General features: G+C 62.5%; 185 protein-coding genes, 4 tRNA genes and 14 pseudogenes (2 of these 203 cut by a window edge). 101 read left to right on the top strand and 102 right to left on the bottom strand.

All coding sequences use genetic code 11. From position 1 onward, the window contains the following. The 6 genes from PSH87_RS17950 to PSH87_RS17925 all read left to right on the top strand — a co-directional run. Window positions 1–521 carry the 3' portion of a LamB/YcsF family protein gene (locus PSH87_RS17950; protein WP_305430497.1) on the top strand. It extends 253 nt beyond the left edge of the window, so only the last 521 of its 774 coding nucleotides appear in the window; the start codon falls outside the window, past its left edge; the stop codon is at window positions 519–521. Window positions 522–614: 93 nt separating this feature from the next. Continuing rightward, the gene (locus tag PSH87_RS17945; protein ID WP_305430496.1) at window positions 615–1,367 is read left to right on the top strand and encodes an SDR family oxidoreductase; all 753 of its coding nucleotides are present in this window, start codon (window positions 615–617) and stop codon (window positions 1,365–1,367) included. A gap of 110 nt (window positions 1,368–1,477) precedes the next feature. Then, complete coding sequence (locus PSH87_RS17940) at window positions 1,478–2,179, top strand: amino acid ABC transporter permease (protein WP_305430495.1); 702 nt, start codon at window positions 1,478–1,480, stop codon at window positions 2,177–2,179. Window positions 2,180–2,185: 6 nt separating this feature from the next. Then, complete coding sequence (locus PSH87_RS17935) at window positions 2,186–2,929, top strand: amino acid ABC transporter permease (protein WP_017737199.1); 744 nt, start codon at window positions 2,186–2,188, stop codon at window positions 2,927–2,929. Between the two features lie 23 nt (window positions 2,930–2,952). After that, complete coding sequence (locus PSH87_RS17930; protein WP_305434334.1) at window positions 2,953–3,681, top strand: amino acid ABC transporter ATP-binding protein; 729 nt, start codon at window positions 2,953–2,955, stop codon at window positions 3,679–3,681. 58 nt (window positions 3,682–3,739) lie between these two features. Then, window positions 3,740–4,573, top strand: a complete 834-nt coding sequence (locus tag PSH87_RS17925; protein ID WP_305430494.1) for an ABC transporter substrate-binding protein — start codon at window positions 3,740–3,742, stop codon at window positions 4,571–4,573. Between the two features lie 175 nt (window positions 4,574–4,748). Here the strand turns inward: PSH87_RS17925 and PSH87_RS17920 are convergent, their stop codons facing one another. Continuing rightward, entirely contained in the window at window positions 4,749–5,462 is a 714-nt protein-coding gene (locus PSH87_RS17920) for a hypothetical protein (RefSeq protein WP_017737202.1), read from the bottom strand. A 144-nt stretch (window positions 5,463–5,606) separates the two neighbouring features. On the opposite strand from PSH87_RS17920, the gene PSH87_RS17915 reads away from it, so the two are divergent. The 6 genes from PSH87_RS17915 (at window position 5,607) to PSH87_RS17890 (ending at window position 11,132) form a co-directional block, all read left to right on the top strand. Next, window positions 5,607–6,284, top strand: a complete 678-nt coding sequence (locus tag PSH87_RS17915; RefSeq protein WP_305430491.1) for an ATP-binding cassette domain-containing protein — start codon at window positions 5,607–5,609, stop codon at window positions 6,282–6,284. After that, window positions 6,281–7,072 (top strand): iron export ABC transporter permease subunit FetB, encoded by a 792-nt coding sequence (gene fetB / locus PSH87_RS17910; protein ID WP_207042662.1) that lies wholly within the window; start codon window positions 6,281–6,283, stop codon window positions 7,070–7,072. Before PSH87_RS17915 ends, fetB begins: the two co-directional genes overlap by 4 nt. 602 nt (window positions 7,073–7,674) lie before the next feature. Beyond that, a complete protein-coding gene (locus PSH87_RS17905; RefSeq protein WP_305430490.1) occupies window positions 7,675–8,310 on the top strand; it encodes a glutathione S-transferase family protein in 636 nt (211 codons plus the stop codon). A gap of 2 nt (window positions 8,311–8,312) precedes the next feature. Beyond that, the gene (locus PSH87_RS17900; RefSeq protein ID WP_305430489.1) at window positions 8,313–9,221 is read left to right on the top strand and encodes a LysR family transcriptional regulator; all 909 of its coding nucleotides are present in this window, start codon (window positions 8,313–8,315) and stop codon (window positions 9,219–9,221) included. Then, window positions 9,221–10,120 (top strand): LysR family transcriptional regulator, encoded by a 900-nt coding sequence (locus PSH87_RS17895; RefSeq protein WP_305430487.1) that lies wholly within the window; start codon window positions 9,221–9,223, stop codon window positions 10,118–10,120. Before PSH87_RS17900 ends, PSH87_RS17895 begins: the two co-directional genes overlap by 1 nt. 79 nt (window positions 10,121–10,199) lie before the next feature. Continuing rightward, the gene (locus tag PSH87_RS17890) at window positions 10,200–11,132 is read left to right on the top strand and encodes a pyridoxamine 5'-phosphate oxidase family protein (protein ID WP_305430486.1); all 933 of its coding nucleotides are present in this window, start codon (window positions 10,200–10,202) and stop codon (window positions 11,130–11,132) included. 172 nt (window positions 11,133–11,304) lie between these two features. On the opposite strand, the gene PSH87_RS17885 is transcribed toward PSH87_RS17890, so the two are convergent. Together PSH87_RS17885 and PSH87_RS17880 are read right to left on the bottom strand one after the other, a co-directional pair. Beyond that, complete coding sequence (locus tag PSH87_RS17885) at window positions 11,305–12,792, bottom strand: aldehyde dehydrogenase family protein (protein ID WP_017734546.1); 1,488 nt, start codon at window positions 12,790–12,792, stop codon at window positions 11,305–11,307. Between the two features lie 106 nt (window positions 12,793–12,898). Continuing rightward, window positions 12,899–14,223, bottom strand: a pseudogene (locus PSH87_RS17880) (hypothetical protein). A gap of 217 nt (window positions 14,224–14,440) precedes the next feature. Here PSH87_RS17880 and PSH87_RS17875 point away from each other — a divergent pair. The 3 genes and pseudogenes from PSH87_RS17875 to feaR all read left to right on the top strand — a co-directional run. Continuing rightward, window positions 14,441–15,876 (top strand): annotated as a pseudogene (locus tag PSH87_RS17875) (APC family permease); the annotation flags it as partial. Window positions 15,877–15,905: 29 nt separating this feature from the next. After that, window positions 15,906–16,472 (top strand): DUF3156 family protein, encoded by a 567-nt coding sequence (locus PSH87_RS17870; protein WP_026136495.1) that lies wholly within the window; start codon window positions 15,906–15,908, stop codon window positions 16,470–16,472. Window positions 16,473–16,585: 113 nt separating this feature from the next. Then, window positions 16,586–17,528: pseudogene (gene feaR / locus PSH87_RS17865) on the top strand (transcriptional regulator FeaR). Window positions 17,529–17,574: 46 nt separating this feature from the next. Here the strand turns inward: feaR and PSH87_RS17860 are convergent. The 5 genes and pseudogenes from PSH87_RS17860 to PSH87_RS17840 all read right to left on the bottom strand — a co-directional run bounded on the left by PSH87_RS17860 (window position 17,575) and on the right by PSH87_RS17840 (window position 21,646). Further along, entirely contained in the window at window positions 17,575–18,330 is a 756-nt protein-coding gene (locus PSH87_RS17860; RefSeq protein ID WP_017734541.1) for an SDR family oxidoreductase, read from the bottom strand. Next, a pseudogene (locus PSH87_RS17855) lies at window positions 18,320–19,124 on the bottom strand (SDR family NAD(P)-dependent oxidoreductase). Before PSH87_RS17855 ends, PSH87_RS17860 begins: the two are co-directional and overlap by 11 nt. Further along, window positions 19,117–19,938 (bottom strand): molybdenum cofactor biosynthesis F family protein, encoded by an 822-nt coding sequence (locus PSH87_RS17850; RefSeq protein ID WP_017734539.1) that lies wholly within the window; start codon window positions 19,936–19,938, stop codon window positions 19,117–19,119. Before PSH87_RS17850 ends, PSH87_RS17855 begins: the two are co-directional and overlap by 8 nt. Window positions 19,939–19,951: 13 nt before the next feature. Continuing rightward, window positions 19,952–20,317 (bottom strand): cupin domain-containing protein, encoded by a 366-nt coding sequence (locus PSH87_RS17845; RefSeq protein WP_305430484.1) that lies wholly within the window; start codon window positions 20,315–20,317, stop codon window positions 19,952–19,954. Window positions 20,318–20,347: 30 nt separating this feature from the next. Further along, window positions 20,348–21,646 (bottom strand): FAD-binding oxidoreductase, encoded by a 1,299-nt coding sequence (locus PSH87_RS17840; protein ID WP_017734537.1) that lies wholly within the window; start codon window positions 21,644–21,646, stop codon window positions 20,348–20,350. 206 nt (window positions 21,647–21,852) lie between these two features. Between PSH87_RS17840 and hpaR the strand changes: the two genes are divergently transcribed. Then, on the top strand, window positions 21,853–22,281 hold the full coding sequence (gene hpaR / locus PSH87_RS17835) for a homoprotocatechuate degradation operon regulator HpaR (protein ID WP_017734536.1): 429 nt from the start codon (window positions 21,853–21,855) through the stop codon (window positions 22,279–22,281). A 28-nt stretch (window positions 22,282–22,309) separates the two neighbouring features. Here hpaR and hpaI read toward each other — a convergent pair whose 3' ends face one another. From hpaI to PSH87_RS17795, 8 genes are read right to left on the bottom strand one after another with little or no spacing between them, the layout of a single operon-like run. After that, the gene (hpaI, locus tag PSH87_RS17830; protein ID WP_017734535.1) at window positions 22,310–23,110 is read right to left on the bottom strand and encodes a 4-hydroxy-2-oxoheptanedioate aldolase; all 801 of its coding nucleotides are present in this window, start codon (window positions 23,108–23,110) and stop codon (window positions 22,310–22,312) included. A 16-nt stretch (window positions 23,111–23,126) separates the two neighbouring features. Beyond that, the gene (hpaH, locus tag PSH87_RS17825; RefSeq protein ID WP_017734534.1) at window positions 23,127–23,930 is read right to left on the bottom strand and encodes a 2-oxo-hept-4-ene-1,7-dioate hydratase; all 804 of its coding nucleotides are present in this window, start codon (window positions 23,928–23,930) and stop codon (window positions 23,127–23,129) included. A gap of 11 nt (window positions 23,931–23,941) precedes the next feature. Then, window positions 23,942–25,246, bottom strand: coding sequence for an MFS transporter (locus tag PSH87_RS17820; RefSeq protein WP_305430483.1), 1,305 nt, complete (start codon window positions 25,244–25,246; stop codon window positions 23,942–23,944). A 46-nt stretch (window positions 25,247–25,292) separates the two neighbouring features. Continuing rightward, window positions 25,293–25,685: a 5-carboxymethyl-2-hydroxymuconate Delta-isomerase gene (locus PSH87_RS17815; protein WP_017734532.1), complete on the bottom strand. Its 393-nt coding sequence runs from the start codon at window positions 25,683–25,685 to the stop codon at window positions 25,293–25,295. Between the two features lie 15 nt (window positions 25,686–25,700). After that, on the bottom strand, window positions 25,701–26,558 hold the full coding sequence (gene hpaD / locus PSH87_RS17810) for a 3,4-dihydroxyphenylacetate 2,3-dioxygenase (RefSeq protein ID WP_305430482.1): 858 nt from the start codon (window positions 26,556–26,558) through the stop codon (window positions 25,701–25,703). Window positions 26,559–26,607: 49 nt separating this feature from the next. After that, window positions 26,608–28,068: a 5-carboxymethyl-2-hydroxymuconate semialdehyde dehydrogenase gene (hpaE, locus tag PSH87_RS17805; RefSeq protein ID WP_017734530.1), complete on the bottom strand. Its 1,461-nt coding sequence runs from the start codon at window positions 28,066–28,068 to the stop codon at window positions 26,608–26,610. A 5-nt stretch (window positions 28,069–28,073) separates the two neighbouring features. After that, window positions 28,074–28,844, bottom strand: a complete 771-nt coding sequence (locus PSH87_RS17800; RefSeq protein ID WP_305430481.1) for a fumarylacetoacetate hydrolase family protein — start codon at window positions 28,842–28,844, stop codon at window positions 28,074–28,076. After that, complete coding sequence (locus PSH87_RS17795) at window positions 28,841–29,506, bottom strand: fumarylacetoacetate hydrolase family protein (RefSeq protein WP_017734528.1); 666 nt, start codon at window positions 29,504–29,506, stop codon at window positions 28,841–28,843. The genes PSH87_RS17800 and PSH87_RS17795 overlap by 4 nt, the downstream gene beginning before the upstream one ends. 128 nt (window positions 29,507–29,634) lie before the next feature. Between PSH87_RS17795 and hpaA the strand changes: the two genes are divergently transcribed. Beyond that, window positions 29,635–30,495, top strand: a complete 861-nt coding sequence (gene hpaA / locus PSH87_RS17790; protein WP_017734527.1) for a 4-hydroxyphenylacetate catabolism regulatory protein HpaA — start codon at window positions 29,635–29,637, stop codon at window positions 30,493–30,495. Here the strand turns inward: hpaA and PSH87_RS17785 are convergent. Next, window positions 30,422–31,864: an efflux transporter outer membrane subunit gene (locus PSH87_RS17785; protein WP_305430479.1), complete on the bottom strand. Its 1,443-nt coding sequence runs from the start codon at window positions 31,862–31,864 to the stop codon at window positions 30,422–30,424. The two genes, hpaA and PSH87_RS17785, sit on opposite strands and share 74 nt — an antisense overlap. Beyond that, entirely contained in the window at window positions 31,864–32,640 is a 777-nt protein-coding gene (locus PSH87_RS17780; protein ID WP_305430478.1) for a helix-turn-helix transcriptional regulator, read from the bottom strand. Before PSH87_RS17780 ends, PSH87_RS17785 begins: the two co-directional genes overlap by 1 nt. Window positions 32,641–33,084: 444 nt before the next feature. On the opposite strand from PSH87_RS17780, the gene PSH87_RS17775 reads away from it, so the two are divergent. The 4 genes and pseudogenes from PSH87_RS17775 to PSH87_RS17760 all read left to right on the top strand — a co-directional run bounded on the left by PSH87_RS17775 (window position 33,085) and on the right by PSH87_RS17760 (window position 42,633). Then, on the top strand, window positions 33,085–39,354 hold the full coding sequence (locus PSH87_RS17775; RefSeq protein WP_305430476.1) for a non-ribosomal peptide synthetase: 6,270 nt from the start codon (window positions 33,085–33,087) through the stop codon (window positions 39,352–39,354). Window positions 39,355–39,953: 599 nt separating this feature from the next. After that, window positions 39,954–40,880, top strand: coding sequence for an ATP-binding cassette domain-containing protein (locus PSH87_RS17770; RefSeq protein WP_305430474.1), 927 nt, complete (start codon window positions 39,954–39,956; stop codon window positions 40,878–40,880). 298 nt (window positions 40,881–41,178) lie between these two features. Beyond that, a pseudogene (locus PSH87_RS17765) lies at window positions 41,179–41,920 on the top strand (ABC transporter permease). Then, window positions 41,920–42,633: an AAA family ATPase gene (locus PSH87_RS17760; protein ID WP_017735495.1), complete on the top strand. Its 714-nt coding sequence runs from the start codon at window positions 41,920–41,922 to the stop codon at window positions 42,631–42,633. Before PSH87_RS17765 ends, PSH87_RS17760 begins: the two are co-directional and overlap by 1 nt. A gap of 11 nt (window positions 42,634–42,644) precedes the next feature. On the opposite strand, the gene PSH87_RS17755 is transcribed toward PSH87_RS17760, so the two are convergent. From PSH87_RS17755 to PSH87_RS17745, 3 genes are all read right to left on the bottom strand, one after another. Beyond that, a complete protein-coding gene (locus tag PSH87_RS17755; RefSeq protein WP_305430472.1) occupies window positions 42,645–44,165 on the bottom strand; it encodes a glycosyltransferase family 39 protein in 1,521 nt (506 codons plus the stop codon). Next, window positions 44,162–45,817 (bottom strand): lipid IV(A) 4-amino-4-deoxy-L-arabinosyltransferase, encoded by a 1,656-nt coding sequence (gene arnT, locus PSH87_RS17750; RefSeq protein WP_305430471.1) that lies wholly within the window; start codon window positions 45,815–45,817, stop codon window positions 44,162–44,164. Before arnT ends, PSH87_RS17755 begins: the two co-directional genes overlap by 4 nt. Before the next feature lie 170 nt (window positions 45,818–45,987). Continuing rightward, the gene (locus tag PSH87_RS17745; RefSeq protein ID WP_305430470.1) at window positions 45,988–46,662 is read right to left on the bottom strand and encodes a histidine phosphatase family protein; all 675 of its coding nucleotides are present in this window, start codon (window positions 46,660–46,662) and stop codon (window positions 45,988–45,990) included. Window positions 46,663–46,936: 274 nt separating this feature from the next. Here PSH87_RS17745 and PSH87_RS17740 point away from each other — a divergent pair, with 274 nt between their 5' ends. From PSH87_RS17740 to PSH87_RS17720, 5 genes and pseudogenes are all read left to right on the top strand, one after another. After that, complete coding sequence (locus PSH87_RS17740; RefSeq protein ID WP_305430468.1) at window positions 46,937–47,605, top strand: ABC transporter ATP-binding protein; 669 nt, start codon at window positions 46,937–46,939, stop codon at window positions 47,603–47,605. A gap of 1 nt (window position 47,606) precedes the next feature. Next, window positions 47,607–50,069, top strand: coding sequence for an ABC transporter permease (locus tag PSH87_RS17735; RefSeq protein ID WP_305430467.1), 2,463 nt, complete (start codon window positions 47,607–47,609; stop codon window positions 50,067–50,069). After that, window positions 50,059–51,123: a lipocalin-like domain-containing protein gene (locus PSH87_RS17730; RefSeq protein ID WP_305430465.1), complete on the top strand. Its 1,065-nt coding sequence runs from the start codon at window positions 50,059–50,061 to the stop codon at window positions 51,121–51,123. The genes PSH87_RS17735 and PSH87_RS17730 overlap by 11 nt, the downstream gene beginning before the upstream one ends. 224 nt (window positions 51,124–51,347) lie before the next feature. After that, window positions 51,348–51,777, top strand: a pseudogene (locus PSH87_RS17725) (hypothetical protein); the annotation flags it as partial. 2 nt (window positions 51,778–51,779) lie between these two features. Continuing rightward, complete coding sequence (locus tag PSH87_RS17720) at window positions 51,780–52,142, top strand: hypothetical protein (RefSeq protein WP_026136626.1); 363 nt, start codon at window positions 51,780–51,782, stop codon at window positions 52,140–52,142. Window position 52,143: 1 nt separating this feature from the next. Here the strand turns inward: PSH87_RS17720 and PSH87_RS17715 are convergent, their stop codons facing one another. The 6 genes from PSH87_RS17715 to PSH87_RS17690 form a co-directional block, all read right to left on the bottom strand. After that, window positions 52,144–53,244, bottom strand: coding sequence for an SMP-30/gluconolactonase/LRE family protein (locus PSH87_RS17715; protein ID WP_305430462.1), 1,101 nt, complete (start codon window positions 53,242–53,244; stop codon window positions 52,144–52,146). Window positions 53,245–53,316: 72 nt separating this feature from the next. After that, entirely contained in the window at window positions 53,317–54,180 is an 864-nt protein-coding gene (locus PSH87_RS17710) for a LysR family transcriptional regulator (protein WP_017735485.1), read from the bottom strand. Window positions 54,181–54,313: 133 nt separating this feature from the next. Continuing rightward, window positions 54,314–55,063, bottom strand: a complete 750-nt coding sequence (locus PSH87_RS17705; RefSeq protein ID WP_305430461.1) for an alpha/beta fold hydrolase — start codon at window positions 55,061–55,063, stop codon at window positions 54,314–54,316. Window positions 55,064–55,170: 107 nt separating this feature from the next. Beyond that, complete coding sequence (locus tag PSH87_RS17700) at window positions 55,171–56,571, bottom strand: efflux transporter outer membrane subunit (protein WP_305430460.1); 1,401 nt, start codon at window positions 56,569–56,571, stop codon at window positions 55,171–55,173. Next, entirely contained in the window at window positions 56,564–58,537 is a 1,974-nt protein-coding gene (locus PSH87_RS17695; protein WP_017735482.1) for a MacB family efflux pump subunit, read from the bottom strand. The genes PSH87_RS17700 and PSH87_RS17695 overlap by 8 nt, the downstream gene beginning before the upstream one ends. A gap of 1 nt (window position 58,538) precedes the next feature. Then, window positions 58,539–59,708, bottom strand: coding sequence for an efflux RND transporter periplasmic adaptor subunit (locus PSH87_RS17690; protein ID WP_017735481.1), 1,170 nt, complete (start codon window positions 59,706–59,708; stop codon window positions 58,539–58,541). Between the two features lie 259 nt (window positions 59,709–59,967). Here PSH87_RS17690 and PSH87_RS17685 point away from each other — a divergent pair, with 259 nt between their 5' ends. The 4 genes from PSH87_RS17685 (at window position 59,968) to PSH87_RS17670 (ending at window position 64,073) form a co-directional block, all read left to right on the top strand. Then, window positions 59,968–60,450: a sigma-70 family RNA polymerase sigma factor gene (locus PSH87_RS17685; protein WP_305430459.1), complete on the top strand. Its 483-nt coding sequence runs from the start codon at window positions 59,968–59,970 to the stop codon at window positions 60,448–60,450. A gap of 120 nt (window positions 60,451–60,570) precedes the next feature. Further along, the gene (locus PSH87_RS17680) at window positions 60,571–61,908 is read left to right on the top strand and encodes a lysine N(6)-hydroxylase/L-ornithine N(5)-oxygenase family protein (protein WP_017735479.1); all 1,338 of its coding nucleotides are present in this window, start codon (window positions 60,571–60,573) and stop codon (window positions 61,906–61,908) included. 66 nt (window positions 61,909–61,974) lie between these two features. Next, window positions 61,975–63,195 carry a putative DNA modification/repair radical SAM protein gene (locus tag PSH87_RS17675; protein WP_305430458.1) on the top strand — a complete coding sequence of 407 codons (1,221 nt, stop codon included), beginning with the start codon at window positions 61,975–61,977 and terminating at the stop codon, window positions 63,193–63,195. After that, entirely contained in the window at window positions 63,192–64,073 is an 882-nt protein-coding gene (locus tag PSH87_RS17670; protein ID WP_017735477.1) for a TIGR03915 family putative DNA repair protein, read from the top strand. Before PSH87_RS17675 ends, PSH87_RS17670 begins: the two co-directional genes overlap by 4 nt. Window positions 64,074–64,140: 67 nt before the next feature. Here the strand turns inward: PSH87_RS17670 and PSH87_RS17665 are convergent, their stop codons facing one another. From PSH87_RS17665 to ctlX, 7 genes are all read right to left on the bottom strand, one after another. Further along, complete coding sequence (locus tag PSH87_RS17665; protein WP_016974875.1) at window positions 64,141–64,638, bottom strand: Lrp/AsnC family transcriptional regulator; 498 nt, start codon at window positions 64,636–64,638, stop codon at window positions 64,141–64,143. A 5-nt stretch (window positions 64,639–64,643) separates the two neighbouring features. Beyond that, on the bottom strand, window positions 64,644–65,474 hold the full coding sequence (locus PSH87_RS17660; protein WP_305430455.1) for an ABC transporter ATP-binding protein: 831 nt from the start codon (window positions 65,472–65,474) through the stop codon (window positions 64,644–64,646). Window positions 65,475–65,477: 3 nt separating this feature from the next. Further along, window positions 65,478–66,191: an ABC transporter permease gene (locus PSH87_RS17655; protein WP_017735475.1), complete on the bottom strand. Its 714-nt coding sequence runs from the start codon at window positions 66,189–66,191 to the stop codon at window positions 65,478–65,480. Further along, window positions 66,188–66,889: an ABC transporter permease gene (locus PSH87_RS17650; RefSeq protein ID WP_305430454.1), complete on the bottom strand. Its 702-nt coding sequence runs from the start codon at window positions 66,887–66,889 to the stop codon at window positions 66,188–66,190. The genes PSH87_RS17655 and PSH87_RS17650 overlap by 4 nt, the downstream gene beginning before the upstream one ends. A gap of 135 nt (window positions 66,890–67,024) precedes the next feature. After that, window positions 67,025–67,804 (bottom strand): ABC transporter substrate-binding protein, encoded by a 780-nt coding sequence (locus PSH87_RS17645; protein WP_026136619.1) that lies wholly within the window; start codon window positions 67,802–67,804, stop codon window positions 67,025–67,027. A 245-nt stretch (window positions 67,805–68,049) separates the two neighbouring features. Further along, a complete protein-coding gene (locus PSH87_RS17640; RefSeq protein WP_017735426.1) occupies window positions 68,050–69,093 on the bottom strand; it encodes an ornithine cyclodeaminase in 1,044 nt (347 codons plus the stop codon). Between the two features lie 11 nt (window positions 69,094–69,104). Beyond that, the gene (gene ctlX, locus PSH87_RS17635) at window positions 69,105–70,031 is read right to left on the bottom strand and encodes a citrulline utilization hydrolase CtlX (protein WP_305430452.1); all 927 of its coding nucleotides are present in this window, start codon (window positions 70,029–70,031) and stop codon (window positions 69,105–69,107) included. A 289-nt stretch (window positions 70,032–70,320) separates the two neighbouring features. On the opposite strand from ctlX, the gene PSH87_RS17630 reads away from it, so the two are divergent. Continuing rightward, complete coding sequence (locus PSH87_RS17630; RefSeq protein ID WP_305430451.1) at window positions 70,321–71,214, top strand: GNAT family acetyltransferase; 894 nt, start codon at window positions 70,321–70,323, stop codon at window positions 71,212–71,214. 136 nt (window positions 71,215–71,350) lie between these two features. Here PSH87_RS17630 and PSH87_RS17625 read toward each other — a convergent pair whose 3' ends face one another. From PSH87_RS17625 to PSH87_RS17605, 5 genes and pseudogenes are all read right to left on the bottom strand, one after another. After that, a complete protein-coding gene (locus PSH87_RS17625; protein ID WP_305430450.1) occupies window positions 71,351–72,370 on the bottom strand; it encodes a branched-chain amino acid aminotransferase in 1,020 nt (339 codons plus the stop codon). 203 nt (window positions 72,371–72,573) lie between these two features. Further along, window positions 72,574–73,953 (bottom strand): dihydrolipoyl dehydrogenase, encoded by a 1,380-nt coding sequence (lpdA, locus tag PSH87_RS17620; RefSeq protein WP_305430448.1) that lies wholly within the window; start codon window positions 73,951–73,953, stop codon window positions 72,574–72,576. Between the two features lie 3 nt (window positions 73,954–73,956). Then, a complete protein-coding gene (locus PSH87_RS17615) occupies window positions 73,957–75,213 on the bottom strand; it encodes a dihydrolipoamide acetyltransferase family protein (protein WP_305430447.1) in 1,257 nt (418 codons plus the stop codon). After that, a pseudogene (locus PSH87_RS17610) lies at window positions 75,214–76,274 on the bottom strand (alpha-ketoacid dehydrogenase subunit beta). It abuts the gene before it with no gap. A gap of 1 nt (window position 76,275) precedes the next feature. Beyond that, complete coding sequence (locus PSH87_RS17605; protein WP_305430446.1) at window positions 76,276–77,511, bottom strand: 3-methyl-2-oxobutanoate dehydrogenase (2-methylpropanoyl-transferring) subunit alpha; 1,236 nt, start codon at window positions 77,509–77,511, stop codon at window positions 76,276–76,278. Between the two features lie 195 nt (window positions 77,512–77,706). On the opposite strand from PSH87_RS17605, the gene bkdR reads away from it, so the two are divergent. Beyond that, on the top strand, window positions 77,707–78,195 hold the full coding sequence (gene bkdR, locus PSH87_RS17600) for a Bkd operon transcriptional regulator BkdR (RefSeq protein ID WP_017735434.1): 489 nt from the start codon (window positions 77,707–77,709) through the stop codon (window positions 78,193–78,195). A gap of 135 nt (window positions 78,196–78,330) precedes the next feature. Here the strand turns inward: bkdR and PSH87_RS17595 are convergent, their stop codons facing one another. Next, window positions 78,331–79,194 carry an MBL fold metallo-hydrolase gene (locus PSH87_RS17595; protein WP_305430445.1) on the bottom strand — a complete coding sequence of 288 codons (864 nt, stop codon included), beginning with the start codon at window positions 79,192–79,194 and terminating at the stop codon, window positions 78,331–78,333. A gap of 131 nt (window positions 79,195–79,325) precedes the next feature. Here PSH87_RS17595 and PSH87_RS17590 point away from each other — a divergent pair, with 131 nt between their 5' ends. The 4 genes from PSH87_RS17590 to PSH87_RS17575 all read left to right on the top strand — a co-directional run bounded on the left by PSH87_RS17590 (window position 79,326) and on the right by PSH87_RS17575 (window position 84,694). Next, window positions 79,326–80,138 carry a sulfite exporter TauE/SafE family protein gene (locus tag PSH87_RS17590; protein WP_026136620.1) on the top strand — a complete coding sequence of 271 codons (813 nt, stop codon included), beginning with the start codon at window positions 79,326–79,328 and terminating at the stop codon, window positions 80,136–80,138. 145 nt (window positions 80,139–80,283) lie between these two features. After that, window positions 80,284–81,459, top strand: a complete 1,176-nt coding sequence (locus PSH87_RS17585) for a porin (RefSeq protein WP_305430443.1) — start codon at window positions 80,284–80,286, stop codon at window positions 81,457–81,459. A 207-nt stretch (window positions 81,460–81,666) separates the two neighbouring features. After that, window positions 81,667–82,812 (top strand): nitric oxide-sensing protein NosP, encoded by a 1,146-nt coding sequence (nosP, locus tag PSH87_RS17580; protein WP_017735438.1) that lies wholly within the window; start codon window positions 81,667–81,669, stop codon window positions 82,810–82,812. Then, window positions 82,754–84,694, top strand: a complete 1,941-nt coding sequence (locus PSH87_RS17575) for a NahK/ErcS family hybrid sensor histidine kinase/response regulator (protein WP_370695278.1) — start codon at window positions 82,754–82,756, stop codon at window positions 84,692–84,694. Before nosP ends, PSH87_RS17575 begins: the two co-directional genes overlap by 59 nt. A gap of 151 nt (window positions 84,695–84,845) precedes the next feature. On the opposite strand, the gene PSH87_RS17570 is transcribed toward PSH87_RS17575, so the two are convergent. From PSH87_RS17570 to PSH87_RS17545, 6 genes are all read right to left on the bottom strand, one after another. Further along, entirely contained in the window at window positions 84,846–85,511 is a 666-nt protein-coding gene (locus PSH87_RS17570; protein ID WP_207042744.1) for a response regulator transcription factor, read from the bottom strand. 27 nt (window positions 85,512–85,538) lie between these two features. Further along, window positions 85,539–86,078, bottom strand: coding sequence for a PQQ-dependent catabolism-associated CXXCW motif protein (locus PSH87_RS17565; protein ID WP_017735441.1), 540 nt, complete (start codon window positions 86,076–86,078; stop codon window positions 85,539–85,541). 97 nt (window positions 86,079–86,175) lie between these two features. After that, the gene (locus tag PSH87_RS17560) at window positions 86,176–86,967 is read right to left on the bottom strand and encodes an ABC transporter permease (protein ID WP_305430442.1); all 792 of its coding nucleotides are present in this window, start codon (window positions 86,965–86,967) and stop codon (window positions 86,176–86,178) included. Then, a complete protein-coding gene (locus PSH87_RS17555; RefSeq protein ID WP_305430441.1) occupies window positions 86,964–87,695 on the bottom strand; it encodes an ABC transporter ATP-binding protein in 732 nt (243 codons plus the stop codon). Before PSH87_RS17555 ends, PSH87_RS17560 begins: the two co-directional genes overlap by 4 nt. Beyond that, window positions 87,692–88,651 carry a YVTN family beta-propeller repeat protein gene (locus tag PSH87_RS17550; protein WP_305430439.1) on the bottom strand — a complete coding sequence of 320 codons (960 nt, stop codon included), beginning with the start codon at window positions 88,649–88,651 and terminating at the stop codon, window positions 87,692–87,694. The genes PSH87_RS17555 and PSH87_RS17550 overlap by 4 nt, the downstream gene beginning before the upstream one ends. Window positions 88,652–88,691: 40 nt before the next feature. Next, window positions 88,692–89,858: an ABC transporter substrate-binding protein gene (locus tag PSH87_RS17545; protein ID WP_305430438.1), complete on the bottom strand. Its 1,167-nt coding sequence runs from the start codon at window positions 89,856–89,858 to the stop codon at window positions 88,692–88,694. Between the two features lie 152 nt (window positions 89,859–90,010). On the opposite strand from PSH87_RS17545, the gene PSH87_RS17540 reads away from it, so the two are divergent. Beyond that, window positions 90,011–91,273 (top strand): histidine kinase, encoded by a 1,263-nt coding sequence (locus PSH87_RS17540; protein ID WP_305430437.1) that lies wholly within the window; start codon window positions 90,011–90,013, stop codon window positions 91,271–91,273. Further along, window positions 91,270–91,896, top strand: coding sequence for a response regulator transcription factor (locus tag PSH87_RS17535; protein ID WP_207042754.1), 627 nt, complete (start codon window positions 91,270–91,272; stop codon window positions 91,894–91,896). The genes PSH87_RS17540 and PSH87_RS17535 overlap by 4 nt, the downstream gene beginning before the upstream one ends. Window positions 91,897–92,040: 144 nt before the next feature. On the opposite strand, the gene PSH87_RS17530 is transcribed toward PSH87_RS17535, so the two are convergent. Beyond that, complete coding sequence (locus tag PSH87_RS17530; protein WP_305430434.1) at window positions 92,041–92,688, bottom strand: pentapeptide repeat-containing protein; 648 nt, start codon at window positions 92,686–92,688, stop codon at window positions 92,041–92,043. Between the two features lie 158 nt (window positions 92,689–92,846). Next, window positions 92,847–94,737 (bottom strand): annotated as a pseudogene (gene exaA / locus PSH87_RS17525) (quinoprotein ethanol dehydrogenase). 256 nt (window positions 94,738–94,993) lie between these two features. Here exaA and pedF point away from each other — a divergent pair. The 12 genes and pseudogenes from pedF to PSH87_RS17465 all read left to right on the top strand — a co-directional run bounded on the left by pedF (window position 94,994) and on the right by PSH87_RS17465 (window position 109,911). Then, on the top strand, window positions 94,994–95,455 hold the full coding sequence (gene pedF, locus PSH87_RS17520) for a cytochrome c-550 PedF (RefSeq protein WP_017735450.1): 462 nt from the start codon (window positions 94,994–94,996) through the stop codon (window positions 95,453–95,455). A gap of 3 nt (window positions 95,456–95,458) precedes the next feature. After that, window positions 95,459–96,334 carry an ABC transporter substrate-binding protein gene (locus PSH87_RS17515; protein ID WP_305430432.1) on the top strand — a complete coding sequence of 292 codons (876 nt, stop codon included), beginning with the start codon at window positions 95,459–95,461 and terminating at the stop codon, window positions 96,332–96,334. After that, window positions 96,331–97,080 carry a quinoprotein dehydrogenase-associated SoxYZ-like carrier gene (locus tag PSH87_RS17510; RefSeq protein WP_305430430.1) on the top strand — a complete coding sequence of 250 codons (750 nt, stop codon included), beginning with the start codon at window positions 96,331–96,333 and terminating at the stop codon, window positions 97,078–97,080. The genes PSH87_RS17515 and PSH87_RS17510 overlap by 4 nt, the downstream gene beginning before the upstream one ends. A 16-nt stretch (window positions 97,081–97,096) precedes the next feature. Next, on the top strand, window positions 97,097–98,026 hold the full coding sequence (locus PSH87_RS17505; protein WP_305430429.1) for a quinoprotein relay system zinc metallohydrolase 1: 930 nt from the start codon (window positions 97,097–97,099) through the stop codon (window positions 98,024–98,026). Window positions 98,027–98,133: 107 nt separating this feature from the next. Further along, on the top strand, window positions 98,134–99,909 hold the full coding sequence (locus tag PSH87_RS17500) for a PQQ-dependent methanol/ethanol family dehydrogenase (protein WP_305430427.1): 1,776 nt from the start codon (window positions 98,134–98,136) through the stop codon (window positions 99,907–99,909). A 121-nt stretch (window positions 99,910–100,030) separates the two neighbouring features. Beyond that, window positions 100,031–101,551, top strand: coding sequence for an aldehyde dehydrogenase family protein (locus PSH87_RS17495; protein WP_017735455.1), 1,521 nt, complete (start codon window positions 100,031–100,033; stop codon window positions 101,549–101,551). Window positions 101,552–101,792: 241 nt separating this feature from the next. Continuing rightward, window positions 101,793–101,864, top strand: coding sequence for a pyrroloquinoline quinone precursor peptide PqqA (gene pqqA, locus PSH87_RS17490; RefSeq protein ID WP_020289857.1), 72 nt, complete (start codon window positions 101,793–101,795; stop codon window positions 101,862–101,864). 128 nt (window positions 101,865–101,992) lie between these two features. Next, window positions 101,993–103,156, top strand: coding sequence for an alcohol dehydrogenase-like regulatory protein ErcA (gene ercA, locus PSH87_RS17485; protein WP_017735456.1), 1,164 nt, complete (start codon window positions 101,993–101,995; stop codon window positions 103,154–103,156). Then, window positions 103,140–104,510 carry a hybrid sensor histidine kinase/response regulator gene (locus PSH87_RS17480; protein WP_017735457.1) on the top strand — a complete coding sequence of 457 codons (1,371 nt, stop codon included), beginning with the start codon at window positions 103,140–103,142 and terminating at the stop codon, window positions 104,508–104,510. The genes ercA and PSH87_RS17480 overlap by 17 nt, the downstream gene beginning before the upstream one ends. Window positions 104,511–104,739: 229 nt before the next feature. Further along, entirely contained in the window at window positions 104,740–106,218 is a 1,479-nt protein-coding gene (locus PSH87_RS17475) for a DASS family sodium-coupled anion symporter (RefSeq protein WP_017735458.1), read from the top strand. A 918-nt stretch (window positions 106,219–107,136) separates the two neighbouring features. Then, a complete protein-coding gene (locus PSH87_RS17470) occupies window positions 107,137–108,780 on the top strand; it encodes an MFS transporter (RefSeq protein WP_305430425.1) in 1,644 nt (547 codons plus the stop codon). Next, window positions 108,777–109,911, top strand: a pseudogene (locus tag PSH87_RS17465) (HlyD family secretion protein). Before PSH87_RS17470 ends, PSH87_RS17465 begins: the two are co-directional and overlap by 4 nt. A gap of 73 nt (window positions 109,912–109,984) precedes the next feature. Here PSH87_RS17465 and PSH87_RS17460 read toward each other — a convergent pair. The 6 genes and pseudogenes from PSH87_RS17460 to copC all read right to left on the bottom strand — a co-directional run bounded on the left by PSH87_RS17460 (window position 109,985) and on the right by copC (window position 115,599). Further along, on the bottom strand, window positions 109,985–110,878 hold the full coding sequence (locus PSH87_RS17460; protein ID WP_305430424.1) for an aldose 1-epimerase: 894 nt from the start codon (window positions 110,876–110,878) through the stop codon (window positions 109,985–109,987). Window positions 110,879–110,891: 13 nt separating this feature from the next. Next, on the bottom strand, window positions 110,892–111,767 hold the full coding sequence (locus PSH87_RS17455; RefSeq protein WP_305430423.1) for an SMP-30/gluconolactonase/LRE family protein: 876 nt from the start codon (window positions 111,765–111,767) through the stop codon (window positions 110,892–110,894). 3 nt (window positions 111,768–111,770) lie between these two features. After that, on the bottom strand, window positions 111,771–112,589 hold the full coding sequence (locus PSH87_RS17450; RefSeq protein ID WP_305430422.1) for an NAD(P)-dependent oxidoreductase: 819 nt from the start codon (window positions 112,587–112,589) through the stop codon (window positions 111,771–111,773). 236 nt (window positions 112,590–112,825) lie between these two features. Further along, window positions 112,826–114,089: pseudogene (locus PSH87_RS17445) on the bottom strand (OprD family porin). A gap of 283 nt (window positions 114,090–114,372) precedes the next feature. Further along, window positions 114,373–115,230, bottom strand: coding sequence for a copper homeostasis membrane protein CopD (gene copD / locus PSH87_RS17440; protein WP_305430421.1), 858 nt, complete (start codon window positions 115,228–115,230; stop codon window positions 114,373–114,375). A 3-nt stretch (window positions 115,231–115,233) separates the two neighbouring features. After that, a complete protein-coding gene (gene copC / locus PSH87_RS17435) occupies window positions 115,234–115,599 on the bottom strand; it encodes a copper homeostasis periplasmic binding protein CopC (RefSeq protein ID WP_017737433.1) in 366 nt (121 codons plus the stop codon). 116 nt (window positions 115,600–115,715) lie between these two features. On the opposite strand from copC, the gene PSH87_RS17430 reads away from it, so the two are divergent. Further along, window positions 115,716–116,336 (top strand): TetR/AcrR family transcriptional regulator, encoded by a 621-nt coding sequence (locus PSH87_RS17430; protein WP_017737434.1) that lies wholly within the window; start codon window positions 115,716–115,718, stop codon window positions 116,334–116,336. Window positions 116,337–116,457: 121 nt separating this feature from the next. Here PSH87_RS17430 and preA read toward each other — a convergent pair whose 3' ends face one another. From preA to hydA, 3 genes are all read right to left on the bottom strand, one after another. Next, complete coding sequence (gene preA, locus PSH87_RS17425; protein WP_305430420.1) at window positions 116,458–117,732, bottom strand: NAD-dependent dihydropyrimidine dehydrogenase subunit PreA; 1,275 nt, start codon at window positions 117,730–117,732, stop codon at window positions 116,458–116,460. Beyond that, window positions 117,732–119,099: an NAD(P)-dependent oxidoreductase gene (locus PSH87_RS17420; protein WP_305430419.1), complete on the bottom strand. Its 1,368-nt coding sequence runs from the start codon at window positions 119,097–119,099 to the stop codon at window positions 117,732–117,734. The genes preA and PSH87_RS17420 overlap by 1 nt, the downstream gene beginning before the upstream one ends. A 172-nt stretch (window positions 119,100–119,271) precedes the next feature. Further along, window positions 119,272–120,711, bottom strand: coding sequence for a dihydropyrimidinase (hydA, locus tag PSH87_RS17415; RefSeq protein WP_305430418.1), 1,440 nt, complete (start codon window positions 120,709–120,711; stop codon window positions 119,272–119,274). Window positions 120,712–121,303: 592 nt separating this feature from the next. Here hydA and PSH87_RS17410 point away from each other — a divergent pair. The 7 genes from PSH87_RS17410 to PSH87_RS17380 all read left to right on the top strand — a co-directional run bounded on the left by PSH87_RS17410 (window position 121,304) and on the right by PSH87_RS17380 (window position 127,665). Then, a complete protein-coding gene (locus tag PSH87_RS17410; RefSeq protein ID WP_305430416.1) occupies window positions 121,304–122,791 on the top strand; it encodes an NCS1 family nucleobase:cation symporter-1 in 1,488 nt (495 codons plus the stop codon). A 177-nt stretch (window positions 122,792–122,968) separates the two neighbouring features. Beyond that, complete coding sequence (locus PSH87_RS17405; protein ID WP_305430414.1) at window positions 122,969–124,252, top strand: Zn-dependent hydrolase; 1,284 nt, start codon at window positions 122,969–122,971, stop codon at window positions 124,250–124,252. A gap of 306 nt (window positions 124,253–124,558) precedes the next feature. Beyond that, the gene (locus tag PSH87_RS17400) at window positions 124,559–125,194 is read left to right on the top strand and encodes a LysE family translocator (protein WP_305430413.1); all 636 of its coding nucleotides are present in this window, start codon (window positions 124,559–124,561) and stop codon (window positions 125,192–125,194) included. 13 nt (window positions 125,195–125,207) lie between these two features. Next, window positions 125,208–125,981, top strand: a complete 774-nt coding sequence (locus PSH87_RS17395) for a 2OG-Fe dioxygenase family protein (protein WP_305430411.1) — start codon at window positions 125,208–125,210, stop codon at window positions 125,979–125,981. Beyond that, window positions 125,968–126,915, top strand: a complete 948-nt coding sequence (locus PSH87_RS17390; RefSeq protein ID WP_305430410.1) for a diiron oxygenase — start codon at window positions 125,968–125,970, stop codon at window positions 126,913–126,915. Before PSH87_RS17395 ends, PSH87_RS17390 begins: the two co-directional genes overlap by 14 nt. Then, a complete protein-coding gene (locus PSH87_RS17385) occupies window positions 126,902–127,180 on the top strand; it encodes a 2Fe-2S iron-sulfur cluster binding domain-containing protein (RefSeq protein ID WP_305430408.1) in 279 nt (92 codons plus the stop codon). Before PSH87_RS17390 ends, PSH87_RS17385 begins: the two co-directional genes overlap by 14 nt. Beyond that, window positions 127,177–127,665, top strand: coding sequence for a GNAT family N-acetyltransferase (locus tag PSH87_RS17380; RefSeq protein WP_305430406.1), 489 nt, complete (start codon window positions 127,177–127,179; stop codon window positions 127,663–127,665). The genes PSH87_RS17385 and PSH87_RS17380 overlap by 4 nt, the downstream gene beginning before the upstream one ends. Window positions 127,666–127,718: 53 nt before the next feature. Here PSH87_RS17380 and PSH87_RS17375 read toward each other — a convergent pair whose 3' ends face one another. The 4 genes and pseudogenes from PSH87_RS17375 to PSH87_RS17360 all read right to left on the bottom strand — a co-directional run bounded on the left by PSH87_RS17375 (window position 127,719) and on the right by PSH87_RS17360 (window position 135,020). Further along, complete coding sequence (locus PSH87_RS17375; RefSeq protein ID WP_370695277.1) at window positions 127,719–129,146, bottom strand: PLP-dependent aminotransferase family protein; 1,428 nt, start codon at window positions 129,144–129,146, stop codon at window positions 127,719–127,721. 92 nt (window positions 129,147–129,238) lie between these two features. Then, window positions 129,239–130,656, bottom strand: a pseudogene (locus PSH87_RS17370) (efflux transporter outer membrane subunit). Further along, window positions 130,640–131,809, bottom strand: a complete 1,170-nt coding sequence (locus tag PSH87_RS17365) for an efflux RND transporter periplasmic adaptor subunit (RefSeq protein ID WP_305430403.1) — start codon at window positions 131,807–131,809, stop codon at window positions 130,640–130,642. The pseudogene PSH87_RS17370 and the gene PSH87_RS17365 overlap by 17 nt, the downstream one beginning before the upstream one ends. Beyond that, window positions 131,799–135,020, bottom strand: coding sequence for an efflux RND transporter permease subunit (locus PSH87_RS17360; RefSeq protein ID WP_305430402.1), 3,222 nt, complete (start codon window positions 135,018–135,020; stop codon window positions 131,799–131,801). Before PSH87_RS17360 ends, PSH87_RS17365 begins: the two co-directional genes overlap by 11 nt. Window positions 135,021–135,217: 197 nt before the next feature. On the opposite strand from PSH87_RS17360, the gene PSH87_RS17355 reads away from it, so the two are divergent. Next, the gene (locus PSH87_RS17355) at window positions 135,218–135,628 is read left to right on the top strand and encodes a hypothetical protein (protein ID WP_017736933.1); all 411 of its coding nucleotides are present in this window, start codon (window positions 135,218–135,220) and stop codon (window positions 135,626–135,628) included. Here the strand turns inward: PSH87_RS17355 and PSH87_RS17350 are convergent. Further along, entirely contained in the window at window positions 135,625–135,780 is a 156-nt protein-coding gene (locus tag PSH87_RS17350) for a hypothetical protein (RefSeq protein ID WP_305430401.1), read from the bottom strand. The two genes, PSH87_RS17355 and PSH87_RS17350, sit on opposite strands and share 4 nt — an antisense overlap. 210 nt (window positions 135,781–135,990) lie before the next feature. Here PSH87_RS17350 and PSH87_RS17345 point away from each other — a divergent pair, with 210 nt between their 5' ends. Continuing rightward, entirely contained in the window at window positions 135,991–136,653 is a 663-nt protein-coding gene (locus PSH87_RS17345; RefSeq protein WP_305430399.1) for a peptidase C39 family protein, read from the top strand. Window positions 136,654–136,739: 86 nt separating this feature from the next. On the opposite strand, the gene pbpG is transcribed toward PSH87_RS17345, so the two are convergent. Then, on the bottom strand, window positions 136,740–137,663 hold the full coding sequence (pbpG, locus tag PSH87_RS17340; protein WP_017736930.1) for a D-alanyl-D-alanine endopeptidase: 924 nt from the start codon (window positions 137,661–137,663) through the stop codon (window positions 136,740–136,742). A gap of 319 nt (window positions 137,664–137,982) precedes the next feature. Between pbpG and PSH87_RS17335 the strand changes: the two genes are divergently transcribed. Continuing rightward, entirely contained in the window at window positions 137,983–138,678 is a 696-nt protein-coding gene (locus PSH87_RS17335; protein WP_305430397.1) for an alpha/beta hydrolase, read from the top strand. Between the two features lie 82 nt (window positions 138,679–138,760). On the opposite strand, the gene folD is transcribed toward PSH87_RS17335, so the two are convergent. Further along, window positions 138,761–139,615 (bottom strand): bifunctional methylenetetrahydrofolate dehydrogenase/methenyltetrahydrofolate cyclohydrolase FolD, encoded by an 855-nt coding sequence (folD, locus tag PSH87_RS17330; protein ID WP_017736928.1) that lies wholly within the window; start codon window positions 139,613–139,615, stop codon window positions 138,761–138,763. 279 nt (window positions 139,616–139,894) lie between these two features. Here folD and PSH87_RS17325 point away from each other — a divergent pair. From PSH87_RS17325 to PSH87_RS17280, 10 genes are all read left to right on the top strand, one after another. Next, window positions 139,895–139,971 (top strand) — tRNA-Arg (locus tag PSH87_RS17325). A gap of 32 nt (window positions 139,972–140,003) precedes the next feature. Further along, window positions 140,004–140,079 (top strand) — tRNA-His (locus PSH87_RS17320). Window positions 140,080–140,136: 57 nt separating this feature from the next. Further along, window positions 140,137–140,221 (top strand) — tRNA-Leu (locus PSH87_RS17315). Between the two features lie 79 nt (window positions 140,222–140,300). After that, window positions 140,301–140,376 (top strand) — tRNA-His (locus tag PSH87_RS17310). Between the two features lie 400 nt (window positions 140,377–140,776). Then, entirely contained in the window at window positions 140,777–142,087 is a 1,311-nt protein-coding gene (gene tig, locus PSH87_RS17305) for a trigger factor (RefSeq protein ID WP_257782771.1), read from the top strand. 91 nt (window positions 142,088–142,178) lie between these two features. Then, window positions 142,179–142,814, top strand: a complete 636-nt coding sequence (gene clpP / locus PSH87_RS17300; protein WP_017736926.1) for an ATP-dependent Clp endopeptidase proteolytic subunit ClpP — start codon at window positions 142,179–142,181, stop codon at window positions 142,812–142,814. 112 nt (window positions 142,815–142,926) lie between these two features. After that, complete coding sequence (gene clpX, locus PSH87_RS17295; protein WP_017136464.1) at window positions 142,927–144,210, top strand: ATP-dependent Clp protease ATP-binding subunit ClpX; 1,284 nt, start codon at window positions 142,927–142,929, stop codon at window positions 144,208–144,210. A gap of 176 nt (window positions 144,211–144,386) precedes the next feature. Continuing rightward, window positions 144,387–146,783 carry an endopeptidase La gene (gene lon, locus PSH87_RS17290; RefSeq protein ID WP_017736925.1) on the top strand — a complete coding sequence of 799 codons (2,397 nt, stop codon included), beginning with the start codon at window positions 144,387–144,389 and terminating at the stop codon, window positions 146,781–146,783. 150 nt (window positions 146,784–146,933) lie between these two features. After that, a complete protein-coding gene (locus tag PSH87_RS17285) occupies window positions 146,934–147,206 on the top strand; it encodes an HU family DNA-binding protein (RefSeq protein WP_003174819.1) in 273 nt (90 codons plus the stop codon). 230 nt (window positions 147,207–147,436) lie between these two features. Then, on the top strand, window positions 147,437–149,311 hold the full coding sequence (locus PSH87_RS17280; RefSeq protein ID WP_305430396.1) for a SurA N-terminal domain-containing protein: 1,875 nt from the start codon (window positions 147,437–147,439) through the stop codon (window positions 149,309–149,311). Window positions 149,312–149,359: 48 nt separating this feature from the next. Here PSH87_RS17280 and PSH87_RS17275 read toward each other — a convergent pair whose 3' ends face one another. After that, window positions 149,360–150,517 carry an MFS transporter gene (locus tag PSH87_RS17275; protein WP_305430395.1) on the bottom strand — a complete coding sequence of 386 codons (1,158 nt, stop codon included), beginning with the start codon at window positions 150,515–150,517 and terminating at the stop codon, window positions 149,360–149,362. A gap of 115 nt (window positions 150,518–150,632) precedes the next feature. On the opposite strand from PSH87_RS17275, the gene PSH87_RS17270 reads away from it, so the two are divergent. Continuing rightward, on the top strand, window positions 150,633–151,532 hold the full coding sequence (locus PSH87_RS17270; RefSeq protein WP_017736922.1) for a LysR family transcriptional regulator: 900 nt from the start codon (window positions 150,633–150,635) through the stop codon (window positions 151,530–151,532). An 89-nt stretch (window positions 151,533–151,621) separates the two neighbouring features. Beyond that, the gene (locus PSH87_RS17265) at window positions 151,622–152,389 is read left to right on the top strand and encodes a DUF2242 domain-containing protein (RefSeq protein WP_017736921.1); all 768 of its coding nucleotides are present in this window, start codon (window positions 151,622–151,624) and stop codon (window positions 152,387–152,389) included. Window positions 152,390–152,802: 413 nt separating this feature from the next. Here PSH87_RS17265 and PSH87_RS17260 read toward each other — a convergent pair whose 3' ends face one another. Beyond that, window positions 152,803–153,837, bottom strand: a complete 1,035-nt coding sequence (locus PSH87_RS17260) for an AraC family transcriptional regulator (RefSeq protein WP_305430394.1) — start codon at window positions 153,835–153,837, stop codon at window positions 152,803–152,805. Further along, entirely contained in the window at window positions 153,834–154,964 is a 1,131-nt protein-coding gene (locus PSH87_RS17255) for a carbon-nitrogen hydrolase family protein (protein ID WP_305430393.1), read from the bottom strand. Before PSH87_RS17255 ends, PSH87_RS17260 begins: the two co-directional genes overlap by 4 nt. 212 nt (window positions 154,965–155,176) lie before the next feature. Between PSH87_RS17255 and PSH87_RS17250 the strand changes: the two genes are divergently transcribed. Together PSH87_RS17250 and PSH87_RS17245 are read left to right on the top strand one after the other, a co-directional pair. Then, window positions 155,177–157,216, top strand: coding sequence for an NADPH-dependent 2,4-dienoyl-CoA reductase (locus PSH87_RS17250; protein ID WP_305430392.1), 2,040 nt, complete (start codon window positions 155,177–155,179; stop codon window positions 157,214–157,216). Between the two features lie 43 nt (window positions 157,217–157,259). Beyond that, complete coding sequence (locus tag PSH87_RS17245; RefSeq protein ID WP_305430391.1) at window positions 157,260–158,144, top strand: 1-aminocyclopropane-1-carboxylate deaminase/D-cysteine desulfhydrase; 885 nt, start codon at window positions 157,260–157,262, stop codon at window positions 158,142–158,144. On the opposite strand, the gene PSH87_RS17240 is transcribed toward PSH87_RS17245, so the two are convergent. The 3 genes from PSH87_RS17240 to PSH87_RS17230 form a co-directional block, all read right to left on the bottom strand. Further along, window positions 158,134–158,691 (bottom strand): cytochrome b, encoded by a 558-nt coding sequence (locus PSH87_RS17240; protein ID WP_017736915.1) that lies wholly within the window; start codon window positions 158,689–158,691, stop codon window positions 158,134–158,136. The genes PSH87_RS17245 and PSH87_RS17240 overlap by 11 nt on opposite strands. Window positions 158,692–158,825: 134 nt before the next feature. Continuing rightward, window positions 158,826–159,653: a phosphonoacetaldehyde hydrolase gene (phnX, locus tag PSH87_RS17235; protein ID WP_305430390.1), complete on the bottom strand. Its 828-nt coding sequence runs from the start codon at window positions 159,651–159,653 to the stop codon at window positions 158,826–158,828. Then, window positions 159,650–160,771, bottom strand: a complete 1,122-nt coding sequence (locus PSH87_RS17230; RefSeq protein ID WP_305430389.1) for a 2-aminoethylphosphonate--pyruvate transaminase — start codon at window positions 160,769–160,771, stop codon at window positions 159,650–159,652. Before PSH87_RS17230 ends, phnX begins: the two co-directional genes overlap by 4 nt. A gap of 111 nt (window positions 160,772–160,882) precedes the next feature. On the opposite strand from PSH87_RS17230, the gene PSH87_RS17225 reads away from it, so the two are divergent. Beyond that, window positions 160,883–161,740 (top strand): LysR substrate-binding domain-containing protein, encoded by an 858-nt coding sequence (locus PSH87_RS17225; RefSeq protein WP_305430387.1) that lies wholly within the window; start codon window positions 160,883–160,885, stop codon window positions 161,738–161,740. Window positions 161,741–161,839: 99 nt separating this feature from the next. Continuing rightward, window positions 161,840–162,547, top strand: coding sequence for a YebC/PmpR family DNA-binding transcriptional regulator (locus PSH87_RS17220; protein ID WP_017736911.1), 708 nt, complete (start codon window positions 161,840–161,842; stop codon window positions 162,545–162,547). 133 nt (window positions 162,548–162,680) lie between these two features. Here PSH87_RS17220 and PSH87_RS17215 read toward each other — a convergent pair whose 3' ends face one another. Together PSH87_RS17215 and zapE are read right to left on the bottom strand one after the other, a co-directional pair. Further along, window positions 162,681–163,973 carry a protein kinase gene (locus tag PSH87_RS17215; RefSeq protein WP_305430385.1) on the bottom strand — a complete coding sequence of 431 codons (1,293 nt, stop codon included), beginning with the start codon at window positions 163,971–163,973 and terminating at the stop codon, window positions 162,681–162,683. Window positions 163,974–164,012: 39 nt separating this feature from the next. Next, window positions 164,013–165,095 carry a cell division protein ZapE gene (zapE, locus tag PSH87_RS17210; protein WP_305430383.1) on the bottom strand — a complete coding sequence of 361 codons (1,083 nt, stop codon included), beginning with the start codon at window positions 165,093–165,095 and terminating at the stop codon, window positions 164,013–164,015. A gap of 224 nt (window positions 165,096–165,319) precedes the next feature. On the opposite strand from zapE, the gene PSH87_RS17205 reads away from it, so the two are divergent. From PSH87_RS17205 to PSH87_RS17175, 7 genes are read left to right on the top strand one after another with little or no spacing between them, the layout of a single operon-like run. Next, window positions 165,320–165,811: a spore coat U domain-containing protein gene (locus PSH87_RS17205; RefSeq protein WP_305434333.1), complete on the top strand. Its 492-nt coding sequence runs from the start codon at window positions 165,320–165,322 to the stop codon at window positions 165,809–165,811. Beyond that, a complete protein-coding gene (locus tag PSH87_RS17200) occupies window positions 165,805–166,347 on the top strand; it encodes a spore coat protein U domain-containing protein (RefSeq protein ID WP_017737697.1) in 543 nt (180 codons plus the stop codon). Before PSH87_RS17205 ends, PSH87_RS17200 begins: the two co-directional genes overlap by 7 nt. A gap of 18 nt (window positions 166,348–166,365) precedes the next feature. Further along, window positions 166,366–166,899 carry a spore coat protein U domain-containing protein gene (locus PSH87_RS17195; protein WP_257781618.1) on the top strand — a complete coding sequence of 178 codons (534 nt, stop codon included), beginning with the start codon at window positions 166,366–166,368 and terminating at the stop codon, window positions 166,897–166,899. 47 nt (window positions 166,900–166,946) lie between these two features. Further along, window positions 166,947–167,399: a spore coat U domain-containing protein gene (locus PSH87_RS17190; protein ID WP_085986530.1), complete on the top strand. Its 453-nt coding sequence runs from the start codon at window positions 166,947–166,949 to the stop codon at window positions 167,397–167,399. Window positions 167,400–167,425: 26 nt separating this feature from the next. Next, a complete protein-coding gene (locus PSH87_RS17185) occupies window positions 167,426–168,208 on the top strand; it encodes a molecular chaperone (protein ID WP_017737700.1) in 783 nt (260 codons plus the stop codon). A gap of 42 nt (window positions 168,209–168,250) precedes the next feature. Continuing rightward, window positions 168,251–170,644 (top strand): fimbria/pilus outer membrane usher protein, encoded by a 2,394-nt coding sequence (locus PSH87_RS17180; RefSeq protein ID WP_305430382.1) that lies wholly within the window; start codon window positions 168,251–168,253, stop codon window positions 170,642–170,644. A gap of 16 nt (window positions 170,645–170,660) precedes the next feature. Next, window positions 170,661–171,647 (top strand): spore coat protein U domain-containing protein, encoded by a 987-nt coding sequence (locus tag PSH87_RS17175; RefSeq protein ID WP_370695276.1) that lies wholly within the window; start codon window positions 170,661–170,663, stop codon window positions 171,645–171,647. Here the strand turns inward: PSH87_RS17175 and PSH87_RS17170 are convergent. Next, a complete protein-coding gene (locus PSH87_RS17170; RefSeq protein WP_305430381.1) occupies window positions 171,644–172,381 on the bottom strand; it encodes an anti-sigma factor in 738 nt (245 codons plus the stop codon). The genes PSH87_RS17175 and PSH87_RS17170 overlap by 4 nt on opposite strands. Then, entirely contained in the window at window positions 172,378–172,884 is a 507-nt protein-coding gene (locus PSH87_RS17165) for a sigma-70 family RNA polymerase sigma factor (protein ID WP_305430380.1), read from the bottom strand. Before PSH87_RS17165 ends, PSH87_RS17170 begins: the two co-directional genes overlap by 4 nt. 200 nt (window positions 172,885–173,084) lie before the next feature. Here PSH87_RS17165 and PSH87_RS17160 point away from each other — a divergent pair, with 200 nt between their 5' ends. The 5 genes from PSH87_RS17160 (at window position 173,085) to PSH87_RS17140 (ending at window position 178,469) form a co-directional block, all read left to right on the top strand. Then, window positions 173,085–174,671, top strand: coding sequence for an amino acid adenylation domain-containing protein (locus PSH87_RS17160; protein ID WP_305430379.1), 1,587 nt, complete (start codon window positions 173,085–173,087; stop codon window positions 174,669–174,671). Continuing rightward, on the top strand, window positions 174,664–175,950 hold the full coding sequence (locus PSH87_RS17155; protein WP_305430378.1) for a hypothetical protein: 1,287 nt from the start codon (window positions 174,664–174,666) through the stop codon (window positions 175,948–175,950). The genes PSH87_RS17160 and PSH87_RS17155 overlap by 8 nt, the downstream gene beginning before the upstream one ends. A 39-nt stretch (window positions 175,951–175,989) precedes the next feature. Next, window positions 175,990–176,754, top strand: a complete 765-nt coding sequence (locus PSH87_RS17150; protein WP_305430376.1) for an enoyl-CoA hydratase-related protein — start codon at window positions 175,990–175,992, stop codon at window positions 176,752–176,754. A 105-nt stretch (window positions 176,755–176,859) separates the two neighbouring features. Then, on the top strand, window positions 176,860–177,933 hold the full coding sequence (locus tag PSH87_RS17145; RefSeq protein ID WP_305430375.1) for a catalase family peroxidase: 1,074 nt from the start codon (window positions 176,860–176,862) through the stop codon (window positions 177,931–177,933). After that, window positions 177,930–178,469 (top strand): cytochrome b, encoded by a 540-nt coding sequence (locus PSH87_RS17140; RefSeq protein WP_305430373.1) that lies wholly within the window; start codon window positions 177,930–177,932, stop codon window positions 178,467–178,469. Before PSH87_RS17145 ends, PSH87_RS17140 begins: the two co-directional genes overlap by 4 nt. Window positions 178,470–178,508: 39 nt before the next feature. On the opposite strand, the gene PSH87_RS17135 is transcribed toward PSH87_RS17140, so the two are convergent. Both PSH87_RS17135 and PSH87_RS17130 read right to left on the bottom strand, forming a co-directional pair. Next, complete coding sequence (locus tag PSH87_RS17135; protein WP_017737707.1) at window positions 178,509–179,660, bottom strand: M14-type cytosolic carboxypeptidase; 1,152 nt, start codon at window positions 179,658–179,660, stop codon at window positions 178,509–178,511. A 465-nt stretch (window positions 179,661–180,125) separates the two neighbouring features. Then, complete coding sequence (locus PSH87_RS17130) at window positions 180,126–180,476, bottom strand: DUF3077 domain-containing protein (protein ID WP_305430370.1); 351 nt, start codon at window positions 180,474–180,476, stop codon at window positions 180,126–180,128. 131 nt (window positions 180,477–180,607) lie between these two features. Between PSH87_RS17130 and PSH87_RS17125 the strand changes: the two genes are divergently transcribed. Continuing rightward, entirely contained in the window at window positions 180,608–181,243 is a 636-nt protein-coding gene (locus tag PSH87_RS17125; protein ID WP_305430368.1) for a LexA family transcriptional regulator, read from the top strand. On the opposite strand, the gene PSH87_RS17120 is transcribed toward PSH87_RS17125, so the two are convergent. The 4 genes from PSH87_RS17120 to PSH87_RS17105 are packed head-to-tail and all read right to left on the bottom strand — an operon-like array spanning window position 181,240 to window position 186,766. Continuing rightward, entirely contained in the window at window positions 181,240–183,165 is a 1,926-nt protein-coding gene (locus PSH87_RS17120) for an acetyl/propionyl/methylcrotonyl-CoA carboxylase subunit alpha (protein WP_305430366.1), read from the bottom strand. The two genes, PSH87_RS17125 and PSH87_RS17120, sit on opposite strands and share 4 nt — an antisense overlap. Continuing rightward, on the bottom strand, window positions 183,162–183,968 hold the full coding sequence (locus PSH87_RS17115; protein ID WP_305430364.1) for a gamma-carboxygeranoyl-CoA hydratase: 807 nt from the start codon (window positions 183,966–183,968) through the stop codon (window positions 183,162–183,164). Before PSH87_RS17115 ends, PSH87_RS17120 begins: the two co-directional genes overlap by 4 nt. A 15-nt stretch (window positions 183,969–183,983) precedes the next feature. After that, complete coding sequence (locus PSH87_RS17110) at window positions 183,984–185,591, bottom strand: carboxyl transferase domain-containing protein (RefSeq protein ID WP_305430362.1); 1,608 nt, start codon at window positions 185,589–185,591, stop codon at window positions 183,984–183,986. An 11-nt stretch (window positions 185,592–185,602) separates the two neighbouring features. Beyond that, complete coding sequence (locus PSH87_RS17105; protein WP_017737713.1) at window positions 185,603–186,766, bottom strand: isovaleryl-CoA dehydrogenase; 1,164 nt, start codon at window positions 186,764–186,766, stop codon at window positions 185,603–185,605. Between the two features lie 150 nt (window positions 186,767–186,916). On the opposite strand from PSH87_RS17105, the gene PSH87_RS17100 reads away from it, so the two are divergent. After that, window positions 186,917–188,554 (top strand): AMP-binding protein, encoded by a 1,638-nt coding sequence (locus PSH87_RS17100; protein ID WP_305430359.1) that lies wholly within the window; start codon window positions 186,917–186,919, stop codon window positions 188,552–188,554. A 666-nt stretch (window positions 188,555–189,220) separates the two neighbouring features. Here the strand turns inward: PSH87_RS17100 and PSH87_RS17095 are convergent. The 3 genes from PSH87_RS17095 to PSH87_RS17085 all read right to left on the bottom strand — a co-directional run bounded on the left by PSH87_RS17095 (window position 189,221) and on the right by PSH87_RS17085 (window position 191,570). Then, window positions 189,221–190,120, bottom strand: coding sequence for a hydroxymethylglutaryl-CoA lyase (locus PSH87_RS17095; protein WP_305430356.1), 900 nt, complete (start codon window positions 190,118–190,120; stop codon window positions 189,221–189,223). A gap of 16 nt (window positions 190,121–190,136) precedes the next feature. Beyond that, window positions 190,137–190,529 carry a MerR family DNA-binding transcriptional regulator gene (locus tag PSH87_RS17090; protein ID WP_017737716.1) on the bottom strand — a complete coding sequence of 131 codons (393 nt, stop codon included), beginning with the start codon at window positions 190,527–190,529 and terminating at the stop codon, window positions 190,137–190,139. Between the two features lie 105 nt (window positions 190,530–190,634). Further along, window positions 190,635–191,570, bottom strand: a complete 936-nt coding sequence (locus PSH87_RS17085) for a LysR family transcriptional regulator (RefSeq protein ID WP_017737717.1) — start codon at window positions 191,568–191,570, stop codon at window positions 190,635–190,637. A 152-nt stretch (window positions 191,571–191,722) separates the two neighbouring features. Here PSH87_RS17085 and PSH87_RS17080 point away from each other — a divergent pair, with 152 nt between their 5' ends. Then, window positions 191,723–192,952 (top strand): acyl-CoA dehydrogenase, encoded by a 1,230-nt coding sequence (locus PSH87_RS17080; RefSeq protein ID WP_017737718.1) that lies wholly within the window; start codon window positions 191,723–191,725, stop codon window positions 192,950–192,952. Between the two features lie 120 nt (window positions 192,953–193,072). Here the strand turns inward: PSH87_RS17080 and PSH87_RS17075 are convergent. Further along, window positions 193,073–194,405, bottom strand: a pseudogene (locus PSH87_RS17075) (substrate-binding domain-containing protein). A 199-nt stretch (window positions 194,406–194,604) separates the two neighbouring features. Next, window positions 194,605–195,417 carry an exodeoxyribonuclease III gene (gene xthA / locus PSH87_RS17070; protein ID WP_017737720.1) on the bottom strand — a complete coding sequence of 271 codons (813 nt, stop codon included), beginning with the start codon at window positions 195,415–195,417 and terminating at the stop codon, window positions 194,605–194,607. 170 nt (window positions 195,418–195,587) lie between these two features. On the opposite strand from xthA, the gene PSH87_RS17065 reads away from it, so the two are divergent. From PSH87_RS17065 to PSH87_RS17055, 3 genes and pseudogenes are all read left to right on the top strand, one after another. Continuing rightward, a complete protein-coding gene (locus tag PSH87_RS17065; protein ID WP_305430351.1) occupies window positions 195,588–196,238 on the top strand; it encodes an N-acetyltransferase in 651 nt (216 codons plus the stop codon). A gap of 64 nt (window positions 196,239–196,302) precedes the next feature. Next, window positions 196,303–198,030, top strand: a complete 1,728-nt coding sequence (locus PSH87_RS17060; protein WP_305430349.1) for an autotransporter assembly complex family protein — start codon at window positions 196,303–196,305, stop codon at window positions 198,028–198,030. After that, a pseudogene (locus PSH87_RS17055) lies at window positions 198,027–201,700 on the top strand (translocation/assembly module TamB domain-containing protein). Before PSH87_RS17060 ends, PSH87_RS17055 begins: the two are co-directional and overlap by 4 nt. Window positions 201,701–201,824: 124 nt before the next feature. Here the strand turns inward: PSH87_RS17055 and PSH87_RS17050 are convergent. The 7 genes and pseudogenes from PSH87_RS17050 to PSH87_RS17020 all read right to left on the bottom strand — a co-directional run bounded on the left by PSH87_RS17050 (window position 201,825) and on the right by PSH87_RS17020 (window position 213,766). Next, a pseudogene (locus PSH87_RS17050) lies at window positions 201,825–204,311 on the bottom strand (fimbria/pilus outer membrane usher protein). An 85-nt stretch (window positions 204,312–204,396) separates the two neighbouring features. Further along, window positions 204,397–205,140: a molecular chaperone gene (locus PSH87_RS17045; RefSeq protein WP_305430347.1), complete on the bottom strand. Its 744-nt coding sequence runs from the start codon at window positions 205,138–205,140 to the stop codon at window positions 204,397–204,399. Window positions 205,141–205,211: 71 nt separating this feature from the next. Then, complete coding sequence (locus PSH87_RS17040) at window positions 205,212–205,799, bottom strand: fimbrial protein (RefSeq protein ID WP_305430345.1); 588 nt, start codon at window positions 205,797–205,799, stop codon at window positions 205,212–205,214. A 98-nt stretch (window positions 205,800–205,897) separates the two neighbouring features. Then, window positions 205,898–206,545, bottom strand: a complete 648-nt coding sequence (locus PSH87_RS17035) for a response regulator (protein ID WP_305430343.1) — start codon at window positions 206,543–206,545, stop codon at window positions 205,898–205,900. A 21-nt stretch (window positions 206,546–206,566) separates the two neighbouring features. Continuing rightward, window positions 206,567–209,722 (bottom strand): hybrid sensor histidine kinase/response regulator, encoded by a 3,156-nt coding sequence (locus PSH87_RS17030; RefSeq protein ID WP_305430341.1) that lies wholly within the window; start codon window positions 209,720–209,722, stop codon window positions 206,567–206,569. Between the two features lie 68 nt (window positions 209,723–209,790). After that, window positions 209,791–210,978, bottom strand: coding sequence for an EAL domain-containing protein (locus PSH87_RS17025; protein WP_017734197.1), 1,188 nt, complete (start codon window positions 210,976–210,978; stop codon window positions 209,791–209,793). Continuing rightward, window positions 210,965–213,766 carry an ATP-binding protein gene (locus PSH87_RS17020; protein WP_305430339.1) on the bottom strand — a complete coding sequence of 934 codons (2,802 nt, stop codon included), beginning with the start codon at window positions 213,764–213,766 and terminating at the stop codon, window positions 210,965–210,967. Before PSH87_RS17020 ends, PSH87_RS17025 begins: the two co-directional genes overlap by 14 nt. Before the next feature lie 163 nt (window positions 213,767–213,929). Here PSH87_RS17020 and PSH87_RS17015 point away from each other — a divergent pair, with 163 nt between their 5' ends. From PSH87_RS17015 to PSH87_RS17000, 4 genes are read left to right on the top strand one after another with little or no spacing between them, the layout of a single operon-like run. Further along, a complete protein-coding gene (locus PSH87_RS17015) occupies window positions 213,930–214,403 on the top strand; it encodes a MarR family winged helix-turn-helix transcriptional regulator (protein WP_017734195.1) in 474 nt (157 codons plus the stop codon). Then, complete coding sequence (locus tag PSH87_RS17010; RefSeq protein WP_305430338.1) at window positions 214,400–215,851, top strand: efflux transporter outer membrane subunit; 1,452 nt, start codon at window positions 214,400–214,402, stop codon at window positions 215,849–215,851. The genes PSH87_RS17015 and PSH87_RS17010 overlap by 4 nt, the downstream gene beginning before the upstream one ends. A gap of 15 nt (window positions 215,852–215,866) precedes the next feature. Further along, the gene (locus PSH87_RS17005) at window positions 215,867–217,060 is read left to right on the top strand and encodes an efflux RND transporter periplasmic adaptor subunit (RefSeq protein WP_305430337.1); all 1,194 of its coding nucleotides are present in this window, start codon (window positions 215,867–215,869) and stop codon (window positions 217,058–217,060) included. Further along, window positions 217,060–218,589 (top strand): DHA2 family efflux MFS transporter permease subunit, encoded by a 1,530-nt coding sequence (locus tag PSH87_RS17000; RefSeq protein WP_017734192.1) that lies wholly within the window; start codon window positions 217,060–217,062, stop codon window positions 218,587–218,589. Before PSH87_RS17005 ends, PSH87_RS17000 begins: the two co-directional genes overlap by 1 nt. 138 nt (window positions 218,590–218,727) lie before the next feature. On the opposite strand, the gene lpxH is transcribed toward PSH87_RS17000, so the two are convergent. Further along, window positions 218,728–219,477 (bottom strand): UDP-2,3-diacylglucosamine diphosphatase, encoded by a 750-nt coding sequence (lpxH, locus tag PSH87_RS16995; protein ID WP_017734191.1) that lies wholly within the window; start codon window positions 219,475–219,477, stop codon window positions 218,728–218,730. A 2-nt stretch (window positions 219,478–219,479) separates the two neighbouring features. Continuing rightward, the gene (locus PSH87_RS16990) at window positions 219,480–219,980 is read right to left on the bottom strand and encodes a peptidylprolyl isomerase (protein ID WP_017734190.1); all 501 of its coding nucleotides are present in this window, start codon (window positions 219,978–219,980) and stop codon (window positions 219,480–219,482) included. 247 nt (window positions 219,981–220,227) lie between these two features. On the opposite strand from PSH87_RS16990, the gene PSH87_RS16985 reads away from it, so the two are divergent. Both PSH87_RS16985 and cysS read left to right on the top strand, forming a co-directional pair. Then, entirely contained in the window at window positions 220,228–221,928 is a 1,701-nt protein-coding gene (locus PSH87_RS16985; protein WP_305430335.1) for a glutamine--tRNA ligase/YqeY domain fusion protein, read from the top strand. 15 nt (window positions 221,929–221,943) lie between these two features. Beyond that, window positions 221,944–223,332, top strand: coding sequence for a cysteine--tRNA ligase (gene cysS, locus PSH87_RS16980; RefSeq protein WP_017734188.1), 1,389 nt, complete (start codon window positions 221,944–221,946; stop codon window positions 223,330–223,332). Window positions 223,333–223,540: 208 nt separating this feature from the next. Here cysS and PSH87_RS16975 read toward each other — a convergent pair whose 3' ends face one another. From PSH87_RS16975 to PSH87_RS16940, 8 genes are all read right to left on the bottom strand, one after another. Next, on the bottom strand, window positions 223,541–223,882 hold the full coding sequence (locus tag PSH87_RS16975) for a hypothetical protein (RefSeq protein WP_305430332.1): 342 nt from the start codon (window positions 223,880–223,882) through the stop codon (window positions 223,541–223,543). A 342-nt stretch (window positions 223,883–224,224) separates the two neighbouring features. After that, window positions 224,225–224,785, bottom strand: coding sequence for a dihydrofolate reductase family protein (locus PSH87_RS16970; RefSeq protein ID WP_305430331.1), 561 nt, complete (start codon window positions 224,783–224,785; stop codon window positions 224,225–224,227). Window positions 224,786–225,049: 264 nt separating this feature from the next. Next, window positions 225,050–225,388, bottom strand: a complete 339-nt coding sequence (locus tag PSH87_RS16965; RefSeq protein ID WP_026136444.1) for a Na+/H+ antiporter subunit G — start codon at window positions 225,386–225,388, stop codon at window positions 225,050–225,052. Then, entirely contained in the window at window positions 225,385–225,663 is a 279-nt protein-coding gene (locus PSH87_RS16960) for a K+/H+ antiporter subunit F (RefSeq protein ID WP_105522735.1), read from the bottom strand. The genes PSH87_RS16965 and PSH87_RS16960 overlap by 4 nt, the downstream gene beginning before the upstream one ends. Continuing rightward, window positions 225,660–226,148, bottom strand: coding sequence for a Na+/H+ antiporter subunit E (locus PSH87_RS16955; protein ID WP_305430329.1), 489 nt, complete (start codon window positions 226,146–226,148; stop codon window positions 225,660–225,662). Before PSH87_RS16955 ends, PSH87_RS16960 begins: the two co-directional genes overlap by 4 nt. After that, window positions 226,145–227,827: a monovalent cation/H+ antiporter subunit D gene (locus tag PSH87_RS16950; protein ID WP_257782542.1), complete on the bottom strand. Its 1,683-nt coding sequence runs from the start codon at window positions 227,825–227,827 to the stop codon at window positions 226,145–226,147. Before PSH87_RS16950 ends, PSH87_RS16955 begins: the two co-directional genes overlap by 4 nt. After that, on the bottom strand, window positions 227,824–228,168 hold the full coding sequence (locus PSH87_RS16945) for a Na+/H+ antiporter subunit C (RefSeq protein ID WP_003192163.1): 345 nt from the start codon (window positions 228,166–228,168) through the stop codon (window positions 227,824–227,826). The genes PSH87_RS16950 and PSH87_RS16945 overlap by 4 nt, the downstream gene beginning before the upstream one ends. Then, on the bottom strand, window positions 228,168–230,686 hold the 3' portion of the coding sequence (locus PSH87_RS16940) for a monovalent cation/H+ antiporter subunit A (protein ID WP_124528987.1). 403 nt of this gene lie beyond the right edge of the window; only the last 2,519 of its 2,922 coding nucleotides appear in the window; its start codon lies beyond the right edge, outside the window; its stop codon occupies window positions 228,168–228,170. The genes PSH87_RS16945 and PSH87_RS16940 overlap by 1 nt, the downstream gene beginning before the upstream one ends.

Raw genomic sequence — 230,686 nt, 5'->3', positions numbered from 1 at the left:
CGTATGTGATCTACCAGCTCGGCGCCCTGGCGGGGATGGCCGCCGTGAATGGCCATCGCATGACCCATATGAGCTTCCACGGCGCCCTCGGCAATATGGCCGCTGCTGATGCCGCACTGGCCGAGCCGCTGGTGCGGGCGGTGGCGGCGTTTGATCCGACGTTGATCATCAGCTCGTCCAGCAGTCGCGCCATCGAAGGCGCCGCCGAGAAATGCGGCCTGCGCGTCGCCACCACCTTTCTGGCTGATCGTGCCTATGACGACGACTGCCTGTTGGTACCGCGCAAGGTTGAAGGCTCGGTGATCAAGGAACCGTCAGCGGTATTGCAGCGCGTGCGCCAATTGCTGGAGGAGGGCACCGTCACTGCCCTCAGCGGCAAGGTGCTGCGGGTGCCGGCCCATTCGATCCTGCTGCACGGCGACACCCCCGGCGCGGTCGAGTTGGCGCGCACCATTCGTGAGGAAATCGAGCAACTGGGCGGGCACATTACGCCGATTTCCCAGCTGCTGGCCGCGTCATAAGCAGGCCTTATCGCCACACAACCATTGCGTCTTGGTCCAGCGCCTGAAGGCTGGATAGAGTCGAACCATAACCCGCAGCACAAGGATTACCCCATGCCATTTTCCGACTACAAAACCGCGCTGGTCACCGGGGCGTCCTCGGGCATCGGCGCCGCCGTTGTCGAGCGCCTGTGCCAGGAAGGCGTGCAGGTGCATGCCCTGGCCCGCAGCGCCGACAAGTTGCAGGCACTGGCGGCCAAGACCGGCTGCATTGCCCACGCCATCGACGTGACCGACATCGCCGGGTTGACCCGGCTGTTCGCCGAAAACACCTTCGACATCCTGGTCAACAACGCCGGTGTCGACAAACCGGGCTCCCTGCTCAAGGCCGACGCCGACGGCATCGACCTGCTGATCGACGTCAACCTGCGCGCCGTGCTGCACCTGGCACGCCTGGCCTTGCCGGGCATGGTCGAGCGCGATTGCGGGCACATCATCAACATCAGCTCGATTGCCGCGGCCTACAACTTTGGCGGCAACTCCACGTATCACGCGACGAAGGCGGCGGTGAGCATGCTCTCGCGTCAGCTGCGCATCGATGCGTTCGGCAAGCGCGTGCGTGTCACCGAGATCTGCCCGGGACGTGTGGCCACGGACATCTTTGCCCACGTGCACGGCGATTCCGAGGAGACCTACAAACGCTTCGTCGAGGGCTTTGAACTGCCCCAGGCCGAAGACATCGCCAATGCCATCGCCTTTGCGATTGCCGCGCCGATAGCCGTCAACGTCGGGCATATGGAAATCACCCCGACCTTGCAGGTGCCGGGCGGGCTCTCCACCGCGCGTCCGCAGGACTACCAGGGCTGAACACCAGCCCCCAAAAACAGAACGGATCAATCCGTCAGCGCTGCATCCCGCCACGGCCCCGCCGGGTGATTTTGATTTCTGCCCTAGCCCAATGCCGATAGGGATTGACCATGAAGCAAGACTTCGATTTGGCCGCGATTCTGCAAGGCGAGTACGCCGAGCTGATCGTCAAGGGCATCGAAATGACCTTGCAGCTGGCGTTGTTCGCCTGGCTGCTGGCGATGATTCTGGCGCTGACGCTGGTCACGGTGCGCCTGACCGGCAACAAGCTGGCCGACCGCCTGGTGGCGGGGTACGTGTCCTACCACCGCAACGTGCCGACCCTGGTGCAACTGATGCTGTGGTACTTCGGCGTGCCGACCCTGCTCAGCGAAAACGCGCAGCTGTGGCTGGCCAGCCACAACACCGAATACCTGTTTTCGGTGATCGCCCTGGGCTTGTGCCAGGCCGCGTATTTCTGTGAAGACATGCGCAGCGGCCTGCGCGCGATTCCCGCCGGGCAGACCGAAGCGTCGCGGGCCCTGGGCCTGGGTTATGTGCGTTCGATGCGCTACGTGATCCTGCCCCAAGGCGTGCGCAACTGCCTGCCGTCGCTGATCAACCACACCGTGCTGCTGTTCAAGAACACCAGTTTGGCCATGGCGATCGGCGTGATGGAACTGACCTACGCCAGCCGCGAAGTGGAGAACTACACGTTCCGCACCTTCGAGTCGTACCTGGTCGCCACGGTGTTCTACCTGGTGTTTTCACTGCTGCTGATGGGCGTCGGGGCATTGCTCGCCCGGCACTTCAGCAAAGCCCTGGCGAGGTAGATGGCGATGTTCGATATCGTTGAAATCCTGCAGAACAACTGGACGCTGTTTCTCATCGGCCAATACCCCCACGGTCCCTTGGGCGGCCTGGCCAGCACCTTGATCCTCGCCGCGTTGGCGCTGCTGCTGGCGTTCCCGTTCGGCCTGTTGCTGGCGCTGGCGCGGGTGTCGCCGTGGAAGGGTTTGTATTGGGTGGCCACGGTGTGGGTCTACGTGTTGCGCGGTATTCCGCTGCTGATGGTGATCTTCTGGACCTACTTCCTGGTGCCGTTGCTGATCGGCCATAACATCACCGGCTTCATGACCATGCTCTGCACCCTGGTGATCTACCAGAGCGCCTACCTGTGCGAAATCATTCGCGGTGGTATCCAGGCGTTGCCGAGCGGGCAATACGAAGCGTCCCGCGCCTTGGGCCTGGGCTACGTGCGCACCACGCTGTGGGTGATCCTGCCCCAGGCGCTGTACAACGCGCTGCCCAGCCTGATCAGCCAGTTCATCTCGATCATCAAGGAAACCTCCCTGGGCTACGTGATCAACGTGCAGGAAGTGACCTTTGCCGCCAACCAGGTCAACAACCAGTTGCTGACCAAGCCGTTCCAGGTGTTTTTCATCCTGGCGATCATCTACTACCTGCTGTGTTTCGGCCTGACCCGCCTGGCGGGCTGGGTAGAACAACGCATTGCGCGCAAGCGCCTCGGTGACGGCGGGCAGACCGTGCCCGGCAAGCCGTTGCTGGCCACCGATAATTGAAGAGGGCTGCGCTCATGCATCCAATGATCATGTTTTCGAAAATCAATAAATGGTACGGCGAGTACCAGGCGCTCACCGACATCACCGCCGAAGTGAACCCCGGTGAAGTGGTGGTGCTGTGCGGGCCGTCGGGCTCGGGCAAGTCCACGCTGATCCGCACGGTCAATCGCCTGGAAGACATCCAGGACGGCCAGATCCTGTTCGATGGCCAGGACGTGCACGGCACCGACGCGCAGATCAATCGCCTGCGCAGCCGCGTGGGGTTTGTGTTCCAGAGCTTCAACCTGTTCCCGCACCTGTCGGTGCTGGAAAACATCACCCTGGCGCCAAACAAGCTGCGCAACCTCAAGGGCGCGGCGGCCAAGCAAAAGGCCATGGAACTGCTCGACCGCGTGGGCCTGGCGCACAAGGCCGGGGCCTACCCGGCGCAGTTGTCCGGCGGCCAGCAACAACGGGTGGCGATTGCCCGCGCCCTGGCGATGGAACCGCCGGTGATGCTGTTCGACGAGCCCACCAGCGCCCTCGACCCGGAAATGGTCGGTGAAGTGCTGAGCGTGATGAAGGGCTTGGCCAAGGACGGCATGACCATGATGTGCGTGACCCACGAGATGAACTTCGCCCGCGAAGTGGCGGACACCATCTGGTTTATGGACGCGGGGCAGATTCTGGAAAAGAGCAGCCCCGACGCCTTCTTCACCCAGCCTTCGCACCCGCGAGCGCAACGCTTCATCGCCGACCTGCGGGCCCACTGAGCTGCGGCGGCTTGATTCCTTCTGCCATTTTGCTTGTCCAACTTTCTGGAGATTTCCCATGGGTATGAAGCATCTGTTTACTGCGTTGGCATTGGGTCCATTGGCTGTGGCCTGCGCCCAGGCTGACCAATTGAGCGACATCCTCGCCAAGCAGTCCCTGAGCTGCGGCGTGTACGCCGACGTGCCGCCATTCTCCGCGCCGGACCCCAAGACCCGCGAGCTGGTGGGCATGGACGTGGACCTGTGCAAGGCCCTGGCCAAGACCATGGGCGTGGCCCTGGAACTCAAGCCGCTGTCGGTTGAAGCGCGCATTCCCGAAGTGAAGATGGGCCGCGTCGATGTGATCTTCGCCAACCTGGCGTACACCAAGACCCGCGCCGAACAGATCCAGTTCAGCGACCCGTACTACATCGCCAAGGAAACCCTGGTGGTGCGCGCGGCCAACGCCGACCAGCCGAAAAGCTTCTTCAAGGACAAGCGCATCAGCTCGACCAAGGGCTCCACCTCGGAGCAATCGATCCGCATCGCCGGCGCCACCCCGGTGACCTTCCAGGACACCGGCTCGGCCTACATGGCCCTGCAACAGAACAAGGTAGTGGGCCTGGTGACCAACACCATGACCGCGCTGAAACTGGTCAACCAGGCCAAGGCCGGTGGCGTGGAACTGGCGATTGCCAAGGAACCGATGGCGTTGGAGCCGATTGGCGCGGGCATGCGCCGCGATGAGCCGGCGTTCCTGGCCAAGGTCAATGAGGCGTTGATGGCGATGGAAAAGGCCGGCGAGATCGATGCGATCTGGGATCGCTGGATCGGCCCGAATACCGAGTACAAGATGGTGCGTGAGGACAAGGTGCAGAGCTTGAGTGCGCTGAAGTTCGACCCGCTGCCATAAGGAGCTGATGCACACAGTTCTTAATGGGGGAGCTGGCTTGCCTGCGATAGCGGTGTATCAGTCACTGATGCGCAAACTGACCCACCGCTATCGCAGGCAAGCCAGCTCCCACATTGGATATTTGCTACCCGATAGATAGCGCCTGGCTTGCGAGCCAGTTCAGTGGCTTCACGGGTTAACCTGGTCTTTTCAGCGTCAATTGAGGACCGTTGGTTGATTTAATGCTGTCTTTGGATACTTGGCGTTTCTCGTACATGATTTCGGCACCTTCCTTGTGCTTTTCCACCAGATAAAGCATGTCGTCGCTTTCGCCGACGATGCAGCCAGTTATACGGTCCAGATTCTTTAGCTGGACCGTTTCGGGTTTGCAATCACGAATTTCTTCATACGCCCTTAGCTTGCCGCGCTCGATCGACTGAGAGAACGTTAACTTCCAAAGGACCCACGTGCCAATTGCAAAAAAGGTGAGCAGAAACGTACCGAGGATCAGCGGTTTGGCTCTTGTGTAGCTTTTGCCCATGTGCTGTAGAAAGCGGTAGCGGGCCGTTGTGGGGGCGAGTGTGGTGGTTGGAAAGACCCGGTCGGGATTTTCCGTGAAATACATCAAGCAGACGAACGAAGCAACGGCTGAACAAGCAATGAGCGATGCGGAGATCTTGACCAGCATGTCCATTCCGCCGAATACCACAAACTGATAGGTATCGAAGCCCAGTCGATTGATCGGCGCCCCAAGGGCGCCGTAATAGGTCTCAAGGTATGCGTAGCCGTTTGAGTAAAACAGTGCGAACAACAGCACCATGATTGACAAGCTTTCGAATTTTACAACTTTCCATAGCCAGGCGGCGCTAGTCTTTGCGACGGGGGCATTGGCGTTTTCCTGATCGTCCATGGGTTGTCCTTCTATGGGAGCGGGGAGTCTAGCGAGCGCAATTGAGGATGCCCAGATCGTTCACCAAATTCCCCGAACGCTGGACCCCGGGGACCTTCCTGCTTCACCATTGCGCTCAACCCGATCCAAGGAACCTTCGCGTCCATGAGCGCACTGATCGAAACCCGCGCCCTCACGCGCATGGACGAGCGCCGCCAAGTGCCCTTGCTCCAGCCCACCGATTTCACCTTGAACGCCGGCGACCGCGTGTCCATCACCGGTTCTTCCGGGGCTGGCAAAAGTGTCTTTTTGCGCGCCCTGGCCCTGCTGGACGCGCCCACCTCCGGGCAAATCCTGTGGAACGGCCAACCGATCAGCAACGCCGAGATTCCCCATTACCGTTGCCATATCAGCTACCTGTCCCAGCGCCCGGCGTTGCTCGAAGGCACGGTGGAAGACAACCTGCGTTTTCCGTTCAGCCTCAAGACCTCGCATAAACGCAGCTTCGACCTTGCAGCCGTCACCACATTGCTGGGCCACGCAGGCAAGGCGCCGGACTTCCTGGCAAAAAAAGCTGCGGATTTGTCTGGCGGTGAGTCCCAGGTGGTCTCGCTGATCCGCACCCTGCAACTGAACCCCGAAGTCTTGTTGCTGGACGAACCCACCGCCGCCCTCGACCCCACGTCATCCCGCGAAGTGGAAGCGCTGATCGACGCCTGGTTCGCCGGCGATCAATCCCGTGCCTGCATCTGGGTGTCCCACGACCTCGACCAGGCCCGACGCATGAGCAACCTCCACCTGCACATGAGTGCCGGCGTGCTGAGTGGAGTTACCCAACCATGAACTACCAGAACCTCACGGCTCTCGACCTGGGCATCGCCGCCTCGCTGATCCTGGTCAACGGCGCGTTGTCGCTGCTCCTGCGCCTGGGCCTGGGCCGTCAATTGCTGTGGGCGGCGGTGCGCACCGTGGTGCAACTGTTGGCCATCGGCTACCTGCTGGGTTGGGTGTTCGAGTTTGCCTACTGGTACGTGGTGCTGCCGTTGATGTGCGCCATGACCCTGATCGCCGGCATCTCCGCCGCCGGGCGCGGGAGGCGCACGTACAAGGGGCAGCGGGTCGACAGCATCCTGTCGGTATGGGGCAGCTCGTGGCTGGTGACGGCGGTGGGGCTGTTTGCGGTGATCCGCATCCACCCGTGGTACGAGCCACAGTATGCGATTCCGATCCTCGGGATGATCCTCGGCAACACCCTGACCGGCGTGTCCCTGGGCATAGAGCGCATGACCCAGGAACTGACCTCTGGGCGCAACACCATCGAAATGATCCTCGCCCTTGGCGGCTCACGCTGGGAAGCGGCGCAGGACGCCATTCGCCAGGCGGTGCGCGCAGGGATGATCCCGACGCTGAACCAGATGACCGTGGTCGGCATCGTCAGCCTGCCCGGCATGATGACCGGGCAGGTACTGGCGGGGGAAAGCCCGGTGGATGCGGTGCGGTATCAGATCGTGATCATGTTCTTGATTGCCGCGGCGTCGGCATTGGGTACGGTGGGGGCGGTGTTGTTGACGTATCGGCGGTTGTTTTCGGTGGGGCACAGGTTTTTGCGCGAGCGCCTCGAAGAGCGCTGACATCCTTGTGGGAGCTGGCTTGTGTGGGAGCGGGCTTGCTCGCGAAGGCTACCTTTCATGCGACCAAGTCTTATCGGGTGTACGCCGGATAAATGTGGGAGCTGGCTTGCCTGCGATAGCTATGTGTTAGGCGCTGGGGCTTTTTGGGCGGAGTACATATCCGTTATTTGGGTAACGGCTGATGTTGGTTCCGCGCTTACGGCGGGTCACTTTTGGAAAAGAGCCCCAAAAGTAACCAAAAGGGCTCTTGCCCCAACACTCGGCACCTCGCCTAGGCTCGGTGTGCCCGTAATCCGACATGGATTTGGGGGGCCGCCGCCACGCGCCATCCATGGCGCGGGGCGGCTAAACCGGCATCCCTGCCGGTTTACCCCCCAAATCCATGCCGAATTCCGGCCAGCGTGTTTAACGGGGCGCCTAAGATCAAAAGCTGAAAAGCCAGAGCCAGAGCCAGAGCCAGGACCAAAGCTTCAGGTTTTGTCAGGTCCGTTATCGTGATTGTTTCAACTGATGAAATGCTGGATTGTGAATCCTGGTGATTCCAACGATCACTGCAGCGGTGGACCATGGCCGGCGTCGATAACCTTGTTTTGGAGCCTGTCATGTCCCAGCCCGCGATCAAACTCTACGGTTTCCCGCTGTCCGGCCACTCCCATCGGGTGGAGCTGATGCTGTCCCTGCTGGGCTTGCCCACGGAATTTATCCTGGTGGACCTCAAGCAAGGCGCACACAAGGCGGCGGATTTTCTCGCCACGATCAACAGCTTTGGCCAAGTCCCTGCGATTGATGACAACGGCACCGTGTTGGCCGATTCCAATGCGATCCTGGTCTACCTCGCCAGCAAATACGGCAAGGGCCAATGGCTGCCCAGCGACCCGGTAGGTCAGGCCCGTGTGCAGCGCTGGCTGTCGGCGGCGGCGGGTCAGTTGCATGTGGGGCCGGCGTCTGCGCGGCTGGCAGTGGTGTTTGGTGCCGAGGTCGATACCGTCAACGCCATCAGCCGCGCCCATGGCTTGCTGCAGTTGGTGGAACAGCAACTGAGCCACAGCCGCTTCCTCGCCAGTGAGCAGCCGAGCATCGCCGATATCGCTTTCTACACCTACGTCGCCCATGCGCCGGAAGGCAATGTGTCGCTGGCCGACTACCCTCTAGTGCGCGCCTGGCTGGCCAGCATCGAGGCGTTGCCGGGGTTTGTCGGCATGCCGCGCACGGCGGCGGGTTTGCAACAGAAGGAGTGACGATGGACCGATTCCACGAAATGCAGGTGTTCCTCGCGGTGGCCGAAGAGGCCGGTTTTGCCGCTGCCGCGCGCCGCTTGAACACCTCGCCGCCCAGTGTGACGCGGGCCATCGCCGCCATGGAGCAACGCATCGGCACCCAACTGTTGGCACGCACCACCCGCAGTCTGCACCTGACCGAAGCCGGCCAGGGTTATCTGGAAGACTGTCGGCGCATCCTTGCTGAACTCGATGAAGCCGAAGAGGCGGCAGCGGGCAGCTATTCGATCCCCTGCGGGCACTTGACGGTGACCGCGCCGGTGCTGTTTGGCGAGCTGTATGTGGCGCCGGCGCTGGGGGCGTTCCTCGACTGTTTTCCGTTGGTAACGATCAATGCCTTGCTGGTGGATCGCGTGGTCAACCTGCATGACGAAGGCGTCGATGTGGCCGTGCGTATCGGCCACCTGCATGAGCCGGGGCAGCAGGCAATCAAGGTCGGTGAAGTGCGGCGGGTGGTGTGTGCGTCCCCGGGTTATCTCGACCAGCACGGGCGTCCCGAGCACCCGTCGCAGTTGCGTGAGGCGAAGATCGCCACCACCTCCGCCAGCCAACGTGTGAATGAATGGACCTTTGTTGAACACGGCCAAGCGCTGACCGTGCCCATCGAACCACGCCTGGTGGTCACGGCCAATAACGCCGCGATCAACCTCGCGCGCCAGGGTTGGGGCGTGACGCGGGTGCTGTCGTATCAAGTCGCGGCAGCGGTGGCGGCGGGAGAGTTGGAGATTATCCTTGAACGCTTTGAACCGTCGCCGCTGCCGATCCAGGTGGTGTTCCAGAAGAGCACGCGCGTGCCGGCGAAGGTCCACAGTTTTGTCGATTTTCTCAGCGCGCGCCTGGGCCAGGATGCCGCGCTGAACCGGCGCGACTGATGGAACGGTTTCGCGATATGCAACTGTTTGCCGCGTTGGCCGGGCAGCCGAGCCTGGCTGCGGCGGCGCGTGCGGCCCAGGTTTCTGGCCCGACCCTGATACGCGCGGTGGCCCGCCTGGAAGCGCGCCTGCGGGTGCCCTTGCTCACGCGCAGCACGCGGGGCGTTAGCCTCACCGACGTGGGCCACGCCTACCTGGACGACTGCCTGCACTTGCTGGCGGCGGTGGACGCCGCCGAAGCCTCGGCCAAAGGCATGCACGTGCAGGCCCAGGGCAATCTGCGGGTGTTCTTGCCGTTGCTGTTCAGCTGCTATGTGATGGCGCCGGTGTTGGCCAGCTACCTGGACCGCTATCCCGAGGTGCGCCTTGTCGCCCACTACCACGACTATTACCCGAACCTGCACGAAGAAGGGCTGGACGCGGCGATCCTGGTTGGCGAATTGCCCAACTCGTCACTGATTGCGCGGCCGGTGGGGCAGGTCCGCCAGATCCTGTGCGCAAGCCCTGGTTATCTCGAGGCCCACGGCGAACCCCGGACGCCAGAGGACCTCAAGCGCCATCGCCTGATCGCTCAAGCCGAAGAGGTGGATTGGGATTTTCCGGGCTATCAACTGCCGGGCTATCAACTCAAGGCCCGTGCCCGCTTGGGTTGCGCCACGGTGCAGGGTGCGATCAATGCGGCGGTGCACGGGGCAGGGCTGGTGCGCTGCCTGAGCTACCCGGCGCACGAGCACCTGCTCAGCGGGCAATTGCGCCGGGTGCTGCAGGCCTATGAGCCGCCACCGCTGCCGATTCACGTGGTGTACCGCGCAGGCCGCAACGCGCCGATGCGCGTGCGCAGCTTTGTCGATCACTGTGTGGCGGCACTGCGCGCACATCCGGTATTTCAGTTGGCGTAATAGTGGATTGCCGCGGGTGGTGATTCTCTCTTTGCCGGGCAGGGCGCAGCATCGGGGCCTACAACCTGAGGTGGTCACCATGAACCTGATCGAACAATCTCCCTGGCACGCCGGCGAACGGCACCTGCAAGCCGCCGCGGGCGTGGCTGAGCGCATGGCAGTGGTGGGGCCCAAGGTCATTCGTGATCACCTGCCGGAACAGCACCGCGATTTCTATCCCCTGTTGCCGTACCTGTTGCTCGGTGTGGTGGACGAAAGCGGCACGCCGTGGGCGACGCTGGTGGAAGGCGCGCCGGGGTTTGCCCATTCACCCGACCCGCTGACATTGCAGATCGACAGCCTGCCGTCATCCAGCGACCCCGCCCGCGCTGGCGTGCGCGAGGGGGCTGCGGTGGGGGTGCTGGGCATCGACCTCAACACCCGCCGGCGCAACCGCATGAATGGCCGCATCGCAGCCCTTGATCATGAGGGTTTTTCGGTGCAGGTGGTGCACAGCTTTGGCAACTGCCCCAAGTACATCCAGCTGCGTCCGGTGGACGGGATTGCCCGTAAACCCGGCACGCGTGTGGAACGCAGCGACAGCCTGGATGAAGCGGCGCAAGCACTGATCCGCAACGCCGACACGTTCTTCGTCGCCAGCTATGTGGACACCGACGGCGCGCGCTCGGTGGATGTCTCCCACCGTGGCGGTAACCGTGGTTTCGTGCGGGTCGAGGGCAATGTGCTGACCATCCCCGACTTTGCCGGCAACCTGTTCTTCAACACCCTGGGCAACTTGCAGATCAATCCGGTGGCAGGGTTGTTGTTTATCGATTTTGCCGCAGGGGATGTGGTGCAGATTGCCGGGCGCACCTCGCTGATCCTTGACGGGCCCCAGGTGGCTGAGTTTGAGGGCGCGCAGCGCTTGTGGACGCTCACCGTGGAGCAGGTGGTGAGACGCCCGGCGGCGTTGGCGTTGCGCTGGCAGTTTGCGCAGTTTTCGCCGTTTAGCCTGGCGACCGGGCGTTGGTAGCGGCTCGGCGGTGCAAGTGGCGCTGGAAATGTTGTCAGGTGTCAAACCGCCGGAGTGAGGGCACACCGGCGCATGAGCGCTTGACCGGCTTTTGCGCGTTGCGTACGGACCGGACGCAGGACCCGACAAGCCAGCTCCCACCGTTGAAGCCGTGGCGCTTTTGGCGCCGCGCTCAATAGCGAATCATCACCGACTTCAGCTCGGTGTAATCCTCAATGAACGCACTGCCAAACTCCCGGCCCACCCCGGAGGAGCGGTTGCCGCCAAAGGGCACCGCCGGGTCGAGCAGGGTGTGCATATTCACCCACAATGTTCCGGCGTTGATCGCCGGGACCATGCGCAGTGCCTTGCCCAGGTCATGGGTCCACAGGCTGGCGCTGAGGCCGTAGGGGCCCTGGTTCATCAACGCGAGCAGTTCGTCTTCGCTGTCGTAGGGCAGGAAGGTGGCGATGGGGCCGAAGGTTTCTTCAGTGAGCAGGGTGTCGTGGGCGTGGTTGGCCAGGATCACTGTGGGTTCGACGTAGCAGCCGGGGCGGTCGAGCAGGGTGCCGCCGTGGATGATCGTGTTGTTTTCGGCACGGGCCTGGGCGATGTAGCCGAGCAGTTTGAGCTGATGTTGGTGATGGGTGACCGGACCGAATTCGGTGCGTTCGTCCAGGGGGGAACCGATGGTCAGGCGGCTGAGGCGCTGCTTGAGTTTTTCCAGCACGGTGTCGATCTGCGAGCGGTGCACGTAGAAGCGTTCGGCCGCTGCGCAGATTTGCCCGGAGTGCAGAAAACCGGCCTCGATGATGCCTTCCACGGTCTTGTCCGCGTCCATGTCGCGCAGGAAACCCGCTGCGTTCTTGCCGCCCAGTTCCAGGGTCGCGCGGGTCAGGCCGGCGCCCATGGCGCTGCGGCCCACGGCAATCCCGGTGGGCACCGAGCCGGTGAACGACACCTTGTGCGTGCCGGGGTGTTCCACCAGGCCTTTGCCGACTTGGCCGCCGCCGGTGAGTACATTGAGCACGCCCTTGGGCAATCCGGCCTCGATGGCCAGTTCGGCGATGCGCAGGATGGTCAGCGGGGTGAACTCGCTGGGCTTGATGATGATGCTGCAACCGGTGACCAGCGCCGAGGCGAGTTTCCAGATGGCGATCATGGTCGAGAAGTTCCACGGCACGATGCCCACCACCACGCCCACCGGTTCGCGCAGGGTGAAGGCGGTGTAGCGTTCACCGTTGAAGGAGGGCAGCGACGGGGTAAGGGTCTGGCCGCTGATCTTGGTGGCCCAACCGGCGTAATAGCGCAAGAAGTGTGCAGCCTGGTCCACTTCGAACGCCCGGGAGATCTGGATGATCTTGCCCGACTGGCAGGTTTCGATCTGCGCCAGTTCCTCGCGGTTGCGCTCCAGCAAGTCGGCAAGCTTGAGCAGCACATGGCCGCGGGTCGCCGGTGCCGCCTGCGCCCACAACGCAAAGCCCTGGTTGGCCGAGGCCACCGCTGCGTCGATGTCTGTGCTGTCTGCATCGGCGACATGGGCGATGACCTTGCCGGTGGCCGGATTGGTCACGGCGAGGGTCTGGCTGGCGTGGCTGCGTACGTTGGCGCCATCGATGAAGAGCCCATGGTCACGACGTAGAAAAGCGTCGACTTGAGGCAGTAGCGCAATATCGCTCATGGCAGGTTCCTGGCAGTTCACTGAAGAAAAGCCGAGGGTAACCAACGGCCCCCCATGTGGCTTGACTGTGCCTGCCAGGTTTTATGCCTGTGCCTGCCCAAGCGTTTCAGAAGGGCACGGCGACCACCAGTTGGCTATAGACGTTGGTGCCGTTGCCGCCGACCTGGTTGCCGCCGGTTTCGGCATCCTTGTCGGGTTTGTACAGGCCGATCAGCGGGGTGATGATCAGGTGCTCGTTCACCGCCCATTCGGCGTACAGGTCCAGTTCACGCCCATCCAGGTTCAACTGGCCGCGAGTGCTGACGGTGTTGTAGTCGAAAAACAGCGCGCCGAGGGTGACGTTCTCCAGCGGCTTGACCTTCAGCGCTACGTGTTGCACCGCGGTGTTGGTGTTGTAGGGGCCGGAATAGTTGCCCGCCACTTCGCCCTGGACCCAGGTGCCGTAGCCGCGATTGAAACCGGCAAACATGGCGTCCCAGTGTTTTGAATAGCGGGGCGTAGCGATAGGTCAGGTCGGGTGTCCAGGGCAGGTCGGCGAAGGTGTAGCCGGCTTCGGCGTAGCCGGCGTTTTCCTGGCCGTCGCGGCGGTCCTGGCGCGCCAGTTCGAAGGCGAAGTGCGCATTGTCGATGCCGGCATTGCCGGCGCCGCGAACGCTATAGAGGTTCATGCCCTTGCGTTGGCGTTGCACGTCGCTGGCGTAGCGCTCGTCCACGTCGATGCCGTGCAGATAGGTGAGCCCCAGGGTGCCCGGTACGGCGCTGTATTCCAGGGTGCCGCCGGCCATTTCGCTCATGGCCTGGGCGGGGTTGTCGGATTTGAACCAGAGCAGGCTGCCATGCACGCCGTCCTTGCCGCCGAGGCGGACCACCGCCGTCTTGTCGAAGGCGTGGCGCGCGGCGATGTAGTAGGCGCCGCCGCGATTGAACGCGCCGTCGCCCACGCCTTTGCCGAGGTTGGGGCCGTCGTCGTTGAGTATGAAACCGTCGCCGAGGGTGAGGACCTGGCGGCCGAACGACAGGTCCACTCCGTCCTTGCCCAGCGCCGGGAACAAGCTCGCCGGAGCGCCAGCCGGCGAAGGCTTCGTCAAACTTGGTGGTGCGCTCCTGGCCGGTGGTGACGCCGGACGCATCGCCATCGCCCCAGGTGCCGGAACTCACCAGGTTGGCGGTGCCGTACACGCCGCCCAGGGTGCCCAGGTTCTGTTCGACGCTGAGGCCGTACTTGATAAAGCCCTCGCGCCAGGTGGAGCCGCCGCTGCGGCCGTCGTAGTTTTTCGGACTGTTGAACAGGCCGTACACGGCGAGGAAGTTGCCGGTGACCTTGGTGTCGTCATCGGCATACAGCTCGACCGCCTGGGCCTGGCCCGCCAGCAGCGTGATAGCCAGGCCGACCGCCTGGCCGAGGCGGCGTTTTTTCAGTGTGTGCTCCATTGTTATTGTCCCCAGCTTGGTTGAGAGTGAGGGCGCATTAGGGCGAGCGCTGGGGGCCCAAGTCTTTCTCCTGCGTGCCAGGGATTTGACCCTGGCCGCCAGGCACCAGGCCGTGGCAGGGAGCAACAAAACCGGCGGCAGACAGGGGCAAGACGGCCAATACGGGTGGGGCGCAGAGTGCCGACACATTCCAAAAAACGCTTTCGAGGACCCCACCATGTCGAGCAATGACCGACTCACCGCGCACCTCAACCGAGGCACGGTAGGTTTCCCCACCGCACTGGCCAGTACCATCGGCCTGATCATGGCCAGCCCGGTGATTCTCACCGCCACCATGGGCTTCGGTATCGGCGGCAGTGCCTTTGCCCTGGCGATGCTGATCGCCGTGGGTGATGATGCTGGCCCAGGCGACGACGTTTGCCGAGGCCGCTGCGATCCTGCCCACCACCGGCTCGGTGTACGACTACATCAACTGCGGCATGGGGCGTTTTTTCGCGATCACCGGCACGTTGTCGGCCTACCTGATCGTGCACGTGTTTGCCGGCACCGCCGAGACCATCCTGGCCGGGGTCATGGCACTTGTGAACTTCGAACACCTCAACACGCTTGGCGGAGTCGGCCGGTGGCTCGTGGCTGCTGGGGGTGGGCTTCGTGATCGTGTTCGGCGTACTGAATGCCTTTGGCGTGAGCGCGTTTGGGCGCGCGGAAATCATCCTCACGTTTGGCATGTGGACCACGCTGATGGTGTTTGGCGTGCTGGGCCTGATCGCCGCGCCAGCGGTGCAATTGGATGGCTGGTTCGGCGAGTCGCTGGTGGGCACCGACCTGATCACCGTGCTGTCGCTGGTGGGCATGGCGATGTTCATGTTTGTCGGCTGCGAGTTCGTCACGCCGCTGGCGCCGGACTTGCGCCAATCGGCCAGGGTGATGCCGCGCGCGATGATGCTGGGCCTGGTGGGGGTGGCGACGTGCATGTTCATCTACGGCGCGGCGATGAAGCGCCAGGTGGAAAACGTGGTACTGGATGCCGCCTCGGGCGTGCACCTGCTGGATACACCGATGGCCATCCCCAGGTTCGCCGAACAGGTGATGGGACAGGTCGGGCCGATGTGGTTGGGCATAGGCTTTCTGTTTGCCGGCGCGGCAACCATCAACACCTTGATGGCCGGGGTGCCACGGATTCTCTATGGCATGGCGGTGGATGGAGCGTTGCCCAAGGTCTTCACCTACCTGCACCCGCGTTTCAAGACGCCGCTGCTGTGCATCCTGGTGGCGATGCTGATTCCATGCCTGCACGCGCTGTACCTGGGCGGCAATACCGACAACATCATGCACCTGGTGCTCGCGGCGGTGTGTGCGTGGAGCTTTGCCTACCTGCTGGTGACGGTGTCGGTGGTGATCCTGCGCATTCGTCGGCCGGACCTGCCCCGCGCGTATCGCTCGCCGTGGTTTCCGCTGCCGCAGGTCGTGTCGAGCCTTGGCATCCTGCTGGGCATGTGGTTCATCACGCCACCGGGCATGAACCCCTCGGACATCTACGTGCCGTTTGGCGTGATGCTGGGCGGGACAGCGGCGTATGCGTTGTTCTGGACCCTGGTGGTACAGAAGGTCAATCCTTTCAAACCGGCCTCCGTGGAGGAGGTTGCTGGCAAAGGAGTTCAGTCATCAACCGGAGCATGCTGATGGCGGTTATCGCGACTTTGCGCCAAAAACTGTTTGAGCTGTTGCGTGCAGACCGTGCCCCGGCGGGCTATCGGCCGGGGGTGACCCTGGCGCATGTACGACGCAATCTCGGGCCGGCGAACGCTGAACTGGCGGAGCTGGACGTCGAGATGGTGGAGCGCACCGAATCGCAGTTGTTGATGCACCTGGTGATGACCGAATTCGTGCTGCGCGTGCCTGCCGCGACAGGGGGCACGGCGAGCTTCGAAGTGCACCATGGCGGCGCGATTCGGCGCCACGGCATTCGCCTGCGGCGGCGCTCCGGCAACCCGGCACTGGGGCGTGAGTTGCAGGCGCGAGTGCAGGCGGACACAGGGTTGTTCCAGGCGCTGATGCCCCTGGATTTCAAGCGCCTGCGCATCGAACTGCACAACCTGCAATGGTGTGTGCGCCTGGAGCATATGGGCGGCAGCGAAGTGGTCAATCGCATGCCGGCGTTCCGGCGTTACATCGCCCTGAGCCCGGTGCAGCGTGATCACTTGCTCGCCAGCCTGGCGGGCCTGCAACGGCTGTTGGCAACCCTCTGATTGGCATCAATAGTGCAACCGCAATGGCAAGACAGGTAGTTGTTGCGTGGCAATAGATAACATGTTAACTATTGCCGCAGAACAACAAAAACAAGCCATTGCGGAGGCACCCCATGAGCGTCCCACAGCATGCACACGACGGGCTGGATACCTGGAATCGGGAACTGCGCGACGCGTGCGGTTATTTCGATACCGAACTGGCCTTCAACCGTTCACTGTTCATCGGCGAGATCAGCAACTTGCCGCGCGGGCTGGCCATTTTGCGCACCAATGCCGGGCTGATCAAACGTCCGGCGCACCATGCCGACCATGACAATGACCAGGACTGTTTCCTGGTCAGCCAGCGCAGCGGTTATTCGCAGATCGTACAGAACGGCCAGACCCTGCAACTGGCCCCCGGCGAGATGCTGCTGATGGACTCGGTGGGCTCCATCGAAATCATCCCCCTTCGGCCTTATTGAACATGCGTCGCTGTCCCTGTCGCGCACGGACGTGTGCAAGCACCTGGGCGGCGATGGCCGTGCGTTTGGCAAGATCTCCTCGAACAAGGCCTGCGGACGCATGCTGCATGTGCTGATGGACCAGTTGTGCAAGGACAGCACCGAAGACGGTGGCGGCGAGGTGGAAGCGTTGCAGGCGGCGTTCGTCTCGCTGCTGGGCTCGGCCCTGGAGCAGGGCGACGAGTGCCGTGAAGGGGCGGCAGCGCTGCACGGCAACAACCTGCGCAGCTATGTGCAGAAGGTGATCGATGAGTCACTGAGCCAGCCCGGCCTGAGCCCGATCGGCCTGGCCAGCCGCCTGAACATTTCAGTGCGGCACCTGTACCGTCTGTTCGAGGAACAAGATGACAGCGTCTGCCGATACATCCAGCGGGCGCGGCTCAAACGCAGCGCGGATGACCTGACCAACCCGTTCCTGCGCAGCGAGTCAATCACCTCGATTGCCTATAAATGGGGGTTTACCGACTCGGCGCATTTCAGCCGTTCGTTCAAGAAGCAGTTTGAAGTGTCGCCGAAGGATTTTCGCTCGAGCCGGATGCAGGCAGTGGGCGCCTGAATGAACCCATGTGGGCGCGAATGTGCGCCCACCTTTGAATCACACTTCAGACTTCCGGCAGGGTGGACCCACCATCGACCACCAGGGTTTGCCCTGTGATGTAACCGGCCAACTCAGACGCCAGAAACACCATCGCTCCGGCAATATCCGCCGCCACCCCCAACCGCCCCAATGGCACGCTGCTGGCAATGCTGGCATTGAGCGTCGCATCCCCCAGGTTGCCCATCGCCGGAGTGGCGATCATGCCGGGCTCGACGCCGTTTACCCGCACATTCAGCGGCGCCAGTTCCAGCGCTGCGTTGCGGATGAACCCGTTGACCCCGGCTTTGGACGCCGCGTAATGGCTCAAGCCAGGATAGCCAACCCGGTTGCCAGTGACCGAAGACGTCACCAGCACACAACCCCGGCCTTGGTGGCGAAACATCGGCAACGCCGCCTGGGTCAGCCAGAACAGCGCTGACAGGTTGACCGCCAGCGTGCGTTGCAGGATCGCCGGGGTGATCGCTTCAAAGGCGGTCAGCGGAAAATACCCGGCGTTGTGCACCAGGATATCCAGCTGCGGCAACGCTTGAACGCAGCCGAGCACGGCCTCGGCGTCTGCCAGGTCAACACCCACGGCCTCGACGCGATCCCCTTGCGCACACAGGGCGGCGGCAACCGCCTGGGCCTGCTCCAGCAGGCGGTCGGCAATCACTACCCGGGCGCCACGCCGGGCAAACGCTTCGACAATCCCCAGGCCAATGCCCTGGGCGCCGCCGGTGACCAGCACCACCTGCCCGCTGAAATCCAGGTCATTGGGCATGGGCGGGCTCCAGGCGTGTAAAGGCCAGTGTCGGCACATCGACGATGCTCGAACCACCGTCCGCCACCAACGTGGCTCCGGTGATGATCGACGCGTCGCGGGAGGCCAGGAAGCGGCACACCTTGGCGATTTCTTCGGCCTGGGCGGCGCGGCGCAATGGCACGTCGGCGCAGACCCGTGCATAGGCTTGCTGCAGTGTGTCGCCGTAGGCGTCCATGAGCGGCTGCATCTCTGCATCGGCCATGGGGGTGTGCACCCAGCCCGGGCACACGGCGTTCACCCGTACCCCGAGGGGGCCATAGTCCCGCGCCAGGGAGCGGTTCAAACCGAGCAGCGCGTGCTTGGCCGTGGTGTAGCCGCACACCTCGGGCCCCGCTGCCAGCGAGGCGATAGAGCCGATCAGCACGATGTTTTCCCGCATTTGCCTGCAATAACGGCAGGCAGGCGCGGGCGCTGTAGAACGCGCTGTCGAGGTTGCTGCGCAGGGCGCCTTCCCAGGTGGCGGGGCTGGTCTGGGTGGCGCTGCCCAGGCCATGGCCGCCTGCGCAGGCCAGCAGCACATCGAGGCGCGCGCAATGGGCATGGATCTGGCGGATGAAATCGTCCCAGGTCGCCGGGCAGGCGGCATCGCCCACCAGGATCAGGCCGCCGGTTTCACGCGCCACCTGTTCCAAGGGGGCGCGGCGTCGGCCGATCAGCACCAGTTGCGCACCTTCCTGGGCATACAGCCGGGCACACGCGGCGCCGATGCCCGTGCCGGCGCCGGTGATCACCACTGTGCGGGCCTCAGTCATGCGGATATTCCGTGCGGTTGAGCACCCGGCAATAGGCGCTGACCGGGAAGTTCGACAACGCATCGAAGGAGGCACCGGCGTACCCGAAGATCTTGCCGTCACTGCGCTGCTGTTGCAGGTCGATCAATACCAGGCCGAGGGTGGGTACGATCTTTTCCTGCCACACAAACAGGTACAGCTGTTCGGCGATCTTGTAGTAATGGCAGCGATCGGTGTCGCACAAACCTTGCTCCACACCTTGCAAGCATTGCCAGGCGTAAAAGCGTTCGTTGAGGTAGATGTGTTCGTAGACTTCGCTGGGGCTGTAGCGATATTGGTTGCGCAGGCCCACCAGTTCATCGGTGGGTGTGTGCAGACAGTGGCCGTCCTGCCAGGGGCGGTCGAGGCTGCCGTGCAGGAAATCCACCTGCACCGAGGTCAATGGCTTGCCGGCGAGGGCGCGGTGGTAGAGGCCTTCGTGGGTCTCCTGCGGGGACGGCAGGCTGCCGATCACCGCCGTGAACGAGGCGCCCTGGGTGTCCAGCACCAGGCTGATGGACCAACTGTGCCCGGCTTCGTGCTTGATGAAATCCACCAGGTACAACCCCGGGCGGATGGAGGTGGCGCGGTACGGTGCGCTGCCGCTTGAGTGACCATCGGCGGCGTGCCAGGCCAGGCTGGCCGATTCGAAACGGTGCTCGATCTGCCAGCCGTTGGCGAAGTGCAGGGTGAAGGCCCGGCCGGCCAGGTCGGCACGGTTGGGCAGGATGAACGCTGCTGGGGCGAAACCGTCGGCGAGTGCGCCCACGGTGATCCAGTTGGACGAACTCGTCATGGCAACGTCTCCCTTAGACGACGGCGAAGTAATGTTTGACGAAGCTTTCGCTGAGCACTTCCCACAGCACAGGGGTGCCCTTGGTCACGAACCAGCTGTCACCTGCCTGGTAGCGCGTGGACTGGCCGGTGGCCTCATCGGTGAGCAGCACTTCGCCGGTCACGACGGTGGCTTGTTCGGTGAACGGGTAGACCATGCGGAACTTGCCCTGGGTGGTGCCGAAGTAGGCACTGCTGACCGGGTCGGTGGGCGCGCCGAAGGTCATTTTGCCAAAGGCGCGCACGTCGCCTTCGAGGATTTGGGAACCGAGGTCGGCCACGGTGCCCCAGGCGTCGAGTTCGGACAGCTGGATATTGTGCTTGAGGGTGGTAAGGGTCATGGCAGTTGCTCCTGATGAGTAAAAAATGGTTTAGCGGCGCCCGTTCCAGTAGCCGGAAAGCTGGTGCCAGGATTTGCCCGCCGTCAGCAGCAAGGGGCGGATCGCGTCCTTGCCGATGATGGTCGGGCGCGGGATCGAGCTGACCAGGTCATAGCGCGCCGAGCCTTCGCTCATGCCTTCGGCCAGGACCTTGCAGATGATGTGGCTGGGGGTCACGCCAAAGCCCGAATAGCCCTGTACGAAAAACGCATTGCTGCGCCCTGGCAGGGTACCGATCTGCGGAAACAGGTTGGGGCTGCATGCCATCGGACCGCCCCAGGCCAGATCGATTTTCACGTCCTTGAGGTAGGGGAAAATCTTCAGCATCAGGCGCCGGTTCCACGCCTTGAGGTCGCCGGGAATATGCTCCACCAAGGGGGTCGCAGCGCCGAACAGCAGACGGTTTTCATTGGTCACGCGGTAGTAGTCGATCACCGGGCGGATGTCGCTGTAGGCGCCGCGAATCGGGCTGATACGCTGGATCAATTCCTCGGGCAACGGCTCGGTCATCATCTGGAATGCGTAGGTGTTGATGGTCGAGCGGTGCAGCTCGGGCTCAAGTTTGTTGAGGAAACTGTCGCAGGCCCACAGCAACTTGCTCGCGCGCACCGAACCGCGGCCGGTGCGCACGGTGATGCGTTCGCCGTAGCTGACGTCCAGCGCCGGGCTGTTCTCGAAAATCCGCACGCCGTGGCTGGCCAGTGCGCTGGCTTCGCCCAGCAGCAGGTTCAGCGAGTGCACATGCCCGCCGCCCATGTGCAGCAGGGCGCTGGTGTAGGCGTTGGAACCGATGATCTGCTGCACGTCGGCGCCGCCGAGAAAACGGATCTCGTGCTGGCTGTTGATCGACTTGAAATCCTTCTCCCAGGCGCGCAGGGTTTTTTCCTGGCGGGCGTTGAACCCCATATAGCCGTAGCCGTGGCAGAAGTCCGCATCGATGTTGTACTTGGCGATGCGGTTCTTGATGATGTCGGCGCCCAGGTCGCTGATCTCGAACACCTGGCGCAGGCCGTCCTCGCCGACGTCCTTCTTGATCTTTTCCAGGTCGTGGCCGATGCCGGCCATGATCTGCCCGCCATTGCGCCCGGTGCCGCCAAAACCCAGGTAGCGCGCTTCGAGCACGACGATATTGGTGATGCCCTTTTCCGCCAGTTCCAGCGCCGTGTTGATTCCGGAGAAACCGCCGCCGATCACTACGACGTCGGCGTCAATGTCTTGCTCCAGCGTGGGAAAACTCAGGTTGTACTTCTTGGTGGCGGTGTAATACGTGGGGGTTTCGATGTTGATCATGGCGCAGCCTGAAAGGTGAAGGAAGGCTCTAAAGCGGATGCCTCCATTAAGGGCCCTGACGGGGTGGAAGTCTTGATCCTGCGTGCCCAGGCTTTTGATTCAGGGCGCCATGGGCGGCGCGATCAACAAGTTATAGCGCGCTCGAAGGCCGGGAATGCTAGAGTTTCGTTAAATTATTAACTAAATCCCCCGTGACCCTGATCCCTATGCTCAAACCTCGCCAATCCTTGACCTTGACCCTGTTGCAAGCCCGCGAAGCGGCCATGAGTTTCTTTCGCCCGTCCTTGAATGAACACGGCCTGACCGAACAGCAATGGCGGATCATCCGCATCCTTGAACAGCACGGTGAGCTGGAGATTTACCAGTTGGCGGAACTGGCCTGCATCCTCAAGCCGAGCATGACCGGCGTGCTGGTGCGCATGGAAAGCGCCGGCATGGTGCACCGGCGCAAGGCCGAGCAAGACCAGCGGCGGGTGCTGGTGACGCTGGCCGACAAGGGCAGGGCGAGTTTCGAGTCCATGCGCCATTGCATGGAGGCCAACTACCAGCGTTTGCAGGATCAGTTCGGCGAAGAGAAGTTGCAGACCCTGCTGGGCTTGCTGGATGACTTGAAGAACATCAACCTCAAGCGCTGAATCAACACCTGACTCCCCACAGGGGATCTCAGTAGACGCCGCCGGCATTGACTGGCGTGGGAATGCCTTTGAATGTCCCCGCCAGTGCCTGCAGCCCGCGCATCAACACCGTGGTGTCTACGCCCACCGCCACAAACGTCGCACCCAATTCGATATAGCGCCGCGCCAGGCGCTCATCCGCACTGAGAATGCCCGCCGCCTTGCCCGATTGCACGATGCGCCCGATGGCGTCTTCAATCGCCGCCTGCACATCCGGATGCCCCGGGTTACCCCGGTGCCCCATCGACGCGCTCAGATCTGCGGGCCCAATGAACACCCCGTCCACACCCTCCACGGCGGCAATCTCACCCAGGTTCGCCAGGCCTGGAAGGTTCTCGATCTGCACCAACAGGCACATCTGCTCATCCGCTTGATCGAGATAACCCGCGATGCTGTTCCAGCGTGACGCTCGCGCCAGGGCGCTGCCCACCCCGCGAATGCCGTGGGGTGGGTAGCGCATGGCGCGCACCAGTTCGCGGGCCTGGGCGGCGCTTTCGACCATGGGCACCAGCAGCGTCTGGGCGCCGATGTCGAGCAGTTGCTTGATCCGCGCACTGTCGCCGATCACCGGGCGAATCAGCGCCTGGCTGGGGTAGGGCGCCACCGCCTGCAACTGGCCGAGCATGCCGTGCAGGTGGTTGGGGGCGTGTTCGCCGTCGATCAACAGCCAGTCGAAGCCGGCATTGGCGGCCAGTTCGGCGCAGTAGGCGTCGGCGAGGCCGAGCCACAGGCCGATTTGCACGTCGCCTTGGTGCAGGCGTTGTTTGAAGCGGTTGACGGGCAGGTCCATGACAATCCTCCAGGGTTCAGACGAAGCGGCAGGCAATCGATCCCAGCATGTCGTAATCGACATGGAAGGTGTCACCGGGATGGGCCGCCACAGGGCGGGTAAACGAGCCACCGAGAATGATTTGTCCCGCCAGCAAGGTCACGTCATAGGGCGCCAGTTTGTTCGCCAGCCAGGCCACGCCCTTGGCCGGGTGGTTGAGCACGGCGGCGGACACTCCGGATTCTTCGATCACACCGTTGCGGTAGAGCACTGCAGGCACTTTGCGCAGATCGATCTCGGTGGGCCGTACGGCACGGCCGCCGAGCACCACACCGGCGTTGGCGGCGTTGTCGGAGATAGTGTCGAAGACCTTGCGCGTGGCCTGGGTCTGCGGGTCGATCTGCTGGATGCGCGCGTCGATGATCTCCAGCGCCGGGATCACCCATTCGGTTGCGTCGAGTACATCGAATACCGTGCAGTTCGGGCCCTTGAGGGGTTTGCCGAGGACAAACGCCAGCTCCACTTCCACCCGTGGCACGATGAAGCGGGCGAAGGGAATATCGCTGCCCTCGTCGAAAAACATGTCATCGAGCAGCGCACCGTAGTCGGGTTCGCTGATGTTCGACGAGACCTGCATGGCCCGCGACGTCAGGCCGATCTTGTGGCCCTTCAGCGTGCGTCCGTCCTTGATCTTCTGCGCGACCCAGGCGCGCTGGATGGCGTAGGCGTCTTCAACGGTCATGTCCGGGTAGTCGAGGGAAAACTGGCGCACCTGTGCGCGGCTGCGTTCGGCGCGGTCCAGTTGGGCGGCAGCGGCGAGGATTTGCTGGGCGTCAAGCATGGCAACGGTCTCTAGTGTGGGTTGACGATGGCAGCGTGGGTGCGCAGCACCAGCAGGCCGCCGAGGGCGATAAACAAGGCGAGTACGTAGAGGGCCAGGCTGGCGCTCTGGGTGGCGTCACGCATCCAGCCGATCAGGTACGGTGCGAGAAACGCGGCGATGCTGCCAAAGGAGCTGATCATGGCGATGCCGGCAGCCTGGGTGGTGTTGGAGAGGAACGCCGGGGGCAGTTGCCAGAACATCGGCAGGGCGGCGCTGGCGCCCATGCCGGCGACGACCAGCCCGCTCATCACCAGCAGCGCATTGCCCGGTGCCAGGCCCGCCACGGCGATGCCGACGGCGGCCATCAGCAGTGGCACGCACAGGTGCCAGCGGCGTTCGCGATGGCGGTCGGACGAACGCCCGCAGGCGATCATAAAGAAGCAGCCGGCCAGGTACGGCAAGGCACTGAGCAGGCCGACCTGACTGTCGCGGCCGATGCCGGCGCCGTGGATCAGGGTGGGCATCCAGAACGCCAGGGTGTTCACCGCCAGCATCACCGCAAAATACACCGCCACCAGCAACCACACCTGGGGGTCGCGCAGGATGCCGCCGAACGAGGTGATGGTCTTGCGTTGTTCTTCGCTGCGCAGTTGTGCGTGCAGCTGCTGTTTCTGTTCGGCGCTGAGCCAGTGCACGCTGTCGAAACCGTCCGGCAGCCACTTGAGCACCACCAGCCCTAGCAGCACCACGGGCGCGCCTTCGATCAGAAACATCCATTGCCAGCCGCGCATCCCGCCTACGGCCTGGAAGTGCTCCAGGATCGCCCCGGACAACGGCCCGCCGAGCACGCCGGCCATGGGCACGGCGATGGCGAACAGCGCGGTGACCTGGGCCCGCCGGCGCGCCGGGTACCAGCGGTTGAGATAGACCAGGATTCCGGGGAAAAACCCCGCCTCGGCCACCCCCAGCAAAAAGCGCAGCACATAGAAGCCACGGGCGCTTTCCACCCAGAGCATGGCGGTGGACAACAGGCCCCACACCACCATCAGGCTGGCGATCCAGCGCCTCGGCCCGACGCGATCCAGCGCCATGTTGCTGGGCACGCCGAACAGCGCGTAGGCGATGAAAAACAACCCGGCGCCGAAACCGTAGACCGTGTCACTGAAGTGCAGGTCGCTGCTCATCTGCATCTTCGCGAAGCCGATGTTGATACGGTCCAGGTGGGCGAACAAGTAACACACCAGCAACAGCGGCATCAGGCGCCACGTCACTAAACGATGGGTGCGGTCGTGCTCAGCCAGCGCGAGGCGGGCAGTGGAGTGGGCTGTGCTCATGATGTTGTACTTTTTGTCTGAGTGGCCGTGAGGGAGTCGGCAGGGTTCAGCCCGCCGGGTTGTTCAGGAATGCATGCACGTTGTTCTGCTTGAAGTTGAGCTGCGGGTGCAACTCGATCATTTCGAATGACAGCGCGAGCAAGCGCTGTGCTTGCAGCTCGGCGAAGTGCGCAGTGATCAGCGCGAACACGGTCTCGGCCACTGCCTGGCGCGTAGCCAGGTCGCGGCCATGGCCGACCTTGAGGGTCATGTGCACAAAGGCATAGTCGTGCTTGCCGTCGGCCATGCGCCAGGTGTCCAGGCGCACGCCCCGGCTGCGGATGCCGCCGAGGGGGAACACGCCACTGTCCCCCAGCACGCGGTGGACCTGTTCAAACAGGCCGGGCAGGTCGGCCTGTTGTTCGATGTTGTCGGTGTACTCGGCGATAAAGTGCGGCATGGGTTTCTCCCAGTTCTACAGCGGGAAAATCGCGTTGATCTGGCCAGTGCCCGAGCTGCCAAAGGGCGGCGTGATGATCTCGGCCGGCTGGGCATAGTCCGGTCCGCCCAACAGCCCGAGGAGCATCGCGGTGTCGTGCATCTTGCCTTCGCCGAAGCAGTGTTCGGCGTAATCCGGCAGCATTGCGCAGAACTCCTTGAAGCGGCCTTGCTGCCACATGTCCACCACGTGCAGGTCCATCTGCTTGTCGAACTCGCGTGTCCAGTGGTGAATATTCGCCTCGGCTTCGCGGTCGTCCGAGAAACGATGGGACAGCGACCCGGACGCCAGCACCAGCACCTTGCGCTCGCTCTTTTCGATGGCGCGGCGCACGGCGGCGCCGAATGCGAAGCTGTCCTCCAGGCGATGCCAGGCGCACCACGCGGCGATGGAAATGACCTTGAATTTCTGTTCTTCCGGCACGTCCATGTGCATGTAGCGCATGGGCACCAGCGTGCCGTATTCAAGCTCCAGGCTCGGGATGTCGTGGGCCATGCTGCGCACGCCCGCCAGGTTGGCCTCGGCGGCGATCAATTGGCCCAGTTCGGGGCAGCCGGGGTAGGCGTAGTCCATGTTCTTGATGAAGTGCGGCAGCTCATTGCTGGTGTAGGTGCCCTGGAATTGTTCGCCGCAGTTGATGTGATAGCCGCTGTTGACCAGCCAGTGCACGTCGAACACCACGGCCGTATCGGCCCCCAACGCCCGCGCGCGCCGGCCGATCTCCTTGTGGCCGGCAATCGCCGCTTCGCGACAGCCATGATGCTTGCCGGGCAGTTCCGACAAGTACATCGACGGTACGTGGCAGATCTTCGCTGCCAGGACCACTTCGCCCATGATGATTCTCCTGAGTATTTATTCTTGTTGGAGCGTGCCGTATTGGGTGCTACACACCCCAGCGCGGAATGTGATGGCTGCCCATGGAAATGCACACGTTCTTGATCTCGGCAAACACTTCAAAGCTGTACTGGCCGCCTTCACGCCCGGTGCCGGAGCCTTTCACGCCGCCGAATGGCTGGCGTAGGTCACGCACGTTCTGGCTGTTGATAAATACCATGCCAGCTTCAATCCCGTACGCCAGGCGGTGGGCCTTGCCAATGTCCTGGGTCCAGATATAGGACGCCAGGCCGTACTCGGTGTCGTTGGCCAACTGCAAGGCCTCGGCTTCATCCTTGAACGGGATCAGGCACACCACCGGGCCGAAGATTTCTTCCTGGGCGATGCGCATCGTGTTGTTTACATCGGCAAACACCGTTGGCTGGATGAACTGGCCGCGGCTCAAATGCGCCGGCAGGTTGGCTGGGCGCTCCAGGCCGCCGGCGAGCAGGGTGGCGCCTTCTTCGAGGCCGATCTTGATGTAGCCGGTGACCTTGTCATAGTGCGCCTGGGTGATCATCGAGCCGACCTGGGTGTTCGGGTCCTGCGGGTCGCCCACGATCAAGCGCTTGGCGCGGGCGGCGAACTCGGCGACAAACTGCGGGTAGATGCTTTCCTGGATGAAGATCCGGCTGCCGGCGGTGCAGCGTTCGCCATTCAGGGAGAAAATGGTGAACAGGGCGGCGTCGAGGGCGCGCTGCAGATCGGCATCTTCGAAAATCAGCACCGGCGACTTGCCGCCCAGTTCCATCGAGTACTTTTTCAGGCCGGCGGTCTGCATGATTTTCTTGCCGGTGGCGGTGCCGCCGGTGAAGGAAATCGCACGCACGTCAGGGTGGCGTACCAGCGCATCGCCGGCGGTGGCGCCGTAGCCCTGGATCACATTGAGCACACCGTCGGGAATCCCCGCTTCCACCGCCAGGCGCCCCAATTCATTGGCGGTCAGCGGCGACAGTTCCGACATCTTCAGCACCGCCGTATTGCCCAGTGCCAGGCACGGCGCGGTCTTCCAGGTGGCGGTCATGAACGGTACGTTCCACGGCGACACCAGCGCGCACACGCCCACCGGCTGGTAGAGGGTGTAGTTGAGCATCTGGTCGTCCACCGGGTAGGTGTGGCCGTCCATGCGCGTGCAGACTTCGGCGAAGAAATCGAAGTTGTGCGAGGCGCGGGGGATCAGTACGTTTCTGGTCTGGTGGATCGGCAGGCCGGTGTCGAGGGTTTCCAGCTCGGCCAGGTGGGGCACGTTCTGTTCGATCAGCTCACCGAGCTTGCGCATCAGGCGCGCGCGCTCCTTGGCCGGGGTGCTGGCCCACTTGGGGAAGGCTTCCTTGGCCGCTGCGACGGCTTGCGCCACTTCCGCTGCGCCGCCGCTGGCGACTTCACCGATGGCTTCGCCGGTGGCCGGGTTGTAGTTGGTGAAGGTGTCTTTGCTTTCGACCTCGCGGCCGTTGATCCAGTGTTTGATCATGTCGCTCACGCCTCGTTACGCACGCAGAAGAATTCGGTCTCGCTGACAATTCGGTTGACCAGACGGCCCACACCTTCGACTTCCACCACCACGTCATCGCCCGGTACCACATCGGCCAGGCCTTCGGGCGTGCCGGTGGCGATCATGTCGCCGGGTTGCAGGGTCATGAAACCGGACAGGTATTCGATGAGGTAGGGGATATCGAAGATCATGTCGCGGGTGCTGCCTTCCTGGCGCAGCTCACCATTGACCCAGGTGCGCAGCGTCAGGTTGGCGGGGTCGGGCACATCGGCCACATCGACGATCCACGGGCCGACCGGGGTGGTGGCATCGCGGTTTTTAACGCGCAGGTTGGGGCGGTAGTAGTTTTCCAGGTAGTCACGGATCGCGTAGTCGTTGCACAGCGTGTAGCCGGCCACGTAGTCGAGGGCGTCGGCGCGCTTGACGTTGCGCGCGGTCTTGCCGATCACGGCCACCAGCTCGCACTCGTAGTGCATGTACGCGACGTTGTCCGGGCGCCAGGTGACCTGGCGGTGGCCGGTATAGGTGCCGACGGACTTGATAAAGACCAGGGGCTCGGTGGGTGGCGCGAAGGCCAGTTCGGCGGCGTGGTCCGCGTAGTTCAGGCCGAGGGCGAACATTGTGCCGGTGGCCGGTGGCAGCCACTCCACCTGATGTTCATCGAGCCGCCGGCCATCGCCCAGGCGCACGCCATTATCGGCCTCGACCTGCACAGCGTGGGTTTCACCTTCAAAACGGATACGGGCGTGTTTCATGGGGCGATCTCCGCTTGAATGGGGTTGACCAGGCGGCCGACGCCGCTGATCTCGACTTCAACCGTGTCGCCAGGTTGCACATCGACACGGCCTTCGGGGGTGCCGGTGATCAGCACGTCGCCGGGGTGCAGGGTCATGAACTCGCTGATCTCGGCGATCAGTTGGGGGATGTCGCGCACCCAATTGGCGGTGGAATTCTCTTGGCGCAGCTGGCCGTTGACCCACAGCTTGAGGCTCAGTTGCTGGGGGTTGGGCACCTGGTCACGCGGGATCAAGTGCGGCCCGAGCACGCAAAAACCGTCGCGGCATTTGGCTTTGACGGCCGGGCGGTAGTAGCTGTCTTCCGGCAGGCTGAACTCGTTGACCACGACGTAACCCGCCACATGGGTCATGGCATTTTCCACGCGCACACGGCTCGCGCGCTCGCCGATCACCACGCCCAATGCCGGCCCCGGTTGCAGGCGTTCACCCTGCGGGTGCAGTACCGCTGCGCCATGTTCGTTGCGGGTGTTCGGGGTCTTGATAAACAACACCGGCTTGCCTGGCGGTTTCTGGTAGGGCGCCTGCTGGAAGGCGGCGAGATGCTGGTCCAGCAGGCCCTGATAGTTCAGCGCGACGCCGAACAAGGTGCCGCTGGCAACATCATGCAGGGTACGGCTCATGCGTTTCTCCTGGCGGTGGCGACTGCAGCATAGGCAGTTCGTTAAGTTGTTAACGTTATAATTAATATATTAACTACCGTCAAGCATGGCAAAATCCACCGGCATCAAAACAACAAGAAGAGGGCACTGTGCAGCCGATCCCCAATATCAACATCGGGCAGGTCTACGACCAGCGTTACAGCGACGCCGAGGTGCATTACGACAAGCTAGGCAACCTGGCGGGTTTTTTCGGGCGCAATATGCCCGTGCATCGGCATGACCGGTTTTTCCAGGTGCATTACGTGAAAAGCGGCGCGGTGCGGGTGTATCTGGATGACCGCCAGTATGTGGAATCGGGCCCGATGTTTTTTCTCACGCCGCCCACGGTGCCTCACGCCTTTGTGACCGAGGCGGACGCCGATGGGCATGTGCTGACGGTGCGCCAGCAACTGGTGTGGGCCTTGATCGAAGCCGACCCCAGCCTCGCCTCAGGCGCCGCGTGTGTGGCGCTGACGGCGCAAAGCCAGGGGCTGGATCAGCTGTTCGAAGAACTGTGCAGTGAAATCAACGCCGAGCGCGCAGGGCGCGCCGCCGCCCTGGACAGCCTTACACGGCTGATCATGATTCGCCTGTTGCGCCTGTGCGCCCACTCGTTGCCCGCGCGGCCTACACGCCATGAAGACCTGCGCATCTTCCATCGCTTCAACGAACTGATCGAAGCCCATTACCTCGAGCACTGGCCGCTGGCGCGTTATGCCGCCGGCATCGGCGTGACCGAAGCGCGGCTCAATGAAGTCTGCCGGCGCCTGGCCGACCTGCCGTCCAAGCGCCTGATCCTTGAACGTGTGATGCAGGAGGCCAAGCGTCTGCTGTTGTTTACCGGTAGCTCGGCAAATGAAATCTGCTACCAGCTGGGCTTCAAGGACCCGGCGTATTTCAGCCGGTTTTTCCTGCGCTATGCCCAGGTGACGCCGGGGGAATACCGGCTGCGGCAGTCGGGGCTGCGCTGACCCCCCACGCGCCGCCCAGCGCTGTATACAAGCGCACGTGCGCCACCAGTTGCGCGAGCCTGTCGATGATCAACGCCTGCTGCGAACTGAACAGCGCCCGCTGTGCATCGAGAAAGGTGAGGTTGCTGTCCACCCCGCTGCGGTAACGATGCTGGGCCAAGTTGTAATACGTCTGGTTGGCCGCGACAAAATCCCGTTGCGCGGCGAGTTGGTCGGTATAGGTCTGGCGTGCAGCGAGGCCGTCGGCGACTTCCTGGAAGGCGGCCTGGATGGCTTTTTCGTACTGGGCCACGCTGATGTCTTTTTGCAGCTTGGCGTAGTCGAGGCTGGCGCGCAGGCTGCCGGCGTTGAAGATCGGCAGGTTGATCTGCGGCTGGAAGGTCCAGGTGCCAGAGCCGCCCTTGAACAGCCCGGACAGTTCGGTGCTGGCGCTGCCAGTGTTGGCGGTGAGACTCACCGACGGGAAAAACGCGGCACGGGCGGCGCCGATATTTGCATTGGCAGCTTGCAGTTGGTATTCGGCCTGGAGGATGTCGGGGCGCCGTTGCAGCAGGTCCGAGGGCAGCCCGGCCGGCACCTGCGCCACCAGTTCGGTGGTCAGCGGGCGGGCGGGCAGGGTGGCATCCACCGGCGCGCCCACCAGCAAGGCCAGGTTGTTGAGGTCCTGGGCCACCTGGCGTTGGTAGCGGGCCACGCTGGCACGGGTGCTTTCGACGCTGGTGCGGGCCTGCACCACCTCCAGCGCCGAAGCCTTGCCCGCGTTTTTGCTGCGCTGGGTCAGGTGCAGGCTGTGGTCGTCGGCGGCCAGGGTTTGCTGGGCCAATGCCAGCAGTTCCTGATCGGCCCGCCAGGTCAGGTAGGCGTTGGCGACGTTGGCCACCAGGCTCAATTGCGCGCTGCGCCGCGCCTGTTCGGTGCCCAGATAGGTCAGCATCGCCTGTTCGCTGAGGCTGCGTACGCGGCCGAATAAATCCAGCTCGTAGGCGCTGAGGCCCAAGGTGGCGGAATAGCTTGAGGTGATTGCGGACTGGCCGGTGCCGGTCACGTCCGCGGGCAGCTTTTGCCGCTTGCCCACGGCGCTGGCGGACACTGCCGGGAACAGGTCCGCGCGCTGGATGCGGTACTGCGCCTGGAAGGCTTCGACATTCAACGCCGCCACCCGCAGGTCACGGTTGTTGCGCAGCGCTTCGGCAATCAGTTGTTGCAGCGCCGGGTCCTGGAACACCGGCTGCCAGTCCGTGGTGACCGCCGAGGTGTACACCCCGCCCTGGGGATACTGCGCCGGGATTGGCGCGGCGGGCCGCTGGTAGTGCGGGATCAGCGAGCAACCGCCGAGCAGGCAGGCGAGGGTGAGCGTCAGAGTGCGCATCAGGCGCCCACCATCCATTTCGCCAGCCCATGTCGGCCGCTCACGCCCAGCTTGGCGGCGGCACGCTTGAGGTAGGTCTCCACCGAGCTGTTTTTCACGCTGAGCTTTTGCGCCATCTGCGGCACGGTGCCACCGGTCAACAGGCCCAGGCAGACTTCCTGCTCCCGCGCCGACAAGGTGATATCGCTGAGCGCCAGGCGCTTGTAGAACTCACGCTGCAATTGCGACTGTTCCTGCACGCTATGTGGCGCTTCGACCTCGCTGTGTGGCGCTTGGCGCAGGCTGTGTGCATGCCGCTCCATCAGGGGCAACAGGGTCTCCGAAAGGCACTTGAGAAACGACAACTCGGCGAGGGAAAAACCGCGCTGGGTAGGCGGGCGGTACAAGGAAATCACACAGCGCCGGCTGGCCTGGCGCGACACCAGGTTGCACTGGTGTGAACTGCCGCCCTTGGCTTTCATCTGGATCAGCAGCGGGGCCTGCATGCGCAACATGTCCCGCAGCAGCGGATGGGTGTCGAGCGGGTGCAGGGTCTGGGGCGCCGACCACGCCTGCTTGAGCCCCGCGCTGCCGAGCAAGGTGATGTCGAGCACGCTGTCGCGGGTTTCATCGAGGGTCCATTCACTGAGGTCGACCAGGTGGATCGGTACCCACTTGTCGACCAGTTGCAACAGGTTGGCGGCGAAAGCCTCATGGCCACTGGTTGCAATCAACTCACCCATCTCGGCGTAGAAATGCGGGTTGTCCGTGGTGCCAATACTCTGCGTCAAGCTCATAGCCATCTCATCCTTGATGTCCAAAATCGTCAGCAATCAGCCCGTGAAATCCTATTCAGCCAGGTGATTTGTCCTACGTATGTAGCAGAAATGCGTGACACAAGCTGCCATAAAAACAACGTCATTAATTCGACGTTTCTGACAGTGTTTTCCGCCTGAGAAAACTGGAAAATAATCTGAAATGTTAGTTAAGTTATTGAAATTAAAAATAAATTATTTTCATTTTGGCGGCTTGCAACCAAGCGGCATCGGCCAGTCATAGCGAATGTCCTACATCCATTTAATCGTTTCAGCGGTGGGCCTTCCGCCAAACCCAATTCCATCCATTTGGATGTCCGGGTTTAGGGTGACAGACAGGCCCCGGACCCCATGCTCAAATCCGGCAATTTCGCCGTAGTGGGCCCTCCTGCGCGGCCAGTGCCTGATACCCATGAGAAGGATCTTATGCAGCCCTTACCCTGCCTGCCGACCCGCTTGCCCCTCACCGCCGCCCAACAGGACATCTGGCTCGACCAACTGCGCCAGGGCGACTCGCCGCTGTACAACATCGGTGGCTACGTGGACTTTGCCGGTGCCGTGGTGCCGGCGCTGATCGAGCGCGCCGTCGCGCAACTGGTGGCCACCCACGATGCGCTGCGCAGCCAACTGCATGGCGGCGCGGATGGCTTGCCCGAGCAAACCTTTGTGGCCGAGATGGCGGCCGAGGTGGTTCTGCATGACGTGTCGGCGCAGCCCGACCCCCTCGCGGCGTTCCAGGCCCTGATGCAGGCGCAGATGGCCCGGCCCTATGCCCTGGCAGGCGAGCCGCTGTTCCGCTTCTTCCTGGTCAAGCTTGGCAGCCAGCACTACCGCCTCGGCACCCAGGCCCATCACTTGATCCTCGATGGCTGGGGCTTTGGCCAGATGCTGCAATCCCTTGCCGGCCTGTACAGCGCCCTGGAGCAGGGGCGGGCGCTGGTGCAGCAGGCGCCGTCCTATCGCGACTTTATCGACGCCGACCTGAGCTATCGGCAGTCGCCGCGTTATGCCCGTGACCGTGCCTATTGGCTGGACAAGTACCAGACCTTGCCGGAACCGCTGCTGACACCGCGCCACACCGCCAAGGCGCCGAGCAATACCTGGGTGCAGGACTTTCCGCTGGCCTTGCTCGAACGCATGGAGCAGGTTGCCACGGGTTACCAGGCGTCAGCGTTTCATGTGCTGCTGGCGGCGCTTCACGTGTATTTCACCCGCACCGGCCAGCGTGAGGAATGGGTGGTGGGGGTGCCGATTCTCAACCGCGCCAACGCCCGGTTTCGCGCCACGGTCGGGATGTTTGCCCAGGTCAGTGCGGTGCGTTTGCAGTTCGATGGGCAATTGCCCTTTGGTGAGTTGGTGCGTGGCGTACGTGACCAACTCCAGCAGGATTTTCGCCACCAGCGCTTTCCCTTGAGCGAGCTGAACCGCGAGCTGGGCCTGCGCCGCAGTGGGCGCGAGCAGGTGTTCGAGGTGTCGCTGTCGTTCGAACAGGATGACCATGACCTGCGTTACGGCGACGTCCAGGCCCGGGCAGTCAAAGTGTCGAACCGACATGAGCCGCTGCCGTTGGCCATCCACCTGCGCAGCAACCGCCAGCAGGGCAGTGCGTGCCTGCATTGTGTGTACAACGAGGGGTATTTTCAGCACGCCGAGGTGCAGGCGCTGGCGCAGCGTTTGATCTGGCTGCTGGAGCAGGGGCTGGACGACAGCGCGGTGCCGGTCGGTGAACTGGCGTTGGTGACGCCGGCCGAGCAGGCCCGGTTGCAGCAGTGGAATGCCACGGCGCGGCCGCTGGTTGAACCGCACACCGTGCACGAGCGCATCGCGGCGCAGGTCGCGCGCGCGCCGCAGGCCATTGCGGCGAAGTATCAGGGGCAGTCGCTGACCTACGCCGAACTCGACCAGCAGGCCAATGGCTTGGCCCATCAACTGCTGGCCCACGGCGTGCAGCCGGATGATCGGGTGGTAATCCTCGCCCGGCGCGGCCTCGACACGCTGGTGGGGTTGTTGGCGATTCTCAAGGCCGGCGCCTGCTACGTGCCGGTCGACCCGGCCCATCCCGCCGAGCGCCTGCATTACTTGCTGCACGACAGCGCGCCGGTGCTGGTACTGGTCCAACCCGAGCTGTTGCACCGCCTGCCCCCGCTGGCGGTGCCCGTGATCGTGCTGGGCCACGCAGCAGAGCCGGCAACCCAGCCGCCGCGTGTTGCGGTCAGCCCGACGCACCTGGCCTATGTGATTTACACCTCCGGTTCCACTGGTTTGCCCAAGGGCGTGATGGTCGAGCACCACAGCGTCTGCAATCTCGTGGACTGGCACTGCCAGGCGTTCGACCTGCACGCCGGCAGCCATACCGCGAGTGTCGCCGGGTTTGGCTTTGATGCGATGGCCTGGGAAGTCTGGCCGGCGTTGTGCGTGGGCGCCACCTTGCACCTGCCACCGGCCCATGACGGCGCCGAGGACATCGACGCGCTGTTGCACTGGTGGCAGGCGCAACCGCTGGACGTGTGTTTCTTGCCAACGCCGGTGGCCGAATACGCTTTCAGCCAGGGCCTGGGCCATCCGACCTTGCGCACCTTGCTGATTGGCGGCGACCGCCTGCGCGCGTTGCCCCAGGCGCAGACCTTTGCCGTGGTCAACAACTACGGGCCGACCGAAGCCACGGTGGTCGCCACCTCCGGCCGCGTCGAGGTGGGGCGGCCGTTGCATATTGGCGCGCCGGTGGCGAATGCCTGCGTTTACCTGCTGGATGCGCAGCAGCGCCCGGTGCCCATTGGCGTCACGGGGGAGTTGTACGTGGGCGGCAAAGGCGTGGCCCGTGGTTACTTCAACCGGCCGGACCTGACGGCGCAGCGCTTCGTCGATGACCCCGACACGGGCGGGCGCATGTACCGCACCGGCGACCTGGCACGCTGGCTGCCCGACGGCAATCTGGAATACCTCGGCCGCAACGATGACCAGGTGAAGATCCGTGGCGTGCGTATCGAACTGGGCGAGATCGACGCGGCGCTGGCCGCTCACCCACAGGTTGCCGACGCGGTGGTGCTGTGTCGCGAAGGGCAGCTGCTGGCCTGGTTTATCGAGCGTGAGCCGGTGGCAATCGACGCGTTGCGCAGCCACCTGCAAGCCTCGTTGCCCGACTACATGCTGCCCGTGGCCTACACCCGGCTGGCGGCGTTGCCGCTGACCGCCAACGGCAAACTCGACCGCAAAGCATTGCCAGCACCGACTCAGGACGCCTTCGTGACGCGTGTGTTCGAGGCCCCGCACGAGGGCGTGGAAACCACCCTGGCCCTGCTGTGGGCCGAGCTGTTGCAGGTCGCGCAAGTGGGGCGGCACGATCACTTTTTCGAGCTGGGCGGCCACTCGCTGTTGGCGGTGCAATTGGTGCAACGCATGCGTCAGGCCGGCCTGCGTGCCGATGTGCAGGTGTTGTTCGGCCAGCCGACGCTGGCGGCCCTGGCGGCGGTGAGCGAGGGCCGCGACAGCGACGTGCCGGCCAACCGCGTGCCGGCTGATTGCGTCGCCCTTACGCCAGATCTGCTGGCCCTGGCCACGCTGGATCAGGCCAGCCTGGATCGCATTGTCGCCGGCATTCCCGGTGGTGCGGCGAATGTGCAGGAGATCTACCCGCTGGCGCCGTTGCAGGAAGGGTTGCTCTACCACCACCTCACCGATGAGCACGATCCGTATCAGCAACAGGCGCTGTTCAGCTTTGCCGGCCGCGCGCAGTTGGACGAGTTTGCCCAGGCGCTGCAACAGGTGATCGACCGCCACGATATCCTGCGTACCAGCCTGGTGTGGGACGCCCTTGAGCAGCCGATGCAAGTGGTGTGGCGCGCGGCGACGCTGCGGGTCGAACCGCTGCACGAAGCGTGTGCGCCGCTGGATCTGCGCCAGGCGCCGCTGATGGCCCTGGACTATCGCCAGGAGCCGGAGCAGCAACGTTGGGTCGCCCGGCTGCGCTTCCATCACCTGGTGAATGACGCCACGTCGACCACGATTCTGCTGGATGAAATACGTGCTCATCTGCTTGGTGAGCAGGCGCGCTTGCCCGCGCCAGTGCCGTATCGCAATGTGGTCGCACAGGCGCGTCTGCCCGAGCATCAGGCGGCGCACGAAGCGTTCTTTCGTGAGCGTCTGGGTGATGTCGATGAGCCGACCCTGGCCTTCGGTCTTCAGGAATATCGGGCGCAGCCTGCCGACACCGAAGCCGCCGAACAGGCGTTGGGCGACCCCCTCAACCAGCGCTTGCGCGCGCAGGCAAGGGGCCTGGGCGTGAGCGCCGCAAGCCTGTTCCACCTGGCCTGGGCCCAGGTTCTCAGCCGCGTGGCCGGCCGTGAGGATGTGGTGTTCGGCAGCGTACTGCTCGGTCGCTTGCAAGCGGGCGAGGGCGCCGACCGGGCCCTTGGCATGTTCATCAACACCTTGCCGCTGCGCTTGTGTTTGGCCGGGCAGAATGTGGTCGAAGCGGTGCGCGACACCCATCGCCAATTGAGCGCGCTGCTGGTCCATGAGCAAGCCTCCCTCGCCCTGGCTCAACGTTGCAGCCAGGTGGCGCCGCTGTTCAACAGCCTGCTCAATTATCGGCATACCGCCGCAGACGCCGTGCCGGACCTGGGGCCGGGCATCGCCTTGCTCAGCAGCGAAGACATCCTCAGTTATCCGCTGATGCTCACCGTGGACGATGTTGCCAGCGGCTTTCGCCTCAAGGCCAAGGCGCCGCGCCAGGTCGGTGCCGCGCGTTTGCTGGGCTACCTCGACACGGCGCTCAACGGCCTGGCGGACTCACTTGAGCATGCCCCGCAAAGCCCATTGCGCGACGTGCCGGTGCTGCCCACCAGCGAACTGCACCGCCTGCTGGTGGACTTCAACGCGACCGCCACCGACCACGACGCAACCCAGACGGTACAAGCGCTGTTCGAGGCCCACGCGCGGCACATCCCCCATGCCGTGGCGGTGCAGGCCGGCACGTTGCAACTGACTTATCGTGAACTCAACGAGCGCGCCAATCGGCTTGCATACGCCTTGCGCGAGCGCGGGGTGCAGCCGGACTCGCGAGTGGCGCTGTGCGTCGAGCGCGGGCTCGACCTGGTGGTGGGGTTGCTGGCCATTCTCAAGGCGGGCGGCGCCTATGTGCCGCTGGACCCGAGCTATCCCCGCGAACGCCTGGCCTACATGCTCCACGACAGCCAGCCGGTGGCGTTGCTGGTGCAGGGCGCCACCCGCGACTTGCCCGGTGACGTGGCGATCCCGGTGTTCGACTTCGACCGCTGCACCTGGCAGCAGGCGCCTGCCGGCAACCCACGGGTGCCGGGGCTGACCCCCACCAACCTGGCTTACGTGATGTACACCTCGGGCTCCACCGGCACGCCCAAGGGCGTGATGATCGAGCACCGCGGCCTGACCAACCTGCTGCACTGGGGCTCGCAGCTGTGCCCGAACGCCGAAGGCGGCGCGCTGTTGCAACGTGCGCCGTTCAGCTTCGACGGCTCGGTGTGGGAGCTGTTCTGGCCGCTGGCCAATGGCATGCGCCTGGTGCTGGCGCGGCCCGATGGGCATCGCGAACCGGCGTACCTGGCGCAGGTGATCCGTGATGAAAAAATCACTGTGATCAAGTTCGTGCCGGCGATGTTGCAGCAGTTCCTCGAACTGGACGAGTCGGCGTTGTGCAGCAGCCTGACCGATGTGCTGTGTGGCGGCGGCGAACTCACCGAGGCCCTGGCCCGTGGCGTGCAGGCGCGTCTGCCGCAGGTGCGTTTGCACAACGTCTATGGCCCCACGGAAGCCACGGTGGATAGCAGCGCCTGGACCCTGGCACCGGGCGCCCGCGTGCCTGCGCTGCAATTGCCGATTGGTCGGCCGATCAGCAATACCCGCCTGTACGTGCTCGACGAACACGATGCGCCGGTGCCGATGGGCGTCAGCGGCCACTTGCATATTGGCGGGGTCGGCGTGGCACGCGGTTACCTGGGGCTGGCGCAGCTGACCGCCGAGCGTTTTATCGACAGCCCGTTTGTGGCCGGTGATCGCCTGTACCGCACCGGCGACCTGGTGCGGTATTTGCCGGATGGTGACCTGCAATTTCTTGGGCGCAACGACTTCCAGGTCAAGCTGCGTGGCGTGCGCCTGGAGCTGGGGGAAATCGAAGCGTGCCTGGCGGCGCATCCGGCGTTGCGTGAAGTGGCGGTGCTGATTCGTGACGAGCGTTTGGTGGCGTATTTCACCCCGCGCGCCGAGGCGCCGAGCCCGGAGGTGTTGCGTGCCCATGTGCTGGAGCAACTGCCGGAGTACATGGTGCCGGCGGCGTTTGTGCAGCTTGACGCGTTGCCGCTGAACCCGGCCGGTAAGCTCGATCGCAAGGCGCTGCCGGAGCCTGGTTTGGCGTCGGTGCTCAGTCGCGCGTATGTGGCGCCGGTGGGGGAGGTTGAAACGGTGATGGCTGGGATCTGGGCCGAGGTGTTGAAGTTGGAAAGGGTGGGGCGCCACGATCACTTTTTCGAACTGGGTGGGCATTCGTTGCTGGCGGTGAATGTGGTGGCGCGGATGCGCAAGGCGGGGCTGGAGGTGGATGCGCGGACGTTGTTCAGTCAGCCGACGTTGGCGCAGTTGGCGGTGTGTACGGTGGCGCAGGTTGAGCAAGTGGCTGTTGCTGAAACCGCTATCCCTGCGCTCAATCGCCGTCGTCGGATTTGAAACCTGACATTGATTGAATGTAGACGCTGGCTTGTGTGGGAGCTGGCTTGCCTGCGATAGCGGTCTTTCTGTGTACATATCCATTATTTGGGTTACGGCTGCTTATGGTTCCGCCCTTACGGCGGCTCACTTTTGAAGAGCGCAAAAGTAAGCAAAACGCTCTTGCCCCAACACTCGGCACCTCGCCTAGGCTCGGTGTGCCCGTAATCCGACATGGATTTGGGCCAGCGTGTTTAACGGGGCGCCCAAGATCAAAATCAAAAACAAAGCGCGGCGGCCTAGTAGCCGACCGGGTCTCTGGAGCTGACGCGTTCCCCTGTGGGAGCTGGCTTGCCTGCGATGGCATCAACTGGGTGTGCCTGATGTAACGGGGTGTCTGCATCGCAGGCAAGCCAGCTCCCACACCGGTCTGATGCTGAATGGATTCAACACGCTGAGCGCCCATCGCATATAACTGAAAAACCAATCCATATGCGATCCAGCTATTGGATTGTTCATAAGGCTTTGCCTTTAATTCGCCACCTAACTCATTGTTACACGGAGTAAATCAGCGCCTCGTCGCGCTGTAATGAGTCACCGTAGCGCATTAGAGATTAGCCATGAGCAACCCCGTTGCCGTTGCACCCCAGCCCCTGGTCCGCGCGCGTGACCTGTGCAAGACCTTTGGCACCCAGCGGGCGCTGGATCAGGTCAGCCTGGAGCTATACCCGGGCGAAGGCGTGGGCTTGTTGGGTGTGGAAGGCGCGGGCAAGTCCACCTTGGTCAACATCCTCGGCGGCACCCTCGCGCCGGATGCCGGTGAGCTGTGGGTCGATGGGCTGCGGCAACGGTTTATCTCGCCGTTGTCGGCTCGCCGGGTGGGGATTGTCGCGGTGCACCAGCGCCCCGACGAAGGCATCGCCCCGGGCCTGAGCGTTGCCGAAAACCTGCTGCTGGACGAACTGTGCCTGCCCGGCGCGGACTTCCTGCTCAACCGCAAAAACCTCCTGCAACGCGCCGAAACCATCGCCGCCGGCTTGGGCCTGGACCTGCCGCTGCAACTGCCGGTCGAACGCCTCGGCCAGGCCGACCGCCAACTGCTGGTGCTGGCCCGCGCCTTCGCCCTGCAACCTCGGTTGCTGATCCTCGACGAACCCACCGCCGCGCTGTCGGACACCGACGCCGAGCGCCTGCTGGAACTGGTCGATAGCCAGCGCAGCCGAGGGGTGGCCATCCTCTATATCTCCCAGCGGTTGTCCGACCTGCAACGGGTGACCAACCGTGCAATCGTCCTGGAGAACGGGCGGATTGCCAGTGAAGTGAACACACGGCATTTGACGACGGCGACTTACACGTTGCTCGGGGATGCGACGCAAAGCGCGTTACCGGAGCAGAACCTGTCGGTGCCGTTTCTTGAGCGGTTTACCCGCACGGGTTTTATCCGCAATCGGGCGGAGGGGCGGGTGGTGCGGGAGCAGGTGGTGGGGTTGGAGGTCAAGGCGCTACCGTTGGGCATACAGCAGCTTGCAGGAAAGCCAGACCTCTGACGCCGTTTGTCGGATGGCTTTGCGAATTGTCAGTGCACTCTTGAGACCGTCACACTTTTTAAATGGGCAGCCATTTTTCCGTGTAAAAGCGCGGGTTGCAAAAGCCAAATTTTATAATGAGTTAGCGCTGTCGGAAAAAGATGGCTTTGGCGGTGCTGCTATAGGCAATAGTTGGTTTTCCTATTGGGTTGAGTGAAACTTCCTAAAAGTGATAGTTTGTTTTTTTTAGTGAGACTTGAAAGTATTTCTAGAAAAACTATCTTGTTCGGGCGAGGTGCCGTTCACCATGAGGTGAGTGATGAGCTACTACCCATTATCTAAACCGTTTTTGGTTGGCTGCCCTTTTTATTAAGGAACAATTGAAGGAGCCCATTGCACTGTTTTGGATTTTCATCTCTCCTGTGGTGACCTTCTACTTGATCAGTTACGCGAGAGCCCCACTGAGCGAGGTGCCTGGTAGTTATCTTTCAAGTACTTCTTGGTTCTATTCTTTCGTTTCTTCGAGTGTGGCCCTGTTTGGCCTGGCGTTTTACATTGTCGGGCGTAGGGAGAGCGGGTTTCTGCGGTCATTTGTGTACACGCGCCAGACAAAGACAGTTTTTATTGTTGGGCAGTTTTTAGCCTATTCCGCGATGTCGGTTCTTTATTGTTCGGCGTTTTATATATTTACTCGCGCCTATTTTGGTGTGATGAGTTTTGCTGAGCAGGTTGTGGTCGTGGGTCGGTTTTATATTTGTTTTTTGTTGTTTTCCACGCCTGCGCTTTTATTGACGCTGATCCCTATGGGCTTTCAAAACACGAGCACCGTATTTTCAATATTGTCCTTCATGATGCTTGCACTGGGAATTATCAGTCTGGGGCAAAATCCCTTGCTTGGAACGTTCGCGCATTTAAACCCTATGTGGTGGGCCAACCAGATTATGCAATTTGGCGTAGCTGAGTCCTTGCCCGTAGTCGTGGTCATTGTTGTTTTGTTTACGTGTTCATTTTGCATAACGTTGCGTTTTTTACGTGTGAATCCGGTATGGAGTCGCTACTGATGAAACAGTTGATCGTGAATTCCCTCGATGTCAGTTATGCGCGTCACGTGTTGTTTCGTGGTGCTTCGTTGCAGGTCGATGCAGGCGCGATCTCTGGTTTGTTGGGGCCTAATGGATCAGGCAAGACCACTTTTTTTGATGTGCTCTGTGGTCTGAAAAAAGCGCAGGGCGGCGTTGTAAGCAGTTCGTTTTCGAAGCTGCTCTACCTGTCGCAAATCATCAGTACGCCGGCGGTGTTTCGCATGTTTGATATTTTCAAAATGGCGATGATTTTTTGCGCTGACACGCGCATGACGCAACGGCACGCGCTGGAAAAAATCGACAAGTGGAGCCCAGGCATTGCAGAACGTTATGGTGAAATCTGGAACAAGAAATCGTCCCTTTGCAGCTATGGGGAAAAACGTTGGTTTTTCACGTTGTCGCTGCTCTGCGCGAATGCGGATCTTGTGGTTTTGGATGAACCCACGGCAGGTGTAGACCCCGAATTTCGCTACCACATTTGGAAATGCCTGGAGGGCGCGGCGGCGGAGGGGGTCGCGGTGCTGGTTTCATCCCATAACGTTGATGAAGTCATCACTCATTGCGATGACTTCTACATGCTCAGCCAGCAGCGTTTTAATCGCTTTACCGATGCCCAAGGCTTTATGGCCGCGTATGGCGCCAGCAGTTTGGATGAAGCTTTTATTCATGCTGCCAGCTTGCCCAAGGGGTAGGGCGTTCGGCTTTATTGACGTGCCGGCACGTACGCCACACTGCCCTCCTGACGCACCTTGAACAACCGTTCCCCATTGTCCGGTTGCGTGACGATTACCTGGTGATCCGCACCCAGATACGCCAACGGCGTCGGGTCGTCCCTGGTGAATTGCGCGACGATGATCGTGTGTTGGGGATCGAAGTGCTGGCCGCTGGTTTTTTCCAGCCAGGCGATGAACGCGGCGCTGTTGCCCTGGCGTGGGAAGTCCTGGTTTTCGGCGACGTAGTAGAAGGGTTTGCCGCCGTTTTGCAGGTACATCGGCAGTTTGTTGTCGGCTTCCACCAGCACGATTTGCCATTGGTTCCAGGGCGCGCTTTTGACGGCTTCGGCGCGCACATCGTCGGCGAAGCGGGTCACGCCGCCGTTGCCGTTGGTCCAGGGATAGGCCACGCCGAGTATCAGCAGCAACAGGCTGGCGGCGAGGGCGAAACCTATGCGCCAGCGCGGGCGTGCGGCGGGTTTTTTCAGCAGGTATTCGTGCAGCCACCAGGCGCCGAGCAGTTGGGCAAAGGGCACCAGGGGCAGCACGTAGTAGCTGCGTCGGCTGCCACTGGCGGTGAAGAACACAAACAGCAGGCCCAGGCCCCACACCAGCCAGCGCACGTTGGGTGGCGTGGGGCGCCAGTGACGCACGGCCAGCCACAGGCCGAGCAACCAGCAGGGCGTCCATGGCAGGGTGTAGGCGGGCAGGTAGATCAGGTAGGTGTAGATCGGCCCCATATGGTCGAAAGGGTCGAAGAAGCGCACCACGTTTTCCCGGAACACCAGGGCCAGGCCGCTTTGGCCGTAGGTCGGTGTGCCGTAGAAGTGCGACAACACGAAGGGCACCGCATACACCGCGGCGGCAATCAGCAGCGCCAGCAGCAGGCGCAGATTGAGGTGGCGTTTGTAGCGCTGTTCGCTGAGCAGATGGGGCAACAACACCAGGCCCGGCAGCACGAAGCCGATCAAGCCCTTGAACAACGATGTCAGCGCCAGCAGCAGGAAAAACACCGTGTAGCGCCCCAGCCGTGTGTCTTCCGGGCCGCGCCAATACCACCACACCGCCGCCAGCACGCCGCACACCGTGAGCACATCCGCCGTGGCGACCCGTGCCCAGAACATGAAGTAGAAGGTAGTGGCGAGCATCCAGCCGGCAATCAGGCCGCTGCCCTTGTGCAGCAGGCGCTCGCCGATCAGGTAGACCAGCCACACGCTCAGCCACGCGGCGAGCACCGAGGGCAGGCGCAGCGACCACGGGCCAAGGCCGCCCAGCACATGCGCGAGGCCGGTGATTAGCCAATAGGAGGGCAGGGGCTTGTCGTAATAGGGCTGGCCCTTGAGGTAAGGGTCGAAGTAGTCGCCGGTTTGCAGCATGTGCAAGGCGATGTCGGCCCAGCGGGTTTCCGGGCCCCACAGGTCACGGCCGCCGAGGCCCGGCAAGAGCATCAGCGCGGTGACGGCCAGCAGTAGCAGCAGGGCGCGGTGTTGGACTGGGATTAGTCGGGTCATGGCAGTTTCGGGTAGATGATCAATTGCAGGTAACCCTTGTCATAGCGGGTGCCGCCGGGGGGCAGTTGGCCGACTTGACGCATCTCGCTGCTGCTGCCGGCGCGTACCAGCACGCCCACCGAACCTTTCTGGCGCGCGTCTTTCAGCCAGCCTTGCACTTGCTCCAGGCTGATTTTGCGCTGCACGCTGTCCGGGTATTGCAGGCCGTAGCGCAGCTCGCCTTCGGTTTCGTACAAGCCCACTTCCGGCCGTTGCAGGCGCCAGGCCAGGGCGCTGGCGCTTTCCAGTTCGTTGCTGAGCAGGGCGCTGGTTTGCTTGAGCTCGTCGAGGTGTTCAAGGACAAACTGGTCGGGCATCTCGTTGTCGGTCACCTGGGCCGGCATGCTTGCTGGCAACAGGATCACCAGCAAACCAATGCCCAGTACCGGCATCGCCCACAGCGTCTGCGGGCGAAACGCTTGCAGCAGGTTGGTGAGGATCCAGCCCAGCAGCACGATAAAGATCAACGACAGGCTGAACATCTCCGCATGGCTGTTGCCGTACGGCGGCCTGCTGATTTGCAGGTAGATCAGCGCGACCATCGCCGCCATGCCGATGGCAAAGTTGAGCAGGCCGTTGATAGAGATCGCGCGGGATTTGCCTTGTTGCAGCAGTTCGGTCAATGCGTGGCCCATCAACAGCGCCAGGGGCAGCAGGCACGGCATGATGTAGGTCGGCAGCTTGCCGTTGCTCAGGCTGAAAAAGAACAGCGGCAACAGCATCCACAAGGCCAGGAAGGCGATCGCCGGCTGGCGCCGTTGTTGCCACATCTTCGCCAGCGTGGCCGGCAGCATCCCCGCCCAGGGCAGGCACGCCACCACCATGATCGGCAGGAAGAACCACCATGGCCGTGCGTGTTGTGCGGTGGCGGAGGTAAAGCGGCGCACGTGTTCGTTCCAGAAGAAGAACCGCCAGTAGTCCGGCTCTTGCACATGAATCGCCCACACCCACGGCAGGCACAGCAGCAGTGCGACGGCCACGGCCAGCGGGCCATAACGCAGCAACTCACCCAGGCGGCGCTGCCAGAGCATATACGGCAGGGCAATCAGCACCGGCAGGGCCAGGGCGAGGAAACCCTTGGTCATGAAACCCATGGCGCAGGCCACGCCCAACACCGTCCACGAGATCAGGCGGCCACGGGTGGTGGGGCTGTCGAGGGCAAACCACAACGCGACGAGGCTGAGGTTGACCCAGAAGGTGAATTGCGGATCAAGGTTGGAATAACCCGCTTGCCCGGCAACCAGGCCAAAGCTCAGGTAGAGCAGGGCGCTGGCGAAGCTTTTGCGCGGGTCGTGCCACATGCGGCGCGCGATCAGGTAAGCCAGCCAGACGCTCAGCGCCGTGGTCAAGGCCGAGGCGATGCGCACACCGAACAGGTTCTGGCCAAACACCGCCTGGCCGAGGGCGATCAACCAATAGCCGGCGGCCGGTTTTTCGAAGTAGCGCACGCCCATGAAGTGCGGGGTGACCCAGTTGCCGCTCAGCAGCATTTCCTGGCTGATCTGGGCGTAGCGGGTTTCATCCGGGATCCACAGACCGTGCAGGCCCAGGGGCAACAGATAAAACGCGGCGAAGGCCAGCAACAGCAGATGCAGGGGTTTAAAGCGAATCATGAAAACGTCGCTCCTTGACGTTCGATGGAGGGAAGTTGAGACATGAAAGTCATAGCGCAAACCATCGAAGTTTCCACTAAGTTATTGAAAGTGTTCATGACATCCTTAACTAACAGGCACAACCAAACATGCCAGAAGATGGCTGTCGTTTGGCTGAACATGGTGAAGTGTTAGAACTGCTTGAGTGCGTTGGGCCAGTTCTGATTGTTGACGATGCCCAATACTTTGAACTTGGCGTTGGGCAACACCTGCACGAACAATGAACTGCCGTATTGCGGGAAGGTGGCGTGGGGGAAACCCAGGCTCTTCTCGAAGTCGGCGATGCAGCCGCTGTGAGTGACGAATACCAGGTTGCGTCCCGGGACCTTGTGGCTGAGCAATTCTTCACCCATGGCCGTGCCGCAAACGGCCCGCTCGCCGGACGTAAACTCGCTTTTGCCAAACATGAAACGCACGGTCTGGGCGGTACGGATGGCCGGGCTGGCCAACACGTCGCTGCCGGCCATGCCCAGCGCAGCAAAGGCTTTGCCGAGTTTTTCAGCTTGTTGGCTGCCACTGACCGTCAGCCCTTCGACCGGGCCCAGGCACGGGTTGGACGAGCGGTCGCAGCGCTCTTCATGGCGTACCAGCACGATCACGTCACCGTCACGCCACAGCGGCATCACCTGTGAGGTCAGCAGGCGATTGCCGACGCCCAGATCCCGTGGCGACGCAGGCCACAGCAGGCTGCAACCGAGCAGCAAACCCACTACGCCAATCCCCAGCCAAATCCTGCGCAGGCGCTTGAAAAAGGCCCGGGGCGAGCGCGGTTTGGTCAGGGTAAGGTCAACCACTTCATTCACCATGGGCACCGTCGGTAATGTTGTACGAGTTAGGCGCAATGGCTTTGGCGAGTGCCCTTAGTGAAGCGCGAGGCTGTCACAGGGCCGCTGTCTTTTCGCTGAACGCGTTGCGGTTATAAAGTTGCCCGGTGAGCAACTAACAAGTTGCCGACCGGTGACACTTGGCCGGTAATGTAGAGAACGGCGGGTGGGCAACCGGTGAAATCCATGTGAAAAATTTGCGTGGGCGTGCCAACCAGCCGTTATCCTCGGTTGCAGTCCATTGGTGAGTGCTCCCATGTTGCAGGTGCAAGGTGTCTTTAAAAGCTACGCCACCCCGCAAGGCCCGCTGGCGGTGCTGGCGGGTGTGGATCTGCACCTGGCAGCGCGCAGCAGCCTGGCGCTGATGGGCGAATCCGGCAGTGGCAAGAGCACCTTGCTGCACCTGGTGGCCGGCCTGGATCGGCTGGATGGCGGCACCATCGCGGTGGGCGAGCAGCGCCTGGATCAACTCAATGAAGCCCAACTCGCCCATTGGCGGCGCACGCAGATTGGCCTGGTGTTCCAGCAGTTCAACCTGATCGGCAGTTTGCGCGTGGACGACAACCTGGCCTTCCAGGCGCGTTTGGCGGGGCGCTTCGATGCGCACTGGCAGGCGCATCTGGTGGAGCGCCTGGGCCTGGGGGACTTGCTCAAGCGTTATCCCGAACAGCTCTCCGGTGGCCAGCAGCAAAGGGTCGCGGTCGGCCGGGCGCTGGCCTCGCGCCCGGCGCTGTTGTTGGCCGATGAGCCCACCGGCAACCTCGATGAAGCCACCAGCGATGACGTCCTGCAATTGCTCCTGGACCTGTTGCGCGACAGCCCCACCAGCCTGTTGATGGTCACCCACAGCCCGCGCCTCGCCGCGCGCCTGGATCGCCAGGTGGTGCTGCATCGCGGGCATGTCGTGCCTGCGGGCGCCGTGTGAGATGGCGGTGTTTTACTGGGCGTTGCGCGCGCTGCTGAGCCATTGGCGGCGCCATCCGGTGCAGTTTTTCAGTGTGCTCACCGGGTTGTGGCTGGCCACGGCGTTGCTCACCGGGGTGCAGGCCCTGAACAGTCAGGCGCGGGACAGTTACGCCCGCGCCAGCCAATTGATCGGCGGTGAACCCCAGGCCAGCCTCAGTGCGCCGGACGGGGCCAGTTTCCCCCAGGCGCTGTTTGCCCAGTTGCGCCGGGCCGGCTGGCCGGTGTCACCGGTGGTGCAGGGGCGGGTGCAACTACAAGGCCATGCCGATACGCGTTTGCAACTGATGGGGATCGAGCCGGTGTCGCTGCCGGGTAGCGGCGCGGTGGCGGGGCAGCGTTTGAGCCAGGCACAGATGCTCGCGTTTTTTGCGCCGCCGGGGCGTACCTGGATTGCTCCGCAGACCTTGCAGGCCCTGGGGCTGCGTGAGGGGGAGGAGCCGCTGACGTTGAGCGGCCACCCATTGCCACCCCTGCAAGCCCAAGCGGACATGGCGCCCGGCGTGCTGCTCACCGATATCGGCTTTGCCCAGCCGCTGCTGGACATGCCCGGTCGCCTGTCGCGCTTGCTGGTGGACAAGACCTATGCGGCACGCCATCCCACGCCACCGGATGGCTTGCAGTTGAAGCAGGGCGAGGACAACAACCTGTCGCGCCTCACCGAAAGCTTCCACCTGAACCTCGATGCCCTGGGTTTTCTGTCCTTTGTGGTCGGGCTGTTTATCGTGCACGCCGCCATCGGCCTGGCCCTGGAACAACGTCGCGGCCTGCTGCGCACCTTGCGCGCCTGTGGGGTCAGCGCGCGGTTGTTGATCCTCAGTCTGGGGGTGGAGTTGGGCGTGCTGGCCTTGCTCGGCGGTGTGCTTGGCGTTGCCAGCGGCTACCTGCTGGCCAGCCTGTTGCTGCCGGATGTGGCCGCCAGCCTGCGTGGCCTCTACGGCGCCGAGGTTCCCGGCCAGCTGAGCCTGAGCCCAGGTTGGTGGGCTGCCGGGTTGGGGTTGAGCCTGCTCGGCGCGCTGCTCGCTGGCGCCAACAGCCTGTGGCGGGCGGCGCGCTTGCCATTGCTGGCGTTGGCCAACGCCCAGGCCTGGCATGAAGCCCATGGGCGCTGGTTGCGCCGCCAGGGCTGGGTGGCGGCCGCTGCACTGCTGATCGCGTTGCTGGCCTTGCTGTTGGGCGACAGCCTGGCCGCCGGCTTTGTGCTGATGGCAACGTTGTTGCTGGGCGCAGCACTGGGTCTGCCGGTGATGCTCAACGGGCTGCTCAAGGCGGTGCTGGGGCGCAGCCGCTCGGTGCTCGGCCAATGGTTCCTCGCCGATTGCCGCCAACAACTGCCGGCCCTGAGCCTGGCGCTGATGGCGTTGCTGTTGGCGCTGGCGGCGAATATCGGCGCGGGCTCCATGACTTCGGGTTTTCGCCAGACCTTCACCCACTGGCTGGAGCAGCGCCTGACGGCCGAGCTGTACCTCAATCCGCAAAATTCCCAGCAGTCGGCGCAACTGCAAACCTGGCTGCAGGTACAACCGCTGGTGCAGACCGTGCTGCCCACGTGGCAGGTGGCGGTGCAACTGCAAGGCTGGCCGGCGGATCTGTTTGGCGTGGTCGATGATCCCACTTATCGCCAGCATTGGCCGTTGCTGGAGTCGGCGCGCGAACCCTGGGACCAGTTGCTCAACGGCGACACAGTGATGCTCAGCGAGCAACTGGCGCGACGCCTGGACGTACAGTTGGGCGACACGCTGGCCATCCCTACGCCGCAGGGGGCGTGGGCGCCGCAGGTGGTGGGGATCTACGCCGACTACGGCAATCCCAAGGGCCACCTGCTGGTCAATGCCCGGCACCTGCTGGCGCACTGGCCAACGCTGTCACCCGCGCGTTTCAACTTGCGGGTGCAACCGCAGGATGTGCCGGCGCTGGTGGCTGACGTGCAGCGGGTGTTTGCCCTGGAAGACAGCCGCATCGTCGATCAACAGCAGCTCAAAGGCTGGTCCAGCCAAGTGTTCGAACGCACCTTTGCCGCCACTGCCGCCCTCAACAGCCTGACCCTCGGCGTCGCCGGCGTGGCCTTGTTTATCAGCCTGTTGAGCCAAAGCCAGAGCCGCCTTGGCCAACTCGCACCGCTGTGGGCGCTGGGGGTGACGCGCCGGCAATTGATGCTGCTGAACCTGGGGCAGACCTGGCTGCTGGCCGCGCTCACGCTGATCCTCGCATTGCCCCTGGGCCTGCTGCTGGCGTGGTGCCTGGATGCGGTGATCAACGTGCAGGCGTTTGGTTGGCGCCTGCCGTTGCAGGTGTTCCCGTGGCAGCTTGCGCAATTGTTGGGCCTGGCGCTGTTGGCGACGTTGCTGGCGTCGGCCTGGCCGTTGTGGCAGCTGTACCGCAGCCGCCCGGCGGATTTGTTGAGGACCTTTGCCCATGAAGATTAAGCCGCTGCTGGGGGCGCTGCTGTTGCTGTTGAGTGGGTGCGATAAAGCCCCTGCGCCTGAAGAAAGCTTCGCCGGCCTCGGCAGCGCGGCGGCGGATTTTGCCCAGGTGGTGCCGGGCAAGGTGTTCAGTTTTCCTGAGGACCATGGCCCTCACGATGGTTTTCGCATCGAGTGGTGGTACGTCACTGCGAATCTCAAGGACGCCCAAGGCAACCTGTTTGGTGTGCAATGGACGCTGTTTCGCAACGCCCTCCAGGCCGGGCCGACGCAATCTGGCTGGCGCGATTCGACGGTGTGGCTGGGCCACGCGGCCGTCACCTCGGCCACGCATCACTACGCCGCCGAACGCTACGCCCGTGGCGGCGTCGGCCAGGCGGGCGCGCAGGCGGTGCCGTTCAACGCCTGGATCGACGACTGGAACTTCGCCTCCCGCCCTGGCGCCGCGAGCCCGTTGGCGGACATGCAACTTACGGCCAGCGGCGCACAGTTCGCCTATGACTTGCACCTGACGTCCAGCCGCCCCTTGGTGCTGCAAGGTGCGCAGGGCTACAGCCGCAAGTCCGACCAGGGGCAGGCGTCGTACTACTACAGCCAGCCGTTTTTCAGCGCCACGGGCAGCGTGCGTATCGACGGCACTACCTATCAGGTCAGCGGCCCGGCGTGGCTGGACCGCGAATGGAGCAGCCAACCCCTCGCCGCCAATCAGAGCGGGTGGGACTGGTTTTCCCTGCACCTGGACCGCGGCGAACAACTGATGTTGTTTCGCGTGCGCCAGCAGGACGGCCCGGGTTACCTCACCGGCACCTGGATCGATCAGCAGGGCCACACCCAGACCTTGCACAACGCTGATATCCAGTTGATGCCCTTGGCCACCACCGACATCGACGGACGTAAAATCCCTACGCGCTGGTCGCTGAAAATCCCTGGCAAACAGCTGGATATCACGACCGAGGCGGTCAACCCGAATGCCTGGATGAACCTGAGCATTCCCTACTGGGAAGGGCCGGTGCGGTTCGACGGTGGGGTGGGTTACCTGGAAATGACCGGCTATTAGGTGAATGCCGCTCAGCCAAGACAGGACCCGGGCTGGCAATCACCTGTGGCGTTACGGGTTTCGAGTGGTATCTGTAAGCAGTGTTTCTTCGACTATGTAGGCAACTTCCCAAACTGATTTTTGACCCCCTCGGGCTTGTGTCCGGGGCGGGAGCGCTTGCTTATATTTCGACGCCATCTCCAGTGGATTCGGGATGTGGGGCATGGCGCAGGGCTATATCAACATTGCTGGACACCCAGGTGCGCGGGGCGGTGCGGTTTGGCACGGGGTTGCGTGGGAATCAGTCGTTGAAGAACGTGCTGGGAATTTCCACCAAGAGCTATTTGCACAAGGGCGAGATCGATGGGTATGCCAAGCGCATGGCGGCGATTGCGCGGGCGTCGAAGTGGTTGGGGAAGGGCACGTATGTGGGGTTGGCGATGGATGTGGGCGTTGCGGGGTTGAAGATCAAGGAGGCGTGTGTGGGGGGGCGGGATGCGCAGTATCGTGTTGGCGGTAGGTTTGAAAGAGCGCAGCGGGCTGGCCTGTGGAATTATTGGCGGTGCAGCAGGAGGGTATGCAGGAGGCTCTTTGTTTGGCGAAGGCGGTGCCTTTCTGGGTGGGAAGATCATAGAAGCCGAGGGGAAATTCATCTTTGAGCCGGAGGGAGCATGACAATGTCATTTTTTCTCGGTTACACCATCGTGTTAATGGCTGGGGTTTTCGTCATCTGGGGACTGATGCTCTTCGCGAAATATAGAAAACTCGACGAGCTGGAAAGCTACTTCAATGAAAACGAAAAGGTTCGTAGACATAAGCGTTTTTGGGGAAGAAACCAGCCTATAGACAAGTCTCAGCGTATGGGCCTGATGGTCGATTTTTTATCCGACTCAAAGTACTTTGTGAAGGCAGGCCTCGTGACCGAAGCCGAACTGGCATCTGTTCCTCTCGCCCTCAAACGCTGGGCGCTGTGGCCCCACCGCTTAGCGGTGATCTGGTTTTTTGCATCCGTCATCTGGTCCATCTGGCACAACTGGTGACTCACTCCCCCACAATCGCCACCCCCAACGCCACCCGCGCCATCCCCGTCCCCTTCAACGACCCCAGGTACAGCCACTCCCCATATTCCCGCGCCGTAGTGATCGGCGAGTAATTCCCCGCGCTGCCATCCTGCAAGTTCGCAATCACCTTGCCCTCGACATCCAGCCCCAACACAAACGCCCTGTGCTCGATCGGCTTGGGCACCACCATCAACGCCCGCACCATCACCTTGCGCAGCATCGGGTACCCGGCAAAGCTATCCAGCAGCGGATTGCGCGGCGAATACAGCGCCACCCAGAAACGATCCCGGCCATTGAAACTGAGGTTGTCCGGCAAGCCCGGCAGGTTGTCGATAAACAGGTCATGGCTGCCGGCACGTTCGCCCTTGAGCCAGTAGCGGCTGATGCGATAAGCACCGGTTTCATTCACCAGCACGTAGTCTTCGTCCGGGCCCAGGGCCACGCCGTTGGCGAATTGCAGATGTTCCAGCAACACCTCGGTGCTGGCGTTGCTGAAGTCATAGCGCAGCAGCCGACCGTCGCCGCCGTGTTCGATCACCGCTTCGCCATCCTGGCCGTAACCCCAGCGGCTCGACGCATCGCTGAAATACGCGTAGCGCCCACTGGCATCCACGGTCACGTCATCGGTAAAGCCGAAGGGCACGCCGTTGGCCGTGGTGCTCAGGGTCGTGAGTTGGCGGTTGGCATCCATCGCGAGCAGGCCCTTGAGCGCGTCGGCAATGATCAAGCGCCCATCCGGGTGCAGCGCCAGGCCCAGGGGGCGCCCACCGGTGTTGGCCAGCACTTCCAGGGTGTCGCTGCCCGGCGCGGTGCGGATGATGCGCCCGTCATGCAGCCCGCTGAGCAGGAAACCCTCGGCATCCAGCACCAGCGCTTCGGGCCCGGCGATGCCCTGGGCGCCGGTTTTTTCTACGCCCTTGAGGCGGTGGTTTGCGGCGTAGGGCCCGTGCGTCATCGACGGCGCCTCTGGCGGCGCCCAGTTCACCGGTTGCACCTTGGTGGGCATCAGCAACAGAAAGGCCACCACCGCCAACAGCAGCACAAAGAGCAGATGACGCAGTTTTCGTGAGCGGGTACGCATGCCGACTCCTGGCTTTTTTGATGGTGCTTGAGCGTAGTCCGGCTTGGAAAATCTGCTAGTTGCGTTTGTGTTTCAAAGTACTGGGTCCCAGCGTTGCGACCAGTCACTCTCGGCCTTGACCACACCACGCAACAACTCCAGCGCCTGCTGCAACACCGCGGAGTCCCGCGCTCGCGAATACACCAGGTAGGTGGGGAAACTGAACTCCGGCGCCTTTGGCACGCGGCGCATCAGGCCGCTGTCCAGGTAGCTCTGCACCACCCGCGTGCGGAAGTACCCGGCACCGCCGTTTTCGAGGATGTACTGCAAGGCCAATGGCCCTAGATTGAAACTCAACGCCGCACGCGCCTTGTCGGGCAGGGCGGCGTCATGCTGCTGGCGAAAGCCCGGGCCCCAGTCGATATACACGTAGGGCACCGGCTTGCTGACCAACTGCACTAGGATCAGTTTTTCTTCCAGCACCTGCTCCACCTGCAACCCCGGCCAGTATTGCGGTTGGAACACCAGCGCAGCGTCGAGTACCCCCAGTTCCAGTTGGCGCAGCAGGTACTCGCCCTCGCGCACTTCGGTGCGCAACGCATGCCCGGGGATATGCTCACGCAGCGCCTGGGCCCAGCCGAGCATCAAGGGATTGCACAGGCTGACCTCGCCGCCGATATGCAGCACATTGCGATAACCCTCGGGCAGCGGCAGGTCACGGCGCGCCGCTTCCCAGGTTTGCAGCAGCTGGTTGGCGTAGACCACGAAGGCTTCGCCGTCGGCGGTCAATCTGGCGCCGGCGCGGTTGCGGATGAAGAGGGTGCTGCCGAGCTGGCTCTCCAGGCTTTTGACCCGCGCGGTGATGGCGGTCTGGGTGACGTGCAGTTTCTCGGCCGCCGCGGCGAGGCTGCCGCAGCGGGTGATTTCGAGGAAGGTGCGTGCCAGTTCGATGTCCATGAAGCCCCCGGATAATGAATGGGGGCATTGTAGTGGTGTGGGCGCTGGCTTGCCTGCGATACAAGCCCCTCGGTGTTTCAGTCACACCCCGGTGATGCTATCGCAGGCAAGCCAGCTCACATTGATTGTCTTTTCACTCCCAACCACTCGGGTCGAGGCAGCGTGTGGACGGTGGCGGTTGCTTGCCATAGATCAGGAAGTCGCCGACCCATTGGTTCACGCAGCCGCTGGAGCCGGGCGTGACGGGTTCCCTGAGGTGCAGTTGGTCTACCAGCCGCGCGGTTGTCTCGCCGGGAGCGGTGTTGACCAGCACCATGCGCGCGACACGCTCGGGAAACAGCGTGGCGTAGCGATTGCCCAGGCGTGTGGCGTCGGCGCTGCCCAGGTAATGCAACTGAGGCTCGTCGAGTTGGGCGCGAACGAACTCCATGTCCCTGGCTGCGTGTTCGACCCCGTTCTCCTGGTTGAGGTCGCGGGACGTGAGTTCGATGACGTCGTAGCGATTGAGCAAAGTGCGATAGGCCTGGGTGGCATGGGCGCCCCAATTGCCCGCCAGGGAGATCGCGAAGGTACCGCTGTGATTGGCCTGGGGGCTGTTGCCGGGCTGGGCGAAGACCACGCCCTCGCGGCTCAGCGGGTCGCGGGCGCCAACGCGGGTCAGGTACAGGCGCAGGCTGCCTTGGCGGGGCGCCGCGTAATTGCGTGGCACGGTGACGATGGCGCACTGGGTGCGCTCCAGTACGTCGGGTTGCAGGTGGGCAAGGGCGGGGAGATGGCAGTCCAGCTGCCAGTCGATGGCGGTGGGACGGATCAGCGGCACGCCGTGGGCAAGGTTTGCCGCCAGCCACAGAGCTGCGCACATCAAGGTTTTTGCGACAGTCATCAAGAGGTCCCGGGCAGCCGTGAGATAGCGGCTTTTTTACCAAGGACCCGGGGTTGATGAATGTAGGTTGAGCAGGCGCCAGGTGTACGAAATTGGACTTTCGTTTATCAGATATCGGTTTTCCAACCGCCACCCAATGCCTTGTACAAGGCAATGCTGGCTTGTAGCCGAGACAGCCGCAGTTGCACGTTCAAGTCCTGGGCCGCGTACAGGGTGCGCTGGGTTTCGAGGACCGTCAGCAAGTCCTCGGCGCCCGCCTGGTAGCGGCTTTCGGCGATGCCGAAGGCGGTCTGCGCCTGCTGCAGTTCCTCGGTTTGCCATTGCCGTTGCTGGTCGAGGCGCGTGATGCTGCTGAGAGCCTTTTCCACATCGGCAAAGCCATTGATGATCGCGCCGCGATAGGTGTGCAGCAGCTCATCCTGGCGCGCGCGGGCCTTGTCACGCTCGGCGCTTAAACGGCCGTTGTTGAAGATCGGCGCCACCAGCCCGGAGGTCAGGGTGTAGAACGGGCTGCGCAGGATTTCGTTGGCCTTGTAGGCGCCACTGCCGAGGGTGGCGCCCAAGGTCACGGTGGGCAGCATGGCGGCGCGGGCGACCGTCACATCGGCGCTTGCCGCCGCCAGTTGCGCCTCGGCCTGGGCCAGGTCGGGGCGGCGGCTGAGCAACTGGCTCGGCACACCCGGGCCGATGCTCGGCCAGCTCAGCGTCTGGAATGCCTCGTTGCCCAGGTCCACGGTTTGCACCGGCTGGCCGAGCAGGGCGGCGAGGGTGATCTGGGATTCTTCGGCCAACTGCTGGATCAACGGCAATTGCCGCTGCTGGCTGGCCACCAGGCTTTTCTGCTGGGCCAGTTCCAGGGCGGTGGCGGAACCGGCGTTGTAGCGGGTCTGTACCAGGTCGAGCACGTTGCGCGCATTGGCCAGGTTGAGCTCGGCAATCTGTTGGCGCTGGCGCGCGGCGAGGGTTTGCGCGTAGCGGTCGGCGACGTTGCTGAGCAGGGTCAGCTCCACCGTGGCGCGGTCGAACTCGCTTGCGCGCAAGGTCTGTACCGCGCTGTCACGGGCGGCGGCGCGGCCGCCCCAGAAGTCCAATTCATAGCTGGCGGTGAGGTTGGCGTCGAAGCTGTTGACGGTGTTGTTGCTTTCGGTGGCATTGAGGTCGGAATTGCCGCTGCCGCGCAGCAGCCGTTCACGGCTGGCGGTGAGGTTGAAATTCACCTCGGGCAGCAGCGGCGCGCCGGCGATCACCGCGCTGGCCTGGGCCTGGCGCACGCGGGCCATGGCGGCGGCCACGTCAAAACTGTCGCGCCGCGCCTGGTCGATCAAGCGGTTGAGCTGCGGGCTGGCGAATTGCGTCCACCAACGGCTGTTGACGGCCTGCGCCGCATCCCGTTCGGCATATTGCCAGGCGGCGGGTGCGGCGATGCCGCTGTCTGTAGCGGGCGGCTGACCGGCACAGGCGCTGAGCAACAGGCACAGGCCGGGCAGGTAAAGGGAGGATTTATTCACTGGTCAACGCCTTAACCGGATCGAGCCGGGCAGCTTTACGGGCCGGCATAAAGCCGAAGATGACACCGGTGACCAGCGCACAGCCAAACGCGCCGAGCACCGCCACCAGGGAAAACTGCACCGCCACTTCGGCCAGCACCAGCACGCCACCCACCAGCAAGGCGAGGGCGATGCCGAACAGGCCGCCCACCACCGAAAGCATCACCGCCTCGGTGAGGAACTGGCGCAGGATGTCGCGCTGGCGCGCCCCGGTGGCCATGCGGATACCGATTTCACGGGTGCGTTCGCGCACGGTCATCAGCATGATGTTCATCACGCCAATGCCGCCCACCAGCAGCGAGATCGCGGCAATCGAACCAAGCATCAGCGACAGCGTGTTCTGCGTGCGCGCCTCGGCCTGGATCATCGCGGCGTTGTTGGTCAACTGGTAGTCGCGCTTGCCGTTGTGCAGCTTGAGCATCAACTGGTCGATGGCCTGTTCAGCCTCGTGGACCTTGCGCGCATCGGCGGCGGCAATCGCCACGTATTCCGGGTTGTAGGTACCGAACAGGCGCACGCTGGCGGCGGTGTAGGGGATGGCGACGCGGTCGTCGCTGTCCTTGTTGCCAGAGCTGGAGCCCTTTTCCGCGAGCACGCCGATCACCTGGAACGGCACGTTTTCGATGAGGATGTATTGGCCGATGGGCGTCGGCACGTCCTTGAACAGTTTCTCGCGGATACGATGACCGATCACCGCAACGGTGGCGCCGGCGCGTTCATCCGCCTCGGTGAAGTAACTGCCCTCGACCACTGGCCAGTTGAAGATGTCCGGGAAATTGATGTCGTTGCCGCCCACATACGCCAGGTAGTCGAGGTTGCCAAAGCGAATCCCCGCGTCGCTGCCGTTGACCGGCATGATGCGCTTGACCTGCGGCAACGCCGCCAGCGCCGCCACATCGTTGAGGGTGACGATGCCCAACGGCGTGCGCGGGTTGGGCGAGGAACCGCTGAGGTAAATGATGTTGGAGCCAAACGCGCCCATCTGTGCCATGACCTGGCGCTTGCTGCCTTCGCCCACCGCGAGCATCACCACCACCGAGGCCACGCCGATGATGATCCCCAGCAAGGTCAGGGCGGTGCGGAACTTGTTGATCCACATCACCCGCCAGGCGGCCTGCACCGCGTCCACCAGTTCGGCTTTCCAGGCGCCGTTGTGCTCGGCGCCGTCGGCCAGGCGCTGGCGCAGGTCCACGGCTTGCAGGGCGTCGCTGTTGGCGATAGCCGGCACGTAGCTGGGATCGTTGGCCGAATCGCTGATGATCAGGCCGTCGCGGATCTCGATGATGCGGTTGGCCCGCGCCGCCACTTCGCGGTCGTGGGTGATCAGGATGACCACGTGGCCCTGGCTAGCCAGCTCGTCGAGCAGGATCATCACCTCGGCGCCGCTGTGGCTGTCGAGGGCGCCGGTGGGTTCGTCGGCGAGGATGATATGGCCGCCGTTCATCAGCGCGCGGGCAATCGATACGCGTTGCTGCTGGCCGCCGGAAAGCTGGTGCGGGCGATTGGCCGTGCGGTCGGCCAGGCCCAGGCGCGTGAGCAGGGCCTTGGCGCGGGCGTGGCGCTCAGTGGCGCTGATGCCGGCGTAGATGGCCGGCATCTCGACGTTTTCCTGGGCCGAGCCCGACGGGATCAGGTGGTAGCCCTGGAACACAAACCCGAAGGCTTCCCGGCGCAGCCAGGCCAGCGCGTCGCCGTCCAGGTGGGCGACATTTTCCCCGGCGAACAGGTAGTCGCCTGCGGTGGGGCGGTCGAGGCAGCCGAGGATATTCATCAGCGTCGACTTGCCAGAGCCGGACGCGCCGACAATCGCGACAAACTCGCCGGCGTGGATCGACAGGTCGATGCCGCGCAACACATCGACCTGCGGGCTGTCGCCGCCGCCGTAGGATTTGCGGATGTTCTTGAGTTCGATCAGGGGCGTGGCCAACTCAACCCCCGTTGCCGTCAGCCGGGCCGATCAGCAGGTGATCGCCTTCGTTCAAGCCTTGCAGCACCTCGACGCGCAGGCGGTCGCTGATGCCCAGGCGCACTTCACGTTCCTCGATGCTGCCGTTCTTGGCGACCACGCGAGCGATCTGCGTGTCGGCGTTGTGGCTGCCTTGCAGCGCGGCCACCGGGGCGGTGAGGGCGTCCTTGACCTGGCTGGCGACAAAAAACACCTGGGCGGTCATCTCGGCCATCAGCGTGTTGTCGGTGTTGTCCACGTCCAGCAGCACGGTGTACAGCACCACGCGGCCGGTGCCGGTCTTGCCGGCGCTGCTCGGGCTGCCGCTGCCTTGGGTTTCGTTCAGGGGCTTGGGCGGGATCGGCAGGATCTGCCGCACCGTGCTGGTCCAGCGCCGGTTGCCGCCGCTGAGGGTGGTGAAATACGCGGTCATCCCCGGTTTGACGTGGCCGATATCGGCTTCCGAGACTTCGGCCCACACGGTCATCGGCGACAGCTTGGCGATGCGCAGGATCAGCGGGGTCTGCTGCTGGTTGTTGAGGGTCTGGCCGACACGGGCGTCCACCGCGACCACGGTGCCGTCCATGGGCGCATAGATGCGCGTGTAGCCCAACTCGGCCTCGTCGCTGCGCAGGCGGGCCTGGGCTTCGAGGATCTGCGCCTGGAACATCGCGACCCGCGCCTGGGTGGCGCTCAGTTCGGCCTTGGCGGTTTGCACGTCTTCTTCGCGGGTCGCGTTGCCGGCTTCCAGGCGTTGCTGGCGCTGGTGCTTCTGCTGCGCCAGGGCGTGCAGGGCTTTTTGTTCCTGCAACTGCGCCTTGAGGTTTTCGATGGCGTATCGGCTGGCGTCGAGCTTGGCTTTTTGCGTGGACGGGTCGATTTCCACCAGCAACTGGCCTTCCTTGACGTGGTCGCCGGCCTCGACGTGGATCTTCTGGATCTGCCCGGACGCCTGGGCGCCCACGTCCACATAGCGGCGCGGTTGCAGGGTGCCCAGGGCGGTGACGCTGTTTTCAATGTTGCCGCGGGTCACGGTGACGGTGGCCAGGGTGTCGCGGCCCGGAGGCAACACCTGCCAGGCCGCAACGCCGAGCAGGGGAATCAGGCACGCGATCACCAGCAGCGCGCGTCGGGCAGGTCGAGAGCGTTTCATGCTTGGGTTCCAGCCGGGGAATATCGGAGCGCAGTTGCGCAGAGCTGACAGTTAAACGAGGAAATTGCACGGGGATTTAGGCGGTTACACAAACGGTTACGCCTCCATTGCGTAAAAAAATCGTCCATTGATACGAGACTGCTTTAAAAGTAGATGAGAATTACTATAAATTGCACGCACTCAAACTGCCATCATCGTTTGGGAATCTTTCTTACAGCGCACAAGGATCGGATCCTGCCTCTCCAGGCGGTCGGGAGTCATGTTGGAAAACTACTATCGTGAGCTGGTGTGTTTCCTCAACGCCAAGCTGGGCAACCGTCAGGTGGCCGAAGATGTGGTGCATGACGCTTATGTGCGGGTGCTGGAGCGCTCCAGCGACACGCCGATCGAGCAACCCCGCGCGTTTTTGTACCGCACCGCGCTGAACCTGGTGATCGACGGGCACCGGCGCAACGCGGCGCGCCAGAACGAACCCCTGGAAGTGCTGGACGCCGAAGAGCGCTTCTCCACCTATTCGCCCCACGCCAGCCACGACCACAGCCAGCGCCTGGCCATGGTCGAGCGCGCCCTGGCGGAACTGCCGGCGGCCTGCCGCGACAGTTTCCTGCTGCGCAAGCTCGATGGCCTGTCCCACCCGCAAATCGCTGATCGCCTGGGCATTTCCCGCAGTCTCGTGGAAAAGCACATCGTCAACGCGATGAAGCACTGCCGGGTGCGGATGCGCGAGTGGGAAGGGTACTGATCGGCAATCCGTTAAATTTTATTTCACTGTCCTCGTTTCCTATCAACACACGACCTGTTGTGCAGGTCATGAAAGGTATTCCCGCCCCACCGCCAAGGGGCTTATCCAGAGGACACTGGAATGACACAGGCAATTGCTTCGCCCGCGGTTCACGACCTGATCGGTATCGGTTTCGGCCCTTCGAACCTGGCGCTGGCCATCGCCCTCCAGGAGCGCGAGAAAGCCCAGGGCAAACTGGACGTGCTGTTTCTCGACAAGCAAGCCGACTACCGCTGGCACGGCAATACCCTGGTGACCCAGAGTGAACTGCAGATTTCCTTCCTCAAGGACCTGGTCACCCTGCGCAACCCCACCAGCCCGTATTCCTTCGTCAATTACCTGAAAGCCCACGACCGTTTGGTGGATTTCATCAACCTGGGCACCTTTTATCCGTGCCGCATGGAGTACAACGACTACCTGCGCTGGGTCGCCGGGCAGTTCCAGGCCCAGGCCCATTACGGCGAGGAAGTGCTGGCCATCGAGCCGATCCTGCATCAACAACAGGTTGAAGCGCTGCGCGTGATCTCCCGCGATGCGCTGGGCGAACAGCATGTGCGCACCACCCGTTCGGTGGTGGTCAGCGCCGGTGGCACGCCGCGCATTCCCGAGGCGTTCAAGGCACTCAAGGGCGACAGCCGGGTGTTCCACCACTCCCAATACCTGGAACGCATGGCCCAGCAGCCGTGCGTCGACGGCAAGGCGATGCGCATCGCGATCATCGGCGGCGGGCAGAGCGCGGCCGAGGCGTTTATCGACCTCAACGACAGCTTTCCGTCGGTGCAAGTCGACATGATCCTGCGCGGTTCGGCGCTCAAGCCGGCGGATGACAGCCCGTTCGTCAATGAAGTGTTCTCGCCGGCCTTCACCGACTTGGTGTTCCAGCAAGTCGGCGCCGAGCGCGAGCGCCTGGTGGCCGAGTACCAGAACACCAACTATTCGGTGGTGGACCTGGACCTGATCGAACGCATCTACGGCATCTTCTATCGCCAGAAAGTCTCCGGCATCGCCCGCCAGGCGTTCCGCACCATGACCGTGGTGGAGAAAGCCACGCCAGGCCCGCTGGGCATCGAGCTGGCGCTGCGCAACAACGCCAACGGCGAAACCAGCGTGAGCCATTACGACGCGGTGATCCTCGCCACCGGCTACGAGCGCCAGACCCACCGCGCCCTGCTGGCGCCGCTGGAAGCCTATATGGGCGACTTCGAAGTGGCCCGCGACTACCGCATCGTCACTGACGAGCGTTGCAAGGCCGGCATCTACATCCAGGGTTTCAGCCAGGCCAGCCATGGTTTGAGCGATACGTTGCTGTCGGTACTGCCGATTCGCGCGGATGAGATTGCAGCGTCGCTGTATGAGCATGACCGCAGCCGGGGCAAGGGGCGTTCGGTGCAGGACCTGCTACTCGCTACTGCGAGCTGACAAGCTGCACTTGTGACAGGGTGGGCTGGCTGATACTGTACAAAAAACCAGTATCGGTAGCCCTCCATGCAGTTGATCGAAAAACTCAGCATCCTTGCCGACGCCGCCAAGTACGACGCGTCCTGCGCCAGCAGCGGCGCGCCCAAGCGCAGCTCCGAGGGCAAGGCCGGGCTGGGCTCCACCGATGGCATGGGCATCTGCCACAGCTACACGCCGGACGGGCGCTGCGTATCGTTGCTCAAGGTGTTGCTCACCAACTTCTGTCTCTACGACTGCCAATACTGCGTCAACCGCCGCTCCAGCGACGTGCCCCGTGCGCGCTTCAGCCCGGAGGAGGTGGTCAGCCTGACCCTGGATTTCTACCGGCGCAATTGCGTCAGCGGGCTGTTTCTCAGCTCCGGCATCATCCGCTCGTCCGACTACACCATGGAGCAGTTGGTGCGCGTGGCCAAGCTGCTGCGTGAAGAACATGACTTTCGCGGCTATATCCACCTCAAGACCATTCCCGATGCCGACCCGGCGCTGATTGCCGAGGCCGGGCGTTATGCCGACCGATTGAGTGTGAACCTTGAATTGCCCACCGAGGCCAGCCTGCAAACCTTGGCGCCGGAAAAAACCGTCGTCTCGATCAAGCAGGCCATGCAGACCATCTACACCGGCGAACAGACGGTGCTCAATGAGCCACGCGCGCCGCGTTTCGCCCCGGCCGGGCAAAGCACCCAATTGATCATTGGCGCCGACGACACCGACGACAGCACCATCCTCCACGGTGCCGAGGCGTTGTACGGCAGTTTCAAGCTGCGCCGCGTGTACTACTCGGCGTTCAGCCCCATCCCCAACAGCCCGAAAAGCGTGCCGCTCGCCGCGCCGCCGCTGATGCGCGAGCACCGCTTGTACCAGGCCGACTTCCTGTTGCGCAGCTACGGCTTCAGCGCCAACGAACTGTTTGCAGGCCCCGGCCACCTGGCGCTGGATATCGACCCCAAGCTGGCCTGGGCGCTGGAACACCGCGACGTGTTCCCGTTGGACCTGAACCGCGCCGAACCGACCCTGATCGCGCGCATTCCTGGCATCGGCCTGCGCACCACCCAGCGCCTGGTGGACCTGCGCCGCGAACGCAAGATCCGCTTCGAAGACCTGGCGCGCATGCGCTGCGTACTGGCCAAGGCCAAGCCGTTTTTCATCACCAGCGACTACCACCCGCAACAGGCAGAGAGCACCAGCGTGCTGTTGCGCGAACAACTGCGCGACCGCCCGCAACCGCAGCAAATGGGGCTGTGGGGATGATCAGCCTGGAATGCGACAACCTCTTCAGCACCTGGCGCGAACAGGCGCGCTGGCTGCTCAGCCATCAGGTCGATCCCAGCCAGGTGAGCTGGGGCGAGGCCGAGGTGGCGGACCTGTTTGCCACCGATGTGGCGATCCCGGAAGGGCTGGGGCCGTTCCAGACGCGGGTGCCGAAGGCGTTGCTGGAATTGCTGGAATCGGCCGCCTGTTATCACGGCGAGCAGCGTTGGAGCCTGTTGTATGAAGTGCTGTGGCGCGTCAGTCATGGCGACCGTACGGCGATGTTGGCGGGGGACAAATTGGGCAGCGAGTTGCAGCGGCGGATCAAGCAGGTCCACCGCGAGGCGCATCACCTGCATGCGTTTGTGCGGTTTATTGCGTTGCCCCCGGAAGCGGGCGCCGAGTTGCCGGAGTATGTGGCGTGGCATGAGCCGGCCCACGATATCCTGCGGTCTGCGAGCGAGCATTTTGTCGGGCGCATGGGCCGCCATCGCTGGATGATCGCCACGCCGTTGGACGGGGTGTATTACGACGGAGAGCAGCTCATTCATCAGCGTGAGTGCCCCGAGGCGTGGCGGCAGTTGGCGCAGAATGTCGAGGACCCCCACAGCGCGATGTGGTTGACCTACTACAGCCATATCTTCAATCCGGCGCGGTTGAATCCCAAGGTGATGGAAGGGCACTTGCCGAGCCGGTTCTGGAAGAACCTGCCGGAGGGCAAGTTGATCCCGGGGTTGATCAGCGAGGCGCGGACGGGGAAGCAGAAGGATGGGCAGGCCAGGCTGATTGGCGCCAAACCGGGTAAAAGAATTGCGAACCCGATCAATGTGGGAGCTGGCTTGCCTGCGATGGCGGTGGGCCAGTTAAATCAGGTGTGACTGATATACCGCTATCGCAGGCAAGCCAGCTCCCACATTGGAGCTTCATTGTTTTGGAGATAGGGGTTCAGGCCAGCTCGGTCGCGGTGTTCTTGACGACCGCCAACTCCGGATGCGCCACCAACTTATCAATATGCAACTCGTCATTGTTCAACCAGGTCTCCGTCAGCACCCGGTAATGCTCCATGTCGCGGCAACGCATGCGCAGGCTGTAGTCGAACGGCCCGCTGATCAGCTGGCATTCGAACACCTGCGGGCAGGCTTTGACGCAGGCTTCAAAGGCCTTTTGCGCCGAGCGCCCGCTCTGGTTGGACAAGGCCACCAGCACCAGCAAGGACAACCCCGGCGAGACCATCTGCACATCGATGATCGCCCCGTACCCGCGAATCACCCCGCGGCGCTCCAGCTTGCGCACGCGCTCCAGGCAGGGCCTGGGGGTGAGGTGCACCAGCGACGAGAGCTTTTCGTAGGTGATACGCCCCTGGTGGCGCAGCACTTCGATGATGGCTTCATCGATGCGATCCAGCGCAGGGGAAGAATGGGGTCCGTTGGCCTTGGTATCCATGGGTTTCACTTCAGACGATTGGAAAGAAATTGCTGCAAGCGCTCGCTGTTGGGATGGTCAAGGATCTCGGCACCGCCTTGTTCCTCGACCCGGCCCTGATGCAAGAACAGCACTTGGCTGGACACCTGGCGGGCAAAGCCCATCTCGTGGGTGACCATCAGCATGGTACGACCTTCCTCGGCCAACGTCTGTATGACTTTGAGGACTTCTCCTACAAGTTCCGGGTCAAGGGCGGAGGTCGGTTCATCGAACAGGATGATCTCCGGTTCCATGGCCAGGGCACGGGCAATCGCCACGCGCTGCTGTTGCCCGCCGGACAGGAACGCCGGGTACTGATCGGCCACGCGGCCCGGCAGGCCGACCTTGTCCAAATACATCCGCGCGCGTTTTTCCGCCTCGGCGGCGCTGACGCCCAACACCCGGCGCGGGGCCATGGTGATGTTTTCCAGCACGGTCATGTGGCTCCACAGGTTGAAGTGCTGGAACACCATGGCCAGGCGTGTGCGCAGGTTTTGCAGTTGGGCCTGGTGCGGCGCGCGGGTGCCGGCGCGGCCGGGCTGCATTTCGATGCTGATGCCGTCGAGGGTGATGACCCCGGCGTCCGGTTGTTCGAGAAAGTTGATGCAGCGCAGCATCGTGCTTTTGCCCGAGCCGCTGGCGCCGATCAGGCTGATCACATCGCCATTGCGCGCATTCACGGACACGCCCTTGAGCACTTCGTGGTCGCCGTAGCGTTTGTGGATGCCTTCGACCTGCAGCTTGACGGCGGCGGTGCTGGTGTTGGCAGCGGGTGTATCAATGGGGTATGCGGCCAGGGCCTGCGCGGACTGATTCATGGGTTAGCCTCGGGTAGGAACAAGAAAACGCATCCAGCGACGTTCGGCCAGTCGGAACAGGCCCACCAGTGCAAAGGACAGCAGCATGTACAGCAGGGCGGCGATGCCAAACGCCTGGAACGTGAGGAACGTCTCGGCATTCGCGTCGCGGGCCACCTTGAGGATGTCGGCGACGGTGGCGGTAAACGCCAGGGAGGTGGCGTGCAGCATCAGGATCATTTCATTGCTGTAGGCCGGTAACGCACGGCGCAGAGCGGCGGGCACCACGACGAACAGGTTCAGCCGCCAGCCGTGCAGGCCGTAGGCGCGGGCCGCTTCGATTTCGCCGTGGGGGATATTGCGGATCGCCCCGGCGAAGATTTCCACGGTGTAGGCGCAGGTGTTCAGCACAAACGCCAGCAGGGTGCAGTTCAGCGCATTGCGGAAAAACTGGTTGAGCAGGGCGTTGTCCTGCACCACCTCCAGGCTGTACAGCCCGGTGTAGCAAATCAGCAGTTGGATATACAGCGGCGTGCCGCGGAACAGGTAGGTGTAGACCTCCACCGGCCAGCGCAACCAGAAGTGCTCGGACACCCGCGCCAGCGCCAACGGGATCGACAGGCAAAACCCAAGCACCACCGAGACGATGAACAGCCACAATGTCATGGCCACGCCGGACAAACCCGCGCCATCGCTGAACAGGTAGGCCAGGCCGTATTGCTGGAACAGTTCGATCATCGCGCCATCCCCTTGATGCCGAGGTTGTAGCGCCGTTCGAGGCGCTTGAAGATGCGGTTGGAGAGGGTGGTGATCACCAGGTACACCAGGCCCGCGAGGATCAGGAAATACAGCGGCTCGTTGGTGGTCTTGCCGGCGTTCTGCGCGGCCTTGACCAGGTCCGACAGGCCGATGATCGACACCAGCGCGGTGGACTTGAGCAACACCAGCCAGTTATTGCCCAGGCCCGGCAGGGCAAAGCGCATCAGTTGCGGGAACAGCACCAGGTGGAAACGCTGCCAGCGGCTCAGGCCGTAGGCGGTGGCCGCCTCCAATTGGCCGGCGGGCACGCTGAGGATCGCGCCACGGAAGTTCTCGGTGAAATACGCGCCGTAGATAAAGCCCAGGGTCACCACGCCAGCGGTGAACGGGTCGATTTCAAAGTAGTCCCAGCCGGCCATTTCGCTGAGGTCGTTGAGCCACAGTTGCAGGCTGTAGAAGATCAGCAGGATCAGCACCAGGTCCGGCACGCTGCGGATTAGCGTGGTGTACAGCGTGGCCGGCACCCGCAGCCATTTCGCGCGGGACAGCTTGGCACCGGCGGCGATCAGGCCCAGGACGAGGCTCAGGGCCAGGGCGAGGAACGACAGCTTGAGCGTCATCCACGCGCCTTGGGCGAGCATGGGGCCGTAGCCCTGCAGGTTTAGGAATTCGTTCATGGGAAATATCTCGAAGAAGCGCACAGATTTACTGTGGGAGCTGGCTTGCCTGCGATAGCGGTGGGTCAGCCAGCACAAATGTGACGGATCTACCGCTATCGCAGGCAAGCCAGCTCCCACATGAGGATGAGGCCGCTATTCGTTGTAGATGTCCTGATCGCCGAAATACTTCTTCTGGATCTCGGCATACGTGCCATCCGCCTGCACCGCCGCGATGCCTTTGTTGATCAGCGCGCGCAGTTCCTGGTCGTTCTTGCGCAGGCCCATGGCGATGTCCAATGGCAAGGTCGGGTCCTTGAACGCCGGGCCGGTCTTGAAGTCGGCGCCTTCAGGCTTGGACAGGAAGTTGAGCTGGGCTTCGAGCTTGTCGGTCAGGGTCGCGTCGAGGCGGCCGTTTTGCAGGTCGGCGTAGTTCTGGTCCTGGGACTGGTACGCCTTGATCTGCGCGCCGAGCTTGGCCAGGTGTGCACGGGCGTAGGCTTCCTGCAGCGAGCCTTGCAGCACGCCGACTTGCTTGCCTTTCAACGATTCCGGGGTGTCGCCGAAGTCGGCGCTCTTGCGGGTGATCACCGAGGTCGGGCTGAGGAACAGGCGGTCGGTAAAGTCGATGATTTTCTCGCGGGCCGGGGTCACGGCCATGGACGACATGATGGCGTCGAACTTGCGCGCACGCAGGGCCGGGATCATGCCGTCGAATTCGTTGTGCACCCAGGTGCATTTGACCTCGAGCTTGGCGCAGATGGCGTTGCCCAGTTCAATGTCGAAACCTTGCAGGCTGCCGTCGGCGGCCACGGATTCGAAGGGCGGGTACTCGGGGAAGACGCCGAAGCGGATTTCTTTCCACTCCTGGGCGTGGGCCGCAGTGGCGCACAGTGGCAACAGCAACGCAGCGAAGAGTGATCGCAGTGGAGTCATGGTGTAGTCCCTATATTTTGTAATTGATGTCAGGGCAGTAAATGAGTTGAAACAAATCGTTCTTGTTGGCGGAGAGAATGCTTCAAGGTGGTGCGTTTTTTGTGTCGTTTACCCCTCGCATAAAGCGCGAATTGCGCTGTTAAATCGGGCAATGCAGCGGAATCGGCTGCAAGACCCGCTGAATCGGCTTTTCATCCCTGCAAACCTGGCCCGCCGCCGACGCAAAGCGGCAGGCCAGAGCGGTCTCAGGCGCGCTTTTTTTGCTGTGCGACGGGCTGGGCCAGGCGCGCAAACAGATCTTTCGGGTCGGCCAGGTCCGGTACCAGTTCCAGCGTGCTGCCCACGTCGAGGGCCGTGGCCACATCCAGCACGTAACGCAGGGCCGAGTAGTCTTCGATGGCAAAACCCACCGAGTCGAACAGCGTGACCTGGCGCGGGTTTTCGCGGCCGGGCTGCTGGCCGTTGATCACTTGCCACAGCTCGGTCACCGGCGAATCTTCCGGCATATGCTGGATTTCACCTTCGATCCGGCTTTGCGGCTCGTACTCGACGATCACGCGGGCGCGCTCGACGATACGGCGGTCCAGTTCGGTCTTGCCGGGGCAGTCGCCGCCGACGGCGTTGAGATGCATGCCCGGCTCGATCATGTCGTCGGTGAGGATGGTTGCGTAGGCCTTGTCGGCGGTGACGGTGGTGACGATGTCCGCGCCTTTCACCGCGTCGGCCACGCTGCTGGCCAAAATCACCTTGATCGCCGGGAACGCCTTGAGGTTGGCCGCCAGCTTGGCGGTGGCCTTGGCGTCGATGTCGAACAGGCGGATTTCATTGATGCCGAGCATGGCGTGGAAGGCCAGGGCCTGGAACTCACTCTGCGAGCCGTTGCCGATCAGCGCCATGCTGCGGCTGTTGTCGCGGGCCAGGTAGCGCGCCACCAGCGCCGAGGTGGCGGCGGTGCGGATCGCGGTGGTCAGGGTCATTTCGGCCAGCAGCACCGGTTTGCCGGTGTCCACGTCACCCAGCGCACCAAAGGCCATCACGGTGAGCATGCCGGCCTGGGTGTTTTTCGGGTGGCCGTTGACGTACTTGAAGGCGTACAGCGCCGCGTCAGACACCGGCATCAGCTCGATCACACCGTCCGGCGAGTGGTTGGCCAGGCGGGCGCATTTTTCGAAGTCCTGCCAGCGCAGGTAGTCGGCGCGGATGTACTCGGCCATCTCGCTGATGCAGGTTTGCAGGCCTTTTTGCGAGACCAGGTAGCTGAGGTCGTTGACGTCGATGTAACGGGTCATGGCAAGACTCCTTATTGAAATGAGGGACGGGCGGGCAGATGCACTTCTGCCAGCATGCAGCGGGCACTGCCGCCGCCGATGCGTTCGATGTTGTCGATGTTCACCACCACCGGCCGCGTGTGGCGCTCCACATGGGCGCGCTGCACCGGTTGCAGGGCGCCCCAGGCGCTGGCCGACATCACCAGCAGCGGCTGGCCGTCGCGGTCGTGGACTTCGAGCATGTTGCCGGCGAAGGCTTCCAGCTGATCGAAGTCGAGGGCGAGGATGTCTTTGCCGGTGTCGCGCAGGGAGCGTTCCAGGGCCAGGCGCTCGCCCTCGTCGGGCAGGGCTTGCAGGCACACCACCGAGAGGTCGCGGCCAACGCTCATCATCACGTTGCTGTGGTAGATCGGTGCGTGATGGCGGTCCACGGCGTGGAACACGCAGAGCTGGTAGTCGAGGCGCTCGGCGAACTCGCGCAAGGCGTCGTGGTGGGTGCGCCCGGAGTGGCAGGCGTAGCTGATGCGGTGCTGGCGGTCGAGCACCATGCTGCCGGTGCCTTCGAGGAAGATGTTCTGTTGTTCCAGGTGGCTGAGGTCGATGGTGCTGTGGATCGCGAAGCGTTGCTCCAGCACTTGCAGCACACCTTTATTGCGCTCCAGCCGACGGTTCTGGCCTTCCATTGGGTAGAGCACCAGGCTGCCGTCGGCGTGGCTGCTCCACCAGTTGTTGGGGAAGATCGAGTCGGGGGTGTGGGGCGCCGGGGTGTCTTGCACCACCAACACTTCCACGCCGTGCTGGCGCAGGGTGTCGACATAGCCATCGAACTCTTCCAGCGCTTTCTGCTGTGCGCTGAGCGGGTCGAGGGGCTGGCGTTGGAAGCGGTTGTTGATCGCAGTGTCCGGGTTGAAGGCAAAGCGCGCCGGGCGAATCATCAAGACGGTGTTGGTGGTTTGCATGGGTGCACGAATCCATGGGGTTGGGCAGTGCGGCTATTTTGTGGGTTGTGCGGGGTGAATCCCGGCTGAAACGAGGGGGCGGCTCAGCCGGGAAAGCTGAAACTGGAGGTGGCGCGACCGAATCGGCTGCCGGCTCTGGAATGCGATCAAACTGTGGGAGCTGGCTTGCCTGCGATAGCGGTCTGTCAGTCAAAGTACCGCTTGCTGACAGACCGCTATCGCAGGCAAGCCAGCTCCCACATTAGTATGGGGGTGGTTTTTGATCTCTGTTCTCAGCAAGGAGCCCTGCATGCCTACCGCCGTTCGTCTCGCCCAACCCGCCGATGCCGAAGGCATCAGCCAGGTCATCCTGGCGGCCCTGCACAGCAGTAACGCGAAGGATTACCCGGCAGACGTGATCGCCCGGGTCGCGAGCAACTTCACCGCCGATGCGGTCATCGCCTTGTTGACGCGCCGGGTGGTGCTGGTGGCGGTGCAGGATGACGTGATCGTGGCCACGGCGGCGCTGGATGCCAACGTGGTGCGCTCGGTGTTCGTCAACCCGGCGCTGCAAGGACAGGGCATTGGCCGCTTGCTGATGATCGAGATTGAACTGCGTGCCCGCCAGGCCGGCGTGACGGTGTTGAGCGTGCCGTCTTCACTGACGGCCGAGCCGTTCTATACCGCGCTGGGGTTTCACACGGTGCGCGACGTCTACCACGGTAATGAACGAACCTTGGTGATGGAGAAGACGCTGCTGTCCCGCCACCCCATCGGGCCGTATCGCGACCGCCAGCACCGGGCGCAAGTGGTGGGGTTGTGGCAACAGGCCTTTGGTTATGACACGGCGCATAACTCACCGGCCCTGGCGATTGATAAAAAGCTGGCGGTCAACGATGGGTTGTTTTTTGTCGCGACGGATAAAAAGACGGTGGTCGGCACGATTCTCGCGGGCTATGACGGCCATCGTGGCTGGTTGTATTCGGTGGCGGTGCATGCGGACTATCGGCGGCATGGCTTGGGTTCGTCGCTGGTGCGCCATGCGGAGCAGGCGTTGACTGCCTTGGGTTGCATGAAGATCAACCTGCAGATCACCAGTGGCAATGATGCCGTGACGGGGTTTTACGAGGCGTTGGGGTATGGCGTGGAGCCGCGGATCAGCATGGGCAAGAAGATTGTGGAAAACATTCCTGCTCAATCCTGAGAACACTGAAAAACAAATGTGGGAGCTGGCTTGCCTGCGATAGCGGTGGGTCAGTCACAGTAGATGTTGACTGATACACCGCTATCGCAGGCAAGCCAGCTCCCACAGGGTTTTGTGGTGTTGCTGGCTTTTGGGCTTAGACCTTGACGATCCAACCCTCTGGCGCTTCAACGTCACCGGTCTGCACGCCGGTCAGCTCTTTGTACAGCTGCTGGGTGATCGGGCCGACTTCGGTTTCGCTGTGGAATACATGCAGCTTGCCGTTGTACTGGATGCCGCCAATCGGCGAGATCACCGCTGCGGTACCGCAGGCGCCGGCTTCCTTGAACTGGCCCAGCTTGTCGATGAACACTTCGCCTTCAACCACGTCCAGGCCCAGGCGGGACTTGGCCAGTTCGATCAGCGACAGGCGGGTGATGCCTGGCAGTACCGAAGGCGACTTCGGCGTGATGAACTGGTTGTCGTGGGTGATCCCGAAGAAGTTGGCCGAACCGACTTCTTCGATTTTCGAGTGGGTCATCGGGTCCAGGTAGATCGCATCGGCAAAACCGGCTTTCTTCGCTTCCGAACCGGGCATCAGGCTGGCGGCGTAGTTGCCACCGACCTTGGCCGCACCGGTGCCTTGTGGCGCGGCGCGGTCGAAGGTGGAGATCTGGAAGTTGTGCGGCACCAGGCCTCCCTTGAAGTAGGCGCCGACCGGGATCGCGAACACCGAGAAGATGAACTCCGGTGCGGTACGTACGCCGATGTTGTCACCGGTGCCGATCACGAACGGGCGCAGGTACAGCGCGCCGCCGCTGCCGTACGGCGGGATGAATCGCTCGTTGGCCTTGACCACTTGTTTGCAGGCGTCGATGAACACGTCGGTCGGTACATGGGGCATCAGCAGGCGCGCGCAGCTGCGTTGCATGCGGGCGGCGTTCTGGTCCGGGCGGAACAGGTTGATCGAACCGTCCTTGCAGCGATAGGCCTTGAGGCCTTCGAAACACTGCTGGCCATAGTGCAGGGCAGTGGAGCCCTCGCTGATGTGCAGCACGTTGTCGTCGGTCAGGGTGCCGTCTTGCCACTCGCCGTTTTTCCAGACCTGGAGAAACCGTTTGTCGGTCTTGATGTAGTCAAAACCCAGCTTGTCCCAATTGATGCTTTCGTTACCCATGACACCCTCTATCTTTGGTCAAGTCGGTTTTTTACTGAATGGGCGCAACAATACTTCATTCTTGGCTTGTGTGGGAGCGGGTGGGCGGACCATTCAGCCTGTGTATTGGCTGATCCACCGCTATCGCAGGCAAGCCAGCTACCACATTTTGGAATGCATACCCCTGTGGGAGCTGGCTTGCCTGCGATGGCCCCACCTCGGTCTTACAGGTGCAACGCGTGCCCCAAGGCTCTCAAAGCCGCTTCCTGCACGGCCTCGCCCAAGGTCGGATGGGCATGGATCGTACCCGCCACATCCTCCAGTCGCGCACCCATTTCCAGGCTCACACCAAAGGCGGTGGACAGTTCGGAAACCCCCACGCCCACCGCTTGCCAGCCGACGATCAGGTGATTGTCGCGCCGCGCCACCACCCGCACGAAGCCGGTTTTCGATTCCAGCGTCATCGCCCGGCCATTGGCCGCAAACGGGAAGCTCGACACGATGCAGTCCAGCCCCGCAGCCTTGGCTTCATCCGGGGTCTTGCCGACGACCACCAGTTCCGGGTCGGTAAAGCACACCGCCGGGATCGCCGCCGGGTTGAATTCACGGTGTTGACCGCTGATCAGTTCGGCAACCATCTCGCCCTGGGCCATGGCCCGGTGCGCCAGCATCGGCTCGCCGCTCAGGTCGCCGATGGCCCAGACATTGCGCATGCTGGTCTGGCAGCGGTTGTCGATCTTGATCGCCGCGCCGTTCATGTCCAGGTTCAGGGCTTCGAGGTTCCAGCCTTGGGTATTGGGCTTGCGACCTACGGCTACCAACACTTGGTCGGTGGCCAGTGACAAGGTGTCGCCATTCGGATCGCGTACTTGCAACTTGCCATCGGCAAAGCCGGTGACGCTGTGCTTGAGGTACAGCTTCACGCCCAACTGCTTGAGGGATTCGTTTACCGGTTGCGTCAGCTCGGCGTCATAGGCGGGCAGGATACGATCCTGTGCCTCGACCACACTGACCTCGGCGCCGAGCTTGCGGTAGGCAATCCCCAGCTCCAGGCCAATGTAGCCGCCGCCCACCACGATCAGCCGTTTCGGCACGCGGGTCGGCGCCAGGGCTTCGGTGGACGAGATGATCGGCCCGCCAATCGGCAGCATCGGCAGGTTGACGCTTTTCGAGCCGGTAGCCAGCAGCAAGTGTTCGCAGTGGATGCGCTGGTCGCCGACATCGACGGTCTTGCCGTCCACGACCTTGGCCCAGCCGTGGATCACCTGCACCTTGTGCTTTTTCAGCAGCGCGGCGACGCCGGTGGTCAGGCGGTCAACAATGCCGTCTTTCCATTCCACGCTTTTGCGGATGTCCAGGGTCGGCACATCCACCTCGATGCCCAGTTGCGAACCCTGGCTGTGGTGGATGGTTTGCTGGAACTGTTCGGCCACATGGATCAAGGCCTTGGACGGGATGCAGCCGATATTCAGGCAGGTGCCGCCCAGCGCCTGGCCTTCCACCAGGATGGTCGGAATGCCCAGTTGGCCGGCCCGGATCGCCGCCACATAACCGCCAGGGCCGCCGCCGATGATCAGCAGCGTGGTATTCAAAGTCTGTGACATGCCTTACTCCAGGAACAGGCTGGCGGGTTGTTCGAGCAGGCCGCGAATGGCCTGGATGAATTGCGCCGCGTCCATGCCATCGACCACGCGGTGATCGAACGAGCTGGAGAGGTTCATCATCTTGCGCACCACGATCTGGCCCTTGATCACCATCGGCCGCTCGACGATGCGGTTGACGCCGACGATGGCCACTTCCGGCAGGTTCAGCACCGGTGTGCTGACGATGCCGCCCAAGGCGCCCAGGCTGGTCAGGGTAATCGTTGAGCCCGACAGCTCGTCGCGGCTGGCCTTGCCATTGCGCGCGGCCGTGGCCAAGCGCGTAATTTCTTGCGCGTTGCCCCACAGGCTGCGGGCCTCGGCGTGACGCACCACCGGCACCATCAGGCCGACGTCGCTCTGGGTGGCGACGCCCACATGCACCGCGCCGAGGCGGGTGATGACCTGGGCTTCGTCGTCGTAGCGGGCGTTGATCTGCGGGAAGTCCTTCAGCGCCACCACCATGGCACGCACGATAAACGGCAGCAGGGTCAGCTTGCCGCGTGTGGCGCCGTGTTTCTCATTGAGGTGCACGCGCAGCTCGTCGAGGGCGGTGACGTCGATTTCTTCCACGTAGCTGAAATGCGCGGCGCGGCGGGTGGCGTCCTGCATGCGCTGGGCGATCTTGCGGCGCATGCCGATCACCGGGATCTGTTCTTCGCTGTTGCGTACGGCGTAGGGGTTGGCGGTGGGCGAAGCCTTCGCCGTGCCTTGTTGCAGGTACGCGTCGAGGTCTTCGTGGAGGATTCTACCCGCCGGGCCGGTGCCCTGGACCAGGCGCAACTGAATCCCGGCGTCCAACGCATGCTTGCGCACGGCAGGAGAGGCCAGCGGACGCTCGTCGGCATCGCGGGCAACCGGGGCCGCTGCGGCTTTTACAACAACCGGTGTGCTTTCCACCACCGGCGCGGGTTTGGCTTCCACGACCGGCGCAGCCTTCGGCGCTTCCTTCACCACCGGCGCTTCCTTCGCGTTGCCGGCGCCTTCCACTTCGATGCTGATCAAAATACTGCCCACGGCCATGACTTCCCCCGGCGCGCCGCCGAGGGAAATCACCTTGCCGTGCACCGGCGAGGGAATGTCCACCATCGCCTTGTCGGTCATCACATCCGCCAGCACCTGGTCTTCAACCACCAGGTCGCCGACCTTGACATGCCAGACCGACAGTTCAACTTCTGCGATGCCTTCGCCAATGTCCGGCATCTTGATAACGTGCGTGCCCATTCAGACCTCCATGACCCGTTTCAACGCCGCGCCCACACGGGACGGCCCTGGGAAATACGCCCACTCTTGCGCGTGCGGGTAGGGGGTGTCCCAACCGGTGACGCGTTCGATCGGCGCTTCCAGGTGGTGGAAGCAATGCTCTTGCACCAGCGCCACCAGCTCGGCGCCAAAGCCGCAGGTGCGCGTGGCTTCGTGCACCCACCACGCAACGGCCGGTCTTTTTCACCGATTTGACGATGGTTTCCAGGTCCAGCGGCCACAGGCTGCGCAGGTCGATGACTTCGGCGTCGATGCCGGTTTCCTCGGCGGCGACTTGCGACACATACACGGTGGTGCCGTAGGTCAGCACGGTGACGGCCGAACCCGGGCGCACGATGGCGGCCACGTCCAGCGGCACGGTGTAGTAACCGTCCGGCACTTGTGCTTGCGGGTGTTTCGACCACGGGGTTACCGGGCGGTCGTGGTGGCCGTCGAACGGGCCGTTGTACAGGCGCTTGGGCTCGAGGAAGATCACCCGGGTCATCGTTTTCGATGGAGGCGATCAGCAAACCTTTGGCGTCGTATGGGTTGGACGGCATCACCGTGCGCAGGCCGCAGACCTGGGTGAACACCGCTTCGATGCTCTGGCTGTGGGTCTGGCCGCCGTAGATGCCGCCGCCGCAGGGCATGCGCATGGTCAGTGGCGCGGTGAACTGGCCGGCCGAGCGATAACGCAGGCGCGCGGCTTCGGAGATGATCTGGTCGGTGGCGGGGTAGACGTAGTCGGCGAACTGGATCTCGGCCACCGGGCGCAGGCCATAGGCACCCATGCCCACGGCCACGCCGATGATGCCGCTTTCGGAAATCGGTGCGTCAAACACCCGCGAGCTGCCGTATTTGGTCTGCAAGCCTTCGGTGCAACGGAACACGCCGCCGAAATAGCCGACGTCCTGGCCGAACACCACCACGTTGTCGTCACGTTCGAGCATCACATCCATGGCCGAGCGCAGGGCCTGGATCATGGTCATGGTGGTGGTGGTCATGGCGGTTTCCACTTCAATGCTGTTGTTGTGATCGTTCATGTCAGATCCCCAACTCTTGACGCTGGCGCTTCAAGTGCTCCGGCATCTCTTTGTAGACGTCTTCGAACATGGTCGCGGCGCTTGGAATCTGGCCGCCGGCAAGGGTGCCGTACTGTTCGGCTTCTTTTTGCGCCGCGATGACTTCGGCTTCCAGTTCGGCACTGACCGCCGCGTGTTCCTCTTCGGACCACTGGCCAATCTTGATCAGGTGCTGCTTGAGACGGGTGATCGGGTCGCCGAGGGGGAAGTGGCTCCAGTCATCGGCGGGGCGGTATTTCGAAGGGTCATCGGAGGTGGAGTGCGGGCCGGCGCGGTAGGTGACCCACTCGATCAGCGTTGGCCCCAGGTTGCGGCGCGCCCGTTCGGCGGCCCAGGCGGAGGCGGCGTACACGGCGATAAAGTCGTTGCCGTCCACACGCAGGGAAGCGATGCCGCAACCCACGCCGCGTCCGGCGAAGGTGGTGGCTTCACCGCCGGCGATGGCCTGGAAGGTGGAGATGGCCCATTGGTTGTTGACCACGTTGAGGATTACCGGCGCGCGGTACACGTGGGCGAAGGTGAGGGCGGTGTGGAAGTCGGATTCGGCGGTGGCGCCGTCGCCGATCCAGGCGGATGCAATCTTGGTGTCGCCCTTGATCGCCGAAGCCATGCCCCAGCCCACACCTTGTACGAATTGGGTGGCGAGGTTGCCGGAAATGGTGAAGAAACCTGCGTCCTTGACCGAATACATGATCGGCAACTGGCGGCCCTTGAGCGGATCACGCTCGTTGGACAGCAACTGGCAGATCAGGTCGACCAGCGGCACGTCGCGGGCCATCAGGATGCTTTGCTGGCGGTAGGTGGGGAAGCACATGTCGTCGATGTTCAAGGCCAGGGCCTGGGCGCTGCCGATGGCTTCTTCGCCAAGGCTCTGCATGTAGAACGACATTTTTTTCTGACGCTGGGCGACCACCATACGGTTGTCGAAGATGCGCGTCTTGAGCATCGCGCGCATGCCTTTGCGCAGGATCTCCACCGGCACGCCTTCAGCCCATGGGCCGAGGGCCTGACCCTGGTCATCGAGCACGCGGATCAGGCCCTTGGCCAGGTCGGCGGTGTCGGCGGGTTCTACGTCGATGGCGGGTTTGCGCACTGTGCCTGCGTCGGTCAAACGCAGGTAGGTAAAGTCGGTCTTGCAGCCTGGGCGTCCCGAGGGTTCAGGGACGTGCAGGCAAAGGGGTTCGTACTGCTGGGTCATGGCTTTCTACGCTCTATCTTGTGAATTTCTTGTAGTGGGCGCGCTAGCTGACAGTCAGTCCCCGGGTAGGGGAAATCTTGTCCTACAACAATCATAGGCGGGGCGTAGAAGAATATTTATCTGTGTTTCGTTGCACTCACGACCATTTGCGGATAAAAAAACTGCATAAACATAATAAACAGGTGATTTTGTCTCATGCGCAAACTGGACCGTACCGATATCGGCATTCTCAACGCCTTGCAGGAGAACGCCCGCATCACCAACGCCGACCTGGCGCGTTCGGTGAACCTGTCGCCCACGCCGTGTTTCAACCGGGTGAAGGCGATGGAGGAGTTGGGCTTGATTCGCGAGCAAGTCACCCTGCTGGACGCGGATTTGCTGGGGCTGCACGTCAACGTATTCATTCACGTCAGCCTGGAAAAGCAGAATGAGCTGGCGTTGCAGCAGTTCGAAAGCGCGATTTCCGACCGCCCGGAAGTGATGGAGTGCTACCTGATGGCCGGCGACCCGGACTATCTGATCCGGGTGCTGGTGCCGACGATCCAGTCGCTGGAGCGCTTCATGATGGACTTCTTGACCAAGGTGCCGGGGGTGGCGAATATTCGGTCGAGTTTTGCGCTGAAGCAGGTGCGCTATAAAACCGCGTTGCCGTTACCCGCCAACGGCATAAACCTCGGTACCTGACCCAACACACCTCCCACTGTGAAATGCTGGCTTATGTGGGAGCTGGCTTGCCTGCGATGGCGGTGGGTCAGCTTGCACATCAGTGACTGGTAGACCGCCATCGCAGGCAAGCCAGCTCCCACAGGGTTATGCATTTCAGAGTTGGTTGAGGGGGATCTTCAGGTATACGACTCCGTTCTCTTCCGCTGGCGGCATATTCCCCGCCCGCACATTCACCTGAATCGCCGGCAACAACAGTGTCGGCATGCCCAACCCGGCATCTCGAGTGGTGCGCATCTCGACAAACGCCGCTTCATCCACCCCGTCATGCACATGAATATTCCCCGCCCGCTGCTCGGCCACGGTCGTCATGCACTTGGCCTCACGCCCCTCGGGCGGGTAGTCATGGCACACATACAACTCCGTCTCCAACGGAAAACCCAGCAACCTGCGCATCGACGCATACAACTGCCGCGCATCCCCACCGGGGAAGTCACAGCGCGCCGTGCCCACATCCGGCATGAACAGGGTGTCACCCACGAGGATCAGCCGGTCATCCACCAGATAGGCCATGTCCGCCGGCGTATGCCCCGGCACATGCAGGGCCTGGGCCTTGATATTGCCGATGTAGAACACCTCATCCGGCGCAAACAGATGATCGAACTGCGAGCCATCCACGCGAAACTCCGGCTCCAGGTTGAACAGGTTCTTGAACACGTCCTGCACGGTGCTGATGGACTGGCCAATCGCGATCTTGCCGCCCAGAGTGCGGCGCAAATACGGCGCGGCGGACAAGTGGTCGGCGTGGGCATGGGTTTCCAGCAGCCACTGCACCTGCAGGCGGTGTTCGCGCACGTAGGCGATCACCTGGTCGGCCTGGCGCGTGTCGGTGCGCCCGGAGGCCGGGTCGTAGTTGAGCACCGAATCGACGATGGCGCAGGGGCCATCATCGGCCTCGTGCAGCACATAGGTGTAGGTCGACGACGCCTCGTCCAGAAAGGCTTTGATCAACGCTGACATGACGGCGGTCCTTGGTATAGACGTGATTTCCACATAGGCTTGCGAGCTTAAGTGAAAAAAACGGTCCGAGGCAAAGGATCGCAATGCGGGATGTGACGCCACGCGGCAGCATCCGGCCTAAGGTGGATTGAATGTTGTTGGCAAGTGTTCTGGGGTTATTGATGGGCTTGGTGATGGGCCTGACCGGCGCGGGCGGCGGCATCCTTGGGGTGCCGGCGCTGGTATTGGGGTTGGGCCTGAGCATGACCCAGGCCGCGCCGGTGTCGCTTTTGGCCGTAGGTGCGGCGGCCGCGGTGGGCGCACTCGACGGCTTGCGTCACGGCCTGGTGCGTTACCGCGCGGCGTTGCTGATCGCCTTGTTGGGCGCGTTGTGTTCGCCGGTGGGGGTATTTTTCGCCCACCAACTACCGGAGGCCGTGCTGATGGGCCTGTTCAGCGCGCTGATGGTGCTGGTGGCCTGGCGCATGTTGCAGCGCGAAAAACACCAGGCCGGTCCGAGTGACCATGGCACCGCGTCCTGGGGCCAGAAGAACTGCATGCTCGACCAGCAGACCGGGCGCCTGACCTGGACCGCCAAATGCAGCGCCACCCTGGCCGCCCTCGGCGCGGTCACCGGCGCCGTGTCCGGCCTGCTCGGCGTGGGCGGCGGCTTCCTCATCGTGCCGGCGTTCAAGCAACTCACCGACGTGCAGATGCGCGGCATCGTCGCCACCTCGCTGATGGTGGTCAGCCTGCTGTCGCTGATCGGCGTGGCCGGCGCCTTCCACGCCGGGGTCACCATCGAACCGCTGGGCTGGGTGTTTGTCGGCGCAAGCATCGTCGGCATGCTCGCCGGTCGGCGCCTGAGTTCGGTGATCCCCGCCCGCTACTTGCAGGTCGGTTTTGCCAGCCTGTGTGTACTGGTGGCTGTCGGCATGTTGGCCAAGGCCGGTCTTACGCACTAAGTGCCGGGCCTGGCTTACACCGAACTTGGCGGGCACCCGCAGCCCGCCCAAAGCAGCCTGAAACCACGGCCAAGGCAGCGTATGCCGGGGCCTGGCGCCTTTTGATAATCGCCTCCGACATCAAGTCCCCGTTGCGGAGCGCGCCATGCATAAGAATAAGAATGTCCCCCTGCGTCTGTTACCTGCCTTCATCGTCGGCCTCGGCCTGAGCCCGTTCGCCGACGCCGAAATCATGCTGTACGACAAGGACGAAACCACCTTTTCCACCGACGGCTACATCAACGCCTTCTACGTCAACAGCGACGTGGACCGCGCCGGCGAGCAGTACGACCGCCGCCAATCCCGCGTAAAGATGGGCTTCTTGCCCAACTACCTGGGCTTCAACATGACCAAGCAGGTCGACGACCTCAAACTCGGCGCCCGCGCCTCGTTCTGGGTGACGATCAACGACAGCGAAACCAACGGCACCGACACCGCCATCGACGTGCGCCAGTTCTACGGCACCGTGGCCAACCAGGAATGGGGTGAAGTGCTGATCGGCAAGGACTTCGGCCTGTTCGCCCGCTCCAACATCCTGCTCGACGAACTGCTCGCCGGTTACGGCCAGGTCAGCGACAGCCTCGGCCTGGTGGACGGCGGCGGTGTGTCGTTCGGCAATATCGGCAGCGGCTACCCGTACCCGTTCCCCACCTCGCAGATCACCTACCGCACCCCGGTGATGGACGGCCTGCGCGTGGCCGTCGGCATCATGGACCCGGTGGACACCAACGACAGCAGCGCCCTGGGCAAGGCCTACCAGAAGAACCCACGCACCGAGAGCGAGATCACCTACCAGTTCGACGTGGGCGGGGCGAAGATCTACAGCTGGCTCAACGGCAGCTACCAGACCTCGGACAACACCGACTCCAACGTCGCCAGCGTCACCTCCAAGGGCCTGGGCTACGGCGTGCAGGCAAAAATGGGCGGCCTGTCGCTGACCGGCTCGGGTTTCCAGGCCAAGGGCATCAACCCGTTTTTCACCAACAACGCCGGCGAAGCCACCCTGCGCAATGTCGACAGCAACGGCTACCTGGTGCAAGGCTCGTACAAACTCGGCAACAACCGCCTGGCGCTGTCCTACGGCAAGACCAAGGACGACGGCAACGGCGTGGTTGGCAGCGGCGCGGATTATGAAACCCGTGGGATTGCGCTGTTCCATGACGTCAACGCCAACCTGAAGCTGGTGGCGGAGTACAACCAGTTCCAGATCAAGGGGCATGACACCAGTGCCCAAAATGAAGACACCGACACCTTTGCCGTAGGTGCCGTCCTCACCTGGTAAGACTTGGAATGCTTACCCTGTGGGAGCTGGCTTGCCTGCGATAGCGGTCTACCTGATACACCGCTATCGCAGGCAAGCCAGCTCCCACAGTTGCTCTCCATCGGTCTTGAGATATTCATCCCAACGCATCCCCCCACCCAGTACCCAAGTAGCATAGGGCCCACCCCCCGGCCTTCGTACACTGACGCCTTAGAGGGGGAACCAACGATGCACAACAGTGAAGGCGTAGTCAGCGCCATGTCCCAGGCCACCGATCCAGGGCAGGCCGCTGAAGAGTTGGCCCGCCAACTGCTGCATCCGTACCTGGGCTTTGTGCTGTTTTTCTGTTCCGCTGGCTACGACTTGCAGGCCCTCGGCCAGGCCCTGCAGCAGTGCTTCGGCAATGTGCGCGTGGTTGGCTGCACCAGCGCCGGCGAGATCACGCCCCAAGGCTACGGGCGCAATTGCATCACCGCGATGGGCTTCAACCACGCGCACTTTTCCATCGCCACCGAGCTGATCGATGAGGTCGAGCATTTCAGCCTGATCGGCGCCCAGGACATGGTCGAGCGCCTGGTCGGCGGCTGTCGCAGCAACACCCTGGCGCCGATCAAGGGCAACACCTTTGCCCTGACCTTGCTCGACGGCTTGTCCAGCCGCGAAGAGATGGTGCTCGCCGCCCTCAGCGCCGCCCTCGGCGATATCCCGCACTTTGGCGGCTCGGCCGGGGACGACAACTTCCTCACCCACACCCACGTGTACTTCAACGGCGTGTTCCACAGCGGTGCGGCGGTGGTGGTGCTGGTCAATACCTGGCTGGATTTCGAAGTGTTCACCACCCACCACATCCTGCCGCGCACGGAAAAACTGGTGGTGACCGGGGCCGACAGCCCGTCCCGCCGGGTCTTCGAACTCAACGCCGAACCCGCCGCCGAAGAGTATGCGCGGCACATCGGCGTGGCCGTGGCGGACCTTGACCATCGCACCTTCGCCGCCCATCCGCTGGCGGTGCGCATCCACGACCAGTACTACGTGCGCGCGATCCAGCAGGTGCATGACGACCTCAGCCTGAGTTTCTACTGCGCGGTGGAGAACGGCATTGTGCTGACCCTGATGCAACCGGGCCCGATCCTGCCCAACCTGGAGGCCTTGTTCGACGGCCTGCACGCGCGCCTCGGCGACCTGTTGCTGACCATCGGCTGCGACTGCTTCCTGCGGCGCATGGAGCTGGAAGACAACGGCCACCTGGAACAGATCGGCCACTACCTGCAAGGCCAACGGGTGCTGGGTTTCAACACCTACGGAGAACAGTTCAATGGCATGCACATCAACCAGACCTTCACCGGGGTCGCCATTGCCCGTGGCCGACGCTGAACTGCGTGCCCAGGTTGCCCAGCTGCAACAGGCCAACCACAAGCTGGCACGGATCAACGCCGCGCTGATCGAGCGCATCGAGTCCGGCATGACCCAGGGCAACAACCCCTACACCACCTTCCAGCATTCGGTGGTGCTGGCCGAGCAGGTGCGCGAACGCACCGACGCGCTGAACCAGGCGATGGCCGAACTCAAGGCCAGCAACCACCTGCTGATCAACGCGCGGCTGCGCGCCGAAACCCTGCGTGGCGAACAGGCGGCCGCGCAAAAAGCCCAGGAAAGCGAACGCTGGATTCGCCTGATCACCGACAACGTGCCGGCGCTGATCGGCTACCTGAATGCCGAGCTGGTCTACGAATTCACCAACAAGGTCTACGAAGAATGGTACTGCTGGCCGCGCGGCATGATGCTCGGCCAGAGCCTGCGCGAGGTGCACAGCGAGCAGCATTGCCAGCGCCTCGACGCTTACGTCGCCCGCGCCCTGGCCGGGGAGAGCGTGACCTTCGAATTCGCCGAAACCAATATCAACAACCAGGAGCGCTACATGCTGCGCTCCTATGTGCCGAACCTGCTCGCCAGCGGCGAAGTGGTGGGCATTTTTGTGCTGATCCGCGACATCACCGAACGCCGCCGCACCGCCGAAGCCCTGCACCAGGCCTACCAACACCTGGAACAGCGCGTGGCCCAGCGCACCTCGGAACTGACCTCGCTCAACGACCAGCTGTTGCAGGAAATCGACGAGCGCCGGCGCATGGAAACCCGCCTGCGCGAAGCCAAGCAGGAGGCGGAAAAAGCCAACCTGTCGAAAACCAAATTCCTCGCCGCCGTGAGCCACGACCTGCTGCAACCGCTGAACGCCGCGCGTTTGTTCACCAGCGCGCTGTTGGAACGCCCCAACGAAACCCTGGTGCGCAACGTCAGCAACTCCCTCGACGACGTGGAAAACCTGCTGGGCACCCTGGTGGATATTTCCAAGCTCGACGCTGGCGTCATCAAGGCCGATATCGCCCCGTTCGCCCTCAGCGAACTGCTGGAAAACCTCGCCGCCGAATACACCGAACTGGCCCGCGCCGAAGGCCTGGCATTGCACTTCGTCGCCTGCTCGGCGCTGGTGCGCAGTGACATCCAGCTATTGGCGCGCATTCTGCGCAACCTGCTCAGCAACGCCCTGCGCTACACCTACAAGGGCCGCGTGGTGCTGGGCTGCCGACGCCAGCAGCAGCGCCTGCTGATCCAGGTGTGGGACAGCGGCATGGGCATTGCCGAGGAACGGCTGGAGGAGATTTTCCAGGAGTTCAAGCGCGGCGATGTGCAACGCCCGGACCAGGATCGCGGGCTGGGGTTGGGCCTGGCCATCGTCGAGAAAATCGCCGGGATTCTCGGCCATCGTATCAGCGTCAAATCCTGGCCGGGCCGGGGTTCGATGTTTTCCGTGGAAGTGCCCGTGAGCGCTACCGCGCCGAAGTCCCTGCCGCTGCCGTGTATGAGCGAGGCGCTGCTGGAGCGTTTGCAAGGCGCACGGGTGTGGGTGCTGGATAACGACGCGGCGATCTGCGCGGGCATGCGCACGTTGCTGGAAGGCTGGGGTTGCCGGGTCACGACGGCATTGTCGGAACAGGACCTGGCGCGGCAGGTGGACAACTACCATGCCGAGGCAGACCTGTTGATTGCCGACTACCACCTCGACGACGACCAGAACGGCGTCGACGCCGTGGCCCGTATCAACGCCCGGCGCGGCAGTGCGATCCCGGCGTTGATGATTACGGCCAACTACAGCAATGAGTTGAAGCAGCAGATCCGGGAGTTGGGGCATACCCTGATGCACAAGCCGGTGCGGCCGATGAAGCTCAAGACCGCGATGAGTCACCTATTAGGCAAGTGAACCCAAAACCATCATCCAATAGAGATCAACTGTGGGAGCTGGCTTGCCTGCGATGGCGGTGGGTCAGCTTGCACATCTGTCACTGATACACCGCCATCGCAGGCAAGCCACACATTTAGATCTCCATTAGATCTCCATTTGTCTGAGGAGGTCAGCGGCGCAGGTACGAGCCGAAGTCGATATCCCCGGCACTCAGAATCGCCTGCACCCGGTTATGCACATTCAACTTGCGCAATATCGCCGACACGTGGGCCTTCACCGTGGTCTCGGCAATCTCCAGGGTGTAGGCAATCTGCTTGTTCGACTCACCCTTGGTCATCCGTTCCAACACCAGCAATTGCTTGCGCGTCAGGGCCTGCAACAGCTCCGGGGCGAAGCCTGGCGCGTCGTTCATGCGCCGTTGGTTGGGGTTTTTCTGGGTGCGGATGATGTCGGGCGGCAGGTACACGTTGCCGTTGAGGATCTGCTGGATCGCTTCGGTCATTTGCAGGCGCGGCGATGACTTGGTGATAAAACCCACGGCGCCGTAGGTGATGGCTTGCAGCACGATCTGTTTGTCCTGCTCGGCCGAGACGATCACCACGGGGATGGTCGGCGACTCGTTGCGCAGGTTGATCAGGCCATTGAGGCCGTGCATGCCGGGCATGTTCAGGTCCAGCAGGATCAGGTCGAGGTCGTCGTGTTCCTGGGTCAGGGCGAGGGCGCTGTCGAGGTCGGCGGTTTCCATCACGTCACTGCCGGGGAAGCCGTCGCTGATCACGTTGTGGATCGCTTCGCGAAACAGCGGGTGATCGTCGGCGATCAGGATTTTGTACATGGCCGTTCACCTTCTTGTTGTGGTTTTTTATTGAAAGGGCTCGGGTGTCGCAGCCATCACTGGCAGTTTTGCCGCTTCCCATGCGTCCAGGCCATCGCGGTACCAATACACCGAGGTATAGCCCAGATTGGCGGCTCGTTTTACCGCGTTCCAACTCAACCAGCAATCGGAGCGGCAGTAGAAGACCAACGGCCGCGCGAGGTTGCCGCCGGTGAACTTGTACAGGTGGCGCACGAAGTAGCCTTGCCACTCCGGCGTAAGGTCGCCGTCGCCGGTATTCGCCAGCCAGTGGCTGCCGGGCAGGTTGGCGTGGGGCTGGTCTTCGATGAAACGGCCTTGCAGCCATTGGCGGCGGTACACGTCGATCAGCACCGGCGCGGGCGTCTGGTTGAGCAGGGTTTGCAGGGCCGGGGTGTCGACGATGGTCGCACCGGGTGCCTGGTCGGGCGTGGGGCTGCGGTACAGGCTGGTACGGTAGCCATCGGCGGAAAACAGTGGGGTGTCGGCCTGGGCGTTGGCTGCGATCAAGCAGAACAACGCCAACAGGGGCAGTCGGGCGGGCAGCATGGCGGGTCAATCCTTATCGTTATGCCGCCATTACACGCCAGTCCCACTGCCTTGGGAATGCGACGATAGACAGGAAAACCAGTACCAAAGTAGTAGATCAGCCCTTTTTGCGCAGGGCCGCGTGCTGTGGATTGAAGGTCAGCACCGCCAACAGCGTGAACACCCCGGTCAGCCCCAGGCACACCAGCAAGGCCAGGCCGGCGAAGCGTTCGTAAAGGGCAAAGCGCACCAGCTCCACCGCGTGGGTGAAGGGGTTGACTGCGCACAGCCAGTACAGCCATTCGCTGGAATCGCGCATCTTCCACAGCGGGTAGAGCGCCGACGACAGGAAGAACAGCGGGAAGATCACGAAATTCATCACCCCGGCAAAGTTCTCCAGTTGGCGGATCGCATTCGACAACAGCAAGCCCAGCGCGCTGAGCAGCAACGCCACCAGCAACAGCGCCGGCAAGGCCGTCAGCAAGCCCATGGCCGGCGGTTGCACGCCATACACCCAGGCAATCGCCAGGAACCCATACACCTGCAACAGCGAAATCAACGAGGTGGCCAACAGCTTGCTGCACAGCAGGAACGTGCGCGGCAGCGGGCTGGTGAGCAGCACGCGCATGCTGCCCATCTCGCGGTCGTAGACCATCGCCAGCGAGCCCTGCATGCCGTTGAACAGCAGGATCATGCAGGCCAGCCCCGGGATGATGTAGACCTCGTAGGGGATGTAGGTGTCGTAGGGTTCGATCACCGAGATGCCCAGCGCCGCGCGAAAGCCTGCGGCGAACACCAGCAGCCATAGCAACGGCCGCACCAGGGCACTGAGAAAGCGCGTGCGCTGCAACACAAAGCGCAGCCACTCACGCAGGACGATGCCGCTGAAACATTGCCAATAGGCGTTCATGCCGCCACCTCTGCACAGGTCAAGCGCGCGAACAAACCGCCCAGGTCGTCGCCTTGCTCGTGCAGCAGTGTGTCGAGTTGCCCGCTGGCCACCAGGCGGCCCTGATGCAAAATCATCAGGGCGTCGTCAGCCTGCACCTCATCGAGCAAGTGGGTGGTCCACAGCACACTGAGGCCCTGTTCCCGGCACAGCGTGCGCAGGTGTTGGTTCAGCGCGAGACGGCTGGCTGGGTCGAGACCGACGCTGGCTTCATCGAGCAGCAGCAAGCGCGGCTCATGCAGTAACGCGCGGGCGATTTCCACGCGGCGACGGTGGCCGCCATTGAGTTCGCGGACCTTTTCCCGGCGCCGCTCGCCCAGCGTCTGGCGCTCCAGTTCGGCCTCGACCCGCAACCCGGTCTGGCGCCGCGACAGCCCATGCAGCGCGGCGTGGTAACGCAGGTTCTGTTCCACGCTGAGGTCCAGGTCCAATGTACTTTGCTGGAACACCACACCGAGTTGGCGCAACGCTTCACGGGGCGCCTCGCGCAAGGAATGACCGCCGACGTGGATGTCGCCGCCCTGCAAGTCATACAGCCGCGTGAGCAGCGCAATCAGCGTCGATTTGCCCGCGCCGTTGGGCCCCAGCAACGCGGCAAACCGCCCGGGTTCCAGGCTGAAACTCACGTCACGCAAGGCCTGCCGCGCGCCATAGGCAAAGCCGATGCCGCGGGCGTCCAGGGCGTTCATGGCGTCACCACCACGCCCCACGGATAACGCCCAACCTTGACCGACTTGAGCACCTTGCGACTGTCCACGTCGATCACCGACACGTCGCCGCTCACGCCATTGGTGGCCAGCAACTGTTTCTCATCCGGGGTGAACGCCAGCTGCCACACGCGGCGGCCCACCAGCAGGTAGTCGAGGATCTCGTAGGTCTTGGCGTCGATCACCGCCACATGGTTGGCCGGGCCGAGGGCGACAAAGCCGTACCTGCCATCGGCACTCAGCTTGATCCCCACCGGCTGCACCTTGTCCGGGTGCACGCCCTTGATCTTGAAGGTCAGGGTCTTGAGGATCGCGCGGCTGGCCACATCGAGGATGGTCACGGTGCCGCCGATTTCCGCCGAGGCCCACAGCTGCGAGCCGTCGTGGTTGAACTCGACAAACCGCGGGCGCTGGTCCACCAGGGTGCTGTCGGCCAGGGTCTGGGTGCTGGTGTCGATCCAGTGCAGCATGTTCGTGGTCTCGCTGGTGTTCACCGCCCACTTGCCGTCCGGGCTTACGGCCATGCCTTCGGGCTCGACGCCGACGTTGACCTGGGCGAGTACCTTGGAGGTTTCCGTGTCGATCACCGTGACCAGCGCATCGTCTTCGTTGGAGACGTACAGCCAGCGGTTGTTGGGGTGCAGGGCAAATTGCTCGGGATCTTTGCCGGAAGGCAGCTCCTTGATGATCTTGCGCGTGGCCACGTCCATCACCTGCACGCGGTCCGAGTCGCTGGCGCAGATGTACAGCAGCTTGTTGTCGTGGGACAGCAGCAGGCCGCGCGGGCGCTGGCCGACCTTGATGGTGTCGGTGACTTGCAGGGTCTGCATGTCGATCAGGCTCAGGCTGTTGTCTTTTTCGTTGGAGACCCAGGCCGTGGCGGCCACGGCGTGTCCGGCGGCAAGCAGCAGGGCGCAGGAGAGCAGGGTGCGGCGCATGGCGTAATCCTTATTGTTGTTGTCGCTGTTGTGTGAGCCATCAGGGAAAGCGGCAGGTCACCTCGGGTTTGTCGTAGCCCAGGCTGTCCATTTCGTTGAAGGGGTGCAGGAAACCGTCCTGGGGCGAAGTGCTCACCAGCGCGCGCGGTTGCACGATGGGGATCGGCTGGCGCAGTTGGCCATTCCACGGGCGGTAGCTGAGCTTGCGGCCCTTGAAACCGTCCAGCGGCAGTTGCTCGCTGATGTGCAGCTGGCGGATGCTCATCGGGTCCACCTGGCGCAGCTTGCTCACCGCGCTGGCCACGCTGCGCACGGCCATCCAGGCGGCGAAGTCGCGGTCGTTCATCCAGCGCCCGGCGAGGGCTTCGAAGCGTTTTTGCAGCTGGGCGGCGCCATAGGTTTCCACGGTCTTGTGCCAGCCGGTGGGCGTCAGGCCCTGGGTGCCGGCGACCGGGCGCGGGTACCAGGTCTGGTAGGGCACGTACTCGCCAAAGTCGCCGCGCTCGTCGGCCACCAGCACCACGTCGTATTCGGCGGTCTGGGTGAAGAGGGGCATATCGGCCTGGGCGCTGCGGCGTTGGTCGTTGTCGAAACGCCATTCCTTCTCCGCCACCAGTTGCACGCCAAAGCGCTTGGCGGCGCGGCGCAGGGCGGCGGCGTAGGCGTGATCGTCCTCGGTGGGGCCGACGATCAGCAGCGCCTTCTGCCATTTGCGCACTACCAGAAACTGCGCCAGCGCGTCGGCGAGCATGGCGCGGCTGGGCAGGGTGTGCAGCACGTTGCCCAGGCAGGCGGTGCTGCGCAGGCTGTCGTCGGGGCTGCCGGCGTTGAACAGCAGGCTGTCGGGCAGGGCGGCGCTGAGTTGGCGCAGGCTGGCGGCGGGAGCGTTGACCACGAACAGGCGCAGGCCCTGGTCGTGCTGTTGTTGCGCGGCGGCGAGCAGCGCCTCGGGGCTGTCCACCGTGGCGTCGCTCAGGCTGTAGCGCTGGTTGAGAAAGGCGCCGGTGCTGTTGCTGTCGATGATTGCCAGTGCAGCGCCGCGCAAGCCGGCATCGGCCGGTTCGGGGATCACGTTGGACAGTAGCGGCCCCGGGTCCGGTCGATAGCCCAGGTAGCCGATCTGCACCTGCAACGGCGCCTCGGCGGCCTGGCCGGCGGTGGCCCAGGTGAGTGCCAGCAGGCAGATCACGGCGAAAGGGTTGCGCATAAGGCACTCCATGACAGGTAGCGCCAGCATATAAAGCCCGGTTACCCCTGCAAATATGCAGAAAGTAGCGCCGGGGCAGTACCAAGGTAGTAGCTCGCCGCGTGCGGCGGGGTCTTAGCATGGAGCCTCAATAGACTGTTCAGGAGTGGGGCATGTCAGCGCTGTGGCGCATCAACCTGTGGGTCTGCGGCTTTTTTGCCGTGGTCACCTGCGCCTCTACCGCGCTGCTGATGCACCAGGCCTTGGCCGATGTGGAGCGCGAGTTGCAATCGGCCGAAGCCGTGGTGCATTACCTGAGCGAAACCGCCGCCCGCGACCCCGCCAGCCTGCAACCGCGGCTCACCGCCAGCCTGCGCCATGTGCGCGTGCAGTGGCTGGGGCCTGACGCAACCCTGCCAGCGCCGGAGCAAGACGGGCTGGACGCCTGGCTCGGGCGCCTGCTGTTCGCCCAGGCGCGCCATAGTGCCGAGGTGCTGGACTTGGCCGATGGCCGACGGGTTTCCATCGCCGTCGACCCGCGTGACGAGATCGACGAAGTCTGGGACTCCTTGCAGCAACTGCTCGGCCTGTGTGCCCTGGCATTGGCCCTGAGCCTGTTGACCATCCGCTGGGCGGTGCGCCGTGGCATGGGCGTGCTGGATGAATTGCTGCTGGCCCTGCAACAGGTGTGCAGCGGCCGCCTCAACGTGCGCCTGCGCAGTGCCGGGGCGCCCGAAGCGCAACAACTGGCGCAGCACTTCAACCGCATGACCGCCGCCCTCGAACAGGCGCGCACCGACAACACCCGCCTCACCCAAACCCTGCTGGCGGTGCAGGAACAGGAGCGCACGCGCCTGGCCCAGACCCTGCACGATGACCTCGGCCAGTACCTGGCAGGGATTCGCGCGCAGGTGTGCCTGTTGCCGCTGATCGCCCACCAGCCGCAAACGCTGGCGCGCACCGTGCAGTTGCTGGAGGAGCACTGCGAACATTTGCAACAGGGCTTTCGCGAGCTGGTCCACGACCTTTATCCGGTGGCCTTGCAGCACCTGCCAATGGCCGAGGCGTTTGCCATGCTGGTGACGCAATGGCGCGCCAGCCATGGCATCGACTGCCAACTGCAAGTCAGTGAGGCGCTGCCGCCGTTGTCCCCGGCCAACAAGACCCACCTCTACCGTTTGCTCCAGGAAGCCTTGACCAACATCGTGCGCCACGCCGACGCCAGTCAGGTGCGCGTGCGCCTGCAACATCGCGGCACGCGCTTGCGCCTGTGGGTGCGCGACAACGGCCAGGGCGCGCAACAACCCCAGCGCCCCGGCGTCGGCCTGCACTCGATGTACGAACGCGCCCGCTGCCTGGGCGGTGAATTGAAGATCGTCAGCCACCCCGGCAAAGGCTGGGCGCTGGCGCTGGACATGCCTGCGGAGGCGCTATGAATATTCTGTTGGTGGATGACCACGCCGTGGTCCGCCAGGGCTACGCCAGCCTGTTGCGCGCGTTGCTGCCGGCGATTGAAGTGCGCGAGGCGGCCAGTGGCGAAGAAGCCCTGGCACGGGTGCACGAAGCGGTGCCGAACCTGGTGATCATGGACTTCGGCCTGCCCGGCATCAGCGGCCTGGAAACCACCCGGCGCCTGCGCCAGCGCTTGCCGCAACTGCGGGTGCTGTTTTTCAGCATGCACGATGAGTTGCCGCTGGTACGCCAGGCACTGGACGCAGGGGCAGCGGGCTACCTGACCAAAAGCTCGGCACCCCAGGTGTTGATTGAAGCGGTGCGGCGCATCCTCGACGGCCACGCCTACATCGAACAACCCCTGGCCACCCAGCTGGCCTGTCAGGCTGCCGACCCGCGCCTGCACAGCATGACCCCGCGCGAGCTGGAGATTTTCCTGATGCTCGCCAAAGGCACCCCGGCCCGGCAGATTGCCGAGCAGCTGAGTATCAGCAGCAAGACCGTGTCGAATCACTTGACCCTGCTCAAGAGCAAGTTGCAGGTCAGCTCTCATGCGGAGTTGGTGCATGTGGGGATTGATCTGGGGGTGGTGAGAGTCGCCGGCTAATTTTGCCTGATGTACACCGAACCCTGTGGGAGCTGGCTTGCCTGCGATGGCATCACTGCGGTCTGACTGACAGACCGAGTTGCCTGCATCGCAGGCAAGCCAGCTCCCACAGTGGACCGGGTTCACAGATCAAAATGAGGGGCTCTATCGATCCCAGGTGGTCGGGCAGTCCTTGCAGCCTTCCATATTGGCGTCCTGGAAGTTGGCGTAGTGCTGGCGGCTGCCACTCAAGGTGGCCTGCTCCAGGTTGCTTTCCCCGAACTTGGCTTCTTGCAGGTTCGCATCGCTGAGGTCTGCGCCTTGCAGATCCGCCTTGCTCAACCAGGTCATTTCCAGGTCTGCCGCGCGCAGGTTGGCCTTGTGCAGCTTCGCCCCCGACAGCCGCGCAAATTGCAGGTAGGCGCCGCTGAGGTTGGCGTTTTCAAATTGCGCGCCCTGGGCAAACATTCCCCAGCCTTGTACGGCCATCAGCGTGGCGCCGGTAAAGTCGGCGAGGCGCAGGTTGGCTTGTTGCAGGCTGGCGCGGGTGAGGTTGGCGCCTTGCAGCTGGGCTTTTTCCAGGTTGGCCAGGTCGAGGTTGGCGTGGCGCAGGTCCGCGTCGCGCAGGTCGGCGCCGGCCAGGTTCATGCCGCTGAGGTTCTGGTTGCGCAGGTTGGCGCCTTTGAGGTTGGCGCCGGGGCATTGGCTGTGTTCGGCGAGGGTGCAGCCGTTGATGATCAGGGGGGCGTCGTCGCCGTCGTCGGCGTGGGCGAGGGGCAGGGACAGCAGCACGAGTAACGGTAGATATCTCATCGCAATACCTCTGTGGCGAGGGAGCTTGCTCCCGCTCGACTGCGCAGCAGTCGCAAAGCCTGGCTGCACAGTGTTGCAGGAGGAAAAGCGGGGCCGCTTCGCAGCCCGGCGGGAGCAAGCTCCCTCGCCACAAAAGCGGGCCCCGCATCAACTAAAGGTTATTTTTGCGCGGTCTTCTGATCCCAGCTCGGGATCTTGAACACCCAGAATGACCCACCCTGTGCCACCGGCTTGGTCAACTCGGCCATGTCGCCACCCCACAACGGCACCGCGCCGCCATAACCGACGGTGACGCCGATGTACTGCTCGCCATCCTGTTCCCAGGTAATCGGCGGCGAGACGATGCCGCTGCCGGTCTGGAACTTCCACAGCTCCTTGCCGGTTTTCGCGTCGAAGGCCTTGAAGAAACCATCGCCGGTGCCGGTGAACACCAGGTTGCCCTTGGTCGCCAGCACGCCGGCCCACAGTGGCAGGTGTTCCTTGTGCTCCCACACCACCTTGCCGGTGGTCGGGTTCATTGCGCGCAGGGTGCCGACGTGGTCGTCGTACATGCGCTTGATGCGGAAGCCCATGCCCAGGTAAGCCGAGCCCTTCTTGTAGTTGACCTCTTCGGTCCAGTATTCCTCTTTCCACTGGTTGCCGGGGATGTAGAACAGGCCGGTGTCCTGGCTGTAGGCCATGGGGTTCCAGTTCTTGCCACCGAGGAACGGCGGCGAGACTTCCACCGGCTTGCCCTTGGTTTCCCCCGGCAATGGCTTGGCCGGACGCTGGCCTTCGTTTTCCACGGGGCGCCCGGTCTTCAGGTCGATATGGCTGGCCCAGGTGATGTTATCCACGAACGGGAAGGCGTTTTGCATGCCGTTGTTGCGGTCCACCACATAGAAGAAGCCGTTGCGGTCGGCGTGGCCGGTGGCCTTGGTGACCTTGCCGTCCTTGTCCTTGTAGTCGAACAGCACCAGTTCGTTGTTGCCGGAGAAGTCCCAAGGCATCGTTGGGCGTGTGCTGGTAGAACCACTTCACTTCGCCGGTGCTTGGGTCGACGCCGACCTGTCCCGAGGTGTAGAGGCTGTCGAAGTCGTGGGGGTTGCCGTCCTTGGAGGTGCGCGCCCAGGTGTTCCACGGGCCGGGGTTGCCGGCGCCGACGATGATGGTGTTGGTCTCGGCATCGAAGCTTGCGCTCTGCCAAGGGGCGCCGCCGCCGTGGCTCCAGGCCTCGACCTTGCCGGTTTCGGTGGTCGGATCATCCGGCCACGACGGCGCCTTGACGTCGCCGGTGGGGGTGCTGTCCTTGCCATTGAGGCGGCCCATGTGGCCTTCGACGAAGGGGCGCATCCACACTTCTTCGCCGGTGTCCGGGTCGCGGGCATACAGCTGGCCGACCACGCCGAATTCATCGCCGGAGCTGCCGTGGATCAGCAGCACTTTGCCGGTGACCTTGTCTTTGATCAGCACCGGTGCGCCGGTCATGGTGTAGCCGGCGGCGTGGTCGCCGAATTTCTTGTTCCACACCACTTTGCCGGTGTTTTTGTCGAGGGCGATCAGGCGCGCGTCGAGGGTGCCGAAGTAGATCTTGTCGCCGAAGATCGCCGCGCCACGGTTGACCACGTCACAGCACGGGCGAATGTTGTCGGGCAGGCGGTGGTTGTAGGTCCACAGGCGTTTGCCGGTTTTCGCGTCGAGGGCGAACACGCGGGAATACGAGCCGGTGACGTAGACCACGCCGTCGCTGACGATGGCCTGGGATTCCTGGCCGCGCTGCTTCTCGTCGCCAAAGGAATACGACCAGGCGGGCGTGAGCTTGAACACGTTCTTGTCATTGACCTGGGCCAGCGGGCTCCAGCGCTGGGCGTTGGTGCCCATGCCGTATTGCAGCACATCCTTGGTGGTCAGGTGGTCGTTGGCGATGTCTTCCCAGGTGACGTTGCGCGTCGTCTTGGCAGGTTCGGCGGCGGCGAAACTCGCCGCACTGAAGGACAGGCTGCCCACCAGCAAAAAGGCTTGCACGGCAAGGCTTAGAGGGGAGCGGGAGGGGAGCGATCTTATTGTCATGGTTTGCAGTTCCCAGTGGAGGTTTTGGCCTGCACAGGGTGGTGCGCCGGGGCGGTGGCTGGATACGGAAAAATTCCCGCTGTTGCCGGGAAGACTTCCCGAACCGCCGCTGATTTGGGTGTGCCCCACAAGCCCTACTACCAAGGGACTAGAGCGCGGCCACCAAAGCAGCATACGGTGCAGGACGGCGGGTTCCTAAGATGGTTGCCATAGCCTCTGCAATGGGGTTTGCGTGCAATCTGAGAGGACAAAAATAATGACAACAAAACGCAACGCCTTGCTCGTGGCCGGCCTGCTGGTGGGTGTAATCAACGTGGGCGCCGTATGGGCCCATGGCAACGTGGTGCCCCAGGCGGTGGAAACCAAAGGCCTGACGCCGATCAAGGACGCGGGCGTGCCGCTCGATGGCGACGGCTGGGCGGCCAACAACCCGTATCGCAAGTCCCCTGAGCACGACAAGGCCGTCGAAATCGGCTCCTCTGCCTACAACCAGAACTGCGCCGCGTGCCACGGGCTGGAGGCGAAGTCCGGTGGTATCGCGCCGGACCTGCGCATGCTCGACGAAGGCGACGCCGGGGATGAGTGGTTTGTCGAACGCGTGCGCCACGGCGCCGTGCGTGACGGCCGCGTGTACATGCCGAAAATGGCCGACTACCTGAGCCAGGAAGCCCTGTGGGCGGTGCGTACCTACCTGGATTCCGTGCGCGTCGAGGAGTAAGCCATGCGCCTGATCAGCCTGGTGTTGAGCCTGGCCTTGCTGTGCTGTCAGGCGGCACAGGCGCAGGTGCGCAGCTATGACCAGATGATCGCCGCCGGCGAGTTGAAAGTGGCGGTGTACAAGGATTTCGCACCCTACAGCTTCGACGACGGCGGCACCCCGCGCGGCGTCGACGTGGAGCTCGCCCAGGCCCTGGCCAAGGCCTTGGGCGTGCAGCTGCGCCTGATCTGGGCGCCGGCCGGCGAGAAACTCGACGACGACCTGCGCGACTACATCTGGCGCGGCAGCCAGTTGCATAACCAGCAGTTGGCCGACCTGATGATGCGCGCGCCCTACGACCATGAATACACGCAAAAGCGCAACGACCAGGGCGAGCTGGAAAACGGCCATGTGGTGATGTTCGGGCCGTACCAGAACGAACAATGGCAGGTGGCCTATGACCGCCGCCGCCTGGACAGCGTGGCCAGCGTGGCGGTGTTCCAGGAACACCCGATTGGCGTGGAAGTGGACAGTGTGCCCTCGTTCTATCTCACCTCGGTGTTCAACGGCCTGCTGGCGGGCAAGACCCGCCACTATGCCAACGTGCCCCAGGCCTTTGCGGCGATGAAAGCCGGGGAGGTCGATGCGGTGATGGCGATGCGTGGCGAGATCGACTGGCAGGTGCATGAGGCCCGCGACCCGCAACTGGCCCTGGCGGAAAACGCTTACCCGAACATGGGCCGACAACGGTGGGAGATCGGCATGGCGGTGCATGAAAGCAACCGGCAACTGGCGTATGCCGTGGAAGAGGCGCTGGAAGGCCTGATCCGCGACGGCAGCCTGCAAGCCATCTACAGCCATTACGGCCTGCGCTACGAAGTGCCCGAGATGTACCAATGATCCGGCGCCTGATTTGCCTGCTGGCCTGCCTGTTGCCCTGGGCGGTGCAGGCCACCGAGGTGGACCCGGTGCCGTCGGTGATGTGGGCGTTCTATCACAAGCAATTCCTCGACAACGCGCCGTTCGTGTTCGACGAGCGGGTCAAGCTGCTGGCGCCGCCGTTCGCCGAGGATGCGCGGCAGGTGCCGTTGGAGATCGACGCACGGGCGTTCAAGGGCAGGGTGGTGCGCATCTTCGCCTGGGCCGAACTGAATCCGTTGCCGAAGATCGTCGACTTCCAGCCCAAGGCCGGCGTGTTGCCGTGGCTGGCGCTGCGCATCCGCATCGAGCAGGCCACGCCGCTGCGTGCCGCCGTGCTCACCGATGACGGCGTGTGGCACGTGGGCTCGACGTTGATCGACGCTGCCGGCGGTGGCTGCACCGCGCCGAGCGTGGTGCGCACCCAGCCGGGTTGGGAAGAGCATATCGGCGAAGTGCTCGGCGGCCGCTACCCGCGTGGCGAGTACAGCCGCGTGCGCGTGCAGGTGGCGCACCCGATGGACAACGGCATGGTCAGCGGCATCCCCGAGTTCTACCTCAACCACGCGCAATTGCTCGGCGACAACGGCCAGGTCATGGCCGAGCTGGAGCTGTTCCCGGCGGTCAGCGAAAACCCCAACCTGGCCTTCGACATCGAAGGCGCCGGGCAGACGCGCCTGGTCCTGCGTGACAACAGCGGCAACGAGTTCGACGCGGCCATCCCCTGACCAGAAGGAGCGCGGCATGCGCTGGATACTGTTGTTGTGCCTGGGCCTGTGCCTGCCCGCCCTGGCCGAGATGGACTACGCCCTCAAACCCCGGCAGATCGCCGAAGGCACCTGGCTGCTGGAAGGCAGCACCGACAATTTCGCCAAGGCCAACGGCGGCAACATCGTCAATGTCGCGTTTATTGTCACCGACGCGGGCGTGGTGGTGATCGACACCGGGCCGTCCAGGCGTTACGGCGAAGCCCTGCGCCAGGCCATCGCCAGCGTTACCGCCAAGCCGGTGATCCAGGTCTTGCTCACCCATCACCACCCCGACCATGCCTTGGGCAACCAGGCGTTCAAGGACGTGCCCATCGGTGCCCTGGCCGACACCACAAAGCTGCTGCACGAGCAGGGCGACAGCATGGCGGAAAACCTCTACCGCATGGTCGGCGACTGGATGCGCGGCACCGAAGTGGTGTTGCCCAGCGAGGTGCTGGAACCCGGCGTGCGCAGCTTCGGCAACCACGACTTGCGTCTGCTGGCGCTGACGGGCCACACCGGCGCCGACCTGGCGATTCTCGACCAGAGCACCGGCGTGCTGTTCGCCGGCGACCTGGTGTTTTACCAACGCGCCCTGACCACGCCAAACAGCCCGGGGATCGCCACGTGGCTGGCCGACATCACCACCCTGCAAGGTCTGCCCTGGACCCTGGTGGTGCCCGGTCACGGCCCGATTGCCACGGATGCGCAGCCGTTCGAACAGATGCGCGACTACCTGACCTGGCTCGATCAATTGCTGCGCGACGGCGCCGCCCACGGCAGCGACATGACCGAGATGATCCGCAGCCCCATCCCCGAGCGCTTTGCCGCGATCAGCCTGAGCCGCTACGAACTGATCCGCAGCGTCAGCCACCTGTACCCGCGCTACGAGCGCGCGCAGATGCACCCGCTACTAAGGAACTAGCAAACTCGATACTGCGGTCAATTGTGACAACTGCCCCTGCGCCCAAGAATCTGCAGCAGATCGGGAAAATTTCCCGGGTATAACAAAAAACCGCAGAGGTAGCCGTCATGACCCAACCCGCACGCCGCCAACCCTTCGCCTTGAGTGTGTTGCTCGGTGCCATCCTGTTATCCGGCCAGGCCTTGGCCGCTGTCACCGACCAGGACATTCTCCAGGACCCGAAAAATCCCGAGCAGATCGTCACCAACGGCCTCGGCGTGCAGGGCCAGCGCTACAGCCCGCTGGACACGCTGAACGTCGACAACGTCAAGGAACTGCGCCCGGTCTGGGCGTTTTCCTTTGGCGGCGAGAAACAGCGCGGCCAGCAGGCGCAGCCGATGGTCAAGGACGGGGTGATGTACCTCACCGGTTCCTATTCGCGGGTGTTTGCGGTGGATGCGCGCACCGGCAGGAAACTCTGGCAATACGACGCGCGCCTGCCCGACGACATCCGCCCGTGCTGCGACGTGATCAACCGGGGCGTGGCGCTGTACGGCGACCTGGTGTTCTTCGGCACCCTCGACGCCAAGCTGGTGGCCCTGAACAAGGACACCGGCAAAGTGGTGTGGAGCAAGAAAGTCGCCGACCACAAGGAAGGCTACTCCATCAGCGCCGCGCCCCTGGTGATCAACGGCAAGCTGATCACCGGCGTGGCCGGTGGCGAGTTCGGCGTGGTCGGCAAGATCGAAGCCTACGACCCGAAAAACGGCGACTTGCTGTGGAGCCGCCCGACTGTCGAAGGCCATATGGGCTACGTGTACAAGGACGGCAAGGCGGTGGAGAACGGCATCTCCGGCGGCGAAGCGGGCAAGACCTGGCCCGGCGACCTGTGGAAGACCGGCGGCGCGGCGCCGTGGCTGGGCGGCTACTACGACCCGGAAACCAACCTGCTGCTGTTCGGCACCGGCAACCCGGCGCCGTGGAACTCGCACCTGCGCCCGGGCGACAACCTCTATTCGTCCTCGCGCCTGGCGCTGAACCCGGACGACGGCACCATCAAGTGGCACTTCCAGAGCACGCCCCACGACGGCTGGGACTTTGACGGCGTGAACGAACTGATCTCGTTCAACTACAGCGAGGGCGGCAAGGAAATCAAAGCCGCCGCCACCGCCGACCGCAACGGTTTCTTCTACGTGCTGGACCGCACCAACGGCAAGTTCATCCGTGGCTTCCCGTTCGTGGACAAGATCACCTGGGCCACCGGCCTGGATAAGAACGGCCGGCCGATCTACAACGAAGCCAGCCGCCCCGGTGCGCCGGGCAGTGAAACCAAGGGCACTTCGGTGTTCGTCGCGCCGGCGTTCCTCGGTGCGAAGAACTGGATGCCGATGGCCTATAACCGCGACACCGGGCTGTTCTACGTACCGTCCAACGAGTGGGGCATGGACATCTGGAACGAAGGCATCGCCTACAAGAAAGGCGCGGCGTTCCTCGGTGCGGGCTTCACCATCAAGCCGCTGAACGAGGACTACATCGGCGTGCTGCGCGCCATCGACCCGAAGACCGGCAAGGAAGTGTGGCGCCACAAAAACTTTGCGCCGCTGTGGGGCGGGGTGCTGACCACCAAGGGCAACCTGGTGTTTACCGGCACGCCGGAAGGCTTCCTGCAGGCGTTCAATGCGAAGACCGGCGAGAAGGTCTGGGAATTCCAGACCGGTTCCGGCGTACTCGGTTCGCCCGTGACCTGGGACATGGATGGCGAGCAATACGTCTCGGTGGTCTCCGGCTGGGGCGGCGCGGTGCCGCTGTGGGGCGGTGAAGTGGCCAAGCGCGTCAAGGACTTCAACCAGGGCGGCATGCTCTGGACCTTCAAGTTGCCCAAGGAGCTGGTGGCCAAGCACTAGTTCTACGACCAAATGACCATAGCCCCCCTGCCAACGGCGCATACGCCCGGCAGCGGGGGCTCTTTACTATCGGCTCATCGCCTGTTGACCGACAGGCCCGGACCCCGACAGAGGCCTCACCATGATCTACGCACAACCCGGCACCCCTGGCGCCATCGTCAGCTTCAAGGCGCGCTACGGCAACTACATCGGCGGTGAGTTTGTCGCACCGATCGATGGCAACTACTTCACCAACACCTCGCCGGTCACCGGCGAAGTCATCGCCGAGTTCCCGCGTTCCAGCGCCGCCGACATCGAAAAAGCCCTCGACGCCGCCCACGCCGCCGCCGATGCCTGGGGCAAGACCAGCGCCCAGGACCGCTCCCTGGTGCTGCTGAAAATCGCCGACCGCATCGAGCAGAATCTCGAAGTGCTGGCCGTCGCCGAAACCTGGGACAACGGCAAGGCCGTGCGCGAAACCCTCAACGCCGACGTGCCCCTGGCCGCTGACCACTTCCGCTACTTCGCCGGCTGCATCCGTGCCCAGGAAGGCGGCGCCGCCGAGATCAACGAACTGACCGCGGCCTATCACTTCCATGAGCCGCTGGGTGTGGTCGGGCAGATCATCCCGTGGAACTTCCCGCTGCTGATGGCCGCGTGGAAACTCGCCCCGGCGCTGGCCGCGGGTAACTGCATCGTGCTCAAGCCCGCAGAGCAGACGCCGCTGTCGATCATGGTGTTTGCCGAGCTGATCAATGATTTGCTGCCACCGGGCGTGCTGAACATCGTGCAAGGCTTTGGCCGCGAAGCGGGGGAGGCGTTGGCCACCAGCAAGCGCATCGCCAAGATCGCCTTCACCGGTTCTACCCCGGTGGGCGCGCACATCATGCATGCGGCGGCCGAGAACATCATTCCGTCCACCGTGGAACTGGGCGGCAAGTCGCCGAACATCTTCTTCGAAGACATCATGCAGGCCGAGCCTGCGTTCATCGAAAAGGCTGCCGAAGGTTTGGTATTGGCGTTCTTCAACCAGGGCGAAGTGTGCACCTGCCCGTCGCGGGCGCTGGTGCAGGAGTCGATCTACGATGCGTTCATGGCCGAGGTGATGAAGAAGATCGTCAAGATCAAGCGCGGCAATCCGCTGGACACGGAAACCATGGTTGGGGCGCAGGCGTCCGAGCAGCAGTTCGACAAGATTCTCTCGTACCTGAAAATTGCCCAGGAAGAGGGTGCGGTGTTGCTCACTGGCGGTGCGGCAGAGCGTCTGGAGGGTGATTTGTCCAGCGGCTATTACATCCAGCCGACGTTGCTCAAGGGGCACAACAAAATGCGTGTGTTCCAGGAGGAGATCTTCGGGCCGGTGGTGGGGGTGACTACGTTCAAGGATGAAGCTGAAGCGCTGGCGATTGCCAACGATAGCGAGTTTGGCTTGGGTGCTGGGTTGTGGACACGTGATATCAACCGTGCTTATCGCATGGGGCGGGCGATCAAGGCGGGGCGTGTTTGGACCAACTGCTATCACCTGTATCCGGCGCATGCGGCGTTTGGGGGGTACAAGAAGTCGGGGGTGGGGCGTGAGAATCACAAGATGATGCTGGATCATTACCAGCAGACCAAGAACCTGCTGGTGAGCTACGACATCAATCCGCTGGGCTTCTTCTAACCCTGCAGACTTGAAATGCAATCCCCTGTGGGAGCTGGCTTGCCTGCGATGGCGGTGTATCAGTTACAAGTTTGTAGCTGACCCACCGCTATCGCAGGCAAGCCAGCTCCCACATTTGGATCCCTGTGTGTCTGAGACCATTGCACTGCGCCAACTCCTTCGAAAGTAGCATTCGCCCCCCCGGCCCCCCATGCATTAATGACCCAACCGGAATCTCCCGGCACAACAAGAGGAACGCCCCATGTGGAAAAAACCCGCGTTTACCGACCTGCGTATCGGCTTTGAAGTGACCATGTACTTCGCCAGCCGTTGATCGACCCTCCGGCCAGCCTCGTGCTGGCCGGTGCTGCATGGAAGATGACTCTTTGGTCTGATTGCAATCGCCCAAGGATCGGTTAGTGTGGAGCGCATTCTTCCAAAATAATAAGAACAGGCTTTCCAATGAGCCCAAACCTGAGCCTCCTGCGTAAATTCGTCTCTCCTGAAATCATCTTTGGCGCCGGCTGCCGGCACAACGTCGGCAATTACGCGAAGACCTTCGGCGCGCGCAAGGTGCTGGTGGTCAGCGACCCCGGGGTGATCGCCGCCGGTTGGGTCGCCGATGTGGAAGCCAGCCTGCAAGCCATCGGCATCGACTACTGCCTGTACTCCGCCGTGTCGCCCAACCCTCGGGTTGAGGAAGTGATGACCGGCGCCGAGGTGTACCGTGAAAACCACTGTGATGTGATCGTCGCCATCGGCGGCGGCAGCCCGATGGACTGCGGCAAGGCCATCGGCATTGTGGTCGCCCATGGGCGCAGCATCCTTGAATTCGAGGGCGTGGACACCATTCGCGTGCCCAGCCCGCCGCTGATCCTGATCCCCACCACAGCCGGCACTTCGGCGGATGTCTCGCAATTCGTGATCATCTCCAACCAGCAGGAACGCATGAAATTCTCCATCGTCAGCAAGGCGGTGGTGCCGGATGTGTCGCTGATCGACCCGGAAACCACGGCGAGCATGGACCCGTTCCTGTCCGCCTGTACCGGCATCGACGCGCTGGTGCATGCCATTGAGGCGTTTGTTTCCACCGGCCACGGCCCGCTGACCGATCCCCATGCGCTGGAAGCGATGCGCCTGATCAACGGTAATCTGGTGCAGATGATCGCCAACCCCACGGACATTGCCCTGCGCGAGAAGATCATGCTCGGCAGCATGCAGGCCGGGCTGGCGTTCTCCAATGCGATCCTGGGCGCGGTGCATGCGATGTCCCACAGCCTCGGCGGCTTCCTCGATCTGCCCCATGGATTGTGCAACGCCGTGTTGGTGGAGCATGTGGTGGCGTTCAACTACAGCTCGGCGCCGGAGCGTTTCAAGGTGATTGCCGAGACGTTTGGCATCGACTGTCGCGGCCTCAATCACCGGCAGATCTGCGGGCGTCTGGTGGACCATCTGATCGCGTTGAAGCATGCGATTGGCTTCCATGAAACCCTTGGTCTGCATGGGGTGCGTGTGGCGGACATTCCGTTCCTGTCCGAGCATGCGATGGATGACCCGTGCATCCTCACCAACCCGCGCGCGTCGAGCCAGCGTGACGTCGAGGTCGTCTATGGCGAAGCACTCTGACGACCCGCAGCGCGCACTGTCGGCGCTGCTGGGGCTGGGCGACCAGTCGGCGCGCAAGAGCCATTACCCGGAACTGACCGCGCGGCTGGATGAACTGGAGGCCGAGCGCAAGCGCTATATCCGCCTCAACGACGAGCTGGAGCAGCGCGTCGCCGCGCGCACCGACGAACTGCTGGAGGCCAACCACAATCTGCAACAGCAGATCGCCCAGCGTGAGCAGATCGAACAGGACCTGCGCGACGCCCGTGACGCCGCCCAGGCCGCCAACCGCAGCAAGGACAAATACCTTGCGGCCGCCAGCCACGACCTGCTGCAACCGCTGAATGCCGCGCGCCTGTTGATCGCCACCTTGCGTGAGCGCCAGTTGCCCAGCGTCGAACAGGTGCTGGTGGAGCGCACGCATCAGGCGCTGGAAGGCGCCGAGGACTTGCTCACCGATTTGCTGGATATCTCGCGACTCGACCAAGCGGCGGTCAAGCCAGATGTGGCCCTGTATCGCCTGGATGAAGTGTTTGCGCCGCTGGTCTCGGAGTTCCAGTCGGTGGCCCAGGCGGCCGGGTTGAATCTGCGGGTGCACACCGGGCATTACGCGGTGCGCACGGACCTGCGGCTGTTAACGCGGATCCTGCGCAACTTTCTCAGCAATGCCTGCCGCTACACCGATGAGGGCTGCATCCTGCTGGGGGCGCGACGTCGCGGTGATTGCCTGCGCCTGGAGGTGTGGGACACCGGGCGCGGGATTGCGGCAGACCGGCTGGAGGCGATCTTCCTCGAGTTCAACCAGCTCGACGTCGGCCGCGCGGCGGATCGCAAGGGGGTTGGGCTGGGCCTGGCGATTGTCGAGCGGATTGCCGAGATCCTTGGTTATCCGATTGCCGTGCGCTCCTGGCCGGGGCGGGGCTCGATGTTCAGCATCGAAGTGCCGCTGAGCGCCGAGATGCCCGAGGCGATCAGCCAACTGCCGGCGCAACCGAGCACCGGCAACCCGCTGCCGGGCCGGCGTTTGCTGGTGATCGACAACGAAGTCAGCATCCTCGAAAGCATGAGCGCGCTGCTCGAGCAGTGGGGCTGCGAAGTGCTCACCGCCACCGACCAGGCGGGCGCGCTGGCGGCGTTGCAGGGCAGGGTGCCGGAGCTGATCCTTGCGGACTATCACCTCGATCACGGGGTGGTGGGCTGTGCGGTGGTCAAGCATCTGCGTGAGCACTTCGCCTGCAACATCCCTGCGGTGATCATCACTGCGGACCGCACCGACCAGTGCCGCCGTGCCTTGCGCCGGCTGGAAGCGCCGTTGCTGAACAAGCCGGTCAAGCCCGGGAAGCTCCGGGCTGTACTGAGCCAACTGCTCAGCTGAATCCGCAGATCTTGCTGTGTAAACCCAATCCCTGTGGGAGCTGGCTTGCCTGCGATGGCGGTGTATCAGTCACCCTTTCATTGACTGAACCGCCGCCATCGCGGGCAAGCCCGCTCCCACAGTTGGATGTGTGTCAGGTTCAGAATGGGAGCGATTGATACCCGTCAACACGGAGTGCGGCAATTTGCGCCATGCTTGCCGCCTGATTCAAAGGCTGACGGAGCCCACCATGAACGCCCCCGCAACAACCGCCCCATCCTTCAAACTCCCCCTGGGCCTGGTCGTCGCCGTACTGGTGATGGCCGGAGTGCTGCTGTTGCCGCTGCCCGCCGATTTGCCGGTGGCCGGGCATCGCATGCTGGCGATTCTCGCGTTTGCCGTGGTGGTGTGGATCACCGAGGCGGTGTCCTATGAAGCCAGCGCGATCATGATCACTTCCCTGATGGCGTTCCTGCTGGGCACGGCGCCGTCGCTACAAGACCCCACACATCTGATCGGCACCAGCCCGGCCATCAGCATGGCGTTGACCGGGTTTTCCAACCCGGCGCTGGCGCTGGTGGCGGGCGCGCTGTTTATCGCGGCGGCCATGACCCATACCGGCCTCGACCGGCGCATTGCCCTGGTGACGTTGAGCCGGGTCGGCACCAGCACCCGGCGCATCCTGCTGGGGGCGATTGCCGTGACCATTCTGCTCAGCCTTGTCGTGCCCAGCGCCACGGCGCGCAGTGCCTGTGTGGTGCCGATCATGATGGGCGTGATCGCGGCGTTTGGCGTCGACAAGCGCTCGAACATCGCCGCCGGCATCATGATCGTCGTGGCCCAGGGCACCAGCATCTGGAACGTTGGCATCCAGACCGCCGCCGCGCAGAACCTGCTGACCGTCGGCTTTATGGACAAGATGCTCGGCCAGCGCGTGTCGTGGATCGACTGGCTGATCGCGGGCGCGCCGTGGGCGTTGATCATGTCGGCGGTGTTGCTGTTTCTGGTGCTCAAGCTGCTGCCGCCGGAGACCGATAGCATCCCCGGCGGTAAAGAGGCGGTGGCCCAATCATTGGTGGACATCGGTCCCATGACCGGGCCGCAGAAGCGCCTGCTGGGCGTGTCGGTAGTGTTGCTGCTGGCCTGGGCCACGGAAGGGCGCCTGCATAACTTCGACACTACCTCGACCACCTACGCCGGGTTGGTGTTCCTGCTGTTGCCGGGGCTTGGCGTGATGACCTGGAAGGATGTGCAGTCGCGGATTCCGTGGGGCACGGTGATTGTGTTTGGTGTGGGTATCAGCCTGGGGACGGCGCTGCTTACTACCCAGGCTGGGCAGTGGCTGGGGGCTACGGTGGTGGCGCATACCGGGTTGGATCAGGTGGGGCCGTTGGGGGTGTTTGCGATCCTGGGGGCGTTCTTGATTCTGATCCACTTGGGGTTTGCCAGTGCTACGGCGTTGACCTCGGCGTTGTTGCCGATCCTGATTGCGGTGTTGCAGACCTTGCCGGGGGATTTCAGCCGGTTGGGCATGACCATGCTGTTGGGGTTTGTGATGAGCTACGGGTTTATCCTGCCGATCAATGCACCGCAGAATATGGTGTGTTTGGGGACTGGGACGTTTACGGCGCGGCAGTTTGCCAAGGTGGGGATTTTGGTGACGCTGATTGGGTATGGGTTGATGTTGGTGTTTGCCGCGACTTATTGGAGTTGGTTGGGGTGGATTTGAGGGCCCTGGAGTAGTGGTGTACATATCCGTTTTTTGGGTAACGGCCACCTAGGGTTCCGCCCTTACGGCGGCTCACTTTGGAAAAGCCCCAAAGTAAGCAAAGGGCTCTTGCCCCAACACTCGGCACCTCGCCTAGGCTCGGTGTGCCCGAACGCAGGCTTGAATCCGTGGGCCGCCGCAATGGGCCATCCATGGCCCAGTGCGGCTAACCCGGCGTCCTGCCGGGTTGCCCACGGATTCAAGCCTGCGTTCGGCCAGCGTGTTTGACGGGGCAAGTAAGATCAAAAGCCAGAGCGCGGCGGCCTTAGAGCCGACCGGTATTTGTCTTGTCGTTCACCATTTAACTGTGGGAACCGGCAACTGTGGGAGCTGGCTTGCCTGCGATGCAGACACCTCGGTACATCAGACAAACCCAGTTGATGCCATCGCAGGCAAGCCAGCTCCCACAGGGGAACGCGCACGCTTCACCGATCAGGTCGGCTACTAGGCCGCCTCGCTTTGCTTTTGATTTTGATCTTAGGCGCCCCGTTAAACACGCTGGCCGGAATTCGGCATGGATTTGGGGGGTAAACCGGCAGGGATGCCGGTTTAGCCGCCCCGCGCCATGGATGGCGCGTGGCGGCGGCCCCCCAAATCCATGTCGGATTACGGGCACACCGAGCCTGGGCGAGGTGCCGAGTGTTGGGGCAAGAGCGTTTTGCTTACTTTGGGGCTTTTCCAAAGTGAGCCGCCGTAAGGGCGGAACCCTAGGTGGCCGTTACCCAAAAAACGGATATGTACACCGATAGACCTCAATCATCGGCAAGCCAGCTCCCACAGAAAATCCGCCGCAAGATGGCAAGATAACCGCCCCTCAGGTTTACTACGCTCTGAGTAAGGTTTTACCGACACCCCACGTCGGGTCATCTAGGTCATCGAATGAACAACTACACCCCCCGCACCTGGCAGCCCCACGAGCGCCCGAGCCTGCCCGGTTCGCCGTCGACGCCGCTGCACCCCACGCACAAGCGCTGGCTGTTCGCGATGGTGGGCGTTCTTGTGGCAATCACCGGCGGCCTCGGCAACGCGCTGGTCATCGCCAACCTGCAATACCTGCAAGGCGCCCTCGGTGCGACCACCGCCGAAATGGCCTGGCTGCCCGCCGCCTATGTCATGACCAACGTGTGCATGAACCTGCTGCTGGTGAAGTTCCGCCAGCAGTTCGGCCTGCGCGCGTTTACCGAGGTGTTCCTGGTGCTGTACGCACTGGTGACCTTCGGCCATTTGTTCGTCAACGACCTCAGCTCGGCCATCGCCGTGCGGGCGGCCCACGGCATGGTCGGGGCAGCGCTGAGTTCGCTGGGCTTGTACTACATGATCCAGGCGTTCCCGGCCAAGTGGCGCTTGAAGGCGCTGGTGCTGGGCTTGGGCACGGCGCAGCTGGCCTTGCCGCTGGCGCGGTTGTTCTCCGAAGACTTGCTGCAAATCGCCGAATGGCGCGGCTTGTATCTGTTTGAACTGGGCATGGCGCTGATCTGCCTCGGCTGTGTGTTCCTGCTCAAGTTGCCGCCCGGTGACCGCTTCAAGACCTTTGAAAAACTCGACTTTCTGACCTTCGCGATCCTCGCCACCGGCGTCGCCTTGTTGTGTGCGGTGTTGTCCCTGGGACGGATCGACTGGTGGCTGGAAGCGCCGTGGATCGGCGTGGCCTCGGCCTGTTCCCTGGTGCTGATCATGGCTGGCCTGGCCATCGAGCATAACCGCGCCAACCCGATGCTGATGACCCGTTGGCTGGGCAGCGGGGTGATGATCCGCCTGGCGTTGGCGGTGATCCTGATCCGCATGGTGCTGTCCGAGCAGTCCACCGGCGCGGTGGGGTTCATGCAAATGCTCAACATGAGTTACCAGCAGATGCACACGTTGTACGTGGTGATGCTGGCCGGGGCGATCGCGGGGCTGGCGGTCAGCGCGTTGACGATCAACCCGGCGCACTTGTTGATGCCGCTGGTGATTTCCCTGGCGCTGATGGCGACGGGGTCGGTGATGGACAGCTTCTCCAGCAACCTGACCCGCCCGCAGAACCTGTATATCAGCCAGTTCCTGCTAGGCTTCGGCGGCACGTTCTTCCTCGGGCCGACCATGGTGCTGGGCACCAAGAACGTGCTGACCAACCCGCGCAACCTGGTGAGTTTTTCGGTGATGTTCGGCATTTGCCAGAACCTCGGCGGCCTGATGGGCGCGGCGCTGTTGGGCACGTTCCAGATCGTGCGCGAGAAGTTTCATTCGAGCATGATCGTCGAACACCTGAGCCTGCTTGACCCGCGTGTGGCCGCGCGGGTGTCGAGCGGCGGCTCGGCCTATGGCGGGGTGATTGCCGACCCGGAGTTGCGCAACCTCATGGGTATCCGCAGCCTGGCCACCGCGGCCACCCGTGAAGCGAACGTAATGGCCTACAACGATGTCTTCATGCTGATCGCGATCATCGCGATACTGACCATGATCTGGATCTTTATCCGCAGTCTGTGGCTGATGAGCACCACGAAAGCAGCCACTCCCGTTCAACCCAGCGGCGCACCTCAATGACCGAACCTTCAACCACCACCACTACCGCCATCGCCGCGACCCCGGAAGGCAGCACACCGCCCGGTGCGGTGCCCACCGAACTGCGACCGTTGCGGGTGCGCATTCTCTCGTCCCTGGGCTTTGCCGCCATTGCCGTGGTCGGCGTGCTGATCGTGCTCTATGCGTGGCAATTGCCACCGTTCAGCAGTGCGGTGGAAACCACCGAAAACGCCTTGGTGCGCGGGCAGGTGACGATCATCGGGCCACAGCTCGCCGGCTATGTGTTTGAAGTGCCGGTGCAGGATTTCCAGTACGTGAAGGCTGGCGACCTGCTGGTGCGCCTCGATGATCGGATCTACAAGCAGCGCCTGGACCAGGCACTGGCCCAATTGGCGGTGCAGAAGGCGTCGCTGGCCAATGTGGTGCAGCAGCGCAACAGCGCCAAAGCCACCATCAAGCTGCGCCAGGCGGCGTTGGCGGACAGCGAGGCGCAGGCGCGCAAAAGCACCGCCGACTTGCGCCGCAATGAAGAGCTGATCAGCGATGGTTCAGTGTCCCGGCGCGAGCTGGACGTGACCCGTGCGGCGAATGCGCAGACCATCGCCGCGGTCGCGCAAGCCCAGGCCAGCCTGGAAATCGCGCGGCAGGATCTGCAGACGGTGATCGTCAATCGCGGCTCCCTGGAAGCGGCGGTGGCCAGTGCCGACGCAGCGGTGGAACTGGCGCGGATCGACCTGTCCAACACGCGCATCACCGCGCCGCGTGACGGCCAGCTGGGGCAGATTGGCGTGCGCCTCGGCGCCTACGTCAACTCTGGCGCGCAGCTGATGGCGCTGGTGCCGCCGCAGTTGTGGGTGATCGCCAATATGAAAGAAACCCAGATGGACAATGTGCAGGTCGGCCAGCCGGTGACGTTCACCGTGGATGCATTGAACCACACGCAATTTCTCACTGCATTCGCTCGCCGGCCGACTCCATCAGCCATGGTTGCAGGCGGACAATGCCACCGGCAACTTTGTGAAGATCGCCCAGCGCGTGCCGGTGCGGATTACGGTGGACCCCGACCAGGAGCAGAGTGAGCGGTTGAGGCCGGGGTTGTCGGTGGTGGTCAGTATCGATACCGCAGGGCGCCTCAAGAACAGCCCACCCTGACCCTGACACAACAGAGATCAAAACTGTGGGAGCTGGCTTGCCTGCGATAGCTTTCTGTCAGTTGACACATCTGTCACTGATGTACCGCTATCGCAGGCAAGCCAGCTCCCACAGTTGGAATGTATTTCAGGTTGAACGTCAGGTGTACCGACTGATCATGTTCCAGCAGCTTCAACCCCGGCCTCCCCGGCAGGTGATGCGCATTCACCGGATGACTCACCGGCTCGATGCAAAAGAACCCCAACCCAGGCGGGCAATACAGCAGGAAATAATCCGCACCGCTGGCCTGGCACTCCAAAGCATAACCCAGCTCCGGTTGTTCGATTCGGCAGTGCCCATCCCACTGGCAAAAGCCGTTGTCCACCAGGCCTTCAGGCAAGGCCTTGAGCTGCTGGAAATCCCAGCCTGCGGGTAGCTCCGCCAAGCCCGTAGGCAGTTTCGAAGCATCGCTCAGCCACACCTGCGAAGCCTTGGCCTGTAACCGCGTACCCGGTTGGCGCGGTAGATACGGGTGCAATCCCAAGCCATGCCATGCAGGTTTTTCGGCCAGATGCGTGACCGTCAATGCGATGCTCAGCTCGCCGTTATTCAAGCGAAACCGTTGCTCGGCGCGATAGGCAAACGGCGTGTCGCAGATCACCTCCAGAACCACTTCATCCACCGACTGGCTGACCACTCGCCACGCCTGTTGCCAGGCCGATCCATGGATCGGCAACGGGTCGGTCAGGCTGTTGGCCGACAGCGCCAGCCAGCCATCGGGGTTGTCAAAACCGCCCTCGGCAATCCGGTTGGACCAGGGCGCCAGGGGATAACAGCCCAGCTTGCCCGGGAGGCCCGTGTTCACGGCGTGTTCATCGCTATGGCGCAGCAACGGCTGGCCGCTGGCGATGACCTGCCAGTTGACGATACTGCCGCCAATGGCGGGGGCCAGGGTGAGGCGGGTGAGGGCGTCTTGGAGTTCGATCATCAGGGCTATCCCGTCAGAGAGTGAAAGTCGGCTCGGCCAAGCCCTGCACACCCGGATTGAGGGCAAACACACCGCCCGACAGTGACTGTTCACCCTGATCATCACGGATCGAGGTGACGAACAGGGTGTCCAGGCGGCTGCCACCAAACGCGCACATGGTGGGTTTTTTCACCGGCACGCTGAGGGAGCGATCGAGGCGCCCGTCAGGGGTGAAGCGGTGGATCAGCCCGGCGTCGTTGGCGCAGATCCAGTAGCAACCGTCGGCGTCCACCGCAGCACCATCGGGGCGGCCGGGGTGTGGGTGCATGTCCACGAACACGCGGCGGTTGGACGGCGTGCCGCTGTCGATGTCGTAGTCGAACGCCCAGATCTGCTGCACCAGCGGGTGCGAGTCGGAAGCGTACATCGTGCGCCCATCGGGGCTGAAGGCCAGGCCGTTGAGGGTGATAAAACCGTCCAGCGCGGCATGGGGCGCCTGGCCCGCCGCGTAGCGGTAGAGGATGCCCTCGGCGGCATTCAGGCCCATGTTCAGCACCATGCTGCCGGCCCAGAAGCGGCCCTGGCGATCACAGCGGCCATCGTTCAGGCGCATGTCGGCGCGTGGGTGCTCGACCTTGGCCAGGCGCGTGGTGTCGAGGCTGCCATCGCTGTGCGCGGTGAGTTGGAAGAAGCCGCTTTCCATTCCCGCAACCCAGTTGCCCGTGGTGGTGCGGGCAATGCAGGCGAGCATTTCCGGGGTTTTCCAGGCGGCGACGTGGCCGCTGGCGGCGCTCCAGCGTTGCAGGCCGCCGTTGGGGATGTCCACCCAGTACAGCGCGTTTTCCTCCGGCACCCACACCGGGCATTCGCCCACGGTGTTGCGCGCGTCGACAATCAATTCAGCCGTCACGGGTCAGTCTCCGAATGGCCCGGCGGCGCAGAACGCGCCGCCCTGGTAGACCTTGGCCGGGTCATCGGCGGCCACCGGGGGCTGGGTTTCAACCTGGGCGCGGAACACTTCGGAAGTGTCCTTGGGCGTGTAGCCCAGGTGCGCGGCGTAGCGGTTGTCCCACCAGGTGTCGAGGTTGTCCGACATGCCGTAGACCACGGTGTGGCCGACGTCTGGCGTGTACAGCGCGCGCTCCAGCAGTTGGGTCAGGTCGTCGAAGCTCAGCCAGGTGTGCATCATGCGGCGGTTCTGCGGCTCGGGGAACGAGGAGCCGATGCGGATGCTCACGGTCTGGATGCCGTAGCGATCGAAGTAGAAGCTGGCCATGTCTTCGCCGTAGGACTTGGACAGGCCGTAGTAGCTGTCCGGGCGACGCGGCGAGTGGGCGTCGAGGATTTCGCCCTGCTTGTGGAAGCCGATCACATGGTTGGAGCTGGCGAAGATCACGCGCTTGACGCCATGCCGGCGCGCCGCTTCGTAGATGTGGAATATGCCGCTGATGTTGGCGCCGAGCACTTCTTCGAAGGAGCGCTCAACCGAGACGCCGCCGAAGTGCAGGATCGCGTCGACGCCTTCCACGAGGTGGTGCACGGCTTGTTTGTCGGCGAGGTCGCAGGGTTGCACTTCTTCGCGGTCATCGCTGGCCGGGGCCATCTCGGCGATGTCCGACAGGCGCAGTACGTGGGCATAAGGGCGCAGGCGTTCACGCAGGACTTTGCCCAGGCCGCCAGCGGCACCGGTGAGCAGCAGGCGGTTGAAGGGAACGGCAGGGGTGGTGGTCATGGGCGGGTCCATTGTTGTTGTAGGTTGTCGTATGACTACGGTGGAGTATCGGTATTGATTCCCGGGATTGTCAACGCCCGCCTGGACGAACGAGGTCTACTGTGGGAGCTGGCTTGCCTGCGATAGCGGTTGGTCAGTTGGCATCTTTTTGTCTGATAGACCGCTATCGCGGGCAAGCCCGCTCCCACACAAGCCTGTTCCCACAGGGGGCCAGTGGTGTTTGCAGGGGTTGCGGCCTACAACAGTGAAATCGGGTAACTGATGAATATCCGGTTCTCATCGAACTCATTGTTGCTGAAATCCCGGCGCATGGTCGAGTTGCGCCACTTCACGTTCAAGTTCTTCAGCGCACCACTTTGCACGGTGTAAGCCAGCTCCGATTCACGCCCCCATTCCCTGCCGTCGGTGATCGCCCCGGTGTGCACGTTACTGCCGCTGATATAGCGGTTCATCATCGTCAGCCCCGGCACGCCCAGCACCACGAAGTTGAAGTCATGGCGCAGTTGCCAGGATTTTTCCCGGGCGTTGTCATAGCTGGCGTTGTAGCTGTCGTTGGCCAGGGTGCCGCCGCTGGTGCCGTTGACCCTCATCCACACGCTGTTGCCGGTGAGTTTCTGCAGGCCCACGTAGAAGGTGCTGCCGCCATAGCGCGCCGAAAGCAGGGCGAAGGTGGTCTTGTTGTCGAGATCGCCGGCCAGGGGCGCTGCCGTCTTCCTTGCCGTTGAAGAAGCCGAGGTTGGCGCCCAGGGTCCAGTCGCCCACGGGTTGGCTGTGGGTGAAGTTGAGGTATTGCTGCTGGTAGATGTCGGTGAGTTCGGCGTACCACAGGCCGACCTGGGTGCGTTTGTCGTTGAACGTGTATTCGCCGCCGCCGAAGTTGAAACGGTCCGAGGTGAAGGCGGCTCTGCCGTTCATGAACATGTCTTCCATGCTCGCGTCGTTGCGTGGGCTGTTGCCACGGAACTGGCCGCCGTAGAGGGTCAGGCCGGCGATTTCACTGGAGGTGACCTGGCCGCCACGGAAGGTCTGCGGCAGGGAGCGGCCGTCGTCGGAACGCAGGATCGGCAACACGGGCATCCATTCGCCCACCTTCAACTCCGTCTTCGACAACCGAGTCTTCAGCGCCACGCCCAGACGCCCGAAGTTGTCGGCCGGGCGGCCATCGCTATGGATCGGCAGCAACTGGGTACCGCCGGTGCCTTTGCCGCCGTCGAGCTTTTGCGAGTACAGGCCCAGCACATCGATGCCGAAGCCCACGGTGCCCTGGGTGAAGCCGGACTTGGCGTCGAGAATGAAGTTTTGCGTCCACTCCTCGGCCTTGGCCTGGGGATTGGTCGGGTTGGTGAAGTTGCGGTTGAAGTAGGCGTTGCGCAGGTTGAGCGTAGCCTTGGCATCGTCGAGGAAACCGTCGGCCTGGGCGCAGAGGGGTAGGGCGGCGCTCAGGCTGCCAAGACCGATAAGGCCCAGGCGTGCGCAGGAATGGCGGGCGAAGTGACTCACAGTGGAGCTCCCTTTCTTTTGTTGTTTTTATTATTTGTCGTACGTCGTCGTACAACATTGGGGCGATATTTGCGGGGTTTTCTGGGGTTGTCAACAATAAGTTATACGATGACTGGATCTGGCACCGCTTAGAAGTGAGCACGGTCCCTGTGGGAGCTGGCTTGCCTGCGATAGCATCACCTCGGTGCAACTGATGTACCGAGGTGCCTGCATCGCAGGCAAGCCAGCTCCCACAAAGGGCCGCTCCCACAACTGTGGAGTCCAATGTAAGAGTGGGGGATTTTCAGTTGGCCATGACCATCGGCGGCAAGGTCCCCAGCAGGGAGACGGCGGCGACCGCCGCAACCCCCAGCAGCCACTCCAGCAGCACGCTGGCCTTCAAGCTGGCGCGACGTTCGTCACAGCGTTCGATCCGCAAGCGGTTCAACAACGCCAGGGCCAGCATGCCCAGCACCAGCATCACCTTGACCAGCAGAATCAAGGCAAAACCACTCAACAAGGGCGTCGGCCACAGTTGCCCGGTCAGCACGCGCACGTTGATCAACCCGGTCACCAACAACCCCGCAACCAAACCATAGCCGACCCCGCTGAACCGCCGCAGGATCGGCTCCAGTGCATAGCCCTGGGGTTGGCGCAGGATCAACACCAGCACCAACAAGCCACCGAGCCACGCGCCGACGCACACCAGGTGCACCACCTGGTTGAGGATCAGCAAGCGCCCGCTGAGCCCATCGAGCATGGCACCGTGGCCCACGGGTGCCAGGGTCACCAGCAGCAGTGCGAGCAACGGCAGGCGCAATGCCGGCCAGGGCTTGGCCAGCGCAATCACCAGCAACAGGTTGCACAGCAGGTGCCAGCTCCACACCTGGCCAAAAAAGGTCTTGCCCAGCACCAGTTGCACGGTGGCCGGCTGCAGCGCCGCGTCCCAGCTGCCGGCCATGCTGGCGGTGATCAGCAGCAACCACGCCGCACCCGACAACAGGCCGACCCAGGCCAGTGCCCGGGTGATGCGCAGCAGGTGCCGGTCCAGCGTCGGGTGTGGCCCGGCGCCGAGTAACAGGGGCTTGAACACGCAAGCTCCGAACATCAGCAATACGACGATGAAATGCACAAAGCGGCACAGCACCAGCAGGGTTGCCATGGGTTATTGGCCGACCTTGAAGCTGTATTCGCCATTGCTCTTGTGGGTGTCGACCGACACCGCGTTCCACACCACCTTGTAGTTACCCGCGGCCAGTGGCGCCGCTGGCGTGACGACCAGGGTTTTCTTGTCGGCGTCGGGGGTTTCCAGACCCTTGATCGCGATTTCCGTGCCGTCCTTGCTCAGTGAGACTTTGGTGAAGGTGGCTTCCACGCCCTCGCTGAAGGTCAGGCGCAGGTCGGCCGGCGCGGCGACGGTGCTGTCGGCCGCGGGCGTGGTGCTTTTCAGGTGGGCGTGGGCAAAGGCTGCCGAAGCGCCGAGCAGCGAGGCGAGCAGGGCGACGGTGGTCAGGGTCTTTTTGATCAACATTGTGCAATACCAATCAATGGGGAGAAGGGGGCAGTGTACGAAGTTTCAGTATGGCCTGTCGCCGCGATCTAGAGCCGGTGGTAGTCTCTAACCCATGTTGTTGTCGGGGAGCCCTTATGGGCAATCACAAGAGTGGCATTCGTCGGGTCAACGTCGAAAAAATCCTGCTGGCGGCGGAGAAGGTCTTCGCCGAGAAGGGCTATGGCAGCACCGCCATGGCCGACATCGCCGAAGAAGTGCAACTGCCGCGTTCCAACCTGCATTACTACTTCACCACCAAGAGCGAGCTGTACAGCGCGGTGCTGTTCGACCTGCTGGACCTGTGGAAGCAGGACGCCCTGAGCTTTGAAACCTTCGATGACCCGCGCGTGGTGCTCAGCAGCTACATCCGCGCCAAGATGCAGCGCTCGCGCACGCGGCCGTATGGCTCCAAGGTCTGGGCCAATGAAATCATCCACGGCGCGCCGACCCTCGGTGAGGCGCTGGATGCGAGCCTGTACGACTGGGCCAAGATGAAGGAAGCGAAGATTCGCCAGTGGGTGGAAGACAAACGCATCCTGCCGGTGGAGCCGTCGAGCCTGCTGTATATGATCTGGGCGTCGACCCAGCACTATGCCGACTTTGATCACCAGGTGAAGATTTTGAATGATCACCAGCCGTTGTCGGACAGGCAGTTTGAGAAGGCGATCCAGACGGTCACGGGGGTGATTTTGCGGGGGATTGGGTTGGAGCCTTGAGCCTTGTGGTGACGCTGATGGCCTCATCGCAGGCAAGCCAGCTCCCACAGTGGACTGCATTCCTTCAGACGAAATGCGGTCACTGTGGGAGCTGGCTTGCCTGCGATAGCGATCTAAAAGACTACACAGCCTCCCGATACGGATTCCTTGGATCCTGCGTCCAATTCAGAAACGGCTTGCCCGTATCCACCGCCACCATCTCGATACAATCCGCCACCGGGCAGGTGATCTGGCACAGGTTGCAGCCCACGCATTCGTCATCAATTACCTCGTAGACATGCGTCCCATCCGCCTGTTTCAAACTGGTAATGGCCTGGTGCGACGTATCCTCACAGGCAATATGGCAACGTCCACAGCCAATGCACGCCGCCTGGTCGATCTTCGCGATCACCTGATAGTTGATGTCCAGGTACTTCCAGTCCGTGGTATTGCCCACCGCCCGCCCGGAGAATTCCTGCAAGCTCTTGTAGCCCTGGCTGTCCATCCAGCGCGACAGCCCGTCCTTCATCTCATCGACAATGCGAAACCCGTGCAGCATCGCCGCCGTGCACACCTGCACCGCGCCGCAGCCGAGGGCGATGAACTCCGCCGCATCGCGCCAGTTGCCAATGCCGCCGATGCCGCAGATCGGCAGGCCTTGGGTCTGCGGGTCGCGGGCGATTTCGGCGACCATGTTCAGCGCGATGGGCTTGACCGCCGAGCCGCAGTAACCGCCGTGGGTGCTCTGGGTGCCGACCATCGGCAGGGCGACCATGCGTTCCAGGTCGACGCTGGTGATGGAGTTGATGGTGTTGATCAGCGACACCGCATCCGCCCCGCCGCGATACGCCGCCCGTGCGGCCACGCGGATGTCGGTGATGTTCGGCGTGAGCTTGACGATCACCGGCAGCGAGCAGTACGTCTTGCACCAGCGCGTCACCTGTTCCACATATTCCGGCACCTGGCCCACCGCCGCGCCCATGCCGCGTTCGGGCATGCCGTGGGGGCAGCCGAAGTTCAGCTCGATGCCGTCGCAGCCGGTGGCTTCCACCAGTGGCAGGATGTTTTTCCAGGACTCTTCCACGCACGGCACCATCAGCGAGACGATCAGCGCGCGGTCGGGCCAGTCCTTTTTCACCTGGGTGATTTCCCGCAGGTTGATCTCCAGGGAGCGGTCGGTGATCAACTCGATATTGTTGATGCCCAGCACTTCACGGTTGGCGCCGTAGTGGGCCGAGTAGCGCGAGGACACGTTGACCGCCGCCGGGTCTTCGCCGAGGGTTTTCCAGACCACGCCGCCCCAGCCGGCTTCGAAGGCGCGGACCACGTTGTAGGCCTTGTCGGTGGGCGGCGCGGAGGCCAGCCAGAACGGGTTGGGGGCTTTGATACCGGCAAATACAATCGAGAGATCGGCCATTACGCAGCCTCCACAGTCAGCATGAGTTGGGCGTGCATGGCCTCGGCGGCCAGCTTGCCGTGTTGCACCGCCTGCACGGTGAGGTCCTGGCCGAGGCTGACGCAATCGCCACCGGCGTACACCCCGGGAATGCTGGTGCGCAGGTGCTCATCGACGAAAATCCGTTCGCCGACGCGGTGCAGTTGCTGGGCCAGCGGGTCGTGCAACGCGTCGCTGTCAAAGCCCTGGCCGATGGCCTTGAAGATCGCATCGGCGGCCAGTTCGAAGGTCTCGCCGGTGGGGTGCAGGCGGCCGTTTTCCATGCGCGTGCGCAGGAAGCGCATGCCGCGCACGTGGCCCTGATCATCCAGCAGGATTTCTTCGGGTTGGGCCCAGGTCAGCAGGCGGACCTGGTTGGCCTTGGCGATGTCCTGTTCATGTCGGGTGGCGCCCATGTCCGCCACGCCACGGCGGTACACGAGGTTGACATCGCGGGCGCCGAGGCGGGCCATCTGCACGGCCATGTCGATGGCGGTGTTGCCGGCGCCGAGCACGATGCAGCGGTCGGCCAGGGGCAGTTGGGTGAGGTCGTCGGTTTGGCGCAATTCGCGGATGTAGTCGGTGGCGGCGAGCAGGCCGGGGGCGTCTTCATGGGGCAGGCCGAGCTGTTTGCTTGCGGCCAGGCCGAGGCCAAGGAACACCGCATCGAATTGCTGGTGCAGTTCGCTCAGGGTGAGGTTGTCGCCCAGGCGCTGGCCGTGGCGGATCTCGATGCCGCCGATCTGCAGGAGGAAATCCAGTTCCTTCTGCGCGAAATCATCCACCAGCTTGTACTTGGCGATCCCGTATTCATTCAGGCCGCCGGCTTTTTCCCGTGCTTCGAACACCACCACGTCATGGCCGTGCAGTGCGCTGCGATGGGCGCAGGCCAAACCGGCCGGCCCTGCGCCGACGACCGCGATGCGTTTGCCGGTGGCGGCGGCGCGGTGGAACGGGTGTTCGCTGAAGTGCGCGTTGTCCACGGCATACCGTTGCAGCAGGCCGATCAGCACCGGCGCGCATTCTTCCGCGTTGTTGCGCACACAGGCTTGCTGGCAAAGGATTTCGGTAGGGCAGACGCGGGCGCAGCTGCCGCCGAGGATGTTGGCCGAGAGGATTTTCTGCGCGGCGCCTTGCACGTTGTCGGTGTGGATATTGCGGATGAAGGACGGGATGTCGATTTCGCTGGGGCAGGCGTTGACGCACGGCGCGTCGTAGCAATACAGGCAGCGGGAAGCCTCCAGTTGCGCCTGGCGGGCGTTGAGGGGCGGTGCCAGGTCGGTGAAGTGGCTGGCGAGGGTCGGTCCATCCTCAAGGGGATGGGGGAGGTGGGTCAGGGTCTGGATCACGGTGGTGGCCTCACGGTTATTGAGGTGCTGCCTCTGATGGGCATTGGTTTTTGTGTTGCCTGTACTGGCCTCATCGCAGGCAAGCCAGCTCCCACATTTGAAATGTGTTCACACATTTCTATTTGTGAATGCAGTTCAAATGTGGGAGCTGGCTTGCCCGCGATTGGCGCTCTCAGCGTTTCACAGCCGTGGGCCTGGAATGCTCAGCCCGCTTGCTCAACTGCTCAAACACCGGCGGATACGCCGGCCGCTGCACATAGCGCCCGGCACCGCGTTCAGCGCGCAGGTCGCCATCGGCCCAGACCAGCTTGCCCTGGCTCACGGTGTGGCTTGGCACACCGCGTACGGTCTTGCCTTCGAAGATATTGAAATCGACGTTCTGATGGTGGGTCTTGGCGGAAATCGTCCGTGTACCCTCGGGATCCCACAGCACCAGGTCGGCATCGGCGCCCACGCGGATCGCGCCTTTGCGTGGGTAAAGGTTGAAGATCTTCGCGGTGTTGGTTGAGGTCAGCGCGACGAATTCCTGCATCGACAAGCGCCCGGTGTTGACGCCTTCGTCCCACAGCAGCGCCATGCGGTCTTCGATGCCGGCGGTGCCGTTGGGGATCTTGCTGAAGTCGTCTCGGCCGGCGGCTTTTTGCTCGACGCAGAAGCAGCAGTGATCGGTGGCGGTGGTGTGCAGGTTGCCCGATTGCAGGCCGTGCCACAGCGCCTCTTGATGCCCGCGTGGGCGGAACGGCGGGCTCATCACGTAGCCGGCGGCGGTCTGCCAGTCGGGGTGGCGGTAGACGCTGTCGTCCAGCAGCAGGTGGCCGGCGAGGACTTCGCCATACACCGGCTGGCCTTTGCTGCGGGCGTAGGTGATTTCGTCCAGTGCTTCCTGGGTCGAGACGTGCACCAGGTACAGCGGGGTGCCGATGGTCTCGGCGATGCGAATCGCCCGGCTCGCCGCTTCGCCTTCCACCTGGGATGGCCGTGACAGCGGGTGCGCTTCGGGGCCGGTGATGCCCTGGGCCATCAGCTTGCGTTGCAGGTGGTACACCAGCTCGCCGTTTTCCGCGTGCACGGTGGGCACCGCACCCAGTTCCAGGCAGCGCTCGAAGCTGGCGACCAGGGTGTCGTCGGCCGCCATGATCGCGTTCTTGTAGGCCATGAAGTGTTTGAAGCTGTTGATACCGTGGTGGCTGACCAACTCGGCCATCTCCTCGCGCACCTGCTCGCTCCACCAGGTGATCGCGACGTGGAAGCCATAGTCGGCAGCAGACTTTTCTGCCCAGCCGCGCCACTGGTGAAAGGCTTCGAGCAAGGACTGCTGCGGGTTGGGAATCACGAAGTCGATGATCGACGTGGTACCGCCCGCCAGACCCGCCGCCGTACCACTGAAAAAGTCTTCACTGGCCACGGTGCCCATGAAGGGCAGTTGCATATGGGTGTGGGGGTCGATGCCGCCCGGCATCAGGTATTGGCCGCTGCCGTCGAGTATTTCAGTGCCGGCGGGAATCTCCAGGTCCGTGCCAATGGCGCGGATTAGACCGCCTGCGCATAAAACATCGGCGCGGTAACTTTCATCATGGGTAATAACGGTGGCGCCACGGATCAACAGCGACATGTCGAGTTCCTCACAGGCTTGACCGGCTTGTGCCAGTTCTAAGTGTTGTAATGCTGCTTGCCGATAGGTGGGTTAATTCCTGTCAGCGGTGACAGGAATAGAAACTAGCCCGAGTTTTTCGATTGGGCAAGAAGATTTTTTATAAGCTTATATTGTTATTAACGTATTGATTTCTAACGATTAAAAATTAAAATCACCAAAATGAAGCGGGCGTTCACTGTTTTGACGCACTTGACAGGTTCTTAAATTGAGCAACATTTCTTATTGCAAATCAGACGCTTGAGATATGCCGCTTGACGGCGCTGGGAAATAAAAATAATTGTGTTGCACCAGATTGAGTCCTGACAGTTCGGGCAACTTCCGCCGGGTTTAGCCTGAGCCCTGTGAGCAGTACCGTAGGTTCAATCGGAAAGCTGATTAACATCAGCCAGTTATACAAGCGGTTCGGGTGTGGTGACAGTTGTCGGCACGATTATTGAGTGCAGTGGCGGCTGGCCGGACCCGTGATGTCATGTTGTTTACGAGGTACTCCGGCCATCCAGCGCCAAGCGTTGGATGAGCAACAATAATTCGAGAAAACCGTGGAGCGGCCATGCAACAGAACAGATCGCAAGTCATAGAACGCAACGGCCTGTACGAACTCGACGCCGGCCCCGACGTCCTCGACAGCCCCCGCTACAACCACGATATGGCACCGACCAAGGTGCATGAACGAACCTGGAACAAGTGGCACATCACCGCGCTGTGGGTCGGCATGTCGATCTGCGTGCCCACCTACACGTTGGGCGGGGTGCTCACCGCGTACTTCGGCTTGTCGGTGGGCGAGGCGCTGATGGCGATCTTGCTGGCCAATATCGTGGTGTTGATCCCGCTGACCCTCAACGCGTTTCCCGGGACCAAGTACGGCATTCCGTTTCCGGTGCTGTTGCGTTCGTCGTTCGGCATTCTCGGCTCCAACGTGCCGTGTCTGATTCGCGCGCTGGTGGCGTGCGGCTGGTTTGGTATCCAGACGATGTTTGGCGGGCTGGCGATTCACTTGTTTCTGGGCTCGATTTTCGAGGGCTGGAAGTCCCTCGGCGGCACCGGTGAAGTGATCGGCTTCATGTTTTTCTGGTGCCTGAATTTGTGGGTGGTGCTGCGTGGCGCCGAGTCGATCAAGCGCCTGGAAACCCTGTCGGCGCCGCTGCTGGTGGCGGTGGGGATTGGCCTGCTGGTGTGGGCGATGCCCAATGTGTCCATCAGCGAGTTGATGGCGATCCCGCCGAAGCGCCCGGAAGGCGCGAGCCTGACCGGTTACTTCATGGCTGGCCTGACTGCGATGGTGGGGTTCTGGGCCACCTTGTCGCTGAATATTCCTGATTTCAGCCGCTACGCGAAAAGCCAGAAGGACCAGATCCTCGGGCAGATCTTCGGCCTGCCGCTGACCATGTTCCTGTTCGCGGCGCTGGGCGTGATCATGACGGCCGCGTCGGTGAAACTGGTGGGGGTCAGTGTGTCCGACCCGGTGACCTTGATCGGGCATATCCAGAGCCCGGTGTGGGTGGCCATTGCGATGCTGTTGATCATCATCGCCACCTTGTCCACCAACACGGCGGCGAACATTGTCTCGCCGACCAACGACTTCCAGAACATCGCGCCGAAGCTGATCAACCGCACTACGGCAGTGATCCTTACCGGGTTGGTGGGGCTCGCGCTGATGGGGCATGAGTTGCTGAAAAAGCTCGGTCTGATCGTCTCGGATGTGAGCCTGGAGACCGTCTATTCCAACTGGCTGTTGGGCTATTCAAGCCTGCTGGGGCCGATTGCCGGGATCATGGTGGTGGACTATTTCATCACCCGCAAACAACAACTGGACCTGGCCGGCCTGTACCGCGATGACGTGTACCCGGCGTGGAACTGGAGCGGGTTTATCGCCTTTGGCGTGCCGGTGGTGCTGACGTTGCTGTCGTTGGGCAGTGATGCGTTCAGCTGGTTCTACAGCTATGGCTGGTTTACCGGTTCGGCGTTGGGTGGGGTGTTGTATTACGCCCTGAATGCCAAGCGCGGGGCCGCAGCGGTCGCCGCCAAATCCCCGTTGTAGACACGGTCAATGTGGGAGCTGGCTTGTGTGGGAGCTGGCTTGCCTGCGATGCAGGCAACTCGGTACATCAGACAAACTGAGTCGATGCCATCGCAGGCAAGCCAGCTCCCACAAAAGCCAGCGCCGACCTGTTGAAGCGAGTTCAATCCATAAGAAATGTAGCCTGAGGAGATCCCCATGAACGCTGCCCTCGACGTTCTGCAATCCACCCATCAGCACATCAATCGCGACCGTTTGTGGCAGTCCCTGATGGACCTCGCCCAGCTCGGCGCCACACCCAAAGGCGGCGTGTGCCGCCTGGCCCTCACCGACCTCGACCGCCAGGCCCGCGACCTGTTCGTACAGTGGTGCGAAGCCGCCGGTTGCACCGTGACCATCGACGGTATCGGCAACATCTTCGCCCGTCGCCCGGGGCGCAACCCTGACTTGCCACCGGTGATGACCGGCAGCCATATCGACACCCAGCCCACCGGCGGCAAGTTCGACGGCTGCTTCGGTGTGCTCGCCGGTGTGGAAGTGCTGCGTACCCTCAATGACCTCAACGTGGAAACCGAGGCGCCGCTGGAAGTGGTGGTGTGGACCAACGAAGAAGGCTCGCGCTTCCCGCCGTGCATGATGGGCTCGGGGGTGTTTGCCGAGAAATTCAGCCTGGCAGATACCCTGGCCAAGGTCGATGCCGATGGCGTCTCGGTGGGTGATGCTTTGAACGCCATTGGCTACGCCGGTACCCGGCCGGAAAGCGGGCACAAGGTCGGCGCATATTTCGAAGCGCATATCGAACAGGGGCCAATTCTTGAGGATGAGAAAAAGACCATCGGCGTGGTACTGGGCGCGCTGGGCCAGAAGTGGTTCGACCTGAAACTGCGTGGCGTCGAAGCCCACGCGGGGCCGACGCCGATGCACCTGCGCAAGGATGCCCTGGTGGGCGCAGCGGCCGTGGTGGCAGCGGTGAACGCGGCGGCGTTGGGGCATCAGCCCCATGCGTGTGGCACGGTGGGCTGCCTGCAAGCCTATCCGGGCTCACGCAATGTGATTCCCGGCGAGGTGCGCATGACCCTGGATTTCCGTCACCTGGAGCCGGCGCGGTTGGATTCGATGATTGCCCAGGTGCGCACGGTGATCGATGAGACCTGCGCCAAGCATGGCTTGAGTTTTGAAATGGCGCCGACGGCGGACTTCCCGCCGCTGTATTTCGACAAAGGCTGTGTGGACGCCGTGCGCGATGCGGCCAATGGCTTGGGCCTGTCGAACATGGACATTGTCAGCGGGGCGGGGCACGACGCGATCTTCGTCGCCGAGTTGGGCCCGGCGGGGATGATTTTTGTGCCGTGCGAAGGGGGCATCAGCCATAACGAAATCGAGAACGCCGCACCGGATGATCTGGCGGCGGGTTGTGCCGTGTTGCTGCGGGCGATGGTTGCCGCTTCCGCCGCGATAGCGGGGCGCCAGATGGCCGCCTGACGCATTTTTCATTACTCGCGGATGCGCCACCTGGCGCGTCCACCCGCACAAACCGGCGCCTGGTGCCGGTTTTTTTTCGTCTTCTCCCAGAAAAACATGGCGTGCCTGCTCTGGTACAGATGCTGAAAAAAACCACCATACAGATGGCCGGGCGTTCAACTGTGCACTAAAGAAGTGGTTTTTCTGGATCTTAATTAAGTACCGAGTAGCGTTAACAATAGCTTATTCGTTGAGTTGCGTTGGGCCCGTCTTAATGCAAGTGCCGGAAAGTCTAATCGTCCAGTTGTATCTGTCCGGAGTTTAAGCATGACTATCTATGCGTGGCTGTCGTTCATTCTGATCACGATGGTGCAGGCCGGTTCGCCAGGGCCGTCAACGGTGTTCCTGGTGAATAACTCGATCAAGTATGGGCCATTGAAAGCGATTGGCGTATTGACCGGTGATGTGTTTGCCATCTTGATCATGGGCTTGATCTCGTCATTGGGGATTGCCACTTTTTTTGCAGAGCATCCGTCGATGTTCAATGTATTGAAACTGGCCGGTGCGGCGTATCTTGTTTACTTGGGGGTTGGCGCATTCAAGAAAAGCCGCGCGATCATGAGTACTGCCAGTGCTGATGCACCTGTTGTCAGGGCGCCCGCTTTGACGCGCCAATGGGCCCAGTCCTTTTTGATCGGCATCAGTAATCCCAAGGCGCTGGTGTACTTTACCGCGCTGCTGCCGCAGTTCGAAAAAAGTGGCACGCCCGATCTTCAGTTCTTTGCGTTTCTTGTGGTTATCAGCGCGCTGATAAAGTTTTCGATTCTTTCCTGTTACGCCGTCGTGGCGACCAGGATCGCGTCGAAGTTGACGTCGCCCTCCGCCAGTAGAATCGGTTCCAAAGTAGTCGCTGTATTCTTCGTATTTTTTGGTGCGGCATTAGGGTTCTCTACCATCCATTGAAGGATAACTATCTATGAAGTATGAAGGCTCTGCAGCCCGTTCATTGTCAACTGTGCAAAGCACCTCTGATCTGATTGAGCAGCAACTCAGGCACGGCGGTTATTGGGTGGGTAACTATTTCAACTATTTTGTAACGCTGGCCCATCGTTCCGAGGACTGGCGAGCGTTCCTGCAGACGTGGGACAGCTTGCCACCGGATGAGTTTATGGCGGACGGCGGCAAATACCGTCGGCGCCGGTTTACCGAACTTCGCTACAGTGTGCTCAACGATGAGATCGGTATTCTTCCGCATCGGCCGTTCTTCCAGGACAAGTACACGAATACCTTGAATGGTGGTGTGGACCGCTACTTTGAATCGATCACTCCCTATATTGCGACACACCCGTTTATAAAACGCATGATTCGCGATTATGTGGCGATCTTTACTCGCTATAAGGATGTGGCGGTGTGGCAGGTGTATTTGCATCAAGTGCGAATTACCTCGTCGCGTGGCGTTGCCGGTTTCCCAACGCCGGAAGGCATCCATAAGGACGGTGTGACGTTTTCCAGTTTGTTTTGCGTGAACCGCACGGACAATTGCACCGGTGCAGAAAACTCCATCTATGACAATGACAAGGCCCTGCTCGAAAGTTTCACCCTCAAGCGTTATGGCGACCTGGTGATCTTTGATGATTCCAAGGTGTATCACAGCGTCAGTCAAATGAACACGGCAGACGATGGCGTCGCCTCGCGGGATATGTTGTTTCTGGAATTCACGGCGCAAGGGGCTGAGCATGTCGCGTCATAGTGCAATGGATATTGAAACCCGTGATTACTCGCGGGAAGTGATTGAGCGCATCAGCCAAAGTTGGTCGTTTGACGCCGAAGTCATGCGCTTTAAAGGTATCACCAGCCTTGCGTTTGATATGCATGCCCCCGACTTTATGGAGTCGATGGTGCCCTTCTCGTCGTTCGACGCGTGGCGCGCCCTGGACCCTCAAGATAAGAACGACCTGCTCTCTGCCGGGTGGATTATTTATCAGAGCAATACCATTTTTATTGAAACCGATTTGGTCACGCCGGCCTGTATCGAAGTCATTCGTTCGCGGCAAGACAACAGTGTCGGCCCCGAGATGGCGCGCTCCATGGCCGAGGCGATGACGGACGAGGGCTACCACACGCTGCTGGCCGTGCTCACCTGTGATGAGGTGCGGGCCAACCGGCAACTCGCCTTGTTTCCTGCGGACTTTCACCTGGTGAATGTCATGAATGCTTATATCCATGGGCTGGATAGCGAATGGAAGCGCCGCATTGCGCGTATCGCCACGGCCTGCTGCACAGAGAACCACATCACCGATTACCTGGACCTGCTGGCGAACGCGACGTCGATCCAGCCGATGTTTCTCGCGGCGGTCAACGCCCATGCCAAGGACGAGTGGAGCCATGGCTCGCAGTTTGCGGTGTTGGCGCGGGATATCTATTGGCAGCTCTCCAAAGACGGAAAGCAGGTGTTCAAGGAAACGGTCGAGTTGGTCGCGAAAAACTTCTTCAGGGCCGATCTCAATGCCTGGATCACCGTGATTGACCAACTCGGTCGGCCCTCGCTCGAGGGTGTGCGCGCGGCCGTGGTAGACAACGCAGTAGAGCTGCAGCGCGGCGTCGAGTTTACGAACAACAATCGCGGCTTGATGAAGCTCTATGACAGCCTGGAATGGGAATGGACCAACGATGACCGCCAATAATTTTACCCTCGCCTGCGCAGGGCAGCGTGAGCCCATCGTCGGCGACGTGTTTTCGCTGGTGAATGCCTGTGAAAAACTCGGCCTGGTGCGTACCCGTTGCCGACAGGGGCGGTGCGGTGCCTGCCAGGTGAAGTTTGTCTCCGGTGAGTACAGCTCGTGGGCCCCCATGCTTGCACTCACGGAAAAGGAACGAGGGCACAACGCAATCTTGCCCTGTGTGCTGGTTCCGCTCTCGGACATTGAAGTTGAGGCTTGGTACCCATGAGCGAGACAGTTTACGTAGAAAATGAACACTTCCAGATTCGCAGCGCAAGACTCGACGACGCGATCGCCATCCGCAAAATGGTGTTCAAGACCTTTGTGGAGTACGGCATCGCGGCAGACCCCGACGATGACGACCGCGACATCATGTGCTTTGGTGTGCCCAAGGCGAATGTCGTGGAGCTGGTCACGGTGTTTGGCGATCTGCCGGTGGGGTCCGCGATCCTCACGGGCGGCGACGATGGTCGGGTGAAACTCACCAAGTACTACCTGGACAAGGACTACCGTGGTTTTGGTGCAGGCGTGGCGATGCTCCAGGCGGCGGTGGCGACGGCACGGCAATTGGGCTTCAAGGAGATTTTCCTGAAAACCCGGGCACGCTACAAAGAGGCCGTCCGGTTGTACGAGTCAACCGGTTGGGTGAGGGGGGCGGACCAGCCAGGCCCAGGCCCGGAACGCGTCTACACCATTCGTTTTTCTGCAAGCTGACATCGATGCGCCGAGGCAGGCAGGCCGTCACCGGCCTGTTTGTCATTGGGGCACTAGCGCAGCATGTTGGAAACGCTGAGGTCCATGACCCGTTTGCCGATCATCTTGATCGCTTCTTCGACCCGCTCATCGAGCGCGCCGCCGTAGTTGATGCGGATGCAGTTTTCATACTTGCCGGACGAGGAGAATATTTTCCCGGTGGCAATTTGTATGTTGTGTTGCACCAAGTAGTCGCTCAGCTCATAGGCCGACACGCCGTCCGGCAGCTCCATCCACAAGAAATACCCGCCTTGGGGGCGGCTGATCCGAATGCTCGGGTTGAAGTATTTGGAGATCCAACTGGTCATCAACTCGCGGTTGGCCTTGTAGTTGGCACGCATGCGCCGCAGATGGATCTGGTACAAGCCCTTGCCCATGAACTCGGCAATGGCGCGTTGGTTGGCGGTGGCCGTGGCGCCGGAGCTGGTGTATTTGATATGCAGCACTTTGTCGTAGATTTTCCCGGGCACGACCCAGCCCACCCGCAGCCCCGGCGCGAGTGTTTTTGAGAAAGAGCCGCAGAGGATGATCTTGCCCTCGGCGTCGAGGGACTTGATGGTTTTCGGGCGCGGGTACGGGTACGTGAGGTCGCCGTAGGTGTCATCTTCGATAATAAAAAAGCCGAAGGTCCTGGACAGTTCCACCAGGGTTTCCTTGCGCTCATCCGGCATGACATAACCCAGCGGGTTATTGCAGTTCGGGTTGACCAGTACCGCGCGGATCGGCCAGCGCTGCGCGATCAGCTCCAGTGATTCCAGGCAGATGCCCGTCAGCGGATGGGTGGGCACTTCAATAACTTTGATGCTGCAGACCTTGAGGGTCTGGATCGCCCCGTGAAAGCTCGGCGACTCGACGACAACGATATCGCCCTGGCTGCAAATGGCCCGTATGGAGCACATCAGGGCCTCTTGGCAGCCGGTGGTGATGATGATTTCTTCGGGGTCGACCAGGCAGCCGGAATCGATAATCAAGCGACTGACTTGCGTCCTTAATTCCAGGTTGCCTTTGATGTTTTCATAATTGAGCCCGTCCTTTTGCCAGCGTTTTGCTTCGTGGCTCAGGCTTTTCATCAGGGGCTTCAAGGTCGGTGTGTCAACGTGGGGCATGCCTCTGCCCAGTTGCAGCACCCGTTCATCCGGGGTGCTGGTGGTCACCTTGTAGATTTCATCCCATTCCAGGATATCGAGGGGGTTTTTTTCGATGGCGCGCATGGTGGGCAACAGGTGCAGGTTTTGCCTGCGGGTCACGAAGTGGCCGGACTTGGGCGCGGGCGATGCCAGGCCTTCTTCTTCCAGCAGGCGATAGGCCTGTTGCACGGTGCCCAGGCTGACGCCGTGTTCTGCGCTCAAGATGCGCACAGACGGAAGTCGTTGCCCCGCCTGGTACATGCCCATTTCAATTCTGCTGCGCAGTAAACGGGCCAACTCTGAATACTTTGCCACTGATCCCTCACCGCTATACCGTCCTGTGCGTAGTGGCATAGTCCTCCACCGCCCCGGTGGGTGGCAAGGGCGGCGGCGGTGAGGGCGCGTCGTCAGCCCGGTTGCCAGCCACCTCCCAGCGCTGCCACTAAGCCGACACTCGCCTGCAACTGCCGTGTCTGCACCGCCTGCAAGGTCCGTTGCGCCTGCAAGGCGGCGGTCTGCGCCGTCACCACATCCAGGTAACTCACGGCGCCCGCCTGGTAGCTGTTCATCGCCAAGGCCTGGGTGTGCTGCGCCGCATCCGCTGCCGCCTGTTCATCCTCGGCTTGCTGCTGCAAGTCGCGCAGTTGGGCAAGGTTGTCTTCCACTTCGCGCAGGGCTTTCAACACGTGGCTGCGGTACTGCGCCGCGGCTTCTTCGAATTCGGCCCTGGCCTGGCGTTCATTGGCGCTCAAGCGCCCGCCATCGAAGATCGGCAGGTTGACCAGCGGCCCCAGCGCCCAATAGCGATTGCTCGCCGACAGCAGGTTGCCGACGCCTTGCGTCTGCCCGCCGATCAACCCGGTCAAGCTGAAGTCCGGGTACCACGCCGCCCTGGCGACGCCGATGTTGGCGTTGGCCGCAAACACGCGCCGCTCCGCCGCCGCAATGTCCGGGCGACGTTGCAACAGGTGGCTCGGCAGCTGTGCAGGAATGCCCGGGAGTGCGATCAACTGCGGGCTCGGTGACAAGCTGAAGGTGCTGGCCGCCTCACCCACCAGTTCGCCGATCGCGTGCTCGGTCAGGTTGCGCTGGCCCTGCACTTCATCCCGCTGCGCCTTGGCTTCGGCCAGTTGGTTTTGCGCGCGGGTCAGGTCCAGTTCCGAAGCGATCTGCCCTTCATACCGGGCTGCGTGTGAGTTGCAGTGCCTGAGCGAAATCCTCAAGTGAACGATCGAGAATCTGCGCCTGTGCATCCAGGCCGTTGAGCTGCACATACAAGCTCGCCAATTGCTGTTGCAAGCTCAGGCGCGCCACCGCCAAGTCGTCGCCGGCCGCTTGCGCCTGGGCATCACCGGCTGCGACCTGGTTGCGGATCTTGCCCCACAGGTCCAGGTCGTAGCTCAGGGAAAACCCTGCGGTGTTGCTGTTATAGACCGACGGCTGCGTGGTGCCGCGCAGGGGGCGCGAGTCCGATTGGCGCTGGCGCAGCGGCTGCGCACTGGCGTTGATTTGCGGGAACAAGCCGGCATGCAGTTGGCTGGCGTACGCCTGGGGAGGCATCGAAGTGCGCCAGGGCTGCGGCCAGATCCGGGTTGGCCTTGAGCAGTTGCTGTTGCAGTTCACTCAGGCGCGGGTCGTGGTAGAGCGTCCACCATTCGGGCGCCAGTTGATCGGACGGTTGCGCGCTGTGCCACGGGCCGTCGCTGGTCTGTTCGCGATAGCCGGCGGGCAAGTCAACGGTGGGTACCTGGTAGGTGGGCGCCATGGAGCACCCTTGCAACGCCAGCAACATCAGGGCCGCGAGGGGTTTAAACCTTGGGCGCATGGGCACCTCCCGAGGCGTCGGCCACTTGCACCGGATCGCCTTCGCGCAGGGCGTCGGGCGGGTTGTCGATCACACGGTCGGCGGCCTTGAGGCCCTGGTCGATCACCAGGCGTTCGCCGAGGTCGAGGCCGATATGGATGGTTTGCAGGTGCACGTGGTTGTGCCCGTCGAGTACGGCGACTTGCGTGCCTTGCGCGCGGAAGATCAACGCGCTGGCGGGAATGCTCACGCCATGGGTGTCGGCTGGAATCGGCAGGGTCGCTTCGGCGTAGTCACCGGGCAGCAATGCGCCGTTGGGGTTGTCGGCGACGAACTGCGCGAGCAGCGTGCCGGAGCGTCGGTCGATGGCGGTGGAGTCGCCGATCAGGCGGGCCTTGAAGTGTTCACCGGGATGCTCGGGCACGGTCAGTTCGGCTTCCAGGCCGGGGTGGATGACCGCCGCGTAGTTTTGCGGCACCGGCACGTACAGGCGCAACTGGTGGGTGTCGGCGAGGTTGAACAGCTCCGGGTCGCTGTCGGTGTCGGCCTTGATCAGCTGGCCGATATCGGTGTTGCGTGCGGTGATGGTGCCGGCGAACGGCGCGCGGATGGTCTTGTAGCCGGCCAGCGCCGACAACCGCGCATAGTCGGCAGCGGCGGCTTCGGCGTTGGCCTTCGCGGCGGCGGCGTTGGAAGTTTTTTCATCGGCCTCCTGGCGTGACACCGAGTGGCTGGCCAACAGGTTTTGCCAGCGCGTTGCGGTGGTCGCGGCCAGGCGGGCTTTGGCCTGTTCCTGGATCAGCCGGGCGTGGGTTTGCGCCAGTTGCTGGTCGAGGTCCGGGCTGTCGATGTCGGCGAGGATTTGCCCGGCCTTGACCTGGGTGCCGATGTCGGCTTTCCAGTCCTTCAGGTAGCCACTGACCCGTGCATGGATCGGCGCCTTGCTCCAGGCTTCCAGGTGCGCGGGCAAGCGCAGGGTATCGCCGGCGGCGTTCTGTTGCGGCTGGAACACCAGCACCTGGGGGATGGCGGCGGTCTCCGTCCAGGCAGTGACGGATTGTTCATGCAAGGTGCGGGCATGCAGGCCGTTGGCGACCAGCAGGGCGGCCAGGGTCAGGCCGCCGACACCCAGGAGCATCAGACGCTTGCGCGAGGGGTTGTGATCAGACGACATGGGGGGGTTCTCCGGCAACTGCGCGAGTAGGGTGACGGCCGTGGACCAGGCTGAAGACCACGGGGACAAACAACAGGGTGGCGATGGTGGCGAAGATCAGGCCACCGATCACCGCCCGGCCGAGGGGGGCGTTTTGCTCCTCGGACAGGGCCAGCGGCAACATGCCGATGATCATCGCCAGGGCGGTCATGCACACTGGGCGGAAGCGCGTGTAGCCGGCCTCCATCGCCGCCTTGAGCGCATCGCCATGTTCGGCCAGGCGTTCACGGCAGAAGCTCACCACCAGGATCGAGTTGGCGGTGGCCACGCCCATGCAGAGGATGGCGCCGGTGAGGGCCGGCACCGACAGCGAGGTGCCGCTGAGGAACAGCATCCACACGATGCCCGCGAGCGCGGCCGGCAGGGCGGTGATGATCACGAACGGGTCGGCCCACGACTGGAAGTTGACCACGATCAGCAGGTAGATCAGTACCACGGCGCCGAGCAGGCCCAGGCTCAAACCACTGAAGGCTTCGTGCAGCGCATCGATCTGCCCATGCAGGCTGATGGTCGCGCCTTTGGGGCGCATGGCGGCAGTGTCATCCAGCACTTTTTGCACGTCGCGGGCCACGCCGCCGAGGTCGCGCCCTTGCACGTTGGCGTACAGGTCCAGGGTTGGCTCGATGTTGTAGTGGGTCACCACCGCTGGGCTTTGCACGCGGGCAATACTCGCCACGCCGCCGAGGATCTGCGACTGGCCGTCGGCGCCGGTCACGGGTAGGGCTTCCAGCGACGGCAGGCTGTCGAGGCGGTATTGCGGCGTCGCCGCGACGATGGAGTACGACACGCCGTTGGCCGGGTTGAGCCAGAAGGTCGGCGCCGTCTGCGAGCTGCCGGCCAGGGACGCGACCATGCTGTTGGTCACGTCGCGTTCGGTGATGCCCAGGCTGTTGGCGCGCAGGCGGTCGACATTGACTTGCAGCGACGGGTAGCCGGTGGACTGCTGGATACGCAGGTCGGCGATACCGGGGACGTGTTGCAGGCGGCGTTCCAGTTCCACGGCATAGGCGCGGTTTTCGGCATCGTTGCGCCCGGAGATTTTCACGTCCAGCGGAGCCGGGGCGCCGAAGTTGAGGATCTGGCTGCTGATGTCGGCGGGCAGGAACGCGAAGTGGCTGCCGGGGAAGCTTTGCGGCAGCGCTTCACGCAGTTGTTTCACGTAGTCGGCGGTGGGCGCATGGTCCTGTTTCAGGGTGACCTGGATGTCGCCATCCTGCGGGCCGATGGTGCCGCTGCTGCTGTAGGCCATGTCGATGCCGCTGAGGGGGATGCCAATGTTATCGACGATGGTGTCCAGTTCAGCGCTGGGGATCACTTCACGAATCCGCGCTTCGATGCGGTCGAAGGCGGCGGCGCTTTCTTCGATCCGCGTGCCCAATGGCAAGCGCACGTGAAGGGCCAGGGCGCCGGCGTCGGTGGCGGGGAAGAAGTCCTGGCCCAGGCTTGGCAGCAGCAGGAATGATGCGAGCACGCAGGCGAGGAAACCGACGATAAAGCGCTGGCGGTTGCCCAGCGCCAACAGCAGCAGACCGTGGTAGGTGTCGCGGATAGTCGAGAAGTGGCGCTCGAAACCCTGCTGGAAGTTGAGCACCGCTTGCAGCGCGGCATGCCGTGGTTTGGCGTGTTGCTCACCCTCGTGGTGGTTGATGAATTCATCTTCCGGGTGATGCCCCGCGCCTTGTTCCGGCGTGTGTGGTTTGAGCAGGAACATCGCCAGTGTCGGCACCAGGGTGCGCGAGAGGATGAACGAACTGGCCATGGCAAAGATCACCGCCAGCGCCATCGGGCGGAACAGGTAGCCGGCGATGCCTTGCAGCATGAACATCGGCACGAACACGATGCAGATGCACAGCAGCGAGACGAACGCGGGGCCGACAATTTGCGCGGCGCCGTCGAGAATGGCGGTCTTGACCGACTTGCCTTGCTCCAGGTGCCAGTTGATGTTTTCGATGGTCACGGTGGCGTCGTCCACCAGAATCCCCACCGCCAACGCCAGGCCGCCGAGGGTCATGACGTTGAGGGTCTGCCCGCTGACGGCGAGCAGCGCGATGGCCGACAACACGGCCAGGGGAATCGACGCGGCGATAATCAGCGTCGAACGCCAGCTGCCAAGAAACAGCAGGATCATCGCGCTGGTCAGCAGGGCGGCGATGATGCCTTCCTGGGCCACGCTGCCCACCGATTGCTTGACGAACACCGAGGCGTCGCCCAGCAACGAGGTCTTCAAGGATGGCGGCAGGGTTTCGTCGATGCGCGGCAGCATCTGGCGGATGCCGTCGATGATCGACAGGGTGGAGATGCTGCCGTTTTTCAGCGCCGGCATCAGCACGGCGCGGTGGCCGTCGACGCGCACGATGTTGGTTTGCGGCGGCGAGCCGTCACGCACGTGGGCCACTTGGCCGATGGTGATCAGCGCGCCATCCACGGTCTTGATCGGCAGGTCGTTGAGCTCGTCGATCGCCTTGGGGCTGTTGTTGAGCAGGATCGTGTATTCGTTGGGGCCGAGTTTGGCGGTGCCCACCGGGATGATCTGGTTTTGCAGGGCCAGGGCGTTGCCCACGTCCTGGGCCGACAAGCCTTTGGCGGCGAGCGCCTGTGGGTCGAGGTCGAGGGTGATCTGGCGTTGCTTGCCGCCCATGGGCGTGGGCATGGCGAGGCCGGGCAGGGCGCTTAACGGCAGGCGGATATTGTTCTGCACCAGGTCGCGGATCTTCGCTTCCGACAGGCTCGGGCTGGAGAACGCCAGTTGCAGGATCGGCACCGTGGAGGCGCTGTAGTTGAGGATCAGCGGCGGCGTGATGCCCGGCGGCATTTGCTTGAGCACGGTTTGTGACACGGCCGTCACTTGGGCGTTGGCGGTGCGGATGTCGACGCCGGGCTGGAAGAAGATCTTGACGATGCCCATGCCAGGCAGCGATTGCGATTCGATATGTTCGATGTCGTTGACGGTGGTGCTCAGGGAGCGTTCGTAGGTGTAGATCACCCGACCGGCCATGGCATCCGGCGACAAGCCGTTGTACTGCCAGACCACGGCGACTACGGGGATGCCGATATCGGGGAACACATCCGTGGGGGTTCGCAGGGCCGCCATCGGCCCGATGATGCAGATGAATATGGCCAACACGATAAACGTGTACGGCTTGTGCAGTGCGGTCTTTACCAGCCCGAGCATGCGTGAACCTCCATTGGAGCAGGATTGCAAACCCCGGCAGTCTTGCCCGACCCACCTAACACGCACCTTTCAGCCAGGTGAAGGAACATTTAGGGAGGGCCTGAAGATCGTTTCATCTGTATTCATTTGTTCTACAAAGGGTCGCTCTCCAAGCTTGTGCCCCATCGGACGCATCGTCCTTTTTTTGGAGCCCTGCCATGTCACTGAAACCCTTGTTGTTGATTCCCGCCCTCGGCGCCGTGCTGTTGTTGTCGGCGTGCGCCGGCCCGATTCCCAAGGCGGACCCGAGCGAGGCGTGGATTGGTTTGCAGGAAGAGGCGCCGAATGACCTGATGGCCGAGCGCCTGGATGGCAAGCGCGTGGATGACGGACGCTTTTTTGAAGTGCCGCCGGGTGCCCATCGATTGGACGTGACATTGTTCGAGGAAGAGCCAGGCGACGACAACCAGCAGGACTGCCAGGGGCGGGTCGAGTACCAGGATTTCAAGGCGGGTGAGCACTACACCCTGGTGGAGTCGAGCCTGGGCACCACCGTGCGCGCATCCCTGATGGATGCGCACGGCAAGGAAGTCGCGGCGACCCAGGACTTCAATTGCATGCCTGGCTAGGCGTGATGCACGGCGGCCTTGAGGGGCTTGGCAGGTTTGACGACGTGGGGGTGATGGTGGCGGCGCGTGATGCGCAACACCCCCCAAAACATGGCGCCGGCTACCGCCAGCCAACCGCAGACCAACAGGAAAATCGTTGTTGCAAGGCTCATACGGGCCTCCTTTCGCCCCGATGGGGCATACACAGTCTTTTCAATGGACAGTCTAGCTACCTGACGGTTGCCTGCTATTGACCAATGGTCGAGTCTGTCCAACTTCTTTGCTCTATTCCGGGCGCTTTACTGACGCTTGAGGCTATACCCGCGTGGCGCAGCGTCCTATGATCAGGACCCTTACCGGCAGTTGATCAAGAGAGTAGAAAATTGCGGTTACGGTCGAACGTGAAAACATCTTTGTTGCTGGCCTGCGCCCTCGGGCTTGCGGCCTGTTCCGGCAGCCCGTCGAAACTGCCGGGCCTGCCGGAGCGGGTCGAACTCAATGGCGTGCCGACCTTTCGCAGCGAGGCCTATCAAAGCGGCCCTGCGGCATTGGCCAGCATGCTGTCGCAACAAGGCATTGTCATGACACCGGGCTTGCTGGATAAGCCACTGCGCTTGCCCGGCGGCGAGGCGGACCTTGAGCGCAACATGCAGGTGCTGGCGCGTGAGTACGGGCTGATGGTGTATCCGCTGGATAGCCAACTGACGGCGGTGCTGGCCCAGGTTGCAGCCGGTTACCCGGTGATGGCGCGGATTGGCGGGAGCCTGTGGTCGGACGCACGGTATGTGGTCGTGGTGGGCTTCAATCAGCAGAAAAGCACGGTGCTGCTGCGTTCCGGGATGGACCGGCGCCTGTTGATGAGCTTCAGCGAGTTTGAGTCGAAGTGGAAGAGCGCCGGGAGTTGGGCGATCCTCACCCAGCGGCCAAGCCAGTTACCGGCGAAGGTCGATGCGCAGCGCTGGCGTGAGGCGGCGAATGCTACGGCCCAGGCCGGGCAGGAGCGGGCGGCGGCGCAGGCGCTCAAGGTGTTGGCGGAAACCAAGTAAGAGGCAACAACTGAGATCTCATTGGGGAGTGGGCTTGTGTGGGAGCGGGCAAGCCCGCTCCCACACAAAGCAGCTCCCACTTTCTTTTAGCGGCGCACTTCTGCCGCGTTCGGCCGATTCTTCAGGTTCTTGTCAGCCTTGTAGCGCAACGCCACATCCGGCACCGAACCGCTCTTGCCGGTCTCGACCCAATTGCGAATCCGCCCGGCATCGGCGAAGTGGGTGAATTTGCCGAAGGCATCGAGGATCACCAGCGACACCGGACGATTGCCCATGCTGGTCACCAGCACCAGGCAGTGGCCGGCCTGGTTGGTGAAGCCGGTCTTGGTCAGCTTGATATCCCAGTTGGCGCGGTTGATCAGGTGATCAGTGTTGGAGAAACCCAGGGTGTAGTTGGGTTTGCGGAACGAAACCGTCTTTTCCTTGGTGGTGCTCAGTTGGCTCAGCAACGGGTAATGACGCGCGGCGGCCAGCAGCTTGCTGAGGTCACGGGCGGTGGACACGTTGTGGATCGACAGGCCGGTGGGCTCTACATAGTGGGTGCTGGTCATGCCCAGCGCCTTGGCCTTGGCGTTCATCGCCGCGATAAACGCCGGGTAGCCGCCCGGGTAGTGGTGGGCCAGGCTGGCGGCGGCGCGGTTTTCCGAGGACATCAGGGCGATCAGCAGCATTTCTTTACGCGGCATTTCGCTGCCGATCTTCACGCGGGAGAACACGCCTTTCATTTCCGGCGTGTCCTTGATGTTGATGTCGATGTACTCGTCCATGTTCTGCTTGGCTTCGAGCACGATCAAACCGGTCATCAGTTTGCTCACCGAAGCGATGGGTACTACCACGTCGGGGTTGCTGGAGTAGATGACCTTGTTGGTCTGCAAGTCCACCAGCATGGCGCTGCCGGAGGCAATTTGCAGTTTGGACGTGTCACGCGGGGCCTGAGTGGTTTCGGCGGCGTGGGCGAAGGTGCCTGTAAGTGCAAAAAATAGGCTGGCGATAGAGAGACGAATTTTCACGCGGATGAACTCGCTAAAAGTAAGGAAATACCGTTGGTAAACGGGTTTTTTGACAAATGCCGTTACATTTTATGAGTATGGATCAGAAAGTGATAGAGAGCCTTTAAATAAAGGGCCTAAGCCGATGATTGGTAGGGTTTGTAGCGATTTTGTACCGACTGGGAATGTGCAGTCAGGTTGGCGGTTCTCGACACATGCAATCGCACCTGTTTGAGCTTTAATGAACACACCAGAACACATCTGCAGTCGGGTGCCTGAAGTCATGGTTGGGCACGGTTTCACTCTGCGGACCCTCTTCACTGACCGCGGAGTTCCAGCAATGAGTAATAAACCGACGATTTTGCTTGTTCACGGGTTTTGGGGTGGTGCGGCGCACTGGGGCAAAGTGATTGTCGAGTTGAATCGCAAGGGTTACGCCATGCGTGCGGTCGAGATGCCGCTGACCTCACTGGCCGACGATGCTGAACGTACGCGCAAAATGATTGCCCAGGAAAAAGGGCCTGTACTGCTGGTGGGTCATTCGTATGGTGGCGCGGTCATTACTGAAGCGGGCGACCAACCCAATGTCATCGGCCTGGTCTACATAGCGGCCTTCGCCCCGGATGCCGGGGAGAGCCCGGGCGAGATCACCCAGCGCAACCCGCCCCAGGCGGTAGCGAACCTTGAACCCGACAGTGACGGGTATCTGTGGGTAAAGCAGGGCAAATACCATGAGAGCTTCTGCCAGGACCTGTCTGCCGACGAGGCGTTGGTGATGGCGGTGACGCAAAAGGCACCGCTTGCCAGCACGTTTGGCGATACGGTCACGGCGCCTGCCTGGAAGAAGAAACCGTCCTGGTATCAAGTGTCCAGCGACGACCGGATGATTCATCCTGAAAACCAGCGGTTGATGGCGGCAAGGCTCAATTCCCGGGGCACGATCACCTTGGCGACCAGCCATGCTTCGCTGGCAACCAAGCCCGCCGAGGTGGCCGCGTTTATTGATGAGGCTGCGGTCGCTGCTTCGAACGCCTGATCTTGGGGGTGTCGTGGCGGGTTTTCTGCCGGCCATAAAAAAGCCCTGCGTGAATGCAGGGCTTTTTCATGGCTGCGGGTTGTCAGTCGTGCAGCGTTTCTGCCGCGTACAGCGTGTTTTCCAGCAGGCAGGCGCGGGTCATCGGGCCTACGCCACCTGGTACTGGTGTGATCCAGCCGGCACGGGGCAGGGCGGTTTCGTACACCACGTCGCCGACCAGCTTGCCGTCTTCCTGGCGGTTGATGCCGACGTCGATGACGATGGCGCCTTCCTTGATCCACTCACCTTTCACCAGGCCCGGCTTGCCGGCGGCAACCACTACCAGGTCGGCGCGGCCGACGTGGCCGGCGAGGTCTTTGGTAAAACGGTGGGTGACGGTGACGGTGCAGCCGGCCAGCAGCAGCTCCATGGCCATCGGGCGCCCGACAATGTTGGACGCGCCGACCACCACGGCGTCAAGGCCGTACAGATCGACGCCGGTGCTTTCCAGCAAGGTCATGATGCCTTTAGGCGTGCAGGGGCGCAGCAGTGGGATGCGCTGTGCGAGGCGGCCGACGTTATAAGGGTGGAAGCCGTCAACGTCCTTGTCCGGGCGGATACGCTCCAGCAACTTGGAGGCATCGAGGTGCTCGGGCAGCGGCAATTGCAACAGGATGCCGTCGATGGCCGGATCGTCGTTCAGGCTGTCGATCAGGTCGGTCAGGGCCTGTTGGGTGGTGTCGGAAGGCAAGTCGTAGGCCTTGGAGATAAAGCCGACCTCTTCACAGTCTTTACGCTTGTGCGAGACATAAACCTGAGAGGCAGGATCGCTGCCGACCAGGATCACCGCGAGGCCAGGCGTGCGCAGGCCTTGCTGGCTACGCTCGGTGACTCGTTTGGCGATCTGCTGGCGCAGGCTGGCGGCGATTGATTTGCCGTCGATAAGTTGTGCAGTCATTACGCGTGATTAACCATCGAGAGGGGGAAGAAATGTGCGCGCATTCTCGCATGCCACGGCGTGAGGGCAAAGGCGCTTGGTCTGCAAATTGCCCTAACCCCTTAAATAAAATGAATTTTTTTCAAAAAAGATTTGACGGCTTTCCGAGGCGTCTATACTATTCGTCGCACTTGTCGGGCACAGCCTAGCACTGGTTAAGAAGGTCGAGCAGAATAGAGTGTTGTTCTGCAAGGCTGGAAGCACTTAGTTTGTAATCCTCCAAGAGTACAGATTAATAAGGCGCCCGTAGCTCAGCTGGATAGAGCATCCGCCTTCTAAGCGGATGGTCGCAGGTTCGAGTCCTGCCGGGTGCGCCATTAGGCAGCTTTGGCACAAGTAGCGTTAGATGGTGGGCGTAGCTCAGTTGGTAGAGCACGGGATTGTGACTCCCGTTGTCGAGGGTTCGATCCCCTTCGTCCACCCCATATTCTGAAAAGGCGCCAGATTAAACGTCTGGCGCCTTTGCTTTAAGAGCTTCAAGCGCGGATGTGGTGGAATTGGTAGACACACTGGATTTAGGTTCCAGCGCCGCGAGGCGTAAGAGTTCGAGTCTCTTCATCCGCACCAATTTCAAGGCGTCGCCCTGCCGCAAGGTGAGGTGAGGTTCAACAAAGAAGATGTTTGAGTTCTTTGTTAATGCAATATGGTGGGCGTAGCTCAGTTGGTAGAGCACGGGATTGTGACTCCCGTTGTCGAGGGTTCGATCCCCTTCGTCCACCCCATATTCGAAAGGCGCCAGATTTAACAGTCTGGCGCCTTTTTTGGTTTTAGCGGTGCAGATTTTCGGCGGCTGCAGGTTCTGGGTCGCAAGGCTAGGGCGCTTCATCGTATTTATGTGTCTCGATGATGCTGCGCTGCCTGCCAGCCCTCCTTGCGGGGTGGGCCGTCAGGGCGATGAATGACGATCTCTTCTATATATAGAAGGGGCGGCGCAGAGCCCTGGCGTGATGGGATGTATTTGTCAGCGGGGCGAGGTGCATCCGTGCCTTCGTACCGATAAATTGCCGGCTGTTTTCGGGCATATTTCCAGCGGGGTGACTTCTTGAGTTTGACCCTCTAGAATGCATGCCCTTGATTGGGGTCGGAAATGGCCGGCTAACGTCTGTGCAACGAGGAATATCCATGCAAGTTTCTGTTGAAAATACTACTGCTATCGAGCGCCGCCTGAGCATTTCCGTGCCGGCAGAGCGTGTTGAGACTGCGGTCAACAAGCGTCTGCAGCAGACTGCCCAGAAGGCCAAGATCGCTGGTTTCCGTCCAGGCAAAGTGCCGATGAGCGAAATCAAGCGTCGTTTTGGTGCCGATGCGCGCCAGGACGCTGTGGGTGACGTGATCCAGGCTTCCTTCTACGAAGCCGTAGAAGCGCAGAACCTGAAGCCAGCTGGCTCGCCTTCCATCGAGCCAAAGTCCCTGGAAGCTGGCAAAGACCTGGAATACGTTGCCGTATTCGAAGTGTTCCCAGAGTTCGAAGTTGCCGGTTTCGAAGGTATCGCCGTAGAGCGCCTGAGCGCTGACGTGGCGGATGCCGACCTGGACAACATGCTGGAAATCCTGCGCAAGCAGAACACCCGTTTTGAAGTGACCGATCGCGCCGCTCAGAACGAAGACCAACTGAACATCGATTTCGTAGGCAAGGTTGACGGCGAAGTATTCGCTGGCGGCTCCGCCAAGGGTACTCAGCTGGTGCTGGGTTCCAACCGCATGATCCCTGGCTTCGAAGACGGCCTGGTTGGCGCCAAAGCCGGCGAAGAGCGCGTTCTGAACCTGACTTTCCCTGCTGACTACCAGAACCTGGACCTGGCTGGCAAAGCCGCCGAGTTCACCGTGACTGTCAACAGCGTTTCCGAGCCTAAGCTGCCAGAGCTGAACGAAGAGTTCTTCGCTCAATTCGGTATCAAGGAAGCGACCCTGGAAGGTTTCCGCACCGAAGTTCGCAAGAACATGGAGCGCGAGCTGCGCCAGGCGATCAAATCCAAGGTGAAGAACCAGGTAATGGACGGCCTGCTGGCTGCCAACCCGATCGAAGTGCCTAAGGCCTTGCTGTCCAACGAAGTGGATCGCCTGCGCGTGCAAGCGGTTCAGCAGTTCGGTGGCAACATCAAGCCTGACCAACTGCCGGCCGAGCTGTTCGAAGAACAAGCCAAGCGCCGCGTTGTACTGGGTCTGGTCGTGGCCAAAGTGGTTGAGCAGTTCGACCTCAAGCCTGACGAAGACCGCGTTCGCGAAATGATCCAGGAAATGGCTTCGGCCTACCAGGAGCCTGAGCAGGTCGTGGCTTGGTACTACAAGAACGACCAGCAGCTGAACGAAGTACGTTCGGTTGTGCTGGAAGAACAAGTTGTGGATACTGTTCTGCAGAAGGCTAAGGTGACCGATAAAGCGGTCTCTTACGAAGAAGCAGTCAAACCGGCGGAAGCAGCACAAGCCGACTGATTGTCCAACTCGTTGGAAATACAACCATAAGCCAGCCTCGCGCTGGCTTATGCGTTTTCAAGACATGACTATTTGGGAGTAACTGCAGAGCATGTTCCGTAATTCCTATATTCAGCAGAACTCTGATATCCAGGCCGCTGGCGGCCTGGTCCCGATGGTTGTCGAGCAGTCTGCTCGTGGCGAGCGCGCCTATGACATCTACTCGCGTCTTCTCAAGGAGCGAGTGATTTTCCTGGTCGGCCCTGTAGAGGACTACATGGCCAACCTGATCTGTGCGCAACTGCTGTTCCTTGAAGCGGAAAACCCGGACAAGGACATCCATCTCTACATCAACTCTCCAGGCGGTTCGGTAACGGCGGGCATGTCGATCTACGACACCATGCAGTTCATCAAGCCCAACGTGTCGACCACCTGTATCGGCCAGGCCTGCAGCATGGGCGCATTCCTGCTGACCGCAGGTGCCGAGGGCAAGCGTTTCTGCCTGCCTAACTCGCGTGTGATGATTCACCAGCCACTGGGCGGTTTCCAGGGCCAGGCATCGGACATCGAGATTCACGCCAAGGAAATCCTCTTTATTCGTGAGCGTCTCAACACGCTGATGGCCAAGCACAGCGGTCGCACCTTGGAAGAAATCGAGCGCGACACCAACCGTGACAACTTCATGAGCGCCGAAGCCGCACGTGATTACGGGTTGATCGACGCTGTGATCGACAAGCGCCCCGCTTAATATAAGCCGCTCAAAATAGGGCTGGTCGGCATGTCCGACCACTTGCGGGCTTGAAAAAGCCCGCATAAGCCTTCATCTTGTGTTGCAAGCCTATCGGATTTGGATCGAACGAATGACTGACACCCGCAACGGCGAGGACAACGGCAAGCTGCTCTATTGCTCCTTCTGCGGCAAAAGCCAGCATGAAGTGCGCAAGTTGATTGCCGGCCCCTCGGTGTTTATCTGCGACGAGTGCGTCGACCTGTGCAATGACATCATCCGCGAGGAGGTGCAGGAAGCCCAGGCCGAGAGCAGTGCGCATAAATTGCCTTCGCCTAAAGAAATCAGCGGCATCCTTGATCAGTATGTGATTGGTCAAGAGCGTGCAAAGAAGGTTCTGGCCGTAGCGGTGTACAACCACTACAAGCGCTTGAACCAGCGTGACAAGAAAGGCGACGAAGTTGAACTCGGCAAGAGCAACATCTTGCTGATCGGTCCTACAGGCTCGGGTAAAACCCTGCTTGCAGAAACCCTCGCTCGCCTGCTGAACGTTCCGTTCACCATCGCCGACGCCACCACCCTCACCGAGGCTGGCTACGTGGGTGAAGACGTCGAGAACATCATTCAGAAACTGCTGCAGAAGTGTGACTACGACGTAGAGAAGGCCCAGATGGGTATTGTCTACATCGACGAAATCGACAAGATCTCGCGCAAGTCCGACAACCCGTCGATCACCCGGGACGTTTCCGGTGAAGGCGTGCAGCAAGCCCTGTTGAAACTGATCGAAGGCACGGTCGCTTCCGTACCGCCACAAGGCGGCCGCAAGCACCCGCAGCAGGAATTCCTGCAGGTCGATACGCGTAACATCCTGTTTATCTGTGGTGGCGCGTTCTCCGGTCTCGAAAAGGTTATCCAGCAGCGTTCTACCCGTGGCGGCATTGGTTTCGGCGCGGAAGTACGCAGCAAGGAAGAAGGCAAGAAGGTGGGCGAGTCCCTGCGTGAAGTCGAGCCTGACGATCTGGTCAAGTTCGGTCTGATCCCGGAATTCGTTGGCCGTCTGCCGGTCCTGGCGACGTTGGACGAGCTGGATGAGGCTGCTCTGATTCAGATCCTCACCGAGCCGAAGAACGCCCTGACCAAGCAATACGCGAAGCTGTTCGAAATGGAAGGCGTGGACCTCGAGTTCCGTACCGACGCGCTCAAATCGGTGGCCAAGCGGGCACTGGAGCGCAAGACCGGTGCACGTGGCCTGCGTTCGATCCTCGAAGGCGTATTGCTCGACACCATGTACGAAATCCCCTCGCAGTCCGAGGTGAGTAAAGTGGTGATCGACGAAAGCGTCATAGAAGGCAAGTCCAAGCCACTGTATATCTACGAAAACAGTGAGCCGGCTGCCAAGGCTGCGCCCGACGCGTAAGCGTTTGGCAGTTGCTTTGCAAACAAGGGGCCTCTAGGGGCCCCTTTGTTTTTTTGGGTGAGTTTTAGCAGTGGGATTTTTCCTGCGTTTAACTGCTGGCATTGAGCTTGTTTTTTTCGCAAGCAGCCCCCATCTTGGCTTCAAGCTTATTTTTCATCTGTCATAGAGGCGAAATCATGAAGACCACCATTGAATTGCCTCTCCTGCCGTTGCGTGATGTCGTCGTCTATCCGCACATGGTTATCCCGCTGTTCGTGGGGCGCGAGAAGTCTATCGAAGCCCTTGAGGCAGCGATGACGGGCGACAAGCAGATCCTGCTGTTGGCCCAGAAGAATCCTGCTGATGATGATCCAGGCGAAGACGCCCTGTATCGTGTCGGCACCATTGCCACTGTCCTGCAATTGCTCAAGCTGCCTGATGGCACCGTCAAGGTGCTGGTGGAAGGCGAGCAGCGCGGCGCGGTCGAGCGCTTCATGGAGGTGGACGGTCACCTGCGTGCGGAAGTGGCGCTGATCGAGGAAGTCGAAGCCCCAGAGCGCGAGTCCGAAGTCTTTGTACGCAGCCTGCTCTCGCAGTTCGAGCAGTATGTGCAGTTGGGCAAGAAAGTCCCGGCTGAAGTCCTGTCCTCCCTCAACAGCATTGATGAGCCAAGTCGCCTGGTCGATACCATGGCCGCGCACATGGCGTTGAAAATCGAGCAGAAGCAGGACATTCTCGAAATCATCGACCTGTCCACCCGTGTTGAACACGTGTTGGCGCTGCTGGATGCCGAAATCGACCTGCTGCAGGTTGAAAAGCGCATCCGTGGTCGTGTGAAGAAGCAAATGGAGCGCAGCCAGCGCGAGTACTACCTGAATGAGCAGATGAAGGCCATTCAGAAAGAACTCGGCGACAGCGAGGACGGCCACAACGAAATCGAAGAGCTGAAAAAGCGCATCGACGCCGCAGGCCTGCCCAAGGACGCCCTGACCAAAGCCACTGCCGAGCTGAACAAGCTCAAGCAGATGTCGCCGATGTCGGCTGAAGCCACCGTGGTGCGCTCCTACATCGACTGGCTGGTGCAAGTGCCGTGGAAGGCGCAGACCAAAGTGCGCCTGGACCTGGCCCGTGCCGAAGATATTCTCGACGCCGACCACTATGGCCTCGAAGAAGTCAAAGAACGCATCCTCGAATACCTCGCCGTGCAAAAGCGCGTGAAGAAGATTCGTGGTCCGGTGTTGTGCCTGGTCGGTCCGCCGGGTGTGGGTAAAACCTCCCTGGCCGAGTCCATCGCCAACGCGACCAACCGCAAATTCGTGCGCATGGCCCTCGGCGGCGTGCGTGATGAAGCGGAAATACGTGGCCATCGCCGTACTTACATCGGTTCGATGCCAGGAAGATTGATTCAAAAGATGACAAAGGTGGGTGTGCGCAACCCGCTGTTCCTGCTCGATGAAATCGACAAAATGGGCAGCGACATGCGTGGCGACCCGGCGTCGGCCTTGCTGGAAGTGCTCGACCCCGAGCAGAACCACAATTTCAACGACCATTACCTGGAAGTCGACTACGACCTGTCCGACGTAATGTTCCTGTGCACCTCCAACTCCATGAACATCCCACCAGCCTTGCTGGACCGGATGGAAGTGATTCGCCTGCCGGGTTACACCGAAGACGAGAAGATCAACATCGCCGTCAAGTACCTCGCGCCCAAGCAGATTTCGGCCAATGGCCTGAAGAAGGGCGAGATCGAATTTGAAGTCGGCACGATCCGCGACATCGTCCGCTACTACACCCGCGAAGCCGGTGTGCGTGGCCTGGAGCGCCAGATCGCGAAGATCTGCCGCAAGGCGGTCAAGGAACATGCGCTGGAAAAACGCTTCTCGGTGAAGGTCACGGCCGACTCCCTGGAGCACTTCCTCGGCGTGCGCAAATTCAGCTACGGCCTGGCCGAGCAGCAGGATCAAGTCGGTCAGGTCACTGGCCTGGCGTGGACCCAGGTGGGCGGCGAGTTGCTGACCATCGAGGCCGCGGTGATCCCGGGCAAGGGCCAATTGATCAAGACCGGTTCGTTGGGTGATGTGATGGTCGAATCCATCACCGCCGCGCAGACCGTGGTGCGCAGCCGCGCCAAGAGCCTGGGGATTCCCCTGGACTTCCACGAGAAGCACGACACCCACATCCACATGCCGGAAGGGGCGACCCCGAAGGATGGCCCTAGCGCCGGTGTAGGCATGTGCACGGCCCTGGTGTCGGCATTGACGGGTATTCCTGTGCGTGCGGATGTCGCCATGACCGGCGAAATTACCCTGCGCGGCCAGGTATTGGCGATCGGTGGCCTGAAAGAGAAATTGCTCGCGGCTCACCGTGGCGGTATCAAGACCGTGATCATTCCTGAAGAGAATGTTCGCGACTTGAAGGAAATTCCTGACAACATCAAGCAGGATCTGCAGATTAAACCGGTTAAATGGATTGACGAGGTCCTGCAAATTGCGCTGCAATACGCGCCGGAGCCCTTGCCGGATGTGGCTCCCGAGATAGTCGCAAAGGACGAAAAACGCGAGTCTGATTCCAAGGAAAGAATTAGCACGCATTAATGCGAATAAGCCTGGGGGCTTCCTTGACAGCTTTTTAGAGCCCTTGTTATAAAGCGGCTCTTATAAGTGTCTGTAGGCCATTCAGCACTGGTTTTTGCTTTCACCAAAAAACTTAGAATCATACTCAATAGATATATAAGGGGACTTAGAGTGAACAAGTCGGAACTGATTGATGCTATCGCTGCATCCGCTGATATCCCGAAAGCTGCTGCTGGCCGTGCGCTGGATGCAGTAATCGAATCCGTCACTGGCGCTCTGAAGGCCGGCGACTCCGTAGTACTGGTAGGCTTCGGTACTTTCTCTGTGACTGACCGCCCAGCTCGCACTGGCCGTAACCCACAGACTGGCAAAGCACTGCAAATCGCTGCTGCCAAGAAACCAGGTTTCAAAGCCGGTAAGGCCCTGAAAGAAGCTGTTAACTAAGCTTCGATCCAGCCTTTACCTACCCGGGTCGAACGCAGGTTCGACCTGGCAGCGGAGCGGCAGCAGACCCACGTATCCATCGGGTCGCCAAGCCGGGGGGAGAAAGAAAGCCCCCGTCCGCTCCGCCAGTTGCGAGAAGGCGCATCCTTGGATGCGCCTTTCTTATATCCGTACTCTACCCACGCTCCACGGTTGCCAATTTTTGAAGTTCAACCGTTTCTGGGGGACGCATGCTGCAAAATATCAGGGACAATTCACAAGGCTGGATTGCCAAGACCATTATCGGGATCATCGTCGCGTTGATGGCGTTCACCGGTATCGAAGCCATTTTCCAGGCTTCCGGTAACAACAAGCAGGACGTGGCCAAGGTCAACGGTGAAGAGATTACTCAAACCGAATTGAGCCAGGCCGTCGATATGCAACGCCGTCAGCTGATGCAACAGCTGGGCAAGGATTTCGATGCTTCGCTGCTGGACGAAAAACTGCTGCGCGAAGCGGCCCTCAAGGGTTTGATCGATCGTAAGCTGTTGCTGCAAGGCGCTGCGGATTCCAAGTTCGGCTTCTCCGAAGCGGCATTGGACCAGACGATCCTGCTGACGCCTGAGTTCCAGGTGGACGGCAAGTTCAGTCCTGAGCGCTTTGATCAGGTGATCCGTCAGCTGGGCTACAGCCGTATGCAATTCCGTCAGATGCTGACTCAGGAAATGCTCATCGGCCAGGTGCGCGCTGGTATCGCTGGCAGCGGTTTTGTCACGGATGCCGAAGTGCTGGCATTCGCCCGTCTGGAAAAACAGACCCGCGATTTCGCCACCGTCAATATCAAGGCCAACCCGGCTGCGGTGAAGCTCACCGACGACGAGGTCAAGGCTTACTATGACCAGCACGCCAAAGAGTTCATGACCCCGGACCAGGTGGTCATCGACTACCTGGAATTGAAGAAGTCGTCCTTCTTCGACCAGGTCACCGTCAAGGACGAAGAGCTGCAGGCTGCCTATCAGAAAGAAACCGCCAACCTCGCTGAACAGCGTCGTGCCGCGCACATCCTGATTGAAGTCAACGACAAGGTGACCGAGGCGCAAGCCAAGGCCAAGATCGAAGAGATCCAGGCGCGCCTGGCCAAGGGTGAGAAGTTCGAAGCCCTGGCCAAGGAGTTCTCCCAGGATCCAGGTTCTGCCAACAATGGCGGCGACCTCGGCTTTGCCGGCCCTGGCGTCTACGACCCGGACTTCGAAACCGCCCTGTATGCGTTGAAGCAGGACCAGGTTTCGGCCCCGGTTCGCTCGTCCTTCGGTTGGCACTTGATCAAGCTGTTGGGCGTTGAAGCACCTCAAGTGCCATCGTTTGCCAGCCTGAAAGACAAGCTGACCCGCGAGCTCAAGACTCAACAGGTTGAGCAGCGCTTTGTCGAAGCGACCAAGCAATTGGAAGATGCGGCATTCGAGGCCTCCGACCTGGCTCAGCCGGCATCCGACCTGAAACTGACCGTGCACACCTCCGCGCCATTTGGCCGCGAAGGTGGCGAAGGTGTTGCGGCCAACCGTGCCGTGCTCACCGCCGCGTTCAGCCCGGAAGTGTTGGATGAGGGTGCCAACAGCACCGCCATCGAACTGGACCCGGAAACCATCATCGTCCTGCGTGCCAAAGAGCATCTGAAGCCAACGCAACTGCCGTTGGAAAGCGTAGCAGCAGCGATTCGTGCACAGATGAGCAAGGAACGTGCAAGCGCAGCAGCCAAGGCCCACGCTGACGAGTTGATCGCCAGCCTGCGTGACGGCAAGACGCCATTGAACCAACCGGTCGATGGCCAGGCGTGGAAAGTCACTGAAGCGGCCAGCCGCAATCAGGAAGCGATCGACCCTGCCGTGCTGCAAGCCCTGTTCCGCATGCCCAAGCCTGCGGCCAAGGACAAGCCGACCTTCACCACCGTGACCCTGGCTGACGGTAGCCTGGTGATCGTGCGCTTGAACGGCGTCAACGAAGCCGCTGCCCCGACGGACGAAGAAAAGGCGCAAATCCGCCGCTTCCTCGCTTCCCGTGTTGGTCAGCAAGACTTTGCTGCGTACCGCAAGCAGTTGGAAAGCCAGGCTGACATCAAGAAGTTCTGATGCCAGCTTGAACAAAAAGCCCTCGGCCTGAAAAGACCGGGGGCTTTTTTATGGGCGTTTAACAAGGGCCAGGACCATCAACGCCACTACTGTCCACGGAAATGCCATCACCCCCCAGCCCTGCAGCAGCACGCCACCGACTAACCCACCGCCTGCGATGCCCAGGTTCCACACGGTGACCAGCATCGACTGCGCGGCATCCGCCGAGTCGCCAGCCGCCTTGGCCAGGGCCGTTTGCAACAGGGCCGGCAGGCCACCGAAGGCCAGGCCCCACAAGGCCACGGCGAGGTAGATCACGCTCGGCGAAGTGAGCCAGAACGCCAACGCCAGGGCGATCAACCCAAACAGCACGCAACTGATCAGCACCAGCTTGTGCAACCAGCGATCGATCAACACGCCCGTCAGCCAGATGCTCAACAGCGCGGCGAGACCAAAGACCAGCAGCACGCGGTCAATCTCCCCCGCAAGTCCGGCGGGAACCAACAGTGGAGCGATGTAGGTGTAGAGAATGTTGTGGGCCAGCACGTAGGTAAACGTCACCCACAGCACCGGACGAATCCCGGGCAAGGTCAATACCTGACGCAGCCCGAGGCGCTTGCCTGCGGCTTGCCCGGCAAAATCCGGCAATTGCCAGCGCGCCCATATCAGCAGTCCCAGCGTCAGCCCGGTCATGATCGCAAAGCTCAGGCGCCAGCCTACGACGGTCCCGAGCAAGGTGCCTGCCGGGACGCCGAGGGACAACGCCAGCGGCGCCCCCAGCATCGCCACGGCAATTGCGCGGCCTTGCAGGTGTGGCGCGACCATCCGGCTCGCATAACCCGCCAGCAGCGCCCAGAGCAGGCCGGCAAAGACTCCGGCGAAGAAGCGCGCCACCAGGGTCAGCCCGTAATGGCTGGAGAACGCAGTGACGCTGTTGACCAAGGCAAAGCCGCCGATGGCCACCAGCAGTAACGGGCGCCGGCGCCAGCCACGGGTCCACAACGTCAGCGGGATGGCAGCGAGCAGCGAGCCCAGGGCGTAAAGCGTGACCAATTGGCCGACGAGGGCATGTGACACCCCCAGGCCCTCGCCCATTTGTGGCAAAAGCCCGGCGGGCATGGCTTCGGTAAGGATGGTGATAAACCCGGCGAACGCCAGTGCCAATAAACCACCCAGCGGTAGCGTATCGCCCTGGGTTGTCGTTGCGGATTCGGTAAGTGCTGTCATGACGCTGTATCCCTGAAAAAGGCCAAGGAACCAGAGTAGGGGGCTGTGGGCGGCGGAAAAACAGGCTAAGGTTCCGAACTTATCGGACAGCGGCGTCCGTAATGAAGGGAGCATCATGGACAGTCTGGGCAGTCTTTCGGTCTTCGTGCAGGTGGCGGAGGCTCGCAGCTTTACCGCTGCGGGGCGCGTGCTGGGCATTTCTTCCTCGGCGGTAGGCAAAAGCATTGCCCGCATGGAAGAACGTCTCGGCGTGCGCCTGTTCCACCGCAGCACGCGCAGCATCACCTTGACCGCCGAGGGCGCGCTGTTCCTCGAGCGCTCGCGGCGCATCCTGGCCGAAGTCGAGGCCGCCGAGCGCGAACTCACCGAGGCCAGCGCAACGCCTCGGGGCAAACTGCGCATCAGCGTGCCGCAAGTGCGCGGCCTGTTGATGCCGGTGCTCAGCGACTTTATGCGTGCCTACCCGGAGATCGAGTTGGACGTGGATTTTTCCGACCGCATGGTGGACGTGATCGAGGAAGGTTTCGACGCGGTGATTCGCACCGGCAAGCCGGAAGATTCGCGCTTGATGGCGCGACATCTGGGGCATTACCAGTTGGTGCTGGTCGGCACGCCGGGGTATTTCCAGCAACATGGCACCCCGCAACGGCCCCAGGACTTGAGTGGCCACGCCTGCCTGCGGCACAAATTCTGCGCCACCGGCAAGCTGGAGGCCTGGCCGCTGCGCCTCGCACCCGGCGAGACAGAACCCACCTTGCGCACACCCTTGGTCAGCACCACCATCGAGTCCCTCAACCACGTGGTGCTCGAAGGCTTGGGCATCGCCTGCCTGCCGGATTACATGGTCAACCAGGCCGTGGGGGAGGGGCGCTTGCAACGGGTGCTGGACGACTGCCTGGAACACCGTGGCAGTTTCTGGATGCTGTGGCCCTCCAGTCGCCATGCCTCAGCCAAATTGCGCGTGTTTATTGATCATATGTGTGCAGGGCTTTTTCCTGCAGGCCCCGGCGTGTAGGCCTGTGACGTTTTACCGACAGGAATGCGCGCGCCAAGGCCTCGTTCTGTTGCACAATACCGCCCGGACCGTTTCTCTCAGGATTTTCAATGTTGACATCATTTCACTTGCGCAGCCTTGGCCTGGCGCTGGTGCTGGCGGGCGCCGCGGGCTGCTCGTCACCCAAGACCGCTATTTATGAACATGAGAATTTCGACGACTCCGGTACGTTTTCCCGTGATTACCCAGTGACGGATGTGGCCGCATGCGAAGCCGCGCGCCGTGCATTGCTGAGTCAGGGCTACATCATTACCAGCAGCGATCCGAAGCTGGTAGTCGGTAACAAGAGTTTCCAGCAGACCGGCGAGAGCCATCTGCAGATCAGCTTCAACGTGGTGTGTGCCGATGATGGCAAGGGCACCAACCACTCGACGATGTTTGCCAACGCCCTGCAGGACCGCTACGCCCTGAAGAAGGTCAACAACTCGGCAAGCCTGGGGGTGGGCGTGCTGGGTTCGGTGTCGATGCCGATTGGTTCTACCGATGATTCGATGGTGAAAGTCGCCAGCGAAACCGTCTCGGCGCCGAAGTTCTACGAGCGTTACTTTGCGCTGGTGGACGTGTTCCTGCCGCAAGAAGTGAAGAAGGCCGAGCATATTCCCGAGCAGCCGAAAGCTGATTTGGGTGTGCCCGAGCCGAAGGCTGCGCCGGTTGCCGAGAAGGTCGAGGCGCCCGCTGCTGCAGAACCGGTGGCCCCACCGGCTGAAGCCGCGCCGATTGCACCTCAGGCAGAACCTGCACCTGCTCCGGCCACAAGCAACCCGGACCTGCCGGCGCCGACCGAAGCGATTCCGCCACTGCCTACTCCCGCGCAGTAACCAGAACTGCTCCCACATCCTGACTTGTGAACACAGTCAAATGTGGGAGCTGGCTTGCCTGCGATGGCGGTGTATCAGCTTGTAGCTCCTTGGCTGACACACCGCCATCGCAGGCAAGCCAGCTCCCACATGTTTCGCCATGTCTCAGTGCATGCCCTCGCCAAAAATCCCCTGTGCTAAATCCGCACTCTGCTGCTACGTTTAATCCTCAAGTGCAGGAACGTCATGACGCCGACTTTTTTTCGTCACAACGGCACTTTAGGCTGGTGATGCAGGTCATTTACCTGCAACCGCTTTTAATTAAACAAGGAGCCCACCATGGACGACTACCAGGAAGAACTGCTTGAGTTCAGCGCGATCGAGTTGGACCCGCTTGAACCCGCAGATGATGCAACCGAGCTGTAACCCCGACTTCAGGCGGAATGCCGCTGACTGCGGCGAAATTCCCCTGGGGTCTGGTTGTTCCACCGCCTGAACGCCCGTTGAAACGCCTGGGCCGAGGCAAAACCGAGCAAGTAGGCGATTTCGCCGAACGCCAACTCCGTGTCGCGAATGTAGGTCATGGCCAGGTCGCGACGGGTGTCGTTGAGAATCGCGCGGAACTGAGTGCCTTCTTCGGCCAGTTTGCGGCGCAGCGTCCAGGTCGGCAGCTTCAAGCGTGCCGCCACTTCTTCCAGGTCGGGTTCCCGGCCGCCATTGAGCATCGGCCCGAGCAACCGGGTAATGCGCTCGCGCAGGCTGCGGGTGCGGGTCAACTGCTCCAATTCCCGTTCACACAGTTGCAACAACAAGTGCCAGGTGCTGGGGCAATGCTGTGGATTGCGCAGGGCCAGGGTCTGTTGGTTCAGACGCAGCTGGTTGGATTCGGCGCCAAACTGGATCGGACCCTCGCCCAGTACGCGGTACGCGTCGGCGTAGTCCGGCGCGGCAAACTCGATTTCGATACGTTGCGCCTGCACGGGCTGCTGGGCCAGGCCTGACAATTGGTGCAGCCAGCCGGCGATGATCGAGTCCACCACAAAGCGGTTGTAGGCGTTGTAGGGGCTGATGGAATAGAACCGCAGCCAGGCGCCCTCGGCATCCTCATGAAAACTCGACTGCCCTCGATAGTTGGAGCCGTACAGCGCTTCGAAGCGCGTCAGCGTGCGTGCGGCTTCCCGTACGTTGGGCGCCTGGGCGGCGGTGACCCCGGCGAGCCCGGCCTGGCTCAAGCGGCTCAGCTGGCCCATGCGCAAGCCCAGGCCCGGCTCACCGGTGAGTTGGATGGCGGCGTGGCCCAGGCGCATATAACGCGGGATGGATAAGCGCGCACCGGCTTCGGCGAGGCGCGCCGGGTCCAGGCCGTATTGCAGCAACAGCGGTTGTGGGTCGATGCCGTGGCTCTGAATGGCATCCGCCAAGGTGTGCACAAAGCCCACCGACAGATCCCCCAGGCGTACCGGCTTCACAACCAGATATTCAACATACGTGCGCCACGGGCTTCACCGTCGGCGCTGATCTGCCCGTTGTTGCTGAGAAAACTGTGGCCGGCGGTGCCCAGGTCCCAGAACTGGCCGCGCAGGAATACGCTCATGCCGGCGGTGGCCTGGCTGATGGGCTGCTGGCTAATCAGCGTGAGGCGGCGCCAGGCCTCGCCTTCACTGAGCTCTTCGGGCTTGAGGCTGATCTCTGGCGGCGTGGACACGCTTTTGAAGCCGCGCCACGGCCGGTCCCAGGTATCGCGACCGAGCACAAAGGCCGGCACGGCGATCAGTTGCGCGCCTTGCTCGTTGAGCTTGCGGTAGTTGTCGGGATACCAGCTGTCACTGCCCACCAGCACGCCAAGGCGACCGGCCGGAGTGTCGACCACGCTGACGACGTTCTCATCGCCGGGCGTGATAAAGCCGCGCTCATCGTAGATCGGGTAGAGCTGGCGCTGCGGCTGGCCCACCGGTAAACCCTCGGCGTTGAACACCAGGCTGGCGTTGTACAGCGCGCCATGGCCGACCTGCAATTGCCCCTGGCTGACGCTGGGGTTGGGCAGGGCGATGGAACCGGCCACCAGGGTCACCCCGAATTCCTTGGCCAGGCCGCCGAACAGCAGCTGATAGTCACGCGCCATGCCGGTGGCTTTCATACGCAGGTACGCGTCGTCGGTGCGGTTGTCGCCGGTCGCGCTGAGCCACGCACGGGCAAACAGCAACGGGTTGCTGACCGACAGCCAGTTCATCGCGTCCTTGGCGTGCAGGGCCTGGTACACCTCGTTTTTTTCGCCGGTGAGCATCAGCCAGGTGCCGATATGTTCCGGCAGCACGACGATGGTTTTCTGGTTGATAAGCCCCTGTTCCCGGGCGTTTTGCAGGTACGCCGCGAGTTTCAGGTGCAGGCGTTCCAGGCTTTGATAGTCGGCGGGGAACAGCTCCGGCTGGATGCCCAGCAAGTTGCCACGCTCGGCAGGCTCGCCTTCGTTGACGGCCAAAGTGATGCGCAGGTCCGACAGGTAATGCGCCACGGGGCGCTCCTGGGTCCAGACCAGATACGCGGCGACGGCGGCAACCAGGGCCAGGGTGACGGTGAACGCTAGAAGTTTACGCATGGGGCAACAGACAACAGACCGTGTGCAGGGTTCGCCGACTAGGTTAGGGCCCATGGCACGGCTTGCCAAGGGGCGCTGCGCATTTGGATCAATAACTTGTCAGTTTCGGTCATTGAGGCGTAGTCCGGCGAATCATAGTCTGTGGGACATAAACCGATGGCACACCGTTCGAGTGCGCCACGTCCCGTGATGATCCGTTGTGGAGCTGTACCATGACCGCTGCTGCCTACCCGCACCTGCTGGCCCCGTTGGACCTGGGTTTTACCACCTTGCGCAACCGTACCCTGATGGGCTCGATGCACACCGGCCTCGAAGAAAAGCCCGGCGGTTTCGAGCGCATGGCGGCCTACTTTGCCGAGCGCGCCCGTGGCGGCGTGGGCCTAATGGTTACCGGTGGCATTGGCCCCAACGATGAAGGCGGCGTTTACGCCGGCGCGGCCAAGCTGACCACCGACGACGAAGCGCAAAAACACAAGATCGTGACCCAGGCTGTGCACGACGCGGGCGGCAAGATCTGCATGCAGATCCTCCACGCCGGCCGGTATGCCTACAGCCCCAAGCAGGTGGCGCCGAGTGCGATCCAGGCACCGATCAACCCGTTCAAGCCCAAGGAGCTGGACGAGGAGGGCATCGAGAAGCAGATCCAGGATTTCGTCACCTGCTCGCTGCTGGCCCAGGTCGCCGAGTACGACGGCGTGGAAATCATGGGCTCCGAAGGCTACTTCATCAACCAGTTCCTCGCCGCCCACACCAACCACCGTACCGACCGCTGGGGCGGCAGCTACGAGAACCGCATGCGCCTCGCCGTGGAAATCGTGCGCCGTGTGCGTGAGGCCGTCGGCCCGAATTTCATCATTATTTTCCGCCTGTCGATGCTCGACCTGGTGGAAGGTGGCAGCACCTGGGAAGAAATCGTGCAGTTGGCCAAGGCCATCGAGCAGGCCGGTGCGACGATTATCAACACCGGCATTGGCTGGCACGAAGCGCGTATCCCGACCATCGCCACCAAGGTGCCGCGTGGCGCGTTCAGCAAGGTCACGGCCAAGTTGCGCGGTGCGGTGCAGATCCCGCTAATCACCACCAACCGCATCAACACCCCGGAAATCGCCGAGCAGATCCTCGCCGAAGGCGATGCCGATATGGTCTCCATGGCGCGGCCGTTCCTCGCCGACCCGGAGTTCGTCAACAAGGCCGCAGCCGGGCGCGCCGATGAGATCAACACCTGCATCGGCTGCAACCAGGCCTGCCTGGACCACACCTTTGGCGGCAAGCTGACCACCTGCCTGGTCAACCCACGGGCGTGCTACGAGACCGAGCTGAACTACCTGCCGGTCAAGCAGATCAAGAAAATCGCCGTGGTCGGTGCCGGCCCCGCCGGTTTGGCCGCGGCGACGGTGGCTGCCGAACGTGGCCACCAAGTGACGTTGTTCGATTCCGCCAGCGAGATCGGCGGCCAGTTCAACATCGCCAAGCGCGTGCCGGGCAAGGAAGAGTTTTTCGAAACCCTGCGCTACTTCAAGCGCAAATTGCAGACCACCCATGTCGAGCTGTGCCTCAACACCCGCGTGGATGTCGAGCAACTCAAGGCGGGCGGTTACGACGAGATCATCCTCGCCACCGGCATTGCGCCGCGCACCCCGGCGATCCCGGGCGTCGAGAACGCCAAGGTGCTGAGCTACCTGGACGTGATCCTGGAGCGCAAACCGGTGGGCAAGCGCGTGGCGGTGATCGGTGCCGGTGGTATCGGTTTTGACGTGTCGGAATTCCTCGTGCACCAAGGCGTGTCTACCAGCCTGGACCGTGAAGCGTTCTGGAAGGAGTGGGGCATCGACACCCAGCTGCAAGCCCGTGGCGGTGTGGCCGGGATCAAGCCGCAGGTGCATGCGCCGGCGCGTGAAGTGTTCCTGCTGCAACGCAAGGCCTCCAAGGTCGGCGACGGTCTGGGCAAGACCACCGGCTGGATTCATCGCACCGGCTTGAAGAACAAACAAGTGAAGATGCTCAACAGCGTCGAGTACCTGAAAATCGACGACGAAGGCCTGCATATCCGCATCGGCGCCGAGGGTGAGCCCCAGGTGCTGGCGGTGGACAACATCGTCATCTGCGCCGGCCAGGACCCGCTGCGCGAGTTGCAGGACGGCTTGGTCGCCGCCGGCCAGAACGTGCACCTGATTGGCGGCGCCGACGTGGCGGCCGAGCTGGACGCCAAGCGCGCCATCAACCAGGGCTCGCGACTGGCCGCCGAGCTGTAAGGCGACATAGACTACGGGCCCTTTGCGCACAGAGATGCACCCGATGGGCCCGTACGACTGGCTTCCCCACGCCCCCCTCGAACCCTTGCACCTGGACTGGCTGCAAGGCGTCGAGTTGGCTGTGCTGCGCCTGGACCGCATCGATCCGCTGATCAGCGGCAACAAGTGGTTCAAGCTCAGCGGGCACCTGGCGCAAGCGCAAGGCGCCAACGGCATCATCAGCCTCGGCGGTGCCTGGTCCAACCATCTGCATGCGTTGGCGGCGGCGGGGAAACGCTTTGGTTTCACCACCGTCGGCCTGTTGCGTGGCCATCCCCAAGACACACCCACCGTTCTCGACCTGAAAGCGCTCGGCATGCAGCTGCATTGGCTGGGTTATGGCGGTTATCGTGGTCGGCATGAGCCGGGTTTCTGGTTGCCGTGGCTTGAACAATATCCCGATCTGCATCCCGTGCCCGAAGGCGGCGGCGGGCTCGCGGGTGCGCTGGGTTGCGCGGTGCTGGTCACGCAGGCGCGCGCGCAGTTTGCCGCGCTGGGCTGGGCTGATTTCGACGGCTGGTGGTTGGCGGCGGGCACCGGCACCACCTTGGCCGGGCTGGTGCTGGCAGAGGCGGGCGCCCACCCGGTGTACGGCGCCATGGCGGTGCCGGACGACCACGGCGTGGCGCAGAACGTTGGGGCGCTCGTGCAGGGCGGTTATGAGCTGCTGGACGCCAGCCGGGGCGGTTTTGCCAAAGTCGATCCAGAGCTATTGGCGTTTATCGAGCACACCGAAAAAACCTGCGGGCTGCCACTGGAACCGCTCTACACCGGCAAGGCACTGATGGCCCTGAAGCAACAGATCGAGGCCGGGCGTTTCGCCCCCGGCACTCGCCTGATCTTCATCCACACCGGCGGCCTGCAAGGTCGCCGCGGCTTCAAGGGTTAGCGCGCTTGCCCGGCATCATGCGCAACGCGGTGTTGTCGCGCAGGATGTAGTGGTGGCCAATCCCCGCCAACGCATGCAGGCCGATCAACCAATACCCGGCTTTGCCGAACCACACGTGCCAGCCTTCAATTTCCTTGGCCAGCGCCTTGTTCTCGGCGATCAGCGGCGGCAATTCCATGCCATAGAACATCACCGAATGGCCCTCGGCACTGACGATCAGCCAACCGGCAATCGGCATGCCGATCATCAACGCATACAGCGCGAAGTGCATCAGCGTCGCCAGCAGGCTTTGCCATGGCGGCGGCGCCGGCACGATCTTCGGCGCCACGCCCAGGCTGCGGGCAAACAGGCGTAGCCACACCAGCACAAACACCGTGAGGCCGAGCATGAAGTGCATCTCGACAATCAACGTGCGTGCGCCGCTGCCTTTGGGAAACTGGCCGCGCAATTCAATGCAGGCGTAGACCACCGCCAGCAGCACCACCATCAACCAATGCAGTGCAATCGACATGGTGCTGTAACGCGTATCGGAGTTTTTCCACGGCATTGCTGGGTTCCTCACTCATCAGGGCAAACAGTTACTTCACGGAATAGCAATGCGTTCTTGAGTGACGCAGTGACTTAACTGTATGCCGGTTTTGAGCGGCGCGCCTGGCACAAATGCCTTTGTCTTGACCTCCATCAGTCGCTTTGTGGCATTTCCCCACGGGCCAACCGCGCGTTGATATCAGCGATCACTCCCGGCAGGTCGTTGATGGTGTCGATCAGGTAGTGCGGGCGCGAGCCTTTGAACAGTGTTTCGATGCGTGCGCGTTCGTTTGCCAGGGTGGCGCCATCCAGGGCACGGAATTGCGCGTAGCTCAGGCCCAGTGCGTTGCCGGAGCAGGTCAGCGCCACGGTCCACATGCCGGCACGGCGGCCTTCGAGGATGCCCGGCACGGTGTCGTCGACCTTCACGCACGCCGCCACATCGTCAATGCCCAGGGCGATCACGTTGGCCAGGGCCTGGGCGGGCCAGGGGCGGCCGTTGGGCACTTCGTCGGTGGCGACCACGTGGTCGGCGACGTAGCCGTTGGTCGCGGCCAGGGCGACGACCTTGTCCATCACTTGCTTGGGGTAGCCGGAGCAGGAACCGATCTTCAGGCCCAGGCCACGCAGGGCGGCGATGGTGTCGAGGGCGCCGGGGATCAGCGCCGAGTGCTCGGCGATTTTTTCGATCTGCAACGGCATGAAGCGCAGGTAGATCGCGGTCACGTCGTCGTCCGTCGGCGTACGGCCAAAGACCTGGCGATAGCGTTCGGCGACCTGCGGCTGGTCGCACAGGGTGCGGATATGGTCCCACTTGCCCATGCCCATCGGGCCACGGGCTTCTTCGATGGACACTTGCACGTCGAACTCGGCAAACGCCTCGACAAAAATCTGCGTGGGCGCGAACGAGCCGAAATCGACCACGGTGCCGGCCCAATCGAGGATCACGGCTTGCAGGGTGTTGGGGTTTTGATAGTTCATGCTGGCGATCCGGTAGATGAAAGAGTGATGCCCATGGCGTGCAATGCTTCGCCGATGGCGGCGACGGCGGCGTGCATCTCGACGGCGTCAACGTGGCCGATGCAGCCGACGCGGAAGGTGTCCACCTGGGTCAATTTGCCCGGGTAGAGGATGAAACCCTTGGCCTTGACCCGCTCGTAGAAGTCCTTGAACTGGTAGCGCGGGTCGTGCGGCGCGTGGAAGGTGACGATGATCGGGGCCTGGATCGCGGCCGGCAGGAAACTGCGCAAACCCAGCTCGGCCATGCCCTCCAGCAGCACCTGGCAGTTGCGCGCGTAGCGTTGCTGGCGCGCGGGCAGGCCGCCTTCCTCCGCGTATTGCAGCAGTGCTTCGTGCAGGGCGGCGACCACATGGGTCGGCGGGGTGAAGCGCCATTGGCCGGTCTTGGCCATGTAGGCGTGCTGGTCGAACAGGTCCATCGCCAGGGAATGGCAGTTGCCTTGGGCGGCGGCCAATGCCTGTTTGTCGGCGAAGACAAACCCCATGCCGGGCACCCCTTCCAGGCATTTACCCGATGCAGCGATCAGCGCGTCGAAAGGCACTGCGCGGGCATCGATGGGCAGGGCGCCGAAGGAGCTCATGGCGTCGATGATCAGGCGCTTGCCGTGCTGTTTCACCACCTGGGCGATTTCGACCAAGGGGTTGAGGATGCCGGTGCTGGTTTCGCAATGGATCAAGGCGACATGGCTGATGGCCGGGTCGGCGTGCAGCAGGCGGTCGACATCGGCGGCGGTGGTGGGGTGGTCTTCGGCGGTTTCAAAGGTGCCGAAATCGCGGCCGAGCACTTCGCAGATCTTCGCCAGGCGCTGGCCGTAGGCGCCGTTGATCAGCACCAGCACCTTGCCGTCGCGCGGCACCAGCGTGCCGATGGCGGCCTCGACGGCGAAGGTGCCGCTGCCTTGCAACGGCACGCAATGATGGCTGGCGGCGCCGTCGATGATCGCCAGCAATTGCTCGCAGACACTGGCGGTCAGTTGGTTGAAGCGTTCATCCCACGAGCCCCAATCCACCATCATCGCCTGGCGGGTGCGGGCGGAGGTGGTCAGGGGGCCTGGGGTGAGCAGGATAGGCGCGGTCATTGCAGGTCCTCGTCAAGCGTTCGGTTCAAGCTACGGCGCCTAAATTGCAGTTTGGCTTGTTATCAATCAAATTGTTTGTTGTTATGCGAGCTATCAGTGAGGCCGATAGCGATGAATCTATTCCAACTGCGTGCATTCGATGCCGTGGCCCGTGAGGGCAGTTTTACCCGGGCGGCGGCGCGGCTGTTTATCAGCCAGCCGGCAGTGACCGGGCATATCAAGGCGCTGGAGGAGCACTACCAGATCCCCTTGCTGCGGCGTACCGCGCGACGGGTCGAGTTAACCGAGGAAGGCGCGCGGCTGGCGGCTATCACCCGGGCGATCTTCGGCCTGGTGGACGAGGCGCAGATGATGCTGGAAGCCAACCGCCAATTGCTCACCGGACGCCTGGAAGTGGCGGCCGACGGCCCGCACCTGGTGATGCCGATGATCGCCCGCCTGCGTGCGCGTTACCCCGGCATCACCGTCAACCTGCGCCTGGGCAATGCCCAGGAAACGTTGGCGGCGTTGCTGTCGGAGCATGCGGATGTGGCAGTGCTGACCGAGGTGGAGCCGCGCAACGGCCTGCATCTGCAAGCGCTGGGCGAGTCACGCATCTGCGCGCTGGTGCCCGTCAACCATGCCTGGGCCACGCAGGCGGCGGGCATTCGCCTGGAGCAACTGCACGAGCAGATCATGGTGCTGCGCGAGCCCAGCTCCATTACCCGGCGCACCTTTGACGACGCCTGCCAGGCGGCGGCGGTGGCGCCCAAGGTGTTGCTGGAACTGGACAGCCGCGAGGCGGTGAGCGAAGCCGTCGCCGCTGAGTTGGGGGTGGGGGTGGTGTCATCCATGGAGGTCAGCCCGGACCCGCGCGTCAAGGCGATTGCCCTGCAAGGCGCTGGGCTGGTCAACCGGCACATGCTCGGCTGCATGGAACGGCGTCGCTCGTTACGCCTGATCCAGGCGTTTTTCGAGTTGGCGCCCTGACGGTTTTTTGGTGGAACGTTGCGTTTTTGCCCTATAAACTCTGCCCCCAAAGCGCCGGCCAGTAGACGTCTCGGCGCCATGGATATTAGAGAGTGAGTCATGGGCGCACAGTGGAAAGTCAAACATAAAGAAGCGGCATCCAATGCCAAGGGCAAGATCTTCGGCAAGCTGGTGAAAGAAATCACCATCGCCGCCCGCAACGGTGCCGACACCGCCACCAACGCCCACCTGCGACTGGTGGTGGAACAGGCCAAAAAGGCCTCGATGCCCAAGGAAACCCTGGACCGCGCCATCAAGAAAGGCGCAGGCCTCTTGGGTGAAACCGTGCAGTACCACCGCGTGACCTACGAAGGTTTCGCGCCGCACCAGGTGCCGTTGATCGTCGAGTGCGTCACCGACAACATCAACCGCACCGTGGCGGAAATCCGCGTGGCGTTCCGCAAGGGCCAACTGGGTGCTTCCGGTTCCGTGGCCTGGGACTTCAACCACGTCGGCCTGATCGAGGCCTCGCCGGACACCCCGGACGCTGATCCCGAGATGGCCGCCATCGAAGCCGGCGCCCAGGATTTCGAAGACGGCGAAGAAGCAGGCACCACCTTGTTCATCACCGAAACCACCGACCTGGATGCCGTACAGAAAGCGCTGCCGGAGCAGGGTTTCACCGTGCTGTCGGCCAAGCTGGGCTACATCGCGAAGAACCCGGTGAGTGGTTTGACCGATGAGCAGATGGCTGAAGTCGAGGCGTTCCTGGAAGGCCTGGACAACCACGATGACGTGCAGGACATGTTCGTCGGCCTGGCTGGCTGATTTCTAACAGGCTAAATGCCGTTCAAAATGTGGGAGCTGGCTTGCCTGCGATAGCGGTGGGTCAGTTTGCACATCAGCAACTGATAGACCGCTATCGCAGGCAAGCCAGCTCCCACAGTTGTATTGGGTTTCGTCAGGCCGATTTGAGCAATGCTTCGATTTCTTCAAAGCCCGGACGCGCCAGCACATCCGGCTGACAGCAACGCTCGCGCAGTGCCACCAGTTCCTCACTCACCCCCGCCTCAACCCGCTCCAGCAACTCCCCCAGCAACACCCCAAACGCACGCACTTCAATACGCTGCAACGCCCTGGTTTCCAAGGTGTCCGCCGTGGCATGGAACGACGCCGCGCCAAAATCCCCGAGCAGGCAATCGCCGGCCTCATTCCACAGGATGTTGTGGCCGTACAGGTCGCCATGGGTGATGCCGTGGCGGTGCAGGTGCGCGGCCACCGACGCAATGCCTCGCGCCATGCGCAGGGCCACGTCCAGGCTGAACACCGTGCCCGGCGCGTAGACGTCGCGGGTGCACGACGCCAGGCTCGGCAGGGCGGCGAGGTTGCGGTAGCTGGGGGCGATCAGGTCCATCACCAGCGCCGCTTGATCATCGGGGTGACCGACGACGCGGCCTTCCACCTTGATCAGGTTGGGGTGCAGCCCGGCGGCGATGCACGCCTGCATCTCATGCAGCGGCGAGCCGTCGCTGGTGATGGTGCCTTTGTAGAGTTTTACCGCGACGGAGTGCCCGGAGGGCTTCCACAGTGCCTTGTGGATCACCCCCGAGGCACCTTCTCCAAGGACTTCAGCCAGTTCCAGCTCGGGCCAGGGAATGTCTGGCGTGCTTTCATCGGCAGACAGCTGCACCGCCATTTCCACCGGGTTCCCCGCATACGCCAGCCAGGTCAGGCTTGGCAGCGCCAGCAGCCATTCGGGCAGGCGGGTGAAGCGGTTGGCGGCGATGCGCAGCAGTTCGAGGTTATGGCAGTTGGCCAGGCTTTCCGGCAATTGCGTCAGGTGATTGCCGGCCAGCATCAGTTTTTGCAGCAATGGCCGCGCGCCCAGTTCAACGGGCAACTGACTGATCTGGTTGTCGGTGAGGATCAGCCAGCGCAACAGCGGCGGCAGCGCAGCGGCGGGCACGTGGGTGATCCGGTTGGCCTTGAAGCCGACCATGCTCAGTTTCGCGCACTGGCCCAGGCATTCCGGCAGCTCGGTGAAGGCGTTGTCCGAGCAGAACAGCACGCGCAGGTGCGGCAGGCGGTGCAGGTCGTCGGGCAGGCGGCTCAGGGCGTTACCGCTGAGGTTGAGGATTTCCAGGGAGTCGGCCAGCGCGAAGATTTCCTCGGGGAATTCGGTCAGCCCGCAGGACAGGTCCAGGCGCGTGATGCCGGCCAATTGGCCGGCCTTGAGTTGGGCGAGGGTATGCATGGACGGCGCGATCTCTGGGCAAAGGGGCGTAAATGGCGCTCATGATAGCGGTTGCGCGCGGCTCTGTTGCAATTGCCCGAGGCGACTTGCGGTGCGCGCAAGGTCGATGGCCTGGCCGTGCAAGGCCTGGTCAAGGGGCAACTCGCCGATCAGGATCAGATGCTTGTCCCTGTCGTAGAGCACGTCCACCAGGTTGATAAAGCGCTGCTGCACGGCAATCGGGCAATCTGCCAGCGCGGGCAGGCCGTCGATGATCCAGTGGTCGAAGTCGTGGCACAACAGCAGATAGTCCATCACCGCCGTGAGCTGTTCGCACAGGTCGTTGAAGGTGAAGGCGATGGTGCGCCCCTGATGCCTGCGGCAGCGTAACTGGCGGTTGCCGACGGCCAGGGGCAGCGCAGGGCAATCCGCAGCAGGCAGGTCGAACGCTTCCCGCTGGCTCGCAGTGCCCGGCCACAGGTAGTGGCCGGCAGTGAAGCGCTGTGTGCTGTGGGCTTGGGGCAGGCTGCGAAAGTCCTCGGGCGAGCTGACTTCCAGCACGTCCATGCGCGCGGCGATCAGGTCGATCACCGGCTTGAAGCGTTGGTGGTACAGCGGGTTGGGCAACAGGCCGGCGGGCGGGTAGTTGGACGTGACCAGCACCCACACGCCGCGTTGAAACAGTGCCTTGAACAGCCGGCTGATAAGCATGGCATCGCCGATGTCATGTACATGGAACTCGTCGAAACACAGCACCTGGCAACCGGCCAGCAGCTCATCCAGGGTCACCGCCAGGGCATCGTCCTGTGCCCGGTGCTTGAACATGCCCCGGTGCAACCGCGCAAAGAAGTCGTGGAAGTGCACCCGCTGCTTTTCGGCCATCGGCAGCGCCTGGAAAAACCCGTCCAGCAACCAGCTTTTACCGCGCCCCACCGGGCCGTGCAGGTACAGGCTGCGGGTGGGCTGGCGTGCCAGCAGGTGCCGCGATTCGCGGGCCAGGGCGCTGATGGCGCGGGTTTGCCCGGCGCTGAGGGTGTAGCCCTGTTGCGCGGCTTTTTGCGCAAAAAACCTGGTGATCGGCGAAGCGTCGTGGGGCGCGGTTTTTTTACCGAGCAAGCGACGGATCAGTGAAAGCGCGGCCAATGGGAATCACTCTGTCTACCGGTGGTCGCCTACTTTAGGGCGGCCAACGGGTTTTGACCAATACAGAAGGGCCCCTCGCGCTATCTCGAAAAAGCATGACACGCCTGCGTTGCCCTGTGAGCTGGCAGTTTCCCCCTGACTGACTAGGCTCATACACAGCAGTCACCCCTGTACAAGGATTTGGGGCAGTGAAGGGACGAGCAGTATTGGCAGTCATGAGCGCGATGCTCTGCAACACGGCTTATGGTGCGCAGCTTCAGGTCGAAGTGCGCATCGACGTGCAGCGGGGTTGCCAGTTGGTGGGTATCACCCGCGAGTCGGGCATCGAGCAACTTGGCGTTTTGGATTTTGGCAGCGGCCCGCGTCTGGATGACCCGGCCGGGCCCTTGAGTGCGGCCTTGATCAGCCAACGCCAGCCGCGCCTGGAGTGCAACCCCGACACGCCCTACCAGATGCGCGTTGACGGCGGCCTGCATGGCGGCACCGGCGAAGTGCGTTACCTGAGCGCCGCTGTCCCTTCGAGCAAACCCATTCCCTACCGCATTTTTGCCGACGCCGCGCGCCGTATCCCGTTGCCGGTGGATGTGCCGCTCAGCGGTCGCGTCCCAGATTCTGGCAGCGTCGATTTGCCCCTGTACGGTCGCATTGAACCGCTCAAGGATATTCCCGCCGTCGGTCGTTATTCCGACCTGCTCAAGGTCACGGTCACATGGTGAGTCGCGGCTTGGCCCTTGTGGCGATGGGCGGCTTGTTGCTGCTGGCGGATGACGTGCAGGCGGCGGTCAGCGGGCAGATCCACGCGCGCCTGGTGATTACCGCCAGTTGCGAGGTGAGCAAAGGCGCTGATACCACCCCCGTTACGCCGGACGGTGGCTCGGCGGTGCTGGATTTCGGCAGCCACGGGCCGACCTGGGACAACCGCCTGACCAGCGGCGTCACCGATGGCGAGAAGGCGCCGCTGGCGGTGTCCTGCAACCCCTCGCTGGTCAGCAGCTTCACGGTGACCATCGACGGCGGCGTCAACGGTGATGGCACCACCCGGCGCCTGAGCAACGGTCGTCAGACCATTCCCTATCGTTTATCGGCCGATGCACTGGGGCGCAGTACCTACAGCATCGGCCAGCAACGCAATTTCGTCGTGACCCGGGGCACACAAGTACCGATTCCGGTATTCGGCTCGGTGGTGGCGAATACCAGGGCCCTACCGGCCGGCATCTATACAGACACCCTGACGGTGACTCTGGATTGGTAAACCATGAGGATGAATATCATGCATGCACGTGTATCCAAGGCTGTTTTTCCATTACTGGCGCTGGCGTGGGTGTCGGGGTCACAGGCGGCCACGGTGGCCGGGACAATTGGCGCAACACTGGTGCTGACCAGCAGCTGCCAGGTCAACGGCGCGGCGGCCACCGGAGGGATGAGCTTCGGCGCATTGACCTTCGGCGCGTCCAACAGCTTGTTTACCGAGTCCTCGGGCCAGGTGCTGGGCGGCGGCGGCGGTGCGTTGTCGATTCTGTGTTCGGCGGGCACCTCGCCGACCTTGACCGTGGCCGGTGGCGCCAATGACGGCAAGTCCCCCGGCGGCACCCGCGCGTTGTTCGACGGCGTGGCCAACTACGTGCCCTACGACCTCTATACCGACAGTGGCCATTCGAACCTGGTGGCCATTGGCGGGGTCATCCCCCTCGCCGCCAGCACCGGTGTGGCCCAGGCCGTGAATATCTACGGTAAAGCCACCGGCAAGGCGGGGCTGCCAGCCGGCACCTATACCGACACGATCAATGTGACCCTGACGTTTTAACGGCCATGAAATGGGTGGGATGGGTGGCGCTGTGCATCGGCTGGGGCATGCCGGTGTCGCTGTTGGCCGTGACCAGCCAGTCGTTCCAGGTCAGTGCGACGATCACCCCGGGCTGCCTGGTGGCCAGCGGTGGCAGCAATTACGGCAGCCTGGCGTTCGGCAGCTATTCGGCGCTGGCGACCAGCACCGCGTCGGTGGCGCTGGCCAACTCGGTCGTCTTGCAATGCACGCCAGGGGTGGCGTTGAGCATGACGGTCGATGGCGGTTTGTATAACAGCGGCGGGCGGCGGATGCAGCTCAACAGCGGCACGGCGAAGGTGGCGTACCAGCTGTTTCGCGATGCGGCGCTGAGCCAGAGCCTGGGTATCAGCCAGAGCGTCAGCGTGGCCTACGCCAACGCGAACAACATCACCTTGCCGATTTACGGCCGGGTGCAGCTACCGGGCAATACGCCTGGGGGGACGTACAGCGACACGCTGCAGGTGCAGCTGACGTGGTAAGGCGAATGGCATAAGGAGTGGGATCTATGTATGCAGCTTCCCGGCAGTGGTGGGTAGCGGGTTTGTTTGGTGTGTTGGGGGTGGCGGGGCAGGTGCAGGCGGCCAGTTCGGTGCTGATCTGGCCGATTGACCCGGTACTGGAGGCCGATCAGCAGGCCAGTGCGTTGTGGTTGGAAAATCGCGGTACGGAGACGGCCAACCTGCAGATCCGCGTATTTGCCTGGACGCAGAGCGGGTTCGACGAGCAATACCAGAACCAGCGCGATGTGATCGGCAGCCCGCCGGTGGCGAAGATCGCGCCGGGGCAAAAGCAGTTGGTGCGCTTGACCCGCACCAAGGAAGTGCCGCCCGGCCAGGAGTTGGCGTATCGCATCATCATCGATGAGATCCCCTCTGCCGAGCCCGTCGTCACTGCGGCGGACGGCAAGACCGCGGCGGCCGTGCGTTTCCAGATGCGCTATTCGGTGCCGTTGTTCGCTTATGGCCCGGGCCTTTGGAGCAAGGTTGACGGCACCCGCGACCGTGACCCCAAGACGGCCGGCAAACCGGATCTGAGCTGGAAGAAGGTCACGACCGGCGGCCGCAACTATGTGGAAATGCACAATCAGGGGGCCGTGCATGCGCGCCTGACGGATGCCAGCTTCAAGCAGGGCGGCCAGGCGCGCCCGCTGGTGGAGGGTCTGATGGGCTATGTGTTGCCCGGGGCAACCATGCGCTGGCAGGTGCCGGACGGCTTGCCGGCAGACCAGCCGTTACAACTGCGGGTCAACGGCGCCACCCAAGTGGAGAGCCTGGCGCCGGGTCGGTAGAACAGGCGCGACAGGGCAGGGAATAGCCCCGGGTTTTAACGGATGGAGATGTCCATTGATGGACACAAAGCCTTGGTGAGCCAGGTTTGGGCTCGTTGTCTATGGCGATCGGTGTGGGTAGTGGGCAGCGTGTCGGTCCTGGTGTTCGCACCGCTGGGCCTGGCTGCGCCGTTGCCGCCGCCGCCCAGCAGTATGGAGGCTGTCGCCGATGCACAGTTGTTCCTGGAACTGGTGGTCAACGGGCAGGATACCGGCCGTGTGGTTGCCGTCAGCCAGCGTGCGGGTGGGCTGTTTCTGCCGGCGAGCGTGTTGCAGGAAATCGGTGTGAAACTGCCGGGCGAAGTGCCGCTCGAGGTCGATCTGGACAAGTTGGCCGGCTTGCACAGCGACTACGACAGCCAGGCCCAGCGCCTGGTGCTGACCGTGCCGGCGAGCTGGTTGCCGGAGCAGTTTATCGGCAACCGCAACAACTACCCGCGCACCCAGGCGCTGACCAGCTTTGGCGCGTTGCTCAACTACGATGCCTACCTCAACGATACCGACGACAGCAGCACTTACCTGGGCATCTTCAACGAAGTGCGCCTGTTCGATACCTGGGGCACGCTGTCCAATACTGGCCAATACCGCACCACCGTCGGCCGCGAGCCCCAGGACAGCACGTTCAACAACGGCTATCGGCGCTACGACACCACCTGGCGTTTCTCCGACGATGAGCGCCTGTTGACCTACGAGGCGGGCGACGTGATCAGCGGGGCCTTGCCCTGGAGCAGCTCGGTGCGCCTGGGCGGGGTGCAACTGTCCCGCGACTTCGGCGTGCGCCCGGACCTGGTGACCTACCCGTTGCCGCAGTTCGCCGGGGAAGCGGCGGTGCCGTCGTCGGTCGACCTGTTTATCAACGGCTACAAATCCAGCAGCGCCGACCTGCAGCCGGGGCCTTACACCTTGACCAACGTGCCGTTTATCAACGGTGCCGGCGAAGCGGTGGTGGTCACCACCGACGCCCTCGGGCGGCAGGTGTCCACCACGGTGCCGTTCTATGTCACCAGTTCGTTGCTGCAAAAAGGCCTGGCGGATTTTTCCCTGTCGGCCGGTAATCTGCGCCGCGACTACACCGTGCGCGACTTCGGCTACGGCCCCGGCGTGGCCAGCGGTACCTTCCGCTACGGGCTGTCGGATGCATTGACCGTGGAAAGCCATGCCGAAGCGTCCAATGACCTGACCCTTGGCGGCGTGGGTGGCAACCTGCGCCTGGGCAACTTCGGCGTGCTCAACACCGCCGTCAGCCAAAGCCAGTTCGACGGCGGGTCGGGCCAGCAACTGAGCCTGGGTTATCAATACAGCAGCCAGCATTACAGCCTGTCCTACCAGCGGGTCGAGCGCCGTGATCAATACGCCGACCTGACCCTGATCGACACCCCGTACGCCAGCCTCAGCAAGCGCAGCGAGCAGGTGACGCTGAGCCTGAACCTGAATGACTTTGGCAGCCTCGGCGTGGGCTATTTCGATGTGCAGGCGACGGACGATTCGCGCACTCGCCTGCTGAACCTGACGTGGAGCAAATCGCTGTGGCGCAACACCAGCTTTTACCTGTCGGCCAACCGCGAGATCGGTGCCAGCAACTGGGCCGTGCAAGGGCAATTGATCATCCCGTTCGACGCCTACGGCAGCCTCAGCCTGGGCAGTGAGCGCAGCAACAGCGGGCAGGTGCAACAGCGCGTGAATTACAGCCGCGCCGTGCCGGCCGGTGGTGGGCTGGGTTTCAACCTGGGTTATGCGAGCGGCGACGTCCCGACCTATCGCCAGGCGGACCTGACCTGGCGCTTGCAGTCGGTGCAGTTGCAGGCCGGCGTGTATGGCACGCGCGACGCACAGACCCGCTGGGCCGACGCGGCCGGGTCGCGGGTGTGGATGGACAAGGAGTTTTTTGTCGCCAACCAGGTCAACGATGCCTTTGTGGTGGTGAGCACCGGCGGGTTTGCCGGGGTGCCGGTGCGCTACGAGAACCAGGTGGTCGGCGAGACCGATCGCAATGGGCACTTGCTGGTGCCGTGGAGCAGCGCCTACTACCGCGCCAAGTATGAAATCGACCCGTTGAACTTCCCCATCAACGTGCAAGTGGCCAACGTTGAACAACGGGTGGCGGTGCGTCGGGGCAGTGGTTACCTGTTGGAGTTTCCGGTGCGCCGGGTGGTGGCGGCCAGTATCACGCTGGTGGATGCCCAGCATCAGGACTTGCCCCTCGGCAGTCAGGTGCGGCATGAGCAAAGCGCTGGGTTGGCGGTGGTCGGCTGGGACGGTTTGGTCTACCTGGAGAACCTCGCGGCGCATAACACGCTGCAAGTCACCCTCAGTGGCGGGCAAAGCTGTCAGGCCACCTTCGACCTGGACATCACCCAGGCGCAGGTGCCCCTGATCGGGCCGCTGGTGTGTCAATGAATTAAGGAGCGTGCGTGTGCGGGGCAAGGAATGGCTGTGGGGTCTGTGGGCGGCGGCGAGCCTGGGTGTGTCGACGCAGGTGCACGCCGCGTGCAGCGCGGTGGCCACCTCGCCGGCCAGCTTTGGCCCGGTGAGTTCGATGTCGGTGCTCGCCACGGCGCAGCTCAGTTCCACTACCAACGCAGGCCTGAGTTGCACCCCGCTGTTGCTGTCGATACTCGGCAGTGGCGACCAATTCACCGCAAAGATCACGGGGTCGACCCAGGGCGGCATGCTGGGGCCGACCGGTGATGTGATCCCCTATACGATCTATGGCAACAACTCCACGACGTATCCCATTACGCGAGGCAGCACGTTCGACTTTGGCGGTAGCAGTGGTATCGCCCAGAGCTACGGGTTGGTGTTCGGCCCAGGCACCAAGACCTTGCCGCTGTATCTGCGCAGTGTCGCCGGCAGCAACGTGGCGGCCGGCCTGTACAGCGAAACCCTGAGCATCGTCTGGACCTGGAACTACTGCTCGACCATCAACCTGATCGGCGTTTGCCTGGGTCGCGACAGTGGCACCGGCACGCAGGCGCTGACCGTCAGCATGCTGGTGACCAACGACTGCCTGATCACCACGCCGGCGATCGCCTTCGGCAGTGCCCCGGTGGTCAGTGGGTTTGCCACCGTCAATGGCCAGGCCAGCGTCAATTGCACCAAGGGCAGCGCCTACACCGTCGGCCTCAGCGATGGGCAGCAGCCGGTCAGCGTGGGCGGGCGCCGCCGGATGATTTCCGGCAGCAACTATTTGGCCTACGACATCTTTGTCAGCGCTGGCACCACCCGCTGGGGCAGCGTGGGCGCCGCGCGGCGGGCCAGTGCCACGGCGGACATCAACCCCGGCAACGGCCTGGGCACCGGCAGCCAGGTGTTCAACTACAACGCCAGGATCTACACCGACCAGGCCACGCCGCCCGGGGGCACCTACCTGGATAACGTGGTGCTGGATGTCGGCTTCTAGAGCTTTTGCAGCGCGGGCGTGGGCTGATCCACCGGGCTGACCATTGCATAGTTGTAGCCGCCGCCTGACCAGTACTCGGCCTGCAGGCCATCGGCGCTGCGGCTGCCACGGGGCAGGAAGCCGTTGTCCGGGCCCGGTGGGCGAATGTAGAAACTGATGCGCCGACCTTGCGGGTCTTCGTACAGCACCATCGCCGCCGCGCCCTGGTCGGTGGTGAGCAGGCGCCCGCTGACGGGCGTGTAGCCCGATGAACTCAAGTCCGGCAGGCGGCTGGCCTGGCTAAAGTAACGATCCAGCCAGGCTTGCATGCTTCCGCCGTCTTGGACGTGATAGTCGGCGGGCAGCACACCGTCCTGGGCAAACAGGCGGTAGGCCTGCATGGCGTCGGCCATCGGCGCCAGGGGCGGTTGCGTGGCTTCGCGGGCCTGCCAGCCGCCAATGCCGCCGAGGCTGACGGCGATCAACAGCACCGCCGCCGAGGCCAAGTGGCGGCGCGATTGGTGCTTGCGGCGCTGGCGAATCTGCGCCGGGTCCAACGCCGGGTTGGCCGGCTGTTGCAGGGCACCGCCGAGTGCGGCCCGCAGTAACTGCGCGTCCTGCTGCCAGGCATGGACCTGGGCGGCAACGTCGGGGTGGGCGGCCAGATAGGTTTCGAGTACACGGCGATCGCTCTCCAGCAGTTGGTGATCGACGTAGGCATGCAAATCGCGTTCGCTGGGGGGCAGGCTGATCATTTGAGTATCCGCAGGGAAGGGCTGGCAATTTCGCCATCACTGAGTTGGCGCAAGGCTTGGCGCGCGCGGGACAGACGCGACATCACGGTGCCGATGGGCACCTCAAGGATGTTGGCGACTTCCTTGTAGCTCAAGCCTTCGACCGACACCCACAGCAGCAGGGCGCGCTGCTCGGTGTTGAGGCGGTCGAAGGCTTGCAGGGTCGATTGGGCGATCACCGTGCGTTCCACCGATGGCTGCGCGTCGTCGCGGCCGCTGAAAAACTCGAGCATGCGCGCGTAGCGGCGGCTGCGACGGTGGGCGTCGAGGAACTGGCGGTAGAGGATCGAAAACAGCCAGGCGCGTAGATCGCCGTCGCTGCGCTTGTCGGACCAGCGGGTGATGGCCCGCTCCAGGGTCGATTGCACGAGGTCGTCGGCGCTGCTGGCGTTATGGGTCAGGGACACGGCAAAGCGCCGCAGCCTGGGGATGAGTTCACGTAACGCGTCGTCGAGTTCATGCATGGGGGTTGGAGTCTAGCCGGTTGTGCTGAGGTAGACGCTGGTCCGTGTAGGTTATTCCGTCCAAACCTGAAAGAAATCCATTGTCGGCTTCGTGAGGCGCATCTGCATAACTTGTGAGGCTGTAATCGCCGGTGATGCCCTCAATCCACCCTCGTACCTGCCAGCACTTGTCGGCAGTCAACGATGAGGGTGTATAGACGATGTTTTCACCAACAGATGAAGCGCATTTTTCCCGCAGCGCGCTTGCGCACTTGCCTACTGAGCAGCAGGTGCAATTTGAGCAGTGGGCGCAGGGGCCGGGAGCCCTGCCGAGCCATGGGTGTGTGCACCACGCAATCGAAGCGCAGGCGTTGCTTGCACCCCAGGCCACTGCCGCTGTAAGCATGGGCCAGCGCATCAGCTATGAACAACTCAACCGTCAGGCAAACCGGTTGGCTGTTCGGTTGATCGAGCGGGGAGTGGCGCGCGGCGATACGGTGGCGTTGTTCGTCGAGCGGTCGATCCCGATGTTGGTGGGCATGCTTGCGGTGTTGAAGGTTGGTGCGGCGTATGTGCCGCAAGACGCCAGGATCGTGCCGCCGATGCAACTGGCAATGGTCCTCGAGGCGCTGACCAGCCCGGTGATACTGACGCTGTCGAACCTGCAAGGGGCGGTATCCGAAGCAGACGCTCACCGCTGCCTGTGCCTCAACGACTTCCTCGCCGAAGAGCCTTGGGTTGCCGGGGACAATCGCCGGCTGTTTGCCGCCACCTATCCCGATGACCTGTGTTTCGTGCTCTTCACGTCAGGCACCACCGGGCGTCCCAATGGCGTGCGTGTGACCCATCGCAATGTGTGCAACATCCTGCTGACAGAGCCCGGGCGTATGGGCATGGCGCCGGGCCGCAGGGTTGGGCAGATCCTCAATATCGGTTTTGACATGGCCGCCTGGGAAATACTCGGCTGCCTGGCCCATGGCGCGACCTTGCTGATTCGCGGCAAGGACATTGCGCAAACGGCGGCACAGTGCGATGTGTTGATCGCAACGCCCTCGATACTGGCCACGCTTGATCCTCAACACTGCCCCAACCTCAAGGTAGTGGCTGTGGCTGGCGAGCCTTGCCCCCAAGGCTTGGGCGACCGCTGGGCTGGACACTGTGACTTCTATAACGGTTGCGGACCGACCGAAACCACCATCGTCAATACCTTGCACCGGCATGTACCCGGCACACTGCTGACGATTGGGAGGCCGACGCCCAACAACACGGTGTATGTCCTCGATGAACAGGGCCGCGCCTGCGAGTTGGGGGACGTCGGCGAAATGTGGGCTGGCGGGGTCGGGGTGACAGCGGGGTACTTGAGTAACCCGACGTTGACTGCCGAACGCTACCGACCGGACCCGTTCCTGGGGGCGGGCGCAATGATGTTTCGCACGCGGGACCTTGGGCGCTGGACACACGACGGGCAGCTTGAGCATCTGGGGCGTGTGGATGATCAGGTAAAAGTTCGTGGATTTCGCGTGGAGCTGGATGCGGTGTCTGCCGCATTGGAGGCCGGTGAGGGATGCGTGCGCGCCGTCACGCTGAAACTCGACAACCGCACCCTCGTGGCATTCGTGTCGCCGGCCAATGCCGATGTTGAATCTTGCCGGCAACAGACTGAGCAACGCCTGGCTTACTACTGCGTGCCATCCAGGATTTATGCGCTGGAGCATCTGCCCCTGACCGCCAGGGGCAAGATCGACAAGGCATTGCTGTTGCAGTGGGCACAGCGGAGGCAGACAGCGAAGGAGCTCGGCGATGTCTGAGGCCTTGACGCAGGTTGCCCTGCCACGCAAACCGTCGATAGGGCGGCGGCTGTCGGCGTTGCCGTGGCTGTCCTATTACAACCGTCTCTTCGTGCTGGTCATCGCTTGCAATGCGGGGGTCATCTGGCTGGGCCCGGGCGTGCTGGCCATGGGCGCGGAAACACTTTCGACCATGGTGTTGATCAACCTGTCGCTGGCAACGCTGGTTCGCCAGCAATACGTGATAAACGCGCTGTTCTGGCTGGCGACACGTGTGCCGGTGACGTGGCCGCTGTGTATTCGCCGGCGTGTGGCGAAGGTCTACCATTTTGGCGGGCTGCACAGCGGTGCGGCAGTGGCGGCCACGGGGTGGTTTATCGCACTGGTTGGCGTGCAGGCGGTGATGCATTTGAGCGAGCCCGGCAGTGTCTCGCTGACGGTGTTGTGGCTCAACGCCGTGCTGGTGGGCGTGCTGCTATTAATGGTGGGCATGGCGCTGCCGCAGGTGCGTGGGCGTTTTCACAACGGGTTCGAGCGCGTTCACCGGTTTGCCGGGTGGAGTGTGTTGCTGCTGTTTTGGGGGCGGACACTGCTGGCGTCGCCGGAGCTGCTGCGCAGCGGGTCTTTCTGGATGCTGGTGCTGTTGACGGTCAGTATTGCCCTGCCATGGCTGCGCCTACGCAAGGTGGCGATCGAGACGGTGCGGCCTTCCAGGCATGCGGCGATCGTAGGTTTTACCCACACCACACCCTTTGCGGGCTCATCCACGGCTATCAGTTTGAACCCTCTGTTGGAATGGCATTCATTTGCCAATATCCCCACGCCGGGCCAGGCCGGCTTTCGCTTGATTATTTCCCGCGCCGGGGATTGGACGGGGCAATTCATTGAGCAATTGCCGTCCCACGTGTGGGTTAAGGGCATTACCACCGCCGGCGTAGCGAATGTAGAGACACTGTTCAAATCGGTGTTGTACATCGCCACCGGCAGCGGCATCGGCCCGGTGATGCCGCATTTGCTGGCGGGTAACGTGCCAGCGCAGTTGATCTGGTCAACCCGCAGCCCGAGAAGCACCTACGGTGATGCGCTGGTCGACGAGATTCTGCATGCCCAGCCCCAGGCGCTGATCTGGGACACCGATGAGCGCGGCAAACCCGACCTTGTGCAACTGGCCTGTGCAGCCGTCGAAGTGCAGGGCGTGGAGGCGGTGATTTGCATCTCCAACCAGGGTTTGACACGGCGCGTGGTGCAGGAACTGGAGGTCAGAGGCATACCCGCGTATGGCGCGATCTGGGATTCGTGAAATGTTGTGGCTGAACCCTATTAATCGGTGGAGGTATCTATGAATGTATTAGTTGAACGTCACGGTCGCGTGGTGCTGGTCAGGCTCAATCGCCCACAGGTCAAGAACGCGTTGAGTTCGGCGCTGATGTTGGAGTTGGTCGCGTGCCTGGAGGCCCTGGACCGGGACCCGCAGGTCGGGTGTTTCGTGATTGCCGGCAGTGAGCAGTACTTTGCTGCTGGGGCCGATATCAAGGAGATGAGTGGCAAGTCTTACCTGGACATGCTGAACGAAGACTACTTCGTCGGGTGGGAGGCCTTTACCCGCCTGCGCACGCCGACCATCGCCGCCGTCAGCGGGTATGCCTTTGGCGGAGGCTGTGAGCTGGCGCTGATGTGCGACCTGATTTTTGCCGCTGATACTGCCACGTTTGCCCAGCCGGAAATCAAGCTGGGAGTGATCCCGGGCATGGGCGCTACCCAACGGTTGACGGGGTTGATTGGCAAGGCCAAGACCATGGATATGGTCCTGACCGGGCGCCCGATGATGGCTCAGGAAGCAGAGCGGGCGGGGTTGGTGTCGCGGGTCTATCCGGCGGCGACCTTGCTGGAACAGTCGTTGGCGGTGGCTGCGCTGATTGCCAACTTTTCGCGCACAGCTACCCGTGCTGCGCGGGAGGCGGTGGCGCAATCCCTGGAGGTGGGGTTGCACGAGGGCGTGCGTGTGGAGCGCCGGCTGTTTCATAGTTTGTTCGCTACGCCGGACCAGCAGGAGGGCATGCAGGCTTTTCTGGACAAGCGGCATGCGTCCTTTAACCAGCCATAGCCACCTGTCTTTCCTGAAAAAAACTACAGCGTCTTGGGAATAAGCCTACGTGAGGGTCGTCTCATAGTACTTTTCCCCATGCGGCCCTGTGCCCTGGAGTTTTTCATGGTAGATCACGCACGTCCGCCGCTCAGCACTGCCAGCCTGGTTCTCAGGCTGGCAGGTATCGGTGCCGTGGTTGCGCTGGTGGCCGGGGCATTTGCCTACGTCAACGGTACGCTCGACCCACAGCGCTTGCGCCCGAAAACCTTGGTCAATGCCTTGGAAACCAATAACGGCGTGCACCCCGGCTTCCGGCGTAATCATGCCAAGGGCGTGTGTGTCGCCGGGTATTTCGAGAGCAGTGCGCAAGCCCGTGCATATTCCAGCGCCGAGGTGTTCAGCGCGGCCAAGACCCCGGTGATCGGCCGTTTTGCCTTGCCCAGCGGCAACCCCTATGCGCCGGACAGCAGCGTGCCGATCCGCAGTTTTGCCGTGCAGTTCAGCCAGGCCAACGGCCAGCAATGGCGCACCGGGATGAACAGCATGCCGGTGTTCCCGGTGGGTACGCCTGAGGCGTTCTACGCGATGCTCAAGGCGGGTGCGCCGGACCCGGCTACTGGCAAGCCGAATCCTTCGAGCATGCCGGCGTTTTTTGCCGCGCACCCGGAGACGGCGGCGTTCCTGGCGTGGGTCAAGACCGCCAAGCCGTCGGCCAGTTACGCGACCGAAACCTATAACGGGATCAACGCGTTCTATCTGGTGGGTGCCGATGGCAAGCGCCAGGCCGTGCGCTGGGAGGTCGTGCCGCAGCGTCAGGATGCAGCAGGTGACACTGCACCGGCCGGTGCCGACTTTCTCGAAAAAGACCTGGTGCAACGCCTGGCGGCAGGGCCGTTGCGTTGGCAGTTGAACATGACGTTGGCCAACCCCGGCGACCCGTTGGACGACGCGAGCAAGACCTGGTCTGGCGAGCATAAGGTGCTGAACGCCGGGACGCTGGTGTTGCAAAGCAGCCAGCCGCAGGCGGAGGGCGATTGCCGCGACATCAACTTTGATCCGCTGATTCTGCCCAGCGGCATCGAAGCCTCCAATGACCCGCTGCTGGCCGCACGTTCAGCGGCGTATGCCAGTTCATACCTGCGCCGTGCCGGCGAAGTCAGCGCGCTGCACAGCGCCCCTCAGGAGTCGAAGCCATGAATGCCCAACCTCGCTTTTTTGCACCCTTGGCGCGTCTGCTGCACTGGCTGATGGCGTTGATGGTCATCGCCATGCTGTTTATCGGGGCCGGGTTGGCGGCCTCGGTGTCGGAGCGGCATGAATGGTTGATCCATCTGCACAAGCCGCTGGGGATTGCGATCCTGGCGCTGGTGATTGTGCGATTGGTGGTGCGTTTTTCCACGCGTCAGCCGCCGTTGCCAGCCGATCTGCCGCTGTGGCAAGTGCTGGCAGCCAAGGCGTCCCATCTGGTGTTGTACGGGTTGATGCTGGTGTTGCCGCTGTTGGGCTGGGCGATGATTTCGGCCGCGGGCGACCCGGTGATGCTCAGCAGTTCGGTGCAACTGCCCGCGCTGATGGCGGTGAATGCGCCGTTGTTTGCGGTGCTGCGCAAGGCCCATGGGTTTCTTGCCTACCTGTTGTTCCTGACGGTGCTGTTGCACCTCGCGGCGGCGTTGTTCCATGGGTTGATTCGCCGTGATGGCGTGTTGCAAAGCATGACGGGTACAAAGGACTGATCTGGGTTGAGCGAGTTTGCTCGCTCAACCCATCCAAAATCAGCGCAACACGCCGACGATATCGGCGACGGTGCTCAACACGTCCTTGCCCAATTGCATCGAGCGTTTGCCCGACCAGCCGGTGTGGGGGTTGGGCGCGTCGTCGTTGTCCTTGAAGGGCATTTCCAGGGTCAGCGACAGGCAGTCGTATTTTTCACCGACGGCATTGCAGGCCAGGGTCATGTTGGCCTCGCCCGGCAGGTCGCGGGTGTAGCCGTGGGTGGTCTGGAAGTCGCGGGTCAGGGCGCTGAGGTGGCGGCGGAAGTGCTTTTCCAACGCCTCGATACGCGGCGTGTAGCCTGGGTTGCCTTCGCAGCCGGCAGTGAAGACGTAGGGGATTTCTTCGTCGCCATGGATGTCGAGGAACAGGTCGACGCCGTACTTTTCCATCTGTTGCTGGATGAACAGCACTTCCGGGCTGATCTCCTGGCTGGCGCTCTGCCACGCACGGTTGAGGTCCTGGCCCATGGCGTTGGTGCGCAGGTGGCCATGGAACGCCCCGTCCGGGTTCATGTTGGGCACCAGGTACAGGTCGGCGACTTTCAGCAGTTTTTTCAGTTCGCTGTCACCGTCCTGTTGCAGGCGTTCGATAATGCCTTCCATAAACCATTCGGCCATGTGTTCGCCGGGATGCTGCTGGGCGATGATCCAGATTTTGCGTCGGCCTTCGCCGCCTTTGCCACGGCGTAGCAACTGGATATCGCGGCCCTCGACGCTTTTTCCGGTGGCCAGCAGTTGGGTGCCGGCGCGGCTCAGGGCCTGGCCGATCAGCCAGTCGTGGCGTTCGCGGCTGTAGGGCTCGAAATAGGCAATCCACGCATGCTTTTCGCGGGTTTCAAGGCTGATGTGCAGGAACTCGCCGTCAAAACGCGTGGGGACGCGGAACCAGTTGATATGGTCATAGGAGGCGACGGCGTTGTAGCCGCTCCAGGCGTGTTTGTAGGACGACTGGCTCGCGTTGCTCAAACGGAAGGTGTGGGTGTGGCCCACATGCATGCCTTCGGCCTTGAAGTGGAACCATTGGAAATGTGGGCTACGGGTATCGGGTTTGATGGCGAGCAGCAGCTGGAACGCATCGCTGGCGTCGAGCACCTGGATATTGCCACTGTCGAAATCGGTGCTGATCCTGATGGAGGTCAAGGCCACGGTCATAGTCTGGTTGCCTGAGTATGAGTGTTGTGGCGGATATCTTACACAGGAGCCAGGCAAAATCTTGACGCAAAATTGTTGCAGGGAGGAGGGGGCGTCGTCCTTGACGCGCCAGCAGCTTAGAATCTATGAGATTGATTCTCAAGCGCTAATTCGCAAAGATCCGACCTAGAGCGTTCGTGCGGCTTTCTTTTGGCGATGGTCTTTTGCTACCATGCGCGCCATCAAGCAACACACAGTCTTCATTAGCCTGAAGCCATGCCAGGGAAACTGGCAAAAAAAAGACCCGGCCAAAGAGCCGGGTCAAAAACCGTGATTAGCCTGATGAGGAGATATTCCAAGAGTCCGACCTAAGGTCCCTTGGTCTATCGACTGATCTCGCGATCAGCTGGGTCCAATAATAATCATTATCATTTGCAAGTCAAATGTTTTTATCGTCGAGATAGAAATATTTTTCCTTTGCGCCTGTTAAACGGTTGCCTGTGTTTCTGGCGCGCGCAACGATCGCTCCACCATCGCCTTCGCCATATCAATCAAATACACCACTGAAAACGCCAGGTCGCGGTTGTTGCCTTGGTGGCTGCTCGCTGATTCATAGGCGGTGGCTGCGGCACTGCGCAACAGGTCCGATGCGTGCACCAGCGCTTCTTCCTGGCTGATGCCGGGTTTTATGCTGAAGAAGGTGTCGTCCGTCGCTGATAGCGACACCTCTTCCTTCAAGTAATAGTCCAGCGCGCGCTGGACGGCGCCACTGCTGCGCATGTCGAGGATATCGGCAGTTTCGGCTAATTCGGGCTGGGGATGGAGGCTTGTGGTCATAAGGGGCGGTACTCCGGGTGGGTGTCGAAAACCTTATGTCCGATCATAGTACGTATCGTATTTATGTCGTTTTATGGATTACTACAAACTGTTTATTGCCCGGGAAAATGCCTCACGTATTGTCAGGCCCCATGGATAAATGGATAGCGCTGGTGAAAGCCAGCATGAAACACCCCAAGGTCACGCAAACCGAGCTTGCCGAGCGCTTGGGCATGACCCAGGGCGGCGTCGGCCACTGGCTGGCAAAACGTCGTGTGCCGAGCGTCGCGGATATGAACCGGGTGCTGGCGGAGTTGGGCCTGGGCTACCTGGAGGTTTCGTTGCAGATTCGCGAACGGTCCGCCGAGGAGCCCGGCCCGACGAGCCACTACAACCCGTATTTCCGCTACCCGGTCAGTGATTGGAGCGGCCTGTGCGAAACCCGTGAAGAGCGTGCCACCTATGGCGCGCCACGCTTCGAGCTGACGGATTACCACGCCCGAGGCGAAGCGTTCTGGCTGCCGGTCACGGGCGATGCCATGACCGCGCCCAGCGGCCTGAGCATCAGCGCGGGCATGCTGATCCTGGTGGACCCGGCCATCACCGCCGAACCGGGCAAGCTGGTGGTTGCCCAATGGGCCGACAGCCCACAGGCGACCTTCCGCCAGTTGCTGAAAGAGAGCGGCCAGCTGTACCTGGTGCCGCTCAACCCGACTTACCCGAAACAGCTGCTCACCGACGATTGCCGCATCCTCGGCGTGGTGGTGCAGGCCACGGCGAAGTTCTAGCTCGCTGTTTCGAGCTCCACCAGCGCGCAACCTTCGGCAACCATTTCGCCTTCCTGGCAGAACAAAGCCTTGACCACGCCAGCCTGGGGCGCACGAATGCTGTGTTCCATCTTCATCGCCTCCAGCACCACCAGTTGCGTGCCGGCGTCCACGGTTTGGCCGACTTCGACCAGCACCCGCACGATGCTGCCGTTCATCGGCGCGGTGAGGCCACCCTGGTGCGACTGGCTGGCCTCGACCGCTGCAATCGGGTCGAACAGGCTGACCGCGTGCACCTCGCCGTCCCAGCGCAGGTACAGGGTCTCGCCGCTGCGCACCGCCAGATGGGAGCGATGTACGCCCTGGCGCTCGATCCACAATTGTTCGTCGCGCAACGTCGCCGTTTCTGCCGCCAGCGTCACCAGCTGGTCCTGGCCATTACAACTCAAATGCAGCGACACCTCGGCCGGCAGCCCCGCACGAAAGCCGCGGGTGTCAGCCCAAGGCCCATCGCCCACCGGCAAGCTCTGCATAAAGGCCGCACCGGCCGCCTGCCAGAACCCATCGCTCAACGCACCCGGCGCTGGCAGCAGTTGATCCTGATAACGCGGGATAAACCCCGTATCCAATTCAGCCGCCGCAAACGCCGGATGGCCGATGATGCGCCGCAAAAAGCCCAGGTTGGTCTTGAGCCCGCCGACGGCAAACTCATCGAGCATGCTCAGCAAGCGCAGGCGCGCTTGTTCCCGGTCTTCGCCCCAGGCGATCAGCTTGCCGAGCATCGGGTCGTAGAAGGGCGACACGCTATCGCCTTGGGCCACGCCGCTGTCCACCCGTCGCCCAGGGCCTGGTGTCGATTCGCGGTACAGCGCCAGGTGCCCGGTCGCCGGCAGGAAATCATTGGCCGGGTCTTCGGCATACAGCCGCACTTCAATCGCATGGCCGATCAGCGGCACCTGCGCTTGGGTGATGGGCAACGCTTCGCCCTGGGCGACGCGAATCTGCCAGGCCACCAAGTCGAGGCCGGTAATCGCCTCGGTCACCGGGTGCTCCACTTGCAGGCGCGTGTTCATCTCCATGAAGAAGAATGCACCGCGCGCATCCAACAAGAATTCCACGGTGCCGGCGCCGACATAACCGATGGCCTGGGCCGCGCGCACGGCGGCTTCGCCCATGGCCTTGCGCTGTTCAACGCTCAACCCCGGCGCTGGTGCTTCTTCCACGACTTTTTGATGGCGCCGCTGGATCGAGCAGTCGCGCTCATTGAGGTACAGGCAGTGGCCGTGCTGGTCGGCAAACACCTGGATTTCCACATGGCGTGGCTTGAGCAGGTATTTCTCCACCAACATCTGCCCGTTGCCGAATGAGGACAGCGCCTCACGCTGGGCCGAGGCGAGGGCCTCGGCCAGCTGGCTGACGTCCTCGACCACCTTCATGCCCTTGCCGCCGCCGCCCGCCGTGGCCTTGAGCAACACCGGATAACCGATGCGTGCGCAGGCGTCGCGGAATGTTTCCAGATCCTGCGCTTCACCGTGATAACCCGGCACCAACGGCACGCCGGCGGTTTCCATCAGCGCCTTGGCTGCGGATTTGCTGCCCATGGCGTCAATGGCCGAGGCGGGCGGGCCGAGGAAGATCAAACCGGCGGCTTCAATTGCACGGGCGAACCCGGCGTTTTCCGACAGGAAACCGTAGCCTGGATGAATCGCCTGGGCGCCGCTGGCGTGGGCGGCGGCGATCAGTTTATCGATTTGCAGGTAACTCTCGGTGGCCTTGCTGCCGCCCAGGTCAACGCGGATATCGGCTTCGCGGCTGTGGCGTGCATCGCGGTCGGTGGCGCTGTGCACGGCCACGGTGGTCAGGCCCATGGCCTTGGCGGTGCGCATCACCCGGCAGGCAATTTCACCGCGATTGGCCACCAGTACGGTGGTCAGTGTGCTCATGAACGCGGCTCCTGGGACTGCCAGCTCGGCGCACGTTTTTGCAGGAACGCCCGCAGGCCTTCCTGGCCTTCGGCGCTGACGCGAATCCGCGCGATGGCATTTTCACAGTAGCGGCGCAACGCCGGTGTGAGGGCGCCGTTGCCGACTTCGCGCAGCAAATCCTTGCTGGAGCGCATCGCTGCCGGGCTGTTCTGCAACAGGTTGGCGACCCACAACTCGACGTGCAGATCCAACTCGCTAAGGGGATAGCTCTCTGCCAGCAAGCCGATGTCCCGCGCCCGCTGGCCGCCGAAACGCTCGGCGGTCAGGGTATAACGCCGCGCGGCGCGTTCGCCGATGGCCTGCACCACGAACGGGCTGATCACCGCCGGGGCCAAGCCAATGCGCACTTCCGACAGACAGAACTGCGCATCATCGGCACCGATCGCCATGTCGCAGCAGCTAATCAAGCCCAGCGCGCCACCGTAGGCCGCGCCTTGCACCACCGCCAGGGTGGGGATTTTCAGCTTGGCCAGGTTGTACATCAGCTCCGCCAGTTCGCGGGCGTCGTCCAGGTTGGTGTGGTAATCCAGCTCGGCCGATTGCTGCATCCAGGCCAGGTCGGCGCCCGCGCTGAAATGCTTGCCGCGACCGCGCAACACGAGAAAGCGCAGGGAGGGATCGCCCTGCACCTGGTCGAGGGCGATGATCAGTTCCCGGATCATCTCGGCATTGAATGCGTTGTTCTTGGCTTCGCGACTGAGCCACAGCGTGGCAAAGCCACGGCTGTCGGTGATCAGTTCGAGGGTGTTGAAATCGCTCATGGGGTACAGCTCCATTTACATGCGGAACACGCCGAAGCGGCTCGGCTCGATGGGGGCATTCAACGCGGCAGACAGGGCCAGGGCCAGCACGTCACGGGTTTGCAACGGGTCGATGACCCCGTCGTCCCACAGGCGCGCGCTGGAGTAGTAGGGGTGGCCCTGGGTTTCGTATTGGTCGAGGATCGGCTGCTTGATCGCGGCTTCTTCCTCGGCACTGAACCCAACGCCTGCGCGTTCGGCCTGCTCGCGCTTGACCTGCACCAGCACGCCAGCGGCCTGTTCTGCGCCCATCACGCCGATGCGCGCATTCGGCCACATCCACAGGAACCGTGGGTCATAGGCGCGGCCGCACATGCCGTAGTTACCGGCACCAAAGCTGCCGCCGATGATCACCGTGAACTTCGGCACCTTGGCGCAGGCCACGGCTGTGACCAGTTTGGCGCCGTGCTTGGCGATGCCGCCGGCTTCGTATTTCTGCCCGACCATGAAGCCGGTGATGTTCTGCAAAAACAGCAGGGGAATGCCGCGCTGGCAGGCCAGTTCGATAAAGTGCGAGCCTTTTTGCGCGGCTTCGGCGAACAAAATGCCGTTGTTGGCGAGGATTGCAATCGGGTAGCCGTGCAGGTGCGCAAAGCCGCATACCAGTGTGGTGCCGAACAGCGCCTTGAACTCATCGAACACCGAACCGTCCACCAGCCGCGCGATCACTTCGCGCACATCGAACGGTTGCTTGGCATCGGCCGGGATCACGCCGTACAACTCTTCGCCGCTGTACAACGGCGCCATGGGCGGGCGTTGCAGTAACTGTCCCTGCTTGCGCCAGTTGAGGTTGGCGACGCTGCGCCGCGCCAATGCCAAAGCGTGTTCATCGCTGTCGGCATAGTGGTCGGCCACACCGGAGATCTTGCAGTGCACATCGGCGCCACCAAGGTCTTCGGCGCTGACGACTTCGCCGGTGGCGGCCTTCACCAGCGGCGGTCCGGCGAGGAAGATGGTGGCTTGCTGGCGCACCATGATCGCTTCGTCGGCCATGGCCGGCACATACGCACCGCCAGCGGTGCATGAGCCCATCACCACGGCGATCTGCGGGATGCCCTGGGCGCTCATGTTGGCCTGGTTGAAGAAGATCCGCCCGAAGTGCTCGCGGTCGGGGAATACCTCGTCCTGGCGCGGCAGGTTGGCGCCGCCGGAATCCACCAGGTAGATGCACGGCAGGCGGTTCTGCTCGGCGATGGTCTGGGCGCGCAGGTGTTTTTTCACGGTGAGCGGGTAGTAGGAACCGCCTTTCACCGTGGCGTCGTTGGCGACGATCATGCATTCAACGCCCTCCACGCGGCCGATCCCGGCAATCACCCCGGCGGCGGGCACGTCTTCGCCATACACCTGGTGGGCGGCGAGCTGGCTCAGTTCGAGGAACGGCGAGCCCGGGTCGAGCAGGCGGTTGATGCGCTCACGGGGCAGCAGTTTGCCGCGTGAGGTGTGGCGCTCCTGGGCTTTCGCGCCGCCGCCTTGTTGCACGTGGGCGAGCAAGGTGTGCAGGGCATCGACCTGTTGGCGCATCGCCGCGCTGTTGGCGGCAAACTCCGCAGAGCGGGGGTTGAGCTGGGTATGCAAGGTGGCCATGGCGCGCTCCCTCAGCGGGTTTCGTTGAAGAGTTCGCGACCGATCAGCATCCGGCGAATCTCACTGGTGCCGGCGCCGATTTCATACAGCTTGGCGTCACGCAGCAGGCGGCCGGCGGGGAATTCATTGATGTAGCCATTGCCGCCGAGGATCTGGATCGCGTCGAGGGCCATTTGCGTGGCGCGTTCGGCGCTGTAGAGGATCACGCCAGCGGCGTCCTTGCGCGTGGTCTCGCCGCGCTCGCATGCCTGGGCCACCGCGTAGAGGTAGGCGCGGCTGGCGTTGAGTTGGGTGTACATGTCGGCGACCTTGCCCTGGATCAGCTGGAATTCGCCGATGCTTTGGCCGAACTGCTTGCGGTCGTGGATGTAGGGGACGATCAGGTCCATGCACGCTTGCATGATCCCGGTGGGGCCGCCGGAAAGGACCACGCGTTCGTAGTCCAGGCCGCTCATCAGCACTTTCACGCCGCCGTTGAGCACGCCGAGGATGTTTTCTTCGGGCACTTCGACGTCATCGAAAAACAGCTCGCACGTGTTGGAGCCGCGCATGCCCAGCTTGTCGAACTTGCTGCTGCGGCTGAAGCCTTGCCAGTCCCGTTCGACGATAAACGCGGTGATGCCGTGGGCGCCCTTTTCCAGGTCGGTCTTGGCGTAGATCACGTAGGTGCTGGCGTCGGGGCCGTTGGTGATCCAGGTCTTGCTACCGTTGAGCACGTAGTGGTCGCCGCGTTTGTCGGCGCGCAGTTTCATCGAGACCACGTCGGAACCGGCATTCGGTTCGCTCATGGCCAGCGCACCGACGTGTTCGCCGCTGAGGAGCTGCGGCAGGTACTTGAGTTTTTGCGCGTGGTTGCCGTTGCGGTTGATCTGGTTCACACACAGGTTGGAGTGGGCGCCGTAGGACAACGCCACCGAGGCAGAACCGCGGCTGATCTCTTCCATCGCCACCACGTGGGCCAGGTAACCCAGGCCCGCGCCGCCGTATTCTTCCGGCACCGTAATGCCGAGCAGGCCCATGTCGCCGAACTTGCGCCACAGGTCGGCGGGGAACAGGTTGTCGCTGTCGATTTGCGCGGCGCGGGGGGCGATTTCCTTGGCTACAAAGGACTGCACCTGATCGCGCAGCATGTCGATGGTTTCGCCGAGGGCGAAGTTCAGGGACGGGTAACTCATGGACAGGCACCTTAATGTGAGCTTTGTTTTTGTGTGGGCTGAACGTCGGGGGAGGGCGCTCACCTTTACGTTAACGTAAGCTTGCGTTACGGCGCTGTCAATCGTAGTTTACGTTTACGTCAACCTACAAAAAAGACAACAGGGGTCGTTATGGAACAACCGAATCAGAGCTACAGCCGTGGCGCTCAGGACAAGACCTTGCTGGCCATGACGATCGGCCAGGTGTTCGATCACACCGTGGCGCAATACCCCGATGGCGAAGCCCTGGTGGTGCGCCATCAACAGCGCCGCTATACCTGGCGGCAACTGGCCGAGACCGTTGACCTGCACGCCCGCGCCTTCCTTGCCCTGGGCATGCAGACCGGTGATCGCCTGGGCATCTGGGCCCCCAACTGCGCCGAGTGGTGCATCAGCCAGATCGCCAGCGCCAAGCTGGGCGTGATCCTGGTCAACATCAACCCGGCCTATCGCAGCAGTGAATTGGACTACGTGCTCAAGCAGTCCGGTTGCCAGTGGCTGGTGTGCGCCGGGGCGTTCAAGACCTCCGATTATCATGCGATGGTGCAGGCGTTGAAGCCCGACTTGCGCGGCCTGATCAGCCTCGACCCTAGCCCGCCGCCGGGCTTCATGCCCTGGTCGCAACTGGCGGCCCTCGGCGCTGGCGTGCCGCCCGAGCAACTGCACAGCCGCCAGGCCAGCCTGCATTTCGATCAGCCCGTCAATATCCAGTACACCTCCGGCACCACCGGTTTCCCCAAGGGCGCCACCCTCAGTCACCACAACATTCTCAATAACGGTTACATGGTCGGCGAAAGCCTCGGCCTGACCGCGCAGGATCGCCTGGTGATCCCGGTGCCGCTGTATCACTGCTTCGGCATGGTGATGGGCAACCTCGGTTGCATCACCCATGGCACCACGATGATTTACCCCTGCGACGGCTTCGACCCGCTGCTGACCCTCAGCGCCGTCGCCGAAGAACGCGCCACCGGCCTCTACGGCGTGCCCACCATGTTCATCGCCGTGCTCGATCACCCGCGCCGCGGCGAGTTCGACCTGGCCAGCCTGCGCACCGGCATCATGGCCGGCGCCACGTGCCCCATCGAAGTGATGCGCCGGGTGATCAGCGAGTTGCACATGGGCGAGGTGCAGATCGCCTACGGCATGACCGAAACCAGCCCGGTGTCGTTGCAGACCGGCGCCAATGACGACCTGGAGCGCCGCGTCACCACGGTCGGGCGTACCCAGCCACAATTGGAAAACAAGATCATCGACGTCGACGGCAACACGGTTGCCCGCGGCGAGATCGGCGAACTCTGTACCCGTGGCTACAGCGTGATGCTCGGCTACTGGAACAATCCCGAAGGCACCCGCGAAGCCATCGACGAAGCGGGCTGGATGCACACCGGCGACCTGGCGAGCATGGACGCGCAGGGCTACGTGTGCATTGCCGGGCGCAACAAGGACATGATCATTCGCGGCGGCGAAAACGTTTACCCGCGGGAGCTGGAAGAGTTTTTCTTTACCCACCCGGCGGTGGCGGATGTGCAGGTCATCGGCATTCCGGACGAGCGTTATGGCGAAGAGATTGTGGCCTGGGTCAAGTTTCACCCGGGTCATGTGGCCAATGCCCTGGAGCTGCAAACCTGGTGCAAGGGGCGGATTGCACACTTCAAGACGCCCAGGCATTTCAAGTTTGTGGAGGAGTTTCCGATGACGGTGACGGGCAAGATCCAGAAATTCCGCATGCGCGAGATTTCGATCGAGGAATTGCAAACCCACTCTCAATAACACCTCAGGTTTATGTGGGAGCTGGCTTGCCTGCGATAGCGATACATCCGCCACACATGCAGTGACTGACACACTGCTATCGCAGGCAAGCCAGCTCCCACATTGAATTGCAGTGTGCCAGGACAATCGCAGAAAGCACAAAGGGGACCCTAAGGTCCCCTTTAATTTGTCGTTGCGTGCTCTTTTTTTATTATTGAGGGGCGGTCTATTGTTGTTTTTGGCAACCGTTACCCTTTACCGCTGTTTTTGGCGACCCCCATCCGGGGTCAAGAGCAAACGTATTTTTTTGAACGCTGATCTGCTTCTTCGCACGCGATCCAACCAGTGGGTAGCTACCTGAGGTAGTTTTATTTTTCTCTACTGGTCGCGGGTTTCGGCATGGCCGTTCCCTGCGAAGCACATCTTCTCCAAAAAAATCTGTTAGCTGCGTCTCTGCCGTGTTGTTTTTGTTATGTCAGAGTCGTTTCGTCTTATTTTTATTAGGTTTGGCGCTTTTTATTCTTGTTATGCCATAGAGATAGCAGAAGCCGTGCCAACTTTTAAAAGTCCTTTAAAATCAATGGTTTGATTTTTTGTAGGTAATTGCCTACGGCAAATGAGACAAAATATGTTCCCGTGTTACTCGATGTGTAGGCGGGCGGTAACACATTGTCACGGCTATGCTACTCATCCGGCGTTACGCGCCTTGGCCACACGTGATCCTGTCGGCCGACCGAGCACGCAGCTGATTTGCTCGCCCGCGCGGATCAATGCTTCCAGGTCGATACCGGTCTCGATGCCCAGGCCATTGAGCAGGTACAGCACATCTTCGGTGGCGACGTTACCGCTGGCGCCTTTGGCATAGGGGCAGCCGCCGAGACCCGCGATAGAGCTGTCGAACACGTTGATCCCCTCCAGCAGGCTGGCGTAGATATTCGCCACGGCCTGGCCGTAGGTGTCGTGGAAGTGCCCCGCGAGCTTGTCCCGCGGCACCTGTGCACCGACCACCTCGAACAGCTGCCGTGTCGCGCCCGCCGTGCCGGTGCCGATGGTGTCGCCCAGGGACACTTCATAGCAGCCCATGGCATACAGCTCCCGCGCCACCGCCGCCACCTGCTCCGGGGCGACCTGGCCTTCGTAGGGGCAACCCAGTACACAGGACACATACCCACGCACACTGATCCCCTGTTGTTTCGCCGCTGCCATGATCGGCGCAAAGCGTTCCAGGCTTTCGCTGATGGAGCAGTTGATATTGCGCTGGGAAAACGCCTCTGACGCCGCCGCAAACACCGCGACCTCCTTGACCCCGGCAGCCAACGCATCTTCAAAACCGCGCAGGTTCGGCGCCAGAGCGCCGTAGGTCACCCCCGGCTTGCGCTGGATCTGCGCGAACACCTCGGCCGACCCGGCCATCTGCGGCACCCATTTGGGCGAGACAAAACTGCCGACTTCGATATAGCTCAAGCCGGCCGCACTGAGGGCGTCCACCAACTGGACCTTGTCGGCCACGCTGATGGGCTGGGCTTCGTTCTGCAAACCGTCGCGCGGGCCGACTTCCACCAGGCGCACATGGGAGGGGAGAGACATGGCAGCTACCTTCTGATCAATGGCCAACCTGGCTCATGGTGTGGGCCAGGGCCTGGGTGCAGCGCTCTTCGGCGGTGTCCAGTTCCAGTTTCATCTGTTCGATATCCAGCAACTGTTGCTCAAGTTGCTCACGGCGTTCGGCGATTTTGCTGAGCATGCTGTTGAGCTGGATGTGGTTGCCGCTGGTAGGGTCGTAGAGTTCGATCAACTCGCGGCATTCGGCCAGGGAAAAGCCGATGCGCTTGCCGCGCAGGATCAGCTTGAGGCTGACCTTGTCCCGCGCCGAGTAGATGCGCTCCTGGCCCCGGCGCTCCGGGGCCAGCAGGCCTTGTTCTTCGTAGAAGCGAATGGCGCGGGTGGTGATGTCGAGCTCGCGGGCGAGGTCGGAGATGCTGTAAGTGGTGCTCATGCTAGTGCCCGAGAAGATGTCTTGGGCGCTAAGCTAATGTCAGGTTGACGTTAACGTCAAGGGCTGCTGCGCAGCCCATCGGGGGCAAGCCCCCTCCCACACAGGTCAAGCTTGCTTGCCATCCAACTTCTTCTCATGCGCCGTGACCTGCTGGCACAACTCAATCATCTGCTCACGCATCCACCGGTTCGCCGGGTCCTGGTCGGTGCTTTCGTGCCAGTACAGGTGGGTTTCCACCGGCGGCACGTCGTTGACCGGCAGGTTGAACCAGTGCAGTTCATGGCGGCGGGCAAAACGCTCGGGCACGGTCATTACCATGTCGGTCTGCTGCAACACTTGCGAGGCCATCAGGTAGTGCTGGGAGCGCAGGGCGATCTTGCGTTGCAGGCCCATCTTGCCCAGCGCCAGGTCCACATGGCCCAAGCCGTTGCGGCGGCTGGAGATATGAATGTGGGTCAGCCCCAGGTAATCATCCAGCGTCAGTTTGTCCTTGCCCGCCAGCGGATGGCCCTTGCGCATGGCGCACACGTAGCGGTCTTCCATCAGCTTGACGTGGCGCACCTGCGGGTCGGTGTTGAGCGGCGCATCCACGGCAAAGTCCAGGCGCCCGGCGGCCAGTTCCTTGGTGGTCTCACGGCGCTTGGACAGGAAACTTTCGATCACCACCGTCGGCGCCAGGCGGCGCAGGCGCTGGAACAGCGCCGGCAAGATCACCGCTTCCGTGAGGTCGGTCATGCTGATGCGATAGGTCTTCGCCGCCTGCTGCGGGTTGAAGATGCGGCTTTCCTGCACCGACACCCGCAGCAACGACAACGCATTGCGCACCGGGCCGATGATGTTCTGCGCCATCGGCGTGGGCACCATGCCTTGGGCGGTGCGCACGAACAGCGGGTCGTTGAAGGTTTCGCGCAGCCGCGCCAACGCGTTGGACACCGCCGGCTGGGTGATGCCGACAATCTGCCCGGCGCGGGTCAGGTTGGCTTCGGTGTAGATCGCGTCAAAGACGATAAACAGGTTGAGGTCGACCTTGCTCAGATTCATGTGCGATGCGCTCTTATTGTTAGGTGGCGATAGGCCGATCATATATCGGTGATGAATGTTAATACACGCCGAGAATAGGCTAGGTAAATTATCAACGCTGTTCTAGCATCGATTGCATGACCTAAACAACCTCTCAGAGAAGGGAGCTGCTCATGGATTTCGCCTATTCGCCCAAGGTTCAGGAACTGCGTGAACGCGTCACCGCGTTTATGGACACATACGTCTACCCGGCCGAGCCGGTGTTCGAACGCCAGGTCAATGAAGGTGACCGCTGGCAGCCCACCGCGATCATGGAAGAGCTGAAGGCCAAGGCCAAAGCCGAAGGCCTGTGGAACCTGTTCCTGCCGGAATCCGAGCTGGGTGCCGGCCTGACCAACCTCGAATACGCGCCATTGGCAGAAATCATGGGCCGCTCGCTGCTGGGCCCGGAGCCGTTCAACTGCTCCGCCCCCGACACTGGCAACATGGAAGTACTGGTGCGCTACGCCAACGCCGAGCAGAAACAGCGCTGGCTTGAGCCGCTGCTGCGCGGTGAGATCCGTTCCGCGTTCGCCATGACCGAACCGGACGTCGCGTCCTCCGACGCCACCAACATGGCCGCCCGCGCCGAGCGCCAGGGCGACGAGTGGGTGATCAACGGCAAGAAATGGTGGACCTCCGGCGCCTGCGACCCGCGCTGCAAGATCCTGATCTTCATGGGCCTGAGCAACCCCGACGCACCGCGCCACCAGCAGCACTCGATGATCCTGGTGCCGGTGGATACCCCCGGGGTAAAAATCGTACGTCCGCTGCCAGTATTCGGCTACGACGACGCACCGCACGGCCACGCCGAAGTGTTCTTCGACAACGTCCGTGTACCGTACGAAAACGTCCTGCTCGGCGAAGGCCGCGGCTTTGAAATCGCCCAGGGCCGCCTTGGCCCGGGCCGTATCCACCACTGCATGCGCTCCATCGGCATGGCCGAACGTGCGCTGGAACTGATGTGCAAACGCGCCGTCAGCCGTACCGCGTTCGGCAAGCCACTGGCCCGTCTGGGCGGCAATATCGACAAGATCGCTGACTCGCGCATGGAGATCGACATGGCGCGCCTGCTGACCCTGAAAGCGGCGTACATGATGGACACCGTGGGCAACAAAGTGGCGAAAAGCGAAATCGCCCAGATCAAGGTCGTCGCGCCGAACGTGGCGTTGAAGGTGATCGACCGCGCGATCCAGATCCACGGCGGCGCCGGGGTGTCCAACGACTTCCCGCTGGCCTACATGTACGCCATGCAACGCACCCTGCGCCTGGCCGATGGCCCGGACGAAGTACACCGGGCGGCGATTGGCAAGTTTGAGATTGGCAAGTATGTGCCTCGGGAGTTGATGCGTAGCGGGCAGTAACACCGCGTCGCCTGCATCGCGGGCAAGCCCGCTCCCACATTTTGAATGTGTTCACAAATCAAAGTGTGGGAGCGGGCTTGCCCGCGATGAGGCCAGTCGCCACAACCCAACCCCCAAGCCTCAGTACACCCAAACCTCCACCCGCCGATTCTTGATCCGGCCCTCATCCGCCGTATTCGCCGCCACCGGCATCTGCGCACCAAACCCGCGAATATCCCTCGGCACCACACCGCTCTTGACCAACTCGCGCCGCACCGCCATGCCGCGCAATTTCGACAGCAACGCCGCCCGCTGCGGATCATCCTTGGCATCGCCAAACCCCACCAGCGTGACCTGCCGGTCGAGCTTGTCATGGCCTTTCAAATACGCCACCACCCGTTGCAAATCCTGGCGGGCCTTGTTGTCGAGGCTGGCGCTGCCTTCTTCGAAGCGAAAGTTCACGGTCAAGCGCTGGGCCTCGCGGGCGATGCCTTGATAGTCCTCAGGCATCGACGAACGTGGCTCCACGGCCATCGCCTGCACCTGCTGCGCAATAAACCCGCTGGCCGCGACAATCGCCTGGCCCTTGCTGCTCTGGGTAAAGTCCACCAGCGCCTTGGCCCACGGGTTGTGGCTGGACGGCGGCAGGTAGAAAAACAACCGCCGCGACAGCGGGTAATCTTCGGTGGCAATCAAGCTGTTCAACGGCAGCATCGGCTGCGAATCACCGTCGACAATCGCCACCGCCTTGGCCTGGCGCACGTAGGGCAGGCCGATAAAACCAATGCCTTGCGGGTCCTGGCTGACCGCATCTGACAACGCTTCGCTGGACTCGAAGCGTTTGGCCGTCGCCGCCAGCGGTTTGCCGCGCAGGCGCAGCACCAGTTCCTTGAAAGTGTCGTAGGTGCCGGACTGGTCATCGCGCGCATATAAATGAATGTTTCCGCCGACACCGCCCAGGGCTTCCCAGGTGCTGATCTCGCCATTGAAGATCTGCGCCAGTTGTTCGGTGTTCAGGGTGGTCAACGGGTTTTGCGGGTTGAGGATGATGGCGAGGCCATCGATGGCGATCACTTGTTCGGCGTCGGGGCTTTTCAGGTCGCCGAGGGGTTCGAGGTCTACCAGTTCACTGTCTTTGATCGGGGCGGGAGGACGCCGCCAGGTCGGCAGAGGATTTTTTCAACGCGGTGAAACCGGTGCTGGAACCATGGGCGGCGACTTCGATGCTGACGATCTTGCCCTGGCGCGTCTTGCCGACCACGCGCTGTTCGTTGGCGCCTTGTGCCGGTTCGCTGTGTACCGCCTGCAAGCCCTGATGCTCCAGCAGCCCCTTGACCAGCGCCGGCCCGAGCGCCGCGCCAATGGTGTTGGAACCCTGGATGCGCAATGCAGGGCCTTGATCGGGAACGGGCAGGGAGGCAGCAACGGCGGACAGGGGAAACAGGACCAGCAGGAACAGAACGCGCAGCCTCATGCCGGCACCTTCTCAAGCCAAAGGGAGTGCCGCGAGAATAAGTCAGTAAGGTTTCAGCAATATGACTGATGCTCAGCAGATCAAAATGTGGGAGCGGGCTTGCCCGCGATAGCGGTGTATCAGCCAAGTATCTGGTGACTGACCCACTGCAATCGCGGGCAAGCCCGCTCCCACAGTTTTGATTGGGTAGAACCTGGGATCAGCTCAGCTCAAGCCAGATCGGCGCATGATCAGACGGCTTTTCCAACCCCCGCAATTCATAATCCACCCCCGCATCCTTGACCCGTGGCAGCAAGCCATTGGACGCCAAAATCACGTCAATCCGCAGCCCACGCTTGGGCTCGTCCTCAAACCCACGGCTGCGGTAGTCAAACCAGCTGAAACGGTCGGCCACGTCCGGGTTCAGGTGACGGAAGCTGTCCACCAGGCCCCAGTTTTTCAGGCGCGCCATCCACTCACGCTCTTCCGGCAGGAAGCTGCACTTGCCGGTTTTCAGCCAGCGCTTGGCGTTGTCGGCGCCGATGCCGATGTCGATGTCTTCCGGGGAGATGTTGATATCGCCCATCACCACCACCGGCTGGTCATTGCTGAACTGGCTTTCCAGCAACTGTTGCAGGTCTTCGTAGAAGCGCTTCTTCGCCGGGAACTTGGTCGGATGGTCGCGGCTTTCACCTTGTGGGAAATAGCCGTTCATGATGGTGATCGGGTTACCGTTTTCGTCGGCGAACGTGCCCCAGATAAAGCGACGCTGGGCGTCTTCTTCATCGCTGGCGAAACCCTTGTGCAGGCTCAACGCCGGTTGGCGCGAGAGCAGGGCGACGCCGTAGTGGCCTTTTTGCCCGTGGTAGTACACGTGATAGCCAAGGGCCTGCACTTCGGCCAGGGGGAACTGGTCGTCGTGGACCTTGGTTTCTTGCAGGCCGATCACGTCCGGTTGGTGCTTCTCGATCAGTGCCGCCAGCTGATGAGGGCGGGCGCGCAGCCCGTTGATATTGAAGGAGACGATTTTCATGGTCGGCAGTCCAGTCTTGGCAAAAGGGCGATGCTAGCCGACAAGTCGGACGGGGGCCAGCGTGGCGGTAGGGCACTTGCACTGCTAATGTCTGGGAACGACTGGAGTCGCGTAGGTTCGTACCCATAAGAACGCCATCCTTTTCAGTGGCGCCCAGGGAGATCAACTGTATGCCGGACACGTCCACTGCCACCGCCGAAATCCGCCTGCTCAACAGCGGCTATTCCCGCGAGGCCCGCTCCCTGTTGTACCAGGCCTATCGGCACGAGCCGACGTTCGCCTACATCTTCGAGGCCGAACGCCCAGGTTATGAACAACGTGTGCGCGCCACTGTGCGTGAACTGGTCAAGCAGCATTTCTTCCAGAAACTTCCCGCCATTGGCCTGTTCGTCAACGACCGCCTGATCGGCATCGCCCTGATTGCGCCGCCGCAACGCCGCCTGGGGATTACCGAGAGTTGGGCCTGGCAACTGCGCATGTGGCTGAGCACCGGCGTGCGTGGTACCCGGCGTTACCTGGACTACCATCACGCGGTGCTGGCGTGCCTGCCCGGCGAGGCGGTGCATATGCTGCCGCTGCTGGGCATTCACCCGCAGTTCCAGGGCAAGCACTACGGTGAGCAACTGCTGGAGGCGGTGCACAACTGGTGTGCCGAAGACCCGCATTCGTCCGGCGTGGTCTTGGACACGGGGAATTCTCGCTATCTGGAATTCTATAAACGCCAGGGCTACGAGGAGATCGGTGAAGTCGCCGTAGGACCGATCCTGGAGCATGTGTTTTTCCACGCCAATCCACAGCGGTTACATGCTGCAACGCCTTGATCCAGAATTATTCAGATAAATCCGGGTTCAAAGAATCTCCCCGGCTCGTGTAGCATCCCCGCCTATGAAGTTTCCAGGAAGATGTACCAGCGGCTTGATTCTGCTGTTCACAAGCTGCGGCGCCTTGGCGCAAAGCGAATTGGACGTGCGGATCAAACCCTCAAACGACGCGTTGAAAGCCAACATCGAAGGCTATATCGGCGGGGTGGGCGATCGTGATGAAGAAGCGTTGCTGCGGTTCAGCCGTGGCGCCGAGGAGCAGGCGCGCAAAGCGGCCCAGGCCCTGGGCTTCTATCAGCCACAGATCGAGAGTGACGTGAAGGGCGGCAAGAACCCGCGCCTGATCCTCACCATCGACCCCGGCGAGCCGGTGCATTTGCGCAACGTGACCATTCGTGTGGACGGCCAGGCCGCCAACCTCAAGGCGTTTCGCGTGCCCACCAGCGACGACCTCAAATCCGGCGCCGTGCTCAACCACGGCCATTACGAAGACGCCAAGCGTCTGATCCAGAACCAGGCCTCGCGCTACGGCTTTTTCAGCGGGCGCTTTACCAGCCAGAAACTCGCGGTGGACCCGCAGGCGGGTGTGGCCGATATCGAACTGATCTACGACAGCGGCCCGCGCTACACCTTGGGCCAGGTCAACTTCAAGGGCGACACGCCGTTTGATGACGAACTGCTGCAACGCATGGTGCCGTTCAAAAGTGGCGCGCCCTACGACTCCGAACTGATCGCCGAACTCAACCAGAACCTGCAAGCCAGCGGTTTTTTCGAAGGCGTGCGCGTGGACGCCGCGCCCGCCGCTTCAACCAACGATGTGATCCCGGTGGCCGTGCAACTGCAAACCCGCAAGCCGCGCACCATGGGCCTGGGCCTGGGCTACTCGACCGACGTCGGCCCGCGCGGCAAGGCGAACTGGACCCGGCACTGGGTCAACCCGCAGGGCCACAGTTATGGCTGGGAGGCCGAACTGTCGGCGCCGCGCCAGAACGTCGGCCTGTGGTACGACGTGCCGCTGGACCCACCGCTCACCGACAAACTGCGCTTCGCCGGCGGTTACCAGAACGAAGAACTGGCCAACACCGACACCCTGAGCAAATTGCTCACCCTCGGCCCCGAATGGCACAGCAAGTTGCCCAGCGGCTGGACCCGGGTGATCTCGCTCAAGTACCAACGCGAAGAATATCGCCTGGGCAACGACTCCGGCCTCAGTAACCTGGTGATGCCGGGCATCAGCTATTCCTACCTGCGCAGCGACAACCGCATCGACCCGCATAACGGCTACCGCCTGCAATTTGATTCCAAGGTGGCCAAGGAGGGCCTCGGCTCCGACACCAACCTGCTGTACGGCACGGCCATGGTCAAAGGCCTGACCACCTTGTGGGACAACCATCGCTTCCTCGCCCGCGCCCAGGTGGGCGGCAGTGCCACCAATGGCTACAAATCGGTGCCGCCGTCGCTGCGTTTCTTTGCCGGTGGCGACCAGAGCGTGCGCGGCTACGAGTACCAGACCCTGTCACCCGAGAACGACCGGGGTGACCGCATTGGTGGCCGCTACATGGTGGCCCTCAGCGCCGAGTATCAATATTCCATCGCCGAAAAATGGCGGATCGCAACGTTCATCGACCAGGGCAACTCGTTTAACACCCTGGAAATGCCCAGCTTGAAGACCGGCGTGGGCGTCGGTATCCGCTGGGTTTCGCCGGTGGGGCCGATCCGCCTCGACCTGGCGCATGCCCTCGAAGATCCGGGCGGCGTTCGATTGCACTTTTCCATGGGGCCTGAGTTGTGATGCGTGGTGTGAAAATAGCGGGGCTGGCCGTGGTGGCGATCCTCGCCGGGCTGGTGCTGGCATTGTGGGCGGTACTCGGCACCCAGGCGGGCAGCCGCTGGGCCTTGGGCCGTGTACCGGGCTTGAGCGTGGAGAATTTCCAGGGGCATTTGGGTGGGCGCTGGAGTGCCGATCACCTGCTGTGGCAACAGGACAGCAGCCGCGTCGAGCTGAAGGCACCGACATTGGATTGGTCGCCCGCGTGCCTGTTGCGCATGACCTTGTGCGTCAACCAACTGGACGTGGAGCAGGTCAGCCTGCAATTTCCACCCAGCACCGAGGAGAGCAGCGGGCCGATCCAATTGCCCGAGTTGAAACTGCCGGTGGCGATCCAGCTGGGCGACGTTCGCGTCGGCAGCCTGCTGTTCAACGGCAGCGAAGAACTCAAGGGCCTGCAACTGGCCGCGCACTGGACCGCCGCCGGCATGCAGATCGATGCAGTGCACCTGCAACGCGACGGTTTGGTCCTGGACCTGGCGGGCTTGCTGCAACCCACTGGCGACTGGCCATTGAGTGCCACCGGTAACCTGAGCCTGCCTTACGCGCCAGGCGGCGCGCCGTGGACGGTCGCGTTGAAGGTCGATGGCGACCTGCTCAAGACCCTCAAACTCGACGCCGACAGCAACGGCTACCTGCCCGCCAAGCTCAAAGGCGAGCTGCAACCCCTGGCGGACAACCTCCCGGCCGAACTGCACATCACCGCCGATGGCTTCAAAGCCAGCGCCGACCTGCCCGACACCCTGCAACTCAATCAACTGGACCTCACGGCCAAAGGCGACCTGAAAAGCGGTTACCAACTGCTGGGCAAGGCCGTGCTGCCTGCGGAAAAAGGTCCGGTGGACCTGCTGCTGCAAGGCCGGGTCGATGCCAAGGGCGCGCAGATCGCCGGCCTGGACCTGACCGCAAGCGATAAACAAAGCCTCAAGCTCACGGCCCAACTGGATTGGCAGCAAGGCTTCAGTGCCGACGCCAAGATCGCTTGGCTGGACTTTCCCTGGCACCGTCTGTATCCGCTGATCGACGAGCCGCAGGTGGCGTTGCGTACCTTCAATGGCGAGATTTCCTATAAAGACGGCAACTACCTGGGCAACCTCAAGGCCGATCTCGACGGCCCGGCCGGCAAGTTCAACGTGGTCACGCCGTTCAGTGGCGACCTCAAGCAAATCTTCCTGCCAGCTGAAACTCACCGCCGGCCAGGGCAAGGCCGAAGGCCACCTGAATGTGCAGTTCGCCGATGGCATCGCCTGGGACACCGCGCTGGACCTGTCGGCGCTGAACCCGGCGTACTGGGTCGCGGAACTGCCCGGCACCCTTGCCGGGCCGCTGCGCAGCAAGGGCGAATTGAAGAACGAGCAACTCAAGCTGAACGCCGACCTCGACCTCAAGGGCCGCCTGCGCGGGCAAAACCGCTGTGCTTGCGGCCAAGGCCGAAGGTGCCGGCGAACAATGGACCCTGGCCAACCTCGACATCCGCCTGGGCGACAACCGCATCAACGGCAGTGGCAGCCTGCAACAACGCCTGGCCGGGCAGATCGATATCAAGCTGGCGCGCCTGGCCCAGCTGTGGCCGCAGTTGCGCGGGCAAATCAATGGCCGTCTCGACGTCGCCGGCAGCCTCAAGGCGCCCCAAGGCAAGCTCGGCCTCAAGGGCCAGCAACTGGCGTTTGCCGACAATCGCCTGCAAAGCCTGAACCTCGACGCCACGCTGGACAGCGCCCAGCGCGCGAAGATCGACCTCAAGGGCAGCGGCATTCAAACCGGTGACACCCAGGTCGGCACCCTGACCGCCAGCGCCCAGGGCGATATCAAGAACCAGAAAGTCCAACTGGACCTGGCCGGCCCGCTGCTCAAGCTCGCCCTGGCATTGGACGGCAATCTCGACAAAGGCAACTGGCGCGGGCGCCTGGCCAGTGGCGACGTGCAAGCCGGTGGCCAGGACTGGAAGCTGCAAGCGCCGGCGAAAATCGACTACATGGCTGACGGCAAGCTGACGTTCTCTGCGCACTGCTGGGTGTCCGGCCCCGCCAGCCTGTGTGGTGAAGACCAGCGCCTGATGCCCGAGCCGAAGCTGCGTTACCACCTCAAGCAATTCCCCATCGAGAGCCTGGCGGCGTTTCTGCCCAAGGACTTCGCATGGCAAGGCAAGCTCAACGCCGACCTGCAACTGGACCTGCCCAGCAGCGGCCCCAAGGGCGTGGTCGCGGTGGACGCCAGCGGCGGCACCTTGCGTGTCAAGGACAAGGACCAGTGGCTGGACTTCCCGTATGACACCCTGAAGCTGGAAACCACCCTCAACCCCAAGCGCATCGACACCCAGCTGAACTTCCGTGGCGGCAAACTCGGCGAGCTGATGGTGCAGGCGCAGATCAACCCGCTGCCGAAGAACAAACCGATGACCGGCAATTTCAGCCTGGTCGGCCTCGACCTCGCCGTGGCGCGGCCGTTTGTGCCGATGGTGGAAACCCTCAGCGGCAAGCTCAATGGCAACGGGCGCATCAGCGGCGGCCTGCTGGCACCGCTGGTCAACGGCAATATCAACCTGGTGGGCGGCGAGATCTCCGGGCCTGAACTGCCCATCAGCCTCGAAGGCCTCAACGTGCAGGCGCTGATTGCCGGCGAGAGCGTGCAGCTCAACGGTGGCTGGCGCAGCGGCAAGGCCGGGCAGGGCAGTCTCAAGGGCCAGATCGACTGGGGCCGCGCCTTGGCGGTGGACCTCAGCCTGCAAGGCGCGCAACTGCCGGTCACGGTGGAACCCTATGCCGTGCTGGAAGTGGCGCCCGACCTGAAGATCAGCCTCAAGGACGACAAGCTGGCCATTGCCGGCAAGGTGCAGATCCCCCGCGGCGACATCACCGTGCGTGAGCTGCCGCCGTCCACCGTGAAGGTGTCCGATGACACGGTGATCGTCGGCAGCCAGACCGAAGAAGGCAAACCGGCGATGGCCATGGCCATGGACATCGATGTGGTGGTGGGCGAGGACAAGCTCAACTTCTCGGGCTTCGGCCTCACCGCCAAGGTGCAGGGCCATGTGCACATCGGCGACAACCTCGACACCCGTGGCGAGCTGTGGCTCAACGACGGCCGCTACCGCGCCTACGGCCAGAAGCTCGACGTGCGCCGCGCGCGCCTGTTGTTCGCCGGCCCCCTGGACCAGCCGTACCTGGACATCGAAGCGATCCGCAAGACCGACGACATCATCGCCGGTATCCGCCTGAGCGGCAGCGCCGAACAACCCACCACGCAAATCTTCTCCGAACCGGCCATGAGCCAGGAGCAGGCGTTGTCCTACCTGGTGCTGGGGCGTCCGCTGACCACCACCGGCGAAGACAATAATATGCTCGCCCAAGCCGCACTGGGTCTGGGCTTGATGGGCAGCGCCGGGGTCACGTCGGACCTGGCGAAGAACCTGGGTATCCAGGACTTTGAACTCGACACCCAAGGCAGCGGCACGACCACGGCGGTGGTGGCCAGCGGCAAGATCACCGAGAAACTCAGCCTGCGTTACGGGGTGGGGGTGTTTGAACCGGCGAGCACGATTGCGCTGCGGTATCTGTTGAGCAAGAAGGTGTATCTGGAAGTGGCGAGTGGCGTGGCCAGCTCGTTGGACATCTTCTACAAACGCGACTTCTAAGCCTTATGCAGTAAAAAATATGGGAGCTGGCTTGCCTGCGATAACGGTGTATCAGTCACTTAATACATGACTGATACACCGCTATCGCAGGCAAGCCAGCTCCCACAGTTGTTCAGTGGTGGTCTCAGGGTTGCGGGGCGCACCTCAAGTCCACCCGCTCATAGTTCAACGCCTTGTTGCGTTCCCCCAGCGCATAGCTCGCCCGGCACTGCTGCTCACCCCACTTGATCACCAACGTACCTGCATCCTGCTCGACCAAGGCCAGCGCCTTGCCGTTGGGATCGGAAATCGCCATCTGCTTGCCCGCACTGTCTTCCACTGAAGCACCAAACGGAATCGGCTGCTGCTTGGCATCGAACAGCGCGAATTGCACGCGGCGCCCGGTCTTGCTGACATAGCGCGCCACCACCACGGCACCGCGTCGCGGCACCACTTGTTGGGTGGCGTTGTCGATCTCGATATCGGCGCCCAGGTCGCGGGTGTCGAGGCTGATCCAGTTGACCCGATAGGGTTGCGCATTGGGTACCACCGCGTAGCCATTGCTGCCGGTCTTGGCCCCGGAAAAACTGCCGATGTTGACCCCGGTCACGCCTTCGACTTGCGCCAGGGCAAAGGTCTCGCCCACGGTTTGCCCCAGGTTTATCCCACCCGCGTGGCCGACCACCGAGCCGGCGACATTCAGGCTCTGCGAGTTGTACCCACGGCCCTGGCTGTAACTGGCACTGACATCCATCACCGAAGTGCGCGTGCTGAGATTGGCCGAGCCGGTGCTGCCGCCGGTGCTGCTGTTGCCGCCTTGCAGCGAGTAATAGGTGTCACTGTCGTCGGTCAGGTAGCCGTTGACGCCCACTTGGGTGGTGTCGTTGTTTTTCTACGTGCTGGAGGAAACAAACGCCCTCGGCGCGCGCGGGGTCGAGCCGAGCGGAAACGACAGCGACAGGTTGATCAGGGTGTCATTGTTCGACGGCCCGGCGTTGCCCACATCCTTGGTGTAGGTGGCGCCAACGTTGTAGCTAACCTGACCCCAATAGTTGCTGTAGCCCGCCGACAGGCTTTGCGAACCGCCACGGCTCCAGTAGCGCTGGTCGCTGGCGTTCACATAGACGCTGCCGTAATTCTGGTTGCGGCCAAGGCTCTGGTTGACGGTGAGGTCGGTGCGGGTTTTCGAGTTGCCGGTACGCCGTTGGCCGTCGCTGCTCAGTTCCTCGACGTGCTCGGTGAGGGTGCGATAGCCCTCGGTGGAGTAGCGGTAGGCCGCGAGGGTGAAGCTGGTGTCGGTGCCGGTAAACGTCTTGGCATACAACGCGCGCAGGCTGTTGCCCGTGACGGCCTGGCCGAAGGTACGGCTGGCGGAGTGGGTCATGTCCAGCGACACGGCGCCGATCGGCGTGTTGCGCCCGACACCCACGGACATCGCCTTGAAGTCCTGGCTGGCCTGCACGCCGACGATGCCGGACAAATTGCTGCTGATGCCGTAGGCCAGGGTGCTGCTGAAAAACTGCGGCGATTGTTGCCCGTCGCTGTTGCTGTTGTATTGGCCCGCCGACAGGCTGTAGTTGAGTTGGCCTTCGCGCACCATGATCGGCAGGCTGGAAAACGCCTGTACCGTGACCCGGCGGCTGCCATCGGCTTCGATCACGGTGATTTCAAGGTCGCCGTTGGAACCGCTGGGGTAGATGTCGCTGATCTCGAACGGGCCGGGCGGCACGTTGGCGGTGTAGAGAATGTAGTTGTTCTGGCGGATCTCCACGGTGGCGCTGGTTTGCGCGATACCGCGGATGATCGGCGCATAGCCGCGCTCGCTGTCAGCGCGCATGCCGTCGTCGGAGCCCAGCTTGACGCCGCGATAGCGCACGCTGTCGAACAGGTCGGCGTCGGAGAAAATATCCCCGGCGCTGAACTGGCCCTTCAACGCGGTCACGTCATGTTGCACGTAGCTGCGGTTGCTCTTGAACGTGCTGGGGCGGTCGGTGCTGCTGTTGAAGTTCGACTCGTTGCGCAAGCGCCAGCCGCCCAGGTTGATGCCGTTGCGCAGGCCGAGGTTGTTGGACAGGGTGTTTTGCCCCTCGGTGCTGTTGCGGTTGCTGCTCAACTGGTAGTTGATAAACGCCGCCGACACGCCGGCATCCCACAGCGCCGGGTCCACGTAGCCACGGCGGCCGCGCTCCATGGCGCTCTGCGGCACACTCACCAACAGGCGCAGGCGCGGCACGTCGTAGCGCACGCTGGCACCGGGGATCAAGGTGGGCAGGTCGAGGCAGGCCTCAGGGTCGCTGCCTTCGAGTTTGCCGCTGGCCTGTAGCTTGGCGATATCGACGCCCAGTTGTTGCACCATGTCCAGGGTCAGGCAGGCCTCGATCCTGCCGTTGCCGGGGTTGCGGCGGAAGTCGATATCGCGGCGGCCCACCAGGGTTTCGTTGCCATACAAGTCCACCCGGTAGTTACCGGGTAGGACGTTGCTGCTGGCCAACAAGGATTGCAGATCGACCGAGGAGGCCGCGCCTTGCAGAAAGGAAGTATTGAACTGTTCATCGCCGTCGGCCTGGCACGCGGTGCTGAAACCCAGGGCAACCAGCAGCGGCGACCATCCATTGCGCTTGATTAAAAACATGCAGGAACCCTATATCACCTCCGATACGAACTAACGGAGCGAAGAGAAATACAGTGAAAGTGCGCTTGCCAGAATGGCAGACGGGTTATGGCGATTCTTTATTCAAACTGGCGCGGCTGTCGGCGCTGCTTGAAAGTTGTGCGGTATAGCGGTCTTGTGCGCCATAGTCATTAATGCTGCTGAACAACAATGTGGGCGAACTGTCCCGGCTAAGTTGCTTGAGGCTGAACTCTTTTTGTTCGCCGGGCGCGATCATCATCGAATCAAAAGGATGTTCTTTGATGCCGCCGGCTTGCAGGGTGATTTCGGCAACCGACACGTGATACAGGCCCGGGTTGGTCACCACCAGCACCGGCTTGCCGGCACGTTCGGCCAGGCTCCACATCAGTTCGGTCGGTGCCAGGTAAGCCTCGCTCTGCAGGCCCGCTGGGCGGAAGAACACTTTGATGCGCTGGCGCACGGCAAGCTGCAAGGTGTTCTGCACTTTCGACGCCTGGGGGATTTCCTGCACGTTGAGCCACACCACCGATTCACGGTCGGAGGGCATGCCTGCGCCTTCGTAGATGACCCGCAACAGTTGTTGCTCCAGGCCATTGACCCGGGCCAGGGGCGGGGTGACGGCAAACGGTGCGTTCGGTGCGTTGTCGGTGTCGACCCATGACTGGATCAGCACTGCTTCGCCGTTGTTGCGCACGGTGATACCGGCTTCCTTGTGGCTGCCGTCAAAGATCAGGCGTGTGCTGCTCAATGAAATGCCAGCCGTGGCCTGACTGGCCGCGAGCAAGCCCAACAGGCCCATGCAGAGGGACAGTGTGTGACGTTTAAACATGATAACTACCGCGCTGTTTGATGAAAGTGCAGGGCCGCAAGGCCCTGCACTGCGCCTGGGGTTCGCGCGGTTTATTCGTATTGCAGGGTGAACGGCAGGGTCGCGTCGCCACGGCCGGCCACAGCCGTTGCAGCATCGGCGGTGGTGACGTAGGCAGCCGAGAATTTCAGCGTGGTGTTGCTGTCTTGCAGGGTGTTTTCGATCTTCGCGGTGGCAGGCGTGCTCAGGTCGATGAGTGCACCGTTGGCGTCGAGCAGGGCGATACCGACGTTCTTGGCGGCGCCCAGGCCGTCGATCAGTTTCAGTACCTTGGTGCCGGCCACAACACCCGAGCCTGCGCCTTTGGTTGGTTCGAACAGCATCGCCACTTTGGTGCCGGCGTTGCAGCTGATCTTCATGTCGAAGTTCTCGGAGCTCAGGGTGCCGCTGCCTTGCGGTGCGGTGGCGGTGCCCATGTCTTTGATCGACACTTCGCCCATGTTGACCGAGATGGTTTTGTTCAGGCCGATGCCTTCAACGGAGCAGGCATCGTTGTTGATGGAGCCGGTGAAGTTGATGGTGCCGCTACCGGCTTTGGTCGGTGTGCCAGGTTCGGCGGCGAACGCATGGCCAGCGGCGAAGATCGACAGGGCCATCAGTGTCCGAGAAAGCTGTTTCATGTTGTTTTTCCATACAGGGAGTTGAAACAACACGATATAGCGCGGGTGTTTAGTTGGACATAAGACGATCCTTAGAAGCTGAAGTGTTTGAATAAACGCTAGTTGAACAAGTTGCGCTCGATGCAATAAGCCAATAAGTCCCGGTCGCTGCTAACTTCTAACTTGCGCATCGCCGCCACTTTCTGAGTGCTGATGGTCTTGGCACTTCGGTTCAAGTTTCGGGCGATCTCATTGACACTTTGCCCGCCCACGAATAAACGCAGGATTTCATGTTCCTTGGGCGACAGCCGGGTAAAGCGTTCATTCAAGTCCGCGCCAGACTCGATCACCGATGTTGGCGCCGGCCCGCTGTGGCGAATCGGGTTGCCCCGGGCAATGGCCTTGAGCGCCGCCTGGATCTCGTCGTGCAACTGGTGCTTCTGGATCACCGCCAGCACCCCGAGTTCTTGCAGGCGCGTGAGGATCAGCGGGTTGGAGATCATGGTCAGCACCAGCACCCGCACGTGGGGGAAGTGCCGCGTCAGGTACTCCACCAGTTTCAGGCCGTCACCGTAGGGCGAATCGCCGGGCATGTTGAAGTCGGTGATCACCAGGTCCACGCGGGTGGACTCCAGCAGGCTGATCAACGCATTGGAGCACACGGCTTCGCCGACCACGCGAAAGCGCTCGTTACGCTCGATCAGCTCCCTGACCCCGACCAGTACGATGGGGTGATCGTCTGCGATGACAACGTTGAGGATTTCCATGGGTGTTTATCCAGAGTGAAATTATTCGAGGGCATCCAGCAAAGCATTGAGCTGGGCGAGGTTCTGCCGCACTTCCAGGGCCAGGGCCGGGGTGATGGCCATGCCGGTCAAGCGGCACTCCAACGCGACGAACGCCGACGTGGCCATGGCACCGGCCTGCACCGCGCCGAGGGCGCCGGCCATGCTGTGCAGGTGCTGGGCTACGCCGTTGGCATCGTTGAGGTTCATCGCCGCCAGCGTGGCGTGGACGTCCTGGCGCAGTGTGCTGACAAACAACTCACGCATTTTCGGCGACAGCTGTGGCAGTTCGACGGGCGCCGGCAGGGCGATCTGGCAATGTTGCTCCAACTGCGCGCGCAAGGTGGCCAGGTTCAATGGCTTGACCATCCAGGCGTTCATGCCGACGGCCGCGCAGCGCTCGCCCTCTTCGCGCAGGGCGTTGGCGGTGATGCCAATAATCGGCAGCGTCGTGTCCTGCTGGCGCAGGGCTTCGGTCAATTGGTAGCCGTTCATCACGGGCATGTTGACGTCGGTGAGGACCAGGTCGAACCGCCCCGGCAGCCATTGGGCCAGGGCCTGTTCGCCGTTGGCGGTCAGCGTCACCGCGCAGCCCAGGGCTTCCAGTTGCTCCTGGATAATCGCCGCGTTGATCGCGTTGTCTTCGGCCACCAGCACGTGCAGGTTCAGGTCGTGGCGCGTGGCCGACGGCGCGGGGCGGTTGGGGTGGGCGCCTTGCTGCACCAGGTCAATCGCCCAGGCGATTGCACGGATGTCATGGGCATCGACGGCCCAATCGGCACCCGTGCGTTGCGCGGGGTTCGGCCCGCCAGGTTCGGCGATGATGCGTGGTCCCGGCCAGGGTGGGCTGTTGGCGGCGGGCAGCAGGTCCACCAGCAACGCTGCGTCGGGCGCCGGTTCAGCCGTCACCAAGCGGCTGTCGAGGCCGAGGCGGTTGAGCCAGCCGGTGACGTGCTGCGCCAGTTCGGCGATGGGGGCGCGTACGTAGACGGCGGGTGCTCCTGCGCTGAACACGGGACAGTCAGCCAAATCGCCCGGCACCACTGGCAACGTGAGTTGCAGGGTGAAGCTGCTGCCCAGCCCGGGTTCGCTGACCAGGTTCAACTGGCCGTGCATCATGTCGCACAGCCATTTGCAGATCGCCAGGCCCAAGCCGGCGCCGGCCTGGCTGGTGGCATCGTTGACCTGATAGAACGGGTCGAACAGTTGTTGCTGTTGTTCCTGGGAAATACCCACGCCCGAGTCACTCACTTGCCACTGCAGGTTCACCTGGCCGTCCGCCTGTTCCGCCACCCTTACGCGCAACACCACGCGGCCGTAATCGGTGAACTTGATCGCGTTGCTCAGCAGGTTATTGAGGATCTGGCGAATGCGCAGCGGGTCGCCCCGCAACCGGTTGGGCAGCGCCGGATCGATGCAGGCATACAGTTGCAGGCCCTTGGCTTGGGCGAAGGCGCTGTAGGTGCGCACGCTGTCTTCGACCAGCGCCAGTGGGCAGAAGTCCTGGAGTTCAAGGGTCATCTGCCCGGCCTCGATCTTCGATACATCCAGCACGTCGCTGATCAGTTGAAACAAGGTGGCCGAGGAGCGCTGGATGGTGTGCAGGTAATCCTGCTGGCGCGGGGCGAGCGGGGTGAGGCCGAGCAACTCCAGGGTGCCCAGCACGCCATACAACGGGGTGCGGATTTCATGGCTCATGGTCGCCAGGAAGCGGCTTTTGGCCTGGTTCGCCGAGTCGGCGGCGTGGCGTGCCTCTTCCAGGGCGGCGGCGTCTTCGACATGCCGGGTCACATCATGCAGCGCACACAGCCAGGCATCCTGGCCCTGGTAACGGGTGGGCACGAAGGCCACGTGCAGGTGGCGGCCGTTGATCTCGAGGTGCGCCTGGCCGGGTTGGGTGGGCGGTTGTTGCTCGAGCAAGTCGATCAGTTGACGGGTGTCGTGCCACTGTTGGGCGCGTCTGTTTTCCAAGAGTACGCGGTGATCGTTGCGGCGGATCACGCACAAGCCGGTGGGCGCGGTGTCGATGACTGCGCGGCTGAACGCTTCGCTTTCGGCGATGCTGGCGTGTGCGTGCTGGGCGGGCAGTACCACCTCTGCGGTGTACCAGCGATTGACCACGCGGCCGCCGGCAAGCGCCGCCAGCACCAGGGCCACCAGGCCGAGCAAGGGCCACAAGGCGGAGTCGAGGAGGCTCGCCATACTGATGACGTAGATCGCCGTCCAGTGCTGCGCACCGGCACTGATCAGCTTGAACACCAGGCCGTCGCGGGTGAAGTTGACGCCTTCATGCAGCACCTGGCCAGGCGTGAGGCTGCCCGTCAGGACTGCGCCGGCGGGGGTGATCAAGGTGAACTCATCGTAGGTCGTCCACTGCATCAAGCGCTCGATGTTGTTGACGTGCGCCAGTTTCAGCAGCGACGCCACGAACACCCGGGGATTGGCGCCCTCGATGTCCAGCGCGGTCGACGTCAGGTTGATATCGACGTAGGCCAGCAGGGTCGGCGCGCCGCTGTCATCCGCGTAGGGTTGCCACTGCACCTGATGCGCTGGCGTGTTTTGCCCGGCCGGGCGCGTGTGCAGCGGGGCCATGGCCTCCACCAGCGTGCCGATCGCTATCTGCCCCGCGCCGCGCAAACGGCCGGCGGCAGGCACGGTCACGTCGTAGTTGTCCGGGCCATTGAGCAGGATCACCTGGGGCGACTGGTAGTGCGACGCCGCCCAGAACGCGCTGTAGTAGGCGGAAAGGTAGGTGCCGAGGGCGAAGACTTTGGGGTATTGGTCGGCGCCGATCTTGTCCGGGTTGATTTTCAAACTGTAGGGCAAGGAGAACGGCTGCCCTCGGCCTTCATAGATGTTTGGCCCCGCCTCGGGCAGCGGCTTTTGGATATACGGCGGCAGCAGGGTCGAGGGGTCCAGCTTGTCCTGGACACTTTCCCGCGCGATGTTCTGCAGGAAGACTTCCTGTTCCTGGATATTTTCCATCAGCCGCGCGAAGTGGAACTGGAAGGTGTCGTGCTGTTCATCAATCACACGCTGCACCCCCAGGTAACTGATGCCCAGCAACAGCAGGACCAGGGCGCCGAGCACCATCAGGCCTTTGTTCAGGCGCAACGAACTGCGCGCCAGTTTCTCCAGGAAGGCGTTGGGATGGGGCATTAGCGGGAGCAGCCTTTGGACACAATGACCTCGGTGGCAAGCGACGTACGTCAACAGCCTGCTGCGGGTCAATACACGTTCGCCGGCCCGTCATGGGTCAGCAATTGCTGGAATTGATCCGAAGACACGGCGTGGGAGATCAGGAAACCCTGGACCTGAGTGCAGTCGATCTTACGCAACAGCGCAAGTTCTTGCGCAGTTTCCACACCTTCGGCCACCACCGTCAGGCCCAATTGGCGCCCCAGGCTGACGATACTGGTGAGCGCCTGGGCCATTTCTTCGTTGGCATTGCAACCCTGCACCAGCGCGCGGTCGATCTTCAATTCGGTAAACGGCGCCGACACCAGGTTCATGTACGAACTGTAGCCCTTGCCAAAATCGTCCTGGGACAGGCCAAAGCCCTTGATGCGCAAACGGCAGGCGCCGGCGTAGAAGTTGCTGATGTCGTCGGGCACCGAGCATTCCATCAGTTCGAAGCAGATCCGCGCGGGCAGGCCCTCATGTGCGTGGACGAAGGCGAGGATGCGGTCCGGCAGGTCATGGCTGTTGAGCAGGTGGGTGGGCAGGTTGACCGAGACGGGGATGTCATAGCCCTCTTGGCGCCACAGGGCTTGGGCGGCGATGGCCTGTTCCAGTATCCGCCAGAGCAAACGCTCTTCGAGGTTAAAGGCGATCAGCGCGGGCAAGAACACCCCCGGCAGCAGCGTGCCGTGCTCGGGATGAATCCAGCGCACCAGCGCTTCGGCGGCGACGATGCGGCCATTGTTCAGGGCTTTCTTGGGTTGGAACCAGGCTTGCAGCTCACCGTTGTCCAAGGCGTTCAACAGGCTCTGGCGGTCAATGCCGGGCTGGGTCTCGGCCGGAGCCATATGGCGCAGCACCTGCAATTGGTCGATCAGGCAGCGCAGGGCGGCGGCATTCACCGGTTTGGAAATCAGCCCGATGACCTTCACTTGCAGGTTGCTTGCCACCAGGCTGGCGCCCATCAGCATGCGCCGGGAGGCGGCGCTCATGATCGCCAGCGCCGGTCGCGAGGGTTGCGCGGCCAGGCCCTGGATAAACTGCACGCCGTCCATGCCCGGCATCAGCAGGTCGGTGAGCACCAGGTCATAGTCGCGCTTTTTCAGGCAGGCCAAGGCTTCCTCGCCGTCCTTGGCGCACTCCAAGTGAAAATCCCCCAGCTCGTTGAACAGGTTCTGCAAATACAAGTGTTGGAAGGGGTGGTCTTCGACAATCAGGATGCTACAGGGCTTCATAAACGACTCGTTCGTAGGGAGCCAGGGCACTGAACAAGGCTCGCAGCGTAAAAGGTTTGACCAGGCACTGGTTCATGCCCGCCGCCAGGCACAAGGCATCCTCACCGCGCAGGGCGTTGGCGGTGGCGCCGATGATCGGGGTGGTGCAACCCAGGTTGCGCAGGGCTTCGGCCAGTTCGTAGCCGTTGAGCCTGGGCATGTTGACGTCGGTGAGCACGATGTCGAAGGCGCCGTCGTGCCAGCGTGACAAGGCTTCTTCACCGTCGCTGCTCAAGACCACGGTGCAGCCCAGCTCTTCGAGTTGGTCACGCAGGATCAGTTGGTTGATCACGTTGTCTTCGGCCACCAGGATGTGCAGGTGCAACGGGCGCAGGTCGCGTAGGTCGCCTGACGCTGACGGCAGGGCCACCTGGCCGCCCTGGGCTTGGTGAACCGCTTGGTGGATGGCGTGCAGGTCATTGAGGTTAACCTTCCAGCCGCCACCCGTGAATTGCGGTGCAAACCCACCCTCGCCGCTGGCGATCACCCGCGGGCCGTGCCAGGGCGCGCTGAAGGAGGATTCGATGGGGCCGGGATGCAGCTCCAGGAGCACGCCGTTGTCGGCCAGCGCCAGGCAGGACGACACGCCGATCTGCGGCCGGGCGCCCCAGCGGCGCAGCCAGCCACAGGCGCTCTCGGCCAGTTCGCGCACCGGCGAGATCACGTAGACGATCTCTGCCGCCAACTCGTTCAGGTGCGCAGCCGTAGCACTGGCGCAGGGTTGCTCCAACGGCAGGGTCAGGGAAAAACTGCTGCCCAGGCCGGGCTCGCTGACCGTGCGCAGCGTGCCGTTCATCAAGTGGGTCAGGCGCAGGCAGATGGGCAGGCCCAGGCCGGTGCCCGCTACCACGTTGGTGTTGCCTTCGGTCTGGTAGAACGGTTCGAAGATCAGCGCCTGGTCGGCCGGCGCGATGCCTTTGCCGGTGTCCGAGACTTGCCATTGCAGGCACACCCGCTCGCCTTCGCGGCTGAGCAGCTTGACCCGCAGCACCACGCGCCCGGAATCGGTGAACTTGACGGCGTTGCTCAGCAGGTTGTTGAGGATCTGCCGCACGCGGCTGACATCGCCGATCAGCCGTTCCGGCAAGTGCGGGTCGAGGCAGGCGTACAGTTGCAAACCCTTGCTGTGCGCGGCGGCGGCGTAGCCTTGTACCGCTTCCAGCACCAGCGCCGGTACGGAGAATTCGCTCAACTCCAGGGCCAGTTGCCCGGCTTCGATCTTGGACACGTCCAGCACATCGCAGATCAATTGCAACAGGGTCGCGGAGGAACCTTCGATGGCCCGCAGGTAGCTTTTCTGTTGCGCGTCCAGGCGCGTGCGGGCCAGCAGTTCCAGGGTACCGAGCACGCCGTAGAGCGGTGTGCGGATTTCATGGCTCATGGTCGCGAGGAACAGGGTCTTGGCTTCGTTGGCGGTGTCGGCGGCCTGGCGCGCCTGTTCCAGCGCCGCTTCGATCTGGGTGCGCGCGCTGATGTCGCTGAAGGCGCAGAGCAACACGTCTTCGCCTTTGTAGCGCGTGGGCGCGCAGCTCAGGTACAGATGGCGGCCATCGGCGGTCTCGAAGTAGTCCGTGAGGCACGGCGCGGTGGGATCGAAGGCACCATTGATCCAGCCGGCGCCGAGTTGCTCGCTGCTCTGGCCGAGCCAGTGTTGGGCCAGAGTGTTTTCCAGCACGACCTGGCCGTCGGTGCGACGCAGCACGCACAGCGCCACGGGGGCGGTCTGGATCACGTCGCGGCTGAACAGCTCGCTTTCCACCAGCGCCTGGATGCGGTGGATCGCGGGTGTGATAAAGCGGTGCTCCAGGCGCCGGGTCAGCAGGCACACCAGGCTGATGCTCAGCAGGCAGAACAGCAGCGCACCGCTGATTTGCGGCCACAAGGCCCAGAGCACCGCGCGCAGGTCGATGGAGTAGGTGAGTTGCCAGTCCGAGGATTTCAGCTGTTTGCGCAACACCAATTGCTCGGGCAACCAGCCGCTGCCGACAAAGCCGAAGAAGTCCTGTTGCCGCAGCAGCGGCAGGTGTTGCCCGGGCGGGGGGTTGTGGCTGTTGGTGAACAGCGGCATGCCCTGAGCATTGAACATGGTGAACTCGCCGGCGCTGTGGTCGTTCAGGGCATTGGAGACTTCGCGGTCGTCCATTTCCAGGCCGAGCCAGCCGGACTGCGGGTCGCGCTCGTCCAGGCGAATGAAGATGTACAACTGCGAGTGCCCGTCGCTGGCGTGGGTCAGCCAGAGTTCGCGCAAGGCGTCCTGATGCTTGAGGGCTTGCAGTTGGCCGAGCATCGCCGGCGGAAAGTCGGCCGCCGCCGGGGTGGTGTCGTATAGCCGCGACACCTGGGCTGCGGAGCTGACATAGAGCAGGTTGAGCTGCTTGGCCTGCAAATAATCGCGCATGCGCTGGGTCAGCCAGATGCTCCATTGCCGGCCCGGCGTATGCCCCAGCAGCAGGCGGATTTCTTCATCGGAGACCGGCAGGTTCAATTCGGCCTCTCGTGTGGCCGACAGGCTGAGGCTCTCCAGCAGCGCCTCGCGGGTGGTGAAAAAGGTATGCGCCTCGGCGATGGCGCTGCTCATGTAACTGCGCCGCTGGGAGACTTCATTGTTGAAGGTGAACAACAAAAAGCTGTACACGCCGCCGAGAATGCCCACCAGCAGCACCAGGGCAAACACGCGCAAGAGGCGGCGGGCGGCATAGGGCGTGGAAAGGACCGGACTGATCTGATGGAGGACGTTCTTTAATCGCATCCCGGCACTGTAGGGACGGGGGAGCGTGGGAGAAATCAGACGATCCTTAGAACCGTTCCGCTGAAATACCAAGCAAGCTAATTATTCCATTTGACATTCGCTGCCTAAGCAGTAACATCTCGTCACACATTCACTGCTTAGGCAGTAATAAGGTGACTTCCCAATGAAACACTTCACCCCCGACAACTTCCACAACTGCCACCTCGGCCTGTTGCTGGGCCGCGCCGCACTGCTCAAGGACCGGATTATCGACACCCATATGGAGCCGTACGGCATCACCGCCGCGCAGTTCAAGGTGCTGGTGATCATGGCGCTGTACGGCATCGACACCCCGGCCGAGCTGTGTCGCCACCTGTCCCTGGACAGCGGCTCGATGACCCGCATGCTCGACCGCCTGGAGCAGAAGGGCCTGCTCGAACGCCAACGTTCGGCCCAGGACCGCCGCCAAGTGCAGCTGGTGCTGACGGCCGAAGGCCAGAAACTGGCGGACACCTTGCCCCACGTCGGCACCGAAGCCCTGAATCAACTGGCCGGCTCCCTGGAACCTGGCGAACTGGCAGATCTGGAACGCATCCTCAAGAAAATTCTGATAGCCGCAGGTGACTCCATCACCCTGCTGCGGGTAGGTAAAGAATGAACACACGCGCCCTTTGCCTGGTACTGGTGGCCATGAGCATGGCCGGTTGCGCCAACTTCAGCGGCCTCGACACCCAGGGCCAGCGCCTCGACGCCAGCACCCTGCAAGCCGGTAAATCCTTGAGCGGCGTGACGCTGTCGCCCGCCGCCTGGCCGAGCGCCGACTGGTGGAAAAGCCTCGGCGACCCACAACTCGACGGCCTGATCGTTGAGGCCCTGCAAAACAGCCCGGACATGCAAGTGGCCAGTGCCCGCGCCCATCAGGCCGAAGCCGCGGCGTTTGCCGCCGATGCCGCACGCATGCCGACCCTGGACGCCAGCGCCGGTGTGAGCCGCTCGCGCCTGGCCAAGGACAAAGACCCGCTGGGGCAGGGCGATGCCTATGCCACCGTGCGTAATATCGGCGCCAGTTTCAGCTACAACTTCGACCTGTGGGGTGGCCAGCGCGCCGCCTGGGAAGCTGCGCTGGGCCAGGCCCGCGCCGCCGAAGTCGATCAGCAGGCCGCACGCCTGACCCTCGCCGCCAACGTGGCCAAGGCCTACAGCGACTTGGGCCAGGCGCATATCGTGCGTGACCTGGCCAATGACGATCTCAAGCGCACCCGGCAGATGCTCGACCTCGGCAAGCGTCGCCTGAACTCGGGCATCGACAGCCAGTACCAGTACCAGCAGACCGAAAGCCTGGAAGCCAGCTCGCAGTCGCAATTGATCGACGCGGAAAAACAACTGGCCAGCGCCAAGATCGCCCTGGCGGTGTTGCTCGGCAAAGGTCCCGACCGTGGCGGCGAGCTGAGCCGGCCCAACGTGCTCAAGCCTGGCGCCGTCGCCGTGCCGTCGGTACTGCCCGCCGAACTGCTTGGCCGGCGCCCCGACCTGATCGCGGCGCGCTGGCGTGTCGAGGCGGCGAGCAAGAACATCGTCGCAAGCAAAACCCGCTTCTACCCCAACCTCAACCTGAGCGCGAGCGCCGGGGCCGAGTCGTTGCTGGGGGATGCGATGTTTGGTTCGGCCAGCCGTTTCTTCAGCATCGCGCCGACCATCTCACTGCCGATCTTCGACGGCGGCCGCCTGCGCGCCGACCTCGATGCCCGCGACGCCGACTACGACCTGGCCGTGGCCCAGTACAACAAAACCCTGGTGCAAGCCTTGGGTGACATTGGCACCGCCATCACCCAATTGCGCGACACCGGCCGGCAGATCCAGGCCCAGCAACACGCCGCCGACATCGCCCAGCAGTCCTACGACACCGGCGTGCAGCGCTACAGCTCGGGCATCGGCAACTACCTGGATGTGCTGAGCATCGAGCAGCAATTGCTGCAGGCCCAGAGCCAGTTGGCAACGCTCAACGCGGCGCAGATCGATCTGTCGATTCAATTGATGCAGGCCCTGGGTGGCGGGTTCAACGCCGCAAATGTGGCAACGGCCACCCCAGCAACGCGTACGGAATAATTTGAGGTAATCGTCATGGCCACTGCCGACAGCAACACCGCAACAGCGCAAGACAACAACCCACGCAAACGCAAGGTCATGCTGATCGGCCTGGCGCTGATCGTCATCCTCGGCGTCGCCGGCGTATGGGCCTGGCATGAGCTTTACGGGCGCTTCAGCGAAAGCACCGACGACGCTTATGTGAACGGCAACGTGGTGGAAATCACCCCGCTGGTCACCGGCACCGTGGTCAGCATCGGCGCCGACGATGGCGACCTGGTCCACGAAGGCCAGGTGCTGGTCAACTTCGACCCGAACGACGCCGCCGTCGGCCTGCAAAGTGCCGAGGCCAACCTGGCGCGCACGGTGCGCCAGGTGCGTGGCTTGTACAGCAACGTCGATGGCATGAAAGCCCAGGTCAACGCACAGAAAGCCGATGTGCAAACCGCCCAGGACAACTTCAACCGACGTAAAACCCTGGCCCAGGGCGGGGCGATTTCCCAGGAAGAACTGTCCCACGCCCGTGACAGCCTGACCGCGGCAAAGAACGCGCTGACCAACCTTGAGCAGCAACTGAAAACCACCAATGCGCTGGTGGATGACACCGTCATCTCATCCCACCCGGACGTGCAAGCCGCCGCGGCGCAACTGCGCCAGGCCTACTTGACCAATGCGCGCAGCACCCTGATCGCACCGGTCACCGGCTACGTCGCCAAGCGCACCGTGCAACTGGGCCAGCGCGTACAACCGGGCACCGCATTGATGGCGGTGATCCCGTTGAACCAGCTGTGGATCGACGCCAACTTCAAGGAAACCCAACTGCGCGACATGCGTATCGGCCAGCCGGTGGACATCGAGTCGGATATCTACGGCAGCGACGTGAAGTTCAGTGGCACCATCGACAGCCTCGGCGCAGGCACCGGCAGTGCGTTTGCCCTGCTGCCGGCGCAGAACGCCACCGGTAACTGGATCAAGATCGTGCAGCGGGTGCCGGTGCGCATCCACATCAATGCCGAGGAATTGGCCAAGCATCCGCTGCGGGTGGGTCTGTCCACCGTGGTCAACGTGGACCTGCACGACCAGAGCGGCCCGGTGCTGGCGCAACAGGCGCCGCAAAAAGCCTCGTTCAGCACCAACGTGTATGACCGTCAACTCGCCGAAGCCGATGCCATGATCACCCAGCTGATCCATGACAACAGCCTCGCCGCGCCCAAGGCTGTGCAACGCTGATGAGCAATAACGCCTCCTTCACGCCACCCAGCCTGTTGATGGCCACTATTGGCCTGTCGCTGGCGACCTTTATGCAGGTGCTCGACACCACCATCGCCAACGTGGCGTTGCCGACGATTTCCGGCAACCTCGGCGTGAGTTCGGAGCAGGGCACCTGGGTCATCACCTCGTTTGCGGTGAGCAACGCCATCGCCTTGCCGCTCACCGGTTGGCTGAGCCGCCGGTTTGGCGAGGTGAAGCTGTTCCTGTGGGCGACCATCCTGTTTGTACTGGCCTCGTTCCTCTGCGGTATTTCCACCTCGATGCCCGAGCTGATCGGCTTTCGCGTGCTGCAAGGCTTGGTCGCCGGGCCGTTGTACCCGATGACCCAGACGTTGCTGATCGCCGTCTATCCGCCCGCCAGGCGTGGCATGGCCTTGGCGTTGCTGGCGATGGTCACGGTGGTGGCGCCGATTGCCGGGCCGATCCTTGGCGGCTGGATCACCGACAGCTACAGCTGGCCGTGGATCTTCTTTATCAACGTGCCCATCGGCATCTTTGCGGTGATGGTGGTGCGTTCGCAGCTGAAGAAACGCCCGGTGGTCACCAGCCACCAGCCGATGGATTACGTCGGGCTGCTGAGCTTGATCGTCGGCGTGGGCGCCTTGCAGATCATTCTCGACAAGGGCAATGACCTGGACTGGTTCGAATCCAACTTCATCATCATTGGTGCGGCGATTTCGGTGATTGCCCTGGCGGTGTTCATCATCTGGGAACTCACCGACAAACACCCGGTGGTCAACCTGCGGCTGTTTGCGTATCGCAACTTCCGCATCGGCACCATCGTGTTGATCCTCGGTTACGCGGGCTTCTTTGGTATCAACCTGATCCTGCCGCAATGGCTGCAAACCCAGATGGGCTACACCGCGACCTGGGCCGGCCTGGCCGTGGCGCCGATTGGCATCCTGCCGGTGCTGATGTCGCCGTTCGTGGGCAAGTACGCGCACAAGTTCGACCTGCGCTTGCTGGCGGGCCTGGCGTTCCTGGCGATTGGCTTGAGCTGCTTTATGCGCGCGGGCTTCACCAACCAGGTGGACTTCCAGCACATCGCCCTGGTGCAGCTGTTCATGGGCATCGGCGTGGCGCTGTTCTTTATGCCGACCTTGACCATCCTGATGTCCGATTTGCCGCCGCACCAGATCGCCGACGGCGCCGGCCTGGCGACGTTCCTGCGTACCCTGGGTGGCAGCTTTGCGGCATCGCTGACCACCTGGATCTGGATTCGCCGGGCGGACCAGCACCATGCGTACATGAGCGAAAACATGACCACCTACGACTCGGCCACGCGCAATGCGCTGGACGCGTTGGGCGGGGCAGGGCAGAAGGCCTACACGCAGCTGGACCAGATCCTCACCAGCCAGGCGTACATGATGTCCACCGTGGATTACTTCACGTTGCTGGGGTGGATGTTCATGGGGTTGATGTTGCTGGTGTGGCTGGCGAAGCCGCCGTTTGGGGCGAAGGCGGGGCCGGAGGCTTCCGGGCACTGATCAACCAAGATTGGCATGCAATCCCCTTTGGGAGCTGGCTTGCCTGCGATAGCATCACCTCGGTGTATCAGATGTACCGAGGTGCCTGCATCGCAGGCAAGCCAGCTCCCACATTTTGATCAGTGTTGAGGCTGAGATTCAGGCCCCAGGCAACGCCAACGGCGGGTTCACAAAATCAAACGCCGCCAACTGAAACCCTTGCTCATCCACCTGCAACGCCCACCCTTGCTTGTCCCAATCCCCCAGCACAATGCGCTTGGCCGCTTGCTCGCCAATCTGCAACTTGTGAATGGCGGGGCGGTGGGTGTGGCCGTGGACCAGGGTGCGTACGCCAAACTGCTGCATCACCCGGGGCACTTCCTCGGGGGTCACGTCGACAATGTCGTTGGCCTTCATGCGTGTCTGCGCACGGCTCTCGCTGCGCAGCTTGCGCGCCAGCTTGTGGCGGGTGCGCAACGGCAGGTGGCGCAGGATGAAGAGCACGATGGGGTTGCGCAGGATGCGGCGCAGCTTCATATAGCCGACGTCGCGGGTGCACAGGCTGTCGCCGTGCATCAATAGCACGGGTTCGCCATACAACTGCACGACACTCGGGTCCTTGAGCAAGGTTGCGCCTGCCGCTTTGCAGAACGCCTTGCCGATGAGGAAATCGCGGTTGCCATGCATGATGAAAATCGGGGTGCCGCTGTCGCTCAGTTCGCGCAGGGCCGCGCCAATCGAACGCTGGAAGGGGGTCATGCCATCGTCGCCAATCCAGGCTTCAAAGAAGTCCCCCAGAATGTACAACGCCTGGGCGCCACGGGCGCGGCCGTGGAGCAGATCCAGAAACGCCCGGGTAATGTCCGGGCGCTCCTCTTCCAGATGCAAGTCTGAAATAAGCAGGATCACCCTTAGATGATCTCGGCTTTCTCGACGATAACGTCTTCTACCGGAACGTCCTGGTGACCGGCTTTACCGGTGGTCTGCACGCCTTTGATCTTGTCGACGACGTCCTGGCCTTCGGTGACTTTACCGAATACCGCGTAGCCCCAGCCCTGCACGTTCTTGCCGCTGTGGTTGAGGAAGGCGTTGTCGGCCACGTTGATGAAGAACTGCGCGGAGGCCGAATGCGGCTCCATGGTACGGGCCATGGCGACGGTGTACTTGTCGTTGGAAAGGCCGTTGTCCGCTTCGTTCTGGATGCTTGGGCGCTTGTCTTTCTTTTCTTTCATGCCTGGCTCGAAACCGCCGCCCTGGACCATGAAGTTGCCGATGACACGGTGGAAAACGGTGTTTTCGTAGTGGCCGGCGTTCACGTACTCGATGAAGTTGGCGACGGTGATCGGCGCTTTCTCGGCGTTCAGCTCGATGACGATGTCACCGTGGTTGGTGGTCAGTTTGACTTGAGTCATGGTCGTTTCTCTTTCAAGGAATTCGTGGGTGTGGACGCCTGAGCGCCTTACCGATTTGGCAAAACTTCGGCCAAGGGGCGCAGTTTAGCGTGACCTGTAGGAATTTCGAGGTGGTTTTTTACCGCCCATGCAATAAATGCAGCAGTTTTTGGCCGCGCTCTGTCAGTGTCTTGACGGCTTCGGCTATTATGAGCGCTTTGTTTTATCTGGCCTTACCCGGCCACGAACCTGTCTGTTCAAGGATCCTATGAGCAAGCCCACTGTCGACCCTACCTCGAATTCCAAGGCCGGACCTGCCGTCCCGGTCAATTTCCTGCGCCCGATCATCCAGGCGGACCTGGATTCGGGCAAGCACACGCAGATCGTCACCCGCTTCCCGCCAGAGCCCAACGGCTACCTGCACATCGGTCACGCCAAGTCGATCTGTGTGAACTTCGGCCTGGCCCAGGAGTTCGGTGGCGTCACGCACCTGCGTTTCGACGACACCAACCCGGCCAAGGAAGACCAGGAATACATCGACGCCATCGAAAGCGACGTGAAGTGGCTGGGCTTCGAATGGTCCGGTGAAGTGCGCTATGCCTCGCAATACTTCGACCAGTTGCACGACTGGGCCGTCGAGCTGATCAAGGCCGGCAAGGCCTACGTCGACGACCTGAGCCCGGAGCAAGCCAAGGAATACCGCGGCACGCTGACTGAGCCGGGCAAGAACAGCCCGTTCCGCGACCGTTCGGTGGAAGAGAACCTCGACTGGTTCGCCCGCATGCGCGCCGGTGAGTTCGCCGACGGCGCCCGTGTACTGCGTGCCAAGATCGACATGGCCTCGCCGAACATGAACCTGCGCGACCCGATCATGTACCGCATCCGCCACGCCCATCACCACCAGACCGGTGACAAGTGGTGCATCTACCCGAACTACGACTTCACCCACGGTCAGTCGGACGCCATCGAAGGCATCACCCACTCCATCTGCACCCTCGAGTTCGAAAGCCATCGCCCGCTGTACGAGTGGTTCCTGGAGCACCTGCCGGTGCCGGCGCACCCACGTCAGTACGAGTTCAGCCGCCTGAACCTGAACTACACCATCACCAGCAAGCGCAAGCTCAAGCAACTGGTCGATGAAAAGCACGTGCATGGCTGGGACGACCCGCGCATGTCCACCCTGTCGGGCTTCCGTCGTCGTGGCTACACGCCGGCATCGATCCGCAACTTCTGCGACATGGTCGGCACCAACCGTTCCGACGGCGTGGTGGACTTCGGCATGCTCGAATTCAGCATCCGCAACGACCTCGACCACAGCGCCCCACGCGCCATGTGTGTACTGCGTCCGTTGAAAGTGGTGATCACCAACTACCCGGAAGACAAGGTCGACAACCTCGAGTTGCCGCGTCACCCGCAGAAAGAAGAACTCGGCGTGCGCAAGCTGCCGTTCAGCCGTGAAATCTACATCGACCGCGATGACTTCATGGAAGAGCCGCCAAAGGGCTACAAGCGCCTGGAACCGGCGGGCGAAGTGCGCCTGCGCGGCAGCTACGTGATCCGTGCCGACGAAGCGATCAAGGACGCCGATGGCAACATCGTCGAACTGCGTTGCTCCTACGACCCGGAAACCCTGGGCAAGAACCCGGAAGGCCGCAAGGTCAAGGGCGTGATCCACTGGGTGCCGGCCGCCGCCAGCATCGAATGCGAAGTGCGTTTGTACGACCGCCTGTTCCGCTCGCCGAACCCTGAGAAGGCTGAAGACAGCGCCAGTTTCCTCGACAACATCAACCCTGACTCCCTGCAAGTACTTACGGGTTGTCGTGCCGAGCCGTCGTTGGGCGAAGCACAGCCGGAAGACCGTTTCCAGTTCGAGCGCGAAGGTTACTTCTGCGCGGATATCAAGGACTCGAAACCAGGTAAGCCGGTATTCAACCGTACCGTGACCTTGCGCGATTCGTGGGGCCAGTGATTTAAGGGATTTGTCGTGCTAACGATCTACAACACACTCAGCAAGACCAAAGAAGTCTTCAAGCCGCTCGATGGCAACAAGGTGCGCATGTACGTGTGCGGGATGACCGTGTACGACTACTGCCACATCGGCCACGGCCGCAGCATGGTGGCCTTCGACCTGGTGACCCGCTGGTTGCGTTTCAGCGGCTATGACTTGACGTATGTGCGCAACATCACCGACATCGACGACAAGATCATCAACCGCGCCAACGAAAACGGCGAGTCGTTCGACGCGCTGACCGAGCGCATGATCGCCGCCATGCATGAGGACGAGGCGCGCCTCAACATCCTCAAGCCGGACATGGAGCCGCGCGCCACGGACCACATCCCGGGCATGCACGCGATGATCCAGACCCTGATCGACAAGGGTTACGCCTACGCCCCGGGCAATGGCGACGTGTACTACCGCGTCGCCAAGTTCATGGGCTACGGCAAGCTGTCGCGCAAGAAAATCGAAGACCTGCGCATCGGCGCACGCATCGAAGTGGACGAGGCCAAGCAAGACCCGCTGGACTTCGTGCTGTGGAAAGGCACCAAGCCCGGCGAGCCGAGCTGGGAATCGCCATGGGGCGCCGGGCGTCCGGGCTGGCACATCGAATGCTCGGTGATGTCTACCTGCTGCCTGGGCGAGACCTTCGACATTCATGGCGGCGGCAGCGACCTCGAGTTCCCGCACCACGAAAACGAAATCGCCCAGAGCGAAGCCGCCACCGGCAAGACCTACGCCAACGCCTGGATGCACTGCGGCATGATCCGCATCAATGGCGAGAAGATGTCCAAGTCCTTGAACAACTTCTTCACCATTCGCGACGTGCTGGAAAAGTACCATCCTGAGGTGGTGCGTTACCTGCTGGTGTCCAGCCACTACCGCAGCGCCATCAACTACTCGGAAGACAACCTCAAGGACGCCAAGGGCGCCCTGGAGCGTTTCTACCACGCGTTGAAAGGCTTGCCCGTGGTCGCCCCGGCCGGTGGCGAAGGGTTTGTCGAGCGCTTCACCCAGGTGATGAACGACGACTTCGGCACCCCCGAAGCCTGCGCGGTGCTGTTCGAGATGGTGCGCGAGATCAACCGCCTGCGCGAGAGCGATCTCGACGCAGCGGCTGGCCTGGCGGCCCGCTTGAAAGAACTGGCCAGCGTACTGGGCGTGTTGCAGATGGAAGCCGACGACTTCCTGCAAGCCGGCGCCGAAGGGCGTGTGGACGCGGCTGAAGTGGATGCGCTGATCCAGGCGCGTTTGACGGCACGGGCCAACAAGGACTGGGCGGAATCCGACCGCATCCGCGACCAACTCACCGCCATGGGCGTGGTGTTGGAAGACGGCAAGGGTGGGACGACGTGGCGCTTGGCTGATCAGGCTTGATCGGTAAACCCTGAATGAAAAACGCCCCGACTGGTTCGGGGCGTTTTTTTTGCACATCACTTTAACGACCCACTCGATCAAACTGTGGGAGCTGGCTTGCCTGCGATAGCGGTGTGTCAGCTTGCACATCAGTGACTGGTAGATCGCTATCGCAGGCAAGCCAGCTCCCACATTTTTTAACCGTGCCCGCTTTGCAAATTATTCGGCTTCAGATTGATCTGTGAATGGGGTCGTCTTTGAGGCTTAGTGTTTTATCCACCATCAACTGGATGCCCTTCAGCATCCGACACATTCCCAGTGCCACGCTGCGCGGATTGCCGCCGATCTCGAAAGCCAAATGGCTTGCCAGCGCACGAACCGACGCTAGATCCTCTGACGCGTTGACCAACAGCGTCTCGACGTCCAGTCCTTCGCGTACGGTAAACAGGTTGTCGTCCTCAGCAGATGGCTGCGGCTTTTCAGAGGGGTTCAGATAGTGGTTAATCGCTCGATGAGCAGAGGCGTGAAACGCGGTTGAATCTAATGGCGGGTTCGGACTGTCTTTAATCATGACAAAGCTCCTAGAGTATTGGAGCCGCCCCCCATCGCTGCGAAACGATACCCGGGTGGCAGCTGTACGCAGGTTCGCAGACCGGGACTCTAGGCACCCGGCATACCCGAAGGTATCCCGCGCACAGCCGCCATAACATCAGGCATAAAAAAGCGCCCGCTATCTGAGGTGGACGCTGTGCGTCTAGAGTTTAACCGGGCTGCGAAACCCGGTCGCTGAATTTGCAGCGACCGCCGAAGATTAGGCAGCCATCTTCCGAGAGACAACCCTAAAACGCTGTCGGAAATTTCTGTGGTTTTTTGCTCGGCAGCACCCCCGGACCAATGGTGACTCCCACATTTTTTATCGAGTACTCAAGGCCTTCGCAACGGCGTAACGGCTCTGCACAAAGCCATTGGCCGACACATGCGTACCAAGATGGCGAAGTTCATGCTCGCTGCCCACCTGGCTGAACAACGAAACCCCTTCGCCCAGCAACACCGGAATGCGCGTGATGATCAACTCGTCGATCAGGCCCGCTTCAAGAAACGCCTGGATCGTCTGCCCGCCGTCGATATACAGATGCTGCATGCCGCGACCGGCCAATTGTGTGACCAGTGCGCTGACATTCGCCGCCAGTACTTCCACCTTGCCCTGCAAATGCGCGGGGATCTCCAGCGGTTGGTGAGACAGCGCGATGACAGGTTTTCCCTCATACGGCCACTCGGGAAAGGACAGGACTTTCTCCAGGGTCTTGCGCCCCATGACCAATGCATCGACGCTGGCGATAAAGCTTTCATACGTCACACCGTTCAGCGCCGGGGTTTCGTATTCCGGGCGGTGAAGCCACTCGATGTCACCGTCTGTTCGTGCAATGAAACCGTCAACGCTGGCTGCGATAAATACGGAACACTTGATATCCATGGCAGGCTGAAACTCCTTTTGTTTTGACGTGCGCCGAATCCTAGCTTTAGATGCTCTCCACGAGCAAACCCACGACTGAAATGGCAGCGATTAAAATGGATTGTATTTTTTGCAGCATTGTCCGCTCCTTCGCCTAGCACCGATCCAAATGTGGGAGCTGGCTTGCCTGCGATAGCGGTGGGTCAGCCAACATTTTGGCTGACTGACACTCCCTCATCGCAGGCAAGCCAGCTCCCACATTTTTAACCGAGTTTTCCTGGGCGATCAGCGGCGGCTGCTGACTTCGGCAGGCACATCATCACCGGCCATGCGCTTGCGAAACAGCGCTGTGCGCGCCAGCAGCAACGTGGTCACCGGCACCGTGATCGACAACAAAATCGGGATCAACCACCCGTGCAACACCGGCCCGGACTTGAGCACCGAAAAATACACAATCGACGCCAACGCCACGCACCACGCGCCCAACGTCGAGGCCAGTGCCGGCGGGTGCATGCGCTGGAAGAAGTCCTTCATGCGCAGCAAGCCAATCGCGCCAATCAAGGCAAATACGCTGCTCAGCACCAGCAGCACCGCGACGATCACTTCCACCCATAACGGCATCATTCAATCACCTCGCCACGCAGCAGGAATTTGGCCAGGGCAAACGAGCCCACAAAGCCGAACAGCGCAATCAGCAGCGCCGCTTCAAAGTAGGTGTCACTGGCATACCGAATGCCCAGCACCAGCATCATCAGCATCGCCAGCATGTACAGGTAGTCCAGCGCCAGTACCCGGTCCTGGGCCGAGGGGCCTTTGAACAGGCGCACCAGGGTCAGCACCATGGCCAGGGAGAACAGGAACAGGCTGAACAGGATCGCATTGGAGAGCAGGGCGCTCATTCGAAGATCTCCATCAGGGGCCGCTCGTAGGTGGTCTTGAAGTGCTCGATAAACTGCGCTTCATCGTCCAGGTCGAACACGTGCAGCAGCAGGATGCTGCGGTCCAGCGCCAGTTCCGACCAGATGGTGCCGGGCACCACGGTGGTGATCATCGACAGCGCCGCCAGGCCGTTGGCGTCGCGCAGGTCCAGGGGGATCTTGATAAAACGCGAACGCGGTGGGCGTGAGCCGCAGGTCAGCACGCCCCAGGCCACTTGCAGGTTGGACACGATCACATCGCGGCCCACCACAAAGAACAGGCGCAGGATCACCCCTGGCCGGCGGATGCGGATCGGCAGCGGCCGCAGCGGCGCCATCAGCAGCGGGGCGAGAAAGCCCAGCAGCGCGCCGAGCAGCAGATTGCCGGGGCTCACGGACAGGTTCAGCACCAGCCACAACAGCCACAGCGCCAGGGATAACCACGGGGCAGGGAACAGGCGCTTCATGGCTGCACCTCCAGCGCGGCGGCCTGGGCTTCAGGGCTTGGTACCGGGCGCGTGGCCATCACCGCCATCACGTAGTGTTCCGGGTTGTTCAGGCTCACGGCGGTAGCTTCGGTGTAGCGCATCAGCGGCTCGGCCTTGAAGGTCAGTAGGATGCTCAGGCCGAGCAGGAAGAAAATCGGCACGCATTCGTAGCGGCGCAGCAGCGGCGACGGGCGTTCTTCCGGGGTCCAGAAGCGTTGGATGCCCAAGCGCGCGAAGGCGATCAACGACACCAGGCCCGAAAGGATCAGCAGCGTGACCAAGCCCCAGGCCGCCGGGCGGATCGGCTCATCGATGCTGACGCCAAGCCCCAGCGGATTGATCAGCGCACTCAACAAGCTCAGCTTGCCAATAAACCCGGACAGCGGCGGCATGCCGATAATCAGCAATGCGCAGGCAATAAAGCTCAGGCCGAGGAAGGCCATGGTCCACGGAATCACCTGGCCGACCACGGCTTTCTGCTCGTCGTCGAGGTTCACGCCGGGACGCGGGTGCAGGGATTCCATGGCTTTGGGCAGCGCATCGATCTCTTCGTCCAGCGGCAGGTCGTTGGCCGAACGCGAGCGTTCGATCAACTCGGCCAGCAGGAACAGCGCGCTCAACGCCAGCGTCGAGCTGACCAGATAAAACAGCGCGCCCGCCGTCAGGCTCGGCTGCGCGAAACCGATGGCCGACAGCAAGATCCCCGCCGACACCAAAATGCTCAAGCTCGCCATGCGCTCCAGGCGCTGCGCCGCCACCATCGCCAGCGCGGCGCAGATGATCGTTGCCATGCCGCCGTACACCAGCCAGTCGCCGCCAAACAACGCCGACGCGCCGGCTTGGCCGGAGAACAGCAGCGTCCACAGGCGCAGCACGGTGTACACGCCGACCTTGGTCATGATCGCAAACATCGCCGCCACCGGCGCACTCGCCGAGGAGTAGGCGGGCGCCAGCCAGAAGTTCAGCGGCCACATGCCGGCCTTGGCCAGGAATGCGGTGGCGAGGATCGCTGCGCCCGCGTGCAGCAGGCCGCGATCGGCCTCGGGTACCAGCGGGATTTTCAGCGCCAGGTCCGCGAAGTTCAGCGTGCCGGTGACGCCGTAGATCATCGCCGCGCCAATCAGGAACAGCGACGACGCCAGCAGGTTGATCGCGATGTAATGCAGCCCCGCCGACACCCGCGCGCGGCCCGAACCGTGCAGCATCAGGCCATAGGACGCCGCCAGCAGGACCTCGAAGAACACGAACAGGTTGAACAGGTCGGCGGTGAGGAAGGCGCCGTACAGGCCCATCATCTGCACCTGGAACAACGCATGGAAACTGGTGCCCGCACGGTCCCAACGGGCCATGGCGAACACCAGCGCGCTCACGCCGATGATCCCGGTGAGCACCAGCATCAGCGCCGACAGTTGGTCCACCACCAGCACGATGCCGAACGGCACCTGCCAATTGCCCGGCAGGTACACGCCAATCGAGCCGGGGCCGCCTTTTTGCGTCCAGTACAGCAGCAGGATCGCAATGCCCAGGCCCAGCACGCTGGAGAACAGGTTGATCTTGGCTTTGAGTGGCCGGCGTTTTTCGCCGAGCATCAGCATCAGCGCGGCGGTCAGCAGCGGCAGCAGGATCGGTGCGATGATCAGTTGGTTCACCCAATTCATTCCTTGGGCTCCCGGCCGTCAACGTGGTCGGTGCCGGTCAGGCCCCGGGAGGCAAGCAGCACCACCAGGAACAACGCGGTCATGGCAAAGCTGATGACGATGGCGGTGAGCACCAGGGCCTGGGGCAGCGGATCGGTGTAGTTGAGCAGGTCTTGCGGCACGCCGTCCTTGATGATCGGCTCCTTGCCGATAAACAGGCTGCCCATGCTGAAAATGAACAGGTTGACCCCATACGACAACAGGCACAGGCCCATCACCACCTGGAATGTCCGCGGCCGCAGGATCAGCCACACGCCGGAGGCTGCGAGCACTCCGATGGCAATTGCGATGACTTCTTCCATCAGGCCGCTCCTTCCGTTGCGGCAACCACTTTGGCCTGGTTGCTTGGTTTATGGGCACGCACCGATTGGTGGCCGAGGGCGGTGAGCATCAGCAGCGTCGAACCGACCACCATGGCGTACACGCCAACGTCGAAGAACAGCGCGCTGGCCACATGAATGTCGCCCAGCACCGGCAGGCTGAAATGCCAGGTGTGGGTGGTCAGGAAGGGGTAGCCGACAAACAGCGCACCCAGCCCGGTGAGGGTTGCCGAGAGCAGGCCGAAGCCCATCCAGCGCATCGGCCGCAGGCTCATCTGCGCCTCGACCCACTGCGTCCCGGCGACCATGTATTGCAGGATGAAGGCGACGGACATCACCAGCCCGGCGACAAAGCCGCCGCCCGGTTGATTGTGGCCGCGCATGAACAGATAGAAAGACACCACCAGCGCAATCGGCAGCAACAGGCGCACGAGCACGGCGGGCACCATCATGAAGCCCAGCGCGGTGTCGCTGGCCTGACGCGGGTTGACCAGGTCGGTGGCCACGTCCGGCGCCAGTTGGCGCTGCTGCGCGGGCAGTTGCATGCTTTCTTTCGAGGGGCGGAAGCGCCGGAGCAGGGCGTACACCGTCAGCGCCACGGCGCCGAGCACGGTGATTTCGCCGAGGGTGTCGAAGCCACGGAAGTCCACCAGCATCACGTTGACCACATTGCTGCCGCCGCCTTCGGGCAGGGCGCGGCTTAAGTAGAACGAGGAAATATCGTTGGGCGTCTGGCGCGTGAGCATCGCGTAGGACAGCAACGCCATGCCGCCACCCACCACGGTGGACAGCAGGAAGTCGCGCAGGCGGCGAATACGCGCCTTGCGCAAGGAGCTTGGCAGTGGCGAGACTTCTTCGATCCGCCGTGGCAACCAGCGCAGGCCCAGCAGGATCAGCACGGTGGTGACCACTTCAACCACCAACTGGGTCAACGCCAGGTCCGGCGCCGAAAACCACACGAAGGTGATGCAGGTCATCAGGCCGCACACGCTGACCATGGTCAGGGCCGCCAGCCGGTGGTACTTGGCTTGCCAGGCGGCGCCGAGGGCGCAGGCGATTGCCAGCAACCACAGCGTCACAAAGACGATGGAGCCCGGGATCTTCGGCCGGTCGCCCCAGCTGAGGCTGCTGTGCAGCATCGGGATCAAACCGGCGATGACCGCCGCCAGCACCAGCAGGAACAGCTGGGTTTGCAGGCGCTTGGTGCTGATGAGTTTCTCGATCTTGCGCGTGCCACGCATCAACACCACCAGGCAGCGCTCGAAGCCGCGCTTGCCGTTGAAGTAGCTGATCACGGGCGGGTACTTGAAGCGCCCGCGTTTGAGTTGTTTGCGCAGCAGCAGGTAGAGGATCACGCCGCAGGTCATGGCCACCAGGCTCATGATCATCGGCGCGTTCCAGCCGTGCCAGATCGCGAGGCTGTATTCCGGCAGCACGCCGCCCACCACCGGCAGGGCCGCAGCGGCAAGGATCGAACCGACCATCTGCGCCGGGAAGATCCCCACCAGCAGGCAGGTGAACACCAGCAGCTCAACCGGTGCGCGCATCCAGCGCGGTGGCTCGTGGGGCGTATGCGGCAGGTTGGTGGCGGTGGGGCCGAAGAACACATCCACCGTGAAGCGCAGCGCGTAGGCCACGCTGAACGTACCTGCGATGGTGGCGATGACCGGCAGGGTGATTTCTACCCATTTGGTCGCCGAGATAAACACGGTTTCGGCGAAGAACATCTCTTTGGACAGGAAGCCGTTCAGCAGCGGCACGCCGGCCATGGACGCACTGGCAACCATCGCCAGGGTCGCGGTAAACGGGATCAGGCGCACCAGGCCACTGAGCTTGCGAATGTCGCGGGTGCCGCTTTCGTGGTCGATGATGCCCGCCGCCATGAACAGCGACGCCTTGAAGGTGGCGTGGTTGAGGATATGAAACACCGCCGCGACCGCGGCCAGCGGGCTGTTGAGGCCCAGCAGCAAGGTGATCAGCCCGAGATGGCTGATGGTGGAATAGGCCAGCAGGCCCTTGAGGTCGTTCTGGAACATGGCGCAGTAAGCGCCGAGGAGGAGGGTGATCGCGCCGGCACCGCCGACGATATAGAACCATTCTTCGCTGCCGGACAGCGACGGCCACAGGCGGGCCAGCAGGAACACGCCGGCCTTCACCATCGTGGCCGAGTGCAGGTACGCCGAGACTGGCGTGGGTGCCGCCATGGCATGGGGCAGCCAGAAGTGGAACGGGAATTGCGCGCTTTTGCTCAAGGCGCCGATCAGCACCAGGGCGAGCATGATCGGGTACAGCGCGTGGGCACGGATCTGCTCGCCCGCCGCCAGCACCAGGTCGAGGTCATAGCTGCCGACGATATGCCCCAGCAGCATCACGCCCGCCAGCAGGCACAAGCCGCCCGCACCGGTGACCATCAACGCCATGTACGCGCCGCGTCGCGCATCGGCGCGGTGGTGCCAGTAGCCGATCAGCAGGAACGAGAACAGGCTGGTCAGTTCCCAGA

Source organism: Pseudomonas sp. FP453 (genome assembly GCF_030687495.1).
Classification (GTDB): domain Bacteria; phylum Pseudomonadota; class Gammaproteobacteria; order Pseudomonadales; family Pseudomonadaceae; genus Aquipseudomonas.
Note: the sequence above shows the minus strand (reverse complement) of the source record. Positions and strands in the feature narration are given on the sequence as shown.

Excerpts from the sequence above, each read along its gene's own strand:
- PSH87_RS17945 (WP_305430496.1), top strand. The coding sequence starts at position 615 with ATGCCATTTTCCGACTACAAAACCGCGCTGGTCACCGGGGCGTCCTCG.
- PSH87_RS17940 (WP_305430495.1), top strand. The coding sequence starts at position 1,478 with ATGAAGCAAGACTTCGATTTGGCCGCGATTCTGCAAGGCGAGTACGCC.
- PSH87_RS17935 (WP_017737199.1), top strand. The coding sequence starts at position 2,186 with ATGTTCGATATCGTTGAAATCCTGCAGAACAACTGGACGCTGTTTCTC.
- PSH87_RS17930 (WP_305434334.1), top strand. The coding sequence starts at position 2,953 with ATGATCATGTTTTCGAAAATCAATAAATGGTACGGCGAGTACCAGGCG.
- PSH87_RS17925 (WP_305430494.1), top strand. The coding sequence starts at position 3,740 with ATGGGTATGAAGCATCTGTTTACTGCGTTGGCATTGGGTCCATTGGCT.
- PSH87_RS17920 (WP_017737202.1), bottom strand. The coding sequence starts at position 5,462 with ATGGACGATCAGGAAAACGCCAATGCCCCCGTCGCAAAGACTAGCGCC.
- PSH87_RS17915 (WP_305430491.1), top strand. The coding sequence starts at position 5,607 with ATGAGCGCACTGATCGAAACCCGCGCCCTCACGCGCATGGACGAGCGC.
- fetB (WP_207042662.1), top strand. The coding sequence starts at position 6,281 with ATGAACTACCAGAACCTCACGGCTCTCGACCTGGGCATCGCCGCCTCG.
- PSH87_RS17905 (WP_305430490.1), top strand. The coding sequence starts at position 7,675 with ATGTCCCAGCCCGCGATCAAACTCTACGGTTTCCCGCTGTCCGGCCAC.
- PSH87_RS17900 (WP_305430489.1), top strand. The coding sequence starts at position 8,313 with ATGGACCGATTCCACGAAATGCAGGTGTTCCTCGCGGTGGCCGAAGAG.
- PSH87_RS17895 (WP_305430487.1), top strand. The coding sequence starts at position 9,221 with ATGGAACGGTTTCGCGATATGCAACTGTTTGCCGCGTTGGCCGGGCAG.
- PSH87_RS17890 (WP_305430486.1), top strand. The coding sequence starts at position 10,200 with ATGAACCTGATCGAACAATCTCCCTGGCACGCCGGCGAACGGCACCTG.
- PSH87_RS17885 (WP_017734546.1), bottom strand. The coding sequence starts at position 12,792 with ATGAGCGATATTGCGCTACTGCCTCAAGTCGACGCTTTTCTACGTCGT.
- PSH87_RS17870 (WP_026136495.1), top strand. The coding sequence starts at position 15,906 with ATGGCGGTTATCGCGACTTTGCGCCAAAAACTGTTTGAGCTGTTGCGT.
- PSH87_RS17860 (WP_017734541.1), bottom strand. The coding sequence starts at position 18,330 with ATGCCCAATGACCTGGATTTCAGCGGGCAGGTGGTGCTGGTCACCGGC.
- PSH87_RS17850 (WP_017734539.1), bottom strand. The coding sequence starts at position 19,938 with ATGACGAGTTCGTCCAACTGGATCACCGTGGGCGCACTCGCCGACGGT.
- PSH87_RS17845 (WP_305430484.1), bottom strand. The coding sequence starts at position 20,317 with ATGACCCTTACCACCCTCAAGCACAATATCCAGCTGTCCGAACTCGAC.
- PSH87_RS17840 (WP_017734537.1), bottom strand. The coding sequence starts at position 21,646 with ATGATCAACATCGAAACCCCCACGTATTACACCGCCACCAAGAAGTAC.
- hpaR (WP_017734536.1), top strand. The coding sequence starts at position 21,853 with ATGCTCAAACCTCGCCAATCCTTGACCTTGACCCTGTTGCAAGCCCGC.
- hpaI (WP_017734535.1), bottom strand. The coding sequence starts at position 23,110 with ATGGACCTGCCCGTCAACCGCTTCAAACAACGCCTGCACCAAGGCGAC.
- hpaH (WP_017734534.1), bottom strand. The coding sequence starts at position 23,930 with ATGCTTGACGCCCAGCAAATCCTCGCCGCTGCCGCCCAACTGGACCGC.
- PSH87_RS17820 (WP_305430483.1), bottom strand. The coding sequence starts at position 25,246 with ATGAGCACAGCCCACTCCACTGCCCGCCTCGCGCTGGCTGAGCACGAC.
- PSH87_RS17815 (WP_017734532.1), bottom strand. The coding sequence starts at position 25,685 with ATGCCGCACTTTATCGCCGAGTACACCGACAACATCGAACAACAGGCC.
- hpaD (WP_305430482.1), bottom strand. The coding sequence starts at position 26,558 with ATGGGCGAAGTGGTCCTGGCAGCGAAGATCTGCCACGTACCGTCGATG.
- hpaE (WP_017734530.1), bottom strand. The coding sequence starts at position 28,068 with ATGATCAAACACTGGATCAACGGCCGCGAGGTCGAAAGCAAAGACACC.
- PSH87_RS17800 (WP_305430481.1), bottom strand. The coding sequence starts at position 28,844 with ATGAAACACGCCCGTATCCGTTTTGAAGGTGAAACCCACGCTGTGCAG.
- PSH87_RS17795 (WP_017734528.1), bottom strand. The coding sequence starts at position 29,506 with ATGAGCCGTACCCTGCATGATGTTGCCAGCGGCACCTTGTTCGGCGTC.
- PSH87_RS17785 (WP_305430479.1), bottom strand. The coding sequence starts at position 31,864 with ATGCGCACTCTGACGCTCACCCTCGCCTGCCTGCTCGGCGGTTGCTCG.
- PSH87_RS17780 (WP_305430478.1), bottom strand. The coding sequence starts at position 32,640 with ATGAGCTTGACGCAGAGTATTGGCACCACGGACAACCCGCATTTCTAC.
- PSH87_RS17775 (WP_305430476.1), top strand. The coding sequence starts at position 33,085 with ATGCAGCCCTTACCCTGCCTGCCGACCCGCTTGCCCCTCACCGCCGCC.
- PSH87_RS17770 (WP_305430474.1), top strand. The coding sequence starts at position 39,954 with ATGAGCAACCCCGTTGCCGTTGCACCCCAGCCCCTGGTCCGCGCGCGT.
- PSH87_RS17760 (WP_017735495.1), top strand. The coding sequence starts at position 41,920 with ATGAAACAGTTGATCGTGAATTCCCTCGATGTCAGTTATGCGCGTCAC.
- PSH87_RS17755 (WP_305430472.1), bottom strand. The coding sequence starts at position 44,165 with ATGACCCGACTAATCCCAGTCCAACACCGCGCCCTGCTGCTACTGCTG.
- arnT (WP_305430471.1), bottom strand. The coding sequence starts at position 45,817 with ATGATTCGCTTTAAACCCCTGCATCTGCTGTTGCTGGCCTTCGCCGCG.
- PSH87_RS17745 (WP_305430470.1), bottom strand. The coding sequence starts at position 46,662 with ATGGTGAATGAAGTGGTTGACCTTACCCTGACCAAACCGCGCTCGCCC.
- PSH87_RS17740 (WP_305430468.1), top strand. The coding sequence starts at position 46,937 with ATGTTGCAGGTGCAAGGTGTCTTTAAAAGCTACGCCACCCCGCAAGGC.
- PSH87_RS17735 (WP_305430467.1), top strand. The coding sequence starts at position 47,607 with ATGGCGGTGTTTTACTGGGCGTTGCGCGCGCTGCTGAGCCATTGGCGG.
- PSH87_RS17730 (WP_305430465.1), top strand. The coding sequence starts at position 50,059 with ATGAAGATTAAGCCGCTGCTGGGGGCGCTGCTGTTGCTGTTGAGTGGG.
- PSH87_RS17720 (WP_026136626.1), top strand. The coding sequence starts at position 51,780 with ATGTCATTTTTTCTCGGTTACACCATCGTGTTAATGGCTGGGGTTTTC.
- PSH87_RS17715 (WP_305430462.1), bottom strand. The coding sequence starts at position 53,244 with ATGCGTACCCGCTCACGAAAACTGCGTCATCTGCTCTTTGTGCTGCTG.
- PSH87_RS17710 (WP_017735485.1), bottom strand. The coding sequence starts at position 54,180 with ATGGACATCGAACTGGCACGCACCTTCCTCGAAATCACCCGCTGCGGC.
- PSH87_RS17705 (WP_305430461.1), bottom strand. The coding sequence starts at position 55,063 with ATGACTGTCGCAAAAACCTTGATGTGCGCAGCTCTGTGGCTGGCGGCA.
- PSH87_RS17690 (WP_017735481.1), bottom strand. The coding sequence starts at position 59,708 with ATGAAACGCTCTCGACCTGCCCGACGCGCGCTGCTGGTGATCGCGTGC.
- PSH87_RS17685 (WP_305430459.1), top strand. The coding sequence starts at position 59,968 with ATGTTGGAAAACTACTATCGTGAGCTGGTGTGTTTCCTCAACGCCAAG.
- PSH87_RS17680 (WP_017735479.1), top strand. The coding sequence starts at position 60,571 with ATGACACAGGCAATTGCTTCGCCCGCGGTTCACGACCTGATCGGTATC.
- PSH87_RS17675 (WP_305430458.1), top strand. The coding sequence starts at position 61,975 with ATGCAGTTGATCGAAAAACTCAGCATCCTTGCCGACGCCGCCAAGTAC.
- PSH87_RS17670 (WP_017735477.1), top strand. The coding sequence starts at position 63,192 with ATGATCAGCCTGGAATGCGACAACCTCTTCAGCACCTGGCGCGAACAG.
- PSH87_RS17665 (WP_016974875.1), bottom strand. The coding sequence starts at position 64,638 with ATGGATACCAAGGCCAACGGACCCCATTCTTCCCCTGCGCTGGATCGC.
- PSH87_RS17660 (WP_305430455.1), bottom strand. The coding sequence starts at position 65,474 with ATGAATCAGTCCGCGCAGGCCCTGGCCGCATACCCCATTGATACACCC.
- PSH87_RS17655 (WP_017735475.1), bottom strand. The coding sequence starts at position 66,191 with ATGATCGAACTGTTCCAGCAATACGGCCTGGCCTACCTGTTCAGCGAT.
- PSH87_RS17650 (WP_305430454.1), bottom strand. The coding sequence starts at position 66,889 with ATGAACGAATTCCTAAACCTGCAGGGCTACGGCCCCATGCTCGCCCAA.
- PSH87_RS17645 (WP_026136619.1), bottom strand. The coding sequence starts at position 67,804 with ATGACTCCACTGCGATCACTCTTCGCTGCGTTGCTGTTGCCACTGTGC.
- PSH87_RS17640 (WP_017735426.1), bottom strand. The coding sequence starts at position 69,093 with ATGACCCGTTACATCGACGTCAACGACCTCAGCTACCTGGTCTCGCAA.
- ctlX (WP_305430452.1), bottom strand. The coding sequence starts at position 70,031 with ATGCAAACCACCAACACCGTCTTGATGATTCGCCCGGCGCGCTTTGCC.
- PSH87_RS17630 (WP_305430451.1), top strand. The coding sequence starts at position 70,321 with ATGCCTACCGCCGTTCGTCTCGCCCAACCCGCCGATGCCGAAGGCATC.
- PSH87_RS17625 (WP_305430450.1), bottom strand. The coding sequence starts at position 72,370 with ATGGGTAACGAAAGCATCAATTGGGACAAGCTGGGTTTTGACTACATC.
- lpdA (WP_305430448.1), bottom strand. The coding sequence starts at position 73,953 with ATGTCACAGACTTTGAATACCACGCTGCTGATCATCGGCGGCGGCCCT.
- PSH87_RS17615 (WP_305430447.1), bottom strand. The coding sequence starts at position 75,213 with ATGGGCACGCACGTTATCAAGATGCCGGACATTGGCGAAGGCATCGCA.
- PSH87_RS17605 (WP_305430446.1), bottom strand. The coding sequence starts at position 77,511 with ATGACCCAGCAGTACGAACCCCTTTGCCTGCACGTCCCTGAACCCTCG.
- bkdR (WP_017735434.1), top strand. The coding sequence starts at position 77,707 with ATGCGCAAACTGGACCGTACCGATATCGGCATTCTCAACGCCTTGCAG.
- PSH87_RS17595 (WP_305430445.1), bottom strand. The coding sequence starts at position 79,194 with ATGTCAGCGTTGATCAAAGCCTTTCTGGACGAGGCGTCGTCGACCTAC.
- PSH87_RS17590 (WP_026136620.1), top strand. The coding sequence starts at position 79,326 with ATGTTGTTGGCAAGTGTTCTGGGGTTATTGATGGGCTTGGTGATGGGC.
- PSH87_RS17585 (WP_305430443.1), top strand. The coding sequence starts at position 80,284 with ATGCATAAGAATAAGAATGTCCCCCTGCGTCTGTTACCTGCCTTCATC.
- nosP (WP_017735438.1), top strand. The coding sequence starts at position 81,667 with ATGCACAACAGTGAAGGCGTAGTCAGCGCCATGTCCCAGGCCACCGAT.
- PSH87_RS17575 (WP_370695278.1), top strand. The coding sequence starts at position 82,754 with ATGGCATGCACATCAACCAGACCTTCACCGGGGTCGCCATTGCCCGTG.
- PSH87_RS17570 (WP_207042744.1), bottom strand. The coding sequence starts at position 85,511 with ATGTACAAAATCCTGATCGCCGACGATCACCCGCTGTTTCGCGAAGCG.
- PSH87_RS17565 (WP_017735441.1), bottom strand. The coding sequence starts at position 86,078 with ATGCTGCCCGCCCGACTGCCCCTGTTGGCGTTGTTCTGCTTGATCGCA.
- PSH87_RS17560 (WP_305430442.1), bottom strand. The coding sequence starts at position 86,967 with ATGAACGCCTATTGGCAATGTTTCAGCGGCATCGTCCTGCGTGAGTGG.
- PSH87_RS17555 (WP_305430441.1), bottom strand. The coding sequence starts at position 87,695 with ATGAACGCCCTGGACGCCCGCGGCATCGGCTTTGCCTATGGCGCGCGG.
- PSH87_RS17550 (WP_305430439.1), bottom strand. The coding sequence starts at position 88,651 with ATGCGCCGCACCCTGCTCTCCTGCGCCCTGCTGCTTGCCGCCGGACAC.
- PSH87_RS17545 (WP_305430438.1), bottom strand. The coding sequence starts at position 89,858 with ATGCGCAACCCTTTCGCCGTGATCTGCCTGCTGGCACTCACCTGGGCC.
- PSH87_RS17540 (WP_305430437.1), top strand. The coding sequence starts at position 90,011 with ATGTCAGCGCTGTGGCGCATCAACCTGTGGGTCTGCGGCTTTTTTGCC.
- PSH87_RS17535 (WP_207042754.1), top strand. The coding sequence starts at position 91,270 with ATGAATATTCTGTTGGTGGATGACCACGCCGTGGTCCGCCAGGGCTAC.
- PSH87_RS17530 (WP_305430434.1), bottom strand. The coding sequence starts at position 92,688 with ATGAGATATCTACCGTTACTCGTGCTGCTGTCCCTGCCCCTCGCCCAC.
- pedF (WP_017735450.1), top strand. The coding sequence starts at position 94,994 with ATGACAACAAAACGCAACGCCTTGCTCGTGGCCGGCCTGCTGGTGGGT.
- PSH87_RS17515 (WP_305430432.1), top strand. The coding sequence starts at position 95,459 with ATGCGCCTGATCAGCCTGGTGTTGAGCCTGGCCTTGCTGTGCTGTCAG.
- PSH87_RS17510 (WP_305430430.1), top strand. The coding sequence starts at position 96,331 with ATGATCCGGCGCCTGATTTGCCTGCTGGCCTGCCTGTTGCCCTGGGCG.
- PSH87_RS17505 (WP_305430429.1), top strand. The coding sequence starts at position 97,097 with ATGCGCTGGATACTGTTGTTGTGCCTGGGCCTGTGCCTGCCCGCCCTG.
- PSH87_RS17500 (WP_305430427.1), top strand. The coding sequence starts at position 98,134 with ATGACCCAACCCGCACGCCGCCAACCCTTCGCCTTGAGTGTGTTGCTC.
- PSH87_RS17495 (WP_017735455.1), top strand. The coding sequence starts at position 100,031 with ATGATCTACGCACAACCCGGCACCCCTGGCGCCATCGTCAGCTTCAAG.
- ercA (WP_017735456.1), top strand. The coding sequence starts at position 101,993 with ATGAGCCCAAACCTGAGCCTCCTGCGTAAATTCGTCTCTCCTGAAATC.
- PSH87_RS17480 (WP_017735457.1), top strand. The coding sequence starts at position 103,140 with ATGGCGAAGCACTCTGACGACCCGCAGCGCGCACTGTCGGCGCTGCTG.
- PSH87_RS17475 (WP_017735458.1), top strand. The coding sequence starts at position 104,740 with ATGAACGCCCCCGCAACAACCGCCCCATCCTTCAAACTCCCCCTGGGC.
- PSH87_RS17470 (WP_305430425.1), top strand. The coding sequence starts at position 107,137 with ATGAACAACTACACCCCCCGCACCTGGCAGCCCCACGAGCGCCCGAGC.
- PSH87_RS17460 (WP_305430424.1), bottom strand. The coding sequence starts at position 110,878 with ATGATCGAACTCCAAGACGCCCTCACCCGCCTCACCCTGGCCCCCGCC.
- PSH87_RS17450 (WP_305430422.1), bottom strand. The coding sequence starts at position 112,589 with ATGACCACCACCCCTGCCGTTCCCTTCAACCGCCTGCTGCTCACCGGT.
- copD (WP_305430421.1), bottom strand. The coding sequence starts at position 115,230 with ATGGCAACCCTGCTGGTGCTGTGCCGCTTTGTGCATTTCATCGTCGTA.
- copC (WP_017737433.1), bottom strand. The coding sequence starts at position 115,599 with ATGTTGATCAAAAAGACCCTGACCACCGTCGCCCTGCTCGCCTCGCTG.
- PSH87_RS17430 (WP_017737434.1), top strand. The coding sequence starts at position 115,716 with ATGGGCAATCACAAGAGTGGCATTCGTCGGGTCAACGTCGAAAAAATC.
- preA (WP_305430420.1), bottom strand. The coding sequence starts at position 117,732 with ATGGCCGATCTCTCGATTGTATTTGCCGGTATCAAAGCCCCCAACCCG.
- hydA (WP_305430418.1), bottom strand. The coding sequence starts at position 120,711 with ATGTCGCTGTTGATCCGTGGCGCCACCGTTATTACCCATGATGAAAGT.
- PSH87_RS17410 (WP_305430416.1), top strand. The coding sequence starts at position 121,304 with ATGCAACAGAACAGATCGCAAGTCATAGAACGCAACGGCCTGTACGAA.
- PSH87_RS17405 (WP_305430414.1), top strand. The coding sequence starts at position 122,969 with ATGAACGCTGCCCTCGACGTTCTGCAATCCACCCATCAGCACATCAAT.
- PSH87_RS17400 (WP_305430413.1), top strand. The coding sequence starts at position 124,559 with ATGACTATCTATGCGTGGCTGTCGTTCATTCTGATCACGATGGTGCAG.
- PSH87_RS17395 (WP_305430411.1), top strand. The coding sequence starts at position 125,208 with ATGAAGTATGAAGGCTCTGCAGCCCGTTCATTGTCAACTGTGCAAAGC.
- PSH87_RS17390 (WP_305430410.1), top strand. The coding sequence starts at position 125,968 with ATGTCGCGTCATAGTGCAATGGATATTGAAACCCGTGATTACTCGCGG.
- PSH87_RS17385 (WP_305430408.1), top strand. The coding sequence starts at position 126,902 with ATGACCGCCAATAATTTTACCCTCGCCTGCGCAGGGCAGCGTGAGCCC.
- PSH87_RS17380 (WP_305430406.1), top strand. The coding sequence starts at position 127,177 with ATGAGCGAGACAGTTTACGTAGAAAATGAACACTTCCAGATTCGCAGC.
- PSH87_RS17365 (WP_305430403.1), bottom strand. The coding sequence starts at position 131,809 with ATGTCGTCTGATCACAACCCCTCGCGCAAGCGTCTGATGCTCCTGGGT.
- PSH87_RS17360 (WP_305430402.1), bottom strand. The coding sequence starts at position 135,020 with ATGCTCGGGCTGGTAAAGACCGCACTGCACAAGCCGTACACGTTTATC.
- PSH87_RS17355 (WP_017736933.1), top strand. The coding sequence starts at position 135,218 with ATGTCACTGAAACCCTTGTTGTTGATTCCCGCCCTCGGCGCCGTGCTG.
- PSH87_RS17350 (WP_305430401.1), bottom strand. The coding sequence starts at position 135,780 with ATGAGCCTTGCAACAACGATTTTCCTGTTGGTCTGCGGTTGGCTGGCG.
- PSH87_RS17335 (WP_305430397.1), top strand. The coding sequence starts at position 137,983 with ATGAGTAATAAACCGACGATTTTGCTTGTTCACGGGTTTTGGGGTGGT.
- folD (WP_017736928.1), bottom strand. The coding sequence starts at position 139,615 with ATGACTGCACAACTTATCGACGGCAAATCAATCGCCGCCAGCCTGCGC.
- tig (WP_257782771.1), top strand. The coding sequence starts at position 140,777 with ATGCAAGTTTCTGTTGAAAATACTACTGCTATCGAGCGCCGCCTGAGC.
- clpP (WP_017736926.1), top strand. The coding sequence starts at position 142,179 with ATGTTCCGTAATTCCTATATTCAGCAGAACTCTGATATCCAGGCCGCT.
- clpX (WP_017136464.1), top strand. The coding sequence starts at position 142,927 with ATGACTGACACCCGCAACGGCGAGGACAACGGCAAGCTGCTCTATTGC.
- lon (WP_017736925.1), top strand. The coding sequence starts at position 144,387 with ATGAAGACCACCATTGAATTGCCTCTCCTGCCGTTGCGTGATGTCGTC.
- PSH87_RS17280 (WP_305430396.1), top strand. The coding sequence starts at position 147,437 with ATGCTGCAAAATATCAGGGACAATTCACAAGGCTGGATTGCCAAGACC.
- PSH87_RS17275 (WP_305430395.1), bottom strand. The coding sequence starts at position 150,517 with ATGACAGCACTTACCGAATCCGCAACGACAACCCAGGGCGATACGCTA.
- PSH87_RS17270 (WP_017736922.1), top strand. The coding sequence starts at position 150,633 with ATGGACAGTCTGGGCAGTCTTTCGGTCTTCGTGCAGGTGGCGGAGGCT.
- PSH87_RS17265 (WP_017736921.1), top strand. The coding sequence starts at position 151,622 with ATGTTGACATCATTTCACTTGCGCAGCCTTGGCCTGGCGCTGGTGCTG.
- PSH87_RS17255 (WP_305430393.1), bottom strand. The coding sequence starts at position 154,964 with ATGCGTAAACTTCTAGCGTTCACCGTCACCCTGGCCCTGGTTGCCGCC.
- PSH87_RS17250 (WP_305430392.1), top strand. The coding sequence starts at position 155,177 with ATGACCGCTGCTGCCTACCCGCACCTGCTGGCCCCGTTGGACCTGGGT.
- PSH87_RS17245 (WP_305430391.1), top strand. The coding sequence starts at position 157,260 with ATGGGCCCGTACGACTGGCTTCCCCACGCCCCCCTCGAACCCTTGCAC.
- PSH87_RS17240 (WP_017736915.1), bottom strand. The coding sequence starts at position 158,691 with ATGCCGTGGAAAAACTCCGATACGCGTTACAGCACCATGTCGATTGCA.
- phnX (WP_305430390.1), bottom strand. The coding sequence starts at position 159,653 with ATGAACTATCAAAACCCCAACACCCTGCAAGCCGTGATCCTCGATTGG.
- PSH87_RS17230 (WP_305430389.1), bottom strand. The coding sequence starts at position 160,771 with ATGACCGCGCCTATCCTGCTCACCCCAGGCCCCCTGACCACCTCCGCC.
- PSH87_RS17225 (WP_305430387.1), top strand. The coding sequence starts at position 160,883 with ATGAATCTATTCCAACTGCGTGCATTCGATGCCGTGGCCCGTGAGGGC.
- PSH87_RS17220 (WP_017736911.1), top strand. The coding sequence starts at position 161,840 with ATGGGCGCACAGTGGAAAGTCAAACATAAAGAAGCGGCATCCAATGCC.
- PSH87_RS17215 (WP_305430385.1), bottom strand. The coding sequence starts at position 163,973 with ATGCATACCCTCGCCCAACTCAAGGCCGGCCAATTGGCCGGCATCACG.
- PSH87_RS17205 (WP_305434333.1), top strand. The coding sequence starts at position 165,320 with ATGCTCTGCAACACGGCTTATGGTGCGCAGCTTCAGGTCGAAGTGCGC.
- PSH87_RS17200 (WP_017737697.1), top strand. The coding sequence starts at position 165,805 with ATGGTGAGTCGCGGCTTGGCCCTTGTGGCGATGGGCGGCTTGTTGCTG.
- PSH87_RS17195 (WP_257781618.1), top strand. The coding sequence starts at position 166,366 with ATGCATGCACGTGTATCCAAGGCTGTTTTTCCATTACTGGCGCTGGCG.
- PSH87_RS17190 (WP_085986530.1), top strand. The coding sequence starts at position 166,947 with ATGCCGGTGTCGCTGTTGGCCGTGACCAGCCAGTCGTTCCAGGTCAGT.
- PSH87_RS17185 (WP_017737700.1), top strand. The coding sequence starts at position 167,426 with ATGTATGCAGCTTCCCGGCAGTGGTGGGTAGCGGGTTTGTTTGGTGTG.
- PSH87_RS17180 (WP_305430382.1), top strand. The coding sequence starts at position 168,251 with ATGGAGATGTCCATTGATGGACACAAAGCCTTGGTGAGCCAGGTTTGG.
- PSH87_RS17170 (WP_305430381.1), bottom strand. The coding sequence starts at position 172,381 with ATGATCAGCCTGCCCCCCAGCGAACGCGATTTGCATGCCTACGTCGAT.
- PSH87_RS17165 (WP_305430380.1), bottom strand. The coding sequence starts at position 172,884 with ATGCATGAACTCGACGACGCGTTACGTGAACTCATCCCCAGGCTGCGG.
- PSH87_RS17160 (WP_305430379.1), top strand. The coding sequence starts at position 173,085 with ATGTTTTCACCAACAGATGAAGCGCATTTTTCCCGCAGCGCGCTTGCG.
- PSH87_RS17155 (WP_305430378.1), top strand. The coding sequence starts at position 174,664 with ATGTCTGAGGCCTTGACGCAGGTTGCCCTGCCACGCAAACCGTCGATA.
- PSH87_RS17150 (WP_305430376.1), top strand. The coding sequence starts at position 175,990 with ATGAATGTATTAGTTGAACGTCACGGTCGCGTGGTGCTGGTCAGGCTC.
- PSH87_RS17145 (WP_305430375.1), top strand. The coding sequence starts at position 176,860 with ATGGTAGATCACGCACGTCCGCCGCTCAGCACTGCCAGCCTGGTTCTC.
- PSH87_RS17140 (WP_305430373.1), top strand. The coding sequence starts at position 177,930 with ATGAATGCCCAACCTCGCTTTTTTGCACCCTTGGCGCGTCTGCTGCAC.
- PSH87_RS17135 (WP_017737707.1), bottom strand. The coding sequence starts at position 179,660 with ATGACCGTGGCCTTGACCTCCATCAGGATCAGCACCGATTTCGACAGT.
- PSH87_RS17130 (WP_305430370.1), bottom strand. The coding sequence starts at position 180,476 with ATGACCACAAGCCTCCATCCCCAGCCCGAATTAGCCGAAACTGCCGAT.
- PSH87_RS17125 (WP_305430368.1), top strand. The coding sequence starts at position 180,608 with ATGGATAAATGGATAGCGCTGGTGAAAGCCAGCATGAAACACCCCAAG.
- PSH87_RS17120 (WP_305430366.1), bottom strand. The coding sequence starts at position 183,165 with ATGAGCACACTGACCACCGTACTGGTGGCCAATCGCGGTGAAATTGCC.
- PSH87_RS17115 (WP_305430364.1), bottom strand. The coding sequence starts at position 183,968 with ATGAGCGATTTCAACACCCTCGAACTGATCACCGACAGCCGTGGCTTT.
- PSH87_RS17110 (WP_305430362.1), bottom strand. The coding sequence starts at position 185,591 with ATGGCCACCTTGCATACCCAGCTCAACCCCCGCTCTGCGGAGTTTGCC.
- PSH87_RS17105 (WP_017737713.1), bottom strand. The coding sequence starts at position 186,766 with ATGAGTTACCCGTCCCTGAACTTCGCCCTCGGCGAAACCATCGACATG.
- PSH87_RS17100 (WP_305430359.1), top strand. The coding sequence starts at position 186,917 with ATGGAACAACCGAATCAGAGCTACAGCCGTGGCGCTCAGGACAAGACC.
- PSH87_RS17095 (WP_305430356.1), bottom strand. The coding sequence starts at position 190,120 with ATGTCTCTCCCCTCCCATGTGCGCCTGGTGGAAGTCGGCCCGCGCGAC.
- PSH87_RS17090 (WP_017737716.1), bottom strand. The coding sequence starts at position 190,529 with ATGAGCACCACTTACAGCATCTCCGACCTCGCCCGCGAGCTCGACATC.
- PSH87_RS17085 (WP_017737717.1), bottom strand. The coding sequence starts at position 191,570 with ATGAATCTGAGCAAGGTCGACCTCAACCTGTTTATCGTCTTTGACGCG.
- PSH87_RS17080 (WP_017737718.1), top strand. The coding sequence starts at position 191,723 with ATGGATTTCGCCTATTCGCCCAAGGTTCAGGAACTGCGTGAACGCGTC.
- xthA (WP_017737720.1), bottom strand. The coding sequence starts at position 195,417 with ATGAAAATCGTCTCCTTCAATATCAACGGGCTGCGCGCCCGCCCTCAT.
- PSH87_RS17065 (WP_305430351.1), top strand. The coding sequence starts at position 195,588 with ATGCCGGACACGTCCACTGCCACCGCCGAAATCCGCCTGCTCAACAGC.
- PSH87_RS17060 (WP_305430349.1), top strand. The coding sequence starts at position 196,303 with ATGAAGTTTCCAGGAAGATGTACCAGCGGCTTGATTCTGCTGTTCACA.
- PSH87_RS17045 (WP_305430347.1), bottom strand. The coding sequence starts at position 205,140 with ATGTTTAAACGTCACACACTGTCCCTCTGCATGGGCCTGTTGGGCTTG.
- PSH87_RS17040 (WP_305430345.1), bottom strand. The coding sequence starts at position 205,799 with ATGAAACAGCTTTCTCGGACACTGATGGCCCTGTCGATCTTCGCCGCT.
- PSH87_RS17035 (WP_305430343.1), bottom strand. The coding sequence starts at position 206,545 with ATGGAAATCCTCAACGTTGTCATCGCAGACGATCACCCCATCGTACTG.
- PSH87_RS17030 (WP_305430341.1), bottom strand. The coding sequence starts at position 209,722 with ATGCCCCATCCCAACGCCTTCCTGGAGAAACTGGCGCGCAGTTCGTTG.
- PSH87_RS17025 (WP_017734197.1), bottom strand. The coding sequence starts at position 210,978 with ATGAAGCCCTGTAGCATCCTGATTGTCGAAGACCACCCCTTCCAACAC.
- PSH87_RS17020 (WP_305430339.1), bottom strand. The coding sequence starts at position 213,766 with ATGCGATTAAAGAACGTCCTCCATCAGATCAGTCCGGTCCTTTCCACG.
- PSH87_RS17015 (WP_017734195.1), top strand. The coding sequence starts at position 213,930 with ATGAAACACTTCACCCCCGACAACTTCCACAACTGCCACCTCGGCCTG.
- PSH87_RS17010 (WP_305430338.1), top strand. The coding sequence starts at position 214,400 with ATGAACACACGCGCCCTTTGCCTGGTACTGGTGGCCATGAGCATGGCC.
- PSH87_RS17005 (WP_305430337.1), top strand. The coding sequence starts at position 215,867 with ATGGCCACTGCCGACAGCAACACCGCAACAGCGCAAGACAACAACCCA.
- PSH87_RS17000 (WP_017734192.1), top strand. The coding sequence starts at position 217,060 with ATGAGCAATAACGCCTCCTTCACGCCACCCAGCCTGTTGATGGCCACT.
- PSH87_RS16990 (WP_017734190.1), bottom strand. The coding sequence starts at position 219,980 with ATGACTCAAGTCAAACTGACCACCAACCACGGTGACATCGTCATCGAG.
- PSH87_RS16985 (WP_305430335.1), top strand. The coding sequence starts at position 220,228 with ATGAGCAAGCCCACTGTCGACCCTACCTCGAATTCCAAGGCCGGACCT.
- PSH87_RS16975 (WP_305430332.1), bottom strand. The coding sequence starts at position 223,882 with ATGATTAAAGACAGTCCGAACCCGCCATTAGATTCAACCGCGTTTCAC.
- PSH87_RS16970 (WP_305430331.1), bottom strand. The coding sequence starts at position 224,785 with ATGGATATCAAGTGTTCCGTATTTATCGCAGCCAGCGTTGACGGTTTC.
- PSH87_RS16965 (WP_026136444.1), bottom strand. The coding sequence starts at position 225,388 with ATGATGCCGTTATGGGTGGAAGTGATCGTCGCGGTGCTGCTGGTGCTG.
- PSH87_RS16960 (WP_105522735.1), bottom strand. The coding sequence starts at position 225,663 with ATGAGCGCCCTGCTCTCCAATGCGATCCTGTTCAGCCTGTTCCTGTTC.
- PSH87_RS16955 (WP_305430329.1), bottom strand. The coding sequence starts at position 226,148 with ATGAAGCGCCTGTTCCCTGCCCCGTGGTTATCCCTGGCGCTGTGGCTG.
- PSH87_RS16950 (WP_257782542.1), bottom strand. The coding sequence starts at position 227,827 with ATGAATTGGGTGAACCAACTGATCATCGCACCGATCCTGCTGCCGCTG.
- PSH87_RS16945 (WP_003192163.1), bottom strand. The coding sequence starts at position 228,168 with ATGGAAGAAGTCATCGCAATTGCCATCGGAGTGCTCGCAGCCTCCGGC.